Source organism: Segatella buccae ATCC 33574, from assembly GCF_000184945.1.
In the GTDB taxonomy this organism is placed as follows: Bacteria; Bacteroidota; Bacteroidia; order Bacteroidales; family Bacteroidaceae; genus Prevotella; species Prevotella buccae.
In genome coordinates this window covers 1,887,612-2,118,297 of sequence record NZ_GL586311.1, presented here as the reverse complement: position 1 = coordinate 2,118,297, position 230,686 = coordinate 1,887,612, and the positions used below count along the sequence as shown (strand labels likewise).

Below are 230,686 nucleotides of genomic sequence, written 5' to 3'. Positions count from 1 at the left end.
GTGTTGGTGCCTTCCGGTTGGAAAGAAATGGTGGATGGTTTGTTGGCGCTTAATTGGATATTACAATCAAGTAATGTTGTGTCGGGAACCTCAAGAAAACGGATATTGGTGAACTTCACAGCCTGCAGACGGCTGAAATTGTTATAGGTGCGCTGCAGGGCTGAAGCATTATAAGGCTTACCCTCTTCGATGGCTGTCGTATTGTCAAGGACTTTCCGTCTAATGTGCAAACGGGAAGAATCGTTGCTGAGAAAGTGGACATTCCTCACGATATAGCGTGGATGCAGCGTCTCTTCGGAATTAGCCGAAGCCCGGTATTTCAACAGATGGAGTGTCACTCCAATATTTTTGCTTCCTCGAATGGAATCGGCAGTGTATTGGATAAAGTCTTTGTGGAAACGATAGTATCCGCTGTCATTCAGTAGAGCGGTTATCCGTTTACGTTCAGCATCGAGCCTGCCGACCGTAAACGGCATACCGGGTTTAAGCCCCCTGCCATCAGGCTTCTCCATCTTCAGCATTTTACGAATGACACTGTCCTGAATGTCATACTTCACGCTGCCTATATAAAATGGTGTGCCTGGGCTAAGCGTATAGATAGCTTTCAATTTTTTGCCCTTAATTCTGGTTTCCAACTTCACCCCTGCGTGCATGTAACCAATGTTTTGCATGGCAGTCTTGAGGTCTTCGCAGGACAAACGAGCCTGCACAGTGTCGAAAATGACAGGCTGTTCACCAATATGCTGCAAAGTCCTGTTAATCCATTTGGTTGTGTCTGTGCCCGAGAGAGCGTATGTTCCCAACGGAATCTTGAAAACCGAAAACCACTTTGAATTGGCCTTCTGGCGGATATAGGGTTCCAATGAGGCCACATCAAATCCCTTTGTGTCGGACTTGATTTCCACTTTGTCAAGCATATATTGACGCTCGGGTATAAATTTCGTGGCCGAACAGGCAACAAACAGCCAGACAAAGAGTATGACATAAAAGAGTTTAAACGACTTCAATTCTTTCTGTTTTAAGGGCAAAGGTAATAAATTTCCGTTAAATGCAAGGCTGTCGGTCTTAAATATATATTGTTTTTAGTCGGTAACAGAGATTTTTGAAGTATCTTTGTAGCATGATTAGTAAGGCTAAGATAAAATATATCCATTCGCTGGAACTGAAGAAAAACCGTAAGGCTGAAGGAAAGTTCGTTGCTGAAGGTCCGAAAATTGTGGGCGAACTTCTAGCTGTCGGGCAAGCCTCTTTGCTGGCTGCTACCCGAGAGTGGTTTGAGAAAAACAGCCCCATTTCTTCCTCGACAGAAAAATATGAGGTCACAGAGGAGGAGCTCAGAAAGATAAGTTTCTTACAACATCCCCAAATGGTTATCGGTGTATTTGATATTCCTAATAAGCATTCCACCCCCCCAAGCATAACGCAAGAGGCGTATACAGCTTCTGCCGCATGGGACTCATCGCTCATTTTAGCACTTGACGGGGTGCAAGATCCGGGAAATTTAGGGACTATCATCCGCATTGCCGATTGGTTTGGTATCACAGATATTGTGTGTAGTGAAGATACTGCCGATGCTTATAATCCCAAAACGGTACAAGCCACAATGGGCAGTATAGCGCGCACAAAGATTGTCTACACCGACTTGTCTGCGTATTTAGAAAGCCTTCCGAATGAGACTCCTGTCTACGGGACTATGCTGGACGGGACAGATATCTACGAGCAATCGCTGACGCACCACGGAGTAATCATTATGGGCAACGAGGGGAAAGGCATCTCCAAAGAAATAACACGGCATATAAACCATCGTCTTTTCATTCCCGGATACCCAAAAGACCGCCCTTCAGCTGAAAGTCTCAACGTGGCCATTGCCACTGCGATAACCTGCGCAGAGTTTAGACGAAGATCATTATTGGAAGATACAAGAAAAGAGTAAAGGCACAAGCGTTAAACATTTGATGATATGAAAATCGATTTATTTAAACCCAGAAGCAATAAAAGATGTATCAGGGAAGCCTTTTGTGCATACATAGACAATCTGCCTGAAATATTCAGACGGATGTGGTTACCTGCTTTGCTGTACGCTGTCTTCATGGCGGCAACATTGTATCTGCGGATTCCAAACAAAGCTTTGCATGACTGGGGAGCATCTTCTCCCATCACGTCATTTATCATCCAAACCGTAATATATCTCCTGATGATATTTGTCAGTTTCGTGTTTGCGGGGGGATTTTTTCGTCTTTTCAATGACAAACGACTCACATGGAACCTATGGAGATATGCAAAAGTCGCTTGTGTTCTATTGGTTGTCGCGCTATTGTTGGCAAGTATAACATCTATCCTCGCTAAAAATATCCCTTCACCCTTATCTTTTCCTTCGCCCGATTGGCTCACATTGGCACTCTCAATAGGTGGAATTGCCCTTCTGTTGACCATATCTGTTGTAATGCTACTGCCATTTGCATACGCTATCCCCAAATACATGCTTAACGAAAAGGATAAATTAAAGAGTATTTTTCAGGATTATAAGATCGGATTACGGCAAGTCGGAGGTTTATTTGTCACCACATTGATACTTTCGCTCATCTTTGGAGCCATCATGTTCATTATTGCCATGCCGGTGTATATCATCGTACTGGCGCAGACATTCTCGCAACTGGGTGCTCTACAAGGCGATGATTTGGGAATTCCTGCCTATTTCCCATATCTTGTATTCGGCGTTTTGGTTATCTTTTCTTTCATCTTGACGTTTGCCATGATTTACAGTAATATGGTCTATGTATTTATTTACGGCTCAACGACTTCAAATGAATATGAAATAAAACAAATGGAAAAGTATCATGAAACCGACTAAATTGCTATTCATCGATCGTGACGGTACACTCATAGAAGAACCTGCTGATGAGCAGATTGACGCTTTTGAAAAGCTGAAGTTCAAGAAAGGAGTGTTCAAAAACCTTGGATTCATCTGCCAACATTTGGATTACAAATGTATTATGGTGAGCAACCAAGACGGCTTGGGCACCGCTTCTTTTCCCGAAGATACCTTCTGGCCTGTCCACAACTTCATTCTACAAACACTTGAGGGTGAAGGTATCACGTTTGCCGATCAGCTGATTGACCGCCATTTTCCGGAAGACCATTCTCCCATGAGAAAACCCGGAACGGGTATGCTGACTGAATATATAGACAATCCGGCATACGATTTGACCGGCAGCTATGTCATAGGCGACCGTGAGACAGATGCAGAATTGGCTAAAAACTTGGGATGCAAGGCTCTCATTCTTGACCAAAAAGGCATGACATGGGACAAAATTGCAGAACTGCTATTTGCCGGTGAACGGATAGCGGAAATTAGACGGACAACCAAGGAGACTGACATACATATTAAAATGAATCTCGACGGAACGGGGAAATGCGATATTTCCACCGGTATAGGCTTCTTTGACCACATGCTTGAACAGATAGGTAAACATGCTCTGATAGACCTTACAATCCACACTAAAGGTGACTTGCATGTGGATGAGCACCACACGATAGAAGACACCGGTCTGGCTTTAGGAGAATGTCTGCTCAAAGCATTAGGCGACAAACGTGGAATAGAGCGATACGGCTATTGCCTTCCGATGGATGATTGCCTGTGCCAAGTGGCTCTCGACTTTGGAGGAAGGCCATGGCTTGTATGGAATGCTGATTTCAAACGGGAAAAAATAGGAGAAATGCCCACTGAAATGTTCTATCACTTCTTCAAAAGTTTGAGCGATGCTGCTAAGATGAATCTGAATGTCAAAGCCGAAGGTGCAAACGAACATCACAAGATTGAAGGGATCTTTAAAGCTCTTGCGCGTTCTTTAAAAATGGCCATACCGCGGGACATCTACCATTTTGAGCTGCCAAGTTCGAAAGGCGTATTATAGCATCTACCACAATACCTGCATTCATCCGAAAGAACCTTTACTTTCATTGGGGTGAAGAGACAATGATGGTTTTAAACCAATCTTTTAGCATTCCCGCATAGCGATTCTGCGAGTCGGCAATTAGGATGACAACCTGATTGCCGTTTTTCAGTTTTGGCCCCACGCACATACCTTCATAGTTGGCGAAACTACGAACAGTCAGGTTCAATCTTGTCTCCCACTCTGTGAGCAGTGACTTGTGGACAGTCCCAATACTGTCAAGCCCATGCTGCCTTCCTCTCAAAGGCATAGGAACAGAATAGAGTTTGTTGTGGACAAAAGCCCCGATTTTCTTTTTAGGAACAAACAGTTCACGTTCCAGCACCAGCAGATAAGCTCCATCCACGGCAAGCAACTCGCTCACACCGAAAGCATAATTAGCCATCTGTTTTTGGGGCGAAACAGGCCTGTCCATCTCATAGAAATATTGAGCTTGAGGGTGCAGAGAATCATAATCGATCAACACCAAACGGAGTTTATTGACAACCGGGTCCATTGGGCCGGCTTGTTTTCCATCACAAGGAAGTGTGCTTTCAGAAGTCGTAATCAACCGTCTTCCTACTTCATCAAACGTCAATGCTTCCAACCCGTAACTCGAAGAAGCACCTGCAAAGCCTGTTGGAAGTATGGTCTCACGCCCGGTCAGCCTCCCGTCTAACTGATACTCCAAGATTTTATTATCACGCTCTCCGGAAATCCACAGAGTCCGGCTTTCTCCAACAAAGGCTATCCCTTCACCGTCACGATTAGCCACACCACTACTCCGGAATCCTTCGTTCTCCACATTGGTGATAACCCCTGTAACAGAATCGACATCAATTTTGAAAACATAGAAACCATCAGTAGGAGACTTATCGTCAACAACGGCATATCTTCCATTTCCAATGGGGGCAATGCCACTGTAATTACCCGGTGGAAGCTGCTTCTGAAATGCTCTTTGTTTGTACTCTCTCACCAACTTCAACGAGTCTCTACTCCCAAGACCCCTTACAGTCTGAGAATAAGATAGACTACTGCCCAGCAATAGCATAAGTAAGCATAAACCTTTGATTACATTCATAATGGACAAGGATTTGGCTACCGCGCTTGAGATTGTCAACCAAACAATCTGAGTCTCCAATCTCTCTCAAACGCATGTCGAAATACTGCAAATCATCTTCTGAAAAGAACTTATAAACCGTCTCTTTCGCACTCCAATGCAACAGTTGGCTCCGAATATCAGGTGCTGCCTCATCATGTCGGACAAACTTGGAGACAATGCGCCCCACCCGTTCGCTAACATATTCTATATCGACCGCAACTTCATGTTGGGGGGAAAGAATCACAGCAGCATATCCACGAGTGTGGCTGATGCTCAACTTATAGTCTTTGATGAAAGGTTTGCCGGCCTCATTATAATCAACATCAACAACATTTCCAGGCAACATAGAAGCTAAGAGAGCACGAACTGCCAGAAACTCCCTTTTCCGGCTTTCGCTTTTAAGATGCGACTCAACATACAGCCTGAAGCGTTCCAAAGGATAAAGGCTATAGAAGTCATCAACGCTCTCTTCTATTTTCCACAATCCCAGTTGGGCCTCAACTGAAACATTTCGTATAGAGATTATAGGCATTTCCCTCTACTTTTCTTTCTCCTCGATTTCAGATTTGGGCAACGGATGCACAATAACTTTCACCTTACTGATTCGACGGTCTTCAACTTCCATGATCTCAAAACTGTAGTTCTTATAGTTCAGCTTCTCGTAGACACTGGGGAAATCACCTTTTATTTCAAGCAGCAGACCGGCAAGCGTATCCGCATCACCCTCCACTTCGGAGAACTCCTCGTCGCCGATATTCAATATCTTGCAGAAATCGCTCAGAAGTGTCTTGCCTTCAAAAATATACGTATTGTAATTCAACTTCGAGTAGTTCTTTTCCTCTTCGTCATATTCGTCATTGATTTCACCGACAATCTCCTCCAGAATATCCTCCAAGGTCACGAGTCCGCTTGTTCCTCCAAACTCATCTACGACGATAGCAATATGCACTCTGTTTTCTTGAAATTCCCGCAAAAGGTCATCTATCTTCTTCGTCTCTGGAACAAAGTAGGGAGGGCGAATCAGACTCTGCCAACGGAAAGAGGCAGGCTTGGACAAATGGGGCAACAAATCCTTGATATACAACACTCCACGGATATTGTCCGTATTGTTCTGATAGACTGGGATCCGACTATAATTATTTTCGACAATACACTTCAAAACATCGGTATAACTCGACCGGATATCCAAATCAACGATGTCCTGCCTACTGGTCATCACCTCCTTAGCAGTTTCATCTCCAAAGCGGATGATTCCCTGCAAGATGCTTTGCTCGTCTTTTATCTCTTCTTTATCCGTCAACTCCAAAGCTTGTTCCAAATCATCTACACTCAGCAGATGCTTTTCTTTCTGTACAATCTTTTCAGCAATCACACCGCTATGGATAAGCAACGACTCCAACGGCCAGAATATTTTTCTTAAAACAAGTATGCCACCCACCGTTCTCCGGCAAAATCGCAAAGGCTCTTGCCTGCTATAGACCTTGGGCATGATCTCACCGAAAAGAAGAAGCAAGAAGGTCAGTATGATTGTAATAGAGAGAAACTCAAGCCAATAAGCCTTTGGGCCGAAATGCACCATCGAACCAAAAACAAAGTTGCAAAGCATGATGATGGTCACATTGACAAAGTTATTGGTAATCAGAATCGTCGCCAATGTGCGCTCCGAATCCTCCCGTAGCATCCGGATATTTTTATCGGTGGGAGTACGTTCGAGGTCAACCTCGTCAATATCGGAAGGAGAAAGACTGAAAAAAGCGATTTCCGAGCCGCTGGCAAAACCGGAAACAACAAGCAACATCATAGCCAGCAAAGCGGCAAAAATCACCCCGGGGTGAGGTGCTTGGAAGCTAACATCTGAAAAAGATTCTAAAAAACTCGTTATATCCAATGTTCCCTGACTAAAAGATTATGACATGGCGATATCAAAACGGCAGTTCATTGTCGGACTCCTGTTCGCCGGCATCCGTTGTTTCCTGCTTCTGCCGAGAAACATTTTCGGTGGCCGGTGTACCGCTACTATCAGCGTTTGCCGACATTCCCCGATAAGAAAGCATTTCCATCGTGTCTACAACAATCTCCGTGACATAATGTTTACGCCCAGCCTTATCGTCATAGCTTCGATAGCGAATCTTACCCTCCACATAGAGCTTATCCCCTTTATGGACGTATGACTCGATGTATTTGGCCAGTTTTTTATAGAACACAAGGTTGTGCCACTCGGTGCGTTCGGGTACTACAGTACCATTGGGAAGCGTATAGGAACGCTCGCTTGTGGCAAAAGACACTTGCGCCACCGCCTGATCGGCATCGTAATACCTCACTAGCGGATCCTTACCAACATTTCCAATCAACATCACCTTGTTCATAGCAACACGCGTTAAGACCGTCTTACTTCCACATGCCAAGATACTTGAACCTGAAGTTCTTGCCTTTCATCGAAGGGAACTGACTACGGCTGTCCACTCTGCCACGCAAATGCTCAACCACACGATTGTAGCAATCTTGTCCGGAAGTGGCCTTCATCCGGGCCGCAAAGTGCGTGTCACGATATTCATGCTTGCCCGTAGACGGGATAGTCACCACCCGTTTGAAATCAAACTCGGCCTCATACCACCCGGGGCGGTGTTCATTAAGTCGGAGCAATGTGCTGGCTGACTGGTCGTGCCGGAAAGAATTGGGTTCACTTGATTGCCGTACGGCCTTTTTCTCCTTAAAATCCTGCATGGTGGCAGCCACCGTCTTGATGATGATAAAATAAACACGTGGGCGCACCTTATATCTTTTAGGATACATCACATCGCTATTCGCATATTCACGAATATCAGCAATCAGATTTGCATCCAAGCCAATCTCGGGGATATTGTACAAAAAATCTAAAGCTTCTTCTACATTATAAGCTAATGTTTCCCTATCAAAATATCTTAAATATAGATTCATGTATGAGTATGTTTTCCTAAAAAAGAGCGGAAAACGGGACTCGAACCCGCGACCCCGACCTTGGCAAGGTCGTGCTCTACCAACTGAGCTATTTCCGCCTAAAAAACTATCATTATGTGAAGAGGAGGAGACTCGAACTCCCACGATGCAATTATCACTACCCCCTCAAAGTAGCGCGTCTACCAATTCCGCCACCTCTCCAACATATAAAGCATTCTGAATAATTGTGCCCAGAACAGGACTCGAACCTGCACGTCGTGAAACACACGCACCTGAAACGTGCGCGTCTACCAATTCCGCCACCTGGGCATAAAAGATAATCTCTTTATTGGCTGTTATTCAGAATGTTGAGCGGAAAACGGGACTCGAACCCGCGACCCCGACCTTGGCAAGGTCGTGCTCTACCAACTGAGCTATTTCCGCATAATCCTTTAGCAGGAACACTTCTCTAAATGCGGTTGCAAAGGTAACGCTTTTTTTTGTGTCTGCAAACTTTTCCATGCTTTTTTTTCGGTAAAACACGTTTTTTTTCATCCACCTATTTATATAAATACACAGCCGGAAGCTTCAGTCCATCCGTGCCTTGTAGTCTGCATAAGAATAAGTGCGCAGCATTTCCAGACTCCCGTCACATCTCACCAACCCTATCGCCGGATGAGAAATGCCATTGAAGGTATTTGTCTTCACCGTTGTGTAATGCAACATATCTTCAAAGATGATATTCTCACCAATCTGCAGCGGATGATCGAAAGCCCAACTGCGCATGAAGTCTCCACTCAGACAGGAATTGCCTCCAAGCCTATAGACATAGCTCCGCCCTCCATCTTCTGTTGTTTGGGGCAAAAAAACGTCCTCACTTTCGAGTGTCGCCGCACCTCTCACCCGTGGATGGTAGGGCATTTCCAGACAGTCGGGCATGTGGCAAGTGAAACTTACATTGAGGATTGCCGTCGTCGGTTCACCATCCGTGCCGCCTACAATGTCCACCACCTGCGATACCAGTTCGCCCGTCTGCCACGCGAAAGCACTTCCCGGCTCCAACACCACCTTCAGCCACGGATAACGGGCATGAAACTCCCGGAGTGTAGCCACCAGCAAGTCGATGTCATAACCGGCGCGGGTCATCAGATGCCCTCCACCGAAATTGATCCACTTGATTTGAGAAAACCATGCCCCAAACTTGTCTTCAATATGGGTTAATGTGCGACGGAACACATCAGCCCCACTCTCACACAGCGTGTGGCAATGGAAACCTTCTATGTCGGTCGGCAACTTTTCGGGCAACAACGCATTCCTCACCCCGAAACGGGTGCCCGGAGCACAAGGATTGTAAAGCAAAGTCTCCACTTCCGAATATTCGGGATTGATGCGGATGCCACAGCTAATGCCGGAATTGACAGTCCTCACCCGTTGGTGGTAACGCTCATATTGAGTGAGGGAATTGAAAGTGAGGTGGCTCGAACACCGAGCTATTTCGTCGATCTCATCATCCGTATATGCCGGCGAAAACGTGTGGGTCTTGCTCCCAAACTCCTCATACCCCAACCGGGCCTCCCACAGCGAACTCGCCGTGGTGGCCTGTATGTACTCCTTGAAGATAGGAAAAGTCTTCCACAAGGCATAAGCCTTAAAAGCCAATATAATTTCCACATCGGCCGCTTCAGCCACACTGCTGATGAGTGAGAGGTTACGACGCAACCGCGCTTCCTCCAGCACATACATGGGATGTTTTATCTCTTCGAATGTCTGCAAATTCACCATATCATTTGTCTCGGGTGGGGTTCAAAAAATTCACACCTTAATTATTATCTAAGTTCCGCAAAATCAACTTCAAGAGTTGAAAGGAACAAAGGGAACATCACATCCCCATCTCCTGCCTGCACAGTCTGCCAATCCCACTAACAGAGAGCGTGGGCAACCCTGACAAACACAGAAATCAGACGAGTCGCAATTCCCGTTCTTGCCTATATTTGCTAAATTGATGCAAAGATAGCTTTTTATCACGAATATAATTGCCCGTTTAAAAGTTTTTTAATACTTTTGCATTGGAAAAGTTGGTATATAACAATGAAGTTAGTGATAATGACCAAATCCACATTTTTTGTGGAAGAAGACAAGATTTTAGCCACGCTCTTCGAGGAGGGAATGGACAATCTGCATCTGAACAAGCCCGATTCGTCTCCGATGTACTCCGAGCGCCTCCTGTCATTATTGCCGGAAGAGACTTACCGAAAAATCACCGTACACGACCACTTCTATTTAAAAAACGAATATGACCTGGCAGGCATTCATCTCGACGATGCCTTTCAGGAAGCCCCCAAGGGCTATAAAGGCAAGATGAGTGCCACATGCACGGAGACAAAGCGGCTGAAAGAGGCCAAGCGCAAGTTCAACTATGTATTCCTCAAAAACATTTTCGACTGCATTGAGTATCCGAGCGAGAAATCGTCTTTCAATCTCAATGAGCTTGAAGATGCCGCCCACCGCGGTCTCATCGACAAGCATGTGTATGCGCTGGGAGGCATGAGTCTGGAGAATGTGAAGCTGGCCAAGCAGTTGGGATTCGGAGGCGTAGTGGTATGCGGAGACCTCTGGAACCGTTTCGACATCCACAACGAAACCGACTATCTGCAACTCATCAACCACTTCAACAAACTGAGGAAGGCGGTAGAATAAAAAAGACAAGTATAAAACCTACACATAAAAACAACAAGAGAATGAGTCAACAAAACTCTTTTTTGGTATTCTCCGGTACAAGCACGAGATACCTTGCAGAGAAAATTTGTACCAGTTTGGGTTGCCCGCTTGGCAATCTGGTCGTTACAAGGTTTTCCGATGGAGAATTTGCCGTATCCTACGAAGAATCTATCCGCGGACGCGACGTGTTCCTTGTGCAGAGCACCTTCCCCAATTCGGACAATCTCATGGAACTTCTCCTGATGATCGATGCAGCCAAACGAGCTTCGGCACGCAATGTCATCGCCGTGATTCCCTATTTCGGTTGGGCCCGGCAAGACCGCAAAGACAAGCCGAGAGTGAGCATCGGTGCCAAGCTGGTGGCCGACTTGCTGAGTGTGGCCGGCATTGACCGGCTGATCACGATGGACTTGCATGCCGACCAGATTCAAGGTTTTTTCAATGTTCCGGTGGATCATCTCTACGCTTCCGGGGTCATCCTGCCCTATCTCCAGTCGCTCAAGTTGAAAGACCTCGTGATCGCTTCTCCCGATGTCGGCGGATCCAAGCGTGCCAACACCTATGCCAAGTATCTGGGTTGTCCGCTGGTGCTGTGCAACAAGACCCGCGCACGTGCCAACGTGGTCGAGAGTATGCAGATTATCGGTGACGTGAAAGACAAGAATGTCATCGTGGTAGACGACATGGTGGACACAGCCGGAACCATCACCAAAGCCGCCGATATCATGAAGGCTGCCGGCGCAAAGAGCGTAAGGGCCTGTGCGTCGCACTGCGTCATGAGCGGTCCGGCATCAGAGCGCGTCCAAAATTCGGCACTTGAAGAAATCGTTTTCACCGACTCCATTCCCTACTCTCAGCGCAGTGCCAAAGTGAAGCAGCTCTCCGTGGCCGACATGTTTGCCGAGACCATCAAACGGGTGGTCAACAACGAAAGCATCTCCTCACAATATCTGGTATAGGCCTCCGGCCGAAAATGCTGTCGGGACGGCTTCCATGTCAACCATAGAGGCAGACGATACAGCCCGTAACCTTTGTCAGCAAGGCAAAATCAAGCCGTAGCGTCTTACCGCATATTGTCAAGGAAAATAACCACGCACTTGCATTTGGACGATTTATATCGTATCTTTGCAATAGCAAAGGGGGCACTTACGTGCCCCCTTTTTTCCGTCTTGCCCCCTACCGGAGCCCAAACAGCCTTCTCATCCGGCCCATTCGGGTCTCCAAGTCGGCCTCTTCCGGCTTCCAAGTGTACCCGTTTCACCTTGCCGTTTGGGCTCCGCGACAAACAAAAACAACAAAAGCCGACATTCAAAAGCCTCCAAAAGCCATCGCTATATTTTGGGGCTATCGGCACATGTAAGGTGTTTTCTAAATGTCGGTAGGTTTCTTACTATATCTTGAGACAAGCATTTCCTAAAAGAAGAAAAACAAAAACATGCTTTTCTTTTGTTTTATCTTCACTTTATCGTACCTTTGCACTCGCAAGAAACATTATGAGTACACTCGATCTCTTTTTCCTCTCTGTAGCCTTGGCTATGGATTGTTTCACCATCTCGATAGTCAGCGGTGTCATCATCCGGCAGAAAACTTGGCGAGTCATTCTGCAAATGAGTTTCTTCTTCGGACTCTTTCAGGCTTTCATGCCACTCATCGGGTGGGCAGTTGCCAGACGCTTTGCCCATCACATTGAAGCCTACGACCATTGGCTGGCATTTGGCCTATTGGCCTTTTTGGGCATTAGAATGATCAAAGAAGCCCTACAACCCGAGGAAAAAGAACATCATTTCAACCCACAGAAAATCAAGACCCAACTACTCTTAGCTATAGCCACAAGCATCGACGCACTGGCTGTGGGCATAACATTTGCCTTCATCGGCTACCGCAATCTGTCACAACTCGCGCTGCCATTGGCCATGATTGGGGGAGTATCGGTTGTCTTGAGCTTCACAGGCACACTGCTTGGCATCAGATTCGGGCGGAGCATCAACCACCGCCTGCAACCGGAATTGGCCGGCGGCATCATTCTTTGCCTCATAGGCACGAAAATACTCATCAGCCATTTGACCGCATAATGAGCAGCAACCGGCACTGATCGGCTGTCACAAGGCTACGGACAAAATGGTCAGACATTGAAGACAAGTCCTTCGTTGGAAAGAAAACTATTGGGAAAGACTTTGCGGGCATCGGCAAGGATGGCCGATTCGCTATCATAACGAGCACTGTAATGGCCTAAAATCAGCTTCCCCACGTGTGCGTCCCGGGCCACGCGGGCGGCTTGGGAGGCCGTGGAGTGGTAATATTTCCGAGCTCTGTCGGCCATATCATCGGCATACGTGCTCTCATGATAGAGCGTGGTCACACCGGCAAGCAGTTCATGCAAGTGAGGCATATAGCGCGTGTCGCTGCAAAAGGCATAGCTGCGTGGAGCGTCAGCCGGGGTCACCAGCCGGGCATTAGGCACCACCGTGCCTTCCGGGGTGATCCAATCGGCCCCGGCCTTGATATTGTTGATCTGACTGACGGGGATGTGATAGAAGTCTATCATGTCGCGACGAATGTGTGGAAGGGTGGATTTCTCCCGGAACAGATAACCGCAACAAGGGGTGCGGTGATTCAAAGGAATGGTTTCAACGGTTAGGCTCCGATCCTCGTACACCACCTTGTTGACCTTCGGATCGACGGCGTGGAACACCACCTCGAACTCCAAACCTTGACAAAACAAGTCGAGCTGACTCTGCAGCATGGGGCCCAAAGCCTCTGGGGCATAGACATGGAGCGAGGCCGTGCGGCCAAGCATACCGAAGGTGGAAATCATACCGATGAGTCCGAAGCAATGATCCCCGTGAAGATGTGAGATGAAAACGGCCGAGATTTTCGTAAAACGAATATGAGAACGGCGTAACTGCATCTGTGTGCCCTCACCGCAATCTACCATAAAAAGCTTTTCGCGTATCTCGACAACCTGCGATGTGGCATTGTGCTTCAAGGTGGGCAAAGCACTGCCACAACCTAATATATGTACTTTGAATGGTTCCATTCTGTGTTGGCAAACAGCCCCGCCGTCACCCCGAAAATCACAATGGCGGCGGAAAGGCTATTTGGTGCGTTTATAGACAAATATACCTTGCTTGTTTTCTATATACAAAGAGTCGGCGCCAAGTCCGTTGACGGTGAAGGTATCGGTGTTGAACACCAAGTTGCCATTAACCACTTTCCACGATGTCCAAGGGTGAGACTCTGCCTGAACAAGTGACTTGACCGTGCCTCCCTCTTGTATTTCAAAATCCTTGTCTATGCTCGTCCATTTGCCGAGCAACGTGGTGAGATTGATGACATTCGTCGCTTGCCACCCCTCCGCTCCTTTAAAGGCAGTGAGTGCAATACGGTCGCCCACCATCAGGCCACCTTTCACCGGAGAGGTGGCACTCTCATCGCTGATGAAATAGTCAATGGTGTCGCCCGTGTCGGCAATAAGTTGCAAATTGTGCATGGAGGTCCCTTCTCCACACACACCATAGACAGTCGAGTCAGATGCCGGAGCCATCCCAGCCTCGGAGGAGCCTGTAGGCGACAACACCTTGGCAGGTTTATTGTCCTTACACCCCACGGCCAACAAGGCCGTAGCGCAAATTATCGCCGTTGTATAGAAAAGCTTAGTCATATCTTGATGTTATTGATTCTTCGTTATGGTCTCCTTACGTTTCGCTTCATTCCAAAGTTCATCCATTTCTTCCAGCGACATGTCTTTCAAGGACTTACCTTTCTTCAACGTTTCTTCTTCCACATAACCGAAACGGCGAATAAACTTCTGGTTGGAAGACTCCAACGCATTGTCGGGATTGAGGTGGTAAAGCCTTGCGGCATTGATGACAGAGAAAAGGAAATCGCCCAATTCCCGGGTAGAAGCCTCACGATCGTCCTTGCGCAACTCGGTTTCGAGTTCGTCCAGTTCCTCCCGTACTTTAACCCAAACGTCGGCTTTGTCTTTCCAGTCGAACCCCACGCCACGCGCCTTGTCTTGGATGCGGTAGGCTTTGACAAGCGAAGGCAACGACTTGGGGACACCCGAGAGCACACACTCGTTGCCATTTTTCTCGTGCTGCTTGCGCATTTCCCATGTCGAAGCCACCTGCTCGGCGGTAGTGGGTTTGACGGTAGAATCACCATTCACCTCCTCTTCATTATACACCACCTGCCCATTGGCATTGATGCGCATATCAGGATCGGTGACATACCATTCTCCTTTGTTCCAATTGATGAAGTCGTGTCGGAACATCAGTTTGTCACATTGCGCATTGCACACATCTGCTATGTCAAACCGGCTTTCTTCACTTCCGAGCATGGCATAGAACACAACATGCTCCAGAACGTCGCCCAACTCTTTGCAAATGTTCTTGTAGTCTTTGTTCATCAAGGCATCGCAGAGTTCGAACACCTCTTCGATAGTATTCGGCCGCAGGCTCTCGTAGGTTTGCTTTCTGTCCCACGGGCATTCCTTGCGCAGCCGATCCTGTATGTCAAGCAAACGCCCGAAGGCCCTTAGTTTTTCTTCTTTCGTGTGCATCGTGTTATCTGTTTGTCTGTTGCAAAGGTAAGAAAATAATTTATTTTATTCCCGTGTTACGAAGTTTTTTAGTAATTTTGCACCAATATTCCTATAAAAATGTAACGAAAACAAAATCAAGATAATATAACAAATGGAATTGGCAAGTAAATACGATCCACATGCCGTGGAAAGCAAATGGTATGAATATTGGCTCGACAACAAGCTGTTTAGTTCTAAACCTGATGGGCGCGAACCCTACACGGTGGTGATCCCCCCCCCAAATGTGACAGGAGTGCTCCACATGGGACACATGCTCAACAACACCATTCAGGACATTCTCGTGCGCCGGGCCCGTATGGAGGGCAAGAACGCCTGCTGGGTGCCGGGCACCGACCATGCCTCGATTGCCACCGAAGCCAAGGTGGTGAACAAACTGGCCGAACAAGGAGTGAAGAAGACCGACCTCACTCGGGAACAATTCTTGAAACATGCGTGGGACTGGACCCACGAGCATGGCGGCATCATCCTCAAGCAGTTGCGCAAACTCGGAGCCAGTTGCGACTGGGATCGCACGGCATTCACGATGGACGAGACGCGCTCGGAGAGTGTCATCAAGGTGTTTTGCGACCTCTACGAGAAAGGACTCATCTATCGCGGTGTGCGCATGGTGAACTGGGATCCGCAGGCACAGACTGCCCTTTCCGACGAAGAAGTAATCTATAAGGACGAACATTCCAAACTCTACTATCTGAAATATCGCGTAGTGGAGGCCGACTGTCAACAGGTTGACGAGGGTAATATCATGCACAAAGATGCCAAAGGATACTACGCCGTCGTAGCGACCACTCGCCCGGAAACAATCATGGGCGACACGGCTATGTGCATCAATCCCAACGATGTGAAAAACACGTGGCTGAAAGGCAAGCACGTGATCGTTCCGTTGGTCAACCGGGAGATTCCCGTCATCGAAGATGATTATGTGGACATCGAGTTCGGAACGGGTTGTCTGAAGGTGACTCCGGCTCACGATATCAACGACCACGCATTGGGATTGAAGCACGGACTTGCCACAATCGACATCTTCAACGACAACGGTACCATCTCCGAAGCCGGCGGACTCTATGTGGGCATGGATCGCATGGAAGTGCGTAAGCAGATCGCCAAGGACTTGGAGCAGGCCGGACTTATGGAAAAACTCGAAGACTACGATAACAAAGTGGGCTTCTCCGAACGCACCAATGTACCCATAGAACCCAAGCTTTCCACCCAATGGTTCTTGAGAATGCAGCACTTTGCCGACTTGGCATTGCCTCCGGTGATGAACGATGACATTGAATTCTACCCCAAAAAATACAAGAACACCTACCGCCACTGGCTTGAGAACATCAAGGATTGGTGTATTTCCCGACAGCTGTGGTGGGGACACCGCATTCCGGCCTACTACTTTACTACAGCCGACGGCAAGAAAGATTTCGTGGTGGCAGAGAATGCAGCTACAGCCCTTGCGAAAGCGCAGGAGAAGAACAGCAGCCTCAAAGCCGAAGACTTGGAACAGGAAAGCGATTGTCTGGACACGTGGTTCTCGAGTTGGCTGTGGCCTATTTCCGTGTTCGACGGTATCCGCCATCCCGACAACGGGGACATCAAATACTATTATCCCACGTCTGATCTCGTGACCGGACCGGACATCATCTTCTTCTGGGTGGCCAGAATGATTATGGCCGGATATGAATATAAGGGTAAATCCCCGTTCAAGCATGTCTATTTCACCGGCATTGTGCGCGACAAACTCGGTCGGAAGATGTCGAAAAGCCTCGGCAACTCGCCCGACCCACTCATGCTCATCGACAAGTATGGTGCTGATGGTGTGCGCATGGGCATGATGCTGAGTGCACCGGCCGGCAACGACATCCTCTTCGACGAAACCTTGTGCGAACAGGGCCGCAACTTCAACAACAAGATATGGAATGCTTTCCGCCTTGTGAAGGGTTGGGAAGTGGCCGACCAAGAGCAGCCGACAGCCAACAAGATTGCGATAGCCTGGTTTGAAGCCAAACTGAAAGAGGCCAACGATGAACTCAATGAGCTTTTCAAGAGCTATCGCATATCCGAGGCATTGATGGCAGTCTACCGCCTTTTCTGGGACGAATTCTCCGGTTGGTATCTTGAAATGGTGAAACCGGCCTACGAGCAACCGATAGACAGGAAAAGCTATGAGGCTACATTGGCCTTCTTCGATGCCCTTCTGAAGATGCTGCATCCATTCATGCCCTTCATCACGGAGGAACTATGGCAACACATCTACGATCGCAAAGATGGAGATTCTATTATGCGGGAGCAGCTGAAACTCTCCACCCCCTCAAACGAAGAAAAGAATATCTGTGGCGACATCGAAAACGTGAAGCAGATCATTTCCGGCGTGCGTACCGTGCGCAATCAGAAAAACATTGCCCAAAAGGAACAACTCACCTTGCAGACTGTCAATGCCAACAACTATGACAAATACAATGAAGTCATCTTGAAAATGGCTAATCTTGACAAGATAGAGGTTGTTTCAGAGAAAGGAGCCGATGCCAGCACATTCATGGTAGGCACTGACGAGTTTGCCGTCCCATTGGGAGAACTGATTGATGTGGAGGCAGAAATCGAGAAAGCGGAAGCCCAGCTTCAGCATCTTGAAGGCTTCCTTGCCGGCGTGCGCAAGAAGTTGGCCAACGAAAATTTCGTTGCCCATGCTCCCGAAAAGGTCGTTGACCTTGAGCGCAAGAAAGAAAATGACTCGTTGGAAAAGATCGCTGCCCTCAAAGCGACAATCGCAGAACTCAAGAAAAAGTAAAAACAAGAAGTGAGGAGGTAGAGAGTAGATACTCGCACTACGAACCTTCCCTCTCCTCCTCACTTCTGTTTTTCTACTTCCCTTCCCCTACTCTTCACCAAACACGCCTAACTTCTAACCCCTTCACCCCTAACCACCAATCCTCTTACCGACATGAAAAAAATCATTCTAACACTCCATTTGCTTCTATTCATAGCCGTAGGACTAACATCATGCAGTGATGATGCTTATGATGCAGAGAAGGTCACGCAGCAAACATTGCTCGTTTACATGCCGTGGACCGGCAATGCTTCATCTTCCAACTCAGGCCTCTATCCTTACTTTCTCAATAACATCGACAGCATGGAAGCGGGCATTAAGGCGGCCAAAGGTTTGGGTACCACACGACGCGTGTTGGTACTTTTAAGCAAATCGGCTACAAATTCACAACTATTCGAAATAAAATATGAGAATGGTTCATGCACACACCACCCCATAAAAGACTACACCAATCTTGATTTTTCGTCATCGGCGGGAATCACAGAAGTGCTCAACGAAGTGAAAACACAGGCACAAGCACTCAACTACGCACTTGTCATTGGAGGTCATGGCACGGGATGGACGATGAAAGAAGACTGGCAGAGCTATCCCCACAACGCCAAAAAGAGACATGTATATGGGAAAACATCCGACAGTGCCTATCCATTCCGATTCACTGATACACGCTTCATGGGAAGTGTTGCCGACCCCAACTATTCCATCAATATCCCGGACATTGCTTCTGCCATTGCCGCCACGGGGCTAAAGATGCAGTACATCCTTTTCGACGACTGCTACATGGCCAATGCCGAAGTGGCCTATGAACTTCGGAATGTGACAAACTACCTGATCGCTTCCACAAGTGAAGTCATCATCATTGGTATGCCCTACGCCTCCATGTGGTCAAACCTTAGCTCTGCCACTCCCGGCTATTCGGCCATCGTGTCGGCCTTCCATAACTTTTATTCAAAATACACGGTGCCGTGCGGTGCCTTGTCGGTCATTGATTGCAGGGAAATGGAAACACTCGCAGGCATCATGAAAGAAATCAATGCCGGCTACACATTAGACGAAACGCTAAGGGACAGCATACAAGTGCTTGACGGATTCAACCAACCGATCTTCTACGACATGACTTCATACGTGAAGAATCTCAAACCAAGTACATCCCTTTTGAGCAAATATACCACGCAGATGGGAAAAGTAATCAAGTCTACACAGTCAACGGAGACCCTTTACTCAAATCTCTACAACTCTCCTGTTTACATCACAGTAAAAAGTTATTCGGGCATCACCATATCCGATCCGAGCAACAACACTGCCGCATTAAAAAGCAAAGAAAAGACAAACTGGTGGAAAGCTACTCATTAAGCTTTCCACCAGTTTGCTTTTTATTCATAATCATCAATCACTGCATTGATGATATCCAACATAGGTTTGGCCACCTTAAACACTTTGACGATTTCGTCCAACCATTTGTCGCCCTCAAAGAAATCATCCGGAACACGATGCCAAGTGGCATAATCTTTCATTCGCAGATAGTGGATGAACTCATAGTCGCGGGGGAAATCCTTTGGTGCAGTCTTCAAATGGGCCAACCCGAACCCTTTGGGCGATAACTCGCCATCGGGAGACCACTTTCCCTCATTGGCATAACCAAAGTACTTCACAAACTGTCCACTTTCTACAGCTTTTCGCCATGCGTCGATATTCCCCATGATTTCGTTTCGGCAACTGGTCAGAATGTTGGTGGGCAACCAGTATGCCCCCGCTGAGAGCTGGCATCGACCGGGTTCCAGATGAATATAGTAGCCACCACGCAGAGACTTCTTCCCATGTGCACAAATATACGCACCAAGATGATTCTTATAAGGAGATTTATCTTCCGAGAAACGTGTGTCGCGATAGAACCGGTAGCAGCAGTCTTTCGGAGTGAGATGGGCTATTTCCGGATCAAACTCAGAAATCCGTGCAATGGCTTGGGCCACACCATCTTCAAAGTCTTCTTTACAAGCCAGATATTCCGGCTTATGTTCGTTAAACCAAGGACGGTTGTTATTAGCACTCACACCTTTCAGGAAATCAAGGATTCGTTTCGCCTGCATATCTATTGCATAATTAAAGTTTACTGCCTTCCAATAGCTTCGGACAATATTGGTCAAAAAAACATTTCTCACACTCCGGTCGGGCACTCTTGCACACGTATCGCCCATGGAGGAGGAGCCAATGGTGGGCATCGGGGATATCCGATTGTGGGATATGCTTCATCAGATACTCCTCTACCTTCAACGGTGTATTAGCTGTTTTAGGCACCAGCCCCATGCGATGACTCACCCGATACACATGTGTGTCGACTGCCATAGCGGCGCGGCCAAACCACACAGCTTGCAGCACATTGGCCGTTTTCCGCCCCACTCCGGGCAATTTCATCAAGTTTTGAAGCCCGTCAGGCACCTCGCCGCCAAAATCAGCCACCAGCATCCGCGCCATCTCCACCAGATGTTTGGCTTTGGCGTTCGGATAACTCACTGTCCGGATATACTCGAATACATCTTCCACCTCGGCTTTGGCCATGGAAGCGGCGTCAGGATAGTGCTTAAACAGCTCCGGTGTAATCTGATTGATACGCTTGTCCGTGCATTGTGCGCTCAACAACGTTGCCACCAGCAACTGAAAAGAACTGCCGAAATGCAATTCTGTATTTACATTCGGCAGTTTCTTACGGAAATAGTCGAGGATGAAATGGTATCTTTCTTCTCTCGTCATTTATCTGAAAAAATTAGTTACTTCTTCTTGGCATCTTCCTTTTCGGCTGCCTTAGGTGCGCTTTTATACGCTTTGTTCAGGCCTGCCACCACATCGTTGGTGATGTCAAAAGCCTTGTCGGCATAAAGCAAGTTATCACCCTGCTTGCTCAAAATCAGGCTGTATTTCTTATCTTTATTATATACAGCAAGGAAGTGTTGGATGGAATCCCGCAAAGCCTTATTGTATTTTTCTGTCTCTGCCTGAAACTCATTACCCAAACGTTGCTGTAATCCCTGAAGATCGGCGTTCTGCTTCTGCAAACCGGCTTGAATCCTCTCGGCCTGCTCGCGGGTATAGGCATTCTGCTGGAGCTTCTGCTGGAAGTTGGCAGCCGCAGCCTGCAAGGCCTGCCCTTTCTGACTGATCGTGTTCTGAATGTTCTGGCTCTTCTTCTCCAAAATGCCGGCATAGTCTTTTGCAAACTGATATTGCGACATGATAGAGTCAACCTCTACATAGGCAATCTTCATTTCCGAAGGAGCAGTCTGACTATTTGATTTGGCCTCCACCTGAGGCTGTTGCTTGTTACAAGACGTCACTGCAAGTGCTACGAAAGCAGCAAAGGCAGCGGTGCTAAGAATGTTTTTCTTCATTTTTATTTGTATTTTATGTTTTTATTTTCGTTTGATGGCAATATAACAATCGGTCGGAAGTGCTCTTGTTCAATAAGCCCGACCGGCCGACCGAGCCTCCTTGTCTTGATCGATCACACAGTGAATGCCCTTCCTGCGCAAGCCGGGATTGTCATGCACGTGCTGTGAAGAGAACTTGCCGTTTTTCTTCAACAGCAACTTCACACTCATCAATGCCACACAGATAGCAATTATTAACACGCTTAATAGCAGAGTTTCTATCATTTTTACTAAATTTGCAGTGCTCAAGGAACACTTTTCCGGGGCAAAGGTAGCATTTTTAGTCAAAAAGACAAAATAAAATAACATAATTAAATGAATAAAAGTAATTTGAAGCCTGCCCGCGTATTCGAGCAGTTTGCTAAAATCAATGAGATTCCCCGGCCCTCCAAGCACGAGGAAAAAATGATTGAGTATTTGAAAGAGTTCGGCAAGTCACATCACTTGGAAACCCTTGTCGACGAAGTAGGTAACGTACTCATTCGCAAGCCGGCTACTCCGGGATACGAGAACCGCGAAACGGTGATTCTCCAAAGCCACATGGATATGGTATGCGAAAAGCTTGTAGACCTCGATTTCAACTTCCACACAGATGCCATACAGACCTATGTCGACGGTGACTGGCTGAAAGCCAAAGGCACCACTTTGGGTGCTGACGACGGCATCGGTGATGCCATCCAGTTGGCCATCCTTGACTCTGATGACATTGAGCATGGCCCCATAGAATGTCTGTTCACCCGTGACGAGGAGACCGGACTGACCGGTGCACATGGCCTGCAGGCCGGCTTCATGACCGGCAAACTGCTTATCAATCTTGACAGTGAAGACGAAGGGCAGATATTCGTGAGCTGTGCCGGCGGTCAGACCACAACAGCCACTTTCCACTTTGAAAGAGAAGAAGCCGAAAGCGGCCTGTTCTTCCTCAAGGCGTCCCTAAAAGGCTTGAACGGCGGGCACTCGGGCGACGACATCAACAAGAAGCGCGCCAATGCCATCAAGATTCTGGCCCGCTTCCTGTTTATCCAACAAGAGAAAATCGCAGGCCTGCGTCTGGCAAATTTCAATAGCGGAAAACTGCACAATGCTATTCCGCGCGACGGTCAGGTAGTATTTGCCGTGCCCGCAGAGTTGAAGGAACAGGTCAAGGCCGACTGGAATATCTTTGCCGCAGAAGTGGCAGATGAATTCCACGTGACCGAACAGGCGATGGATTTCAGCCTTGAAAGCACCGATGCCGTCAAGGTGATGCCCAAGACCGTCGGGCAAAATGTGATTCGCGCCATACAAGCCGTACACAACGGACCGCTGACCAACTGTCAGGACGAGGCCATTGCATGGATGGTAGAGACTTCGAGCAATATCGCCAGCGTTCAGACCACGGACAACACCGTGGTGGCTGTGGCCAGTCAGCGCAGCAATGTGATGAGCAACCTCGACAACATGACCAACACCGTGAAAGCTGTCTTCCTGTTGGCCGGGGCCGAAATCGCCGTCGACGACAAATATCCGGCTTGGAAAATGCGGGCAGACAGCGAACTTACACGCATTGCCGTGGAGGCTTACAAAAAACTGTTCGGCAAAGAGCCGAAAGTGCTTGGCATCCACGCCGGTCTTGAGTGCGGCTTGTTCTCTGAGCGCTATCCCGACCTGGACATGGTGAGCTTCGGCCCCACCCTGCGTGGCGTTCACTCACCCGACGAGAAACTACTCATCCCCACTGTACAAATGGTTTGGGATCATCTGCTGGAGATTCTGAAAAACGTACCGGCCAAATGAGCATATCATCAAAAGCCAAAAGTGGGCTTTTCCTGCTATTGACAACACTCCTTCTCGCATCGTGTGGACAACAGCACGATGCAGAAGACTTGATACGCGATTTTCTGAATGAAAATCTGGAGGTAAGCGACCGGACCAACGAACAGTTCTCGCGTCTCGATTCCACCAAGCGTGTCACTCCGCAACGAGTGGGGGAAATGAGACGGAAGGCCAACGATATCGCCATCTTCAAGAAGGGAATCATCTACCCACAAAACAATAGAATACCTTCCAAACTGCTGTTGATGAACGTCAAATACACACTGACAGACAGGCATGGCAGAGAACAAGACTACATGCAGACTTTCTACATGGACAAAGAACTGTCACGAGTGGTTGCCTTTAAGGAGAACTGATGTAAGCGTCGCCTATTATATAATAAGGTGTACATTGTCTTAAAAGCAAGACGATGTACACCTTTTTTGTTTTCCGACCGATGTAAACGGCTCCGTTACTTCGTTTCCCGTTTAAAGGAAACTTTCAAAGGTTCGGCCTGTCGCCGATTCCAATTCCTCAACCATGCGAACCAAGCCTCCTTGTCCTTAAAGCCGAAATTTTCATTGGCTGAAGTGTAGGCAAGTTTATAATTGATGACACCGTCTACCGGCTTCACGACATTTGTATAGTCGTCTTTGGTAGCCTTCTCTTCCGAAACAAGATATTCTCCCGGCATATAGATTCCCAGTCCGACTGTTTCCAACTTATGTTGACCATCATCCTTACCCGTGGGCCAGTCGCTGCCCCAACAACCACGCGCATTCTCACAACCAAATTCTTCCGATCCCTTCACATTGATGAGCCCTGTAGCAAAGCGATAGGTCGGGAAATCGACAGGCGTGCGGCTGAACCGGGCTTGCACATCAAAATCACGATGACCGGCGTAGACGGTATAACGGATCACCACATTAACCGGCATCAAGCCCTCGGCAGGCACCCATCCCTTGTCTTCCACCTCAACAATAGCACGCAGCGGCCCCTCGGCCACAACACGTTGTGTGCGCATTTTTACGTCGGTGAGCAGTTGCTGGGCATGACCGTCCCAACCCCGCAAGGCTCCCAGTCCATAAGTATTGCCCACCCACAGCACATCATCGCCAAAACCTTGGGCCTTCTGCTCGTCAGTGGGATAAAACTGCGTGGCCTCCAGCTCCAGTCCCTTATGGTTCTTGCCATAGAGGTCGATAGTCTGCCGATGGTCGAAATAGACACGCAGGGCAATCAATTCACTTTCAAAGCAGACCCCATGGGAGTGTACATAGTGATAAGTATCTTTAGTGCGAGCATCGAAAGTGATGCTGCGCAAATAGACATCCTGCTTATTTTTGGGCAGTTTCTTGTCCTTCGAGGGAAGCACAAGTTCGGCAAACGTGCGAGCGGGGAAAGTTTTCTGCTCACCGTCGTCAAACAACTCCACCCGATAGTTTTTGGTTTCATGGGCTCCGACATCGGTCAAAAAGCACAATTCGTCATATACACAATCACCGTCAAGATCATCGAGCTGGGAAGGAATCTCCTTTCCATTGAGCGTAACGACGGCACGTTTCACCTCACCGATATCCTTCAGATTAAAAACGACCGGTTCGTCCGTTCGTGGCATTTTGGAAGAATTGGTGACCTCCACACGCATGGTGGCTCTCCGAGCGTGAACGGCCGGGCAGGCCAGCAACAACGCTGCCACAAGTCCTAACATTTGTTTGTTTTTGATTTTCATGTTTTTGGTTTTTAAGTTTTGTAAGTCCAACTTCAGGAATCGACGAGAATCGGAAGAAGACAGTGCCCGTGTTGCCCGTCAGGAGATGGAGATACCCGCTCTACCGCCGGCATTTGGAGTATTCTCCCGACCCCCATCGCACTTGCAAATATTGAGTTATTATTTAGTAGACTTATAGTTCGCTGTATTTTTTCTTGCCACACAGATAATATTTCCACAAGATGGAGAAAGGATTCCGCCCGTCATTTTTCCTGTCTACCCGCATCGCCTGAATGCGATAACGGGCATCATCAAATGTATGCCGCCACTTCAGAAAATCCCTGCGAGCACGGAATATAGCCACGCAATCACGCCAATTACGATTGAAGACAAGCGTCGCAAATGCAGCCAGATAGTCAAGGAAACAGCGCATCCGCATCACTTTCTCCAGTTCACCGTCGCCAAGATTTTTGTAAAGCATGGTCAGATTGTTGCGGAAATTGAGATAGGTTTTCATCGGGTTTTCCTTCGGGAGAGTTCCTCCACCCACATGATAGACTGTGCTTTGGGGCAGACAATACACTTTGCGCCCCATGAGCGACAGTCGCCAACAAAGGTCTATCTCTTCGTTGTGGGCGAAAAAACGGCCATCCAAAGCTCCGGCCATCCAATAGTCGGACGCCCTTATCAACAGGCAGGCGCCCGTGGCCCACAACACTTCAGCCGGTTCGTCATATTGCCCTGTATCTTCTTCCACGGTTTCAAATATCCTTCCACGGCAGAAAGGATAACCATAGCGATCGAGAAAACCTCCTGAGGCACCGGCATATTCAAAACGGGTGCGGCGGCAGAAATCACGCAGTTTGGGCTGACAAGCTGCCACTTCAGGATGCCCGTCCATAAACGAGACGAGCGGAGACAGCCAACCGGGTGTCACCTCCACATCGGAATTGAGCAACATATAGTAGGTGGCATCAATCTGCTTGAGCGCCCGATTGTATCCTTCGGCAAAACCATAGTTCTTGTCCAACAGGAGAGTCTTGACCTGCGCATATTGTTTCAGGAGGGCGAGAGAGTCATCAGTAGAGGCATTGTCAGCCACCCATATCTCCGCTTCGTCCGCCGAACAGGCTATCACGCCGGGCAGAAACTTCTCCAGCATGGCTCTGCCATTCCAGTTGAGTATGACGATTGCTGTCTTTACCATGTCACACCTCCCCCATCAGTTCGTCGACCACAAGTGCCGAACGGTCACGACTGAAACTGCCCAGCCGTAGTTTGAACAACCGGTTGTCATACTCCTCACGGGCCATACGGGCCGGAAGTTCCACACGGATATAATTATCCGTAAATCCGTGCATGGCCTTTCCTTTAGCAGCTTTCTCAAAAAGCACCACCGACTCTGTCCCGATATATTTTGCATAAAACTCCTCCGTTTTTCGGTCGCTCATATCCAAAAGCCGCTTCACGCGCTGCCGCTTCTCCTTGTCGTCAACAACGTATGGGATGGAAAGGGCACTCGTGCCGGGACGCTCCGAGTAAGGGAACACATGCAGTTGGGTCACAGGAAGCGACTCAAGGAAGTCGTAGCAATCTTCAAAATATTCCGGCTTCTCTCCCCGACAGCCCACCATCACATCAACCCCGATAAAGGCATCGGGCATTTTCTCCTTGATGAGGTTGATTTTATGGGCAAAGAGTGCGCGGTCATATCTTCTGTGCATCAGTTTAAGCACCTCATCGCTGCCACTCTGCAGGGGTATATGGAAATGGGGCATAAACGCACGACTGATTGAACAATACTCCACGAGTTCATCGCTGCACAAGTCGGGCTCCAAACTGGAGATGCGGAAGCGTTCGATGCCTTCCACCTCGTCAAGTGCTTTCACCAAATCGAGAAAACTCTCATGAGTCGTTGCACCGAAATCACCAATGTTAACTCCGGTGAGCACTATCTCCCGTCCACCCTCAAGAGCTGCCTCCCGAGCCTGTTCTACGAGCGAAGCGATAGACGGATTGCGGGAGAAGCCACGGGCGTAGGGTATCGTGCAGTAGGTGCAGAAGTAGTTGCATCCATCCTGCACTTTCAGGAAATAGCGCGTACGGTTGCCCCTCGAGCAAGAAGGCTGAAAACTTTTAATATCCTTGGTCTTCACCGAATGGTGCCGGTGAAGTGCCTCCTGCCTGACTCCTCCGACAAAAGCATCGTTAAGATATTGTATCAGGTCGGCCTTCTCATTGGAACCGAGCACCAAATCCACACCATCAATGCGGCTCACTTTCTCCGACTCCAACTGGGCGTAGCAGCCGGTCACGACAACAAATGCACCGGGATTTTCGCGCACCATGCGATGGATGGCCTGCCGACACTTATGGTCGGCCACCTCTGTCACCGAACAGGTGTTGATGAGACAGATGTCAGCCCGCTCGCCTTTCTGCGCTGCAACAACCCCGATGTCCGACAACAATTTGCCAAACGTAGAGGTTTCGGAAAAGTTCAGTTTACAGCCCAGTGTGTAATAGGCCGCCTTTTTTCCCTGAAAAGCACTATAATCAATCATAGTGCAAAGTTACGTAAAATCACTGTAATATTTGCAGAAAACAGAAAGAATAACTCAACTCCACCGGGAACTCGGCGTAATCTTCAAACGGTCAGTTCAATTTCTTCACCACCGGGCAGAAGGACAACGCTCTCGTAGGCTCCATCTCCCGTATAGCGGGGGCCATTGACACATGAATAACCGTCAGCCACAAGGAGGGCTGTCATTTCATCCACTTTCTCACGACTGCCCACACTCATGCTGATATGCTGGTAACCATCGGCATGGCGGTCTTTGTTTCCGTGGGGCATATCGTCTCCCCAATTCATAATTTCCAAACGCGGCCCCTGCCCAAACGTGATGAAATAGGAATGCAATCCGGTCTTCGGATTGTGGTATCCTTCGTTGGCCATGCCACCGAAATACTTGCAGAAGAACAGTTTTGCTCCTTCCAAGTCACGCACGTTGAGTGCGATGTGCTCAATGTAAATCATGTTGATGGTATACGGTTTATCTGTTAGTAAGTTCAAAATGGGGGGTTCCAACTCCTTCCTCCACCAGAAATGCAATGTCTGTTTTTGTCATCTCCTCCTCTCCCATTTTCCTCAAGTGCCTACAAAGATACACTTTTTGTGGGAGAAATTGCAATAGGAGAGAATCATTTTATGGAATCTTTTCGTCAAGAATATTGGTCGAAAAAGTGTTCTGTGCTTGCAATATTCCCAACTGAAACACACCCGGCCGGAAATACACGAATTTCACAAGGGCGTCCAAGCCATTGGCAATCAGGCATTTGAATTTTCTCAACATTTCAAAAGACCTTTAAATGGTCGTCAAAAAGCCGAAACTAACGTGCAAAAGAGCCCTTACCAGAAGCTCATTGCAGCCATTTGGAACGCTCAAAGAGCCTCTTTCGCACGGTCACATCCGGCCTTTACCCGAAAATCAGCGCATCTTTTCGGACCTCCAAACGTATTTCCCCACTCTAATTGAAGGACTTTAGGCGAAGCTTTTTTGTCATGCTTTTTGGCTTTATTTCTATATGGCTACAATGCTTGCTTTTTTATTATAATGTTCTAAACGATTTGCCTAAATATCGCATATTATGCGTATCTTTGCATAAGATAGGCGGCGTTCAGCAATTTGAAAGCAAGCTCTCATTGCATTCACTTGCACTATCTTTGCATAAGATAGGCGGCGTTCAGCAATTTGAAAGCAAGCTCTCATTGCATTCACTTGCACTATCTTTGCATAAGATAGGCGGCGTTCAGCAATTTGAAAGCAAGCTCTCATTGCATTCACTTGCACTATCTTTGCATAAAATGTTTTAAAAATCAATGATATGGACTTCTTGGAATTAGCAAAAAAGCGTTATTCGGCAAGGGAATACTCGCCGAAAGAGGTGGAACAGGAAAAACTTGAATATATCTTGGAGTGTGCCCGGCTGGCACCATCGGCCGTCAACCACCAGCCTTGGCGCTTCATCGTGGTCAAGAGCGATGAAGCCCGAAAAGCCGTACAGCAGTGCTATCCGCGCGAATGGTTTGCACAAGCCCCGCTCTACATTGTCGCCTATGCAAAGACTTCCGAGGCATGGGTGCGGGAATGCGATGCCAAAAACCATGCCGACATTGATACGGCCATCGCCGTGGAGCACATTTGTCTGGCAGCCACCGAACTGGGATTGGGCGGCTGTTGGGTTTGCAATTTCGACGTGTCGCAACTCAAAGACAGCCTCCATTTGTGCTCTGACGAATATCCGGTAGCCATCATACCGATAGGATATGTCGACAAATTCTCGGCAAAACCCAAGTCAAGGAAAAATATGGGTGAGATCGTCACGACAAAATAGCAAGGAAAAGAAAAAACTTTCGGAATCAATGCAAACAGTATGAATGAGCATACAGTTTGCTGCAATGCGCGTAAAATTCTGAAAAGACAAGCATAAAAAAGCCGCTGAAAGCTTAGCTTCCAGCGGTGTTCTCAAAATTTTTCAGTTCGTGTATGCAATCTGATTACATAGCAGCAGTGTCAGCAGCAGCTGTATCAGCAGCAACAGTGTCAGCAGAATCAACTGCTACGGTGTCAGAGTCCTGAGCAGGAGCCTGAGCTGTTTTGTTACCACAAGATGCGAAAGAGATAGCTGCGATAGCTACGAACATTAAAACCAATTTCTTCATTTTCTTTGCTTTTTAAATCTGTAAAACAATCATTTGTTTATTAAAACGATGCAAAGATAAGTATTTTTTAAATACGCCGTTCTTTTTTTTAGGACTTTTTTTGAGGTCGTTTTGTAACTTTTATATAACACACTAATAATCAATAACTTACAAATAGCCAACAAATGTTAAAGTTTTATCGTGCTCGAAAACAGATGCTTAAAAGCATAAAAAGTATGCACAAGAAGGCATAAAAAAGGTGGTGCATCCCCTTGAAGGACACACCACCTTTCATACGCCGGCAAACATGTTTAGTATTCACCCCAAGCCTTAATGTCTATGTCTTCAAGCGACAAGGAACAGAAAGCGTTGATAAAGGCGCAGGCCAACCGACTGTTGGTAATTAGCGGCACATTGAGATCAATGGCGGCACGGCGAATCTTATAACCATTGGTAAGCTCATGCACGGTCAGGTTTTTAGGTATGTTGACAACCATGTCGATCTCCTTATTGTGCAACATGTCAAGAGCCTGCGGATGCTTGCCTTCATCGGAAGGCCAGTAGACACGGGTATTCTCCACGCCATTGTCGGCAAGATAGTTGGACGAACCGCCGGTGGCGTAGAGTTTGTAGCCGTGGGCCACAAGCGTTTTGGCAGCATCAAGCAGTTCGGCTTTCTGCTTGGCTCCGCCTGTAGACAGCAACACCGTTTTCTTCGGAATGCGATAGCCCACGGAGAGCATACTCTTGAGCAAAGCCTGATTGGAGTCGTCACCCAAGCAGCCCACTTCGCCCGTAGAACTCATGTCAACTCCCAAGACCGGGTCGGCCTTTTGTAAGCGGTTGAAAGAGAACTGGCTGGCCTTGATACCCACATAATCCAAGTCAAAGAGATTTTTGTTGGGTTTTTCAACCGGCAAACCCAACATCACACGAGTGGCAAGTTCGATGAGATTGATTTTCAACACCTTGCTGACAAAGGGGAAAGAGCGCGAAGCGCGAAGGTTACACTCGATGACCATGATCTCATTGTCACGAGCCATATACTGGATGTTGAACGGACCGTTGATGTGGAGGGCCTTGGCTATCTGCCGACTCACACGCTTGATGCGCCTCACGGTCTCCACATAAATCTTCTGTGGAGGAAACTGGATGGTGGCATCACCGGAATGAACTCCTGCAAACTCAATGTGTTCGGAGATGGCGTAAGCCAAGATTTCACCGTTTTTGGCCACGGCATCCATTTCTATCTCCTTGGCATGTTCGATGAACTTGGAGACCACGACCGGATGGTCTTCGCTCACATTGGCTGCCAGCCGGAGGAAACGTTTCAGCTCTTCTTCATTGGAACATACATTCATGGCTGCTCCCGAAAGAACGTAGGAAGGACGCACAAGAACCGGGAATCCCACACGGGCGATGAAATCGTCGATGTCTTCCATACTCGTAAGCGCACTCCATTCGGGTTGGTTGATGCCATGCCGGGTGAGCATCTCCGAGAATTTGGCGCGATCTTCGGCACCATCGATATCTTCGGCCTTGGTGCCAAGAAGAGACACATGCTGCTCGGCCAACTTCATGGCCAGATTGTTGGGAATCTGGCCACCGGTGGAAATAATCACACCATGGGGCGACTCAAGTTCGATGATGTCCATGACACGCTCAAAAGTGAGTTCGTCAAAATAAAGACGGTCGCACATGTCATAGTCGGTGGAAACCGTCTCAGGATTGTAGTTGATCATCACAGAACGCCAACCCTCCTTGCGAATCGTATTCAAAGCCTGCACACCACACCAGTCAAACTCCACTGAAGAACCGATGCGATAGGCTCCCGACCCAAGGACAACTATGGAACGCCCGTCGTGCTCCGGCTCGATGTCGCTTGCCACGCCGCCATAAGTCACATAGAGATAGTTGGTCCGGGCAGGATATTCAGCCGCCAGTGTGTCGATCTGTTTCACCACAGGCACGATGCCAAGATTCTTACGGCAATGGCGCACAAGGAGCATAGCCTTGTGCATGTTGTGGAGCTCGTCTTCAAGTCCGACGGCACGGGCTATCTGGAAGTCGGTGAATCCATAGACTTTGGCCTTACGGAAAAGTGCCTTGTCAAGGGTGTTGATGTTCTTGGTTTTCAGTTCCTCGTCAATATCGATGATATGTTTCAGCTTCTCAAGAAACCACTTGTCTATCTTGGTCAGCTCGTGGATTTGGCCAACCGTATATCCCTTGTGCATGGCTTTGGAGATGACAAACACACGCTTGTCGGTGGGTTCACGCAGGGCCGCATCGATGTCGGCAATCTCAAGTTCCTTATTCTCGACAAATCCGTGCATCCCCTGCCCTATCATGCGAAGACCTTTCTGAATGGCTTCTTCAAAATTGCGGCCGATGGCCATCACTTCACCAACCGACTTCATGCTCGAGCCGAGTTCCTTGTCTACGCCACGAAATTTGGAAAGGTCCCAACGGGGAATCTTGCACACGACATAATCAAGGGCCGGTTCGAAGAAGGCCGAGGTGGTCTTGGTGACGGAGTTCTTCAATTCAAACAGGCCGTAACCCATACCCAGTTTGGCGGCCACGAAAGCCAGAGGATAACCCGTGGCCTTTGAGGCAAGGGCCGAAGAACGGGAAAGACGGGCATTGACCTCTATCACCCGATAGTCTTCGCTCTTGGGGTCGAAAGCGTACTGCACATTGCACTCTCCCACGATGCCTATGTGGCGAATAATCTTGATGGCAAGAGCACGCAACTTGTGATACTCACTGTTGTTGAGTGTCTGGGAGGGGGCAATGACAATGGATTCTCCGGTGTGGATGCCCAGTGGGTCGAAGTTTTCCATATTGCAAACCGTAATACAGTTGTCATAGCGGTCGCGCACCACTTCATACTCAATCTCTTTCCAGCCCTTCAGACTCTTCTCTACCAACACCTGCGGAGAGAATGAAAAAGCCTTTTCGGCCAAGACATTGAGTTCCTCTTCGTTGTCGGCAAAGCCGCTGCCCAGTCCGCCCAAGGCGTAAGCAGCACGGATAATCACAGGATAGCCCAGTGTGGCAGCAGCCGTGCGGGCCTGTTCTATATTCTCGCAGGCTTCACTCTTGATGGTCTTTACATCAATTTCATCGAGCTTCTCCACAAAGAGTTCACGGTCTTCAGTGTCCATAATGGCCTGAACGGGCGTGCCGAGAACTTTCACTCCATATTTTTCCAACACTCCCGAACGATAGAGCTCCACACCGCAGTTGAGGGCTGTCTGGCCCCCGAAGCTCAACAGGATGCCGTCGGGGCGTTCTTTTTGGATGACACGCTCCACAAAATAGGGCTGTACGGGCAGGAAATATATCTGATCGGCAACGCCTTCAGAGGTCTGGACGGTTGCAATGTTGGGATTGATGAGCACCGTCTTGATGCCCTCTTCACGCAAAGCTTTCAGTGCCTGCGAACCGGAATAATCGAACTCGCCGGCCTCACCTATCTTCAAGGCTCCCGACCCCAGCAGTAATACCTTTTTTATATTTTCGTCTTTCATAAGAATATCTGGTCTTTTTTATATTGGCTATTACTTCAAGCAATCAACAAACTTGTCAAACATGAATTCCGTATCCACAGGGCCGGAGCAGGCTTCGGGATGGAACTGGCTGGAGAACCAAGGATTGGTCTTGTGCCGGATGCCCTCATTGGAACCGTCGTTCATGTTGACAAAAAGTTCTTCCCAGTCGCTGCCTAATGTCTTGGCATCAACGGCATAACCATGATTTTGGGAAGTGATGTAGCACTTCTCCGTGCCGACAAGGCGCACAGGTTGATTGTGCGAGCGATGCCCGTACTTGAGTTTGTAGATATCGGCTCCACCGGCCTTGGCCAACAGCTGGTTGCCCATGCAAATGCCGCAAATAGGCTTATGGCTGCTATTCATTTGCTTGCGGATAATGCACACGGCTTCTTCACACACATCCGGATCTCCGGGACCGTTGGCAAGGAAAAGTCCGTCGAAGTCCATCGAAGTATAGTCATAGTTCCACGGTACGCGGATAACCTCAAGACCGCGATTGACAAGACTGCGAATGATATTGGCCTTTACGCCACAGTCCACCAACACCACTTTCTTGCCGGCTCCTTCGTTGTAGCGTATCACCTCTTTGCAACTCACTTTATCCACAAAATTCACGCCCTCATAGTCTGCTTCCGGAATACTATCCGGCGCGTCATCAAAGAGTATCTTGCCCATCATCACACCATGCTCGCGAAGCACCTTGGTCAGTTGGCGCGTATCGATGCCTGTCACACCGGGCACATGCTCACGCTTCAACCAATCGGCCAAACTCTCGCAGGCGTTCCAATGGCTGTATTCTTCGCTGTAATCGCTCACAATGATAGCAGAAGCATGGATATGCGTGCTCTCCATGAATGTGGGTATGCCGTCGGTCCCGAATGTGAAAGGAGGCACACCATAGTTGCCAACCAATGGGAAAGTCATCACCAACAGTTGCCCTGCGTAAGAAGGGTCAGTGAGACTTTCGGGATAGCCCATCATCGCCGTATTGAAAACAACCTCTCCCGCCACCGGAGCATCATAACCAAATGATTTGCCATGGAATTTGGTTCCGTCACTCAAAACTAAGGTTACATTCTTCATTGTCTTGTTTGTTATACAATTATCTTTATGATTTGTTTTATTTGGAAACAGCATACTTGTTCTCGTAATAGTTGACGAAAGCTTGATTGCAGAGCTTATTCCCACCGGGAGTAGGATACTTCCCCGTGAAATACCAGTCACCATGATGATGAGGGATGGCCTTATGAAGACCTTCGATGCTTTGATAAACCAATTCGACGGGAGTCGTAAAACCTTCGGGACGAAGCATCTCCACAATTTTCTCGTTGATCTCCTCCACCCGGAAAGGTTCGTAAATCGCTCTCACTTGGTTGGTCATGTCAGCCTTGGGCTTGGTCAACTCGTTCTTGCATGCTTCATAGACACTTTCGATGGTCTTTTCCATCTTGCGCTCTTTCAGTAACTCAATGGTGGCACGGAACACACAAAACTCTTCCAACCGGGCCATATCAATGCCATAATAGTCGGGATAACGGATTTGGGGCGCACTTGACACAATGACTATTTTCTTAGGATGCAAGCGGTCTAGGATACGCAAGATACTCTCTTTTAAAGTTGTGCCCCGCACGATACTGTCGTCAATGATGACAAGATTGTCTTTGCCGGCTTGCACACTGCCATAAGTAATGTCGTACACGTGGCTGGCCAAATCGTTTCTGGAATTTCCTTCTGTGATAAACGTGCGCAGTTTGATGTCCTTCCATGCTATCTTTTCCGACCTCACATAGTTGTTCAAAATGGTAACAAGCTCATCGTGAGTCGGCGCATGCCCCAATGCCTCTATGCATTTGACTTTCTGCTCATTAAGATAACGCTTAAATCCGTTCAGCATACCATAGTAGGCGACTTCTGCTGTATTCGGAATATAAGAAAACACCGTGTGGTCCGTGTCGTAATCAACTGCTTTCAAGATGGGGCTGGTAAGTTGTTCGCCCAGTCGCTTACGCTCTTTATAAATATCGGTGTCACTGCCCCGGCTGAAATAGATGCGCTCGAAAGAACAGGCTGAATCTCCACGCTGTTCAACAATACGCTCAATGGAACTCTCGCCATTTCGTTTCACCAACAAGGCTGTCCCCGGTTGGAGCTCGACAATATCGGAAGCGTCAAGATCAAAAGTTGTCTGCAAGACAGGGCGTTCACTGGCCAACGCAACAATCTCGTCATCCTTATAATAAAAGGCCGGACGAATGCCCCAAGGGTCACGCATGGCAAACATCTCGCCAGAACCGGTCTGCCCACACACCACATATCCTCCATCAAAACCATCCATTGTGGTCTTGAGCACATTGCTCATTTTAACATGGTCTTCGATATAATGGGTTATATCGGTATTTTCCATTTCCATGGCTTTGGCCGCGACGAAGTTGCGCTCCACCTCACGATCCAAACGATGTCCCATGAGTTCGAGCATGATGTAGGAATCGCTGTAAATGCGCGGACATTGGCCTTGCAGGGTGAGTTTCTCAAATATCTCGTCGATATTGGTCATGTTGAAATTTCCGCATAGACAAAGATTCTTGGCTTTCCAGTTGTTGCGACGAAGGAAAGGATGCACATACTTTATGCCACTCTTACCAGTGGTAGAGTATCTCAAATGTCCCATATATAGATTTCCTGCAAAAGGCAGACAATGCTTGACAAACTCCATGTCGGAAAGCCGCTCCACAGGAAGTTCCTTAAAGTTGTCATTGACCGTTCCGAATATCTCCGTGATGGCATTACTGCCCTCTGCCCGCACACGGAACATATACTCGCTGCCCGGCTCTGTCTCCAGTTTCACACAAGAAAGCCCCGCACCTTCCTGTCCGCGGTTATGCTGCTTTTCCATCATCAGATAAAGTTTGTTAAGGCCATACATCCATGTGCCATACTTTTGCTGATAGAATTCAAGCGGCTTTAACAGGCGAATCATAGCCACACCACATTCATGCTTCAACGGTTCCATTTCTCTTGTCCTTCTTACTTTGTGTTTATATCCTGACATTGCAAAAAAGGGAATCGCAGAAAAGCGACTCCCTTTTATATTTTATTCAACGGTAACTGACTTTGCCAAGTTGCGAGGCTGGTCAACATTCTTGCCTTTACATACAGCCACATGGTAGGCCAACAACTGCAACGGAATGGTGACTATGAGCGGTTCTAGGCATTCCAGCACCTCCGGCAACTCAATCACTTCATCAGCTATCTTACTGATTGTCTCGTCACCTTGCGTCACCAAAGCTATGACTTTCCCTTTCCTTGCTTTAACCTCCTGAATATTAGAAAGCAGTTTCTCGTACATGGCGTTATGGGTAGCCACCACCACCACGGGCATATCGGAGTCAATCAATGCGATCGGCCCATGCTTCATTTCTGCAGCCGGATAACCTTCGGCATGGATATAGCTGATTTCCTTCAACTTTAAAGCTCCCTCAAGAGCTACGGGATAACTAAAGCCACGACCAAGATAAAGGAAATTACGCGCATAGGTGAATGTACGGCTCAGGTCGGCAATACGCTCATTAGTCTTAAGCACTTCCTGCATTTTCTCCGGAATACTCCACAGTTGCTCCGTAATATGTTGATAGTCCTCAGTGCTGATAGTGCCACGCTCTTTTCCAATGGCTAAAGCCAACAAGGTAAGTACAGTAACCTGCCCCGTGAATGCCTTGGTACTTGCGACACCTATCTCCGGTCCCACATGAATATAAGTGCCGGTATCGGTGGCCCGCGCTATGCTTGAACCGATGGCGTTACAAATTCCATAGATAAACGCTCCTTTCTCCTTAGCCAACTTGATGGCTGCCAATGTGTCTGCCGTCTCTCCACTTTGGGAGATAGCAATAACCACATCGTCTTTCGTGACAACAGGGTTGCGATAGCGGAACTCACTGGCGTATTCCACTTCTACAGGAATACGACAATAGGTCTCTATCATCTGCTTGCCGATAAGACCGGCATGCCATGAAGTGCCGCAAGCAACAATGATAAAACGTTTGGCGTTGAGCAACTGCTGCTTATGGTCAGTAATAGCACTAAGCACCACACCCATTTCCGTTTCGGTTGTAGTCGGTTGAGCATCATCATCGGAGGTAATCACACGTGTCTCCACCGTTCGGCTTACCACACGCCCACGCATACAGTTTTTGAGACACTCAGGCTGTTCGAAGATCTCCTTCAACATGAAATGTGGATAGCCGCCTTTTTCTATTTGTCCAAGATCAAGGTCCACCGTCTTCACTTCGGGATTAAGCTCTACATTCTCAATGTTGACAACCTTTAGTTCTTCTCCGAGACGCATCACTGCAATATTGCCATCCTCAAGATACACCACCTTGTCCGTATATTCCACAATAGGACTGGCATCAGAACCCAAGAAGAACTCGTTGTCTCCGATTCCCACAACAAGCGGGCTCTGCTTTCGCGCCGCAATAATCTGTCCCGGATCTTCTTTGTCAAGAAGCGCTATAGCGTAGGCACCGATCACTTGCCGAAGCGACAACTGCACAGCTGTAAGCAAATCTACCTTTTTCGTGATTTGTACATATTCGACAAGTTGTACCAACACCTCCGTATCTGTATCAGAGCAGAACTTGACACCTTTCGACACCAACTTCTTTTTGATATCGGCATAGTTCTCTATGATGCCATTATGAATAATGGCCAAACGCCTCGATTGGGAGAAATGCGGGTGGGCGTTGGTCGAAGAAGGTTCACCGTGTGTAGCCCAACGGGTGTGGGCTATCCCCACGACACCGGAGGAATCCTTATCGGCACAAAAAGCTTCCAAATCGGCGACTTTGCCTTTTGTCTTATACACACAAAGCCCGCCATTATCATTTATCAACGCAACGCCTGCCGAGTCATAACCTCTGTATTCGAGCCGTTTAAGCCCCTTAATCAAAATGGGATATGCCTCGCGCTTACCTATATATCCAACAATTCCACACATAAAGTCAAATCAATTTACCTATACATCCTTGCCAAATTGAATTTCGGCTTTCTTGTACCAAGCTGCCTATAATCAGTCTCTCAAGATGTTTACCAACAGAGAAGCTACCGATGTCACAATGCCGATAAAAGAAAACCAAATCGTTGTAGAGCTACCGATTCCTGAGTTCTTGGCCTTTACGTTGTTGGGCTCCACATAAATCACATCGTTTTGTTGGAGATAATAATAAGGAGAATTAATCAGATTGGCATCATTCAGATTGAGCCTGTGAACTTCCTTCTGTCCGGTTGCATCTTCACGGATCAGCATCACGTTATCGCGTTTACCATAAATAGTAAGGTCACCACTCTGCGCAAGGGCTTCGATGACACTCATCTTCTCAGTAGGAACCTGCACCACACCGGGGCGGCCTACTTCACCGATAACCGTCACCCGATAGCTGGCCATGCGCACGGTCACAATCGGATTTTCCGTTGCAGCCAGATAAGGAGCAATCTTCCGACGGATCAAATCTTCGCACTGATTCTTGGTGAGTCCTTCCACATGCAACTTACCTACAATGGGGAAATTGATATTACCTTCATTATCAACAAGATAGCCTTGCAACGAACCACTGCCTCCGGTACTGAGCTGACCGCTCGTGCCAATAGTGTTGGAGACAGACAGATTGAAAGGTGCCGAAGCTTTCGGATCGGTAGTAATCACCGTAATGGTGAGTTGATCCTTGGGCATAACCTTGGCATCATACAGCATACGTGAAGCCGCATAACTGATGGAATCAGCATTCTGAAAATAGGCTACCTGCTTGGAACCGGAACAACTGCCCATGACTACAATCATAGTCAAAGCCACTACAAACGCACTAAGAACTTTTTTCATTTCGATCGACAATATCGTTAAAACTGTGCAAAAATACGTTTATTTTTTGAGAATCACAAATCTTTCCTCTACAATTTACAAAAAAAGGAGTCTGCATCCATTTTACAAAGATGCAAACTCCTATATTTCTAAACAGGCACAGAATGAGAGAAGCTGCCTTCAATCTTCCATGCCGTCAGCTTTTTTTAATAAAACTTGAAATAGTTACGGGCATTATTATAGGAAATGTCTTCCACCATACGAGCAAGGGCTTCCGAGTCATTGGGTAACAGCCCCTTCTCTACATCGTTGCCCAACAAATTGCAGAGCAGACGACGGAAATACTCATGGCGGGGATAGCTCAAGAACGAACGGCTATCGGTCAACATACCTACAAAACGACTCAGCAAACCAAGAACGGAAAGTGCATTCATCTGCTTGGTCATACCATCGAGTTGGTCATTGAACCACCAACCGGAACCAAACTGAATTTTACCCGGGCAAGAACCGTCCTGGAAATTGCCGAGCATGGTTGCAATCACTTCATTGGCGCACGGGTTCAGACAATAGAGTATGGTACGCGTGAGCCGGCCTTCCATATTCAGTTCGTTGAGGAAGTGGCTCATTGACCTGGCTGTATTAAACTCACCGATGGAATCGAATCCCGTGTCTGCACCGAGTTTGTTGTACATCAATGTATTATTGTCTCGGATGGCCCCATAGTGATATTGTTGAGTCCAGTCGGCAGCATGATCCATCTCTGCGCACACGCGAAGGAAGGCATGCTTATACTGGCGAATCTCGAGAGCGGACAACTGCTGTCCACGGAGGGCCTTCTCAAAGATGGTCTCTATCTGCGAGTCTGTATAAGGTTCGTCATAGAACTCTTCTATGCCGTGGTCGGAAAGTTTGCATCCATTTTCCGCAAAGAAGTCGTGACGCTTCTGCAAAGCATCAACCATAGCGGCGAAACTGTTGATTTCCAAGCCACTGACCTCAGCCAACTTCCGAACATAGTCGGCATAGTCGGGCTTCTCGATATTCATGGCCTTGTCGGGCCGCCATGCCGGAATCATCTTGATTTCAAAACCACTCTCACGTGTCTGCTTGTGATAGCGAAGGTCGTCAATAGGGTCGTCGGTGGTACATACACACTCAACATGATAGTGACGCATCAAGCCCCGCGCACTGAACTCAGGCTGTTGCAACTTCTCGTTACACTCATCATAGATTTCACGAGCAGTCTTAGGACTCAGCTGTTTCTCGATACCAAACGCAGTCTTGAGCTCCAAATGTGTCCAATGGTAGAGCGGATTGCGGAATGTGTAGGGAACCGTTTCCGCCCACTTTTCAAACTTCTGCCAGTCGTCGGTATCGTTACCCGTGCAATATTTCTCATTCACGCCGTTTGTGCGCATGGCACGCCACTTGTAGTGGTCGCCTCCCAGCCACAATTCAGTGATACTTTTAAACTTATGGTCATTGGCCACCATTTCGGGAATCAAATGGCAATGATAGTCGATAATAGGCATCTTGGCCGCATGATTGTGGAAAAGTTCTTGCGCGGTTTCCGTCTCAAGCAAGAAATTTTCATCCATGAACTTTTTCATCGTTTTTCGTTTTTAAGTTTTGTAGATCTTCTTTTCTGCAAAACTACATAAATAATTTGGAATATAATCCATTTTAAATTATATTTGCAAATGATTTTACGAAAACGATTACGAATGAGAACCAACAGGATATTACTCATATACACCGGCGGCACGATAGGCATGGGATGCAACCCACAGACGGGTGCTTTAGAGCCTCTTGATTTCAACCATCTTGTCAATGCCATGCCCGAGTTAAGACTTGTCAAGACAGACATCGATGTCTACCAGTTCGACCCGCCGATCGACTCCAGCGACATGAGCCCGACGTGCTGGGCCCAACTGGTCGAAATCATTACCAAACACTACCACTCGCACGATGGCTTTGTCATTCTCCACGGCACCGACACAATGGCCTACACGGCATCGGCCTTGTCGTTCATGCTCGAAAACCTGACCAAACCGGTGGTGCTCACCGGTTCGCAGCTGCCTATGGGCCAGTTGCGCACGGATGGAAAAGAGAATGTCGTGACAAGCATCGAACTCGCGGCCGCCCACAATGCCGACGGGCTACCGCTGGTGCCTGAAGTGTGCATCTATTTCAGCGGCCGCCTGCTGCGCGGCAACCGCTCCACCAAAATCAATGCCGACGGATTCAACGCCTTCGAGTCGTACAACTATCCCCACTTATGCGATGCCGGCGTGACCTTCAACTATCACCCACACAACATTCTCCGTCCCGATTTCGACCGCCCGATGGTTCCCCATCAAGAGATGGACAATAATGTCATTGTCCTGTCACTCTTCCCCGGTATCGAGGAAAATATCGTGCGCCATGTACTCGAAGCCCCCGAGTTGCACGCCATTGTGCTGCGAAGTTTCGGCAACGGCAACGCCCCACAAAAGCCTTGGATAGCGCGGTTACTCAATGATGCGGCACGGCGCGATGTCGTGATTGTCAACATCAGCCAATGCGTGAGCGGCACGGTGGCTATGGAGCGATATGATGCCGGCTATCATCTGAAAGATGCCGGGGTGGTGAGTGGAAGGGACAGCACGGTGGAGGCAGCTGTCACCAAACTCATGTATCTGCAAGCCAGATACCACGACCCGAGAATCATTCGCGAAAAAATGAACCAGTCTCTTGCCGGAGAAATCACTCTGCCTACATAAAAAGGTGGGCAATAATTTGGAGATTACTGCTTTTTAGCGTATCTTTGTCTTATTATTCTTTACAAAGACATCAACATGAAAGTGACAGAACAGACCACGCAACAGATAGAACGGTTCATCAAAAAGATCGCGCAGAAATTTCCGAAGTCGGACGACACGTCCGTTCTGACAGACATTCATATCCGCGTTTCTCCCGACAGCGGTGAAATGCTTGCCTTCAACGACGAAGAGGAAGAGATCACCCGTTGCGTAATCGAGCAGTGGATAGACAACAAGGACGAACGGTTTTACGATGAGGCCATCCACATCCTACGCTCCGAAATGAAGGCTAATGCCGCCCTCATCGACAATTTGGGCATCATGAAACCATTCAGTCTGGTTCTTGAAGACGACGACAAGGAACCTGTCGGAGAACTGTATCTCGCGGACGATGACACTGTCATCATCGGTGGAGACTTGATGAAGAATCTGGATGCCGATTTGGACAGTTTCCTTGACAACCTGCTTAAAGAATAAACTCCAACCACACATAAAGGGATTAAGCTCAAAGCTTAATCCCTTTCTTTTTGCCTTTACTCTCATTCCCCACCCTGTCTAAGGCAGTGACCACATAGGTGTATTTCGTCCCCCCATCGACATACGGCAACCGGTAATGCGTCTTGTCCGTAACGGTTGCAATCTTTGACGGGTCGTCGAGGTTGACTTTTTCGCCGGCTCCGAAGCGGTAGACGACAAAACGGTTAGCCTCGTCTCCCCAATGCTTGGCCTTCGGCTTCTGCCAAAACAGCACATAGCCGTCGCCGGTCCACACAGGTTTCACCTTCCGGGGCTTCTTTGGGGCCTTGTCGTCGAGAAACGGCATAGAAGGTTGCAGGGCGGGATAGCGCCAATAGTTGTTGCGCAACGCTTGCCCGATGTTCCCCACATTGTCAACAACGGCCTTTGCATACCACAACACCGTGCCTTGCACGTTCTGCATCTGCCCATGCAACCGATGCTTGGCAGGCAGCTGGTGGCTCGAAGGATTTTCCGGATCGGCATACTTGGCAGTCCGCTCCACATCTTCACCTATATATAAAGGGCGTTTTGCCGCCTGCCTGTTCCACCATCCGATGAGTTCCTTGTAGTCGGCAGTCGCATGGCCTATCTGCCAGTAGAGTTGTGGGACGCAATAGTCCACCCACCCATTGTTCACCCACAGAAGGACATCTGCATATAAATCGTCATAGTTCTGCAATCCGCCGGTGGCCGACCCGTTGGGGTCATTTTTCCTGTTACGATAGATGCCGAATGGCGACACGCCGAATTTCACCCACGGTTTGCGCCGATGAATCGTCTCGCTCAAAGCTTTAATGAAAACGTTCACATTGTCGCGGCGCCAATCGCCAATGTTGTGAAAACCTCTACGATCGGTATCAAACAACCCGGCATCGGGAATCTGTTGTCCCGGTGCCGGATAGGGATAGAAGTAGTCGTCGATGTGCAGCCCGTCGATGTCATATCGCGCCACAATGTCGTCTACCACCTTACATATATAGTCTTTGTTCTCCTTCAGCCCGGGATTGAGAATATACTGTCCGTCGTAGGCAAACACCCTGTTGGGATACAGGCTTGCCACATGATTGGAAGCCAGCGCAGTGGTCGTCTTGGTTTTGGCCCTATAGGGGTTGATCCACGCGTGGAGTTCCATGCCCCGCCGGTGGCACTGCTCCGTCATCCATGCCAGCGGATCCCAATAAGGCATGGGCGGGCGACCTTGCACACCCGTGAGAAAGCGGCTCCACGGCTCCAACTTACTTTCATAAAGCGCATCACACTCCGGGCGCACCTGAAAGATAATGGCATTGACACCGTCTTTCTGCAACTCGTCAAGCTGATAAGAGAGTGTCTGCTGCATCTGTCCGGTGGTCATACCCAAAAACTGTCCGTTGACACATTGTATCCATGCACCACGAAATTCACGCTTCACTTGGGCCTGCGATGCCAATGCGCAAAGCAACAGAAATAAAGGGAATAATCTTCTTTTCATATCGTTTTTATTGCGCTGCCAAAGGTAATGAAAAAAAACGTAACCGCCAAAACATATCCCATGAAGTCCTATAAAGTCCATGCCATGCCAGTCTCTCCCCTTCCATTCTTCATCCTTTGCTACATCCTCCCTTTTTCGGCCTCGCCACGGACATATAGTACCAAACTTACCAAGATTGAGAAAAAGTCTAAGCCCCCTAAGTTAAGGGCTTGGGGGCTGAACAAGGGGCATCAGGACATATATAGCACAAAACTTACCGAGATTGAGAAAAAGGCTTACACACCATTTCTCTCTGTCCATCCATTTCACCGATTATATCCGCCTCGTCCACCCCATCCGGCCCACGAATTCTTTCACTCGGGCCGACCGACCTTGCAAAACGGGCACACCCAGAAGTCCGTTTGGGCCGGATGACAACGCAAAAGAGGCTCTTTTAGGAAGCTGTTCGGGCCTGATTGCAAGCCACAAGACTTGAGAATCTAAAAAAGGGAGACACTTTCGTGCTTCCCTTGCTATTGCAAAGATAATACATAAAACGGATAGAACCAAATCGACAGAGAAAAATATTGACACCCGTCACAAAAATACCGACAGGCCAAATATCCCAACGACCAGACCTCTCACAAAAAGAAGCGACACCGCCTCAATGGCATAGAGCCACGGAAGACAGTGTCGCTGTCAAACGTTTCTAACTGTGGTTATCCTTTAAAAGTGGAATTTCAAATCGACACCGCATTGGAAGGGGTTTCCCGGTTGCGCAAATGTCAGTCGCTTACCTGTGGCCCCGCTCTGCACGGCAAAGGTGTTGTAGTCGGTCTTGGTGAGATTACGCCCCCAAAGTCTAAGTTTCATAAAACCGAAGTCAGCATCGGCATGGGCCCCAACCACAGCATAAAACTTCTGTGCGTAGGTGTTGGCCTCATCCCAATAGGTTTTGCCCTGCGCATTCATGTTGCCCCCTATCGTGATGCTTCGCAGTCCTGTGGAAGCTATGACAAAACGATAATCGGCATAGGCTGCTACTGTGTGCATGGGCACGTAGGGCACCTTCTTGTTCCGGTAGTCCATCACCTGCCCGCTGATGCTGTCGGTATATTCCTTAAACACGGCATGGGTCAGACCATAGCTCGCTCCCCAGTCAAGATGTCCGCGCAGCGAATTGCCACGCAACGCAAGCTCCACACCGCAGCTCCGGCTCCGTCCGGCATTCACCATCATGCGGCCAAAACCATAATTGCCTGCCATGACCGAGAGCTGCTGGTTACGGACTTGCATCAAGAAGGCACTCACATCCAACTGGACGGTATTACCAAACAGATTCAAGTGGGCACCCGTTTCATAGTTCCAGCTCGTCTCGGGCCTGTAGGCTATCGTCTTGGCAATCTTCTCATAGTCGGTCTCGGTGTGTTGCAAGTCTGCATTGCCACGAGCCGTGCGGGCCGCAGCCGACAATTCGGTCTGCAAGATGTCTGAAAACATCTGAATGTTGTAGCCACCACTCCGGTAGCCCTTGCTCATGGTGGCATACAGGTTGCTGCCACGTTTATCCACCCCCCATGAAAGGCCCAGTTTGGGCAACAGCTGGTTGAAATCGTCGTGTGTCTTGTGGCGCAAGGCTGTAGTGATGTGTGCATCAAGGTGTTGCCCCATCACGTTTTCAGCCAAGGTCAACGCACCACTCGTATTGTAGTCGATGCCTACATGACTGTAGTCATAGCGCAGTCCGAGCGTAGCCGTCAGACGGTCGGTGACCGTGAAATTGGACTCATGGAAAAAGCCCAAATCATAGGTAGGCGTGCGGAACAGACCGGGAACCCCCTGCATCTGCATGTCAATATTGCAACCGCCTGCACGCGCAATAATAGCCTTAGCCTGTTCCAAGGCGGCTGTGGGGGGCACTCCTTTGGCAGTCAACCGCCGGACCATGGCGTTGAGTATGCCATTGTAGGCATAATCGGTAACCGTCTTGGAAAGGAAGGTATTCATGGCCGAACCGAAATGCACCGGGCTGTTGGTTTTCAGCCATTGTGCCGAGAAGAATGTTCCTGCGGTCCAATGCCAAAAGCCGCCCACAGGAGCATTGCTCTTGAACGTAAACTCCTGACTCATGGCATTTTGCAACTGGTGTTGGTCAAGTCGCAGATAGTCTTCGGGCAGGTAGTCTTGATCCATCAACATGTAATCATACAGATACTGATAGCTGGTCACGGAATGAAAATCAAAGTGATTGGCCTTGAAACCGACATTCAGTGCTGTGCTGAACATGTTACGGCGATAACCCGGTTGACAGGTGGTGGCAGGCGATGCCGTCTCGCCTGTAGCCAAATCGAGAAGCCCGTAGGGAAAACCATTCTGACGGGTATATTGATAATCGGCTATGTAGTCAAGGGTCAGGCGTGAGGTAGGTTGGAATATCAGGCGTAATCTCCCGCCGGCCTCATTCCGGCTGTCAGCCCGATCGCCGGTTGTCCGATTGCGAAAAAAACCGCTCTGACCGCCATAAAAGCCGGCAAGCGAGAAAGCCAACCGGTCGCTCAACTTGCTGTAATGGGCAAACTCGGCATTGCGATACATCCGGCTCCCGAGCGACAGGGTGAGGTCGGTGCCTTGATAGTGCATCGGGTTGCGATTGTAAACTCTGACGATTCCGCCCTCAGAGTTTTGTCCATAAAGAGTGCCTTGTGGGCCGCGAAGCACATCCACACGCTCCAATTCGTAGCAGTGAAAATTGAAGGCGGACTTGCTCAAAACGGGCATCCCATCAACGTAGATACCCACGGCGGGAGCATTGACACGCGACCCAATGCCGCGCACATAGACGGACGAAGTGAGTCGGGAACCGTAGTCGGGCATGACGAAAGAAGGGACAAAAGAGGAAATCTCACGCAAATCGTGCAGACCAAGCAAATTGATGGTCTGCCGGGAAAGCATAGTCGAACTGACTGGTTGCAGGCGTAAGCGAAAAACTTCTTTGGGCTGTGACACAACGGTCACCTCGTCCAAGTCATGCACTTTGGAGGTATCGCCCAACTCTTCTGCAACAGAGGGAATGGCAGCCATGAGAAGGCTCGCTGCCACCAAACTGGATCTTAACATAAAATAATCTGTATTATAACTTTCGGGTGCAAAGTTACGAATATTTCACAAAACGGAAAATCCTCATTTGTAAGGAATTTTATCCACACAAATGAGGATTTTACACATAAAATCAACATCTATTCGACAAAAAAATCTCTATGGAGGGCCATATTCCAACATCATTCATTGTCGGCTCCACAATGCGGGCAACGCCCTTTCCGGCGGAGCTTGGCGCCACATTGTCCACAGAGGTACTCCACGTGATTGCACTTGAAATAGCGCATCAATGCGAAATAGGAATAGGCTGCCAACAGCACATAACCAATGTAATATAAAGTGCTGATGCTAAACACGATATAGTCTATTGCACATACGCCTGCCAAACCGCACAGGTAGAGCATGGCATCGGCAAACGGAAGTTGGTGACGCACATCGTCGACGGCCGCCAGTCCGACAATAAGCATGGCCCACACAGAAATAAGGAAGACGGAAAGGATTGAGGGTACGGAGAAGGGATTGAGCGTGGGATGGTAATAGAAATGCCGCCACACCTCGGGAGCGAACAGCTGGATGCCGGCATAGAGTGTAGCCGAGAAAGCCACGATGAGTGTCAACAGCGTGGGATAGAAGGAGTCAATGTCATTGAAATGGACAAGATGAGCATTCTTGCGCATAATTTTGCGCAGAAGATAGGCAAACCCTATCACGACAATGACAACAAGAAAGATGAGCAAATGAATGTCCGAAAAAGTGGAAATAAACTGGGAAATGGGGTCGTCGGGCACTACACGGGGCAGAAGTTTGGACTCTTGTGTCCAACCGAACCGGGCATCTTCGGTGCCCAACTGCACCCAAACGGAGTCTATCGAGTCTTGGGGCACCATCCTAATATCCGCCACGACGAGATGTGCATGGTGCTTCACCATGAAAGAGTCAGTCGGCATACCGCTCACCAACTCCTCCGGCTGCTGCCTGAGGAGGGCTATCGAATCGCTCTTGACCACAAAATTATAATTGTTTGTATAGTGGTGTTTGGAAGAAAAGGATATGGAGTCTTTCTGCTTTTCACTCAACTGCACAAGAGCATCGTGGGTCATGGGCATCCGGCGGTGGTAGCAACCAGTCAAAGTCAAAGCCACCAGCACAAGGAATATAAACGTTCTCACCAACAGATAAAATCTTCTATACCGCATAGACATTCATTTGACATTCATGGCAATCAAATTCCAACTGGAAGCGACGTCCGTCGGGCAAAGCCAGAAACAAGGGCTCACGCCATCGGGGACGCTCTCCCCCACGCTTCACACAAAAGCCTAACGAATAGCGGATGCAATGGCGACACTGCATAACGAGCGGATGTCCCGTCTCTTTTTGTTCGAAAGCCGGAGCGACATTCGCCATGCCCTGCCCCTCGTAGAACTTGACTGCTGCTTGGTTGGAGATATTATAGAGATAGGGAAAACGTTTGTATTCCGGTTGCCACACGATGGAAGCTGAAGCATCTTCCACAACCGGTGAAACGCTTGTGACCGGCATTTCTGTCACGGGAGCCGGTGCCAAGGACTGTCTGGAATTAAGTTCCTCTACCAACTTTCGGCGCAAATCGGCCAAAAGGCTGCTTGGAATAAAATAACTGTCGGCCCCCGGCTCTATCACAACTTCATCGCACACATATTGAGTGCCGCCCAACTTGCCCAACTGCCGCAGGATGTTGTCGGTCTGCACGCGGTGGGCCGGTTGGTGGGCAAAGGCGATTTTAGCCTCAACTCTCTCTGAAGAGAGCGAGAAACCATCCTCCGTCATGGAAAAAAACAGTTTGAGAGGTATTTTACGCTCAGCCGTGTTACCGGCCATGAGCTTCTCAAAAGCTACATCGTTGTTGCGATAAAGGCTCATTCCCTGACGCAAGGAGTGCGGCATCTTTAAAGGATACAGCCGGTTGCCTTCGGCCTTATTCACCCGAAAGCCCTCCAACTCGCGGTTGGCATTGATAAAGCAAAGACCGTCACCATTGGAGAAAACGGCTGTTCCGGCCACATTGAAAGAGTTGCCGCGCATCTCCTTTACTTTGCCCACATACTCGCCCATCGCTTTGGGAGTGTCAAAACTGGCAATGTCTGGTTGGCGGCCATGAAGGAAATAGGATGTAAAGCCCCGATTGAAAGTCTTTTTCAGATTGGGTTCGAAGTGATATTCCACCCTGCCACGAGACGCTCTGCAATACTCCTCAGGGCGGCGGGCCACCAATTCGTCGAGCCGGCGAGAGTAGGCCGAGACCACGTTTTTCACATAGTCGATGTCTTTCAGCCGGCCTTCAATCTTAAAAGAGCAGGCTCCGGCATCCGCCAAAGCCTCCAGATGGTCTATCCTGCACATATCTTTCAACGACAAGAGGTGACGCTGATGCTCTATCTCCCTCCCATTGCTGTCGAGTAAATCGAATCTCAATCTGCAAAACTGGGCACATTCCCCCCTGTTGGCACTGCGTTTGAAACAATGTTGCGAGGCATAGCACACTCCGGAGTAACTCACACAAAGTGCACCATGCACAAAGACCTCCAACTCTACATGAGGGACAGCCCGGTGGATAGCGGCTATTTCCTCTACTGACAATTCGCGGGCAAGGACAGCCCGACTGAAGCCCACCGACTGCAACCACCTGACCTTTTCAGCCGAACGGGTGTCACATTGCGTGGAAGCATGCAACACGGGAAGCCGGGGCAGTTCGCCGCTAACCTGCATTTGCAGACAGCGTTCTGCCACACCCATGTCTTGCAAAAGCAAGGCATCGACACCGGCATCGGCCAAGTCGCTGATCATGATGAGTGTGTCTTCAAGCTCATCATCATAGACTATCGTATTGACCGTCACATGGACTTTGGCCCCAAACAGATGGGCATAACGGCACAACTCCCGAATATCGTTGACGGAATTGCCAACGGCTGCACGGGCCCCAAACCGTGGTGCGCCAATATACACAGCATCAGCACCATGGTCAATGGCAGCTTTACCTATCTCAAGATTCTTTGCCGGAGCCAAAAGTTCTAATGTCCTCATCCTTATTCTATATGTCACCATGCAGCAATAGTTGCCTGCCTATTATTTAATGTCATTAATATTATAAGGAGTCTCCTGATAAACATAATAGTCTATCCAGTTGCTGTAAAAAAGATTGGCTGCCGAACGCCAAGTCACTTGCGGTCTTTCCGTAGGGTTGTCGTGAGTGTAATAGTGTTCCGGCATTTCCACATCGTTGCGCTTTCCCAAGTCGCGTTTGTACTCTATGTCGAGTGTACTGGCCGCATATTCCAGATGCCCGAGTATGTAAAATTCCCGTCCGCCACGCGAAGTGACGATACTCACACCGGCTTCGGGCGATTCGGCTATAATTTCAAGGCCGTTCACACGCTCAATATCTTCGCGACGCACCTCTGTATGACGGCTATGGGGCATGGAGAAAACATCGTCAAAGCCTCGGAAAATAGGCAACTGAGGATTGATGGGAAGAGTGGAGAAAACGCCAAATTTTTTCTTTTCCAACAGGTGTTTGGGCACCCCGTAGAAATGATAGAGTGCGGCCATGGCTCCCCAACACAAATAGAGGGTGCTCTGCACATTGGTGCGTGCCCAGTCGAAGATGCTGTTGATTTCCCGCCAATAGTCAACATTTTCGTATGGTACAGTTTCCACAGGAGCACCAGTCACTATCATGCCGTCAAACTTCTGCCTCATCAACTCTTGCGAATCACGATAGAAAGCCAACATGTGCTCTACGGGGGTATTCTTGGGCGTGTGGCTATTGAGTTTCATAAAGTAGATCTCCATCTGCAACGGCGTGTTAGACAGTAATCTGACCAAATCGGTTTCCGTCGTTATCTTAAGCGGCATGAGATTGAGGATGACAATTTTCAAAGGGCGGATTTCCTGACTATGTGCGCGCGTCTCATCCATAACGAATATATTCTCTTTCTTGAGAATCTCTATTGCAGGGAGTCTATCGGGTAATCTTAACGGCATTTCGTGAATCGGAAACTAATGTTGGAAAAATAAATTCGGTTTGTTCGCCCCCCAAAACAAAGGGCATTTGTGCAAAGTTACTGTTTTTTGGTGAGAAAAAGTAAAAAGGGTGTCGAAATAGATTCGGCACCCTTTATTTTTTAAATATTGTTTAGACAAAATCACCAAAGCTGGAGTCGCTCGCTTTTGGGAATGAAGAGTTTGTCACCCTCTTTCACTCCAAAAGCCTCATACCAAGCATCAATATGCGGCAGAGCACCATTGACACGCCACTTGCCCAACGCATGGGGATCGCGCTTCACGCGATTGCGGATTTCCTTTTCAGTGATATTCTGCCCCCACACGCCTGCATAGGCTATGAAGAAGCGCTGGTCGGGAGTGAAACCGTCTTTCACTTTCAGAGGCTTCTTGGCTGTAGCATGCTTGAAAGCATTGAATGCCACTTGCAAACCTCCGTGGTCGGCAAGGTTCTCACCCAGTGTGAAACGACCGTTGGCATTGAGATCGGGAAGCACCTTGATATTGGAGAAGAAGTTGGCATAGAGGTCGGCACGCTCGTTGAATCCCTTGGCGTCAGAGGCAGTCCACCAGTCTTTCATGTTGCCGTCGGCATCATACTGGCGGCCTTGGTCATCAAATCCGTGGGTCATTTCATGCCCGATCACTACACCGATAGCTCCATAGTTGAAGGCCTCATCGGCTTTGGGGGCAAAGAACGGATATTGCAAGATACCGGCGGGGAAGCAAATCTCGTTGGTAGTAGGATTGTAGTAAGCATTGACCGTTTGCGGAGTCATGTGCCACTCGTCACGGTCAACGGGTTTACCTGCTTTCTCTTCAATGTGCTTGTCGTGAGCAAACTGCCGGCAGGCCAACACGTTTTCATAAAAGCTTTTAGCCGGATCGATGGAGAGCTTGGAGTAGTCTTTCCACTTGTCGGGATAGCCTATCTTCACATAAAATCTGTCGAGCTTGACATGGGCGGCAGCCTTTGTCGTGTCGCTCATCCAAGTTTGAGCATCAATGCGCTCACCAAGACTGAGCTGCAAATTCTTCACCAAATCAAGCATGATCTTCTTGGACGATTCGGGGAAGAACTTTTTAGCATACATCCGCCCGAGAGCTTCGCCCATCTGCGCCTCCACCTGATTGGTGGCACGCTTCCAGAGAGGGTAGTCTTGCTGACGGCCACTCATGGTTTTCCCGAAAAAGTCGAAATTGGCTTCCCGAATTTCATCGGTCAGATAGCCGGCAGAATTCATAATAACATCCCACTCCATGGCGGCCCTCAATTCATCAGCCGATGCAAGAGCGGAAATTTTGTCCAGACCGGTCATAAACTGTGGTTGACCAACAACCAGTTCCTGGATGTAGTCATGCTTTACGCCTTCGGCTTCAGACAAAGCCGCAAGTGGAATATTGGGATAGTTGGCCTCAAATTCTTTGAGGGTCATCTTGTTGTAATTAGCCTGCGGGTCGCGCAATTCGGTCATACTCTTTGATACAAGAGCCAACAAGGTCTCATTGCGAAACACAGCCTCACTCTTAGCGGCAGCTTGAGCGTCACTGAATCCATAGAGTTTGAACATACGTGCTATGTGACGCTTGAATGCTTCACGAATGGCTACGGTGGCAGCATCGTTGTTCACATAGTAGTCCTTCTGGCCGAGCGTCAGACCTCCCTGTCCGATATTCAGAATGTTCATCGAAGCATTCTTCTCGTCGGCTCCGAAATAACTTCCGAAAGCCACGCCATATCCCATGCTTGCATACTTGAGTTGGAGTTTTTGCAAGGCTTCCTTGGTCGTAGCTGCTTCCATCTCGTCAAGCAAAGCCTTGACGGGCGCGATGCCTTCCTTGTTACGGCGTACAGAATCCATAGCCAACTTGTAGAAGTCACTGAGTTTTTGCTCCACAGTACCCTTAGGAAATTTCTTGCTTTGCAACTCTTTAAGAATAGAGTTGATGCGCTTGTTGTTGTCTTCCTGAAGTTGATCGAAACTACCGAAACGGCTGTAAGCAGGGGGCAGAGGATTGTTCTTCTGCCAACCGCCGGTAGCAAACCGGTAGAAATCATCTTGAGGACGAACAGTCTTGTCGAGATTCTTCTCCACAAGCCCCGACTTGCTGCCACTCTGTGCCATACCGGTAAGTGGCATGGCAGCGATGGCCATCATCGGAATAATAGTCTTCATGTTCATAAGCTGTTTGACTTTTTAAAACGTATATTTATTTATTCTTGTATCTTTTCAAGCTCCTCGGACAATACCATCCATCGCTCGTTCTCCTTGTCAAGTTGCTGCATAATATCCGTGTATTCGGCTATCAAATCCATATTGGCTGCATTATCGGGCTTGGCCAACAACTTGTCGAGTTCAGTTTTCCGGATTTCCAATCGGGCAACCTTATCTTCTGTCTCTTTCACCGCGCGCTCTGCCTTCCTTATTTTCTTCTGTTGTTCTTTATGTTCGGCATAGTTCTGCTTACCATTCCCCTCTTTCACTTCCGAGGGGATGACGGTCTTGTCGGGCGTATGTGCATTGGCAGACAATGCAGCGTGGATCGTATCGGCATCGTGGGAACGGAGATAATCATAAATTCCGCCAAGATGTTCTTTGACACGGCCTCCACCAAACTCATACACCTTATCGACCAGCCCATCAAGGAACTCACGGTCGTGGCTCACGATGATAGCCGTGCCGTCGAAAACTTTGATAGCCTCTTTGAGCACATCCTTAGAGGGCATATCAAGGTGGTTGGTTGGCTCATCGAGAATGAGAAGATTGACCGGTTCGAGTAGCAATTTAATCATGGCCAGCCGACTACGCTCACCACCTGAAAGCACTTTCACTTTTTTTTCAGAAGTCTCGCCACCAAACATGAATGCACCGAGTAGGTCATTGATTCTCAGACGCATGTCTCCCGTAGCCACTTGGTCGATAGTGTCGAAGACGGTCAGTTCCTCATCCAACAGTTGGGCTTGGTTTTGGGCAAAATAGCCTATTTGGACATTGTGCCCTATCTTCAGACTGCCCGTAAATGGAATTTCATTCATGATACACTTCACGAGCGTAGACTTTCCCTCACCGTTTTTCCCGACAAAAGCCACCTTTTCCCCACGCTTAATAGTGAATGTGACATGATCAAAGACCGTGTGATTGCCGTAATCCTTACGCACTTCGTCGCAAATGACCGGATAGTCACCCGAACGCAGACAGGGAGGGAACTTCAACCGCAAGGCACTGTTATCCACCTCATCGACCTCTATCGGAACAATCTTAGCCAGTTGCTTGATGCGGCTTTGCACCTGCACGGCCTTGGTGGGCTTGTAGCGAAACTTCTCTATAAAGTCCTTCATATCGGCAATTTCTTTCTGCTGATTCTCGTAGGCACGAAGTTGCTGTTCGCGCCGTTCTTTACGAAGCACCACATACTCGTCATATTTCACCCGATAGTCTTCCACCCGTCCGCAGGTGATTTCCAATGTGCGATTGGTCACATTGTTAATGAAGGCACGGTCGTGGCTCACCAACACCACAGCCTTGGCACTTTGAACGAGAAACTGCTCCAACCACTGAATGCTCTCGATGTCAAGGTGGTTGGTAGGCTCATCCAATAGAAGAACATCGGGCTTGCGAAGCAGGATTTTAGCCAATTCGATGCGCATACGCCAACCACCCGAAAACTCCTTGGTGGGTCGGTTCAAGTCATCACGCGTGAATCCCAGACCGACAAGCGTACGTTCTATTTCCGCCTCGTAATTCTCGCCACCAAGCATCATGTAACGTTCATGTTCCTGCGTAAACCGCTCCACCAGTTGGATATAATCATCACTGTCATAATCGGTTCGCTCGGCCATCTGCTGCTGCATATCATCAAGCCGTTCCTTCAACCGCGTGGTGTCAGAAAAAGCTTTCCGTGTTTCTTCACGCACGGTGGTGTCATCCTGCAAATTCATCACTTGGGGCAAATATCCTATAGTCGTGTCGTTAGGCACTGAAACCACGCCACTTGTAGGTTTCTGCCGCCCGCAAAGGATTTTGAGCAAGGTCGATTTGCCGGCACCGTTTTTCCCCACCAGTGCGATGCGGTCGGTGTCGTTGACAACAAAGCCAACATCAGTAAACAAGGGCTTAACCCCAAACTCAACTTTCAATCCTTCTACTGAAATCATCTGTTTATCTATTTTGACCTACAAAGATAAGGAATATCTACATAATGACAAAATAAATTGCATTTAATTAAACATGCGGTCTTCTCCGCCAACAAGTCCGCCAACAAGTCCGGCACAGTCTACAGAAGCAAATGCCTCCTCATTATCCAACACACAAAAGCGTCTGACCTTTCGCAAGGCAGACGCTTTAAATATATGTGTACAAAATAATTCGCTTATTTCACTTTGTCAACAATGGCCTTGAAAGCCTGAGGATTGTTGACTGCAAGGTCGGCAAGAACCTTACGGTTGATTTCGATGCCTGCTTTGTGCAGCGCACCCATCAACTGGCTATAACTCATATTCTCGAGACGGGCAGCAGCATTGATACGCTGAATCCACAGAGCGCGGAAAGTGCGCTTCTTATTGCGGCGGTCGCGGTAGGCATAGGTGAGACCCTTCTCCCAAGTATTCTTAGCTACCGTCCAAACATTCTTGCGTGCTCCAAAATAACCCTTAGTGAGCTTCAGAATACGTTTTCTTCTTGCTCTTGATGCAACATGATTAACTGATCTTGACATAGTTTTTCTTCTTTAAAAGTTCGACTAAAAAGTCCATAATTAACGGAGGCAGAGCAAGTCACGAACCTGCTTCAGGTTAGTCCGATCAACAAGTGTGTCATGAACCAGATTTCTCTTCTGTTTCTTGGTTTTCTTAGTCAGAATGTGACTGTGGAAAGCGTGATGACGCTTAATCTTGCCTGTACCAGTAAATGAGAATCTCTTCTTGGCACTGGAATTAGTCTTTACTTTTGGCATTTTTTTGTTATTTTATAATTGTTATTATTAAAAGGTGGCAACGCATATACCCGGCGGTACCACTCAGTCATTTTCTTTATTCAAAACGCTAAAGGGAGTCATACTCCCTCCAAGCCTACTCCTCAACGAGTATTTTCTTGAGAGCCTCACCGCCCTTGGCATTAGCCAAAAGCCCGTTTTGCTCCGCCCTTGTTTCTGCCTCAACCTCCGAAGCGGCCTTGGCCTCAGCTTCACGCCTCTCACGATCCATCTTCTGTTGGCTCTTCTTCACGACACCCGTTTTCTTCGGAGCCATATACAGAAACATTTTCTTGCCTTCAAGTTTTGGCATCTGCTCCACCTTGCCGTATTCTTCCAAATCGTTGGCAAATCGAAGGAGGAGCACCTCGCCTTGTTCCTTGAAAAGAATACTCCTACCACGGAAGAACACATAAGCACGCACCTTGTTACCCTCGTTAAGGAACTCTTGGGCATGCTTCAACTTAAACTGATAGTCGTGCTCGTCGGTCTGAGGGCCGAATCTGATTTCCTTGATCTCCACCTTCACCTGCTTCTGCTTCATCTCTTTCTGATGCTTCTTCTGCTGGTAAAGGAACTTGGAATAGTCAATGAGACGACAAACAGGCGGTTGCGCGTTAGGCGAAATCTCCACGAGATCAACGCCTTGCTGCCGAGCCATGTCAAGAGCTTTGCGAGTAGGTATCACTTCCGAACCTCCATCGCTCACCACTCTCACTTCACGTACGCGTATTTGTTCATTTACGCGGTACTGATTTTTCATTTTGTCATTCTTCATTCAACTATTTTATGTTGTTTTTTGGATAATCGGCTGCAAAGTTACTTATTTAATTTGAATATACAAAATTTTCACCCCGTTATTTAACGGAGGATGATATCAGCATGAGCAATGTAGAAGCATTGTATTATCGTCTGCCTATATCCGTCCGAACGAATATAGGCAGACGAATGAGTATTTATAATTAGAACCTATATCCTAATGTCATGAGAAGTTGGTGCCGATCATTCTTGACATTCGTTGCCGCAGGTGTGGTGACCGTATTATTATAGGCTTTAGAAAGATATTGATTGCCGACAGGATAGAAATCACCCTTGGTCGAACTATACTGATAAGCCAAGTCGGCAAAGAAACTCTTGAAGCTATATCCCATGCCTAGAGTCAAACGATTGGTAGCCTTCCAGTTGGTATAGTCGGTAGATGTCGCCGTGCGTGAACCATCGGAAGCAACAGCTGCATCACGGAAACCACTCGTCTCAAACATCGGAGACACATAGTTGTAGCCCACGCGCAGTGCGAAAGCGCTCACCGGCTTAAACTCCAGTCCCAACTTCAAGGTGCTCACACCCTTTAAGGTCTGTCTGGTGTGCTCATTCATCAACTTGTCACTGGCACTTGTCTCGTAATAGCCATCGTAGTAATCCCAGCCTTCCCCGGTCTTATAGCGATTGTCGATGCGGCTATAATCAGCAAACTCGTAAGTGGCCCCAAAAGCCAGGAAATTGCCAACTGTATGTCCCAGACTCAAACCAAACTTCCATGGCGTATTCACCCGGAAATCGTTGGTGGCACCGTTGCTTTTGTCCACATAGTTAGGAGCGGCAGAGGATGCGGGATCCGTAATGCGCAAGTCGGCCGTTCCACGGGTATCCAAATCATAGAATATCGGACTGTTCACATAACCACCGATGCGGAAAGGCGATGCCTCTATGGGGCGAACGATCACACCCAACTTCACATCATACCCCGTACCGTCCATGCGAAGCTCCTCCCAACTCTCTCCATAAGAGCCTTGTTGGTAATTCTCCGTGTAATAGCTATTGCTGCGATAGTTGACATCATGGATGCCTACGGTCAATCCCAAATACACCCTATCGTTGATATTACCGCTTGCACTGAAATCATACTCACCGATATATCCTTTCTGGTATTGGCCGAACAGATAGCTCTTTCCATCAAGATAGTTCAATCCCTGAGCTCCTGTTCCCAAGGCTGAGGCGAAGTTTTCGTCAACTGCATTCCAAATATACTTGGCATCGGAAGCGTAACCACGCTTCTTCAGATCCTGCACTTCGGCATACTTCAAGGCGGCCAACTTGCTTTGGGAGGCTCCTCCCAGATTGCCGAAAGCATTCAAGAGCTGGTCGAAGTTACGGCTTTTCCTGTATTGGAAAGCAAGATTGAGCATGGAATGATTTTCCATTTTAATGGCCCAAACCAGTCCCACCTGATCAAAACTAAGATTGTCTTTTTTTCCTCCGATATTTCCAGTCACTCCATCATATTCAAACCTCTTCTTGGCACCGGTCTGCATCAGCAGACCTCCGGAAAGGGTCACTTGCGACTTGCGGAAGAGTCCCAAGCCCGCAGGATTGGTCGAAATGGTGGATATATCCGCTCCAAGAGCTTCCATAGCACCGCCCATTCCCACATAGCGGGCAGTGCCGTTCAAGTCGTTCTCTACGAGTTTCGTGTCAAGATAAGTCTCTTGAGCAAAAGCCGGCACTGCAACAAGCACCGCAGCTGCCAAATAAATATATTTTGTTTTCATCTTTTACTTATTATAGTTACCACTATCATTTATACAGTCTTACCGATGACCGCCAAAGCCACTTGGACGGCTTCCGCCACCTCCGAAGCCTCCGGAGTGGCTGCCTCCAAATCCGCTGCCACGCATCCCGCCATAGCTTGAAGAGCCGCCATTGCCAAAAGAACGGGTAGAGGAAGGAATGCTCTGGCGTGGGAAGTTTGAACTCTGAGTGGGGTCAGCATAACCGGAACGACTGCCAAACGCCCTGTTGCTTCTGCTCCGGGATGTGTAGCTATTGGTACGGTCTCCTCCTTGCACAAACCGGCTGCTGCCGTCCGACCTTATGGGAGAAGAATAGGAGGTGCGGGCACGCCCGTTGTAAGCTACATAACCACCGCCATAATAGGGATAACCGTAATAGGGATAGCCCCAGCCATAGCCATAATAGGGCGAATACCAGCCGTAGCGATAGTAAGGGTAGCCCCAGCCATAGCCATAAAACCACGGATCATACCACGGGTCATACCAATAGCTCGAGTAGTAATAGGGACTCCACGCGCTATGCCAACCCCAGCCGTAACGCCAATATGGCCCCCAGCCGAAACGGGCATACACCCAAGGATCGTAGAAGTCATCCCACCGGCTCATGGAACGCGTATAGCCGAAATCCTCATCGTTGCGTGCATAGCGTTCGGCAAAGAGCGTGTCCACATAGGAAGAATCGGGATAGATGCCCCGTCCGGTTTGAAACATAATGATATCATCGCCGAGCGAGTCGGTCCCTATCTTTTGATAGGTGCTTCTCAAGCGTCCATAGCGATTATATTCATCTACATTGCGATTGCTCCCACTGTGATACACAGGGCCCATGTCTGCGCGCTGCTGCGAGTCATGGTTTCTCTCGACCGCTTTCTTTGGTACAAAGTAGAGGTCGTCGTCCTGAGCCATGAGCGTCCATGGCATGGCTCCCAACAGGACTATGAGTAGAAATAGTTTTTTCTTCATATTGCGTATCTTGTTTATGTATTAACCACCTTTGTATATGCAAAAATATTTATTCTTTTGATGCAAAAATAAGGAAAAACCCTAAACGATGATAGGTTTTTCCCTATTTTTTATATATTTGCAATATAAATTTAACAATCAGTATGAAATATCTTGTAGCACATTTTAAGATCAGGTGCGCCGGTGAAGAGCTGCAAACGGCACGCGACCTGTTGGCCGATGAGGCAGCCGGTGCGGGTTTTGAGTCTTTCGAAGAGACGGAAGAAGGACTTGACGGTTATGTACAACGTGACCTTTTTGACCAAGAAACGCTCAACGAGAGGCTTGCCAACTTCCCCCTGCCCTCCGCAGAAATCGAATATAAAACAGAAGAGATGGAGGATAAAAACTGGAATGAAACATGGGAAGCTACCGGATTTGACCCCATCGTAGTGGATGATACGGTGATTATCTACGACGCGAAGCATGCTTCAGATCTCCATCCCGGCCAGTCGGAAGACCATATCGAAATCGGCATCGATGCCGTGCAGGCATTCGGAACGGGCACGCATGAGACAACCCGAATGATGGTTTCCACTTTGCTCAATATGGATCTCGACGGAAAAAGAATACTCGATTGTGGATGCGGAACAGGCATCTTGGGCATAGCTGCCGCCAAGATGGGGGCCCGAGAGGTGGTGGGCTATGACATCGACGAGTGGAGCGTGGAGAACACACGGCATAATGCAGAACTCAACCATGTGGAGAATTTTGAAGTCTATCATGGCGACGCCCATGTGCTGAACCATGTGAACGGCCTCTTCGATGTGGTCTTGGCCAACATTAACCGCAACACACTGCTCCAAGACATGGAGACTTTCAAGAGCGTGTTGTCACACGGAGGCGTGCTCATCCTTTCCGGATTCTATGAACAGGACATACGCCCCATTGTGGAAAAAGCGGCCCAGCTGGGACTGAAAGAGACCGGACGCAAGGCCGAAAGGGAATGGCGATGCCTGACACTGGCATAGAACACGAAGGTATTTCTTCGCCATGAGAAATGTGCGGAGGCCATGCACGATGCGTGCATGGCTCTTGCACACTTTGAGCAAAGCCTCTGCACGGATGGTGCAAAGGCCCCGAACAAAAATGAAAACACAGAAAAGAACTTCTATTACAAAGAAAGGGTGAAAGGCACTACAACCAAAATGGAAAACAGCAATGAGAAACTCAAACAGGGGACTGTCTGCTGTCAAGAATCATCCTCTTCGGAGACGATATCCTCATGGGCACCGATACACAGTTTTCTGAGGTCGTAGTAGCTGCCGTTGTAGATGTTGAAGTCCACATATCCCTTGATGCCCGGCAGCTTGCCGGCATCCGTGTGTTGCCAAAACTTCCAAGGCCCTTTATACTCCACTTTATCGACATAATAGTGGGCTATCCAATAAGGATAGTCCTCAAAGACAGGGGCACTCAGGTAGTTTTCCTTAAATTTGTGATAGGTATAAATAATCGGCTTCACATGATAGTGGTCTTCCACGATGTGAAGCCATGCCAACACATCCCGCTGAAAGTCTTCGACCGTCACATCCTTGGGCTTATGTTCTATGTCGAGTACAGGTGGCAGGTCACCATCAGTGAGATGCACTTTGTCAAGAAAATAATAAGCCTGCTGACGGGCTGTAGACTTGTTACTCCAAAAATGATAGGCTCCGCGAATAAAACCATATTCGCGGGCATTATAGAAATTGCTCCGAAAGTTCTCGTCCATGCGCGATGCCCCCTCCGTAGACTTAATGATGATGAAGCGCACGGGACATCCCTTGATCATGGCATTGCGCAGCTGCTCCCAGTCAATCTCCCCTTGATAGTGAGAGATGTCGATGCCACGAATCTCGTAACCGTCTGGATAGTTGGCATCGCCATAGAGAGCACGCCATCTGAAGCCCATTGGGCCGACAAAGAAATAATAGAAAAGCCAAATGTACAACACGATGACGCCCCCTGCCCCCAACCACCATGCCCAACGAGGCAAGCGACTTAGGAAACGGGGCAAGTGCGGACGAGGAAGCATTGGGGCCTTCCTTCGCCGCCGAGTCGCCGGTGAGATTTTCCCTTTTGTCTTTCTCTTCGTTTTTGTCATACGGTTTCTATTATAAATATGATATGAATGAAATACCCTTATACAGGTATTCCGCCCCCCTTTTCTCCCAAGAACCGGAAGAGACCGACATTCGTCCTCCCCTATCACCGGACTCAGCGGACATGGTGTTACTAATAAAGAGAGGTGACAAGCACTGGCAAACTTAAAAAGAATTGCCGACAACTGTCACCTCTATTTGTCTATTGGGTTTGGCCTTTCCGCTTACTCCTGCTCAAGGGCCAAGGTCCTCGTTGTGCGGTCGCAGACAGACGACGGGCCCCAATACTGAATCGGGCCGGGATAAACAAAGCAGGTTTCCTTAGCCCACTCGTCGCGTTTCTCGACAAACTTCTTGAAAGGCTTGCCATCCAGTTCAACCAACGCCTTGCGTATCACAGGCTTCATTTCACCATTGCGGCGCTCCATGTTCATCATCATCGTGATGGGCACACCGCCGGCCTTCCACTCGTCCGTCGTGGCCGTAGTGTTTTTCACAACAGCCATGTAGCCGGTCTTGCCATTGGCGATGAGCTGAGCGGCACTCGTACCCAGGGCGTAACAATAGTCAGCATCGAAATTGGAAGGAGCAGCACAGCGGCCCTCATAACCGAAGAAATGGTGAATAGCGGCAAACTTGCCTACATATTTACCCTCCTTGGCCCATTCGGCAAGCTTGGCTTCCACCATATCGGAAACCAGTTTCTCGGTCTCGATGAGTGACACCTGCACGTTGCCGTGGGGGTCACGCTCAAGCGACAGCTGACGGGCAACGCCTTCGGGCAGGGTGGCAAAGGTCTCGGCATTGGCTGCAGAGAGGTGAGCCAAGATGTATTCGCGCTGTGCGTCAGCCTCAAGATCTTTATACTCAGCACCGTGGGCGGCAAGCAAGTCGTTGAGTTCATCAATAAGACGGCCGATGGCAGGAATAAACTCGATGAGGCCCTCAGGGATGAGCACCACACCAAAGTTCTTGCCTTGCTCTGCACGATAAGCTACGGCAGAAGCCACCTGCTCGATGATCTGGTTGAGGGTCATATCCTTTGCCTCCACCTCCTCGGAGATGATGCAAATGTTGGGCTGGCACTGGAGCGCACACTCTAAGGCAATGTGAGAAGCCGAACGGCCCATCAGTTTCACAAAATGCCAATATTTACGGGCCGAATTGCAGTCGCGCTCGATATTGCCAATCAGTTCGCCGTATGTTTTGGTAGCCGTATCAAAACCGAAAGAAGTTTCTATCTGATCATTCTTCAAGTCACCATCGATGGTCTTGGGGCAACCGATCACCTGCACGCCATAGTTCTTGGCAGCATAATACTCGGCCAACACACAAGCATTGGTATTGGAGTCATCGCCACCGATAATGACAATGGCCTTGATGTCGAGCTGGCGAATCACTTCGAGTCCCTTTTCAAACTGCTCCTCCTTCTCCAGTTTGGTACGTCCGGAACCGATCATGTCAAAACCGCCTGTGTTACGGTATTCGTCAATGATGTCGGCAGTAAGCTCTTTGTAGTCGTGGTCAACAAGTCCGCCAGGCCCCATGAGGAAACCATAAAGGCGATTGTCAGGATTCAAGCGCTTGATGGCATCGAAAAGACCGCAAATCACATTGTGGCCGCCGGGAGCCTGGCCGCCACTCAAAATCACTCCGACATTCATCTTGCCGGAGTTGGCCTTGTCGCCGGGAACAAACTCCACCAGCGGCATTCCATAAGTGTTGGGGAACAACTTCTTGATTTCTTCCTGATCGCCAACGCTCTGCGTCGGTTCACCTTCTTTCACCTTGACGGCACCCTGAAGACCTTTTGGCAGCTTGGGACGATATTCTGCCCTTTCACGCTGCAAGCGACTTTTTTTCATAATCTATTTATAAATGTTGTAAGTTGAAACTTCAAAAACATTGCAAATTTACTTTTTTTCTGCGAAATAAGGAAAGATTTTGGGCGAAATTGAATCCACTGAAAGTTTTTTTCGCATAAATTTTTGCTTTTCCAATATTTTTCTTATCTTTGAACGATAATAGAACTTTAATTTAAAAACGAAGTAGGATTATGACAACCAACAAAAGAGATTTAAAGCGTTCAATCAATTATATTTGCAGCGACCTTTTCGCAGAATGCGTGGCTGCCTCGTTGTATGGCGGTTCACCTAACAAGGAGAATGTGGAGTCGCTGCTCACTTCCATTCTTGTGGTGCATAATGACTTCATCAATCGCGTGTCGCATCCCGAACCGGGTATGCCGGCCAAAAAATATTATAGAGCACTTATTGATGAATTTAACAAGCAGGTGGGTGAAATCATCGACCAGATAGGCAATTTGCAATAGATGTCCCAAATGCTTCATTTGCTTTTCATCTATCATTTCTAACAAGTTTTTTCATGCTTCAACAACTTTGCTCTTGGATATTATATAAACAATGGGGATGGCACAAGGATATTTCCGTGAACCATCCCGACAAGTATATTATCTGCCTGGCACCACATACCAGTAATTGGGATCTGGTATTAGGACAACTTTATGCCCACGCAGAAGGCATTAAAAGTAATTTTCTCATGAAGAAAGAATGGTTCTTTTGGCCCTTAGGCCCCATCTTTCGGAAAATGGGAGGAATACCGGTGTGGCGCTCCAAACACTCGAGCATGACGGACAATCTTGCAGAGACGGCTGTCAGAGCCAAGATGTTCGGATTGTGCATCACGCCCGAAGGCACGCGTTCGCTAAACCCTGATTGGAAAAAAGGCTTCTATTACATCGCGCTAAAAGCGCAAATACCAATCTTGCTTTACGGTGTGGACTATGAGCGGAAACTCATACAATGCACCCGGAGCTTCGTTCCAACAGGGGATATAGATAAAGAAATGGCGGAAATCAAACTTTACTTCAAGAATTTTAAAGGAAAATATCCGGAGAAATTCAGTACAGGATTATAATGGCTGAGGCAAAATTCCAGGGAAACTTTGACGTGTCTATATTCATAAATGTGCATCCCACATCCTGTTGCATTTCCACCTATCAAAATAAAAGATATAAGATTGAAAGTCAGGCTTTTAACAACGATTATCACCCTCACAGTTGCAGGGCATCTTACCGCTCAATATCAAGACGGTAACACTCGCGCGTGGGGAAGCATAGAGTATAAAGACGATCCGTGGGTCTATCGCGTCTCTCGGCCGAACAATATTACAGAAGGGCTGCTCAACAGACACATCGCTTTATGGGCAAGCCACGGACGATATTACGATGCGGACAAAGGTAAATGGGTGTGGCAGCGTCCAAACCTTTTTGGAACAACGGAAGACCTCTTCACACAAACTATCGTTGTGCCTTACCTCATTCCCATGCTTGAGAATGCCGGTGCCACGGTCTTTACCCCTCGCGAAAGAGACTGGCAGACACATGAGGTGATAGTGGACAACGACGACAGGCAAAAAGCTCCCTATTACATAGAATTTGTCGACAGAAAAAAGTGGGAAACAACAGATTCTGCCGGCTTTGCCTTTCACACCGGGACATATCATGATGGTGAAAATCCCTTCAAAAACGGTACTGCACGAAAAGCCAAAGCCAGTAAGAAGAAACATACCAGTGAGGTGTCTTACCAACCCAATTTGCCGGAGGCAGGACGATATGCTGTCTATGTGAGCTATCAAACCCTTCACAAAAGTGTCCCCGATGCCAAATACATTGTGTGGCATAAGGGGCAGGCAACTGAATTTACAGTCAACCAACGCATGGGAGGAGGTACGTGGGTGTACTTGGGGACTTTCGATTTCGACAAGGGATGCAACATCTACAATCGGGTTATTGTCACCAACCATGCTTCACGCCGGGGAGTGGTCACCACCGATGCTGTGCGTTTTGGCGGCGGAATGGGCAACATAGAACGTGGGGGAAGCCTCAGCGGACTGCCGCGGTGTCTGGAAGGTGCACGCTATGCAGCACAATGGGCCGGTGCTCCTTATGAAATATATGGCGGACGAAAAGGAAAAAACGATTATGCTGACGACATCAACACACGCTCTTTCATGACCAACTGGCTTGCAGGGGGAAGTGTTTATGCACCGACGCGCAGAGGGAGGAATGTGCCACTTGAACTGTCTTTGGCTGTGCATAGCGACGCAGGATATGCAGAAGACGGAAGGTCCATATACGGTTCATTGGCCATTTGCACGACCGACTTCAACGACGGGATGCTCAACGCAGGCATAAGCCGGCTAACTTCCAAGGATTTTGCCTCTGCCTTGCTTGAAAATCTCACGCAAGACATGCGTGCCAAGTATCACCGCTGGACCTACCGCCATCTTTGGGATCGCAACTACAGCGAGACGCGCGTACCGGAGATTCCGTCGGCCATCATCGAAACACTCTCCCATCAGAATTTTCCCGATGTGAAGATGGCACAAGACCCTAATGTGAAATTCACCATCGCACGTTCGCTCTATAAGACCATACTAAGATACGTGTCCTCCAACCATGGGGCACGCTATACGGTACAACCGCTCCCGCCAACCAACTTCAGCATCGAAATGAAAGGGCAAGGGAAAGCACGTCTCTCATGGTCGGCCCAACCTGACACGCAAGAACCGGGGGCTGCCCCCCAATCTTATAATGTGTATATGGCTACTGGAACAAGCGGATTCGACAATGGTAAGAATATTCGTACACAAACGTATGACCTCACACTTGAACCGGGAGTGCAATACAACTTTTATGTCACAGCGTGCAATCGCGGTGGCGAGAGTTTTCCCACGGAAACGCTTTCAGCCATATACCAGCCACGGGCTACCCACAATATACTCGTAGTCAATGGGTTCCATCGCCTTGCCGCCCCGCAGGTTATAGATAATGACTCGCTTCAAGGATTTGATTTCGATGCCGACCCGGGCGTGAGTTATGGACTGACAGCCGGTTGGAATGGTCGCCAACAGTGTTTTGACAGGCGCAAGATGGGGATCGAAGGTCCCGGCGGATTGGGATATGGAGGAGATGAATTGGCGGGACAGTTCATTGCCGGCAATGATTTTAACTACCCTGTGGCTCACACCGCTGCTTTGGCGGCCTCGGGCAGGTACAATGTTGTGAGCTGTTCGGCAGATGTTGTCATAAGCGGAAAAGTGAAATTAGACAACTACGACGGCGTAGATCTCATTCTCGGACTTGAACGGTACGACGGTTACTCATCCCAATCCTATAAGACTTTCACTCCCACCATGCAACGGTTGCTCACAGCTTATACCCGCAGGGGCGGACGGCTGCTGGTCAGTGGCAGCTACATCGGCACCGACATGAAGCAACCCGATGAACAACGATTCCTCCGTGAAGTACTCCATCTTGAATACGCACCTACAAATACGATCCCAACAAATGACCGCATTATCGGATTAGGCTTGGACTTCGACTTTTATCACACCCTCAACAGCCGGCACTACGCTGCCACGCATCCGGATAGTTTTTGGCCCGTGGGTGTAGCGATAAGTGCGATGCAATATTCCAATAGCTCTACTGCTGCAGTCGGCTACAAGGACAAAGATTATAGATGCTTCACGATGGGATTCCCTTTTGAATGTATCAAAGAGCCCACAGTGCGAGCACGCATCATGAGTGGCATTATGGCCTACCTATTTGATTAGTTGCCTTCGCAAGACAAATGGCACATGTATCAAAAAGAAAATAAAAATATTTAAGACATATCAGATAATCTCTTAAACATCCGACTTTATGTATAAAATTCAAGCCAACCAATCGGGTACACGGAGCATAGAAGTCTCTGATGCCCATTTGCAGACTATAGAAAAGTACCAGCTGCTGCGTAACCTCTTTGACAGCAACGGTTTTGTTGACGAAGAAGTGCTTGACCGCCTCAAATGGAATGTGCGCTCGCTCCTCGAATCAGAATCAGGCAAAGGGGACAAGTATCTACTTGACTTGTGCCTTGATGTTATCTACAATGCTAATATGAAAGCCTTCGGTCTTCACAATTTGGCCGAGCTTTTTGCCAAATGGAAAGAAAAGCACCATGAACAAGTAGAAATTGACGAGCAGGAGGTAAGCGATTGATTGGCAGTAAAGGCAAAACAGCATCCCTTATGCAGTATAGGGCTCCTCAGTTGACGGATTTTCTTCCCACCACCAAAAAAGAGTGTGAACTACGGGGTTGGGATGAATTGGACATTATCCTCTTCTCAGGAGACGCCTATATTGATCATCCCTCATTTGGAGCAGCCGTAATTGGTCGTTCTTTGGAGGCGGCAGGCTATCGTGTCGCCATTGTGCCTCAACCAGACTGGCATGGTGATTTCCGCGATTTCAAGAAATTGGGGCGTCCCCGCCTTTTCTTTGGCGTGTCTCCCGGATGCATGGATTCGATGGTGAACAAATACACAGCCAACCGGCGCTTGCGTTCTATGGATGAATACAGTCCTGACGGGCGTCACGACTGTCGTCCGGAATATCCCTCCATTGTCTATACCAAGATACTTAAGCAGCTCTATCCCGATGTACCTGTCTTGCTTGGCGGCATTGAAGCCTCAATGCGTCGCCTCACCCATTATGACTATTGGCAAGACCGCTTGCGCAAGTGCATTCTATGTGATAGTGGAGCCGACATGATACTCTATGGCATGGGGGCAAAATCTCTGCTTGAGGTTGCACAGGGTATTGAAAATGGGGCAAGCATCGAAACCTTACACCATATTCCACAAACCGTATTTCTTAGCCGCGAGGAAGACATTCCGGGCGGTATAACTGCTGATGACATTGTGCTTCATTCTCACGAAGAGTGTCTGCATAATAAAAAAGCGGAAGCGGAAAACTATCGCCATATCGAAGAGGAATCGAATAAAATCCATGCCCAACGGCTTCTTCAAGCGGTCGATGGGAAGTATGCCGTGGTGAATCCTCCCTACCCCACACTTTCTACAGAAGAACTCGATGCCACTTTCGACCTCCCTTACACCCGGCTGCCACATCCCAAATATCGGGGCAAAACAATACCGGCCTACGAGATGATCAAGTTCTCTGTCAACATCCATCAAGGTTGTTTCGGCGGATGTGCTTTCTGCACCATTTCCGCTCATCAGGGAAAGTTTGTCACTTGCCGAAGTAAGGAAAGTATTGTCAAAGAGGTGGAGAAAGTCATCCACATGCCGGATTTCAAAGGCTATCTGTCCGACCTCGGAGGGCCTTCGGCCAATATGTATGGCATGGCGGGACGTAATCGTAAGGCATGTGAACATTGCAAACGCCCGTCGTGCATCAATCCACAGATATGCCCCAATCTGGATACCGACCATACGGCTTTGCTTGACATCTATCGTGCTGTAGACCGATTGCCGGGCATCAAGAAAAGTTTCATAGGAAGCGGTGTGAGATATGACCTGTTACTTTATAAAGGAAAAGACGAACATGCCAACGCATCGGCTCGCGAATATACCCGAGAACTGATTACCCGCCATGTGAGCGGACGTCTCAAAGTGGCTCCCGAGCATACCAGTGGCGCAGTACTCAATTTGATGCGTAAACCTCCATTTGAGCAGTTTGGAGCTTTCAAACAGATCTTTGACCGCATCAACAAAGAAGAAAACCTTCGCCAACAAATCATCCCCTACTTCATCAGTAGTCATCCGGGATGCAAAGAGGAAGACATGGCTGAATTGGCCGTGAAGACAAAAAAACTCGACTTCCACCTTGAACAGGTTCAAGACTTCACTCCTACCCCTATGACCATTTCCACCGAAACCTGGTACACCGGCTACAACCCTTATACGCTGGAACCGGTGTTCAGTGCGAAAACTCCCCGTGAGAAACTTGCACAACGGCAGTTTTTCTTTTGGTATAAACCGGAGGAACGGCACAATATTGAACGCGAATTGAGGAGAATAGGCCGTGCGGATCTTATCCCACAACTATATGAGGGAAAGAGTGTTGTTGGTTCTCGATTCAAGCGAGAGACTGTGTACAGCAACCGGCCTGTAGGCAGTCTTTCTGATTCTGTCAGCATAGAAAAGCAACATCACACTACAGGCAAAAAGACAGAGCGGAAATCATTTAATCCGAACTTTACTTATGATAACCATAATAGAAGAAAGCACAATGGCCAAAGGGCTGCCGGCACACAACGAGGACGCTATCGTAAAGACAAATAACTTCTTGGCTGTAGTGGACGGCAGTACGAGTAAAACCAAGTACAGGGTGCAACCCGATATCACCAACGGTCAGCTTGCCGCCATCTTGATTCGTGATTATCTGCAATCCGTAGACTCATCGGCCCCTCATCTTTCCTGCAAAGAACTGTGCGAGGGATTGACGGAGCATTTTCAGCAGGAATATTTAGTTCGGAATGTGGATATAGATGCCCTCACCATACATCCGGAACTGCGTCCTACTGCCAGTGTGGTAGTTTTTTCACGATGCCGGCAAGAGGTCTGGCTCATCGGCGATTGCCAATGCATGATAAACGGGCAGCTGTTTGAGAACCCAAAACCACACGAAGCAACCATCGCCCGCAAGCGTGCCCGGCTAATCATTGGCGGGATGCGTCCTGACGAAGCCCGAAGATGTATAGAACACGATCTCATTACAGCCATGCATGAAGGGCAGAACAAAAACTACACCGTGATAGACGGTTTCCCCATCTATTATGCAGGAGTTGCAATCATCAAGCTTAGAGAATGGGCAACTACTTTCCCTTTCCAAATTGTGTTGGCTTCTGATGGCTATCCTTTTCTAAAATCCACATTGGGAGCTTCCGAGCAGGCCATACAAAAGCAAGCTACTTCCGACCCTCAGAACATCAAGCACTTTTTGGCCACAAAGGGTATTAAGCCCGGTTATCATGGTTTTGACGACCGCACTTATTTACGTTTCATATTTGGTGAAGAATGACAATACAATCTCTACCTTAATAACCCGGCGATGCCCACTTTGACCGCTTAGACCTCAATTAATATTTAATTATATTGTCCCACCAAATAGCACCTGTTCACAAATCCCCATTACATACATCTTAATCATAAGTTACTTCTCTATCATTTAGAATGATAAAGGTCGCATCCATGCCGGATACGACCTTTTTATATTATATATCTAAGGAGACTTAGTCCTTAAAGAAATCTTTAACAGCCTCATTGGGAACCATCTGCTCATCAAAAATATAAGCACCGGTCTTAGGGCTCTTAACCATTTTAATCACCTTTGTATAAGCGCGACCATCCGTTGAACCTTCGTGGAGGGTAGCGACCGCTTTCTTTGCCATAACGCTTAATTATAATTAAAAGTCTGTTCTACACTTCGCTTACTTAATCTCCTTGTGAAGAGTCATCTTCTTCAAGATGGGATTATATTTCATCAACTCAAGACGCTCAGGAGTGTTCTTACGATTCTTAGTTGTCACGTAACGGCTTGTTCCCGGCAGTCCACTATTCTTCATTTCCGTGCATTCGAGTATAACCTGTACCCTATTGCCTTTTGCTTTCTTTGCCATGATATTTGCTTCTTTATAGTTTATGCCTCTGCCACTTTAGCACTGTTAGCTTCGGCTATAACCTTGATTTCACTCAGGTATCCCTTGGCAACAGCCTGCTTAATAGCAGCGTCAAGACCGATTTTATTAATAAGACGAAGACCAGCAGCACTGATCTTAAGGGTAATCCAGCAGTTTTCTTCCACCCAGAAGAACTTCTTGCTGAAAAGGTTTACATCAAAGCTTCTCTTTGTGCGGTGCTTTGAGTGAGACACATTACAACCTATTTGTGCCTTCTTTCCTGTGATCTGACAAACTTTCGACATTGCTATCTAAAATTTTCTAATTCGTTAATTGATACCTATTCCAAACAGGGTGCAAAATTACAAACTTTTTTGCGAATAACAAAATTATTCTAAAAAGAAAGTTTTATTTTAAGGATTTTTTCAACTTATAATTGTACTCTCATGCACAGTAGTCCATAAATATCTCTCTTTGAGACATTTATTGATTATTTCTTCAAATCGGGCTCATGCTCTTTGAGAAATTCGACCATCAGTTGGAGAGCCTTACTTGTAGCGATGGAAAGATTGATGTCACGCCCAAAATCTTCGGAGAGTTTCCATGTTCGCACATCTGTATTGCAGCCATATCCAATCCAAATCGTCCCTACCGGATTCTCAGGCGTTCCTCCGGCAGGTCCTGCCACACCGGTCACTGCCACGGCAAAGTCCACACGAAGAGTCTTAATTGCTCCAAGCACCATTTGGCGGGCAACCTCCTCACTGACAGCCGTCTGTTCTTCAAGCACTTGGTGGTCTACTCCAAGCAGGTTTTCTTTCACTTCATTGGTATACGCAATGATGCTTCCATTGAAATAATTACTCGAACCGGGTACGGCAATGAGGGCTTCAGCCAAGCGACCACCCGTACAGCTTTCAGCCGTACCAATCTTCTTATCACTGTTATATAAGAGTTCTTGTATGCTCTTACTAAGTATTTTTGTCTCTAAATCCACGTTGAATATATCTTTTGAGGTTAAAATTAGCTTACATGAAAGTTACTTTTGAGAAAGTAGGCATGTCGATCGTAGCAAAGTCCTTGTCTTTATACTTAAAGGTTCCCACACAACCAATCATAGCTGCATTGTCTGTAGTGTAGCTGAATTTAGGAATGTAAATCGTCCATCCGTATTTTTCAGCATGTTCACGGAAAGCATTTCGCAAACCATTGTTTGCAGATACACCGCCTGCTACCGCCACATGCTTTATATTAGTCTGTTTGACAGCCAATCGAAGTTTCTTCATCAATATGTCGACAATGGTAAACTCGAGGCTGGCAGCCAAATCTTCTTTATGCTGTTCGATAAATTCAGGTTCTTCTTTTACCCATTTTTGAAGGTTGTAAAGGAAAGAGGTTTTGAGTCCGGAGAAAGAATAGTCCATACCGGGAATATTCGGTTCCGAGAACTTATAAGCATGGGGATTTCCCTGCCGTGCCAATTTGTCGATGATGGGGCCACCGGGATAGCCCAAACCCATCACTTTTGAGCATTTGTCAATAGCCTCACCGGCAGCATCGTCGATGGTCTGCCCCAACACTTCTATATCATTGTAGGCGTTGACCTTGACAATTTGGGAATTGCCACCACTGACCAACAGACAAATAAAAGGAAAAGGAGGTATATGGTTGTCACCATCCGCGTCTTTAATAAAATGCGCCATAACATGCCCCTGCAAGTGGTTGACATCTATCAGTGGAATGCCGAGTGAACAAGCCAAACCTTTAGCAAAACTGACACCTACCAACAGCGACCCCATGAGTCCGGGCCCCCGGGTAAATGCGATGGCCGACAACTGGTTCTTAGAGATGCCGGCCCTCCGGATAGCCTGATCCACAACGGGCAAAACATTTTGCTGATGCGCTCTCGAAGCCAATTCGGGCACAACCCCGCCATAAGCGCGATGAACGTCTTGAGAGGCTGTAATGTTACTCAACAAGACACCATTCTTCAGCACCGCGGCCGATGTGTCGTCGCAACTGCTCTCAATACCTAATATATATATATCATTGTCCATGACAGCCTGTCTAATTTATGTTATCTACAGAAAAGTCTTCTTTATCTTGGCATTAATACGTAAGCACTTCCACCCCATGTTCAGTCATTACGAGCGTATGCTCCCATTGTGCAGAAGGCTTTTCGTCTTCAGTGATCACTTCCCAGCCAAATGGGTCATCAGCATCGATAAACACACGCCATGTACCCATGTTAACCATCGGCTCAATGGTAAACACCATACCGGGAACCAAAAGCATGCCTGTACCCTTGCGACCGTAATGGGTCACATCCGGTTCTTCGTGAAAATCAAGCCCCACGCCATGACCGCAGAGGTCGCGCACAATGCCATAACCATATTTCTTTGCATGCTTTTCAATGGCATGACCGATATCACCCACAAACGAGTAAGGCTGTGCTGCCTCCATGCCTATTTCCAAACATTCCTTGGCTACCCTCACCAACTGTTCTTTCTCGGGAGTGGTTTTCCCTCCTACAATAAACATCCGGCTGGCATCGGCATAATATCCGTCAAGGATTGTAGTCATGTCCACGTTTACAATATCGCCTTCCTGTAAAACATCTTCTTTCTTGGGAATGCCATGGCACACCACCTCATTGATACTCGTACAAACGCTCTTCGGATACCCCTCATAGTTGAGACATGCCGGAATGGCATGATGTTCCTTGCAATATTGCATACAGATATCATCTATCTCCTGAGTGTTCATACCTACGTGTATCTGGCGGGCCACTTCATCAAGACAACCTGTGTTGACGACTCCGCTCCGGCGGATGCCCTCTATCTGTTCCGGCGTTTTAATGAGCTGGCGTGTAGGCACCTCCTTGCCTTTGCTTTCCCAATACATCACCTTCTTGTCCAGCTCCGTAAGAGGTTGTCCGGGAAGGCAATGCCATCTTTTCTTTTTGTTAAACATCATTGACTATTTGTATATAACGCCCGCAAAGTTACTGCAAAATACCAAGAAACGGGCATAAAAGTCTTGAAAATGCATCTATATATCAGATATTATTCAGCCTTCACGGGAGCATTGGTATAATAATAAGTCCAGTCATAAATATGGCTATTGTTGATGAGAAGCACAAAATCACGCATCACCGGATGCTCGGCATTTCCGTCATGCACCACTTTAATGGTAAACTCCTCATTGTTGCCATTGATGGCCGTATATTCGATATATTTCGTTTTCTCCTCATCTACTTCGGCATTCACCTGAAGCAAATCGTAGCGATCGGCCCCAATGAAAATTGCCGTATTGCCATCTTTTACGATTCTCATGTTCAGGGGTTGTATTTTGCCATACTGCTGGGTTTGCGCATCAAACGAGACAGAAGCAATGACATCGTATGAAAACCTTTGTGCCGATGCTGACACAACCATCAAAGTTATGATAGACAAGAGTAATAAACATCTTTTCATAATTCTCTGTTCTTTAATATGTTCAACCATTATTGTGTCGTCCGGAATATCTATAAGTTGCCGGTAAATATATCGACCGCCCTACTTGGCCTGAAGACAATCATAAATCCTGCCCGTCCAGTCTTCACCGTTTTTGGGGCAGAGAGTGCGAAGACCAAGTTCACTTGCCGCCGCTACATTGCGGGGGCCGTCATCCACATAGAGCGTCTCTTCGGGAAGGATTTTTTCCCTTGAGAGCACATATCGGTAGAAATGTTCATCAGGCTTCATCAACTTCACCTCAAAGCTTTTATACTCTGCATCAAAATAATAGGCTAAAGGATGCCCTTTTCCGTCGAACCGATCACTCTCAACAAATTCCATCATAAACGGATTGGTATTTGACAAAAGGATAAGTCTATACCCTTCTTGGCGGAGTTTCAATAAAGTTTCAAGGTTTCTTTCAGGTATCTCCTTAATATAGCCCTGCCAGGCATCGGCGCACTCTTCATGAGAAACCTCATGCCCAACAAGCAGGCTCAATTCTTTTCTAAACCCTTCGGCATCTATCTTGCCTTCTTCCAAATCTCCGAATATTCCTGTTTGTTCATAGGGATCAAGCCGTTGACCGGCATCCTTCAAACCGAGTGCTTCAAACCGTTTGACGGCTTGCGTCTCTTCAAGCGTCAAAATCACACCTCCCAAATCGAAAATGATATTCCTAATCATCTAACTATCAAATAAATTCAACTTATTCTTGCGTGCATCTTCTATAGATGCCAACTTGTCTTGTTCTTGATGATAGCCCTCTCGCAATTTCTCGTAGTCGGCATTGAGCTTTTGCGCAAAAGACTTCTTTTCGGTCTTATTCAACAATTTGGATGCCACTATTGGATTCTGGCTGGCATCCTTCATCCAAATGACAGGACCGGAATATACCGGTGCTATTTTCAAGGCCACATGCAGTTTGGAGGTAGTCGCCCCACCTATCATGATCGGAACATGCAGCCCCGCCTTGTGAAGTTCGGTAGCAACATTGACCATTTCGTCCAAACTCGGCGTCACCAGACCGCTCAATCCGATAATATCCACGTGTTCGGCGACAGCCTTTTTCACGATTTGGTCGGCCGGCACCATGACTCCCATGTCTATCACCTCATAATTGTTACACGACATGACTACAGAAACAATGTTTTTCCCAATATCGTGTACATCTCCCTTTACCGTAGCCAAAAGCACCTTACCGGCCTTTGTTGCTCCCTCCCTACGCTCAGCCTCAATGGCCGGTTGGAGGATGGCCACCGCACGCTTCATCGTTCGGGCCGTCTTCACCACTTGGGGAAGAAACATTTTGCCGGCACCGAAAAGTTCACCGACAACATTCATACCATGCATCAAGGGACCTTCGATAATGTCTACAGCCTTCGAATATTCATCCATGGCTTCCCGGAGGTCTTCCTCCAAAAAATCGGCAACACCCTTGCGAAGAGCGTATTCCAATCGTTCGTCCAATGGGGTCGAACGCCATTCGGGCGTGCCGTTTGTGCCTGACGTGTCACTTCCTTTCTGTGGCCCTTCTGTGGCAACAGTCTTCACATCCAATATCCTTTGGGCGAGGGCTATCAGGTCCTCACCTGCACCACGGCGGCGATTAAGAACAACGTCTTCCATCACCTCAAGTTCCGCTTGTGGTATATCGGCATAAGTAATTTTCGCCGAAGGATTTACAATACCGAAATCCATCCCGTTGCTTATCGCATGATAGAGAAAGACGGCGTGCATGGCCTCACGAATATAATTGTTGCCCCGAAAAGAAAACGACAAATTACTCACCCCGCCACTCACATGAGCACCGGGAAGATGTTCTTTAATCCACCGGGTGGCACGAATAAAATCCATTGCATAATCATCGTGCTCTTCCATCCCTGTGGCAATGGCCAATACATTGGGATCGAAAATGATGTCTTGTGGCTGTATGCCGACTTTTCGGGTCAACAAATCGTATGCCCGTTGTGCTATCTCTATTCGTCGGTCAAAGGTTGTTGCCTGCCCCTGCTCGTCAAAACACATGACCACGCAGGCGGCCCCATAGCGTTTAATGTCGCGGGCATGGGCCAAAAACTGTTCTTCGCCCTCTTTGAGGGATATCGAATTTACAATAGACTTTCCCTGCACGCACTTCAGACCGGCTACAATAACTTCCCATTTGGAGGAGTCTATCATCACAGGGACACGTGCTATATCGGGATCGGAAGCTATCATGTTGAGGAAATTCACCATCTCGGCCTTGGCATCAAGTAGCCCGTCATCCATATTGATGTCGAGAATGAGCGCCCCATCGTCCACTTGTTTGCGTGCTATGGCCACGGCCTCCTCATATTGTTTTTCTTTAATCAGTCTCAAAAACTTCCTACTGCCAGCCACATTACACCGTTCCCCTATATTCGTGAAACCACTGATTGCGGCTTGTTCGTCTTCCCCGGGAATATTGTCTAATGGAACCAACACATCCAGTCCGGACAAGCACATCCGCCTTGTGGGAGACGGCACACGGCGGGGCGTTTTCCCTTCTACAAAAGGGCGATAGGCTGCAATAAACTCGGGAGTCGTCCCACAACAGCCCCCGACAAAGTTGACCAGCCCTTCGTTGACAAAATCACCAATCTGCGGAGCCATTGTCCCGGCCGTCTCGTCATAAAGCCCCAACTCGTTGGGAATGCCCGCATTGGGATAGACACTCACATAATAAGGGGCCACCTTTGCCATTTGCTCGAGAAAAGGCTTCATCTGAGGAGCTCCGAAAGAGCAATTCAGCCCTACAGAAAAGATCGGGTAGCTTGAAACGCTTGCCAGAAAGGCTTCGATAGTCTGGCCACTCAATGTACGACCGGCCAGATCGGCAATGGTGAGACTGAGCATGATAGGCAATTCCACCTCTCTTCTCGCCATGATGGTCAGAGCGGCATCTATAGCCACTTTGGCATTGAGGGTGTCGAAAATCGTTTCAATGAGAATCACGTCTACACCGCCTTCCACCAATCCGTCTATCTGCTCACAATAGGCATCAAACAGTTGGTCGTAGGTAAGATTGCGTGCTGCCGGATTACTGACATCGGGAGACATGGAACAAGTCTTGTTGGTGGGGCCCACCGAACCGGCCACGAAACAAGGATGCTTTTCGGAAGCATACTCGTCTGCCACTTCACGGGCAATCCTTGCCCCTTGCAGGGCCATTTCCCCTACATAATCTTCAAGCAGATAATCGGCTTGCGAGATGCGCTGGGAGGAGAACGTGTTGGTAGTGATGATGTCAGCGCCGGCCTCAATGTATTGGCGAAATATGTCTTTCACCACATCCGGCCGGGTTATATTGAGCATGTCATTGTTTCCCTTCATCACCCCCGGCTGCCGTCTGAACAACTCTCCCCTAAAATCTTCTTCTGTCAGATGATAGTTTTGGATCATCGTTCCCATCGCTCCGTCAAGGATAAGGATTCGCTCTTTAACCAGCTCCTGAATTGTTTTCATCGCTCACTTTTTAATCATTCACCACTTGACATTGCATTTATACAAACGGCCGAGGGGCCTTCGGCATCCTCCCACCAGAACAAACGCCGATCTGTCAAAAACGCTTTATAGCCCGCTCCATTTCCCGCTTGTCCTCTTTTTCTCTTATAGTCTGTCGTTTGTCAAACTCCTTTTTACCTCTTGCCAAGGCAATATCCACTTTGGCCCGCCCGTGGTCGTCAATGAAGACCAAGGTGGGCACTATCGTAAAGCCCACCTGCTTGGTGGCCTCTTGCAGCTTGTGGATTTCCCGCTTGTTGAGCAACAACTTGCGATCGCGCTTGGCTTCGTGGTTGGAAAAGGAACCATAGAAATAGGGGGAAATGTTCATCCCTTTCAGCCACATCTCGCCATTATGGATAAAGCAGAAAGTGTCCACCAACGAGGCTCTGCCTTGCCTGATGGATTTAATCTCCGTACCTGTCAGCACTATGCCGGCCGTATAGGTATCCAAGAAAGCATATTCAAAAGACGCTTTCTTGTTTCTTATCTGTATAGGACTCTTTTTGCGGAGCTCCAATTCATTCTTATTCAACTTGTTCTCCTGTTTAGTTCAACGAAAAGATCAGTTTTCGACCGTCACAAAGTCACTCAAGTGGTCATCTACATAAACCGCTATTTGGTTACTCCATTCCTCCTCGTTCTCGACAAAATCGTCATCAAAGTCGTCAAACTTGGCAAAACGCTCGAACATAGCCATAAATTCCTCGTCCGTACAATCTTGCTCTATCTCGTCATGATACATGTTGTAATAGCGACGACTCTTGTCTATCAACTTATACAAATCTCTAAGTCCCCACTCGCGAAAAGCTTTGGCTGTGGGATTTTTATAAATAAAAGCACCATATCCGTTATGGATGAGCTGTACGAAACCGCCATCCATCACTTCGTTGTGCAAGATATCCCAAGCCAACAGCGTGATTTGGTCACTCGTGAGTTGTGTGATATTTTCCCCGGTCAGCTGACCACCAATAGCATCTTTAATGGCGGATATGACTGCTTCAAGAAAAGCATCGACACCGGCCGATGCCGCCCCCTGCAACTTACTGTCCGAGATTCTAACTTCTATCATCAGATTTCTTCTTATAATAATGTGGCAAAGATACGAAATGTTTTTGAATCGGACAAAAAATAAGGTTGAAAACGCGCAGCCGGTCCAAGCACATTATCCTTCGATTTCTAGATTTTCAAGCGCAGTCTAAGATCGGGACAAGTATAGCATGAAACCTATTCGAAAAATGAAAAAGCATTACACAGCGAGCGCACCCAAAAGTATAGCAGGGCGCAACGGACCTTTCTGAAAGTCGGGAAAAGTGGCTTTTCACCCCCGGCCGGGCCAAACGAATGAGCGAAAGGGGCACAGCGGGGAGGTGACTCGGGCCGAACAATAAACTCAAAGAGACCCTTTTACAAAGTCATTTGGGCCGGACAACGCTTGCAAAGCCCCCTTTAGGGGATCGGGGATCTAAAAAAGGGAAGCACAAACATGCTCCCCTTGCTAATGCAAAAATAACAAATAATCGCTCAAAATGCAAATCATACGCGAATAATCTTAACAAATGAAGACCTATGCAGAATACGCTGACAGTCGTTTACCACCTATTTACCGTCCCATGACGGCACTGGGCATCAGATAATGATTCTCGTCTTGTGATAGTTTTCGCGGAAATCACTGGGACTGCAGCCCTTTTTCTTCTTGAAGATGCGATTGAAGTTGCTTAGATTGTTGAACCCGCAATCATAGCATATCTCGCTGATGCTCTTCACCGTGTCGACCAACATGCGGCTTGCATAGCCCAAGCGTATGTCGATAATGTAATCGCTCAGATTGCGACTTGTATGCATCTTAAAGAAGCGACTGAACGCACTCGGACTCATCCCGGCCATATCGGCCAAAGCCGGCAGGCGGAGATCATCCATATAGTTTTTGGAGATGAAGTCTTTCACCTTGAGGATGCGCCTGCTGTCGTCTTCCACCGCCACTTTGGCATAACTGGTTGTGGCCAGTGTGCGCGCACCTTCACATTGGGAAAGTTCGTAGAGAATCGTGAGAAACTGGGTGACAGCGTAAAACCCATCGGTCACTACGCTCAAGCTGTCAAGCAGGCCGTAGACTTTCATAATGGCACTCAACGGGAAACAAAGCCCCTTGCGCGCCTCATTCATCATGCGCGTGATGCTTGCAAACGGATTCCGACCGAAAAGTGTGTTTTCTCCCAATGAGAAATCAAACTGGATGGTGATTTCACGTATATCGTCGCTTGTACACTGATATTGCTCCCACACGTGCTCCAAGTCGGGCGAGGTGATCAGGCAAAGGTCGTACTCCCCGATTACCTCCTGTGAGTCGCCCACAATGCGGCGCACCCCCGACGCATGCTCTACATAGTTCAACTCATAAACCTCGTGATTGTGTATCGGGTAAGTAAACTCCTTTTTGTGGCGGTCTGCAATGTACAGCACATCCCTACCCATCAAAGGTGTGATCTCGTGTATGACGCGTCTCGATTCCCCCATACGGTTGCTGTTTATAGTTTGATGGCCTTCAGTATTTCAGCCATTTTCTGTTTGGTCTTGATCGTTGTAGGCACCAAAGGAAGACGGAGCTTGTTCTCAATCATCCCCATGTCGCTGAGCAGAGCCTTCACACCGGCCGGGTTGCCCTCGACAAAAAGCAGGCTGTAAAGTTCGGTAAACTTATGATGAATCTTGCGGGCCGGTTCATATTCGCCCCTGAACTCAAGGCGAATCATGCGGCTAAACTCCTTGGGGAGGGCATTGCCGATAACGGATATGACACCGGCGGCACCACTTGCTATCATCGGGAAAGTCAAGGCATCGTCGCCACTGATGACATCAAAATTGTCAGGCTTGTTCTTGATGATCTCATCTACTTGCTCCAAACTGCCACTGGCCTCCTTGACGCCAACGATATTGGGAAAATCCTTGGCCAACCGGACGGTTGTCTCCGCCTTCATGTTGATGCCTGTCCGCCCGGGCACATTATAGAGCACAATGGGCAGCGGACTGGCTTGGGCAATGGCCTTGAAGTGCTGATAAAGTCCCTCTTGGGAGGGTTTGTTATAGTAAGGACAAATGCTCAGAATGCCATCTATGCCACTCCAGTCGGTCGACTTGATCTCTTCCACCACGGCAGCGGTGTTATTTCCACCACAATATTTCAAGATGCGCACCCGCCCCTTGACAATCTCCTTGATGAAGTCGGTGATCTCCTCCTTCTCGGCATGGGAAAGGCACGGGGCCTCACCGGTCGTCGCAAGGATGCAGAGAAAGTCAGCGCCATTGCCTATCTGATATTCCACAAGACGCTTCAAAGACACATAGTCTACCGAACCATCACTATTGAAAGGAGTTATGAGGGCTATGCCCAAGCCTCTGAAAATATTCTGTGCCATAATCTTACAAAAGAAATCGTTCGCAAATTTACAATAATATCACCAATTTGCAAAATAATTCCCCGAAATTCTTTCGGAATTGAATGTGTATCAAAAAAATATACCGATGCAACGGACGGGTCTCTAAACTTTTTTGTAATTTTGCATCTGCAATGCAAAGATACTTCATTTATTTAAGTTACGACGGCACCAACTACCACGGATGGCAGATTCAGCCCAACGGCAATTCCGTGCAAGAGGAACTGGAAAAAGCCCTGTCGCTTCTGTTGAGGACAAAGACGGAGATAGTGGGAGCCGGTCGCACCGATGCAGGGGTGCATGCACGCTTGATGGTGGCCCATTTCGACTATGAGGTGGGAACCACAACGGAGGGGCAAGAGGCAAAAGACATCGACTGCCCCCAGCTCTGCTATAAGCTCAACCGGCTCTTGCCAAGGGACATCAGTATCCGGAAAATCATTCCCGTAGCACAGGACATGCATGCCCGATTCAGTGCCGTGGCACGCACCTATCACTATTACATACACACGGGCAAGATGCCTTTTGAGCGGCACTACTCCTATCAAATGCCTTATGCGCTCGATTTCGATGCCATGCGGGAGGGATGCGAATTGCTGAAGAGACAAACAGACTTTGCCGCATTTTGCAAAGCCGGAGCCGACAACAAGTCAACATGCTGTACGGTGACAGAAGCACGGTGGGTGAAAACATCGCCGGAAACTTGGTATTTTGAAATCACGGCCAATCGTTTTCTCCGCAACATGGTGAGGGCAGTCGTAGGCACACTGGTCGATTTGGGGCGGCACAAAATCACACTCGACCAGTTCAGGCATATTGTGGAGGCAGGCAGGCGCAGTGATGCCGGTGAGAGTATGCCCGGACACGCCCTCTTTCTGGAACGGGTGGAATATCCTTTCACCAATGACACGAACAACTGATAATTGGCATGAGTCCTGCCGGAATAGGCAAGAGCCGGCAGAGCAACTTGCAACATATACATCGGATAACAACAAATTTTAAATACGGATAACAGCCATGTGGTTAGTTTTGGCCTTTCTTTCGGCCACTCTTTTAGGATTTTATGACGCTTTCAAGAAAGAAGCATTGTCGGGCAACGCAGTCATCCCCGTGTTGTTTTGCAACACCTTATTCTCGTCGCTCATCTTTCTCCCGTTTATCCTGCTCAGCGCACAGACAGATTGGCTCAACGGTTCCATCTTTCATGTGTCTTCCGGTGGCTGGGAGGTGCATAAATACATTCTGCTCAAGAGCTTTATCGTGCTCTCCTCGTGGATATTCGGCTATTTCGGCATGAAGCATCTACCCCTGACCATTGTCGGCCCTATCAATGCCACACGCCCGGTGATGGTGCTTGTGGGGGCCTTGCTCGTCTTTGGCGAGCATCTCAACCTTTATCAGTGGATAGGTGTGCTGCTGGCTGTGTTTTCATTTTTAATGCTAAGTCGCAGCGGAAAGAAAGAGGGCATTGATTTCAAACACAACAGATGGATATTGTGCATCGTACTGGCAGCCGTGCTCGGAGCTGTCAGCGGACTTTATGACAAATACCTCATGGCATCGCCTGCCGATGGCGGTGTGGGACTCGACCGGATGATCGTGCAAAGTTGGTACAACATCTATCAGTGCGGTTTGATGCTGGCCATACTGATGGTTGTATGGTGGCCAACACGCCGTCACACCACCGTTTTCCATTGGCATTGGTCAATTATCTTTATCAGCATTTTCCTGAGTGCAGCCGACTTTGTATATTTTTACTCTTTGAGCCTGCCCGGAGCTATGATTTCCATCGTGTCGATGGTCAGGAGGGGTAGTGTCATCGTCAGTTTTCTTTTCGGAGCGGCGGTTTTCCACGAGAAGAATCTCAAGAGCAAGTTTGTCGATCTCTTGCTCGTGCTCTTGGGTATGCTCTTCCTCTACTTCGGTTCCAAATAGCTGTCCAAGGGAGACCGGAGGGCCCTGTTTAGCATTCCCAAGTGCGTACACTCACCCGCCTTATTCTGCCAATAGCCAGCAACAACGAAAGCATGGCTACATAGAGCAATACCACTTGCACCCTATTGAAATGGATATCTCCGATAGATGCTCCCGGCAACGATGCTATCCAACTTACAGCACCAACCATCTTCTCGACCAAAAGCAGCAAGGCTTCGCGAACGACTTGGAAGACCGGTGGAAAGGGAGATAGAAACATCAGGAGCACCACTCCGTAGATGAGGAGAGTGGCCAAAGGTATCACAACGACATTGGTCAACAGAAAATAAGACGAAAAACGCCCAAAATAGTAGAGGGTCAATGGCATTGTGGTCAACTGAGCGGATATGGAAATAGCACATAGTCGCAAAATCCGGTCGGGCAACCACCAACGGAAGTGGAAAGAATGGGCAAAGGGAAGATAAAACAGCTTGATGCCGAGTACGGCCACAAACGACAGCTGGAAGCCTACATCAAAAAGATTGTTGGGATTGAACGCGAGCATAATCACTGCGGCCAAGGCCAGAACGTTAAGGGACATGCGCGAACCTCCCAACAGCGAAGCCACCGAACAGAGTGTGAGCATCGTAGCAGCTCTCACCACGGAGGGCGACATGCCCACGACGAAGACGTATGCCCAAATGGTCACCAGTGTGAACAACATGGACAACTTACGCTGAAAAGGGGAACAAACGAACATGAAAAACATATAGATGATGCCCACATGGAGCCCGCTCAAAGCCAAAATATGTGACGCTCCGGAAACGGTAAAATCGTTTTTGATGGCTTTGGAGAGTCCGGCCTTGTCTCCTAAGGTCATGGCGGCAAGCACAGCCCCACTCTGTCCATTGGCAGACAATCCGCTTAACAGCCGGCCGCGAAAACGGAGGGCGGCTATGAATGAACGCTCCACAGAAGACAAACGCAGAAGGCTTATTTTGGCCTTCTGCCAGTTGTCGGGAAGAATAAAAGTCGTACCGGCATAGTCATGAATCCGCATCCACCTTGCATAATCGAAATGCCCTTCGGTCGGACGGCTCCACGGTTTTGAAAAGGTGGAGAAAGCCCTCAGTCCATCTCCCACACGGAGTTGCTCCCAACGATGGGTCAGCGTGTCCCGAAGAAGACTTGCCTTGATTTTGGCCCCTGCATTTGGCCCATCGGATATAACAAGATCGAACATGACAACCTTACCATGAACCACAGGAGTGCTCGTGACCACGGCTTCATAACTCTGAGGACGGGGAAGCGGCAGGGGCCGGTTGACTAACAATCCATACCACGCACCAACGAAAAAAACGGCAAGATAGATCAATATCCCGTGGAGCATGCGAGACTCCAACATTCGGGAAGAATGGAAAAATGAAAAACGGGAAAGAAAATTAGGGAGTTTAGGGGGAAAGGTAAGGAAAAAAGAGAGGGCGACACACGTAGTGGCAGCCACAACAAATGTCCAAAGAAACGGGTAACCGGTCACACTGTCTCCAAGAAGCAACCCGCACACAAAGGGCAAGGCTATCCCCACAAATGGATTGAGACGAATGTGATCGGCTACGCTCATGATACAGATAAAAGGCTATAGAAATGGATTCAAACTTTATTTGGTGATTCTAAACCAATCGACATCAAGCCAGCCAAGACCGCCTTTCATGTCGGGTTCTTCGGCCAGAAGTCCTATCTTGGCACCTATCCACTTTCCTTCTTTCATGGCAAACGTGTTACCTGCTTTCTTAAACTTCCTTCCATCCGAACTGAAAAAGAAATCAGCCTTGCCGTCATTGATTACCATGCGAAGATAAATGTCAAGGTGAATACCCGGCTGGTAGTCTATTTGGTCCTTAGCGGTAGGAGCCAGAGTGGCAATATCCTCCCATGTAGGCGCAGCCCCTTTGTCGGCTTTGATGCAAGTGGAACGCTGGAGCACAAAGTTCTCTCCTACTCTTCTCACAACAAGGGCAGAGTAGTCGAGCCCCATAACCACGATACCGGCATATTGCTGTTCGGCTTTAGAGGTAAAGCGCAATTTGGCTGTGGCTGTAAAACAATCGGCCGGCGTCTTTTGCAACAAGAGATTGGGAGCATCCCAAAGAGAGGGCACTCCAGCTTTCCCCTTGGGCATCGTGGGGGTGGAAGCCTTCAGTTTGTGCGTATAGAGGCGGTAGTATCCCCAAGGAGTGGGCATACCAAACTTTTGGTCATAATAGCCTTCCCACTGCCATTGTCTGCCGAGAATGGTGGTGTTGAACTCGTCGCTTTCCTGCGGATTGACATTGACCGAGGGCTTGACCGTTTTCGGTTTACGGAAAGTTATCACCGGTTGGCCGCAATATCCTTTTGTGGGAACTTTTCCCATAACGGGCCAGTTATCCTTCCATGTCACCGGCTGCAGATGTACAACCCTACCATAAGCCCCTTTGTCTTGAAAGTGCATGAACCAGTCTTCACCTTGAGCCGTGTGCACCCATCCTCCTTGATGAGGGCCATTGACAGCTGTGCTTCCTTGTTCAAGCACCTTCTTGACCTCGTATGGACCGTAAGGGCTCTTCGACCGCATGGCCAACTGAAAGCCCGTAGGCACGCCTCCGGCCGGGCACATAATCCAATACCAGCCCTCACGCTTGTAGAACTTCGGTCCCTCACAAGTGCGGTTCTCGGTTCCGTTGCCGTCAAAAACTATCACGGGGTCGCCTATAGCCTTAGTCCCTTCGGCATTAAGTTCGCGCACCGTGAGGACACTCGCAAAACCGGCCCGGCTATTGGCCCATCCGTTGACCAGATAGCATCGCCCGTCATCGTCCCAAAGAGGTGTCGTGTCAATCATGCCTTTGCCGGGAATCACACACACCGGCTTCTCCCATTCCCCTTTCGGGTCTTTGGTTTTTACCATGAAGACTCCCGTGTCCGGGTCGCCCCAATAAATATAGAACTCGCCTTGATGAAAACGGATGCAGGGAGCCCAGACTCCATTACCATGACCAAGACGCTCACCGGGAACATTGTAGGGCTCGCGAAGGGCATGACCGACAATTTCCCAATTCACCAAGTCTGTGGAATGGAGAATGGGCAGGCCCGGCATGCTTTCAAACGAACTGGCCGTGAGGTAATAATCATTGCCGACAGCGATAACATCGGGGTCGCTGTAATCGGCATTGATAACCGGATTCTTGTACATGCCATTGCCCAAATCAGGGTTCCACACTTGCGAAACATAAGGCACTTGTGCGCCGACCGCCAACGCAAAGGAGATGGCACAGCAGAGATTTAGTAGACGTTTCATTGATTAAGAGTTATTAGATTGATTTGTCTGTTATTCTTCTTATGGTGAGTGAAAGAGAGCCTTTCCAGCATCTCCATGCCGTCATAAAAGAATGTCTCGTTCCTCCTGAGAGGCGGATATTCTGTTGACGCGCAAGTGATAACGGTTCCCATCATATTCAATACGCATCAGACGGCGTTCATACTTATTCCCCAAAGCCCTGAGTACCAAAGCCACATGCCCCATCGTTCGCCGGAGATTGAGCTCAACACACGCATTGAGCTTGAGCGGTTGGGGGGTGTCCGACGCTCCTTCTATCTCGTTAACTTCCTTAGGGCGATAGAGCATCATGTCTATTCCAAAGGGCCCTTGATATAGATTACGTATAGCCGGAGAAATCACCTTAATAGCTTTTTCTCTGGCTTTTCGAAGTGTTTCCCGTGAAATATACTGGGCTAAAAAATCTTCTTTTTCTTGTTCCGATACGAGCAAGTTGCCAACATAAGCTCCCTTTACAGTATGGAAGAGCGACAAACCACAATAGGTTATTGTACCGTCAGCCCCCGCTTCAAATTCCATTCCAAAATCTATCACCTTATTGTAATAAGGTTCAATGGCTATTCCACCCTGTCGGGCGATAATATTGGCAACCCACTTTGCCGTAGAAGTATCGAGTTTCCCGCCAACATACCTTACCCCACGGCCACTGCAGCTCCATGGAGACTTGAGTACACACGCCCTCCAATCGTCTATAACGTGTTCAAGTTCGGTAAGATTAGCAACAAAAACGGCCTGTCCTTGCAGGTGTGCGGCAGCCCACTCACGGCTACTCAACCGCCGGATAGCCTCAAGTTGCCCATCAGAAGGCATACCCTCTCCCTCCACACCGGCATGGGTCAACTGGTGCTTGATAGAAATATCCCATCCCCACGGACTCACTCCGGAGATCTTATGGCAAAGCTGTCCAAGCCCCTGAAGCGTCACAAAATCGGCTTCGGGTACTTGCATACCTAAATGCCGGAGCTTGTCAAAGGCATTGTCCACATCATTCACCAACACCACATCGCCACGTTTCGCCCATAAAGCCGGCATGAAGTCGAGGTCGTTGCGCAACTGTCTTCCGGCGTGTGGTGCCGTAAATGGCACACGACCGGCAGCAAGTGCCATGTCATGCTCGGGATTGAATACATGTAGAATCATGCTACAAAGATAAGAAAAACGCACAAACCGTCCAAGAGTACGCATTTAGATTAGTGCTAAATAATGAAAAAAAAGCAAGATTTTGCCAACTTGAGTTTGCAAATATGAAAATAAGTGTTATCTTTGCAACGTAAATTAAAAACAATAAAAGCTAAAAAACAAACATGGAAGAGGCTTTCTTTCACACTCACGCGTACCTCCTTGAACATACAAACGCCACCGTTCGACGCAACCTCATGGACGAGATCGATTGGAATGAGCGCATGATAGGCATCAAGGGTACACGTGGCGTGGGCAAGACAACCTTTCTCCTCCAGTATGCCAAGGAAAAATTCGGCCCCGGTGACCGCCAATGTCTGTATGTGAACATGAACAATTTCTACTTCCAAGGACGTGGCATAGCCGATTTTGCCGGTGACTTCGTGCGCCACGGAGGGCGCGTGTTGCTCATTGACCAAGTTTTCAAGCAGCCCGATTGGAGCCAAGAGTTGCGGAAATGTCACGATCTCTATCCCGACCTCAAGATTGTATTCACGGGCAGTAGCGTGATGCGTCTCAAAGAAGAGAATCCCGAACTCAACGGCATTGTGAAAAGCTACAATCTACGCGGATTCTCATTCAGAGAATATCTGAATTTGCAAACAGGCAACAACTTCCCTCCCTACGAACTTGAAGACATACTGAAGAACCATGAACATATCATCAAACAGATCCTGCCCAAAGTGAGTCCGATGAGGTATTTCCATGATTACATCCACCACGGTTTCTACCCTTTCTTTCTTGAACATCGCAACTTCTCGGAAAATCTCCTGAAAACGATGAATATGATGACCGAAGTGGACATCCTGCTCATCAAACAAATAGAGCTGAAATACCTCACAAAAATCAAGAAACTCTTCTATCTGCTCGCCGTTGACGGTTCCAAGGCACCCAACATCAGTGAATTGGCCAAATCCATAGAGACCAGCCGTGCTACAGTGATGAACTATATCAAGTATCTGGCCGACGCTCGCTTGATAAACATGATTTACCCCATAGGACAAAAGTTTCCCAAGAAGCCCGGCAAGATCATGATGCATAATTCTAACTTGATGTATGCCATTTATCCCATCACTGTGGAAGAACAGGATCTCATGGAGACATTCTTTGTCAACTCCTTGTGGAAAGACCACTTGGTGAACCAGGCCGGCAAAGACCACTTCTTCATGGTAGACGGTGACAGAAAGTTCAGAGTGTGTGATGCCCAGGCACCCAGCAAGATAAGATATAATCCCGACACCATCTATGCGCGCTATAACACCGAAGTGGGAAAAGATAACCGCATACCGCTTTGGCTTTTGGGATTCCTTTATTAAGAGGAGGGCCAAGGGCTTTGATAAGCCGACAACACGATGACGACAAAAACATTATTTCTGTTTTTCGCCGGTCTGACCGGTGAGTTGAAGATATGAAACATCTTTAATGGAACATTAAATTATACAAACAACATTTATCTATATTGATTATGGCTAAAGAAAAAAAGTTTATCACTTGCGATGGTAATGAGGCCGCCGCACACATCAGCTACATGTTTAGCGAAGTGGCCGCCATCTACCCCATCACTCCGTCATCTCCCATGGCGGAGCATGTTGACGAGTGGTCTGCCCGTGGGCGTAAGAACCTTTGGGGCCAGACTGTCAGCGTTCAGGAAATGCAATCCGAGGGTGGTGCGGCCGGTGCCGTTCACGGTTCGTTGCAGTCCGGTGCCCTGACCACTACATTCACAGCCTCCCAGGGCTTGCTGCTCATGATACCTAACATGTACAAGATTGCCGGTGAATTGCTGCCATGCGTGTTCAACGTTTCGGCCCGTACACTCGCTTCGCACTCTCTCTGCATTTTCGGTGATCATCAAGATGTTATGGCTTGTCGCCAGACAGGCTTCGCCATGTTCTGTTCCGGCTCGGTACAGGAGGTGATGGATCTTTCGGCAGTACCCCATCTGGCCACCTTGAAGACCAGCGTGCCTTTCATCAACTTCTTCGACGGTTTCCGCACATCTCATGAATATCACAAGATTGAGTGCATGAGCGAGGACGATATCCGCCCATTGGTTGACGAGGCCGACATTAAGCGTTTCCGTGACCGTGCCATGACTCCGGAGCATCCGGTAGTTCGCGGTACAGCAGAGAACCCGGAGACTTTCTTCACCCATCGTGAGGCCAGCAACTCTGCCTACGAAGATGTTGCCGAAGTAGTAGAACACTACATGGGCGAAGTCTCCAAGATTACGGGTCGTGAGTACCATCTATTCTCCTACTACGGTGCCAAGGATGCCGAGAACATCATCATTCTCATGGGCTCCGCCACCGAAGCTGCCCGCGAAGCCATCGACTATCTGCTCAAACAGGGCAAGAAGGTGGGTATGATTTCCGTTCACCTTTATCGTCCGTTCTCCGTGAAGCACCTGCTTGCCGCCGTTCCCAAGACAGTGAAGCGCATCGCCGTGCTCGACCGCACCAAGGAGCCCGGAGCCGAGGGAGAGCCGCTCTATCTGGATGTGAAGAGTGCTTTCTATGATGTTGAGAACAAGCCGCTTATCGTGGGTGGCCGTTATGGTCTCGGTTCTTCGGACACTACTCCTGCCAAGATCATCGCTGTGTATAACAATCTGGAACTTCCCGAGCCCAAAAACCATTTCACAGTGGGCATCGTAGATGATGTAACCTTTACCTCTCTGCCCGAGGTGGAAGAGATTCCGCTCGGCGGTGAAGGCCTTTTCGAAGCTAAGTTCTATGGTCTGGGGGCCGACGGAACCGTTGGTGCCAACAAGAACTCGGTGAAGATCATCGGCGACAACACCGACAAGCACTGTCAAGCCTACTTCTCCTACGACTCCAAGAAGTCGGGAGGTTTCACCTGCTCGCACCTGCGCTTCGGTGATTCAGACATTCATTCCACCTATCAGGTGAATACGCCCAACTTCGTGGCTTGCCACGTACAGGCCTATCTTCACATGTATGATGTGACCCGTGGTCTCCGCAAGAACGGTACGTTCCTGCTCAATACCATCTTCGAGGGGCAGGAGTTGGTAGACTTTATTCCCAACAAGGTGAAGCGTTATTTCGCCAAGAACAACATCACCGTATATTATATCAACGCCACCAAGATTGCTCAGGAGATAGGGTTGGGCAACCGTACCAACACCATCCTCCAGTCGGCATTCTTCCGCATCACGGAGGTTATTCCCATCGACTTGGCCGTGGAACAAATGAAGAAGTTCATCGTAAAGAGCTACGGCAAGAAGGGTCAGGACGTGGTAGACAAAAACTACGCTGCTGTTGACCGTGGTGACGAATACAAGAAACTTGATGTTGATCCCGCTTGGGCCAATTTAGCAGACGATGCAGAGGTGGCAGACGACGCACCCGCATTCGTTAAAGAGCTGGTGCGCCCGATGAACGCACAGGTGGGCGACCTGCTCAAGGTCTCCGACTTTGTGAAACATGGCACGGTCGACGGCACATGGAGTGTGGGCACAGCCGCTTACGACAAGCGCGGTGTAGCCGCTTTTGTTCCCACATGGGCTTCTGAGAATTGCATCCAGTGCAACAAGTGCTCTTACGTTTGTCCTCACGCTTGCATTCGTCCATTTGTTCTTGACGAGAACGAGAAAGCCGGCTTTAACGAGCCTACGCTTGACGTGCTCGCTCCGAAGCAGCTTAAAGGCATGCAATTCCGCATCGAAGTTTCTGTCCTCGACTGCACAGGTTGCGGCAACTGCGCCGATGTATGCCCGGGCAAGAAGGGCGAAAAGGCTCTGGTAATGAACCAATTCGTTGCCGGTGAGGAAGAGGCTACCAGACGCGCAGCCGACTGGGATTATCTCGTGAAGAACGTGAAAACCAAGCAGCACCTCATTGACATCCGCACCAATCCCAAGAACACGCAGTTTGCCACTCCGCTCTTCGAGTTCTCCGGAGCTTGCGCCGGTTGCGGTGAGACACCTTATGTGAAGCTCGTCTCCCAGCTCTTCGGCGACCGTGAAATGATTGCCAATGCCACCGGTTGCTCATCTATCTATTCAGCTTCTGTGCCTTCCACACCTTACACCACCAACGAACAAGGTCAGGGCCCGGCCTTCAACAACTCTCTGTTTGAAGACTTCTGCGAGTTTGGCATGGGTATGGCTATGGGTAACAAGAAGATGAAAGAACGTATCACCGTGCTGCTCACCGACCTGATAGGGCGTGAAGACACTCCTGCCGACTTCAAGGAAGCTGCACAGGACTGGATTGACGGCCAGAATGATGCCGATGCATCAAAAGTAGCTGCCGCCAAACTCAAACCGCTCATCGCTGCCGGTGCCGAACACGGATGCCCCGTCTGCACAGAGCTGAAGACCCTCGACCACTATCTTGTGAAACGCAGCCAGTGGATCATCGGTGGTGACGGTGCTTCCTACGATATCGGTTACGGTGGTCTCGACCACGTGATTGCTTCCGGCGAAGACGTCAACATCCTTGTACTCGACACCGAGGTATATTCCAATACCGGTGGCCAGAGTTCCAAGTCCACTCCGCTCGGTGCCATTGCCCAGTTTGCCGCCAAAGGCAAGCGTGTGCGCAAGAAGGACCTCGGCCTCATGGCCACCACTTATGGCTATGTATATGTAGCCCAGATTGCAATGGGTGCCGACAACAACCAGACGCTCAAAGCCATTCGCGAGGCAGAGGCCTATCCCGGTCCGTCGCTCATCATCGCTTACTCACCGTGTATCAATCACGGCCTGAAGATTAAGGGTGGTATGGGACGCAGCCAGGCACAGGAAGCCAACGCCGTTGAGTGTGGCTACTGGCACCTTTGGCGCTATAACCCACAGCTGGCAGAGGAAGGCAAGAATCCATTCTCGCTCGACTCAAAAGCTCCCGACTGGTCCAAGTTCCAAGACTTCTTGGACAGCGAGGTGCGCTTCCTCTCCGTGAAGAAAGCGTTCCCCGGAGAAGCCAATGACTTGTTCAAAGCCTGCGAAGACATGGCCAAGCTCCGTTATAAGAGCTATGTGCGCAAGTCGCAGGAGGACTGGAGTAATGAGACTGAGGCTTAATCGACTGACACTCACCATGTATTGCTTTCTCCTTTTAAGGAGATCATGAATACCTATCAGGAGGTTTATTTCGTAAAAGAAATAGGCCTCCTCTTTTTATATCCTCACCCTAACTGTCACCTTTTCACACCTTATTGGTAAAATGTCATTTCCTCCCCCTACTCTCTCAATATTCCAAAAGCACCTCCCCGACTCCATCTGCCAGATTTCTTATCCCCTACACTTACCCACCTCTTTTTGTCAACATTTCTCCCATCACGTTTGCAAAAGGCGATAAAATGTTGTATCTTTGCATCAGCAAGGGAAGCACATTGATGTTTCCCTTTTTTGTTTTCTCCCAATTTCCCTTGCAATCAGACCCAAACAACTGTGCAAAAGGGCCCATTTGGCTTTCTCACTACGGCCAAATTGCATCCCCACTGTGGCCCTTTCATCTCATGACCATGGCTTGATCGCATCATTTTTTCTTCTTTTTTGACTTCTTATATCCCTCATTTTGTTACATGCAAGAAAACCTACTGACAGACGTATAAAACTTTTTCGAAATATCAATATACTTCTCTCTATAACCTATGCCATCCTCCCGATAAAGCCCAAGAAGACGGTATGAAACATACGACATCCGACTATAGAGACGATTTCACAGCCTGTAAAAATCCTCTGAACAAATAATCCCGTTTCTTTGCCATTCCAAAAAGAATCATTATCTTTGCATGTAGAATATCTACCCCTGTCAAGACAAGAAAAAGTATCAACAAAAACTATGGAAAGAACCTGGAGATGGTTTGGCAAAAACGATAAGATTACGCTTGCCATGCTAAAACAAATCGGTGTGGAGGGCATTGTGACCGCCCTGCACGATGTGCCCAACGGAGAGGTGTGGACACGTGAAAGAATCAATGAGCTCAAGACCTACATCGAGCAATTCGGTATGCGTTGGAGCGTAGTGGAAAGCCTGCCTGTGTCGGAGAGCATCAAATATGCCGGGCCCGACCGCGACCGGCTCATCGACAATTACAAGCAATCGCTGCGCAACCTTTCTGCTGAAGGCATACACACCATTTGCTATAACTTCATGCCCGTGCTCGATTGGGCTCGCACTGACCTCAACCATCCCAATCCCAACGGCTCCACCAATCTCTATTTCAGTTTTTCCGAATTTGCCTATTTTGACATCTACATCCTCGGCAGGCAGAATGCTGCAGCCGATTGGGAAAAAATGGGCCACGACATGGGGCGCGACATCATGAGTGAGGTGGAAAAGCTGAAAAGCGACATGACACCTGAAAGGGAGCACAAACTCGTGGATAACATCATTGTGAAAACACAAGGATTCGTGAGCGGCAACATCAAGGAAGATGATGAACACCCCATTGAACTTTTCCGCCAGTTGCGCGACTTGTATAAAGGCATCACTAAAGAACAGCTGCGCGAGAACATGCGCTACTTCCTTGAAGCCATCATGCCCACTTGTGAAGAGTGTGGCATGTATATGTGCGTACACCCCGACGACCCGCCATTCCCTATCCTCGGACTCCCCCGCATCGTGACTTGCGACGAAGATATCAAGTGGCTGCTCTCGACCGTGGACAATCCTCACAACGGACTTACCTTCTGTGCCGGAAGTCTCTCGGCCGGAGCCCACAACGATGTGGTGGCTTTGGCCCGCAAATATGCTTCCCGCTCATGGTTTGTGCATCTGCGCTCGTGCCACATATTCCACAACGGTGACTTCACCGAAGCCAGCCATTTGGGCGGCCGGGCCGACATCATCGAACTGGCACGCATCTTCGAGAAGCAAAATCCACAGCTACCCATGCGCGTAGACCACGGCATGACCATGCTCGGCGACGAATCGCGAGGCTACAATGCCGGTTACAGCTTCCTCGGCCGCATGTTTGCCATGGGACAAGTGCAGGGCATTCTCGCCACCGTAGACCGGGAATTGGGCATCGACTACAGGCAACCGGGCTTCTTCGACTGAATGTGCGGCGCACGGGCGGAAACTCCGCAAAGCTATCTTTTAAGCAACAAGACATCACAAACACAACAAATACAATGAACTCACTTTTCAATATCAAAGACTACGTGGTAGTCATCACCGGCGGCACAGGAGTGCTGGGCCGTGCCATTGCCAAATATCTCGCCCTCGAAGGGGCCAAAGTGGCCATCATGGGCCGCAAGGAGGATGTTGGCCACGCCATCGTTGACGACATCTGCAAGGCCGGAGGCGAAGCCTCGTTTTACAAGACCGATGTCATGGATCAGACCGTGGTTGAACAAAACTGCCAAGACATCCTCGACCGCTATGGGCGCATCGACACGCTACTCAATGCAGCCGGAGGCAACCAGCCAGGAGCGACAATCACCCCCGACCAAACCTTTTTTGACCTTGATGCTGCACAGTTTCAGAAAGTGCTCAACCTCAATCTCACAGGCACGGTGATTCCCACGCAGGTGTTTCTCAAACCCATGGTGGAGGCCGGCAAAGGAAGCATCATCAACTTCTCATCGATGGCCGCCTTCCGCCCCATGACGCGCGTGTGCGGTTATGCAGCCGCCAAAGCCGGCATCTCCAACTTCACGGCCTACATGGCCACCGAGTGTGCCAAGAAGTTTGGCGAAGGCATCCGTGTCAATGCCATTGCCCCGGGATTTTTCATCACCGAGCAAAATCGCAGTTTGCTCACCAATCCCGATGGCAGCTACACCCAACGGGGACAGGACGTGATACGCCAGACACCGTTCGGGCGCATGGGCGATCCCGAAGAACTATGTGGAACCATCCACTATCTGATGTCCGATGCCGCCAAATTTGTCACAGGCACCATGGCCGTGGTCGACGGAGGGTTCAACTGCTTCGCCATGTAGCCCTTCCTCTTTCCACCTCTCCCACCCGGCAACTAAAGGCGGGAGGGGTGAATCCCATTTACGCAAAGGTTTACGCAACGTTTTCGGAGAAATTCGGCACTCCCTATTCCAATATTTTATACCTTTGCACTACACAAACGAAATCTAAAAATCAAATCATAAAACAAACTATGTCAGAATTAAAATCTTTGAACAAGCGCACCGCCCCCAAGGGTGTCATGCCTGAACGCATCATCCAGTTTGGCGAGGGAAACTTTCTCCGTGCTTTTGTAGATTGGATCATCTACAACATGAACCAGAAGACCGACTTCAACAGCTCCGTGGTCGTGGTGCAGCCCATCGAACGCGGCATGGTAGACTGGCTTAACGGACAAGACGGCCTCTACCATGTCAACCTGCAAGGCCGGGAGAACGGTCAGCCTGTAAACACACTCACACGCATTGATGTCATCAGCCGTGCCCTCAACCCCTACACGCAGAATCAGGCCTTCATGGCACTTGCCGAGCAACCCGAGATTCGTTTCGTGATTTCCAACACCACCGAGGCAGGCATTGCTTTTGATGATACTTGCAAGTTTGCCGACGCTCCGGCCTCTTCCTATCCGGGCAAACTGGTGCAGCTGCTCTTCCATCGGTTCAAGTTCTTCAACGGCGATGCTTCCAAGGGCCTCATCATCATGCCTTGCGAGCTCATCTTCCTCAACGGGCACCATCTGAAAGAGTGCATCTATCAGTACATCGAACTGTGGAAAGACGACTTCGGTGCCGACTATGCCGCTTTCAAGGATTGGTTTGCCAACCACTGCTATGTTTGCGCCACCCTCGTGGACCGCATCGTGCCGGGATTCCCCCGCAACACCATTAAGGAGATTCAGGAAAAGGTGTGCTACAAGGACAACCTTGTGGTGCAGGCCGAAACATTCCATCTGTGGGTCATCGAAAAGCCGGAAAACATGAGCATTGAAGCTCTCCGCAAAGAATTCCCTGCCGAGAAAGCCGGGCTCCATGTACTCATCGCCGAGAGCGAGAAACCCTATCACGAGCGTAAGGTGACGCTGCTCAACGGCCCCCACACGGTGCTCTCGCCTGTGGCCTTCTTGAGCGGTGTCAACATTGTACGCGATGCCTGCAACCACGAGGTCATCGGCAAATATATCCACAAGGTGCAGTTTGACGAACTCATGCAGACGCTTAATCTGCCGATGGATGAGCTTCGCCAGTTTGCTGCCGATGTTCTCGAACGCTTCGACAATCCGTATGTCGACCACCAGGTGACAAGCATCATGCTCAACTCTTTCCCCAAGTTTTGTGCCCGCGACCTGCCCGGCGTGAAGACCTATCTTGAGCGCAAGGGCGAGCTGCCGCAAGGACTCGTATTCGGCTTGGCGGCCATCATCACTTATTATAAAGGTGGAAAACGCGAAGACGGCACCGAGATTGTGCCCAATGACGCACAAGACATCATGGATCTGCTCAAGAACCTTTGGGCAACGGGCGACACCCAGAAGGTGACCGACGGTGTGCTCGCGGCAGAATCAATCTGGGGTGAAGACCTCCATAGCGTGAAGGGCTTGGCCGAACTTGTGAAGAAAGACCTCGACCTCATACAGGAAAAGGGCATGCTTGAAGCCGTAAAGACCATCCTCTAAGCTTTGGAGAGATTCTTGACAAGGGCCCTTAAAGCCCCAACAAGAAGATCAACATCCACCGGAGAATAAAAAGACAATAGTGTGTGGGGCGATTCCTGAAGAGGGAGCGCCCCATTCACATTCTCTCCACTCCCCCCACTCACCATTTATTTTATTCTCATCACCAACATCCAAGTTTCTAAACAACCATGACACGATTCATCCACACGTGGCTGTTCCACCACACTCTAAAGCCCCTCATACTTGTCTTGCCGACCTTGTATTTCACCTTGTCCGTAGAGGCGCAAGACAAAGGCTACTACACCCGCTACTACTCCGACAAGTCCTTGAAAAAGCAGGCTGCGGAGTGGTGCGCCACCGACCAATGGCGGCAGGGCTTCACCGGCGCATCACCTCACAGGAGTGTCAACCTCACGGAGTTTTACCGGCAATATCAAAAGAATCCGACACAGTGGGAGGCACTCTTCAAATGGCTTGCCACAACCGACCTCGTCAACATCCCAAAGGGCAGGCATCCCATTGAGGGCACCACGCTCACGGCCAGCGTGGAAGACTCCCACAACGAACCGCTTGAGAAACGACGGAGTGAAAGCCACAGTCATCACATCGACTTTCAATATGTCGTGAAAGGAACCGAGCGTTTCGGACTCATAGACCATTACACCAGCACACCCGATTGCAAGTATGATGCCCGAAAAGATGTTATACATTATAGTTATGACAAAGGGCGTACCCAATTCTACGACAGTACACCCGACCGGTTTTTCATTTTCTTTCCCGGTGATTGGCACATCGCCAAGGTCAACAATGATTCGGGCAATCAAGATATTCGTGTGATCGTCATCAAAGTGGACTACATCGACTGACAGCCGTTCTGATGCGACACCCGTGCATGTCTTTTGCCATCCAAAACAAATAAAAGGCCCGTTCATTGAATATCAGACAATGAACGGGCCTTTTATATTAGGTGACGGCCAACATCACCTATTCTTATGTTTCATATACCAAGGGTGAAGCAAAAAGTTATAGGCAATCAGACTTAACACCACCAAGATCAAGGCCAGCATATCGACATGTCGGCCGGCAAGTGTGCAACCGGCAAAGAGTCCAAGGCTCATACCGGTCTCCCACGAAAGGAAAAATGTGCTTTGACTCGTCCCACGCTGGCAGTGACGGGCCAATTTGATGAAAAATAAAAGATAACGACTGCCCACAATGCCTACGGCAAAACCAACCAACACCGGTCTTATCCAATGGAGAGCCGTTGCCTCACCGGTAAAGGTAATGAGTACGGCGGCCCCCAAGGCTATCAGTCCGGCCACGATTTCGCTCTTGAGGTTGGCATCGGCAAAAGCATATTTTTCAGCCAAAAGAGCGATGAAAAATCCAAACATCAACATACCGTAAAATTCCTCAACATGGGGCAGGGAGAAGAGCAGGCCAACTATTGAGGTGAAAACGGCCAACCCAACAAAGAGCGGAAAGGCTGAAGGAAGAAAGAAGCGATCGAGAGAGACCTTGCGCATGTGTTCGTCAGGTGCCTTAAAGGGAAATCTGACCATGCCTATCAGCAAGAATGACACCACAGAGAGGCAACCGGCAAAGACCAAAACAGCCCGATAGCCTAAAAGTCTTGAAACCAGCAGAGCACCTACCGGACCGAGCGAAAGGGCAAAACGCGAAAACCAAACGGAAGAATGATTGGCCTCGGTGCGAAGGAATGATTCGCAACTGTCGATGATGAGCGTACTGTACAAACTCATCTGAGCCAAACCGAAGCAAGCACCCAGCAAAAAACGCAACGCAACCAAAACTTCAAATCTACCTCTGTCTGTTGGCAAAAGGTCAGCATAATACAATCCCGCCATGCAAACCACCATCCCAATCATGGAAGATATGCACACCCGGTTGCGGCGATAACGTTGCAACAAGTAAGAACAAAAGGGCCCAAACATATAGATTCCAAGTCCCAAAACGCCCATAACCAGTCCAACCTGCCATCCCTTGAATCCACTCATCAACAAGTGGGGAGGCAAAGCCGGCACAAGCATATAAACGCTCATGGTGACCAACAGACCGGCCATGCTCATCAGCCAAAAGTCACGATGCCATAATTTGATATGAATAGGAGTATTCTGGGTATCCACAGGTCTTATTTTAGAGGAATATTAAAATAGGCTTGTGCAAAGATACAAAACGTTCCGTCACATTGCAAACGCCACAAGAATCAATAGCTCTCGGCTTCACCGGGGAAAGAACCTTCCTTCACACACTTCACATATTCTTCCACCCCGGCTGCCATACATTGGCCCACTTGGGCAAAATGACGAAGAAACTTGGGCTTGAAACCACTCGTCATGCCAAGTGCATCAGCATAAACCAGTACTTGTCCGTCACAGCCGCTTCCGGCTCCAATACCTATGGTAACGGCCTTCACCTGCCGTGCCACTTCCGATGCTATGGCAGCCGGCACTTTCTCAAGCACGATGGCAAAACATCCCACCTCGTCCAATGCCTTGGCATCGCTTACAAGTTTAGCCGCCTCAGCTTCTTCTTTGGCTCTAAGACCATAGCCGCCAAACTTGTGTATGCTTTGCGGAGTGAGACCTAAATGACCGCAAACAGGGATACCGGCAGCAATAAGTCCGCTTATCGTGTCGACAATCTCCACACCACCTTCAAGTTTTAGGGCATCCACCCCGCTCTCTTTCATCATGCGGCATGCATTGCGGAGGGCCTCTTCACGACTCACTTGGTAGCTGCCAAAAGGCATGTCACATATCACCAAAGCATGGTTGACAGCACGAACCACCGAGCGGGCATGGTAAATCATCTGATCGACAGTGATGGGGAGTGTATCCGCATTGCCGGCCATGACATTCGAAGCCGAATCGCCAATGAGGATGCTGTCTATTCCCGCCGAATCAATGATACCGGCCGTTGTGTAGTCGTATGCCGTAAGCATCGTCACCTTTTCCGCGGCCTGTTTCATCTCGGCAAAGGTTTTGGTCGTTATTTTTTTCTTGTCAGTTGATAGATATCCCATAATTTTTTTCAATATTTGCTTGTAGAAGTATGTAGTTTCATCAAGACAGATGTGCGAGTTCCACTAATTTCGAATAATCTATATCCGTGTAGTCGGACATCACATAGTCGGCATAAGAAGCGATATCTTCGGCCAAGTTGGTGGTGGAAAGCCCAACAGTGAACATGCCGGCAGCTCTGACGGCTTTCAGACCATTGAAACTGTCTTCGAATCCCACGCAATGGGCCACCTCTTCGTCAAAAGCCCGGGCACCTTTCAGGTAGCAATCGGGATCGGGCTTGCTCTTGGAGAAGTCTTCCGCAGTAAGGATACGGTCAAAAAGAGCGGAAAACTCGGGATGCTGCGCATAGACACATTCCATCTTCTCAAGATTGCTGCTCGTCACCACTGCGGTGTGCACCCCGTTGCGTTTGAGATCTTTCAAGAAATCTTCCAATCCGGCTATATACCTGTATTCCATCCGTTTCTCATACTCATTAAGGCGACGCGTGATAACGGTCTGCACATCTTTGAGTCCGCTGAAATACTTATCGTATATCTGTATCAGTGTTTGACCTTTAATCTGGTGTTCAAGTCCGGGCAAATCAGGGCGGAATTCCCTGCAAATGCCATTCCAGAAAATGGTGTACTGTGGCTCCGTATCAAAAACCACACCATCAAGATCGAAAAGTGCTACTTTTATCATTTTGCAATCCTCAATACTTTATTCGGTCTGCAAAGTTACCATTTTTAATTCATATCCGCATACTTCTCAAGGATTATCACGTGAACAAACCTAAAATATTCATGTTTTATTTTGATTTATCTTTGAATTACACTAACTTTGCCACCAAAAGTTTGATGCAAGGAGGAAAACTGATTCCTTAATTGGGAATGGGGACACAGAGAGGAAACAATGATTAAAACAAAAAACATTCTGATGATTGGACTTGCCGTGCTGGCCATTGCCGGATGCGGGGGCAAGGGAGGAGGACGCACTGCTCAAATCGAAGGCCTGACATTCGACAGTGTGGTGATAGACACGGCTACACACATCACCGCCGACCCCAACTCGCCCAAATGTGAGGTTAGCATCTCGATGCAATACGCACGAGGGGGAAAATTGGCAGAAATCATCAACAACGAGCTACTTAAGTCGGGCATTCTCACCCCCGACTATTTCTCACTTGATGGGCAAACCAACCTGAACGTGAAGCAATGTGTAGACTCTTTTGCTGCTGAATATCTGAATGGATATGTAGCCGATTATAAGGAAATCTACCGCCAAGATGCCGAACATGCGTCATCGTTCAACACGTTCTACAAGGTGAACACCAGCACCACAAGTGGAGCCGAGGGCATACTTACCTACATCGCCCGGATAGCTTACTACGGAGGTGGAGCCCATACAAGCCACCAGACCATCGTGAAAAACTTCAATGTGAAGACTGGGAAACTCATCACTATAAATGACTTGTTCGTAAAAGGTTATGAATACAGGCTAAACGAAGTCCTCAAAAGTAAGCTCATGAAGCAATACAAAGTGGACGATTGGAAAGCGTTGGGTGACCGATATTTCTTTGCGGACGGCAAACTCTATGCCCCCGACAACTTCATCCCCACAGACGACACGATTACTTTCATCTATTGTGAAGATGAAGTGGCACCTCACGCAGAGGGAGAAATACGCGTCGAGATAGATCGCAGCGACATCAAAGATATACTCAAGAAATAAAAATGATAAGCCTTATCAAGAAATATTTTCCTAATCTCTCAAAGATTCAGGAAGAACAATATGCACAGCTCGACCAACTTTATCGGGAGTGGAATGCGAAAATCAATGTTATTTCACGTAAGGATATGGACAATCTTTATGAGCGTCATGTACTCCACTCATTGGCCATAGCATGCAACATACATTTCAGACCGGGCACCGAAGTGCTCGATTTCGGCACCGGTGGAGGGTTTCCCGGCATCCCGCTAGCCATCATGTTTCCTGAAGTAAAATTTCGCATGATTGACGGAACGGGCAAAAAAATACGAGTGGTCAACGAGGTGGCACAGGCCTTGGAACTAAAGAATGTCACGGCAGTCCATCAACGTGGCGAGGAGGAAAAAGGCAAATTCGACTTCGTAGTGAGCCGAGCCGTGATGCCTCTCCCCGACTTGGTGAAGATTGTCAAAAGGAATATTCGAAAAACTTCTGCCAATGCCCTCCCCAACGGAGTTTTATGTCTGAAAGGTGGCAATTTGGAAGATGAACTTAAACCTTTCTCCAATATCGTGGAAGTGACCTCACTCGACACGTTTTTCGAAGAAGACTGGTTCAAGGAAGACAAGAAACTTATTTATCTGCCCATTTGAAAACCCATAAAAAGACGATTCAAACAATGTTAGAAATAAGAAAGTTTCCATGCAATATGCTCATGGAAAACTGCTACATAGTAAGCGATGAGACTAAAGAATGTGTAATCATAGATTGTGGTGCCTTCTACGAAGAGGAGAACAATGCCATTGAAGATTATATTCGCGGAAACAAACTGACCCCCCGCCATTTACTCTTGACACACGGACACTTAGACCACAACTTTGGCAACCGCTTTATCTACGACACTTTCGGACTGAAGCCGGAAGTGAGTGCCAAGGACAAATATCTGATGGACAAGCTCAAGGAACAAGGTAACAACCTCTTTCACATAGACTTGGAGCAAGACTTCCCCCCTGTAGGTCATTATTTTGAAGAAGGGGAAAGTATCAAGTTTGGCCATACCGAGTTTACCATTATTGAGACGCCCGGGCACTCATGTGGCTCTGTGACATTCTATTCTGCGAAAGAACAAGTGGCTTTTACCGGCGACACCTTATTTTCCGGTTCCATCGGACGCACCGATTTCGAAGGTGGCTCCATGTTCCAAATCATCCAGAGCCTCCGTTTGTTGGCCCAGTTGCCCGACTCGACAGTCGTCTATCCCGGCCACGGTCCCACGACCACCATCGGGAATGAACTGGCCCACAACCCTTATATGGATAGATGAAGGCGGAGAAAATCATTTTAGGCATCGACCCCGGAACCAACGTTATGGGCTATGGCGTGTTGAGAGTGGTGGACAACAAGGCATCACTCGTTGTCATGGGCATCATTGACATGCGCAAGGAGCGAGACCCTTATCTCAGGTTGGGCAAGATTTTCGACCGCGTGACGGGTGTCATCGACGAATATCTGCCCGATGAAATGGCCATCGAAGCACCCTTTTTCGGGAAAAACGTGCAGTCAATGCTCAAGCTCGGAAGGGCACAGGGGGTAGCCATCGCCGCCGCCATTCACCACGACATTCCTATTCATGAATACGCACCGCTGAAAATCAAGCTATCCATCACAGGACAAGGAAAGGCCTCCAAAGAACAAGTGGCGGAGATGTTGAGGCGCATACTGAACATCAGCGATGGAGACATGCCTAAGTTTATGGATGCCACCGATGCGCTCGGGGCCGCCTATTGCCACTACCTCCAAATGGGCCGTCCACAATCGGGAGCCAGACACTATGGAAGTTGGAAAGACTTTGTGGCCAAGAACATGGACAGAGTGAAATAGCGGCAAATAGGCAAGATGTCGTGAACAACCGGTGTAAACAGCCCACAACAACTCGTTAACGGGGATGCAAAAGATCATACATATAGAAAAAGGAGTGGCAGGAATGCCCGAATGGCGACTGGCCGAGCCCGTTGATTTCGAGCTTGCCGATGGTGAACACATCGCCATCGTCGGGCCGAATGGCGGTGGCAAATCCATGTTGGTGAATATGCTGACAGGCCGGCACTCCTTGCTGACACATCCTCCCCATTATGATTTTTCTCCAAGTACCAAACCGTTGGTGAGTGACAACATCAAGTATATCACTTTCCACGACTCCTATGGCAGTGACAACGACCGTACTTATTTCTTACAACAACGCTGGAACCAGCAGGAAATAGATGAGAATACGCCCACCGCAGACCAATGGTTGGAAGAAGCCTATCGTATGGACGGCGAGGACTCTCCCGAACGTCATAGATTCAAAGAACACCTTTGTCGGCTCTTCCACATGGAGACTTTGCTTGATAAGTATATCATTCTCCTCTCAAGCGGCGAATTGCGCAAACTCAAACTCCTTTCCACGCTCTTATCTTCCCCAAGGGTGCTCATCATTGACAATCCGTTCATAGGGCTGGATGCCGGCACCCGTAAGCAACTGAAAGACTTGCTCAGAGAATTATCCGCCCGACAGACGCTACAAATAATCCTCGTGTTGAGCAAATGCGATGAGATTCCCGAATTCATCACTCACGTGGTGGAAATCAACAATCTTCGGGTGAGTGCCAAGGAAAAGCGTACAGATTATATTGCCCGCCGGCACGAATGGCTTTCCGCCACGCTCCCACAAGACTGTCGAGAAGCCATCCTCTCCCTCCCTTACATCCACGTAGCCGCCCTATCAGAAAATGTGGTCAGGATGAATAAAGTGAATATCCGATATGGGGAACGTCCTATTTTAGAGAGTCTCAATTGGACTGTGAGAAAGGGAGAAAGGTGGGCATTAAGTGGAGAGAACGGTTCGGGAAAGTCTACCCTACTCAGTTTAGTGTGTGCCGACAATCCACAAAGCTATGCTTGCGACATCTCCTTGTTCGGAAAAGCCAGAGGAAGCGGCGAAACCATCTGGGAAATCAAAAAACGCATAGGCTATGTATCTCCTGAAATGCACCGTGCATATCGGCGCGACCTGCCCTGCATCCGGATTGTAGCCAGCGGACTGACAGACTCCATAGGGCTCTATGCCAAGCCGCAAGAGGAAGACTATGCCTGGTGTCGCTTCTGGATGCGCATTTTCGGCATTGAAGCGTTGGCCGAACGGACATTCCTCAAAATTTCCAGTGGCGAGCAAAGACTGGTGTTATTGGCCCGTGCTTTCGTGAAAGATCCGGAATTGTTGATTCTCGACGAACCTCTTCACGGACTTGACAATCCAAACAGAAGTAAAGTAAAAGACATCATAGACATTTTTTGCCAGCGACAAGACAAGACACTGATCATGGTCACACACTATCAGGAAGAACTTCCCACATGTATCGATCATCAACTTTTTCTCACCCGACATACACAAAAAGAACAAAAAAATAACATTTAAAAACGATTAGAAAATATGAAGAAACTATTATCTTTGGTGTTTTTCACCATGCTGCTATGCACTCCAACAAAAGCGCAAGATGTGCTCAACTACATGATGCACAACGCATTGGAAACGGTCAATGACACGACCAAGAGCTTATTCGAAAGGAAAGTGGCCATCTTCAAATATGACGAACTCACTTACATTCGCGGCAAAATCCTTCCGGCAGCCGATATGCTTTCCGGCAACATGAATGTAGATACGCTCAATGCCAAAATCAAACAACTCAACGAGTTGAGTTATGCCATGCACCAGTATCTCCAACTTTATTTCAAACGTTTGGACGAATGCAAGAAGAAAAACCGCGATAAGGTGATATTCTTCTTCAAGCGTGCCACCATTGACAGTCCGCTCTTCAATGATGAAGATAAAGAACTTGTAAATGCCTATTACGACCGCGATGACTATCCCTTACAGTTTTGCTTGGACTGCGATTGGGAAAAAGCTCTCGGTGTGATACGCAACATAGACTGGTCAAAATACTAACGAAAGCCACTTCTGACATTCCGCATTTTTGAATCAAAGTTTGCGTGCATCGCAAAATAATCACAAAAATAAGGGAATTAAAGAATATCGTTTCATGCTTCAACATGATTCTATTCTTTAATTCCCTTACTTTTTGTTTTCTTAGCTATCAAATGCTGATTTCAAAATAGCTGGCCTATACGACTTTTCCCACATTTCCCCATATACTGCCCAAGCAGAATTATATACACTATCAGCATCAACGCGTAGTGATATGGAAGCAGCCTTGATGCACCTCATACTTGATCCAGCAACGTTCCTGCTGCCGAAGGTCGCGCAACACTTCACTGAGTACCCATTTCAACGTATCGTTACGCACTGCTCGACGCTTCTCGCCGGGACTTTCAACTGTCTTATACCGGTTGTAGCAAATATCAAAAGTCGTCCCATACATGTGACAGGAGTTTTGAGTGGCATTGCCGTTATGACTTCTAAGTTTCTGCACATCTTCCTTACTCCGCATCACACTCGTAACAATAAGCTTGTGCAAGGGTACTCCTTTCACTTGCAACGAATCGAAAAAATTGCGCCCTATGTCCTGCAACAGTTCCGAAGCCCGCGGCACAAGATAGGGAATACTGGAACGGAGCTCGTCGATATAAAAATAAGGATTACTACCCACATACACAAGTTCGGCCTTCTTACCTTCAGCTTCTGAACGATTAGCCACCGGCTGCACTCCCCACTTGTTGGCCGATTCCAACTGTACATCGTTTTGGTCGGGAAATGTCTGTGCAAAATTGGGAACACTGAATATACGATGTTTGGTCAATGTCCCGTCCTCATTGAAAAAAGGTGAAGTCGCCGCCACCCGAAAATCGGAATCATTAGCGGGCACTGTTTCCTTGTTTTTCTCCTTCAGCGACACCTTGTCCACACTGTCACTTAGGGCATAAGCCACAGAATCGGTCGAGAGAGAATCCATTGCAACCACACCACTGCCCCTTGGTTCAGCGATACGGGGAAACACACAGCGTATGATGGCCAGCACCACCACAACAACAGAAAAACCGAGAAGAAACTTATTCTTGTTTGATTTCATCCAAATCCTTTTTCTAAGCACCTGCAAACTTACGAAAATTCGCCGTAAAAACCGAAAGAATTTGGAAGATTAACGCAATCTGTTCGCAGAAAGCAAAATAACTCCATGCAAGCGTATCAGGACTCCTTTGTATATGCCAACCAACCAAGTGCCAACCCAAAAGTCCTGCCACAGAGACTGTGCATGGCTGTTGCACATACTGTGCAAGGCTGCCGAACAGATGGTGCAAAGCCTCCGCACAGATGGTTCAAGGGCTTCGCACCAAAGTAAAGGTAGCATTTGTGACACTTGAAGTAAAGAAGCTCGGTAAGCCGAAATGGCTATACTACACAACAAAAAGAAAAAATACGGGTGGCAAATAGTTTGATGAAGCTATTTGTCACCCGTTTCGTTATTTTAAAAACCCAATACCCGTCCATTCCAAAAAATCAGAAAGACAGGCTTTCTTGGGAGTTATTCTTATTCTTTCACGGTCGAAAGCATGTCGGCCACTTCACTGTTGATGCGCTGCGCAAACTCTTCCATCGTCATGGTAGCCTGCTCGCCCCCCCCCTGCTTACGCATACTTACAAGGCCTTCGGCACTCTCTTTCTCACCGACGATGACCATGTAAGGCACACGTTTCAACTCGTTGTCGCGAATTTTACGGCCAATCTTCTCGTTGCGTTCATCAATGATGGCACGCACCCCCACAGAGTCGAAATAGCGTGCCACGCTCTTGGCGTAGTCATTGTACTTTTCTGAAATGGGCAGGATGGCCACCTGATCGGGTGTCAGCCACAAGGGGAAGTGACCGGCAGTGTGCTCGATGAGCACGGCGGTGAAACGCTCCAGTGAGCCAAACGGCGCACGGTGAATCATGACAGGTGTCTTCTTTGAGTTATCCTCGGCAGTGTATTCAAGCTTGAAGCGGTTCGGGAGATTGTAATCAACCTGAATCGTGCCCAACTGCCAACGGCGACCAATAGCGTCTTTGACCATAAAGTCGAGCTTAGGACCATAGAAGGCTGCCTCACCAAGCTCAACACGGGCCTTGAGTCCCTTCTCGGCGCAGGCTTCCTTAATAGCCGTCTCACTCTCCTCCCACACCTCGTCGGATCCGATATACTTCTCCTTATCGTTAGGATCACGGAGGGAAATCTGGGCCTCATAGTTGTCGAAACCGAAGATGTTGAATACCTTCAGGATGATGTCGATATTGGTCTCAAACTCTGCCTTCACCTGATCCGGACGCACGAAGATATGCGCATCGTCTTGTGTGAACGTGCGTACCCGGGTGAGACCATGCAGTTCGCCACTCTTCTCGTAGCGGAACACCGTGCCAAACTCGGCGATGCGCAAAGGCAAATCTTTGTAGGAACGGGGCTTGCGGGCGAACACCTCACAATGATGAGGGCAGTTCATCGGCTTGAGCATGTATTCCTCGTCTTCTTCCGGCGTATGAATGGGCTGGAAAGCGTCTTTGCCATAATGTGCATAGTGGCCGGAAGTGACATAAAGACTCTTACCGCCTATGCCCGGCGTGATGACCTCCTGATAGTTGTAAGGGCGCAACATGCTGCGCAGCAGCTCTTGCAGGCGAAGACGAAGTTCGGTGCCTTTGGGCAGCCAAATGGGTAACCCCTTGCCCACCCGCTCCGAGAACATGAAGAGTTCCATCTCCTTGCCTATCTTGCGATGGTCACGCTTTTTGGCTTCTTCAAGCATCACAAGATACTCATCAAGCATCTTCTTCTTGGGGAAGCTGATGCCGTAGATACGGGTCATTTGTTCGCGCTTGGCATCACCGCGCCAAAAAGCACCGGCGACACTTGTTATCTTGAGGGCCTTGATGGCACCGGTAGATATAAGGTGCGGGCCACGGCAAAGGTCGGTAAAATTGCCTTGAGTGTAGGTGGAAATACTTCCGTCTTCAAGATCCAAATCGATGTGCTCACACTTATAAGTCTGCCCGTCGGCCTTAAATTCTTCCAGAGCTTCGGCCTTGGGCACTTCACGCCGCACCACCGGTTCGTCTTTTTTGGCCAATTCAAGCATCTTGGCCTCTATCTTGGGGAAGTCGTTTTCGGAAATAGTCTGCCCGCCGGCCGGCATCACGTCATAGAAGAAACCATTCTCTATGGCCGGACCGAATCCGAACTGAATGCCGGGATAAAGCTCTTTCAGGGCTTCAGCCAACAAGTGGGCGGATGTATGCCAGAAAGTGTGCTTCCCTTCTTCATCCTCAAATTTGTAGAGCGCAATGGTTGCATCGTCGTTGATAGGACGGTTCAGCTCTACTGTTTCGCCATTGACACCGCAAGATACAACGTTGCGAGCGAGAGCCGGCGAAATGCTCTCGGCGATTTGAAGTCCGGTCACTCCCTGTTCATACTCACGGACAGAGCCATCCGGAAATGTGATTTTTACCATAACAAATGATACGATTATTTGTAACTATATGTAAATTACTGCAAAAGTAGGAAGAATTTATAGAAACAGCAAAAATAAACGGGATATTTTTCCCGAAAATTAAGTGAAGTCAAGATGCAGCTACACTCCGCCCGGATAACAATACCGTGGAAAAATCTACAAAATATCATCGGATTTATTGCGGATTTGATGTAATTATTGTAAATTTGCAACCAAGTTTTGCTTCAGCCCCGTTTGTTCCGGGGGGAGCATTGCATTACTAAACATTATTGCAAATGAAAGTCTTAAAATTCGGCGGAACATCTGTTGGTTCCGTCAAAAGCATTCTCAGCTTAAAGAAGATTGTAGAAAACGAGGCCAAGCATCAGCCGGTTGTAGTCGTAGTAAGTGCCCTTGGGGGTATTACCGACAAGCTGATAGCCACCTCAAAGTTAGCCCTAAAACACGATGATGGGTGGAAAACGGAGTTTGACGATATGGTGGACAGACACCATAAAATGATAGACACCATCATCACCGACACCAAGAAACGAGAAGACTTGTTCAACACCGTCGATGCCCTTTTCGAACAGTTGAGGAGCATCTACTTCGGTGTGTACCTCATACATGACCTGAGCGAGAAGAGCCAAGATGCCATCGTGAGTTATGGCGAGAGACTTTCAAGCAACATCGTGGCCACACTCATCGGCGGAGCCAAATGGTATGACGCCCGCAACTTCATCAAGACAGAGCGCAAAAATGGCAAGCACGTTCTCGACAACGAGCTGACCAACAAGTTAGTTTTAGACACTTTCGACAATCTGCCGCGGGTGTCGCTCGTGCCGGGCTTCATCAGCCGCGACCGCGACACAGATGAGACTACCAATCTAGGAAGGGGCGGCAGTGACTACACGGCAGCCATACTGGCAGCTGTGCTTGATGCCGAGGTGCTGGAAATATGGACCGACGTGGATGGATTCATGACTGCCGATCCTCGCATTATCAAGACAGCCTACACCATCAACGAGTTGAGTTACATCGAAGCCATGGAACTTTGTAACTTCGGTGCCAAGGTCATCTATCCTCCGACCATCTATCCCGTATGCATCAAGAATATCCCCATCAGGGTAAAAAACACGTTCAATCCTGAAAATCCGGGCACCATCATCAAGCAGGAGGTGGAAGACAACCGGAAGCCTATCAAGGGTATATCGTCTATCGGAGGTACGGCCCTCATCACGGTGACAGGCCTTTCGATGGTGGGAGTGATAGGCGTGAACCGCCGCATATTCTCCAAACTGGCGGCACACGGTATCTCCGTGTTTATGGTGAGTCAGGCTTCTTCGGAAAATTCGACCTCCATCGGTGTGCGCGAGCAGGATGTTGCTGCTGCCGTGGAGGTGCTCAACGATGAGTTTGCCGCAGAAATAGAAGACGGTGCCATGTTTCCCATGCATGCCGAATGTGGACTGGCCACCATCGCCATTGTCGGTGAGAACATGAAACACGCTGCCGGTATTGCCGGTAAACTGTTCGGCACACTCGGTCGCTCGGGCATCAGCGTAATAGCCTGCGCACAGGGAGCATCGGAAACCAACATCTCGTTTGTCGTGAAGGCAGAGTTTCTACGCAAGAGCCTCAACGTGCTTCACGACTCTTTCTTCCTCTCTGAATACAAGGTGCTCAACCTTTTCATCTGCGGTGTGGGCACTGTGGGGGGCAAACTCATCGAACAAATCAAGAAGCAATACGAAGAACTGAAAGAGCGCAACCGCCTAAAACTCAATGTGGTGGGCATCGCAAGTTCAAGAAACGCCATCTTTAACCGCGACGGACTCGATCTGGAGAATTTTCATGACGAACTGAAACGGAGCGAACCCAGTACACCCGAACGGCTGCGTGATGCCGTCATCAACATGAACATATTCAACTCGGTGTTCGTAGACTGCACAGCCAGTAAAGACATAGCCATGCTCTACCAATCGTTTCTGGAGCACAACATCTCTGTGGTTGCAGCCAACAAGATAGCCGCTTCGAGCGACTACGACAGTTATTTGAGACTCAAGACCACGGCTCTGGCACGAGGGGTGAAATTCCGTTTTGAAACCAATGTGGGGGCAGGGCTCCCCATCATCGGCACCATCAACGACCTGCGCAACTCGGGAGACAAAATACTGAAAATAGAAGCGGTGCTGAGCGGTACACTCAACTTTATCTTCAATGAAATCAGTGCCGATGTCCCCTTCTCCGAAACGGTACTCAGGGCTAAAGAGCAAGGATATTCGGAGCCCGATCCCCGCATTGACCTCAGTGGTACGGATGTTGTCCGCAAACTGGTGATTCTCTCCCGCGAGGCCGGCTACAAGGTGGAACAAGCCGACGTGGAGAAGCATCTTTTCGTGCCCGACGAATACTTTGAAGGCAGTTTGGAGGATTTTTGGGAGCGGTTGCCCCGACTCAATGCCGACTTTGAAAAGCGCCGCAAGCAACTCGAAGCGGAAGGCAAACGCTGGCGTTTCGTGGCAACAATGGAGGGCGGAAAGACCAATGTAGCCCTGAAAGCTGTAGATCGCAACCATCCTTTCTACAATTTGGAAGGAAGCAACAACATCGTGTTGCTCACCACCGACCGCTACAAGGCCTATCCGATGCAAATACAAGGCTATGGAGCCGGGGCCGGCGTGACGGCTGCCGGTGTTTTTGCCAATATCATGAGCATAGCAAACATATAACCCAATCACCAAATAAAGAGACGCAAGATGAAACACATTATTATATTAGGCGACGGTATGGCCGATCACGCCGTGGAGCGTCTGGGGAGCAAGACGCTTTTGCAGTATGCCAATACGCCCTACATGGACTTGTTGGCCAAACAGGGAAAAACCGGACGACTGATGACCGTGCCTGACGGTTTCCTACCCGGAAGCGAAGTGGCCAATACAGCCATCCTCGGCTACGACCTCAACAAGGTGTATGAAGGCAGGGGACCGCTGGAAGCAGCCAGCATAGGATATGACATGGCTTCGGAAGACATGGCCATGCGCTGCAATCTTATCACCTTGGATGATGGAAAAATCATCACACACAATGGCGGTAACCTTTCAACAGAGAATGCCGATATACTGATCAACTATCTGAACGACAAGTTGGGTAACGAACAGGTGAGATTCATCACGGGCATCCAATACCGGCACCTACTGGTCATCAAAAATGCCAGTAAGCATATTGTCTGTGCTCCCCCACACGACCACCCGAATGAAGAATGGCACCCCCTGCTCGTGAAACCCGAAGAGGGGGACTGGAGCAACGACCCGGCAGAAAAGGGGCGGATGACACCCAAAGAGACGGCCGATTTGATAAACGACCTGATTATAAAAAGCCAAAAGCTGCTGGCAGAGCACCCGTTCAACAAGGCAAAAACAGCCTGTGGCGAACGGCCGGCTAACAGTATCTGGCCGTGGAGCGGTGGCTACCGCCCTTCCATGGAAACACTGATGCAGCTTTATCCGAAGGTCAAAAGCGGAAGTGTCATATCGGCCGTAGACCTCATACGCGGCATAGGACGATATGCCGGACTGGAAGTCATCATCGTTCCCGGAGCCACCGGACTCGCCGACACCAACTACGAGGGCAAGACCCAAGCTGCCCTCGAGGAACTGAAAAAAAAAGATTTTGTATTCCTTCACGTGGAAGCCAGCGACGAAGCGGGACACGATGGAGATTTGGAACTGAAAATCAAGACCATAGAAAATCTTGACCGGCGGGTGGTGAAGCCCATCTACGAAGAGGTGAGCAAGTGGGAAGAACCGGTGTGCATAGCCGTACTGCCCGACCACCCCACTCCCGTGGAAATCCGCACCCATGTGAAAGAGCCGGTTCCATTCTTGATATGGTATCCGGGGATCGTCGCCGACGAGGTGAAACAATATGACGAGGTGAGTTGTGTAAGTGGCAGTTACGGCATGCTTCACCTGCAAGAGTTTATGCAAACATTCATGAAATACTAACAAAAAGATGAAATATTACAGTACCAATCAGGTGGCGCCACACGCCACTTTGGAAGAAGCGGTCGTGAGAGGGCTGGCCCCCGACAAGGGACTTTATATGCCCGAGATAATCAAGCAACTGCCGAAAGACTTTTTCGACCATATAGAGACGCTCTCATTTCAAGAAATAGCCTATCGGGTGGCCGATGCTTTCTTTGGAGACGATGTGGAGCCCGATGCGCTGAAACAAATCGTATATGACACGCTGGCTTTTGATGCTCCGGTCGTGAAGGTGGAAGACAACATCTATAGTCTTGAACTTTTTCATGGCCCGACATTGGCATTCAAAGACGTGGGAGCCCGCTTCATGGCCCGTCTGCTTCAGCATTTCATCAAGAAAGAAGCCGGCGGACAAACGGTTAATGTACTTGTAGCGACTTCCGGAGACACGGGATCGGCCGTAGCTAACGGATTCCTGGGTGTCGATGGAATCCATGTATATGTGCTCTACCCCAAAGGGAAGGTGAGCAAGATTCAAGAATGCCAGTTTACCACGCTCGGACAGAATATTACAGCCATAGAAATCGACGGCGTATTCGACGACTGTCAGGCTCTGGTAAAATCGGCCTTCATGGATGAAGAACTGAACAGGCATATTAAACTGACTTCGGCCAACTCCATTAACGTGGCACGTTTCCTGCCCCAGGCATTCTACTATTTCTATGCCTACGCACAACTGAAAAAACTTGGCAGGCAGCATGAAGTCGTGATATGTGTGCCGTCAGGCAACTTCGGCAACATCACGGCCGGCATCTTCGGCAACGAAATGGGATTGCCCGTCAAGCGTTTTATTGCGGCCAATAATGCCAACGACATCTTCTATCAATATCTCAAGAGCGGAAAATATGAGCCAAAGCCTTCCAAACAGACCATAGCCAACGCTATGGATGTAGGAAACCCGAGCAATTTCGCCCGCATCTATGACTTGTTTGGCGGTTCTCACGAGAGGATTACGAGCCGCATCAGTGGGGCTACCTATACGGACGCCCAAATCATGGAAACCATGAGACAGTGTCACAAAGATACGGGCTACACGCTGGATCCTCACGGTGCGTGCGGATACAGAGCCTTGAAAGAACTCCTCCAACCGGGAGAGACGGGAGTGTTCCTCGAAACTGCCCACCCGGCAAAGTTCAAAGAAAAGGTGGATGCCATTCTCAATGGAAACATCCAAATACCTGAACGGCTGGCCAACTTCATGCGTGGCAGGAAGCAGAGTATAGAGATGTCCAAAGACTTTAATGATTTCAAAGACTTCTTGATGAAAGTATGAGAATCAAACGGATATTCCAAGCACCTTCACTATAATAAAAATACAATTATGACGAGAAAGAACTTTGTATGGCTGCTCCTGTGCATCGCCACGCTGACAGCCTCCGCACAAGTGCCCAGACCGAAACTGGTGGTTGGAGTGGTAGTCGACCAGATGCGGTGGGACTACCTCTACTACTATCAAAACGAGTATGGAGAGGGAGGGCTGAAACGAGTGATCAACGAGGGATTCAGCTGTGAAAACACGATGATCAACTATGCACCGACCGTGACGGCCATTGGCCATGCGAGTGTGTATACGGGAACCGTACCAGCCCTTCACGGCATTGCGGGCAACAATTTCTATCAAGACGATGCCGGTGTCTACTGCTGTGGTGACAACCAAGTGGCCGGTGTGGGCAGCAATTCGCCCGAAGGCAAGATGAGCCCTAGCCGCATGTTGGCGACCACCATTGGCGACCAACTGAAAATCGCCACCGACTTTCGCTCAAAGGTGATTGGTGTAGCACTGAAAGACCGTGCCTCCATTCTTCCGGCCGGACACAGTGCCGACGGTGCCTATTGGTGGGACACATCGGCCGGACAATTTATCACATCGACCTTTTACATGGACAAGCTTCCCGATTGGGTGACGGCGTTTAACAAGACACACCGGCAAAAAACCGGTACCAATGTCAAGACGGCCAATATCGGGGTCACACTGACATTTCAAATGGCAGAAGCGGCCTTAATAAATGAGCAGTTGGGCAAACATGCCGATACGGATATGCTCACCGTGAGCGTATCGTCGACAGATGCCATCGGGCACGAATACGGGACACGTGGCAAAGAAAATCACGATGTCTACATGCAGTTGGACAAAGACTTGACAACGTTCCTCAACGCCCTCGACAGGGAAGTGGGAAAAGGCAACTACCTGCTGTTTCTCACTGCCGACCACGGAGCAGCCCACAATTACAACTTAATGAAAAACCATCGCATCCCTGCAGGGGCATGGAATTACAAGAAAGCCACTGCCGAACTGAACAAATATCTTGAAAGCCGTTTTGGCATCGCACCGGTGATGGGAGAAGACAACTACCAATTCTATTTCAACGACAGCACCATCCAAGCCAAGGGACTGGAAAAGAAAAAGGTTGTCGGTGATGCCATCAAATGGTTAAAACAGAACACGAAGGAGTATCTCTACATCGTGGATAACGAGAATTTGGCCAATGAAACGATGCCTTCCATGCTCAAAGAGCGATTGACCAACGGCTATAACCGGCAACGAAGTGGCGAGATAACAGTGGTGACGCGTCCGGGATTTTTCGGTGCAACAGACTCACCAAACTATCGGGGCACCATGCATGGACAACCCTACCCATACGACGCTCATATCCCATTGGTTTTTATGGGATGGAACATCAAGCACGGGGCTACTGCGCTGCCCACCCGCATCGTTGACATTGCGCCTACGGTGTGTCAAATGCTGCATATCCAACAGCCCAACGCCTGCATCGGGAATGCCATCCTGCCGGTTGCGGAGCAATAAGCAATAATCACAAGCCGTCCGATATTAAGCAGGGAGATTTCCGGATAGAGCATTGTCAAAACCAAAACATAAAAGGGGTGTGTCAAAACAGGCACATCCCCGTTGTGTTTTCAGATAGTCTCAAAAGACAAGTTCGGGCAGCATCGTTCCGTCTTCATCTTTGTGCAAGACGTTCGCACCACTCGCGCATAGGCCATGCGCAAGCTGTTCGACAGTCTTGCACAAAGCGTTCAAAGGCTTCGAACGGAAACAAGACGCTTCCACCAAATTCCACATCGTGGTGGCATAATGCGCACAACTGAATACCGTAGACTGGCCGATACGTCTGCATTCGTCTATCGTACTATTTCAAGCAGTTCCGATTCAGGCGACGCTCCGGATGACTTTTCATGAAACCACTCACATATTACCGTTGACAACCTTTTTTAATTATCTTCGTATACCATGATTCAGAAATAATTACTATCTTTGCAAAAGATAGTCTGCACTCGGCTGTTTCCAAACAGACTCCTATTGCACCTACTTATGCCATTTCGGTGAAAGACCGGCAAAACGCAGCGACTGCAGTCCTTTTCAAGCAAACAAGCAGAGAGAAAGGAGCACATCAAAGAAGATTGCAGATGTCTCGCCGAAGATCCCAAATTCGGCAAAGCTATATCGGGCGACCATCACAGCGGTGTCGCCACGTAAAGCATCTAACACTTGAGAAAATAAAAACAATATAAATGCATTTCAAATGGAATTACCAAACACCTACACCGGACGAAAGACAGGCAGCTGACGAGTTGGGGGAAAAGCTGAATATGAGCCCCACGCTTGCACAACTGCTCATCAGGCGAGGTATCACCACCGAATCGGCCGCCAAACGCTTTTTCCGTCCCCAACTGGCCGACCTCATCAATCCATTCCTCATGAAGGATATGGATGTAGCTGTGGACAGACTCAATGATGCCATGGGCAGGAAAGAGCGCATCTTGGTCTATGGCGATTATGATGTGGACGGATGTACCGCTGTGGCACTGGTGTACAAGTTTCTGCAACAGTTCTACTCCAATATAGGCTATTACATCCCCGATCGCTACGACGAGGGGTATGGTGTGAGCAAGAAAGGAATAGACTACGCGAAAGAAACGGGTGTAAAACTAATTATCATTCTTGACTGTGGCATCAAAGCCGTAGAAGAAATCACGTATGCCAAAAGCCTTGGCATAGACTTCATCATCTGCGACCATCATGTGCCCGACGAGGTGATGCCACCGGCCGTGGCCATCCTCAATCCCAAAAGGCCCGACGACTCCTACCCCTTCAAACATCTGTGCGGATGCGGCGTGGGCTTCAAGTTCATGCAAGGCTTTGCCAAGAACAACGACATTGCCTTTTCCCGACTCATTCCCCTACTCGACTTTTGCACCGTGGCCATTGCCGCCGACATCGTGCCGGTGATGGACGAGAACCGCATTCTTGCATTCCACGGACTGAAACAACTCAACCAAAATCCGAGCATCGGACTGAAATCCATCATTGACATCTGCGGCCTCAACGGCCGGGAAATCTCGATGAGTGACATCGTGTTCAAGATAGGACCGCGCATCAATGCCTCGGGACGCATGGAAAATGGCAGGGAGAGTGTAGACTTGCTGGTGGAACGGGAGTTTCCGGTAGCCTTGCGCATGGCCACACACATCAACGAATACAACGAACAGCGCAAGGACATCGACAAACAAATGACAGAGGAGGCCAACCAGATAGTCTCCCGACTGGAGAGCCAGCGCCATAGGTCAAGCATCGTGCTCTACGACGAAAACTGGAAGAAAGGAGTCATCGGCATCGTGGCCTCCCGCCTCACGGAAATCTATTTCCGGCCCACGGTGGTGCTCACCCGCGACGGTGACATGGCCACGGGATCGGCACGCAGCGTGACGGGCTTTGATGTATATTCGGCCATCAAAAGTTGCAGGGACATCCTCATCAACTTCGGCGGACACACATACGCAGCCGGCCTCACGATGAAGTGGGAACATGTCAAGGAATTCAGAGACCGTTTCCAAAAATTCGTAGAGGAGCACATAGAACCAGAACAGACGGAGGCCACGCTCAACATCGATGCCATGATCGACTTCAAGGACATCAACAAGCGTCTGCACACCGACTTGAAAAGGTTTGCACCCTTCGGGCCGGGCAACTCGAAACCGCTTTTCTGCACTTGTGGCGTGTACGATTACGGTACGAGCAAGGTGGTGGGCCGCGAACAAGAGCACATCAAACTCGAACTGGTAGACTCCAAGTCGAGCAATGTGGTCAACGGCATCGCCTTCGGCCAGAGTGCTTCGGCCCGCTACATCAAAAGCAAACGAAGCTTTGACATTGTATATACAATAGAGGACAACGTGTTCAAGCACAACCAAGTGCAACTACAAATAGAAGATATTCGACCGGAAAAGGAGTGAGTTTTTGGTGGAAGACAGATTTACCAACATACTTCATCGGTATTGGGGCTACCCCGACTTCAGGGGCATACAGCGCGACATCATCGAAAGTGTTGCAGCCGGGCGGGATACGCTTGGACTGATGCCCACGGGCGGTGGAAAATCGCTCACGTTTCAGGTACCCGCCATGGGGGCCGACGGCGTGTGCGTGGTGGTCACCCCCTTGATAGCCTTGATGAAAGATCAGGTGCTGAATCTGCGTAAACGGGGTATCAAGGCCGACGCCATCTACTCCGGACGCTCGCGGAGCGAAATCATACAGGTGCTGGAAAACAGCATCTTCGGTGGGGTAAAAATACTTTATGTCTCTCCCGAACGCTTGTCTTCTGAACTGTTCCAAATCAAATTCAGGCACATGAAAGTGAGCTTCATCACTGTAGATGAAGCCCACTGCATCAGTCAATGGGGGTATGATTTCCGCCCGTCATACCTGGAAATTGCAGCCATCCGCAACATCAAGCCCGATGTTCCCGTACTCGCTCTCACTGCCACGGCTACGCCACGCGTGGTGGATGACATTCAGGAACGGTTGGCTTTCAAGGAGAAGAATGTCTTCCGGATGAGTTTTGAACGGAGAAATTTGGCTTATATTGTAAGGAAAACACCCGACAAGCCCTCGCAACTCATACACATACTCAACTCCGTGGCGGGCTCGGCCATCGTCTATGTGAGGAGCCGGAAACGAACCAAGGAGATGGCCGCACTACTCACGGAAAACGGCATCAACGCCACTTTCTATCATGCGGGACTCGACACAGCCGTCAAAGACGAGTGCCAACGGGCATGGACGGACGATCAGGTGAGGGTTATTGTGGCAACCAATGCGTTCGGTATGGGCATCGACAAGCCCGATGTCAGAGTGGTAGTCCACATCGACTGCCCTGATTCCTTGGAAGCCTATTTCCAAGAGGCAGGGCGCGCGGGACGAGATGGCAAGAAAGCCTACGCCGTACTCATATACGACGGGAGCGACGAACACAAATTCCATAAACGGATAGCAGAAAATTTCCCCGAGAAAGATTATATCAGAGATGTCTATGAGCATCTGGCCTATTTTTATCAGATTGGTGTAGGGAGCGGATGCGGACGCACTTTTGCTTTCGACATAGGGAGATTCTGCTTTACCTACAAGTATTTTCCCACGTATGTAGATTCGGCCCTCCGCCTGTTGGAACATGCCGGCTATATACACTATGAGAGTGATCCCAATGACAATGCACGGGTTATCTTCACCGTGAGCAGACACACGCTCGACCATCTGGAAGATTTATCCAAAAACGAAGAAAACGTACTTACCAGTCTCATGCGGCTCTACACGGGAATATTCGCCGAATATGTCTATATCGATGAGAGCCTGGTGGCACAACAGGCCGGACTTGACAGACAGCAGGTTTATATGATTCTGAAAAACCTCAGCCACCGTAAGGTCATTCATTTCATCCCTCGTAGTAAGACTCCCTACATCACTTACTTGCAAGACAGGGAAGAAGAAAAGTATGTGATTATCCCCAAAGAGGTTTATGAGACGAGAAAAGAGCAGTATGTCAATCGCATTGAGGCCTTTCTGCAATATGCCAAGGGAGAGCATGTGTGCCGGTCGCGTCAACTATTGCTCTATTTCGGGGAAGAAACCTCGCAAGACTGCGGACACTGTGATGTCTGCATTGAGCACCAACAAGACCTGACAAGTGACGCTAATTTAAAAGAGGCTAAAGACCAAATTCTGAATTTGCTCAATGACGGAAAAAGACATCATGTGACAGAAATCAACAAGATACTCTTGCCGCCCGTACAAGTTCAGGAGGCTCTGAGATTTCTCATACATGAAGAGACGGTCCGTGTGGATGCTTCTTTCCTCTTTTTATAAACCGCGCGGAGGCAGAGGCTTGTCTCACGGAAGACAAAAAACTTGGCGTTTTTACCCTTGCCAATGGATAATTTACACATTTAATCCTTTCCCATGCTCCTCTTTTATATCTCATGCCACGACCACCATATAATCAAAAAGGACGCTTCTCTCAACGAGAAACGCCCTTTAATTATGTACGAGAAAAATTAGTTGTCAAACTATCAGTTGTTTTCCGGACGAAGCGTGCGAACCGTCACACCGGCCTGCCACATCTCCTTGTTGCGCATGTCTTCAAGTTCCTTGTTCAATTTATCACGATAGTCTGGCTGGGAGTTCTTGTCTATCGCAATTTGAGCTTCGTTACCGGTCTTCACACTCAAGTAGAGCCACTCCATGACCGGCTTGATGGCCTCACGGAAGCGGGGAGCCCAATCAAGCGCACCGCGCTGGGCTGTCGTGGAACAGTTGGCATACATCCAATCCATACCCTTTTCGCCGAAGAGCGGCATCAAACTCTGTGTCAGCTCTTCCACGGTCTCGTTGAAAGCTTCAGAAGGAGAGTGCCCATGAGCACGGAGCACATCATATTGGGCTTCAAACAACCCTTCAATGGCCCCCATCAAAGAGCCACGCTCACCAGTCAAATCGGAAGTGGCCTCGCGCTGGAAAGTCGTCTTAAAGAGGTAGCCTGCACCGATACCGATACCAAAGGCTATCGTCTTCTCTTCTGCATTGCCGGAAGCATCTTGATAAACGGCATAAGAACAGTTCAGCCCGCGTCCTTCGCAGAACATCGTGCGCAAGGAGGTGCCTGAACCCTTAGGAGCAACCATAATGACATCTATGTCACTGGGGGGAACGACACCCGTGCGATCCTGCCAGTTAATGGCAAAACCATGCGAATAATACAATGTTTTACCGGCTGTAAGATATGGCTTGATCTTAGGCCAAACGGCAATCTGACCGGCATCAGAAAGCAGCATGCAGATAATGGTTCCTTTCTTACAAGCTTCTTCTATGGGGAACAGTGTCTTACCGGGAACCCATCCGTCTTTCAGACATTTCTCGTAGGTTTTTCCTTCACGCTGCCCCACAATCACATTGAAACCGTTATCACGCAGATTGCAAGCCTGACCGGGCCCCTGAATACCATAACCAATCACGGCGATGGTTTCGTTTTTCAACACTTCATGAGCCTTTTCCAATGAAAATTCCTTACTGGTGACAACAGTCTCAATCACGCCACCAAAATTCATTTCTGCCATAAATACAAAAATTTTATAACGCCTCCGTCAGAGTGCGCAGTTAATACTATCCCTATGAACCATGCCCACCTTATCCAAAAGCAGTCCTCTTGTCGATCCATCCATCACCTATCCAAAATGACGGCAGGGGAAATCATTGTTTTAAATACGGCTGCAAAGATAACAATTTTAATTGTAACAACCAAATTTTCTTTTAATCTTTTACGAATATCATCTTACTTCTAACAACTTCCGCTTCGTTATCTGTATTTTTGATGCCTTTTGTGATGCGGACACAATACTCGCTCTCGCCTGTCATTTGGCGATAGAAGTTAAGCTGATCGCCTTGATGGCTTTCAGCAACGTACGCTATCTCAAAACGTTTCAAGTGGTGTTGTCCATAAAAATCAATATCAAACAAATCAAGTATATGCTCGATGTACTTGACCGAATTAATATGTCCATTTACATCCACATCACTGTAATAGGTGTCAATGGTACGCATAAACTCAGCACCGGAATCCATTTTAACCCTCGAACTTTTCTCTATGGGACATGGTTTTTCGGTATCGACATAGCTCATAATAAGCCCGTCATGGATGGCTAAAATATCTGTTGGCTGACGAGAATCTGTATCTATCATAGCCCAAATGCTGCGTCCATATCCGTACACCTTGCCATTCTGTCCCCTTATGGCGAAATTACGACTTGTGAAATAGCGCATAGCTCCGTCTATCCATGTGTCTACCGTGAAACGGTCATACGCCTTGGGCATTTCGCTCATTTCGATAGCCAGCCGGGATAGCACCCACGTTTTATGGTTAGGGTTGAGATAGTGCATACCATATCCCCGATCATTGCTGTGGAAATCAGCCGCATTGAGCAGATGATTACCCAAATGGCCCATAAACAAGCGATTGGCGAAGTCGCAATGAAACGGCTCCGCCAAAAAATCGTAACGTCCTATTTTACTCAGTAATTCCATTTTCTTGCTTTCCCTCTTGGTCAAGATAGTCGCTCACAGGTTCTTCAAAAGAGCGCGTCACCGCAATCCTACCACTCCGAGTGTACTGGAGCACACACCCAAACCCATTGAGCTGTTCGAACAAATCGACAATGTCTTCCGTCAAACCGGCAAGTAGCACAGTACTGTAAGTAGGATTTACTTCCATCATACGAGCATCATGCTTGCGGATGGTACGGGAGATTTCGGGATTCTCAAGCAGTGACGAAGTTGAAATCTTATACAAGGCAACTTCATGAATGAATAATTGGTCGTCTGTGTAATAGTCACTCTTAACCACATCTATCTTATTCTCAATGGCCTTGTTTATTTTTTCTATCTGCTCGGCATCACTCCAAACGGTGATCGTGTATTTATGAATGTTTTGAATGCTGCTCGCAGAAACATTAAGACTCTCGATATTTACTTGCCTACGGGTAAACACGGCCGTTATCTGGTTTAAGATACCGGCTATATTCTCCGAATAGACCAGCAAGGTATATAATTTCTTTTCGTTGTCCATCTTGATTTTCTTTGTTTTTTAATCACACCTGCTCTATAAATAGACGCATGCACAAATGGTATCCACCTACCTGTAACTGTGGCTGTCACCTTATCATTATATAAAATTCCGAGTGTCAATAATGAAGTTCCAACAACATCTCGTCAACACTCTTGCCAGGTAAGGTCATTGGCACAATGTCTTCATCTTCCTTGATGGCACATTCAAGCAAATAGGGCCCGGGGGTATTCATCATCTTCTCCACCTTGGCGCGCAAGTCTTTACGATCAATCACTGCATCATACGGAATACCGTATCCTCTGGCTATATCATCGTAGTGGGGGTTAAGCATTCTGGTGAAAGAATAACGCCCTTCATACATCAGATCTTGCCATTGGCGCACATTCCCCAGATAGTTATTGTTGAGAAGGATCATCTTCACAGGTGCCTGTTGCTCCATTATGGTGCCGAGCTCCTGAATACTCATTTGGAATCCCCCATCGCCGAAGAAGCAGCAAACGGTACGATCAGGTGCACCAAACGTAGCACCAATAGCAGCCGGCAGACCGAAGCCCATTGTTCCAAACCCACCGCTGGTAACAATGGAACGCTTTTTCCTAAACCGAAAATACCGGCTTGAAATCATCTGATTCTGCCCCACATCGTTAACCAACACTCCTTCTCCATTAGTCACCTCTGCCACGACATTGGTCACTTCGCCCATCAGCAACGGCCCGTCTGTAGGATGAATGTCGCGTTCTATAACCTTTTCATTCTCCATTCGAGCATACTGGTCGAAAGAAGCAATCCATTCCTTATGCTCATTCTTTTTCAACAAGCGGGTGATGGCAGGCAACGACATCTTGCAATCGCCCACCACCGCAACATCCGACTTGATGTTCTTGTTAATCTCGGCGCGATCTATGTCTAAATGGATCACCTTTGCCTGCTTGGCGTAGGTGGATGGGAGACCTGTCACACGGTCGCTAAAACGCATACCGATAGCGATGAGCACGTCACACTCCTGCGTCTTCATATTGGTGGCATAACTGCCATGCATTCCCAACATACCCATATTCAAGGGGTGATCGGAAGCCAATGCGGAGAGCCCCAACAGCGTGCGTCCTGCGGGAATATCGGCTTTCTCCAAGAATTCAAGCAGTTCATTGTGCGCCCCTCCCAGTTCTACTCCTTGCCCCACCAATGCGAACGGGCGTTCGGCAGCATTGATCAGTTCTGCCGCTTGAGCCACCGCTTCAGCGTCTATCTTGGGATAAGGATTGTAAGAACGGATATGGTCTACCTTCACGGGCTCCCATTCGCAACCATGCGTCTGAGCATTTTTGGGAAAATCGAGCACCACAGGACCCGGGCGACCACTCCGGGCAATATAGAAAGCACGGCTGACAGCCCATGCCACATCTTCAGGACGGCGTATTTGATAGGCCCATTTCGTGATAGGCTGTGCCACACCCACAAGATCCACCTCTTGAAAAGCATCCGTGCCGAGAGCTCCGATGCCAACCTGACCGGCGATAACCACCAAAGGTGTCGAATCCATCATGGCATCAGCCACTCCCGTCAAAGTGTTGGTGGCACCAGGGCCGCTGGTCACCAAGGCCACTCCCACCTCTCCGCTGACTCGGGCATACCCTTGGGCTGCATGGGCAGCAGCCTGTTCATGACGCACCAAAATATGGTCGAACATCTTTTTCTCTCCACGTGTATATTCGTAAAGAACATCAAACACGGGCATGATAGCTCCACCGGGATAACCAAAAATGGTTTTCACGCCCTCCAGATGAAGGGCCCGCATCAACGCTTCTGAACCGGAAATAACTTCTTTTGCCATAAATAATCTATTAGTCTATAATTCTTACTCCACCCATGTCAGCCGAACTGACACTCTGCGCGTAGGCTCTCAAGGCTTTGCTCACCTCCCGCTTACGCCGCAAAGGTTGCTGTGGACGGGCTGCCAGCTCTTCATCGGACAGCTTCACATTGATTGAGCGATTGGGAATATCTATAACGATGATGTCACCGTCTTTTATCTTTCCTATGTTGCCACCGGCAGCGGCTTCCGGCGAAATATGCCCTATGCTCAAGCCGGATGTCCCACCCGAGAAACGACCATCCGTAATCAAAGCACACTCCTTGCCCAAATGCCGGCTCTTGATATACGATGTGGGGTAAAGCATCTCTTGCATCCCCGGGCCACCTTTAGGTCCTTCGTGGGTGATGACAACGCAGTCGCCCGCATGGACTTTACCGCCAAGAATGCCCTCACAGGCATCGTCCTGACTGTCGAATACTACGGCAGGGCCTTCAAAATGCCATAGGCTTTCATCCACACCAGCCGTTTTCACGACACACCCTTTCTGGGCTATATTGCCAAAAAGCACGGCAAGTCCGCCATCTTTTGTGTAGGCATGTTCCAAATCACGGATACATCCATTCTCACGGTCGGTATCGAGACTCTCCCATTGAGCATTCTGGCTTCCCATGACGGTAGAAAATCTTCTACCCGGTGCGCTATGATAGACGCGGTCGGCTTCCGGATCAATGTCTGCAACAGTAATATCATATTTGGCCATTTGCTCGTCAAGCGTCTTTCCATCCACCCGACGCGCACTGCCGTCTATCAGTCCCCCTTTGTTGAGTTCATTCAAAATGCCCAATATTCCTCCTGCACGGTTGCACTCCTGCACGCTATATTTCTGCGTGTTGGGAGACAACTTGCACAGACAAGGCACCTTACGACTCAGACGGTCTATATCTTCCATGCGGAAGTCTGCCTCGGCCTCTTGTGCCACAGCCAGTAAATGTAATACAGTATTAGTGCTTCCCCCCATAGCGATATCGAGTGTCATGGCATTCAGAAAGGCGTTGCGTGTAGCAATATTACGCGGCAACACGCTTTCATCTCCATTCTCATAATAGGCGTAAGCATTCTTCACGATCTGCCGGGCAGCATCGCGGAAAAGTCGGATGCGATTCTCGTGAGTTGCCAGAATCGTCCCATTTCCGGGCAGACTCAAGCCAATAGCCTCGGTAAGCGAATTCATGGAATTAGCAGTGAACATACCCGAACAGCTTCCACACCCCGGACACGCACTCTGCTCAATCTTCTTCATATCCTCATCACTCGTGCTCTCGTCGGCACCATTGATCATCGCTGTGATCAAATCGGCATTCTCCCCTCTCCACCGACCGGCCTCCATAGGACCACCCGAACAGAAAACCGTGGGGATATTCAGGCGCATGGCGGCCATCAGCATACCGGGTGTCACCTTGTCGCAATTAGAAATACAAATCATCGCATCAGCCTTGTGAGCATTTACCATATACTCGACGGAGTCGGCTATGATATCGCGTGAAGGTAGCGAATATAACATACCGTCATGCCCCATGGCAATGCCGTCGTCAATGGCTATCGTATTAAATTCGGCGGCATAGCACCCCATAGCCTCTATTTCGCTTTTCACAATTTGGCCAATCTCGTGCAAATGAGTATGCCCGGGTACAAACTGCGTGAACGAATTGACGATGGCTATAATAGGCTTGCCGAATTGCTCGTGCTTCATTCCCCCGGCAACCCAAAGTGCTCTGGCCCCAGCCATACGCCGGCCTTCTGTACATACCGAACTTCTCAACTGATGTTTCATATCATTTTTGTATATAAATCAATAGTTCGTGCAAAGATACATAGTTTTTAGAGAATAACCAACAAATACAACTATAAAGTTGAAATATAGAGCGAAATCGTAACTTATTACAACATGGTCATTGCAATCTAAAACCATCCGAATACAAAAAGTCCCGACACATGGCTGTATCGGGACTTTGATATTTGTAAGATGACTAATTATTCACCTTTAGAGCTATCGTTGAAAGTAGCAACGCGGTTGAACTCAACCTGCTCGAAGAGCTTGTCAGTTGCACCCATACCCTTTGTTGTCAGGCGGTCGGCAGCAATCTTATACTTCTTGATGAGAGCCTTCTTAACCACCTCGGCACGAGCATCAGACAACTTCTGGTTCAGTTCGGCAGAACCTTCGGGAGAAGCATAGCCCTTGATCTCAACCTTAGCGGTAGGATTCTTCTTCATGTAAGTGGCAATCAGCTCGATCGGAGCATACTGGGCAGGATCGATAACAGACTTACCCTGACGGAAGAGAACGGTCGGCTGGAGGTTAGTAGCCGTAGCGGGCTTCACATACTTAGGCTTCTTGTTGCACTCGTCGAGAGCGTTCTGGAGGTCGGCAATCTGACGATCCTTGGCAGCAAGCTGTGCGTCCTTACCATTGAGGTCGTTGCGCAGGCTGTTGATTTGAGAGTTCAAACCGTCGATTTCGGCCTGGTCACGAAGTTTTGCAATGGTGAAGTTGTGAGTGCCATTGGAGTTCTTAAACTTATAGATGACACCGGCGTTCAACTGCACCTGCGACTTGTTGATGTTGTAAGCAACGCCATCGTAACCGGCACCATTGAGAGCCCAAAGGATAGAAGGCTCAACATACACCTGCCATGCCTTGCTGGAACCAAGGTTGAATGCGAAGTCGATACCGGCCTTGGAAGTCAGGGCGTTGGTATTCTTCAAACCCTTGCTGTTGAAAGTGTGCAGCCATCCATAACCGAATACGGGGATAACTTCAAACACGCGGGGTTCACCTTTGTAACCACCGAACCAGTTGCTCAAGTTAACAGTAGCAAGCAGGCTGGTGTTGAGGTAGCGCACTGCAGTACCGGTAGACACACCGGGCTTGTTGGAGAAATAAGCATTGCTCTCAGCAGCCAAACCAAAAACCGGAGTGAACCAACGACCGATGCGCAGACCGGCATTGGGATTCAAGTCACGCAACCAGCTGTGACCGGTGGTCACTGTAGCAACACCACCATTGACACCAATGTAGAAGTTGTCAAAAGTCTTGCTTTCGTTTACGGTCTGAGCCGAAACGGATACTGCCATAGAAGCGGCAGCAAACAATAAAACTAACTTTTTCATGTCTCTCTGAAATTTATTATTATTTATAGAATTGATATTACCTTATTCTCGTTTCGGGTGCAAAGTAATAAAAAAAACTTCTAACTTCCAAATATTTTTAATAAAATCTTATGTTCTTCAACATAAAAGGAGTAAAAACAATTATAGTAGGTGTGATTTAGAACAATAGCAACCATCATTTATCCACAAAAAGATGTACCTTTGTCGTGTATGAAAAGAATCATCATGATCACAGGCGGACAACGTTCCGGTAAAAGTTCCTACGCCGAGCAACTCGCCCTCAGCCTGTCCTCCACCCCCTGCTATATAGCCACGGCCCACATCTGGGACGAGGAGTTTAGGGAGCGGGTGGAACGACATCGGGCGCGTCGGGGCAGCAACTGGACCAACATTGAGGAAGAGAAATATCTCTCGCGACTGTCTATATATAATAAGGTGGCGGTGATAGACTGTATCACGCTGTGGTGTACCAACTTCTTCTACACGCCCGATGCAGACAAACAGCAGTCGCCCGATGTCGACGAGGTGCTCAGGCAACTCAGGCAGGAGTTCGACAGCTTTGTCGCTCAAGATGCCACATTTATCTTCGTCACCAACGAGATAGGCTGTGGCGGCGTGAGCATCAACCCTATTCAGCGACGCTTCACCGACCTCGAAGGCTGGATGAATCAATACGTGGCTGCCCGCGCCGACGAAGTGATCTTGATGGTGTCGGGCATTCCCGTAAAAATAAAAGGATGATCACTCCTACGACAAACCCATCATTCGTTGCCTTTCACACTACAAGAAAATCGCATGAGAATTTTCAACATACAACGCCCCGCCCCACATCTGTCAGAAGCTCTGCAAGCGAAAATAGACAATCTGAACAAGCCCAAAGGTTCTTTGGGCAGACTTGAAGAACTCGCCTTTCAGATTGGGCTTATCCAGCAAACGCTCTCCCCTGCCCTCCGCCACCCCTGCCACCTGCTGCTGGGAGGCGACCATGGCATTGAGCGCGAAAGCGTGAGCGTGTCGCCCCGTGAGGTCACGTGGCAGCAGATGATCAACTTCAGTCGAGGCGGAGGAGGAGTAAACATGTTTTGCCGACAGCACCGGTTCGACCTCACCATCGTTGACATGGGAGTGGACTATGACCTCACACCCTACCCGGACATTCTGAATTGCAAAGTGGCCCGCGGCACCCGTAACTTCCTCCACGAGCCGGCCATGAGCTGTGAACAACTCGATCGGGCCATTGACTGCGGCGCGATGCTTGTAGACCGTTGTGTAGAGAAAGGGTGCAACATCATCAGTATCGGTGAAATGGGTATTGCCAACACCTCGCCTTCCAGCATTTGGATGAGTCTCTTGGGACACATCCCGCTTGATGAGTGCATTGGAGCCGGAGCCGGACTTGATGCGAAAAGTATCGAACATAAACGCATTGTGCTCCAAAAGGCCGTTGACAACTTTCACCGGTGCCACACCCCATTTCCACCCATGTCATCCACCAGCGAGGTGGAAGAAATCATCCGCCATTTCGGCGGCTTCGAGATGGTTGGCGCCATCGGTGCCATGCTCCGCGCTGCCGAGCGCCATCTCACGGTGTTGGTAGACGGTTTCATCATGGGGGCATGTGCATTGGCCGCCACACGCCTCTATCCGGACAGCCTTCACTACATGATTTTCGGCCATTGCGGAGAAGAGAGCGGCCACCGCAAGATGCTCTCCCTCATGCAGGCCCGGCCGCTGTTGCAGTTGGGCATGAGACTGGGAGAAGGGACGGGCGCACTCTGTGCCTACCCCATCATAGAGTCGGCGATACGCATGATCAACGAGATGAACAACTTTGAAAACGCACACATCACAAAATATTTCTGACATGAGAATCCCCATTGACAACAACCTCGCATGGTATGACCGCATCTGGGCTGCCTTGATATTTTTCACGCGCCTTCCCTTCTGGCGCATCCACCAGCCCAAGAAAGAAGCCTACGAAACCGTAGTGGAACATTGGCCGTTGACAGGATGGCTGACAGGAGGCATCATGGCACTGACACTCTATCTGGCAGGAACCTATGTCAATTTCCCATTTGGCATCATTGCGGCCATCACGGTTCGCATACTCCTCACAGGGGCTTTGCACGAAGACGGGCTGGCCGACTTTTTTGACGGTTTCGGAGGAGGCGGACACGACCGTGAACGGATACTTACAATTATGAAAGATTCCCACATAGGCACATACGGCGTGCTGGGACTCATCCTCTACACGACCATTCTCTATCAGGCACTGTATGCCTTGAACTCTCCGACAACAGCAGCGCTGACCATCTTGATAGCCGACCCGTTCTGCAAGACACTTGCGGGCCAACTCATCCTTTGGCTTCCCTACGCACGTTCGGCCGAGGATTCCAAAAACGGAGTCGTCTACCGGAGATTCGGCATCCGCGCAGGCATTAGTCTGGCTCTCCAAGGACTTCTTCCCGTAGGACTCCTGATGTTATTGGCTTACTACGGTCCACTCCAACCGCTTCTGCAAGGAGAACACATTGCCTTCTACTATGAGAGTTTCGCGTTTGCCGGCTTGTGCTTTTTCGCTCTTTACTCCTTGCTCTTACGACGCATACACGGCTATACGGGCGATTGCTGCGGAGCCGTATTTCTGCTGACGGAACTCTGTTTCTACATCACGACAGCCCTCTATTACAGCTTACGATTTACCACAACATAAACAAGACAGAAAACTATGAAAGTGACATTGATAAGACACACTCGCGTAGGTGTACCCAAAGGAACCTGCTATGGCTGGAGCGATGTGCCTCTGGCTGAGACCTTTGAGGAAGAGGCTGCCACGACCCGGAAAAATCTTGACCGACAACTCCGGGAGTCCCCCTTGCACCTTGCCGATTTCGACCGTGTGTACTCTTCACCCCTCACCCGCGCCCGCAAACTGGCTGCTTTCTGCGGCTACCCTTCCCCGCTCGTAGACGACCGACTAAAGGAAATGAACATGGGCGACTGGGAGATGAGACTCTACGACGACATCGCGAAAGTGGATCCTCACATCCTCGACTGGTATAATGACTACATGCACCTTGCAGCCACGGGGGGTGAGAGTTTTCCTATCATGTATGCCCGCGTGGCAGAGTTTCTGGACGAACTGAAAAACAAGCCATACCGCCATGTGGCCATCTTCGCCCACGGAGGTGTACTCATCTGCGCCGGCATCTATGGCGGACTTTTCAAGAAAGAAAACGCCTTCGAAAACCTTACGGACTACGGAGGCATTGAAAATATCGAGATATAGGAGTTGACAGACCGGCAGGTGGCAGACATATTCCGTGTGTAGGAAGGTTGCATGCCCCCGACACCCTGCAACATGAGCCGGCATGTCTCCCTGACACTCCGACCTTCCCCCATTGGAGGCATCGGTGGGCAAAAACCAAACTATCGGCAGGCAACCATAAAAATGGTGCGGAGCCTCTGCACACTTTGTGCATGGCTGCCGCTCCACTCGTGCATGGGCTCTGCACGGATGGTGCAATGGCCTTGCACAAAACCGAAAAGAGCCTCGCGATATTCTTTCTGCAAAGGGATGACACTGCAATTTGGCACAATGGAGAAAGGGAGAAAGCTCCGGTTTTTAGCCGGAACTTTCTCCCTTTTGACGTAACATCGTCTAATGACAGACACTTTATATACCTGTCACTTCTCCAACCGGGCTTTCAACAAGGCCGGAATCTCGGCAGTTTCCCGTGCCACGGGAATGCCGACAGCCTCAAAAGCAGCCACTTTCTCTTTCGCCGTGCCCGAACCGCTTGAAATGATGGCACCGGCGTGCCCCATCTGTTTGCCCTTCGGAGCTTCACGCCCGGAAATGAAAGCCACAACAGGTTTGGTCACATGAGCCTTGATATAGGCGGCAGCACGCTCTTCGGCGTCGCCACCTATTTCACCGATGATGGCAATACTGTCGGTTTCGGCATCTTTCTCAAACATCTCCAAAAGGTCTTGGAAGTAGAGGCCCACGATAGGGTCTCCCCCAACTCCCACGGCGGTGGACTGCCCCAGACCGCTTTGCGTGAGGTTGTAAACCACCTCGTAGGTCAGTGTGCCACTACGGCTTATCACGCCCGTGCGCCCCTTCTTGAAGATACCGGTGGGCATAATGCCCGCCATACTCTCCTCGGGTGAAATCAATCCCGGGCAGTTGGGGCCTATGAGATTGGCGCCCTTCTGCCTGATATAGTTGTAGGCCTGCACCACATCAAGCGTGGGCACACCCTCCGTGATACAGATGATGAGATTGATGCCGGCATCAGCTGCTTCCATCATGGCATCTTTGGCAAAAGGTGCCGGCACGAAGATAACGGAAGTGTTGGCTTGCGTAGCTTCCACCGCATCTCTCACGGTGTTGAAAACCGGTATACCGCTCACTTCCTGTCCGGCTTTTCCGGGGGATGTCCCACCTACGACATTGGTACCATACTCTTTCATCTTGGTGGCATGAAAACTGCCGTCGCGCCCTGTGATGCCTTGCACAATCAGTCGCGTATTTTTATTGATAAGGATACTCATATTATTCGTTCTTGTTATTCGTTGAACTTTTCATCAACCATTTCATAGATTTGTCACCCTATTTGGCCAACTCCACAGCCTTTCTACCGGCCTCGCTCATAGTTGCTGCCACATGGAAAGCCGTGCCCTTGAGCAGTTCTCGCCCTTCGGCTTCATTGGTTCCCGTGAGCCGAATCACAATCGGCATGTCAGTTTTGATTTCCTTAAAGGCCTCTATCAACCCCTTGGCCACATCGTCGCAACGTGTGATACCGCCAAAGATGTTGATGAGCACCACCTTCACATGCTTGTCGGCCAACAGCAATTTCATGGCCTCCACGATTTTCTGTGGGTTGGAACTGCCACCAATATCAAGGAAATTAGCAGGGTTTCCACCATAAAGCTTTATCATGTCCATGGTGGCCATAGCCAGCCCGGCACCATTGACCATACAGCCAATTTCGCCACCGAGATTCACATAGCTGAAACCTTTCTCCTTGGCTTCATGCTCTTTCTTTTCCTCCTCTGTGGGTTCAAACATGGCCGATATATCCGGATGACGGTAGAGGGCATTGTCATCGAAAGTCATTTTGGCATCAATAGCCTTCAACGAACCGTCCTTGAGTTTTACAAGCGGATTGATTTCGGCCAGTGATGCGTCTTTCTCTACGAAGAGTTGATAGAGTTTTTGAAATAATGGTATGGCTTGTTTCACCTGCGCCATGTCGTCAAAGAGTTTCAGAGCGGCTTCACGCGCCTTGAAGTCGGCAAGCCCGATGGTGGGATCAATGGCTATCTTGAAAATCTTTTCCGGTGTCTCCTTGGCCACGGCCTCGATGTCCATGCCCCCTTCACGGCTCAACATCAAGATGGCCGTTTTGGACTTGCGGTCGATGACAATACTCACATAATATTCTGCGGCGATATCCACAGCCTCGCCTACAAGGACTCTGTCTACGGTAAATCCTTTAATATTCATTCTCAGTATGGCTTCGGCACATACTCTCACCTCCGTTTCACTGCCTGCAAGTTTCACACCGCCGGCCTTTCCCCGGCCTCCGGTGTGCACCTGGGCCTTTACCACAGCCCGTTCCACGCCCAGCTTCTTATATGCCGCTACCGCTTCATCGGGCGTGAAGCAGAGAATACTGTTGTCAACGGGCAGGCCATAACTCGCAAAAAATCCTTTTGCTTGATACTCATGAACTTTCATAGTCTGACAATTTTATAGTTGTGTATTGTTCTACGTGCAAATATAAGTAAAATATTCCGATTATAAAACGGTAAAATAAAAAACTAAAATAAAACCCGCCAGAAATTTACCTGACGCGCCCAAAAATGTTTGTAACGAACTGTCAATTCGAGAAGGAAAATCATTTGATTGCCACTCTCAAGTTGCGCCAAACCCAGCGTGGGAGCCTGCGCCAGAGTGCAGTGACAATGCGCCAACGCCAGTCGATAATCCAAACGTGACGCCGGTGGCGAATGGCATCCATGATTTCATCGGCAACGCTTTCTGTATTCATCAGGAGCGGATAGTGTGCGTCTCCACGCAACAATTCTGTATCGACAAATCCGGGGCGGATGTCGGTCACCCGAATATTTAAATGACGAAAAGCGGCTTGTTGCTCAAGTGCTTGCAGATAGGTGCTCTGCATGGCTTTTGTGGCACTATAACTTGGGGCCATACCCAATCCTTTTGTCCCTGCCACGCTTGTAATGCAGACAATATGTCCACCGCCATGCCGACTGAAATAGCGGTAGGCTTCTCCAACCATCCGAACGAATCCCAGGCCATTGGTAGCCACGGTAGACAGTTCTATGCCCGGTTCCAAATCCACATTCTTACGGCCTATGCCGGAAGCATAGAAGAACAGCTCCATTCCTCCCGTCTCAGCAATCAACTCCTGTAGCACTTCCGGCGCGGTGTCTTTACAGACATCTATCTCCCGACATGTCACCGTCTCCGGTGCTTTCGAGCGCAATTCTTCCAAAAGTGCTTGACGACGAGCGGCTATGCCCACGTTCCAACCTTCTTCTATAAGGCGCAAAACCACTTCACGCCCAATGCCACTACTGGCTCCGATAACTATTGCATGCTTCATAATCATGACGGTCATTAAAATGGTAAAAGACTCATTACAGGCATACTCCAAGGTTCCTGATTGCACAAACTTACATGTTTTTTTTGATATTTCGCTTCTTTACGATAAAAAAGTTAAGGCAACCCTCATAATTTCTATTTGCACCATCGCCACACCCTATCTCTAAAACAAGACGACAGGGTGCTTCCGGCTGCCTTGAGAAAGTAAGTACAGACAGAAAAAAAGAACTCCCACTGCATCAGTATAGAGGTCGTACCGGCCTTAACAAAAAAATAAAGACAGAAAAAAGGGACTTCCCGCATCACTGCGAAAAGCCCCCCGAACAAATTAGAGAGTTATAAAAAATCAAGTTTATTGTTAGGTCTTATTGATAAAATTCCTTCTTACCTGCCGCCAACGTATTTTTCATCAGCGAACAGATGGTCATGGGGCCCACACCACCGGGCACAGGAGTGATGAAGCTGCACTTCTCGGCCACTTCATTAAACTTCACATCGCCATTGAGTCGGAAACCGCTTTTGCGCGTAGCATCAGGAACACGCGTGGTGCCCACGTCGATAACGACTGCTCCGGGCTTTACCATGTCGGCTGTCAAAAAGTCGGGACGACCGATAGCAGCAATGATAATATCGGCCTCACGGCACTCTTTTTTCAGGTCACGGGAATGACTGTGGCACACAGTCACAGTGGCATCGCCATATTGCTTCTGCATCATGAGTTGCGCCATAGGCTTACCTACAATGTTACTACGGCCAAGCACGACACACTTCTTGCCTGAAGTATCAACGTGATAATGCTGCAAAAGAGTAAGAATGCCCAAAGGCGTGGCAGATATGAAGCAAGGGAGTCCGATGGCCATACGTCCCACATTGATGGGATGGAAACCATCTACATCTTTCCGATAGTCAATGGCTTCAATGATGCGTTGCTCATTGATGTGCTTGGGCAGGGGTAACTGCACAATGAATCCGTCTACATCCGCATCGCCATTGAGCCGGTCTACACAAGCCAACAGTTCCTCTTCGGTCACTGTATCTTCAAACCGAATGAGAGTAGACTTAAACCCACATTGCTCGCAAGCTATCACCTTATTCTTTACGTAAGTCTCGCTACCACCGTCATGGCCCACAAGTACAGCTGCCAAATGGGGCTGCTTCCCCCCTGCTGCCACAATAGCCTTCACTTCTTCGGCTATCTGCGCCTTGATGACATTTGCCGTTGCCTTACCGTCGATTAGTGTCATATTCCGTCTCTTTGTCTGTCTTAACAAGCAATTCGATTACATCTTAGGCATACCGGGCATACCTTTCATGCGGCCCATCATGCCGGCCATCTTGTTACCGGTGACCATTTTCATCATCTTACGAGTCTGGTCGAACTGCTTGATCAGCCGGTTCACGTCCTGAATATTCATCCCCGAGCCTTTGGCTATGCGCTGCCGACGACTGGAGTTAAGGATTTCCGGATTGGAACGTTCCTTAGGCGTCATGCTCTTGATGATGCTTTCAATACCCTTAAAAGCATTGTCATCAATATCTACATCACGAATGGCCTTGCCCACACCGGGAATCATGGATGCCAAATCTTTCAGGTTACCCATCTTCTTGATTTGCTCTATCTGGTTAAGGAAATCATTAAAGTCGAACTGGTTCTTCTGAATCTTCTTCTGCAAGCGCCGGGCTTCCTCTTCATCAAACTGTTCCTGGGCACGCTCCACAAGACTGACCACATCGCCCATACCGAGAATACGATCGGCCATACGGGCCGGATGGAACACATCGATAGCCTCCATCTTCTCGCCGGTACCGATAAACTTGATCGGTTTGGTAACCACCGTCCGAATGGAAAGGGCTGCACCGCCACGAGTATCACCATCAAGTTTGGTAAGTACCACACCGTCGAAATCAAGTCGATCGTTAAATTCCTTAGCCGTGTTGACAGCATCTTGACCGGTCATGGAGTCGACCACAAAAAGCGTTTCGTCAGGATTGACAGCCTGTTTGAGGTTTGAAATCTCAGTCATCATCTGCTCATCGACAGCCAGACGACCGGCGGTATCGATGATGACCACATCATAATTCTTGGCTTTAGCCTCCTTGAGCGCATTAGCGGCAATGGCAATAACATCTTTGTTGTCGGGCTCGGCATAGACCGGCACGCCCACTTGCTCACCCACGACCTTCAACTGGTCAATGGCAGCCGGACGATAAACATCGCAAGCCACCAACAAAGGATTCTTATGTTCCTTGGTCTTGAGCATATTAGCCAACTTGCCGCTGAAAGTAGTCTTACCCGAACCTTGCAGACCGCTCATCAGAATGATGGCAGGACGATTCTTCAACACAAGCGGCGCATCTTCGCCCCCCATGAGTTCGGCAAGCTCGTCGTGCACCAACTTCACCATCAACTGCCCGGGTTTCACAGCCGTGAGCACATTCATGCCCAAAGCTTTCTCCTTGACGGTATTGGTGAAATTCTTTGCCACTTTGAAATTAACGTCCGCATCAAGCAATGCCCGGCGCACGTCTTTCATCGTTTCGGCAACGTTGATTTCCGTTATTTTGCCTTCACCTTTCAGAATCTTAAAGCTGCGTTCAAGTCTGTCACTAAGATTTTCAAACATATTTAGCTAATTCCTTTTGGTTTGCAAAGGTACATATAAATGAACAAACGACAAAACGAATTATCATATTTTATCGTCATTGATTGGCTATTTTCGCCTCTTCCCGGGCCTTCAGATCATCAAGTTTGGCCGCTTCGCGCTCCTTTTTAGCCTTTTCTTGTTCTGCGGCCTGTAGCTTCCGTTCCTCATCGGCCCGCTTCTGTTGGAGATAAGTATCCACAATGGGATCTCCCGTCTCCTTGTCCAATTCAGCTATAATCTTCTTGGCTTTTCTATAATGTTTGCGGTCGCGCACGGCACGACGATCCATCCATCCAAGGAAGTCGCCTTGGATACCCCCCGGGCGAGGAACTGTGCGAGCTGCATTGCCGGCATCCTTTTCAAACACAGAGACATTGTGCTGGTTCTCCCCCCACACCTCCACCTCACCTATTTGATGGGCGGCAGGCAGCAAAAACACCGTATCGGGGAGTGCGGCCAAATGGATGGTGACCGGAATGTAGCCGGGCTTGGACACCTTGGCCGAATCGAAAGCATACTTCATGGCGAAATAGCCCCGATAGTCGGTGCGGGCCCAATGGCCCGTATTGGTATGTATGACCGCCTCCTTGATGGGGACATGATTCTCCATATCAGCCACCACACATGTACGTTGTGCGTCGGCCTGCCCAAATATCGTCACCCCCATCAAGAGAAAAACGCCTCTACCCGCTACTCCCATCGCCAAATCATTTAAAATTTTGCGACAAAAGTAAAGGTTTGAATTGTATTCGACAAATTTATTAAATGGAATTAAACTAAAATCACTTTTTTTCAAAAGCGGCATCGGAACCGGCGGTTATATCTGTCGGTTCCTCTTTCAGTTCAACTCCCACATCTTGCAACAACTTAATGGCATCCACATACTGGGCAATGCCTTGGGCAACCTCCTTGGCAGCTTTCATGGCCAGCACCACGGTCTGCGGACGATGCACAACATCGCCCCCGGCAAACACTCCGCGACGGGTGGTCATGCCCACAGGCCGATCAAGCACTTTCACATATCCTTTCTCGTCGACTTCAATCCCTTCGGTGGTGCTCACAATGCGATTGGCGGGTCGGCTTCCAATGGCCAGATAGATGCGTTGAAATTCTTCTATGCGCTCGCCGGCAGGAGATTTTACCCGGCAAGCCCCCAAACGGCCGTTCTTGCCCTTGATGAACTCCTCCACGGTGGTCTCCCACTCAAACTTCACGCCTTCTTTCACGGCCTCCTCATACTCGCTGAGTATGGCAGGCATCTCTTCCTGTGTGCGCCGGTAGAGCACCGTCACGTCGGCTCCCAACCGAATGGCTGTGCGGGCTGCATCCATCGCAACGTTGCCACCGCCAATAACACCCACCCTTTCGCCTTTGCGCAGAGGAATGACATTGCGGTCGACGGCTCCTTCATTGAAACTGTTTACATTGTGAAGGAAATAAGTGCTTTGGCTCACTCCGTGCAAGTCGGCCCCCGGAGTGGAATCCATATTCTGCGGCACTCCGGTACCGGTTCCCATGAAAATGGCATCAAACCCCTGACGAAACAAGCTGTCTACCGTCACATTGTTCTCGCCCACCAAAGCATTGCAGACAAAGTTCACTCCCAACGCCTCGATTTTCTTCACCTCGGCACGCACCACCTTTTTGGGCAACCGATACTCCGGGATGCCATACATGAGCACACCACCGGGCTCGTCCTGCCCCTCAAAGATGGTCACCGAGAAACCTTGACGGGCCAAGTCGCCGGCCACAGTGAGGCCTGCAGGACCACTACCTATAACCGCCACCTTACCCCGATCCTTCTGCGGAAGTTTCTCGCGGGTGAGATTCATACTTGTATCAAAGTCGGCAATAAACTGCTCTATCTTACCTATTTGTATGGGATTGCCCTTGCGGGCGAGCACACAATGCCCCTGGCACTGCTTCTCATGGGGACACACCCGGCCACAAATGGCCGGCAGATTACTCTTTTCGTTGATAATGGCCATCGCATCACCCATGTTGCCTTTGGACAGCTCGTGGATGAAATCACGGATGTCATTGCCTATCGGGCATCCTTTCTCGCACGACGGCACTTTGCAATGCAAGCATCGCTTGGCTTCTTCTATTGCCTCACGGGTAGAAAACTCCTCGTGAACAACCTGAAAGGCGCTCACTTCTTCATTATTACTCATACCTATTTAATTTGCGTTACCCTCGTCTCCCTATTCAGTTCATAGGTAGACACCGATGCCAATCTTCAAACCTATCGTCGAATAGTTGGAATGGTCTTTGAACGACTGGTCATAGTAAATGGCCGGTTCAACGGTCACCGTGCGGCTGAGGAAAAAGGCATAGCCCACTTCCACGCCCGGCATCACATCGTTGTAGTTATGGTTGGCATGCACGAGTTTGCAGCCTGCACCGAGATAAAGACCGTTTTGAATGATGTAATAGCGACCGGCCACACCCAAGGTCAATTTGTCCGGCATGCCATCGGTTCCCTTATGTTCGTATCCGACTTGTCCGAGCAGCATCAAGTTGTCCATACACAGATAGCCTACATGGGCCTGTGCACCGAGATTGAAACCATCGTTGCCGTTGTAGTTCAAGTTGATGCCTGTCAATGAAGCGCCGACATACACTTTGCCTTCTTCAAACTGTGCGTGGGCACCCACTGCCATCATCAACGCAACTACCATTGTTCCTAACTTCTTCATCATAGTTCCGATTCTTTTAAGTTTATAAATCCTGTCGATCACGGTTACAAAGTTACACTAAATATACGAAAAAGCAAAAACTTTTCCACCATTTTCAACATAAACGTAACAATCACAGAAGCAAACACACTGTAAATGAAGCACATCCGACGAACACGCAAAAGCCTTGCGCAATGTCTCCCATCAGCCGACCGACAGAGGTTTTCCACCCAATCTCTTGCCGCAACCACACAAAATGCTTACCTTTGCAAGGCTCTATCCTTTGGTCGGATAGAGGAGGAAGAATTAACCGTTTTCCACAGAATGCCTATGAACAAAGAAATACATTCATACCTGTCTTTTCTCAGTTTCTGCCTGTCAGACACGCGCCCCGTACCCTCCTGCGTGTCGTCCATCAACTGGACAAAGCTGTTGGAGTTTGCCAAAAAGCAAACCGTAGTGGGCATCTTCGCCGAAAGGCTGCTGAACGACAACGAGGCGTTGCTGCACGATGAAGGCTTCCTGTCAAACAAGCCTACGGACGAGGATGTCATGGCATGGATGTCGGCAAAGAACATGGTGACCACGCTCAACAAAAAAGTAGATGAAGTGGCCGTCTGGACTGCCAAAAACTTCAAGGCCACCGGGTATGACGCCTGCATCCTTAAAGGCCAAGGGGCAGCTCTCCTCTATCCGCACAAAGCAATGCGCACACCGGGCGATGTGGATGTATGGGTGAGAAAAACAAGGGAAAACACAGCCGATAAGCGTAGAAAAACGCAGGGAGAAATCGACCCAGAGATACACGACATCATCCAATACGTACACAAGATAGTGCCCAAAGCCAAGGCGTGCTATCATCACATAGACTTCATTTCCCCAAAAGGCGTGTCGATAGAAGTACACTACCGCCCGCAATGGCTGAACAATCCGTGGCACAACCGAAGGCTGCAATGCTTCTTCCAAGAAATGGCGGAAGAGCAGTTTACCAACTATGTACATCTGTCCAATAGCACGAAAGACACGGCCGTTCCCACCATCGACTTCAACGTGGTCTTCATGCTTGCCCATCTCTACAACCATCTGCTGCACGAGGGGATAGGCCTGCGTCAGCTCATCGACTACTACGAATTGCTAAAACGCCGCCAAGAGTCGGGAGACACTTCGAAGACCGATATAGCCAAAACCATCGACCGTCTGGGACTGATACCCATTGCCGGAGCCGTGATGTGGCTCTTGAAAGAGTTTTTGGAACTGGAAGCGGAATGTCTCATCGTGCCCCCCAATGAGAGATTGGGAAAGGTGGTGCTCCGCGAAATGGTGGCCGGAGGGAATTTCGGCAAATACGACGAACGCACATTGAGCGGAGCCTACAACTCTCCATTCATGAAAAACATTCAACGCATCGTCCGGGACATGCGTCTCGCATGGTATTTCCCGTCCGAATGTTTATGGGAGCCTTGGTTCAGGGTGTATCATTGGTGGTGGCGGAAGCAGCATCAGTAAGTGTACAGATCGCCCCATTTATCTGTCAGAGTTTTTCAACACGCATTTGCATTCTGCCCCTAAAAGCAGTATCTTTGCATTGGCAAGGGAAGCATACAGATGTTTCCCTTTTTTCATTTTCCGGCATTTTGTCTTTCCATCACAACCAAAAGTGACCGTAAAAGTGGCCCTTTCGGCTTCTCACTACGGCCGTTTCTGTTTCCCGGTGTGGCCCTTTCACGATGTCAAAGAGCCACACCGGGAGAACTTTTTCGTTTTTCTTGTCATCAGAGAGTGGAGTTTTCGGTCTGCATTCCGCCCTTTAACATTTCTCATGTCGCGTATTTTCGCATTCTTTAATAGTTCATGCTATACTATGGGCCGGCACGACTTGGCAGCAGTTCTTTATTCGTCTTTTGCCTTCTCCTTATTCTTCAGCGGATTGGCATAAATGCCAAGGAAGATATCCTTGAGCACATCGGGCTCGCTGATGTCGTATTCGTTGAGCCGCTCCATGTATTTCAGGAAAGCGTTGCGCTCGGCTTCGGTATAATGGTTGCAATAGGTCTGCCGGCCGTAGCGGAGGTCGTGGGCGATGTAGTTGAACGGCGAGAGCTGATAGGCAGCATTGATACGCTCGTCAAGCAGATGTGCCACCCGCTTGTGATACTCATTGCTCGTGCAGGCATCAAACTGCATAAGGTCTTCCTCCGTGACTTCTTTGCAAAGCGCGATGTTCACGTTGCCCTTGTGTTGCACGATACCGGTAAGGATGCTGTTGAGATCTTCTCCCGGCTTCTTGATATAGGGTGAGAAACGACTTTCGTAAAGTTCGATGGCCTTGAGGATGTCACAACTCTCCCGTTCATAGCTGATGGAAACGGGAATGATATGGAGCTCGCTGAGCGCCTTGATCTTATCCTCCGACTTACTCATGCAAAACATCTTGATGATGCCTTGGTCGGTGTGATCGTTTCCGTCTTTGGTGCGACCGTTACGCTGGGCTATCCATACGCTCTGCCGCTTCTCCAGCAACGTGTGGCGGATGTAATCGCTCAAGTGGCGGCTGCTCATATAGAAATCTTTCAGCTTTCCCCCGCGCTCCACCCGAAACATCTTGTTGGACTTGCCGATGTCGGTGACCACTCCGGGACTCATCAGATTGGCACCAAATGTGATTTCAGTGGTGTCGCGGCCGGCCTTGACAAGCAGATATTGCAGGAGCGAAGCGTCGAGCATGATGTCGCGATGGTTGCTCACAAAGAGATACTGACGGTCGGGACGCAACTGCTCCATACCGCTGAACGTGAGCCTGTTAATGGTGCGCCCGATGATCTGCAAGTTGACGGGCATCATTACCTGCCGCTGAAAATTCCATGTGGTGGTGAGCCGGCTCACCATCTCGCGGATGTCCTCCAACTTGCGGTCGGGGAATATCCACGAGGCCAACAGCGGGAAAGCATCGCTTTTTGCAATGCGCTGCATTGCTGCGGGAATCTCCGCATCATTATAGGGGCGAATGTCGTCGAAGGAGACTGCACCGCCCCCGCCCCCGTCGGTCCCCTGCGACACTGTGGCATGTCCCTCTCGGACATCTCCAGTCGGTTCTTGATTGCCTTTCAGTTGTTCCATATTCTTCTTTCAAGGTTGGGTTTTAACATTGTCAAGTTTGTTACAGGCCGTCATTGCCGCATATCCAGAAACTTGACCGGTTTGCGCGTCTTGGGTGGAAAATTGATTTTCTGCACTTCCTCCACAGGCAGAATCTCCACTTGCGGAGCCACACGCAAATGACTGCGGAAATGGTCTTTCAAGTCTTTCACGGCATCGAAGGGGGGACGGTACTTCAAGCCCACTTTCACGATGACATCGTCTGTCCCGCTCTCGCTCTCTTTCACACATACCACATAGTTTTGCACGTAAGGTGTATTGTCAAGCACATCGTTGATGGCCGGCGGATAGAGGGTGGTACCTTTGAGTTTTATCATATTGTTCTTCCGACCCACCAACGGAGTCAGACGGAAAGAGTTGCGCCTGCACTTACAACGCTCGGTGATCTTGGCACACATATCGCCTGTGCGGAAACGGAGCAGCGGCATGCCTTCCACACCCAGCGTTGTGACCACGACTTCACCAACTTCGCCGTCGCTGACAGGCTTGTCGTCCTCTCCTATAATCTCTACAATGATAAGTTCGGGATGACAATGGCCCCCTTCCCCGTATTCGCATTCGCTGAAAGTGGCCCCCATCTCAGTGCTGCTATAAGTGGCGAAGAGCTCGACATCCCACTTCTCCTTGATCTGACGGCCCAGAAGATTGAGTGAAAAATCTTGATTGCGCAGTCCTTCACCGATGCCGATGATACGGTGCACACTGGATTTGCGATAGTCTATGCCATGCTCCTCGGCATACTGTATGAGACGGGGAATGAACGAGGGCACACACATGATGCTATCGGGCTTGATGCGTCGAATGGTGTCCCACTGAAGCTCGGGAATGCCGTTGCCCACCCGGATGATGGAAGCGCCAAGCCGACGGATACCGAGGAAATAGGCCAGGCCGGCCATAAAACGCTTGTCGATGGTGGTCATCAACTGCAAGATGTTACCGGGCCGGAGACCGGCACAAGCAAAGCTCTTGGCCTCGTTAAAGGCCAGCCGTTGCAGGTCTTTTTCCGTGCAGCCGAAAGTGACGGGGTCGCCAAGCGTGCCACTGGTCGTGATGTAGTCAACAATCTTCTCCCGAGGCACACAAAGGAAGTCGTCGTTGAAGAGTTGCAAGTCTTTCTTCTCCGTGAAAGGAATGGCCGTCAAGTCTTCAAGATGCCTTATCTTACCGATGTCAATGCCCTGACTTTCAAACATCCGTTGATAGTAGGGGGAGCTGTGCTGCAAATACAGCAACGCCTCATGGAGTTTCTGCTCCTGAAAGGCCTTAATGGCCTCAAGCGATTCAAATTCAATATCCTTTTCCATTTATTGCATGATGGCTTTAATCCATTTCAAAAACTCTTCTTTCCATTCGATGGCTTCCTCACTCGTCTTGCGGGGATTGACACCGAAACCATGTCCTCCGGTGCGGTATTGTCTGTAGAAATGAGGCACACGGTGAACAGTGAGCGCACTATCCATGAGCTCGGCATTATGATGATTCACAATAGGGTCGTCCATGCAGTTGATCATAAATACCGGGCAACAAATACGATCCGCATGTCGCTCCATCGATAAACTATCACATACGAGTTTGTCTCTCCATCTGCACTCGCCCAAAAGCCCCCGACGACTACGCCGATGAACACAAGGATGGCTCATCGAGACAACAGGATAGATGGGGGCGACAAAATCAGGAGAGAGGTTTCGGGGACTGTAAGCTGCGGCCTGCAACACGAGATGACCACCTGCTGAAAATCCCATGGCCCCCACTCGCCGGTAGCCCTTAGAGCGCACTATTTCGAGGGCACGGTTGAGGGCATTGATCTGGTCGGGATGCTGACGACCGTGAAAAAGCCATCGGGAGTGAAGGGCAAAACCCGCCCAGCCGGCCGTGGGATAATAGAGCACATAGGCGGCAATGCCGTGGTCGGCCAACCATTGGCCTACTTCCCTACCCTCCGTCTTCTTGCTCAACCAGCAATAGCTGCCCCCGGGGCACACGACGACGGCCGTGGAGGTGGACTTTGCCGGTAAAAACTCCTGCAGCCGCCGGGCAGAGAGTGACAAAGCAGATGGCAAAAAGCCGGCGATAAGGAGGAGCATCGACAGGCGACGGATACAAAGAAAGTTATTCTGTTTCATTGATTTTCTTGATGATTTGATTGAGTCCGACAATGGCTTCAACCGTATTAATAGCTGTGAGCGGCACGCCACAGAAGCCGTGCAGATTGACATTCTGTCCGGTCATGTAAAGGTTGTGCAACTTAGTGAACACAGGCACTTGCGAGCGTGCAAGATTGTCGCAATCGCGCAACAGACCGTAAAGTGAACCTTCGGGCTGACCGTAATAGTCACGAATGGTGAGCGGGCCGGCCGCAAAGATATATTCGCACTTGCTCCGAAAACCGGGATAGAGAAGTTCCATACAGTCGATGATGCGGTCGATGTGCTGTTGCTTCCACGCCTCATAGTCACTTCCGCGCCTGCCGGTTGTGGTATCGGCCCATTGAGAGCAGGTGCTATAGGGGATGGGGGAATTGATCACCACCTTCGTGGCCCACTCTCCTTGGCCGGTTTCGGCAGGTGTCATATACATGAACCCGCGGGGCCAGTCAGCCGGGTCGTATTCACCATAGTGCCACACTTTGCCATAGTCGCGCTGATAGTAGCAGGTGTGGTTGATGTAAGGGAAGCTCTTTGGTTTCAACAGGCAATACACACAAAAGGTGCTGTAGCTTTGGGGAACTTCCTCCATACGACTCCGATAGGCTTTGGAGAAAGCCTTGGTATCGGTGAGTCGCAGCAGCTGCAGCGGATGGATGGCGCAGATAACGGGCACAGCCTGTCCGTCATCGCCCAATGTGGGCAATTGCAACCGGCGGCCTCCATGCCGATAGGTGACCGACCGCACTTCACGGTCGGCGACTTCCATTTCCACAACTTTACAGCCGGCCTTCACTTCTCCCCCGCCGGCACAAATGATATGGGCCAAAGCATCGGCCAGTTGCTGGCTGCCTCCGACAAAACGCGACGGCCCCTCAATGTAGAGCACGTTGATAAGAGCAGAGATATAACCGGGCGTATGACCGGCCACACCGCCGAACATCGGGTTCATGTAGGATATGACATCGCGCAATTTCGGATCTTTCAGATAGTAGTTGACAATGCGGTCGGCCGGCCAGTAAAATTTCTCGTCGTGGGTGTAGACATGGCTGTTGCCCGTGCGGAGATAGAAAAAGTCTATCTCACCGGTGATACGATAGAGTTCTTCCACATAGTCGCGGATGCCCTGCGCCTCATCGGGAAACTCCTGCTGGAAATAACGGATAAAAGCCCCTTTGCCTTCGGGTATGCGGTAGGTTTTGCCATCGGCAAGATAGGTGATTTCATCCATGCAGTCGGCATCGACATCGCGCAAAGCGATGTGCCCTGTGATGCCCAACCACTTGCAGAGCTTATAGATGCTGCCACCCGGCCGTATGCCCCCAAGAAGGTGCATACCCGTTTCAAAGGCCACACCATGACGGCGAAACATCTGAAGACCGCCGCCAATGACTTGATTTTTCTCAAGCACGGTGACGCGATAGCCTTCTTTGGAAAGGATGGCCCCCGTAAACAGTCCTCCCAATCCGCCACCGATGACTACAGCCGACTGCTCATGCAAAGATGCCGGCTGCCGGCTGCCGGCCGAAGATTGATAACTACTCCTCTCCATAGACAATCTCCTTAAATATCTTTTCACTTGTCAACAGCTCGCCACATGTGACCATTGTCCCCACAAGCACCCCAAGGATGCCATGACTGTTGATATTCTGGCCGGTGAGCAGAAGATTGGGAATCTTTGTGCGATGATGCACGCGGGCTGCCGGTCCGAGATGAATGTCTTTGGCTATGCCATACATCGAACCGTCCTCTGTACCGGTGTAATTGAGGTAGGTGAGCGGAGTGGAAGTATAATAGCCGGCTATCCGACTGCGTAACCCCGGAAACTCTTTCTCCATTTCATCCAACAGGCGCTCGGCATGTTCGGTCTTGAAACGTTCGTAGGCTTCTCCGTGCTTTCCCACCTGTGTACCTTTCCACGGCTCTACATCGTCCATTTGCATATAGGAAAGAATGACTCCACTGCGGGCGTACTGCTGATGTTCTTCGTCACAAAAGTGCATGTAGAGATAGCCTTTGGGCCACTCTTCCGGCGTATAGTGTTCACAATTCCAAGGTGAAGGCCTTTTATAGCCATAGAAATTATAGTTCATGTAAGGCACGGTGTTCTCCTTGAAACGCAGATAAACAGAAAAGCCGCCCACCGTGTTGCGCAGCGACTTGATGCGGCGTCGATAGGCAGGACGGAGGAGCGGCGAATCTACAAGTTCGAGTGTGCGGACGGGATGGGCATCGCTGATAATGACGGCTGCCTCGAAATGGCTGCCATCGGCACAGGTGACACCCGTGGCGTGGGAGGCATCGCAGTCGATGTGGGTCACCTGTTTGCGAATAAGCACCTCACCGCCATACCGACGGATGGTCCGGACAAGGCTGCGGGCAATGCGGTCGCTGCCTCCCACCACGCGCCATGCACTACGATTATAGAAATCCATCACAAAAGCGTAGGTAGAAAAAGGGGTCTTGTCTTTCTCTGCGGCATAAAGGGGCAAATTGCCTACCACCACTTGCCGTAGGACAGGATCGGTGATGGTCGCATCGACCACCTCATTGATGCTCTTCAACAGATACTCCGTATTGATGGCAGCATCTGTTTCCGTATGCTTCAAACTGTGGAGGGAGGAGGCTTCAGCTACTTGACTGATGAGGTCGCAGAAGCGATCAAGATTGGCCCGCTGGTCGGGGAAAAACTCAGAAAGGCGTTCTACAAAACGCCGACGGCCACAGGCAAAAGGATAGTGGCGGCCTTGCAGGGATATGACTTCGTATGCTTCTGCATCAAGTTGTGAAAGGGGCACATCGACTTCCAGATAATGAAGAAGTCGGTGCAGGGTCTGCCCCTCTGCAGCAGAACCAATAAAATGCATACCGGTTTCAAACTTAACGCCCTGACGTGTGAAGCATTGCAGACAGCCACCGGGCTGCCCACCCTGCTCAAGCACTGTCACGCGATAACCGTTTTTAGCCAGCACCACACCGGTGGAAAGTCCTCCCAAGCCGGCACCTATAATGATTGCATCTTTCTCCATACTCATTAGTTTTTGTAATAGTCGCGCAATTTGCGATAAGGAGCAAGATAGTCATCGGTTTCTATCGATGAGCACAACTCAGCATAATGTTTCTGATAATGATGGCGCATAGCCTTTGTCATCTTACGGATGGCCTCATTGGCTGTAATGCCTTCATCATCATATCGCTCAAAACACACACGCCGCCCCACTTCAATAAGGATTCGGCCTTGACGCAACATAAAGTCTTTCTTGGGCAACACATGGCCTGCACCGTGGATATAGAGTGGCAGGATATCGGCACCAAGTTCGTGGGCCAGATAAAAAGCGCCTTTATGGAAACGCAAAATGCTGTAATCTGCACTACGAGTGGCTTCGGGGAAGATGACGATGCTATAACCTTTCTTGTAAAGTTCGCGTAGTTTGGGCATATTCTTTTCCATCCCGTCAGCTGCGGGCAGGAAGTCGCCATGATGAAGCACGGAACCGTAGAATGGATTGTGCCACGTCCATCCGTTGGTGACAATAATCAGTTTCGGCGAGAATTGCAACACACTGAGGATGTCAAGATGGCTCTGATGATTACAAATAATGACTGCCGGCTTCTCAAAAGTCTCTCCTACCCGATTGTCAACAGCAAAGCGAATGCCGGGAAGCAAACGCAAGCCATATTTCGCCACGCCCCTGATGAGACGGTGATAGTGAAGGCGTTTCCGCTCCGTTATTCGCCCGAGATGGAAGTACAGCCATGTATAAGGCAGAGCCCCGCAATACATAAACATCAGAAAAAACAGCATGTAGCCTACAGAATAGGTCAAACGCTTCAGCGTGAGGGGGAGCGGGCGGGAGAAGAATGCCGTTGGTGCCAAGGCTGACGAACTGCCCCTCATTGGCACCGGAACCGTTTTCCCGGTGGATGCCAAACGTTTTTGGACATCTGCAACATCAGCTCGCACCAGCCAACGGAACACAAGAGGAGGGAGATAGTTGGCCATCAGGACAACAGTAACCATACCAATGATAGTCACTTCGGCCAAAGAACGAAGAGCGGGGTGCTTGGCAAAAATAAGAGTGCCAATGCCGATGAACATGAGTACGGCACTGAGCATCACACTGCGCTTATAGCTTGCAAGCCTTTTTTGTCCGGTGGTGTGTTCATAGAGCAGCCCCTCTGTGATGAAAATGGTGTAGTCGTCGCCTTGCCCGAAAATAAATGTAGCAAGGATGACATTGACAATATTAAACTGAATGCCTAAAAGCTGCATCAGACCCAATATCCAAATCCATCCGACTGCCAACGGCAAAAAGGACATCAAAGCCAGTTCGACGCGACGGAAAGAAAGCCAGAGGAAAAAGAATACAACACAACCGCAAACAAAACCAACGTAATTGAACGAGTTGTTGAGAATGTCAACAAGTTGGTTGCCAATATCTTTGGCACTGAAAGCAAAGGCATTGGCCGACGAGGCCCTGACGGCATCTTTCGCAAGTTGCTCCCGTTCGGTGTGGAGATAATTCACCATACGATAGCCTGAACCCGTTTTCAAAATGTAAGTTCCCAAAAATTGGGCGGTCAATGGTTGGAAATAAGAAACGGAACGGGGAGACACATTACGGCTGATGAGTTCGACGAAAGGCTGGAAAGCGCGCTCGGAGAAGCCCAATGACCGACATTCATTGCGAAAAACGGTCAACAACCGTTCACGGACAGTTGTATGGGACAAATGACGCAAGTCTTCCTCACACTTGCAGGAGGCACGACCGACAAAATAGGTATCCTTATTCATATACCGGTTCCATTCATTTCCCGTCACTTGGGAATCTCCGTCCACATTCAAAAAATCGCCAACACCTTGCAAGGGCATCCCTTTTTGGCGCAATTCCCTTTCCACCCGTCTGTTCTGTCCAGCTACTTCTTCGAGGGTCTTGCCCTCAACCACCACATAGACCGGTGCATCATGTACGGATGAAGCCAGCAACTCCATGTCCGAACGTTGGGAAGGAGTCATATAATTGATATGGGCAAGATTAGAATCGAAAGAAGTTTGCAAGGAAAAATAACCCAACACGAGCGTTATGGCACAAACCAGCGGGAAGAGGTAAGGGATTTGGGGAAGACGGAAACGGGAACTGTGATGTTCATACTGCCGGCGTTTGTGAGCCTTGGTAAACAACGGCAGAAAAACCAAGACAAAAAGAATGGTACCTATCAACATCAGGCTGCCGAATGCCCCGAGGTCGCGCATGGCCTGTGCATCAAGCCATACAAGGCAGAGAAAAGCTGCCACCGTCGTGATGTTACCTATCAACAAGGGTGACACCATTTCACGTAAAGCCTCACGCCTGTCGGTGACTTCACGAATGTGATCAAGGAAATGAAGCGGATAGTTGACAGCAATGCCGATGATGACACTGCCGATACCGAGCACGATAATGGATACACTGTCGTAGAAAACACTCATGCCGGCTATGGCAAAGAGCCATCCAAACGAAATGCTTGCACCAATCCACACGATATCGGACAACCGACGATAATGCCAAACGAGCAATACCAGAATGAGAACCACCGCTATCGACACGGCAATGAGAGAGTCGGTCTTGATTTGCCGGGCATTGGTGACTGCTATCAAGGGGGCTCCAATGGCTGACACACGGATGGACGGAAAACGCATTTCGGTCCGGGCCATCAATGTGTCAAGAGCACCGGCAAGCTCTGCATTCTTTTGGGTCTCGCTGGAACCATACGGACTGTCGAAAGTAATCATGGAGTGACGCCCGTCTTTGGTAAAGATATAACCATCGACCAGCTGAAAACTGTCGTTCATCCGCAAGTCTTGAAGCCGTTTCATCACAGGGGCGAAAAGTTGCAACGGATCGTATTGCAGTGTCTGCATGGCCATTCCGTTGGTAACGATAAGCTGCTGCTTGGCCTCCACCAGCCGGTTGTGAATATATTCCCGATTAAGCACGATCGTGTCTAAACGTTCATAATCATCCGGAAGAACAAAATAAGGAGCGTTGCGATATACGAAATCGAGCATACCGAGCAGCTTTTCCTCATCAATAGCCGTTTGTAGATTCGTCACCCGAAGACCGGTTTTAGTCTGGAAGCTGGAAGATTGCGCCATCTGCCTCAAACAAGTGCCAAGATATTCCATGGCCTCTTCCATGCTGTCGGTATCGACTACGGCGGTAGTATCCCGCATCTCAAAGATAACAGCTATACGGTTTTGAGAGTTTATCTGCCGATACACATCGGCATACTTCTCATTCTGCTCGTTCTGAGGGAGAAACTTGGAAATATCCTCTTCGTAGTCCACGCGTAATGCCATTGCCACAAACGCTGCGACAAAAGCAAGCATCAAAACCACCGTCATGACCTTATGCCTGCCCAAAACATCGTATATTTTCAAGAAAAACGTATTCATCGGCAAAGCCTCCTAATCATTTGCAGCGGCAGATAATAGCAAAGAGCACCTGTCGTAAGCACGATATTCAATAGGGTGATACGCATGAAATCTTGGAATGGGCGAAAGTTACTGACCCTTTCTCCTTGAGGGGGATAATAAACCCGAATGGGTATTGGGACAAGCTTAACGCCTTTCCAAGCCGAATAGACGAGCAGTTCCAACTCCGATTCATAGCGAGAGGTGATGACCCAACCGGCATTGAGCATGGAAAGAGGATACATACGGAAACCACACTGGGTGTCTTCGAGGGAGTGACCGGTCTGGAGATGAAACCAGAAGTTTGAAAACTTATTGGCAAAAGTATTTCCACCCGGCATATTCTCATGGCCAAAATTTCGAACACCAACAAGAAAAGAGCCTCTATTGGCAAGAAAAGCGTCAATGAAGAGAGGGATGTCCTCGGGATAGTGCTGTCCATCGCTATCTAGCGTAATGGCATATTCATAACCTCGGCGGATGGCCTCCTTAAAGCCTTCTTTCAAGGCATGGCCTTTCCCCTGATTCTTTTTGTATGACAAGATATAGGGTTTCAGACCGGCATCAGCTATAACTTGACACGCCTTTTGAGGTTCGCCGTCGAGCACGACAATAACGTTGTCGGTGTACATCATAACACGATGCAACACACCGACAATCGTCTTCTCGTTGTGATAGGAAGGAATGAGCACACAAATGTGCTCAGTCTCCATGACGGCTCTAATTTCCTCGTTATTCATGAAATATCAAAGAGAATTTCGTATAGACAGTTTCCCCCCGAGTGATGGCCCCCTGCACCTTGACATGTTCGCTCACATCTATTTTACGAAAGCGGACATCTACCCTCGCATTGGCTATCGGCGAAATAGGAGAAACGAACTTCAGGTTTTTGATTTCCTTCAGTTCGAGCCGCCTTCCGAGTTTCAACTCAAGCAATTCGCCAAGTACTTTAACGATGCACACACCGGGAGTGATCGGTTTACCGGGAAAATGCGCCTGATAAATCGGATGGTCAGGATTGAAACAGAGAGTGAAATCGGCATGGGAAGCTGTCTCATCTGACAAAGAAACTGCCTTGCCGCCAATGTTGTCCCCACTTATTTCGAACATAGAGTGTAACAGCTTCATCGCGACACCTTTATATTAGTCAACTCAATAGTGATTTTATCACCATTGGCTTGTATCATCACTACTTTATTCACCATGCAACGAGATTTATCAAAATAAAGACTGACGGTTTTTACAAATTGCTTCATCTGATTGTGACGGGGAGTGAGCTGCGCCATCCAAGTGCTCCCACCGGCATACATGACCACGCTAAAATCCCGATTATTGTTAAGATTCTGTCCTGTGATGCTGCTTTTCACCATCTTGACAACGTTTTGAAAGGTTTTACTCGCAGCCAGATCAACAGATTGCGTGCGACTTCCAGACTTCATCGTGACTACATTATTATCAATCGAAAACGTGTATTTGAATGGAGAGGTATATTGCCACACCAGACTACCCATATTACGATACTTCATCAAACCGTGGGAAGTGACTTTCTCTTCCAAAAACGACACCTCACTCACTTGGATGAAATCACAACTCAAAGCCTTCACCGTTTGCGCTGACTTGCAGATTTCCTTAATCATAACGGCACTCTGTTGCGCCGTTACCTTGCGCAACTGTTGTGCAGACATGGGAAGGACTGTCCCCAGCGAAAGCACTGCTCCAACTATAAAATTTCTTATATATGACTTCATTTGCTCCACATTTATTTGTTAGTTCATATCATGTCTCACTTCGCAACATGCACTTTAGCCTTCCCCCTCAACGTGCAACCAATATGCAACCACCCATGATGAGCGCAACGCCTATCCATCTTGTTACAGGAATCGTCTCGTGGAAAATAAGCATAGCTGTCAACATGCCAAATACATAGCTAAGCGATATCATCGGATAAGCCATGGAAAAGGGAAAGTTCTTGATAATGTACATCCAGAGGACTGTTGCCGCAGCATAGCAGATCCCACAACCGAGAAACCACCAGTTGGTAAGTTGGCTCGCAAAGAAATGTACAGTCCACGCGAATCCTCCCATCTTTTGGAGTGCAAACTTAAGCAAAACTTGTCCTCCACAGAGCAACATACTTTGCACAACGGCTATCAAAAACAATCTCATAGGGCCGTATATTTGATCTCTGCCGTATCTTCTTTGCCCACACCATGCCAAATTTCTACAGCCGTAATCTCTGCAAGTGGGTGCTTTCCCGGTTCGGTCGACAACATCACCGCCACCGAACGGTCGGTCGCAACACCTACCATCGGAATGGAATTTCCATCCACCAATTCTTTTCCAAACCCCAAATCATTAAAAATTTTCTTCACCCCCGGGGGTAGCTCGTCATTAGCACACACGAGAGCCGTCCTGATTTTTCCCACCTTCATTTGTATGAACGCGTCCTGCATAGCGCATTCAAAGGATATTTTGCGATGACTGTACGTGCAGTTGTACCCATGTGTATGGGTGTAGATGCCAATAAGAGAGGCCACCGTGTTATGGGTGGACTGCATAAAATGGGTGGGCATACTCACCTCTTCACCTTCCAAAGCAAGTCCGTTCAGCAGATATTCTGTCTCCTCCAAGCATCCTAAAGCCGTACCGTTGATGATGGCATCGGGATGCTCCACACCGGTTTCTCCGATGACTTTCAGGGCTGTGGCCAACGCACGCTTCAGCAACCTGCCGTAACGACGGGTTTTCATCGGATTGAGATACCGGCGATATTCCTCTTCCGGCACATTTTCCGCACGCCCTATGACATATACTTTATTCTCCATATCGATTTTCGCATCTTTATTCGGACACGCTGTTCACAAGGCTTTTCCCTGTTCGAAACGCCCCAAAATCACCGTAGAGTCATTACCACCAAATCCAAAGCCATTGCACATAACATGATTCAGCATGGGGCAACCATCATGCTCCTCTGATTTTTCCATACTTCTTGAGAGACCGTCTGCCAACACTCCATGCACCGGTACGATACATTTCTCATCAGATTTCTGCCAATTAAGGTTCTGTGGTACAAACCGGTGCTGCAGTGCCAAAAGGCAAAAAACACTCTCAATGCTTCCACTTGCACTCGTCGTATGCCCTGTAAAGCCTTTTGTCGATGACACGGCCGGCAAGGCATCACCAAAAACGCGCCTCAAGGCTGCACTCTCACTGGCATCATTGTTTGGCGTACCTGTACCGTGAGCATTGACATATTGGATTTCTTCCGGCATCAGTCCGGCCTCATGCAATGCTTCTCTCATGGCCAAGAAAGCCCCTTCTCCATCGGGGGAAGATGCCGTTTGATGGAAAGCATCACACGCATTTCCTCCTCCTTCATACCGGGCGAGAATCTTTGCGCCCCGTCTACGGGCAAACGCTTCGCTTTCCAACACCAGATAAGCGGCTCCTTCACCTAAATTGAGTCCCTTGCGCGCTACATCAAAAGGCTTGCAGACCTCCTCGTCGAGAATCATCAGCGACTTGAAACCATTGAGGTGAAAACGTGTAAGGCTTTCGCTTCCCCCCACCACGACAACATCTCGCATTCCACTTTGAATGAGTCGGGCACCAAAGATAATAGCATTGGTGGCCGAACTGCAAGCAGTGGAGATGGTAGAAGTGAAATCGAAAACACCGAAATAGTCGGCAATCCGGTTTGTACTTGCTCCACAGTCGTGTCGGTCAAGCAATTCCGGTGTGAGGTTATCCGGATAAGACTGCTCTGTCATATCCATTCCCCCAACGGTTGTCCCGGAGACAAAGGCAGCCCGGACATCCTTGAGCTGCGCTTCTTCCAATGCCTCTTTTAAGGCTATAATACCCATCAGTTCGGTACGGGCATATCCTTCCCCAGACTTCAGTCCCAGTAGTTCTGCCATCTCCCCGTTACTCATCTTCACCTCGCCCACCGGATATTCCGTATGGGTTGTATGCAGATAGCGCACAGGGGCAATCCCTCCCCGCCCCTCAACAAGCGAGGCGTAGCATTGCTGTTTATTATTTCCAATGGCAGAAACAATCCCGCTTCCGGTTATGACTACATTCTTATCCACCTCAATGCTTATTGCAACAAAAATTATTTTGTGCGGTTGGCAGCTACATAATCGGCCATCACCTTGACACTCTTAAAGATATGCTTACCTTCTTTGGGGTCTTTGACTTTGATACCATAGTTTTTCTCGAGCAGCACAATCAACTCAAGTGCATCGATCGAATCAAGTCCCAAGCCTTCGTCACCAAAGAGTGAAGCATCGGAGTCAATCTCTTCGGGGGTAACTTCTTCGAGGTTTAATGCCTCGATAATCTTATGTTTCAGTTCTTCTTGCAATTCCATTATCTTTCCATTAAATATAATTTTGCATTAAAATGTTCCTTGTCTTCACAATCAAGCCATCCGCAGAGCATGCTTGTCGTCATCGGATCGAGCAAAGTCTCTTCAGCTACGGACATCATCAATGCCTCGTTTTCTTCGGCCAGCACATAGCAGGAAGCCTCTCCAAAATATCTGTTGCGTATCGCAAGCTCACCCGTCACGATGTTGGGCAGTGTGTAAACGAAAACAGCCGGACTTGGGAAATAGTTATCTGCACGCTCTATCGTATGCTCATAGTCCTTGTCATTGCAGAGTGAACCCAGCCTACTGAAAACGATGATTGCTCTGTCTTCCCGTCCTTCTCCTTCAGGCACACGTCCTTTTTCATCAAAAACGCGGTTGGGGTTTTCATCTTGCAACAGCAATTCTGAAGCCACAAAACCCAGTCTGCACAAAGTGTCCATCTTAAAGAATTTCGGATAGAAGCCTATTCTCGTGCGATACACGTTTTTCAACATTTCGCTTCCCGTGCCCTCTACATCAAGCCTTTGCCCATTAACGATAACATGGGTGGGAGTTATTTCCACTTGCCGGACAATCTTCATGCTTCCCCTCCTCTCTTATACAACATGGCAGCATTGCTCCCTCCGAATCCGGAGAGCAATTTTACAAAGGCATGTTTGTTTGTCGACCGGTTCCGGTTGGAAATGTTGACAGCATGGGAAACGCCCATTTTGTCAAATCCTCGCGTAGCCAACACCGTATGGTCATCAATGGCACGCATAGACAAAACGGCTTCCAAGATGCCCGCAGCACCCATCGTATGGCCATAATAGCCTTTCAACGTGTTTACCGGAAGAACCGACAGCCCCATTCTATGGATGGCCGTTGCTTCCATTTCGTCATTATAGAGCGTGGATGTACCGTGTACATTGATGAAAGCCAGCTCTTCGGTTAAAACACTATCATCACATGATACTTTGCCTGCTTGTCTTATCAGCACCGCTTTCAATGCCCGGTAACTGCCCTCGCCTGTACGAGAGGGACCGGATATGTGATTGGCATCGTTACGGATTGCACCGCTTACAGCGCACCAACCGCCATGTGTCACAGCCCGTTTCATTATCATGCAAGCAGCAGCTTCACCGACATTCAGTCCACACCGCTCCTTGTCAAAAGGTTTGCATGCTACTGGCGACAATGCCTTGAACGACTGAAAACCACTTATAATAAATTTGCTTTGTACTTCAGCTCCCACCACGACAGCATAATCATAATGTCCGCTCTCCAACGCTCTGGCAGCGGCTATCTGTGCGCTCAGACCTGATATACAGGCATTAGAGACCACCAACGGTTCGTTCGGGTTACCGAAATAAGCTGTCAACATGCGGGCAGCATATCCCGGTAACACTCTCTCGCGGGAAAAGTCGGCCTCGACTGAATCAAGCAATTCGATGTTTCCTTTTGTCGTGGACACCACAAAGAGCACTCTTTCCGATTTAGGGTTGACACCGGTATGGTGCAAGGCTTCATCGGCGGAATGGATAAGAATGCGCTCAAAACGTGTAAACCTCCCTTCTCCGGGCATCTCCCCCCACTGCTCATCGGTAAAAAGGGAAGCTGTGAACGGTTCAGGAATCCCCCACTTGCCGTCATACCGGCGAAGCATGGAGCCCCCTGCTTTCACTGCCCGATAGTTTTCTTCGGTCGTGAAACCTAAAGGAGATGTTATGTTATCGGCTATTATCTCAACCATTTCTTTTTCCAGTCTTCATAAAACTGCGGATTCTCCCACATCAACTGATAATCTTTATCAAGAAATACCTGTATGCTTTCACCCGTAGCCATCAGTTCGCCCGTAACCGTATCATAGATTTCATACTCGAAGACTATTTTTGCAGCCTCCGTGGGACGATAGATTATGTCAATGCGCGGGTGCATACCATAAAGCAAGGGTTTCTTGTAATGGAAACTCAAATCCACCAGCGGCGCATAGCATCCGTTGCCGAAAATGGTCATGTACTCCAACCCATATTTAGCTCCGAACGTCTCACGCGCATCTTCAAAATAAAGTGGATAGGAACCATGCCACACAAAGTTCATGGAGTCGACCTCACTGAATCGTATTTCAAACTCCTTGGATGCCTTCAATTCTTTCATGACTTTCTTTCCGTTTGAGCCTTCTGCGAAACCGGTTGCTCTGCTGCCACCTCATCGGCCAAAGCAATCTTCATTTCAGCAGTAGTGACCACTCGGTCTCCAATCCTAATCACAGCCGTCACCAAAGTGAGTCCCATGATCTGCTCCAACACATGGATAGTGGTGGTAAGCACATCGCCCACGACCGGCGTATCAATGACTTTCATGTCTTTCACCGCACCGATAAAGCCTATCTGTATGCCTCGCTTGAGAATATACTTGTTGACATATCCCAACCGGGCGGCACAGGCCTGGGCAATGTTTTCTGCCAATGCACACGCATTCAGCCGGCCATTTTCCACAAAGAGATTGTCTTCCCGCACAAGAAAGCTTGCCGTGGTGGTCTTTTCGTCAAAATAGACCAACTTGTCCACCATCACGAAAGGCTCCCGTTGAGGCAACAACTCGTGTATATCTATCTGCTCCAAGTCCATCAGTTCCAAAACTCAAAATAGTTAAACCACTGTGTGGGATATTCATCAAGCACCCTCTCAAGATTCCGGGCGTATGCGTGTGCCAACCTCTCGGCACGGACTTTGATGCTCTGTCCTTCATCTGCATAGTCCAACTGCTTGATGAGAAGACGGTATTTCTTTGCCGAAACTTTCATCACATTGATTGCCAGTACGGGCAAGTTCCGCTGAACGGCGGTTGCAAAAGGTCCCATGGGAAACTTAGCTTTCGCCCCTATAAAATCGATGTCAAAATGCCGGCTGCTTCCGAAAATCCGGTCAGCGGGAATACTCACACTCTCACCTTCGGCCAACGCATTGTTCATTTCAAACAGATGGCTCATGTCGTCACGAATGAGAATCATGCGAAGATTATTCCCCTCAAACATCTTTCGTCGATAATCCATCACCGTCTCGGCCTCCCCAGCATACACAAGAGCATTGAATCGCTTGTTCTCCGCCACGAGCGTATAGCCCGCAGCTTCATAATTGCCTACATGGGCACTCAAGATGACAAAACCGTCTTTCCCTTTTGAAAGGTCAAGATAACGTCCATTGTCTTCGATGTCAAAATCAAACTTCCCGCCGGCGTAGATATAGAAGCGGTCGAGAATCACTTCTGCAAACTTGCAATGATTGAGATAGGTGTGCAGAAAGGCGCGCCACACTCCCTCGTTTCTTCGTCGACGAAAGTAATGGTATATCGCCAGATAGCCTTGACGGGAGAAAAACATGCAGAAAGGAATCACAAAAACATCGGTGAAGACATATAGGCCACGGAGTGGAAGATATCCCATCATCCATATCAGGCAACGGTGCATCCACAATGTGCCCTCCGTTTTGCCTTTCCATTCCGGCTTTTCCTTGCTCTTGTTCATCGTTAGTCTCATCTTGTCAGGCTAAGGCCTGCTAAGTTCTCTTTCACACATTTTGTCCCTATCGTGTATTCTTTTGTTCCGGAAAAGACAAAAATCCGAATTATACTTTCGACTCGATATAATCGCAGAAATCCTTCAAAGTTTTCACACCCGCCATTTCTTCAGGCTTGATTTTGAAACCGAACTTCTTTTCGACAATCACCACGATGTCTACAAAGTCGAGCGAATCAATGCCGAGGTCGTCTTTTAACAGGGCCTCGGGGGCAATATTCTCTTCGTCGATTTCCAGATCATCGATCAGAAATTCTCTAACTTTTTCTTCTATTTCTTTTCTTTCCATAAATTGATATGATTTCTATTGATATATTCTTATTGGGTCTTCACCTCTATGATGGAGTGTCCTTGTCCGAGGTTGTCGTGTATCTTATCCACCCGCAAGCCTGCTTTTCCAATCAAACGGATGAGGTCATCAGAGTGATACATCTTGCTGTTTCCATTGGCTATGTCGGTGAAATAAAGGCTGGTCTGGGTCAGGCAAAAGGCTGCCGTTTCATATTTTTGGCGATCCCAAAGGGTCTCCATAATATATAAAGTAGTATTTTCGTCCATCACCCGGGCCGCCCGCGCCAAAATGCTCTCTATCTCGTCTTCGCCGAAACAGTCGAGGAATTGGCTCATCCAAATAGCATCAAAGTGCTTGTCAGTCGGAAACCGGCTCTCGCGGTCAAGCAGATTCATGGCATAACCATCAATGCGGTCGGCTCCATGCTTCCCGGCAGTATACCGGCGCATCAGCTCCAGTTGCTGCGGCAAGTCGACGATGGTGACCCGCACCGCCTCATCGTGAGCCACACATTGCATGGCCCATCGGCCGGTATTGCCTCCTACATCCATCAACTCACGCGGTTTCTTGGCAAAAACAATAGCCAAAGCTTCTTCAAACGAACTGTCACTATAAAAATGGTCGAAGGCAAACCAGCTTTTCCGGGCATCATCGGGCAACCGTGACAGCCCCTCATAGATGGTGCTCCAATCACCGAGATGCTTCAAACCTACCGGCCGGCCTTCTTTTAGGGCCTCCTCCAACCGGAACATTCCTTGATAGGTGACATCGTGGTTGAAGTCAACGTTCACCCGCGTAGCGGGGTCGTTGAGCAGAAACCAACCAGTTTTGGATATCGAAAAGCGGTCGGTGTCTTTGTTGACTAACACTGTGCCGATGCCCAACGAGGCTTCCAGCAGGCACTTGGCCGCATAGACACTCACGCCTGCACGCTCCGCCACTTCTGCTGCGGTCAATTCTTCTGTACGTAGCATTTCGAGGATGCCCCACTTGATCATCAAGCGAGACACCTCAAAAACTATCGGGCCGAAAGCAATAAACTCTGCCAACCGCTGTGCTTCGCGTGCTGACAACGTTTCTTTCGTATATTTTCTTTCTAACGGTGCCGAAAGATACATGGTCTATAACTTCTCATAGAGGATGATGGCAAATCTGCCACCAACCGCCCTCACTTTAAAGCTTTCTTGATAAAATTGCCCAACTTCTTGCCGGAATCCTTGAACCCATCTCCCCAAAGGTTTGACATCGAACCGAACGTTCCACCTTTTCCAGCAATAGAAAACTCGGCTATGGTCTTCTTACCGGAAGTCGTCTTCACCACACACTTGATGATATTGTCGCCCTTCTTGCTGACGTTCTGAGGCTTCAAAACCAATGTGTACTTACAAGATTTGTCCTTGCTGAGGTACAAGTTGCAAGAGCTCAACTTCTTATTGGCAGCCTCAACTAAATCGTCTACCCGAGGTTTCAACTCCTCATTCAGTTCTTTCTTGGCATCCCAATCAGGTTGGTCGGCCTGACGAACTTCCAGCCAGTTGGGAACAGACTTACGGTCGATGGTCAAGTCGGCCCAGTCTACCACAAAATTGATTTTCTGTTCGCCCTTCAGAGCACTTAAATCAACTTTCTCTCCTGCAAAAGCAGAAACTACAGACAGCAAGAAAGCTGCCACCATCATCATTTTTTTCATAAGCGTGAAATATTAAAGTTGCTACTCTTTTACTTTCTTTATCACTAAGGCCGAATTGGTTCCTCCGAATCCGAAACTATTGCTTAGAACTGCGTTGATTTCTGTTTCCACTGTTTGGGTGGCAATATTCAGATGTTCGGAATACTCATCGGGATTCTCAAAATTGAGGTTTGGAGCCACGAAACCGTGCTGCATCATCAGCGTGGCATACACGATTTCACTTGCACCGGCCATCCAACACTCATGCCCCGTCATGCCTTTGGTGGACGAGATGAGTGCATGGCGACCACGAAACATGCGATCGAGTGCCATTGCTTCAAACATGTCTCCCTGCCGGGTGGAAGTGGCATGGGCGTTGATATAATCAATATCGCCGACTTCAAGTCCTGCCATCTGCAACGCACGCTCCATAGCAATCACGCTGCCTTCATCGGAAGGTTGCGAGATGCCACCGCCGTTGGACGAAAAGCCATATCCACACACTTCGGCAAGGATGGGGGCACCACGCCTTACAGCACTCTCATAACTTTCAAGCATCACAGCTGCACCGCCACCGCTCGGCACCAATCCGTCGCGATCGCGATCGAACGGGCGGGAGGCCTTGGCCGGTTCATCCATACGCATGGAAAAAGCGCCAAGCGCATCGAAAGTTGCCATGGAATAATAGTTCACCTCTTGCGCCCCACCACAAAGGATGCGGTCTTGCAATCCCTGTTTGATGAGCAGATAGCCCAAGCCTATGGAATGACTGCCACTGGCACAAGCCGAACTCACACTGAAGTTGACGCCGCGCAACTGGAAGATAGAACTCAAGTTCATATTCACTGTGGAGTTCATCGACTGAAAGATATAGCCCGACCCCAAAAGCTGGGTGTCGTGCTTCTCTTCCATGATTTTGGCCGCCTCAATGACCGGGCGGGCCGACGAGTCGTTGCCGAAAATGACGCCCACTTCGTGTTGCTGAAGAAACGCCTCATCGATTCCGGCCTGCTCAAAAGCCTCACGGGCGGCCATGAAAGCATATTCACCCTCTTCCGGCAAACCTGCACGCAATCGGCGGTGGAGCAATCCTTTCAGTACAGGACGCTCCACGAGTCCCGTCAAGGCAGACTGATAACCATACACCAGCCGTTCCTCTTCGATGCCGATGCCCGACTTCCCCTCACGAAGTGACTGCGTGACTTCTTCCTTATTTTTTCCGAGACACGACCAAATGCCCATGCCCGTAATAACCACACGAATCATTTAAAACTCAAATATTTAAAAATTCAAAGATGCAAAGAAAACTCCTGCTCATCATCTTGCCAGATGTTTCTCTATCCTCGTCATTGGTGCAAAGAGCCCATTTCCTCACCATCTATGTGAATATTTACATTTATTTTATTACTAATTTGAAGATCAAAGAAGCAAATTAGCCATAGTTTATTTGGCCATTTCCCCTATTGTTCATGCTACCTATTTTTTCACCTTTTGCATTTTAAGTATGCAGCCCACCATTGATTTGGATGACCTGTCCGGTGATATAGGCAGCCTCATCACCGGCCAAGAAAGCGGCGAGCGAAGCCACTTCTTCGGGTCTGCCGAAACGGCCGGCAGGAATGAGCTTGCTCAACTCCTTCTCGTCCAGATCTTTTGTCATGTCCGTGGCGATGAAGCCGGGGGCTATGGCATTGACCGTTACCTTGCGCTTGGCCACCTCTTGGGCAAGAGCCTTGGTGGCTCCGATGAGGGCCGCCTTGGCCGCACTGTAATTGGTCTGCCCGGGCAGACCTTTGATGCCACTCAACGAGACAATGTTAATGACACGCCCGCCACGATGGGCCAACATGTTTTTGAGCAACCGGCGGGTGACGAAAAAGAAGCCGTTGAGGGGCGTATCGACCACCTCGCGCCACTCTTCGTTTTGCATGAATATGAGCAGATTGTCACGACGGATGCCGGCATTGTTCACCAACACCGAAACATAGTCGTCGGGGTGGGCAGTTTCCCACGCTTCCAACGCAGCCTCAATAGCCTCGCCGTCGGACACATCAAACTTCAGTAGTTCGGCTTTTCCGCCGGCAGTCTCTATCTCCGCCACTGTTTGGCGGGCCGCTTCGTCGTTGCTGCAATAGTTTACTATCACGGGCAGCCCCGTCTGTGCCAACCTCAAGGCGATGGCCTTGCCGATGCCACGGGATCCTCCCGTTACCAATGCGTATTTCATTTACTTGTCGTTTGTCGTTGTTTAAGATTCTCTTCCGCCCCGATCATCGGCGAGCCGCAGAGGATGATCGGCCATCCAGCACTCCACATTCCTTATATCTTTATAAAAAGGTGTATCTTCCACGAACGTGGGGCAGACCTTTCTGACTTCTTCATAGATGCGCCTGCTCGTGGATGCCAACTTATCTTGAATGCCGAGACAGTCTACAGCCTGTGCCAAAGCAATGTATTGGATGGCGATGATCTGGCGGCAGTTTTCTATCACGTGGCGGGTGATAAGCGCCGTATTAGTGCCCATCGACACGATGTCTTGATTGTCGTTGTTGTTGGGAATGCTGTGCACGTAGTTGGGCATGGCAAGCGTCTGACACTCGGCCGTGGTCGACGTGGCCGTGAACTGGCAGGCCTGCATTCCATAGTTGAGTCCTAACGTGCCCAGATTGAGAAACGGCGGCAGAATGCCGTTGATGCGATCGTGAAACAGATAGTTGAGCTGACGCTCGGAAGTCATGGCCAGTCTCACCACCGCTATCTTCACCTTGTCTTCTTCGAGCGAGATGTAGTCGCCATGGAAATTGCCTCCGTGATAGACATTCCGCGACACGGGATCCACCACGGGATTGTCGCAGACCGAGTTGAGTTCCTCCTCTATCACCTTACGGCTGTTGGCCAGCGTCTCATAAATGGGCCCCAATATCTGCGGCACACACCGCAACGAATAGTAGGCCTGCACTTTGTGCCCAAATGTCTTTTCCTCATGCCCGCCGTTGTAAAGCTCATGCTCGCGCTTTTCCATGCAATGTGTGCCCTCGGCAAGGGCGCGCATACGCTCGGCTATCACCCGTTGGCCCTCATGACGCTTGGCCTCATTGAGCTCACGGGCCATCAAGTCGTCAAACGACGAGGCTATCTCGTTCATCATCACGCCGGCCAGGGTGGCCCAGTCAAGCAACTGTTCGGCACGAAACTGGTTGACCATGGCGATGCCTGTCATGACACTCGTGCCGTTGGTGATGCTCAAGCCCTCACGGATATGAATCCGGAGAGGTTCCAACCGGCATTCACGAAGCACATCGCCGGCCTTGCGCCACTCTCCGCGATAATGCACTTCGCCTTCGCCGATGAGCGTCAGTGCGATGTGGGCCAACTGCACAAGGTCGCCGCTTGCGCCCACACTTCCATGCTCGGGAATGAAAGGGAATATCCCGCGATTGATAAATTCGACCAGCAACTTCACGCAATCGACATGCACCCCCGACTTGGCTTGCAGGAAAGTGCCCAAGCGGGCTATCATAGCCGCCTTCACATAGAGGTCGGGCAACGGTTCGCCTGCCCCCGTTGCGTGGCTGCGGATGATGTTGTATTGGAGTGCTGTCAGATGCAGGTCGGCCACGCGCCATTGCGCCATCGGGCCAAAGCCGGTATTGATGCCGTAAATAATCTTGTCGGAGCAGAAGTCTTCCAGAAACCGATAACAGTTCTCCACTTCATTAAGGGGAAGTTCATCCGGTCGGAGTTGCCCTCCCTGAAAGAGGAGCTTTTCGACTTCGGCCAATTCAAAACCATCATTCATTTAAACAATCTCACGCTTATTATTTATCCGGTTACTATGATTTGCAAAAATAAAAAGAATATTCGATGTAGCCAAACAAAAAGGATAAAAATTAAAACTCGCCGCCCCGTCTTTGTCAACAACTTTCACACCCGATTTGGAAACGGCTTCAAAATGTATTATCTTTGCAATAGCAAAGGGAACGGGTAGCCGTTCCCTTTTTTCATTCCCTATATCCACAAAGGCCATCCACCCCCAATATGGGGTGTCATCCGGCCCAAACAGCCATGCGAAAGGGCCACACTTGGATTCTCACTCGGCCCGAATGAGCTTCCAACCGTGGCCCTTTCAGAAAGTCAAAGGACTGCTACGGGAAAATATTCCGGCTGTTACAAGGCTCTAATTATTTCCCGACAAAAAGGCGTGTAAAGTCTTTTAATTTTAACATTTTATTTTTCACATTTTCTTTTCCGATCTTTCTGAGACAGTTCGCGGGCTATGATTTCGGCCATTTTCCGCGCACCTTCGGCATTGGGATGGATGCCGTCAGGAAGCATTTTGTCACCGTCGGCAGCAAAAAGGGTGTGGAGGTCAATCACCATGCATTTGTTTTTCTTGGCCAACTTGCGGATGACGGGGATTATCCCGGTCGTGATGACACTGTCACTGATGTTCCATGTGGACTTGAAGGCCGGTATCGGCGTAGTCAAGAAAATCTTCGGCTTCGACGGAAGCGCCTTGAGGGAGTCGATGAGTGTCTGCATGTCGGCGGCAAACTCACTGCCATACTGCCAGTTTTCGGGTTTGGAGTCATTGGTGCCGAGTTTCACGATGGCCACATCGGGACAGAAATCAAGAGCGTCGCGAAACGCCGGCTCTTTCATATAGGGATAGTCTCCCTTGTTCAGCATCGTGCGACTGCTCACCCCGAAGTTCTTCACCAAGTAGCCGTTGCCTAAAATCGACTGAAGCACAGCCGGATAACCGTTCTGCGAAGCCATCGGAATGCCATAGCCCTCAGTGATGGAGTTGCCGATGCAGGCTACACGCAGCGCACCGACTTTGGACGAAGGGAGCTGATGGAGCCATGCGGTGAGTTCGCTGAGCATCAACTCATGGTAAGGCCATGAAGAACGGAACCCAAAGCCGTGACCGCCCAAAGGATAGATGAGCATCGTACAGGCATTGCCCGCCCGACGCATGGCACTGTAATAGGCCACACCGTTTTCCACGGGAGGCACAGCCTTGTCGTCGTTGGCCATGATGAGAATGGCAGGGGGTGTGCGGTGGACACGCACTTGTGTCTCGTTGGAATAAAGGTCGAGCAACTGCTTGTCGGGGTGCTTGCCCAAAAGATTCTCGCGCGAGCCGGAGTGTGCGCCCCCATTCATCGTTATGACCGGATAGAAGAGAATGGAGAAATCCGGCCGGGCCGCCAACGGGGCATGAGTGGACAATGTGGAAGCCAAATGCCCACCGGCCGAGAAGCCCATGATGCCCACATCGTGCGGATTGATGCCCCACACGGCTGCACTGTCGCGCACCAGACGCATGGCAGCCTCGGCATCTCCTATCGGCAGCGAACGGTCACCGTGTGGCATACGATATTTCAACACGAAGAAAGCAATGCCCTGACGATTGAAATAGTCGGCCCATTGATGCCCCTCATGTTCCATGGCCAAATGGGCATAACCTCCACCGGGACAATCGACCACGGCCCGCCCTGTGGGCGAGGAGGGCAGATAGGCAAAGAGTTGGGCTTCGCCGTCGGCCGACAAGGAGAGCCGAAACTTGCGGGCGGTTTCTTGTGCCGAAACAGACAATGCCATCGGGAAAAGCAGCAAAAAGGACAGCAACATCCGTCCCATCATGCTTGAAAGAATCTTTTTGTTCATTGTTTTTGCGATTTATTTTGTATGTTGAGTGTATCGAAGGGCTTCATGAAAGCTCGCTTTCTAATTGCCGAATGCAGCCTATTTTATGCAAAAATAGCGCAAATGAGCGCAATGAAAGCTTGCTTTCTAATTGCCGAATGCAGCCTATTTTATGCAAAGTTAATAAATAATGGTGTAGTTTTTCTATATTTTTTTGCTTTTCTCTCCTTTTTTATTATCTTTGCATCTGATACTATTGTTTCAATCATAAACGAAGACACATGAAAGATTTTCTGAAACACGTTCTTGCCACGATTGTCGGACTTTTCGGTTTCGGCATCGTAATGCTCATCTTGGGTTTTATCAGCCTCATCGGCATTATGGTTTCTGGCAACGGAACGACCAAGATTGACGATAATTCGGTGTTGGTGATAAACCTGCAAGGGGATATCAGCGAAAAGGCGGAAGAAGATTTCATCGGCCGGCTCACAGGCAATCGAATCAATCAACTGGGACTGAACGAGCTGAAAGACGCCATCAAGAAAGCACAAGACAATGACAAGATAAAGGGTATCTACTTGCAGGCGGGCGTGTTGCAGAGCGACTACGCCACGCTACAGGAACTGCGCAACACACTGGCCGACTTCAAAAAAAGCGGCAAGTGGATTATCGCATACGGCGATTCCTACACGCAGGGAGCCTATTATCTGACTTCGATAGCCAACAAACTCTACCTCAACCCCGAGGGAATGCTCGACTGGCACGGCATTGCAGCCCGAATACAATTCAACAAAGGACTCTACGACAAGGTGGGACTGAAATATCAGGTGTTTAAAGTGGGCAAGTTCAAGAGCTACACCGAACGGTACACCGAGGAGCAGATGAGCGAACCCAACCACGAACAAGTGAAACGCTACATCAACGGGTTATGGGACATTATGGTGGCGGATGTGTCGAAAAGCCGCAACATCGCTCCGACCAAGCTCCGGCAGTTGGCTGACAGCACCCTCTTCCTGAACGACAACAAGATGCTCGTGAGCAATAAAATCGTGGACGGACTACTCTATTACGACCAACTGAAGGCTGCCATGAAAAAGCAACTGGGCATTGAAGAGGACGAAGACATCAACCAAGTGACGGTTGGCGACGTGATAGAGGCAAGCGAGGAGGACTCTCAAGGCGATGCCATAGCCGTCTATTACTGTGAAGGTTCTATCGTGCGGATGCCGTCGGAAAGCCTTTTCGGTGGCGAGAAAGAAATCGTGTCCGACGTGGTGTGCAGCGACTTGGCCGATTTAGCTGACGATGACGACGTGAAAGCGGTGGTGTTGCGCATCAACTCGGGGGGCGGTGACGCTTACGCCTCGGAACAGCTTTGGCGACAGGTGAAACTGCTCAACGCCAAAAAGCCCGTAGTGGTATCGATGAGCGGAATGGCTGCTTCGGGGGCCTACTACATGAGCATGGGTGCCCGTTGGCTGGTAGCACAACCCACAACACTCACCGGCAGCATCGGCATCTTTGCCTGTCTGCCTGATTTCAGCGAGCTGTACAACCAGAAATTGGGTATCAGATTTGATGAAGAAAAGACCAACGAGATGGCCACTTTCAGCTATCCGATAGGTATGGTGCCCATGGCACGGCATTTCAATGCGACCGAAGCTACAGCCATTCAGAATTATGTGAACCGTGGCTATGTGCTGTTCCGCCAGCGTGTGGCTGAAGGACGAAAAATGAAAACAGCCCAGGTGGAAGACGTGGCACAAGGCCGCGTGTGGCTGGGAACGGATGCCCTGCACCTGAAACTGGTAGACCAGCTTGGCGGTTTGGAAGAGGCAATGACCAAAGCAGCCCAACTGGCCAAACTAAAGAAGTACCATGCGGAAGAATATCCGCTGGTTGGCAGCTTCTTGGAACAGTTGCTCAATCAGGCAGAAAACCACAATAACTATCTTGACAGCCACATGAGAATGGTTTTGGGAGAGTTCTACCAACCGTTTGTGGAGCTGCGCAATGCCCGCAACCGTGAACTGCTGCAGGCCCGGATTCCCTTCACGCTTGATGTGAAATGAGGAGTCGGTCGGCCACAGCTTGGCAGATTTACACCCATGGGGATATGTAAACGTCAACACAAGAAACCATAAACGGCAAAAGAGACGGCTCTTTTCAAACACCCATATTAAGAAAAAAGCAATGTGAGAACAGAAGGAGATCTTATCAAAATCAATGAATTTCTGCGCCCGCTCAGTTGGATTTACGGTGCAGGAGTGAGACTTCGCAACTGGTTTTTCGACATTGGTGTGTTGAAAAGCCGGGCGTTCGACATTCCTGTAATAGCTGTGGGCAACATCACGGTGGGCGGTTCGGGCAAGACTCCTCACGTGGAATATCTCATACGGCTGTTGGAGAAAGTGGCACAGGTGGCCGTCCTCTCACGGGGCTACAAGCGCAAAAGCCGTGGATATGTGCTCGCCAACGATGACACGCAGGTGCAACAGATAGGCGACGAGCCTTACCAAATGCACCGGAAGTTTCCCGGTGTGTTCGTAGCCGTAGACAGGAAACGCACACATGGCATCGACCGACTGCAACACGACGAGGCTACCAAGGATACGGATGTAATTTTGCTTGACGACGCTTTCCAGCACCGCTATGTGAAACCGGGCATCAACATCCTACTTGTAGACTATCACCGGCTCATCATCTACGACACACTGCTTCCGGCAGGCCGGCTTCGCGAACCACTCTCGGGAAAGAACAGGGCTGACATGGTCATCATCACCAAATGTCCGAAAGACCTGAAGCCGATGGAGTTCAGAGTGCTCACTAAAGCTCTTGACCTCTATCCCTACCAGAAACTCTTTTTCACCACCATCGACTATGCCGCTCCCCAACCTGTATTCCCGGAGGGAAATGACAGTTGTCCGGCCTCGATGAAAGAGTTGGGCACTCACAATGTACTCCTCATCACAGGCATTGCCTCACCTCGCCAGATGGTCAACGACCTGAATGGTGTGATGCATCATCTCACGACGCTCACCTTTCCCGATCATCACCAATTCAAGACACATGATGCAGACAATATCAACAGCGCATTCGATGCCCTGCCCTCACCCAAGGCTATCATCACAACAGAGAAAGATGCCGCAAGACTACAAGACCTCAAAGGACTAAGCGAAGAAGTCAGGAAAAATATCTACGCTCTGCCCATACAGATAAAATTCATGCTCGAAGGAGCAGAAAACTTTAATGATAAAATTATTAGTTATGTACGAAAAAATTCAAGAAACAGCATCCTGGTTAAAGGAAAGGATGACAACAAGTCCAAAGACAGCCATCATTCTGGGCACAGGACTGGGACAATTAGCTTCAGAGATAACTGACAGCTACGAATTCAACTATTCCGACATCCCCAATTTCCCGGTCTCGACAGTCGAAGGACATAGCGGAAAACTGATTTTCGGCAAACTCGGCGACAAGGACATCGTCGCCATGCAGGGACGCTTCCATTTCTATGAAGGATACTCCATGAAAGATGTGACATTCCCCGTACGCGTGATGTATGAATTGGGCATAGAAATGCTTTTTGTAAGCAACGCATCGGGCGGTATGAACCCTAAATTCAACATTGGCGACATCATGGTCATCACCGACCACATCAATTGCTTCCCGGAGCATCCGCTTCGCGGCAAGAACTTCCCCACAGGCCCGCGCTTCCCGGATATGCACGAACCTTACGATGCCAAACTGATAGCACTGGCAAATGAAATAGCCGACAGCAAGGGAATCAAATTGCAGCACGGTGCTTATGTAGGGGTGCAGGGACCGACATTTGAAACCCCGGCCGAATATCGCATGTATCGCATTTTAGGCGGTGATGCTGTGGGCATGAGCACCGTTCCTGAAGTCATTGTTGCCCGCCACTGCGGCATCAGGGTGTTTGGAGTAAGCATCATCACCGACCTCGGAGGCTTCGACGTGCCGGTTGAAGTGAGTCATGAGGAAGTGCAGGTTGCTGCCAACTCTGCCCAACCCAAGATGACGGAAATCATGCGCGAAATGATCCGCAGAAGTTAAAAATCTGACATTTTCATATTATATATTATTGTGGAAATATCCAAACTCGGTGAGTTCGGTCTTATTGACCGACTCACCAAAAACATTAAACTCACCAACAAAACTACGATAAAGGGTGTCGGAGACGACAGTGCTATTCTGCACTATCCTGACACGGAAGTGCTTGTCACCAGCGATATGCTCATGGAAGGCATACACTTCGACCTCACCTACATGGACATGTACCACTTGGGGTATAAGGCTGCCATGGTAAATATGAGCGATATCTTCGCCATGAATGGTACGCCTCGTCAACTCATCGTAAACATCGCTTTGAGCAAGCGTTTCACCGTAGAAGACCTTGAGGAGTTTTATCGCGGTCTGCAACAGGCTTGTGACAAATGGAATGTGGACATTGTCGGTGGCGACACCTCGGCTTCTTATACCGGTCTGGCTATCAGCATCACTTGCATTGGCGATGCCCGGAAAGAGGAGATCGTCTGCCGCAACGGCGCCAAGGAGACCGACCTCATCTGTGTGAGTGGTGATCTCGGGGCAGCTTATTTGGGACTGCAACTGCTCGAAAGGGAGAAAACGGTCTATTATCAACAGGTGGAAGACATACAAAAACGGCTGCGGAAGGCACAGGCCGATGGCAATGCACAACACATTGCCGCCCTAAACGACGAACTCAGTAGAATGAAAGATTTCCAGCCCGACTTTGCCGGAAAGGAGTATTTGCTTGACCGACAGCTCAAGCCGGAGGCACGGGGTGACATCATTGCCCAACTACGCGATGCCAACATCCACCCGACATCAATGATGGACATTTCCGATGGATTGAGCAGCGAACTGTTACATATCTGCAAACAAAGTGGATGCGGCTGCCGCATCTATGAGAAAAATATTCCAATAGATTATCAAGCGGCTGTCATGGCAGAAGAATTCAACATGAATGTCATCACTTGTGCCCTGAATGGCGGCGAAGATTACGAATTGCTTTTTACCGTGCCTATCGGAGACCACGAGAAAATAGAAGGCATGGAGAATATCAAGCAGATCGGTTATATCACTAAAGAAGACTTGGGAGCCATGCTCATCACACGTGACGGACAAGAATTTGCCCTACAAGCACAAGGTTGGAACCCACTTAAATAACTTCCGCCACCACATTTTAGATAAGGAGCGATTGTGCGCGAATAGCTTTCTCCGATCCTCCTGCCATGCTGCCTCACCTTTACAACAAGCTGTTTTCTTGCATCTCATCAGCTATCATGGAATGGCAGCATGGCAGGAATTCACTTTTCAAAAAGGACATATCCCCCTCTTTCTCTCCTTACTGATGCCTAAAGACTATGGAGGAAGCATCGCAAACGGTTCTCTGTTAATAAATATTAACCTGCATGAAATTTTCAAATTCCAACTCTTTCTTTCCAAATAAAATTTATATCTTTGCAACCGCAAAAGAAAAGGGTACCTTAGCTCAGGTGGTAGAGCAATGGACTGAAAATCCATGTGTCCTTGGTTCAACTCCAAGAGGTACCACTCCTCCTTTCATTTAGAGGACTGTTCTCGCAAGAGGCAGTCCTCATCCTTTTTTATATGCACTACCTTTTCACCCACTTATAAAAACAAACAAACCAAACATATCAAAATGAACAAAAAAAGAATTATTTCCATCACACTGTTTTTCATGCTATCATGGGCCATGGCCGTCTCCAACGAATACGACAAATATTATCAGAATCTGCCCATCCCAATGAGTGCCCCCACACTTCCCACCATCCCCGACAACCGGGTTTCACTACCGGATTTCGGAGGTAAGGGAGACGGCGTTACGATGAATACCGAAGCCTTTGGCAAAGCCATGAGTGAGCTAAGCAAGAAAGGTGGCGGGCATTTGGACGTGCCGGCAGGCGTGTACCTTACAGGCATGATTTCTTTCAAGGATAATATTGACCTGCACTTAGACAAAAATGCAATTATTGTGCTCTCCCCCGACAAGAATGATTTTATCAAAATTGAAAACGGGATGAAAGATGACAAAGCCACGCCCGGCATCAATGCCAGCAAACGCAAGAACATCTCTATCACCGGTGAGGGCATCATTGACGGCAACGGTGAATGGTGGCGACCCGTGAAACGCGGCAAGGTGAGCGACACCGAGTGGAACCGGCTCAAAGCCATGGGCGGTACAGTGACTCCTAAAGGTGACCTTTGGTATCCGTTCAACCTGACCCATTTCAGCAATGTGGCTGACACGTATGAGACCCAAGAAAGATATCGCCCTCACCTCGTGCGCTTCACTGACTGCGAAAACGTGCTTGTAAAGGGTGTCACACTACTCAACTCCCCTAAGTTTCACATCATCCCCACCCGCTGCACCAATGTCGTCATTGACGGTATCACAGTAAAATGTCCGTGGAATGCACAAAACGGTGATGCCATAGACATCAGCAGTTGCCGACAGGTGCTCATTATCAACAATGTGATTGATGCCGGAGACGACGGCATCTGCATGAAGGCGGGAGCCGGGGCAAAGGGAGTTGAATACGGGCCCGTTGCCAATGTACTGATAGAAAACAACACCGTTTATAACGCCCACGGCGGATTCGTCATAGGCAGCGAATTTTCAGGCGGTATGAAAAACATTGTCGTGAGACGCAATAAATTCTGTGGTACAGACACCGGTTTGCGTTTCAAGAGCGCCGTCAAAAGGGGTGGCAAAACCGAAAACATCTTCATCAGCGACATCTACATGACCGACATCAAGAATGAAGCTATTGTCTTCGAGACCACCTATTGGGACAACCATGTGGGTGCAAAGAAAGCTACAGCTCCTATAAAAGCAGAATATGTGCCCGAATTTCAGGATATCCACATCTCCAATATAATTTGTCGCGGGGCAAAGACAGGTATTGCCGCTCACGGAGAACGGGGAATGATACACCACATTACTATTGAAAATTCCTGCATCTTCTATACGGATAAAAGTACGGACATTGATGCCAACAGCGACATTAAACTGACCAATGTCAGATTGTTGACATTCGAAAACCGCCAATAAAATCTTTCAGATAACCGTCAGACAATCACCGTCTACGCAAAAATGAATGTCCAGACCCTCAAAAGGCATACCATAAACCTTTTGAGGGTCTTTTTGGTATTGGGGACGAGGGTCTTCAGCCAGCACCTCCTGCAACTGCATGATGCTTTCGTCCGTCATTCCATCTTGTCTCATGAGGCGTTCTTTCACCTCAGAGGGTATCTCCACCTTCAGTCGCTTCCATTCCCTCCGATCCACAAATCCGCTCCTCGCCTCCGGGTGACTGTCGGCATAGGTGACATAGGGCTTGATGTCATAGATGGGTGTACCATTCATGAGGTCGGCTCCCAGCACATGGATGATCGGCCCGCAAGCGGTTTCCCACTCAATGTGATCAATGCGCACAGAGGACAGTCCCAGACTGTTGGGACGAAAAGGACTGCGAGAAGCAAACACACCCACCTTTTTGTTACCCCCTAACCGGGGCGGACGCACCATGAGACTTGTCTCCCCATGCCGGTTGGCCGAAAACTCCCACACGAGCCACAAGTATTCAAACTCCTCCATGCCCCGCAAAGCATCGGGATTTCGGAACTCGGGAACAAAAACGATTTTGCCACGTAAATTGCCGACAATGCCGCTCTGCTTGGGTATCCCAAATTTAGAGCAAAAGGGCGAATGAAAGACGGCTACAGGCTTGATTTCCATTTTCTGAAAATTTGTTGTTAGGACTATTTATGTCTGCAAAATTAAAAAAAGATTAGCTTTTAACATCCTCTTACATATATTTTTACTATATTTGCCTTGTAGTTAACATTTATCAACCTAATGATCAGACACTGACATGATAAATATCCGCAGTTTCACAGTCCTGTTTCTGTTTGGTGCAAGTTCTTCCATGTTTCCACTCCACGCCCAAACCACGGCATTGACCTCATCTGTGCAAGACTCGCTAAGAAAGGAGTTCATGGGAGGCATCTCCACTGGAAAGGGCGGTTCGGTAGATGTGGTGGATCAGTCGCGCATGAAAAAAGGTCTCATCACCTCCTCCCTTGATGCCCTTTCCGGTCAAGCCGTTGGTGTAAACATAGCTTCCGCCGGTAACGACCGCATGGCCATGCTGAGTTCCGTGCGCGTGCGAGGAACCACCTCCCTCACCGGTGGCAACGACCCGTTGGTCATCATCGACGGCGTTTACAGCGACCTCTCTACCCTGAGTGGCATCTATCCTGCCGACATTGCCAGTTTCGCAATATTGAAAAATGCTGCAGAGACGGCCCCCTACGGTTCGCGTGGTGCCTCGGGAGTGATACAAGTGACCACCAAGAAGGGGCATGGTTCGCAGTTTCACATTTCTTACGATGGCAACATGGGCTTCGAATCTGTCTACGACAAAATCAGAATGCTCAACAGAAATGGCTACATTTCCACCGCCAAAGCACTGGGACTCGGCTACAACGACGGAGGTTTCGACACCGATTTCCAGAAAGCCATCACCCGCACGGGATTCATACAAAACCATCATGTCGCTTTCAGCGGAGGCGGTGAAAGTTCGAGCTACCGCGCCTCACTGGGCTTCATGGATCACAACACCGTGATAAAAAACAGCGAATACGACAATTTCGTGGCCAAGATCGATCTCACTCAAAAGGCATTCGACAATCTGCTGACCATCGACTTGGGGGTATTCGGCTCTTCCCAGAACAACAAAAACATCTTCGACACTCAACAACTCTTCTACTCGGCAGCCACACAGAACCCCACCTACCCCGACGGTATGAATGCCACCGGTGGCTGGGACAGAAATGCGCTCGCTTCGCAAATTTGCAACCCATTGTCTCTGCTCCATAAGCAAGACCATGACAAGCTACTCAACTTCAACACACACATACAGCTCTCTTTCGCTCTCAGCCAAGACTTGGCACTGAAAGCTTTTGGTTCCTATTCGTACAACTCCACCGAGAAAGCCCAATATCTCCCCACATGGGTGTGGGCACAAGGGCAGGCCTATCGTGCCGAAGTGAAAAATGAAGACTGGCTGGGCAACCTTTCCCTCACGTATCACCACGATTTCAGAGGGCATATCATCGACGCGTTGCTTCTCGGGGAATACCAGTCGCGCTTGCAGCGTGGCTTCTTCACCACCGTAAAAGGATTCACCAGCAATGCTTTCGGCTATGACAACCTCGCTGCCGGAGCCACCATCCCATACGGCGGAACGGGCAGCCATTACGATAATCCTAAACTGGCTTCGGCCATGATGCAGGTGAGCTACGACTGTCAGGGGCTTTTCACGCTCACGGCCAATGCCCGCGCCGACGGTTCGTCGATGTTCGGCAAGGGCAACAAGTGGGGCTTTTTTCCTTCGCTTTCTGCCTCGTGGAATCTTCTCCATACATTTTCCGCACTGCAACAGCTGCACCGGCTTGACAAACTCACACTGCGCTCGGGTTATGGAGTCTCGGGCAACACGGGTGGTATAGAGAGTTACAACTCCATGTTACTGCTCAACCCCAACGGACTCGTCTCGTGGAATGGCACACCCGCCGCCACGCTCGGTATAGCCAGTAATGCCAATCCCGATCTCAAATGGGAGTTGCGCAGCACCTTCAATATCGGAACCGACATCGGACTGTTTGACAACCGACTCGTGCTGACAGCCGAATACTATTATTCCAAAACCACTGACATGCTCTACATGTACAATGTGCCCGTGCCGCCATTCACCTATGACAAACTGTTGGCCAACATCGGGTCCATGAGCAACAGCGGCTTTGAGGTGGGACTTGGCCTGACCCCACTGCTCAAAAAGGACATGGAGTTGAACATCAATGTCAACCTCTCGTTCCAAAAGAACAAGTTGCTTTCACTCAGCGGCAACTACAACGGCACCTACCTGTCAACCTCCGACATCACCCCCATAGGCCATCTCACAGGTGCAGGCTTCCACGGAGGTGACAACAACATCGTCTACCAAATTGTGGGACAACCTCTCGGCGTGTTCTATCTGCCTCATTGTACGGGACTTTCCAAGAATGCCAACGGGCAATACACCTACGACATAGCCGATCTTGACGGTAACAAGGTGGTGGACATAGCCGATGGGGCCGACCGGTATATAGCCGGACAGGCCACACCTAAAATGACACTCGGCTCAAACGTAAGTTTCCGCTACCGCGACTTCGACATTTCCGTGCAAATGAACGGAGCTTTCGGACATAAGATATACAACGGTACAGCCCTCACCTACATGAACATGACAAGTTTCCCGGCCTACAATGTCATGGAAGGGGCATCCGAAGCCAACATCGCCGACCAGACCGCCACCGACTATTGGCTCGAAAGCGGTGACTATCTCAACTTCGACTACGTGACCGTCGGCTGGAATGTGCCGGTGAAGAAACACTGCCGCTATATCAACAGTCTGCGCCTCTCGCTCTCAATAAATAATCTTGCCACACTCACGGGCTACTCCGGTCTCACGCCGATGATCAACAGCTACGTGGTGGGCAGTACGCTTGGCATCGACGACAAGCGTTCCTATCCTCCCTACCGCTCTTACAGCTTAGGCGTAAGCATACAATTTTAACGCTATCTCCCTACACATTAAGCTCCATTCTCATGAAATATATCAGCACCACTCCCTTCCTCATAGCCGCACTCGCTGCATGCACACTGTTGCCATGCAGTTGCCTTGATGAAGACCCGAAAGGGCAAATGCCCGAGTCTGAAGCCTATTCCTCGGCCAAGGACATTGAACTCAACTGTGTAGCCACCCTATACAACTACATCGGCGGCCATGACGAAAGCCAGGGACTTCAGGGCACCGATCGCGGAGTCTATGACTGGAACTCGCTCACCACCGACGAACAGATGCTCCCCATCCGTGGCGGCGACTGGTATGACGGCGGCTTCTGGCAGCGACTCTACGAACACTCGTGGACTTCGACCGACAACGCCCTTTTTGCCACATGGAACTATCTCTATAAGGTGGTGATACTCTGCAACCGTTCGCTCCACCAAATAGAAGCCCACAAAAACATACTCACCGAAGCCCAACGACGGAGCTACGAAGGCGAGGTGAGAGCCCTGCGGGCCATGTACTATTGGTATATCATGGATCTTTGGGGCAATGTGCCGCTCGTCACTACCCACGGCACATCACTCGCTCAGACCGCCCAGAGCAAGCGCAGCACAGTGTTTCGATTTATCGTAGACGAGCTGCAAGAGGCTGCGGAAACCCTGCCACTGGCACACAGCAACTATGAGGGCAACTACTATGGACGCATCACCCGTCCGGTGGCATGGTTCATGCTGGCCAAACTGGCTCTCAATGCCGAGATCTACGCTGATGACACTCCCACCGATGACCATTATCCGGCCGGCAGCAACATCACTTTCACCGTGGACGGCCGAAGCCTCAACGCATGGCAAACCACCGTGGTTTACTGTGACAAAATAGCCGGTGCAGGCTATCGCCTTGCCGATGACTACGCTTCCAATTTCGCCATACACAACGAAAACTCCGTAGAAAACATCTTCACCATCCCGATGGAGAAAACATTCTACACCAACCAGTTTCAATATCTCTTCCGTTCGCGTCACTACCGCCACGGTTCGGCCATCAGCATGGATGCCGAAAACGGCACTGTGGGCACATTGTCCACCGTGAAAAAATACGGCTACGGCACCGCAACCGTCGATGCCCGTTGGCCAATCAACTTCTATGCCGACACGCTTCTCGTCGACGGCAAGAAAGTGCTGCTGGAAGACGGCACTCCACTAATCTATCGTCCGCTGGCCGTAACAGCTTTCAATCTCACGGGTACGGAATACGAAAAGACAGCCGGGGCCCGCATGAGCAAATACGAAATCGACCGCACTGCCTATTCCGACGGCAAACTGCAAGGAAACGACATCGTGCTGTTCCGCTATGCTGATGTGCTGTTGATGAAAGCGGAGGCCAAAGTGAGAAACGGTGAAGATGGATCGGCAGAGCTCAACGCCGTGCGCAACCGGGTGAGAATGGGTGTCCGCACGGCCACCTTGGAGAACATTCTCGACGAACGGTTGTTGGAACTGATGTGGGAGGGGTGGCGACGGCAGGATCTCATACGCTTCGGTCTGTTCGACCGCTCGTATGATCTACGCACTGCACTCGCCAGTGAGAAAGACCACCACACCATCGTATTTCCTATTCCCAAGAATGCCATCTCCCTTAATGGTAACTTGAAACAGAATGAGGGATATTGAAGGAGGAAAGGTCTTAAACCTATAGCAAGATTTCGAAAATAGCCGAAATAATGTCCTCTAAAAATCAAACAAAAAAGTATAGTGGGCATTTGTTGGAACAAAAAAGAGAAAATATACGCTCACCCTGTCTCAACCGGGCTTTAGCTTGTCATATTCAAAGCACATTTAAAAACAAAGAAACATGACAAGCTAAAACGAAGTCAAGACATTTTAAACAGTCGTTCGGCCCTAATAACACTCCACAGCAGGAACATAAAACGCTACTCCTACTGCTCGGAAAAATCTCTCTCCTTATAACAGTGTTCCTGCCTGTGGACACCCCTTCTCTTCCAATGTTCCGAGCACAGGTGTTATTGTTCCACCCCTCTCATGGTGAGCGAAATGCGGTGACGGCGCAAGTCTACTTCCACCACCTTTACGCGCACGTGGCAGTGTACCTGCACCACCTCATTGGGATCGCTCACATAGCGATCAGCCAGTTGGGAGATGTGCACGAGACCGTCTTGATGCACGCCTATATCGACGAAGGCTCCAAAGTTGGTGATATTGGTCACGATGCCCGGCAGCACCATACCCGGACAGAGATCTTCAGGCGTATGTACATTGGTATCAAACTCAAATGTCTCTATCGGGCCGCGCGGATCAAGTCCCGGCTTTTCCAATTCCCGCATGATGTCGGTGAGTGTAGGCATTCCCACCTCGGTCGTCACGTAGCAGTTGAGGTTTATCCGTTTGCGCCGCTCGGCGTCTTTCATCAGGTCCGTCACGCTGCATCCGCTGTCTTTGGCCATTTGCTCCACCAGTTTGTAGCTTTCGGGATGCACTCCGCTGTTGTCGAGTGGATTCTTGGCATCGGGTATGCGCAGGAATCCCGCACACTGCTGATAGGCTGTGGGTCCCAAGCGTGGCACTTTCTTGAGTTGGGCGCGCGAGGTGAAGGGGCCGTTTTTCCGCCTGTAGTCCACGATGTTGCGAGCCAGTGCCGGCCCAAGTCCGCTCACGTAGGTGAGCAGATGGCTGCTTGCCGTGTTGAGATTCACGCCCACCGAGTTTACACAGAGTTCCACGGTGGTGTCGAGACTTTTCTTGAGCAGGCTCTGATCCACATCGTGTTGATATTGCCCCACACCGATGCTTTTGGGGTCAATCTTCACCAATTCGGCCAGCGGATCCATGAGCCGGCGGCCTATGCTCACAGCTCCACGCACGGTGACATCTTCATTGGGAAACTCCTCACGGGCAGTCTCCGAAGCCGAGTAGACCGAGGCCCCGTCTTCGCTCACCACGAAAATCTGCACCTTACGGCCGAAATCCAGACTGTGGATGAAGTCGTTTGTTTCGCGCGATGCCGTGCCGTTTCCTATGGCCACGGCCTCCAGCCGGAAGTTTTCCACCATGCGCAGCACCTGACGGGCAGCTCCTGCCACATCACCCACGGGCGGATGAGGCTTGATCACCTCGTGGTGAAGCAAATTGCCCTGTCCGTCCAGACACACCACTTTGCAACCCGTGCGGAATCCCGGATCCACCCCGAGCACACGTTTCTGCCCCAATGGGGCCGCCAAAAGCAGTTGGCGCAGGTTTTCGGCAAACACACGGACGGCCTCTTCGTCGGCCCGTTCCTTGCTCAAGCCGGCAAATTCTGTCTCCATAGAGGGCTTGATGAGTCGTTTATAGGCATCTTCCACGGCCTCGTCGAGTAGGTGTTGGCAGGCTCCGCGGCCCCGGACAAACAGTTTGGAAAGCTTGTCGGTGCATTGGCCGTCGTCGGCAGAAATCGTCACGCGCAAAACCCCTTCGGCTTCGCCGCGCCTCATGGCCAGCAGACGGTGGGAGGAGCATCGTTTCAGAGGTTCCGACCAGTCGAAATAGTCGGAAAATTTACGAGCCTTTTCTTCCTCTTTCATTTTCGCCACCACCTTGGAAGTGATGACCGCTTCGCGCCGATAGATGCCGCGCACGGCCTTTCGGGCTCGCTCGTCTTCACTCACGGTCTCGGCGATGATGTCTTGAGCGCCTTTCAGGGCCGCCTTTGCATCTTTCACTTCGCCCTTGACAAACCGCTCGGCAGCCTGTTCGGGATACAGTTCGCGTTGTAGCAAGAGGAGTGTGGCAAGCGGTTCGAGACCTTGTTCGCGGGCTATCCGGGCGCGGGTGTGCCGTTTGGGTTTGTAGGGCAGATAGAGATCTTCCAGTTCTCCCGTGTCCCAACAGTCGTCGATGCGCTTTTGCAGAGTGTCGGTGAGCTGTCCTTGCTCCTCAATGGTCTTTAAGATGGTCTCCTTGCGCTTGGCCAGTTCTTTCAGTTTGTCGTAGAGTTCGCTGATCCGGGCTATCTGCACCTCGTCGAGATTGCCCGTGCGCTCCTTGCGGTAGCGGCTGATAAAAGGAATGGTGCATCCCTCGTCGAGCAATGCGAGCGTGTTTTCCACGCTGTGCGGAGCGAAGGCCAGCCGGGTGGCTATGTTGTCGGTAAATCGGTTCATGACGGTTTTTGGAGTTTTTATTTGCAAAGGTAGTTATTTCTTTGTACTTTTGCGCTTCGACCAAACGAAATTGACAATCTTATGGGAAAGATTCAAACGAAAGACAAGACCAATCTTCTTTTTATCTGTCTGGGCAACATCTGCCGTTCGCCCGCAGCCCACGCCGTGATGCAAAAGATGGTGGACGAACGCGGACTGGGCGACACTTTCGAGATAGACTCGGCAGGCATAGGTGACTGGCATGTGGGGCAACTGCCCGACCGCCGCATGAGGGAGCACGGCAGCCGTCGTGGCTATCGCTTCGATCATCGTGCCCGGCAGTTCGATCCGCATGAAGATTTTGCCCGTTTCGACCATATCATTGTGATGGACGAGGAAAACTACCGCAACGTCACCGGCCGTGCCGCCTCAGCAGCCGACCGCGAGAAGGTGCTCCGTATGTCAGACTGCTTCACGAGGCATAACCAGTCTGCCGTACCCGATCCCTACTATGGCGGCCCGGAAGATTTTGAGCTGGCGCTCGACTTGATAGAAGACGGATGTGAAGGACTGCTCAACCGGCTGGCCCAATAGTGTGAGAAAGAAAAGGAGAAAGTGATTATCTGCGATAAGACTTGGGCGAAAGTCCCGATTTCTGCTTGAAGAAATTGGTAAAGGCCGATTGATCTTTGAAGCCCAGTTCGTCGGATATTTCGCCTATCGTTTTGTCAGTCGTCTTGAGCAGATTGCATGCCTCGTTGTAGACGAAGCCCGACAGATAGCCGTAAACGGTGTTGCCCGACACCTCTTTCACAATGCGCGAAAGGTAGGCAGGCGTGATGTTGAGGCGGTCGGCGTAGAAGTTCACTTGTCGCTCCTGCCTGAAGTGGTTGGCGGCCAAGTGCATGAATATCTTGAAGATATTCTCCTTGTGTTTCAGATCCATCGGCTCCACCTTGTTGCCCGACGACACTTCGGAGACAAACATCAGCAATAAGTGGATAAGAAACTCCAGCATCTCCTTTTTATATAGGTGTGGATGGCTGATAGTTTTCTGTATCTGTGAGCATATCCCGTTGAGTTCGGAGGCCTTCGATTCGCTCAGACTGATGTGGAGCAGCTGTTCCAACTGTTGTGGTGGGGTGGCATGGTGCAGGTTTTCGTCGTTGTGGATGATGTCTTTGTACATTTCGGCTTCCAAAAAAAGCTGCTCCGACTCATACTCGGGAGAGCAGGTGATGAAGTCGACGCGCTGATGAGGGGAGAGGCGGAGCATGTCGTGCTGTTCCACGAGAATACGTTCGTCGTTGACCGAGAGTTCTAAAAAGCCGTCGACCACAAGGATGAGCGAATAGAAATTCACATATTTAATACCATTTATCAGTTTTCCGATACTTTCTTTATTGGCCGCAATATATGCTGTCATGGCGCCGAAGCAGTCTCTGATGTTATTGGATGCCACATAGTTAGACAGGTTATGAAAGTCTTTCATGCTGTTTGTGTTTGGTTGGTATAATGTACAAATATACTAACAGTTTTGTAATTTACAAAAAAAAAGCAGGATTTTGTAAATACATATCGACAAATTCAAGTTAATTTTGCTCCAGACAACTAACCTAAACTTATTACTATTTTTAAATATTGACGCCTATGGCTACCTTTTTGGTGATACTGCAATTACTCATTGTGTTGGCCCTTATCTTTATCGGAGCACGACTTGGCGGAATCGGACTCGGTATCTATGGTATGGTAGGGGTGTTTATCCTCGTTTTTGTTTTCGGACTCCGGCCCGGCAAGCTGCCCATCGACGTGATGCTGATCATCGTGTCTGTCATCACGGCAGCGGCTGCCCTGCAAGCTGCAGGTGGGTTGGAGTATCTTGTGGGACTGGCTGCCAAGTTTCTGCGTAAACATCCCGAACAGATCACCTATTACGGTCCGCTCACCACGTGGCTTTTCTGTCTTGTGGCCGGCACAGCCCACACCTCCTATTCCTTGCTTCCCATCATATCCGAGATAGCCACCAATTCGAAGATTCGACCAGAGCGGCCTATGAGCGTTTCGGCCATAGCAGCCTCGCTCGGCATCACGGGAAGCCCAGTGTCGGCAGCCACGGCTGCCATCATCTCTACCGATCTCTTGGGAGGTGCAGGGGTGGAGCTTAAGGATGTGATGCTCATTTGCATTCCTGCTTCCTTCATAGCCATTCTCGTGGCATCGTTCGTGCAGAATCGGGTGGGCAAGGAACTCGGCGATGATCCCGAATACCGGCGCCGGGTGAAAGAGGGGATCATCAATCCGAAAGCCGATGCCAAGTTGCTGGAACAATTTGAGACCAGTCCTAAGCCCCGTGCCAAATACTCGGTGTTAGCTTTCCTTTTGGGTGTTTTGCTAGTGGTCGTCTTCGGTTCTGTACCCTCACTGCGGCCGTCCTTCATGGTTGATGGTGAACTTACCCGATTGTCGATGCCCGAAACTATTGAGATCGTGATGATGTCGGTTGCAGCCCTCATTCTTCTTGTTGGAAAGGCCAAGGTGGGCGATGCCGTAAAAGGAAATGTCTTTGGGGCAGGCATGAACGCAATGGTGAGCATCTTCGGTATAGCTTGGATGGGCGACACGTTCTTCAACGGCAACTTGGAATTCTTCAAAACTCATATTGCCGATGTCGTGACACAATATCCTTTCTTGTTCTCCGTAGCCCTGTTCTTCATGTCCATCATGCTTTTCTCACAGGCTGCCACCGTCCGCACACTCTATCCGTTGGGTGTTGGCCTGGGGCTTCCGCCCTTTGCATTGGTGGCCATGTTCCCGGCCGTCAACGGCTACTTCTTCCTCCCCACTTATCCCACTGAGGTGGCCGCCATCAACTTCGACCGTACAGGTACCACGCGCATAGGGCGCTTTGTGGTGAACCACTCGTTCCAGTTGTCGGGCTTCATCACCACCTTTGTCTCCATAGGGATAGGCTATCTTGTCGTAAGATTTTTCTATTAGATTACCTAAATACTAACTTAAACAACAACGATTATGAAAACATTTAAGATTTCTATGTTGATGATTCTGGCATTGATCGTCTCTCTGTCAGTATGTGCAAAACCGAAGATCCGTATCATCGCTACGGGCGGAACCATCGCCGGAGTGAGTGCGAGCTCCACATCTTCGGCTTATAGTGCCGGTCAGGTAGGCATCCAGACGCTTATCAATGCAGTGCCGGAAATCAAGGAACTGGCTGATGTGAGCGGTGAACAGCTTGTCAACATAGGCAGTCAGGACATGAACGACAACGTGTGGTTGCAGTTGGCCAAGCGCATCAACCAGTTGCTCAACGGCGAAGGCTATGACGGTGTGCTTGTGACCCACGGCACCGACACGATGGAGGAGACGGCCTATTTTCTCAATCTGACCGTTCACTCCTCTAAACCGGTGATTCTGGTGGGCAGTATGCGCTCCTCCACGGCTATCAGTGCCGACGGCCCGGCTAATCTCTATAACGGTGTGGCTGCACTTTGCGACCCGGCATCGAAAGGACATGGGGTCATGGTGTGCATGAACAACCAACTTATTGATGCCAAGGATCTTATCAAGGCCCACACTACCGACTGTGCCACATTCAAAGGCGGCACCTTTGGCAGCATCGGTTATGTGTATAACGGTAAGCCCTATTACTATCGTCAGGTGACCAGTCGGAACACGATCAATTCGGAGTTTAACGTGGACAATCTCACGGCTCTGCCACAGGTGGGCATCGTTTACGGCTATGCCAACTGCTCTCCACTACCGATGAAGGCCTTTGTGGATGCCAAGTTTGATGGTATTGTGCTGGCCGGTGTAGGTGATGGCAACTTCTATAAGGATGTGTTCCCCATTGCCGAGAAGGCACAGAAAGACGGTATCCAAATCGTGCGTGCTTCCCGTTGCCCCACAGGACCGACCTGTCTGAATGGTGAAGTGGACGACGAGAAATACCATTTTGTGGCTGCACTCAATCTCAATCCTCAGAAAGCCCGCGTGCTCTTGATGCTCGCGCTGACCAAGACTCACGATTGGCAGCAGATTCAAAAGTATTTCCAAGAGTATTAAACCATTTCATCCATTACTTACTTAAATAATCAATACGATATGAAACGTACAATCTTATTAGGCACCGTGGCAGCATGTGTACTGACAGCCGGTGCGCAAGGCCACAATACAGGTATGGGAGGCAATGACGGCGACTATAAGTCGCTGGCAGAGAAAGTGCTCAAACTGGAGAAGAAAAACGAGGCTTTCAATGTCTACTTCAACTACGCCGCCAGTTTTCGGACAGAGAAAGTGAGCGACAACGATTGGACTTCAGGCTTCGCCAACAAGCAGCTCCGCTTGGAGATCAAAGGTAACATAGGAGAACATCTTTCCTATCGCCTGCGCCATCGCATGAACAAAGCCAACAATGCCCAGGGGCAAGACAATTTTGCCAAAGCCACTGACATCATGATGGTGGGCTGGAAATTCAACGACAAGTGGAGCCTGCAAGGAGGTAAGATGTGCCAGATATGGGGCGGATTCGAGTTTGACGAAAACCCGATGTACATCTATCAGTATTCCGACATGGTGGATAATATGGACAACTTCATGGCCGGTGTGGTGGCTTCCTTTAAGCCTGTGCCCAGTCAGGAGATTGCCGTGGAAATCTCGGATGCCAATAATGGAAAGTTTGTCGATGAATACGGAGACGGTGCCCGTTCGGTTGAAGGTGACGGTACGGCTTTTAGGGCACTCGAAGCTGCCAATCATCCGCTGACCTATATTGTCAATTGGAATGGAAGTTTTGCCGGTGGCCTCATCAACACGCGCTGGTCGTGGGGCACGCAAACGCAAGCTAAGCATAAGTATTCGCGCATGCTCATCCTCGGCCAGCAGCTCAATCTACCCAAATTCCAGTGGTATTTCGACTATATGGGGGCTTGGGACGGTCTTGATCGCCTGAAAATTGCCAGTTCAGAGCTTACTCCGAGCGATGGTGCGGGTCATCCTACGTGGATGAGTGACGTACATTATAATTCTTTCATCACCAAAGCCAACTGGCAGTTTGCACCGCAATGGAACCTCATGCTCAAAGGCATGTATGAAACGGCCAGCGTGAGCAAGGTGGAGAAATATAAGGACTATCGCAAGTCATACGCCTACATGGGGAGCGTGGAGTATTACCCCATGAAGGATCAAGACTTCCGCGTTTTCCTTGCCTACACCGGACGGCGGTTTGACTACAGTGACAAATGCGGTCTGAAGGATTATAACACCAATCGCATAGAGCTTGGATTCATGTACCGTATCAAGGCCTACTAAAGTTATTCAAAGGGAACTATCAATCTTAAACAAACGAAGCCGGATGGCATGTCGGCTCCTGCAAGAGTGGAATGCCCACTCACGATATGCTACACCTGATATTTGTCTTGCAGAAAAGGCATGACCATCCGGCTCACTAAAACAACAAACACAGATGGAAGAACAGAACTACAGAGTGGAGTCCGACCTATTGGGAGAACTCAAAGTGCCTGCCAATGCCTATTATGGAGTGCAGACACAGCGCGGCATCAACAACTATCACATCTCACGCAAGAAGATGCGTGACTATCCAGACTACATAATAGCCATAGCATACGTCAAACTGGCGGCCATGCAGACCAACCACTCTTTGGGTGTCATTGGCGATGAAGTGGCGGGTGCCGTGTGCCAAGCCTGCCGCGAACTTATCGATGGAAAGATGCACGAAAACTTCCCCATCGACATGATGCAGGGTGGGGCGGGCACATCGGTCAACATGAATGCCAATGAGGTGATTGCCAATCGTGCGCTTGAAATCATGGGACATAAAAAAGGAGAATACCAGTATTGCTATCCAAATGACCATGTAAATTGCGGACAAAGCACCAACGACGTTTATCCGACGGCCATCCGCCTGGCCCTCATCCGCATGAACAAGAGTCTCGTGGCCAGTCTCACCGGACTTATCAGTGCGCTTCGCTATAAAGGAGAAGAGTTTAAGGATGTTATCAAAATGGGGCGCACGCAGTTGCAGGATGCGGTGCCGATGACCAGCGGACAGGAGTTTAATGCCTATGCCAACAATTTGGAGGAAGAGGTGTTAAATCTGGAGCGCAACGTGAAGTTGCTTCACGAGATCAATATGGGCGGTACTGCCATCGGTACGGGGCTTAATGCCGTGCCGGGGTTTGCCAAACTCTGTGCAGCCAACTTGAGCAAACTCACCGGCGAAGCATTCGTTTCGGCTGCCGATCTTGTGGAAGCTACGCCCGATACGGGAGCTTATGTCAGCTATTCTTCTGCCTTGAAGCGTTTGGCTGTAAAGCTGTCGAAGATATGCAATGACCTGCGTCTGATGGCATCAGGGCCCCGTTGCGGTCTCAATGAAATCAATCTGCCGCCCAAGGCTCCGGGCTCATCCATCATGCCGGGTAAGGTGAATCCCGTTATTCCCGAAGTGACCAACCAAGTTTGTTTCAAAGTGATAGGCAACGATACCACGGTGTGCTTTGCCGCCGAAGCCGGCCAGTTGCAGCTCAATGTCATGGAACCCGTCATCACGGAGTCGCTCTTTGAGAGCCTTTGGTGGTTGCGCAATGCCATTGACACACTCACCGAGGAGTGTATTCTTGGCATCACCGTGAATAAGGATCGTTGCTATGAGATGGTGAAAAACTCCATCGGCATCGTCACAGCCCTCAATCCATACATCGGTTATAAAACTTGCACGAAGGTGGCCAAGGAGGCTTTGGAAACCAACCGTTCGGTCTATGACATCGTATTGGAGAAAAAACTAATGACACAGGCAGAACTTGATGAGGCCCTGGATCCGAAGAATATGCTCGTGTCACACAAGTACAAGGTGGATAAGGAGAAATAAACACTTTGCCATCTGCCGATTGATGGTATGCATACAAGTGTTTGGCGTGTGCTTAAAGAACATGAAAGGCTGTGTGGGAGAGTCCCTGCACAGCCTTTTTCATGTATTCTTTCTTTTAAGTCTTAAGATAGTAGATGCCGGAACGGCTATTCATTTATTGTCAAGAAATGCTTTAAGCTCATCGAACATGTTGAGAGTCACTTCACGCCCGGCCTGATAGCAGGCTTCCATTTTCGCTTCGTCGTGTGAAAGATGATTGATGGGCAGTTTTTTCTTGGGGCGGATGACGAGCGTGTCGCCTTTCAGCTCCTCTTCTTTCACATATTCCACCTCCCTGTTGTACATGATGTGGCGGTCTGCGATGGCCTTCACCATCTTGGGGTATCGTTGCAAGCTGAGCCTCATGAGGGGCATCAGCGAGTTGGGTTGCTTGACATAACCCTCCGGTTGGGTGAGTACCACGACATTACGGCGATAACCCTGCTGTTGGAAATAGGCTAGGGGAATGGAGTCGGCAATGCCACCGTCGAGCAACTTGCAGCCTTCCACTTCCACGATTTTAGAGACCAGTGGCATGGAGGCCGAAGCTCTGATCCATTCGTAGGTATCGTGTCCGCATTTGTCAATGCGTTTGTAAACAGCTTGTCCTGTCTCCACGTCAGTGCAGACGACTACAAACTCCATTGGGTTGGTTTCAAAAGTGTCTTGGTCGAAGATATCAAGCTGTTCGGGAAGTGTGTGATAGCAAAACTCCCCACCAAAGATGTCGCCCGTCTTGAGCAATGTCCGCACGCTGCAATAGCGCGTATCATGGGCAAATCGCTTGTTGTAACGGATGGCGCGTCCAGCCTGATTCGATTTATAATTGCATCCGAAAGCGGCACCGGCAGACACACCTATGAGACCGTCAAACTTGAGATGATGCTCCATCATCACATCAATGACACCCGCAGAGAACAAAGCACGCAATGCACCGCCTTCCATGATAAGCCCCGTTTTCATTTGCTGTTGAGTGTTATTTCAGATATTTTATACTTTTGTTAACTCCTCTGTATCATTCGGCTGGTTTGTCAGTTCTGCCCAGTCAGCACAGAGTTGCATCATATTTTGATAGATAAGGTCGGCACCCTCGTCGGCTAACGCCTTGTCAGGTAGTGGTCCGCTGTTCACAGCCACCGTAAAACATTTTGCCGCCACACCGGCCCGCACACCCAAAGGGGCGTTCTCTACCACGATACTTTCCCACGGTTGCAGCCCACCTGCTTTCTTTAACCCTATGAGATAGGGATCAGGAAAGGGCTTTCCCTGCTCCACATCGTAGGCTGTGGTGATATGTCGTTCGTCTATAAACTCGCCGAAATCATTCAACAGTCGCTGAATGAGCGGTCGCTGGCCGCTCCCCGTGACCACACCCACTTGCATACCGCTCGCCTTGATCTTCTTCATCAGGTCAATGACCCCCGGAAAGATGGGAGGTGTGGGCATCTCATGGAAGAGGCGTGACTTTTCATCATACATTCTCTGTGCTTCTTCTAATGTGATGCCTTCGCCTTTTTGCTGTTTCACAAATAGTCTTATGGTGTCTATTCCTCGCGCTCCTTCGGTGGCGTAAGCATCTGCAGCCGTCATCTTGATACCGAATCCGGCCATCGATCGTTGCCAAGCCACGGCATGGTTGGGCATACTGTCGTAGAGCACACCGTCCATATCAAAAAGCACGGCCTTGGGACAAAAGTGCCCAAAGCCGTTTTTTTTCAAGTATTCCTTGATTTTCTGTTCTATCATTTTTTATGCCTCTTGGGCCAGTCTTTCCTGAATGGCCTTGCTCTCGGCCTCATAACCGGGCTTGTTGAGTAGTGCAAACATATTTTTCTTGTAAGCCTCCACACCCGGCTGGTTGAACGGGTTGACACCCAAAACGTTGCCGCTGATGCCACAAGCTATCTCGAAGAAATAGATGAGTTGGCCGATATAATACTCGTTGAGCTCTGGAACGCTAATGCGGATGTTAGGCACACCACCGTCCACATGGGCCAGACGAGTGCCCAGTTCGGCCATCTTATTCACCTCGTCCACGCGCTTGCCTTCGAGGAAATTGAGTCCGTCGAGGTTCTCGTTGTCGTGAGGGAAGAGCAATTTCTTGTTAGGCTGCTCTACAGAGATGACAGTCTCAAAGATGGAGCGTTCACCGTCCTGAATCCACTGGCCCATGGAGTGCAAGTCGGTAGTGAAGTCACAGGATGCAGGGAAAATGCCCTTACCGTCCTTGCCCTCACTCTCGCCATAGAGTTGTTTCCACCATTCAGCTATAAAATGGAGTTTTGGCTGGAAGTTGACCATGATTTCAATTTTCTTGCCGGCCTCATTGTAGAGCCCGTTGCGTACAGCTGCATATTGTGCTGCGAGGTTCTGTTCGAACGGTACATCCTTACCCGTGGCTTTCTCCATGTCTGCGGCTCCCTGTACGAGGGCCTTGATATCGAAGCCAGCGCAGGCAATGGGTAGCAGACCTACCGGCGTGAGCACGGAGAAACGGCCTCCCACATTGTCGGGGATGATGAAACTCTTGTAGCCTTCCTTGTCGGCGCAGGTGCGGGCAGCCCCCTTCTTGGCATCGGTCACGGCCACAATCACGTCTTTGGCTACCTCTTTGCCCATTTGTGCCTCGCACTGTTTTTTAAGCAAACGGAATGTGAGGGCAGTCTCGGTGGTGGTTCCCGACTTGCTGATGTTGATAACACCGAACTTTTTGTCTTTCAAATATTCTGTCAGTTCAAAGAGATAGTCCTCACCGATATTGTTGCCCGCAAACATGATTGTCGGGTTTTTCTTGTCGTTGATGAGCCAGGCAAACGAGTTGCCGAGTGCTTCAATCACGGCACGGGCACCGAGATAGGAACCTCCGATGCCGGCCACTACCACCACTTCGCACTTCTCGCGGAGCGTGTTGGCTACGGCCTGCACTTCGTCAAGGAAAGCGGGAGTGATGGATGAGGGAAGATGAAGCCATCCCAAAAAGTCGTTGCCCGGACAAGTGCCGGCCTCAAGAGCTTCTTGGGCAACTTTCACCTTGGGCTCGTAAGCCTTCACTGCATCTTCTGAAAGGAATTGTGCAGCCTTTGTAATGTCTAAGTTGATACTTTTCATATCTGATTGTTAGTTTTGGGAGTTAAAGAAGTTAGGGTAGTTAAAGTCGTTAATGTTTAACACACCTTGACAGCTCTTGTTCCTGCTCCCGTTTATTGATAATTGTTATTGATTCCTCCGTATGAAACTGATGTCTTCAACTCCCGACCATTCCTTCTACTCCTATCTGAACGAATCTGTTAACAGTTTGATTTCGATCTGGGGATTGATGCGCTCGTAGAGTATGTTGTACACGGCATCGAGGATGGGCATGTTGACATGCAGATGGCGGTTGATTTCCTTCATGCACTTCGTGCCGAAATAGCCTTCGGCAATCATTTCCATCTCAATCTGCGCGCTCTTGACGGAGTAGCCTTTCCCGATCATCGTACCGAAAGTACGGTTGCGCGAGAAGTTGGAATAGCCCGTGACGAGCAGGTCGCCCAGATACACCGAGTCGTACATGCTGCGCTCTATGGGGTGGACGGCTTTCAGAAAGCGGTGCATCTCCTGCACGGCATTCGACATGAGCACAGCCTGAAAGTTGTCACCGTATTTCAGACCGCCGCAAATGCCGGCAGCGATGGCGTAAACATTCTTCAGCACCGAGGAGTATTCAATGCCCACGACATCTGAGGAGGTCTTGGTCTTGATGTAGTCGCTCGACAGGCAGTTGTCGGCGAAAGCCTTGGCTTTCTCCAAGTCGGCACAGCCCACTGTAAGATAGCTTAACCTCTCGAGTGCCACTTCTTCAGCATGTGAAGGTCCGCCGATGCAAGACAAGTTGTCATAGGGCACATCGTAGACCTGATGGAAATACTCCGAACACACGAGGTTGTCATCGGGGACGATGCCTTTGATGGCCGTGATGATGAACTTGTCGCGGATGCGTGTCTTGAGTTTCTTCAAATGATTTTTCAGATAAGGAGAAGGGGTGACGAACACGAGTGTGTCGTAGGCTTCCACTATCTTGTTGAGATCGCTCGAAAAGAAGATTTCATCCACGTTGAAGCGCGCACTCATCAGGTAGGCCGGGTTGTGCCCCAAGCGCCGGAAGTCTTCGATGCGGTCGTCACGCCGCATATACCATCCAATGTGATGGGTGTGACCCACCACAATCTTGGCTATGGCCGTGGCCCACGAACCTCCGCCGATGATTGCTACCTTACCTATATTATACATATATACAGCCTCTCCCGTGATGCTCCGGCAAGGCCCGTGCCATGCGGATGTCGGGATTCATGTTGGATGATATGCGTTAGCGACTCTTCAGTCGGCACAGTCGGATGTGGCTGCCGCCTTGTCTATCCACTGTTGGAACTGCTCTACAGTGGGCTTCTCGTAGTCGAGTTTGTATTTCTTCACGATTTCCCCGAGCTTCTGTTGCAGCCCTTGAGCCTTCTGGTCGCGTATGTCCGAGATGAGGTTGAAACCTGCCTTGCGCAGCACGTAGACCCACTCTTCGGGCACTCCAAGCTCTGCCCACTCCTTGATGCTGCTTTGTGGCATTTTGGCCTCGGGCTTCATCTGTGGGAAAAGCATGATTTCCTGAATGTTCTCCTTGCCTATCATGAGCATGCACAGGCGGTCGATACCGATGCCGATGCCCGATGTCGGAGGCATACCATACTGCAAGGCGCGCAGGAAGTCTTGGTCGATGATCATGGCCTCGTCATCTCCCTTGTCGGCCAATTGCATTTGTTCCTTGAACCGCTCCTCCTGATCGATGGGGTCGTTGAGTTCGGAATAGGCATTGGCCAGTTCCTTGCCGTTCACCATCAGTTCGAAACGCTCGGTCAGTCCGGGTTTGGAGCGGTGCATCTTTGTCAGCGGAGACATCTCCACCGGATAGTCGATGATGAAAGTGGGCTGTATGAACGACCCTTCGCAGAACTCGCCGAATATCTCGTCAATGAGTTTTCCCTTGCCGAAACTCTCATCGATAGTTTCCATTTTCAGGTCTTCCGTGGCTATCTTGCGGATTTCCTCCTCGCTTCTTTCCGAGAGGTCGAAGCCCGTTTTCTCCTTGATGGCCTCCAGAATGGGCAACCGGCGGAACGGTGCTTTAAACGAGATCACGTTGTCACCGTTCTTCACTTCGGTCGTACCGTTTACGGCTGTGCAGATGGTTTCGAGCAGGCGCTCCGTAAACGCCATCATCCAGTTGTAGTCCTTGTACTGCACGTAGAGTTCCATGCAGGTGAATTCCGGGTTGTGGTATTTATCCATACCCTCATTGCGGAAGTTCTTGCCTATTTCGTAGACGCCCTCAAAACCGCCCACAATGAGCCGTTTCAGGTAGAGTTCGGTGGCGATGCGCATGTACATATCCACGTTGAGTGCATTGAAATGGGTGATAAACGGGCGGGCACTGGCTCCCCCGGCTATGCTTTGCAGCGTCGGGGTCTCCACCTCCGTGTAGCCGGCCTCGTCGAAGAAGCGACGCATGGTGCGCAACACGGTGGCACGCTTGAGGAAGGTGTCCTTCACCCCTTCATTCACCACGAGGTCTACATAGCGCTGACGGGCCCGCATCTCTGGATCGTCAAACTTGTCGTAGGCCACGCCATCTTTATATTTCACCACCGGCAGCGGTTTCAGGCTCTTCGAGAGCAGTGTGAGGCTCTTGGCATGTACGCTGATTTCGCCCGTCTGGGTGCGGAAGACAAAGCCTTTCACACCGATGAAGTCGCCGATGTCCAGCAGTTTCTTGAATACTTTATTATATAAATCCTTATTCTCTTCCGGACAGATTTCGTCGCGGGCTATGTACACTTGAATACGGCCCTTGCTATCCTGAAGCTCGGCAAACGAGGCCTTGCCCATCACCCGGCGACCCATCAGTCGACCGGCAATGACCACTTCGCGCGGTTTGTCTTCGTCCTTGAAGCAGTCTCTGATGTCGGTGGAGAAAGCGTCTGTGGGAAACTCTGCTGCCGGATATGGGTCGATACCCATTGCGCGCAGCTCCTGAAGACTTTGGCGGCGAACAATCTCTTGTTCGCTAAGTTCTAAAACATTCATATAATTATACTCGAATATATTCTTTAATCTGATTGCAAAGTTAAGAAAAAACATTGAAGTGGCCTACTATTTTAGTATTTTTATCATTACTCTTGCATCCACTTTGCGCAAAACTTTGCATGTTCTGCACTGTTGATCGTGTTTTTTCCTCATGTAAAGAACTTTCGCTCACAATTTACATTTCGCTCTTTTATACGTTGGCAAGAGGATGTGTCAAAAGCAAGAACTTTGGCACACCCTCTGTGGGTCTTTTAGTGGATTGGAAAACAAAAAAGGGAAGCGCCCATGCACTTCCCTTGCTAATGCAAAAACACAAATATTTACGGCCAAATGCAAATGTAGAAAAAAACATCCTGGCACATCTATAAAGCCTCCCACACAGCAGGCATGACACAGGTCACTCTCCCTTGAAGAGTTCCTTGATGCCACCGATGCTTCCAAGCATGTTGGTAGCCTCATAGGGCAGATAGACCATCTTGGTCTGATCGCCTTGTGCCACCTCCTGCATCATCTGGATGTATTTCTGTGCAAGGAGATAGTTGGCAGGATTGGTGCTCTTGCCTACAGCCTCGGTGATTTTCTCAATGGCCACAGCCTCAGCTTCAGCCTTGCGTATGCGGGCCTGCGCCTCACCTTCGGCCTGAAGGATGGCTTGCTGCTTGCTGGCCTCAGCACGGTTGATGGTGGAGGCTTTCTCACCCTCCGACTGGAGGATGACGGCTTGCTTCTCACCTTCACTCGTGAGGATGGTGGCACGCTTGTTACGCTCGGCCTGCATCTGCTTCTCCATGGCCGAAAGCACACTTTGCGGAGGAGTGATGTCTTGCAGTTCCACACGGTTCACCTTAATGCCCCACTTGTTGGTCGCATCGTCGAGCACAGCGCGCAGTTTGGTGTTGATGGTGTCGCGGGAGGTAAGTGTCTGGTCGAGTTCCATTTCACCAATGATGTTACGCAAGGTGGTCTGCGTAAGTTTTTCAATGGCGTTTGGCAAATTGTTGATTTCATAAACAGCCTTGAATGGATCTACAATCTGGAAATAAAGCAAGGCATTGATCTGCATCTGGATGTTATCTTTCGTGATTACGTTTTGGCGATCGAAATCGTACACCTGTTCGCGCAAATCAATAGTATTGCTATACACGTAGCGGCCCGCCCGCATGGTAACCATCTCTTTGGGGCGGTCGATAAACGGAATGATGAGGTTGATGCCCGGACTGAGTGTGGCGAAATACTTACCGAGCCTTTCGATGATCTTGGTCTCGCTTTGCGGAATGATGACTACGGTCTTCTTGACGAAGATGAGTGCCAAGACGACCAGTGCAATGAGCACGTAACTTAAAATGTCCATGTTTTCTTTATTTTTACAGGTTATTAAATCAAGTGTTGAAAACTCGTTTTTGGAAGTCAAAGACAACAACGGATTATTCCTCCACTCTCACTACTTTGACAATGATGCTCTCGCGAGACACGATGCGGGCCTTCTCGCCCCGGCGGATAGTTTGAGATTCGTCAGTGACAGCCTTCCAGTTGTCACCGTCCACTTTCAGATAACCGCTGCCGTCGGGTTCGATGGTCTCGATGACGGTGCCCACCCGACCGATGAGTGCATCGGTATTGCTCACCCGATGCTCGCCACCCCGATGGAGCCGTTTCACCAAATGGGGGCGGATGAGCCTGACACTCAACAGCGAGCACACGACCCAGACGATGACCTGCGCCCAAAAGGGAATACCTAAAAGAGCATTCACAATGGCAAACAAGCCGCCGATGGCGAAACAAGTGATGTAGAAGTCGCCGGAACTGAGTTCGAGAATCAGGCACACAAAGACGAGAATGCTCCAAAGGAGCCAGAGATTGGATGTGATGTAGTCTATCATATTATAATAGGTTTAGAGTTTAAACTGCACTTTGCTGCTGCTCACACCGAGGGCTTCGGAGCGTTCACAGGGAGCTGCACCGCCGATGGTAAGTGTATAGTTGCCCTTGAGCAGTTTGGAAGAACCGTCGCTCTGGACGGTCATCAACCGCTCGGGGACAATCTTGAAAACTGCCTTGACAGACGATTTGGGCGGGATGCTGACGCGCCGAAACCCGACAAGCGAGGCCATCGGTGAACCTTTGCCGGCCGTGGGAGTAGCGATGTAAGCTTGGGCCACCTCATCTATCGTGCGGTCGCCGTTGTTGGTGAGCACCACCTCCACAGCGAGCGGCTCGCCTTTCTTTATCCTGCCCACTACACGGGCATCAGTATAGGTCACACGGCCGTAGGAAAGCCCGTAGCCGAAAGGGTACATCACATTACCCGACATATATTTATAAGTGCGCCCATTCATGGAATAATCGTCAAAAGCAGGAAGGCTGTCCACATCAGCCGGGAAGGTGATCGGAAGCCGACCACTGAAGTTTTTATCCCCGAAAAGCAGGTCGCCAAGGGCTTCCCCACCCTCCTGCCCGGGATACCAAGCCATGACCACAGCATCAGCCAATTTGGAGATTTCGCGCAAGTCGATGGGACTTCCGCCTGTGAGCACAACGACTATCCGACCTCCTTTCCTCGCCTTCACGCGCCGGAGATAATTCAACTGCGAGGCCGGAAGCCCGATGCCCACACGGTCGCCACGACTGGCAGAGGCGATGGCCTCGCCCTCCTCGCCTTCCATGTTACCGTTGTTGCCCATCACCACGATGGCCACTTCAGCCGCGCAGGCTTCGTTAACAGCCCAATTCATATCGTTGAGTTCTTCGGTGATCTGCATAAAAGCCGGACGGAAATTGACGCTCGTGCCGCTACTCACACGTGAAACAATGCCTTGCAAATAGGTGCTGTAGCGATTGGACAAACCGAAATAGTTGCCCATGAGATAGAAAGCATCGCTCGCACCGGGCCCGGCAACAAAGAGCGTGCGGATGTTCTTGTCGAGAGGCAGGATGCCGTTGTTCTTCAGGAGCACCATGGCTTCGTCGGCCGCGCGGAGGGCTAAGGCCGTGTGGGCAGGACTGCATATCTCGCTCTCATCGTAGCTGTTGTAGGGACAAGCCGAATCGGGCTCCAGAATGCCGAGTTTGAGGCGTGTCATCACCAGGGGAAACAAAGCCCTGTCGAGGTCGGCCTCAGCGAGCAGCCCTTGGTCGAGAGCTCCCTGCATGGCCTTGAACGTATGACCGCACTCCACGTTAAGACCGGCCTTAATGGCAGCAGCACAGGCTTCTTCGGGTGTCTTGACATAGCGGTGGCCACCATAAAAGTCGTTGATGGCATCACAGTCGGAAACGATGTGCCCGTTAAATCCCCAACTCTTGCGCAGAATGTCGGTCAGCAGATATTTACTTCCGCCACAAGGCTCACCGTAGACACGGTTGTAAGCCGACATGACGGCCTCCACCCGGCCCTGCTGCACAAGCATCTTGAACTGTGGCAAATAGGTCTCAAAGAGGTCGCGCCGGGAGGGATGGATATCAGCTTCGTGGCGGGTGCCCTCCGGCCCGGAGTGTACGGCGTAGTGCTTGGCGCAGGCTCCGGTCTTGAGATAGAAGGCATCATCACCCTGCAAACCGCGCACGTAGGCCGTGCCGAGCATACCCGAAAGCAACGGGTCTTCACCGTAGGTTTCCATGCCACGGCCCCATCGCAGGTCGCGAAAGATGTTTACATTGGGCGACCAGAACGTGAGACCGGCATTACGAGAATAGTTTTTCAGTTTCCGGGCTACGTTAAACTTCGCCCGTCCCTCCGTGGCCACAGCATCACCAATTTCCCTGACAAGTGCCTCGTCAAAGGTGGCACCAAGGGCTATAGGCTGAGGAAAGACCGTGGCCCGCCCGTCGCGCCCCACACCGTGGAGACCTTCACTCCACCAGTCGTAGGGTTTGATACCGAGATGCTCGATGGCCGGACTCTCATTCATCAACTGCGAGATTTTCTCACTGACCGTCATTCGGGCGATAATCTCCTTTGCATGACGGCTCATCTGGTCATACTTGCCCGTTTGGGCGTGGATGCCACCTATAAGAAGAAAGGCGACGGAGCAAACTAAAAGTCGTAAACAGTCTTTCATGACAGTTGGTTCGATTGAGTGTGATTCGTAATATGGGGATGCGTTTTCTCTTAACGAAAAAACGTTTAGAAATGGTGTTGCTGTCCATTTCCAAACGTTTTTTCACATGTGGGCTATCTTCTCGCCGTGCGTCTTCTGTCCGCAGCATTCGTAGCAGCCGACTTCCTTACCGGGACTGAAGCTGTGGTGGCGGTGGACTCCCTATAATATTTCAAGGCTTCGGGCATCTCCCGTTGGATGGCAGCAATGCGTTTGGCGTCGCTCGGGTGGGTGCTCAACAGGTCGTTGGTATTGCCGTTGCCTGCCGACATGCGCTGCCAGAAGCTTACAGCCTGCTGCGGATCGTAGCCGGCCATGGCTGCAAAGATGAGCCCCATGTGGTCGGCCTCAAGCTCATTTTCACGGCTATATTTCAAATTGCGGAACGAAAAATACTGTCCGGCCACTTGTCCTGCTATATTGCCGATAGTGTTGCTGCCGGTCACAATGCCTATCACATTGGCCCCTATGTTGGTGCCTATGCTCTGGTTCTGCTGCTTGGTGAGCTGTTCGGCACTATGCTTGGCCACGGCATGGGCTATTTCGTGTCCGAGAACGATGGCCAAGCCGGTCTCATTCTTGGTATAAGGAAACAATCCGTCGTAGACTACAATCTTTCCGCCGGGCATACAGAAAGCGTTGGCACTCTTATCTTGCACGAGATTAAACTCCCATTGGAAATTCTTTAGTTCGCTTTGGAAACCATTATTGCGCAGATAAGTCTCCACGGCATTAGCCAGCCGACGGCCTACCCGCTGCACCATCTGCGTGGCTTGGACATCGGTCGACTTCTTGGCTGAAGCCATATACTTGGTGTACTCTTGCCGGGAAAGGCTGAGCACTTGTTCATCGGATACGGAAATGCGATGTTGCCGACCGGTGACCGGAACGGTCTGTGTGGTGCCGCACGATGATAACGCAAGGACGGCCAGCAGTGTAAATACAAAATACTTGATACTTTTCATTGTTGCTTATGTCTCTTTTTATATCTGTTTGTTTGTTCTTGATGATTCCCAACAGCCCCCGACACTTGCAATCTGCTCCAAAACGGATGTCATGCCGGCCAAGCCTGCATTCATGCACGGGAACGCTATCTGATGCAAAGATAATGTTTTTTCCCATAACTCATGCCGACAGACATGCTTTTTATCGAAAAAAGCTCCTACCGCCATGCACACGGAGCAAAAGGAAAATAACGAGCATGGAATTTGCCCAATAGTCATAAATTAAGTAATTTTGCACCGCAATAAAGACAAACAAGGACAAAAGGCAGATGGTATACCCCACAAACATAGAGGTGAAAATAGGATTTGACGAGATCAGACAGATGCTTAAAGCGGGCTGTCTCTCCCCACTGGGACAAGAATTGGCCGGCGGACTGGCCTTCTCCACCCAAGCCGACGAGGTAAACGAAAGGCTGAGCCGGACTCGTGAGTTCAGACGGCTGTTGGAGGAGCAGGAAGATTTTCCGCTGACCTACTTCTTTGACGTGCGTATGGCCGTAGCCCGCCTACGACTTGAGAACACCCATATAGAGGTGGACGAACTTTTCGACATGCGCCGGTCGTTGGGAACGATAGGCGAAATGGTGAAACGGCTGGCTCCCACCAACTTCGTTGACAAAGACGAATTGGCCGACGATGAAAACGAAGCAAAAGTTCCCTATCCGGCCCTCTACCGGTTGGCCGACGGCGTAGCGACCTTCCCAACTCTCCTGCAACGTATCGACCAGATACTCGACAAATACGGGCACATACGCGACAACGCCTCCCCGAAACTTGCCGAAGTACGCCGCGAACTGTCTCGCACGGAAGGAAACATCTCGCGCATTTTATATAATATATTAAAAGTAGCACAGAGTGAGGGCGTCGTAGAAAAGGATGTCACTCCCACCCTACGCGACGGGCGACTGGTGATACCGGTGGCACCGGGACTGAAACGTAAAATCAAGGGTATCGTACATGATGAGAGTGCGACGGGCAAGACTGTCTTCATCGAACCGACAGAGGTTGTCGAGGCCAACAACCGCATCAGAGAATTGGAGAGCGAGGAGCGGCAGGAAATCGTGAGAATACTCACGGTGTTGGCTTCCCACATCCGTCCGCATGTGAAAGAGATTCTCGACTCCTATCACTTCATGGCCCGGATAGACTTTATACAAGCTTGTGTGAAGCTGGCCGACCGTTTGGAGGCCATCGAACCGGAAGTGAAAGCCGAACCGCACATCGACTGGATAAGGGCCGTGCATCCGTTGCTCAAGATTAAAAACACAAGGCAGACAGAACCGAAAGATGTCGTGCCGCTTGACATCATGCTTACAAGCGAGAAGCGTATACTAGTGATCTCCGGCCCGAATGCAGGCGGGAAGTCAGTCTGTCTGAAGACCGTGGGACTGTTACAATACATGTTGCAATGCGGCCTGTCTATCCCCGTAAGCGAGCGGTCGGTCACGGGCATCTTCAACGACATCATGATAGACATCGGAGACGAGCAAAGCCTTGAAAACGACCTGTCTACTTACTCCAGCCACTTGCTCAACATGAAAAACATGATTAGGCAAGCCGGCAATGGTACACTTATCCTCATTGACGAATTCGGTACGGGCACCGAACCGCAGATTGGCGGAGCCATCGCCGAAGCCGTGCTCGAACAGTTCTGCCGACGGGAGGCCTACGGTGTCATCACCACCCACTACCAGAATCTCAAGCACTTCGCAGACTCCCACGAGGGGGTAGTCAACGGAGCCATGCTCTATGACCGCCACGAGATGCGGCCCCTCTTCCAACTGGCCATCGGGCGACCCGGCTCATCGTTTGCCATAGAGATAGCCCGAAAGATAGGGTTGCCCGAAACAGTCATCGACCGGGCGAGTGCCATTGTTGGGACCGACTACATACAAAGCGACAAGTATCTGCAAGACATTGTGCGAGACAAACGCTACTGGGAGAACAAGCGCCAAAACATTCACCAACGCGAGAAAGACATGGAAAAGACCATCTCGCGCTACGAGGCCGACCTACAAGAGGTGGAACAGCAGCGCCGAAACATACTTAAAAAAGCGCGTGAAGAGGCTGAAGAACTGTTGCGCGAGAGCAACAGACGCATTGAGAATGCTATCAGGGAAATCAGAGAGAAACAGGCCGAGAAGGAAGAGACACGCCGCATCAGACAAGAACTGAAAGCCTTTGAGGCTACAGTAAGCGAGGCAGACAAGCAAGAAAACGATGGCAAGATAGCCCGTAAAATAGCGCAAATACAACAGCGAAAAGAGCGACACGCCAAGCGTAAAGCCGAAAAGGCCAAGAATCAGGAGAAGGCGGTTGAGGCACTACGCAACGCAACTGCCACCCCGGCATCCGACCGCTGCCCGGAAGTGGGCGACATGGTGAGAATCAAAGGCCTCACCTCCGTTGGCCGACTGGAGCAGCACGACGGCAAGATGGCCACGGTCATCTTTGGCGACATGCGCACCAAGATGCGTCTCAACCGCCTCGAACCGGCCACAGCCGCCTCGGACACCAATGGCTCTTCCACCGCCACAGCCACCACACGCAATGAGGAACTGGCCGAACGGCTCACCTCACACAGCATCTCTCACGAAACCCGCAAGACCATCGACGACCATAAAAAGAACTTCCGGCAAGACCTTGACGTAAGAGGCATGAGGGGCGATGAGGCCCTGTCTGCCGTACAATACTTCATCGACGATGCCATTCTCGTGGGTGTGGCCCGCGTGCGCATCCTCCACGGCAAAGGTAACGGCATCCTGCGCCAACTCATACGCGACTATCTCGCCACAGTGCCCAACGTGACCCATTATGCCGATGAGCACGTGCAATTTGGCGGAGCCGGCATCACGGTGGTCGATTTTTAAAACCGCAATCTGTTAAAAAGACCAAAAACGAATCATAAAGAATAAAGAAAAACGGTCTTACATTCGCTTATTACAAATATTTATTCTATCTTTGCACCCGCAAAATCGCAACATGGGCAAGTCTCATACGGTCAGCTCCCTCGGAATCCCCCAGGATGGGAACATAGCAAGGGTACTTGGTTGTAGCGACGCGATATGAACCGCTTGCCCACCCGCCTCTTTAGCTCAGTTGGCCAGAGCACGTGATTTGTAATCTCGGGGTCGTTGGTTCGAATCCGACAAGAGGCTCACCACCAAGGCAATATCCCAAGGGGATGTTGCCTTTTTCATTTTTCCATTTCTCCTCCCTTTCCACCCGCCACTACACCTCCCACCCACCCCCCGGGCTATACCACTATACCAGCCTTGCCATCTTGTCTCCTTTACGGGGCAGCAGTCCCCTCTTCATTAGCAAAAAAAGCAAAAAATCAGGCCTCTATAACAAATATGTGAGATAAAATGACTATTTTTGCACATTATTTCAATAAAGGATTTGAGAAGCAATGATGAGACTTTTAAAAGAAAGAGCGCAACTGGCCGGCTACGCCCAACACGACGGATTGATGATCGGACTGCTATGGACAGCCAGTTATCTTCTTTCGGTGAGAGGGTATGAGACACAACTGCTGGTGCTTTTCGGCACGGCGTTGGGCATATACAGTCTCATTCTCATAGCCAAATACCTGCGCCGCTACCGCGACACGGTGTGCCACGGGCGTACCACTTTTCTCCTTTCGTGGAGCTACTCTATGAGCATTTTCTTCTACGCCTCGCTCATCCTTGCCACCGGCATCTTCATCTATTACACCTTTTTCGACCACAGCTTCGTGTTCAACTACCTGCAAAAGGCCTACACCCTGCCTGAGATGCAGGAACTGCTCAAGACTCAGGGCATCACCTCCAAACAACTGCTCGACACCTATGCCTCCTATCGGCCGATAGACTTTGCCATGATAGGCTGCCTGCTAAGCATCATTGGCGGACTGGTGGCGAGCATCCCCATCGCGCTGTTCACACGCAAGGATGTGAGCCGGGAACTGGAGAAGCCGCACAACAACTTTTGAAAAATCATTTAACGACACTCGCAATATGGATATTTCAGTCGTAGTCCCCCTGTTCAACGAAGAAGAATCGCTACCCGAACTCTACGCGTGGATCGACCGCGTAATGAGGGCCAACAACTTCTCTTACGAGCTCATCTTCGTGAACGACGGTTCCACCGACAACTCATGGGGCGTCATCAAAGACCTCAGCCTCAAAGCCCAAGAGGTGAAAGGCATCAAGTTTCGCCGCAACTACGGCAAGAGTCCGGCCCTCTATTGCGGCTTCAAGGAAGCCCAGGGCGACGTGGTCATCACAATGGATGCCGACCTTCAGGACTCGCCCGACGAGATACCCGAGCTCTATCGCATGATTACCCGCGACGGATTCGACCTCGTGTCGGGCTACAAGCAGAAACGTTACGACCCGTTGTCGAAGACAATTCCCACCAAACTGTTCAATGCTACGGCCCGCAAGGTGAGCGGTGTACACAACCTGCACGACTTCAACTGCGGACTGAAAGCCTATCGCCGCGATGTGGTCAAGAACATCGAGGTGTATGGCGAGATGCACCGCTACATTCCCTATCTGGCCAAAAACGCCGGATTTGACAAGATAGCGGAGAAAGTGGTGCAGCATCAAGCCCGGAAATACGGCAGTTCCAAGTTTGGCTTCAACCGCTTCTTCAACGGCTATCTCGACCTCATCACCCTCTGGTTTTTGAGCAATTTCGGCAAGAAACCGATGCACGTATTCGGTTTCTTGGGTTCCATCGTCTTTTTCATCAGCTTTTTGGCCTTGGTATGCTTAGGCGTGGACAAGCTCATCGAACTGCACAATGGGGTCTACGGACACTTGGTGACCGACTCCCCCTACTTCTTCATCGCACTCACGGCCATGCTACTGGGGTCGCAACTGTTCTTGGCCGGTTTCTTGGGAGATCTCATCAGCAGGCAAAATCCCAACCGCAACGACTACCAGATTTCCGACACCATCAAAATCAACGACCATGAATAGACGTTCAGGATTGCCGGCTGTCATCGCTGCCGGACTCATGTTGCTTGCAGGCGGCTGCTCCTCCATCGAGTGCCCGCTCAACAACACCGTCTACACGAAGTACAAACTGGCCGGAGATGTAACCACCCTTACAGGCACGCTGACCGTCGCCATCAAGAGGACTTCGGGAACCGACTCGGTGCTTATCAACCAAGACACCAAAGTGGACAGCCTCATGATACCCATGAGTTACGTACAAGCGGAAGATGAACTGCATTTCCAACTCACCACTACAGACGGCACCACGGTCAACGACACCGTCAAGGTGAAGAAAACAGACCACCCGCACTTCGAGTCGGTGGACTGCAATCCGGCCTACTTCCACACCATCACCGGTGTGAGCTACACCACACACGCCATCGACTCGGTGGTAATCAACCAACCAAATGTGACCTACGATGCAACGACCCCACATTTCCGCCTATATTTCCGCACTGGCAATTAGCTTCCTGCTGCTCCTGCCCACCCGGGCACTCGGCCAACCGAAAAGACCGGCAGTCACACACAGGGCCGACACAACGGCCCTGTTCAGAGGCATAGCTGTGTCTTACGACCTGTTAGGCACAGGCCAACTGCTGCTGAGCGACTACGGACAATACGAGGCAGCCCTGCGCATCAACCTCAAAGACCGCTATTTCCCCATCATAGAACTGGGCATCGGCAAGGCCGACGCCGAAGACGAATCAACGCGCATCACTTACAAGACGCAGGCCCCTTACGGCCGTATCGGCATCGACTTCAACATGCTCAAAAACAAGCACGACATCTACCGACTCTATGCCGGAGGCCGGTATGCCTACACCTCCTACAAGTTTGACATTTCCTCCCCCGGTGTCATCGACCCTAACTATGGCGGCATGGCCCCATACGAAGCCCATGATGTGGAGGGCAACATGCACTGGCTGGAACTGGCCTTCGGTGTGGACGCCAAGATATGGGGCCCTGTGCATCTTGGATGGAGCGTGAGATACAAGCGCCGGCTCTTCCATCGGGAGGGCGATGTAGGCGACGCATGGTATGTGCCGGGCTACGGCCGCAATGGCGGTTCGCGCATCGGCGGAACGTTTAATCTGATTTTTGACTTATGAACAAGAAGCTCTTTTGGCAAATTCCTTTCCTGCTGTTGCTCATCATAGGAACATTTCTCATCATCCGCCAACAGCGGAACACGCCCTACCGGCACAACACAGGTTTCGTCTTCGGCACGGTATACAACGTGACCTACCAGAACGATGAAGACCTGCAAAAAGAGATTGAAAGCGAACTAAAGAAGGTGAACGACGAGTTTTCCATGTTTGACAAGCAGTCAAGTGTCTCAGTCTTCAACCGCACAGGCCGACTGGCCATGAGCGGCATGTTCAAGGAGGTGTACGACTTGGCGCAGACCGTTGATAAGGAAACCGATGGAGCCTTCGACATCACCGTGGCCCCGCTTGTCAATGCCTGGGGATTCGGGTTTAAAAACCAGCAGATGCCCACGCAGAAAGACGTGGACCTGCTTAGACAGAACATTGGCATGAACCTGCTTGCCATCCAAAACTCCAACGGCCAAGAGGTGTTGGCGAGAAAGAAACCGGGCGTGATGCTCGACTTCGGAGCCATCGCCAAAGGATTCGGGTCCGATGTGGTGGCGCGATTCCTGCGCGCCAAGGGCATCAAGAACTTTATGGTGGAGATAGGCGGCGAGGTGGTCACAAGCGGCATCAGCCAAAAGCGGTTGCCGTGGAAGATAGGTGTCACCAAACCCACCGACGACTCACTGAACACAAGCAACGAACTGCAAACCGTGCTCAACGTGACAGACAAGGCTATGGCCACCAGCGGCAACTACCGCAACTTCTACTACAAGGGCGGCAAGAAATATGCCCACACCATCGATCCCAAAACCGGCTATCCCGTGCAACATAGTCTGCTCTCGGCCACCGTACTGGCCCAAAATTGCGCCACGGCCGACGCCTACGCCACCTCATTCATGGTGCTTGGCATTGAGGGAGCCAAAAAAGTGCTCGACAGGCATCCCGAACTGATGGCCTATTTCATCTACGACGACAATGGCAAATGGTCGGTGTGGTATTCTCCCTCACTCCAAAACAAAATAGCACAATAACCGCCTGCTGCCCGTGACCAATGGCTCTCGCGGCGCATGGTCTCCGCAGGCAGGCACGACACACGCAACATGGCCGAACTGCAACTATACGACAAACTTCTCACTCTGCCCCTCTTTCAAGGCATGAGCAAGGACGAACTGTCGCATGTGGTGGCCCATATCAAGCTCGGATTTGAGAAATTCGCAGCGCAAGAGACCCTTGTGCAGGCCGGAGACAGCTGCGACCACCTTACATTTGTGCTCAACGGAGAAGTGGAAGTACACGCCACAGCCGACGACCAAGGCTATGAACTCACCGAAAGCCTACCCTCACCCATGGTCATCCAGCCGCAACACCTTTTCGGACTGGTGCAGCGCCACTCCCGCACGTTCACAGCCCATACGGATTGCAGCACGCTCCAACTGCGCAAAGAGGAAGTGGGCAAACTGATTCGCCAATCGGCCATCTTCCGCATCAACCTGCTCAATCTTTTGTCCACTCAGTCGCAGCGGCTTCTCCACCGTCCGTGGCAACCGGTTTCTCCATCGCTTGCCTCCCGCATCGCCTCCTTTCTGGCCTCCCACTGCCTGCAACCTACGGGCGAAAAGCATTTCAAGATCAAGATGACCCGACTGGCCGAAGAGCTCAACGACAGCCGGCTTGACATATCCCACGCACTCAACCACCTGCAAAAGCAGGGGCTCCTTATACTCTCACGCGGAAGAATAGATGTGCCCGACATGGAGAAACTGCTGCTCGACACCGGCGGAAGCCTTTAGCCGTCGGATCTTTTCACACGTTTTCGAGCCCGTGTCGTTTGTCAAGAAAAATCCATCTCCGTTTGCATTTCCGTCATATACATCGTATCTTTGCATTAGCAAAGGAAGCGCTTTCACGCTTCCTTTTTTAGTTTCCCATCCTTTTGGAAAAACACTTTCCTCTGAAGTGGGGTGTCAGTAAGGCCAAACAGCTTTGCAAAAGGGGTGGAACGGGCTCCTCGTTCGGCCCCTTTTGCCTTCTGACTGTGGCCTTTTGACATTACCGGCCGGCCTCCGTCACACAAATTCTCCGTTTGTCTCGACACCTCCCCCAATCCTACCGAAAACGCTATACATTCGGTGACATCCCGGGCGTAACGCTTTTTTACCATTTCGGTAAGTTTCATGCTATATATGCCCCAGATATTCCGAGAAAGCCACCGCCCCACACCACAGCTACAGACACGCACTGACGAATGCCCGGACCGGCTGATGTAATATTCGTTAAAAAGTAACAGAATAACAAGATTAACACAGTTTTTTTCACTACTTTTGTAACTAAAATAAAACGAGACAGTTAGTATGGCAGAAAATACGAATCAAGAAACGACTCACACCAATCCTTTCTTCATTCCCTACAACACCCCACACGACACGGTACCCTTCCCCAACATCAGGCTGGAACATTACGAGGAAGCTTTCATGGAGGGCATCAGGCGCGACGACGAGATGACCGACAAGATAGTCAACGACCCGGCCTCCCCCACTTTCGAGAACACCATCGCAAGGGTGGACGAGGAAAAGGGCCCGCACTACTACGACCTGCTGGAGCGCGTGTCCAACGTGTTCTCGTGCATGATGAGTGCCGAGACCAACGACGACATGGAGGCATTGGCACAGAAGATGAGCCCCATACTGACGAAACACGCCAATGACATCAGTCTCAACAAGCGGCTGTTTGAACGCGTGAAAGCGGTGTATGAACACCATCGCGAGCTTACACCCGAGGAACAGATGCTGCTGGAAAAGAGCTACGACGGCTTTGTACGTAGCGGTGCGCTGCTCGACGAGGCTGACAAAGAGAAGCTGCGCCAACTCACGGAAGAGGCCGGTATGCTCTCTTTGCAGTTTTCCCAAAACCTGCTGAAAGAGAGCAAGGCCTACCAGTTGCACCTCACTGACGAGGCCGATCTTGACGGACTGCCCGAAACTGCTCGTGAGGTGGCTGCCCAGACGGCCAAAGACAACGGCAAGGAGGGATGGATTTTCACACTCGACTTCCCGAGTTTCTCGCCTTTCATGACCTATTCCACCCGACGCGAACTGCGCCGGGAGATATTCATGGCACGCAACACGGAATGTACGCACGACAACCCGGAAAACAATCTCGGGATATGCAAGCGGCTTGTCAACCTGCGCCGCGAACTGGCGCAGCTGCTCGGCTACGACACCTATGCCGACTACGTGCTCAAACACCGCATGGCATCCAATGCCGGCAATGTCTACAAACTGCTCAACGACCTCCTTGAGGCCTACAAACCCACAGCGGAGAAAGAGTTGGAAGAAGTGAAGGCCATCGCCCGGAAAATGGAGGGCGAGGACTTTGAGCTCCAACCTTGGGACTTCGGGTATTACTCGCACAAGCTCCAAATGGAGAAATACAACCTCGATGCGGAGATGTTGCGCCCCTACTTCCGGCTCGACCGGGTGATCGACGGGGTGTTCGGACTGGCCAACCGGCTCTACGGCATCACGTTCAAGGAAAATCACGACATCCCCGTCTACCACCCCGATGTGAAGGCCTACGAGGTGTTCGACAAGGACGGCAGCTATCTGGCCGTGTTCTACGCCGATTTCCATCCGCGCAAAGGCAAGCAGGGCGGGGCTTGGATGACCGAGTTTCAAGGGCAGTGGATAGACAGCAAGGGCAACAATGTGAGGCCGCACGTGAGCGTGGTGATGAATCTCACCAAGCCCACCGACGAGAAACCCGCCCTGCTCACACTCGGCGAGGTGGAGACTTTCCTCCACGAGTTCGGACACTCGCTCCATGGCATGTTTGCCAACACGCGCTTCGAGAGCCTTTCGGGCACCAATGTGTGGTGGGACTTTGTGGAGCTGCCCTCGCAATTCATGGAAAACTATGCCGTGGAGAAAGACTTTCTGCGCACGTTTGCTTTCCACTATGAGACGGGCGAGCCCATTCCCGACGAACTGATAGAACGCATCGTGAAAAGCCGCAATTTCCTCGTCGGCTACAGTTGTCTGCGACAAGTGAGCTTCGGGTTGCTCGACATGGCCTATTACACCCAAAAGGAGGAGTTCACCGAAGACATCATGCCATTCGAGAAAAAGGCGTGGGCCAAAGCCATCCTCGGCCGACAGTTGCCCGAAACCTGCATGACGGTACAGTTCTCCCATATCATGGCAGGAGGCTATGCGGCAGGCTACTACAGCTACAAATGGGCCGAAGTACTTGAAGCCGACGCATTCAGCGTGTTCAAGAAAAATGGCATTTTCAATGAGAAAACGGCACAGAGTTTCCGTGACAACATACTTTCAAAGGGCGGCACGGAACACCCCATGACGCTCTACCGGCGCTTCCGCGGACAAGAACCTACCATCGACGCCCTGCTGGAGCGCAACGGTATCAAGCAACAAACCGGCAACTGACATGACAACACGAGAGGAAAAACAACACAAACTGGATTTGCGCTATCTGCGCATGGCCTGCATCTGGTCGGAAAACAGCTACTGCGAGCGGCGCAAAGTGGGTGCGCTGGTGGTGAAGGACAAGATGATCATCAGCGACGGATATAACGGTACGCCGAGCGGATTCGAGAACGTATGTGAAGACGAAAACCATATCACCAAGCCCTACGTGCTACACGCTGAAGCCAATGCCATCACCAAACTGGCGCGAAGTTCGAATAACAGCGACGGTTCTACGCTCTACGTGACAGCCTCGCCCTGTATCGAGTGTGCTAAACTCATCATTCAGGCGGGCATCAAACGAGTGGTTTATGGTGAGAAATACCGGCTGGAAGACGGCATCAACCTGCTCAAGAGAGCAAACATAGAAGTAATTTATCTAAATCCCAACGACAATGAGTCAGAATAAGTCAAACAGATATATGCCCATGCTGTTGGCCCTTTGCGTGGTCATCGGCATCGGCATCGGTTCGTTTTTCACCAACCACTTCTCCGGCAATAGGCTCAACATCATCAATTCGGGCAGCAACAGGCTCAACAACCTGCTGCACATCATCGACGACCAGTATGTAGACGAGGTGAACATCGACTCGCTCGTGGACAAAGCTATCCCGCAAATTCTGGCCGAACTCGACCCGCACTCCGTCTATATCAGTGCCAAGGATGTGCAGACGGCCACCGACGACCTCAAAGGTTCGTTCTCGGGGGTGGGCATAGAATTCACCATTCGCGAAGACACCATACACGTGCAGAATGTCATCAAGAACGGGCCGGCCGAGCGCGCCGGTCTCTTGGCCGGTGACAAGATCGTGACGATAGACGGCAAACCGTTTGTGGGAAAGGTGGTGACCAATGAGGAAGCCATGCATCGGTTGAAGGGTCCAAAAGACACCAAGGTGAAAGTGGGCGTGGTGAGATATGGCAGTACCAAGGTCAGGGAATTCACCGTCACACGCGGCGAGATTCCACAAAAGAGCATCAGTGCCGCTTACATGCTCGACGAAAACACGGGATACATCCGCATCAAGAACTTTGGCGAAACCACCTATCCCGAACTTCTCATCGCTCTGGCCAAGCTGTCGCAAGGAGGATTCAGCAATTTGGTCATCGACTTACGCGACAACACAGGTGGTTATTTGCAGTCGGCTGTGCAGATTGCCAACGAGTTTTTGCCCAAAAACAAGCTCATCGTCTACACCCAGGGACGCAAATCGCCCCGGCAGGACTATGTGAGCAAGGGCAACGGAAGTTATCAAAACATCCCGCTCGTGGTGCTCATCAACGAGGGTTCGGCCTCGGCCTCGGAGATATTTGCCGGTGCCATGCAGGACAACGACCGTGCCACAATTATCGGGCGTCGCTCTTTCGGCAAGGGATTGGTGCAACAGCAGATAGAGTTTCCCGACCATAGCATGATCCGACTCACTGTGGCCCGCTACTATACACCGTCGGGACGCTGTATACAGAAACCCTACACGCTGGGCGACGACAGCGACTACGCACAAGACTTGCTCACTCGCTATCAGCATGGCGAGTTCTTCTCGCAAGACAGCATCAAGCACACGGGGCCTGCCTATCACACGGGATTGGGCCGCGTGGTGTATGGTGGAGGAGGCATCACGCCCGACATCTTCGTACCGGAAGACACGCTCAACATCACCTCTTATTATAAGAGGGCGGCCATGAGCGGTCTGATTCTTCAGTTTGCCTACACATATACGGACAACAACCGACTGAAACTGAACAACTTCACGGAGATGGCAAAACTGGCAGACTATCTGGTGAAGCAAAACACGGTGGAACAGTTTGCTGTTTATGCCGACAATCACGGACTGAAACGCCGCAACTTGATGATCATGAAGTCGCACAAGCTGTTGGAGCGTTACATCAATAGCCGCATCATCTATAACATGCTTGACGAAGAGGCATGGAATCAGTATCTCAATCAGAATGACCCGGTGATTACCAAAACTTTGGAGGTATTCAAAACCAACAGTGCCTTCCCAAAGAAACCGGAGCCCAAGACTCCGACCTCAAAAAATAAAAAAACGGCTTTCGTCAAACACGAAGCCACACTACAGGGGCACACAACGAGCGAAAGAATCAGAACGCTGTATGCTTAAAAGTGAACTGAGAGAAGCGATGCGCAACAAAAAACGACAATTCTCCCAACAGCAGTTGGACGAATTGTCGTTGCCTATCATGGGACGCCTCTTGGCCCATGAGCGTATGCAGACAGCACACACCGTGTTGATGTATTACTCATTGCCCGACGAGGTGAACACCCATAAGGCCATTCTGGAACTCATAAAGAGGAGGAAACAAGTGCTGCTTCCTACGGTCATTGATGGGGGAAAGATGGTTGTCAGAAAGTTTGAAGGAATACAAGACTTGCGAGAAGGCCATTTCCACATTATGGAACCGACAGGCCTCCCCTTCACCGATTATCAGGCAATAGACCTCATTGCCGTTCCGGGCATGGCTTTCTCATCTTCCGGCGACAGGCTCGGAAGAGGCAAAGGCTACTACGACCGCTTCTTGACGCAAGTACCGCAGGCATATAAAATAGGTGTATGTTTCGATTTCCAAAAGGTGGAAACGATTCCCACAGAGCCTACAGATATTCCTATGGATGAAGTTCTTTGACCCCGTTGGAATGCCATTGAGAATCAGTAAAAACGAATATCAATGATTTGGCGGCTGCCAACCTTGGCATTGAGCTTGTCCACCAACCGTTGCTTCATCATGGATAAGTCGGCCCGCAAGGCCGGATTCAGAATCTTCACGAAGAGTGTCTGATTCTTGATAAACTTGTCTCCTGTGTATTTCTCCACTACAGAGCCGGCCACTTCGCCCCAAGCATCAATGAGCCGCTTCTGCATCAAGGGGGTCTCCAAGCCCTCTTGCCGCAACAACTTCTGCAACACATCGTCCAACGACTGTACCTCCCGCTTAAACATCGGCTCCCCCCCTCTCCGTCAGTTCACCGTTCTCAACTGCAAATATTTTGTAATCCATCGCACTCGAATGGAGTATTTTGTCAAGGTGATCACGGTTGGTGTCAGTGATAAATATCTGTCCGAAATTGTCACCAGACACAAGTTTGACAATTTGTTCCACTCGTTGGGCATCCAGTTTGTCGAAAATGTCATCAAGCAGAAGCAGTGGTGTCGTGCCCGAAGTGGTGTTTTTAAGAAAGTTGAACTGCGCAAGTTTCAATGCCAGTACAAAGGTTTTGTTCTGTCCCTGACTCCCCTCTTTCTTCAGCTGGTAGCCGTCTATCAGCATCTCAAGGTCATCGCGGTGTACTCCATGCAGGGAATAGCCCACCGCCCTGTCCTTAAACCTGTCGCGCCGAATGACCTCCAGCAGCGGACCACGCTGACAATGGGAAACATATTTGAGTGATACGATCTCGCGCTGTTGCGAAATATGTTGATAAATATCCTGAAAAACGGGGATCAGTTTCCGCACGAAATCATTCCGTTTCTCATAGATCAGTTCCCCGTTACGCGCCATTTCTTCCTCCCAAATCTCCATGAGCGTTTCGTCAGGTTCACCGTCTTCCGTCTTCAAGAGGGCATTACGCTGTTGCAAAGCCTTGTTGTAGGCCGCCAGCGACTCCATGTAAGAGCGGTCATACTGAGCAATGACGACATCCAACAAGTGCCGGCGCTCCTCGCTGGCTCCTTCTATCAGCGACGTATCGGAAGGCGAAACAAAAACCAATGGGATGAGGCCAATATGCTGGGACAAGCGCTTATACTCCTTTTTATTACGTTTGAAATGCTTCTTCGTACCGCGTTTCATACCGCAATATATTTGCTCTGAATCTTCTGCTCCAGTGTCGTATTCCCCTTCAAGCACAAAAAAATCTTCCCCATGCGTAATCAACTGCGAGTCAACGGGATTGAAAGCACTACGGCAAAAAGACAAATAGTAAACAGCGTCCAGAAAGTTAGTCTTCCCCACTCCATTATGCCCGATAAGACAATTCATCTTCGGTGACAGATCAACGTTTGTCACACGAATATTCTTATAATTGACAATGGATAACTTTCTTAAAACCATATCGTGCTCTCTCAGATTTTTTCGCAAAGTTAATGGAATTTGCCCAAAAGACGAAAAAAGTCTGAAATAAATTTCAATATATGGGATAAAATACGTAATTTTGCTGCGCTTAATTGTGCAATAAATAAAAAATCTAAAATAATGGCAAACAAACAATCCAGAGGTACTCAAGAAGTTGAAACCCTCAACACTTCCGAAGCCTTCATCTTGAAATACAAGAAGGCTATCATCATCGCCGTAGCGGCCGTTTTCGTCATCATTGCCGGTGTCTTCGTTTACAATTCCCAAATCGCAGGCCCGCGCGAAGACAAAGCCAGCACCGCCATAGCCCGCGGTCAAGAATACTTCAACAACCAGCAGTTTGACAAGGCACTCAACGGTGACGGTGCCGGATATGTGGGATTTGCAAAGATTGCCAGTGACTTCAGCGGCACCGACGCAGCCAATCTGGCCAACCTCTATGCCGGCTTGAGCAACGCCAATCTCGGCAAGTGGGACGAGGCAGTGAGGTTCCTCAACGCCTACTCTCCCGCCGGAGACCAAATGGTGAGCCCGGCCGCCATAGCAGCTTTAGGTGATGCCTACGCCCATGTGAAGCAACTCGACAAGGCAGTCGCCTCTTTCAAGGAGGCCGCCCAGAAGGCAGACAGCAAGGCCAAAAACGGCACCAATAACAGTCTTTCGCCCACATTCCTGCTGAAAGCCGGAGAGATATTGGAAAGCCAAGGCAAAAAAGACGAGGCCTTGAAGATTTACCAAGACATCAAGCAAAAATACGTTGCCTCCATGCTCGTACAGAGTCAGGAGATTGACAAGTATATCGAAAGAGCTTCAGTAAATTGACATAATGGCTACAGCACTCCACCATCTTTCCGACTACGACTTCGACAAGGTTCCCGATGCCAGCAACATGTGCTTCGGTATCGTCGTGGCTGAATGGAATCCGACTGTCACCGGAGCCTTGCTTGACGGGGCAGTGAATACGCTCAAGAAACATGGAGCTATTCCCGAGAACATCCACGTGAAGACTGTCCCGGGCAGTTTTGAACTCATCTACGGAGCCCGTCAAATGGTGCTCAACGGCGGTTACGATGCTGTAATTATCCTTGGCAGTGTCATTCGCGGCGAGACCCCGCACTTTGATTATATCTGTGAGGGGGTGACCTACGGCATAGCCCGGCTTAACGCCACACAGGAAATCCCCGTGATCTACGGTTTGCTCACCACCAACGACCTGCAACAGGCATTGGATCGCTGTGGCGGAAAATTTGGCAATAAGGGTGATGAGTGTGCCGTCGTCGCCATTAAGATGGCTAAATTCTAATGAAATGAAGCTCTATCAATTTTTGCAAGCCTTCGAATTTGAAGAAATCTTCCCGGAAGTGACCGACATGTTTCCCAATGCCCCGCTTCACCGTGAGGTTTATGAGAAAGCATTCAACATTCTCTGTGACATGAAACCGGCAATTAACAAACAAGTCATTAAATATGAGTTGAGAAAAGATTCGGGCTCAGGCGAAATGTTTGTCGGTGCCGATGACAGCAACTTTGATGCAGCATGGGAGTTACTTTTGGGCAAAGATATCAAGAAAGAGAAAGGGGTCGACCTCAGCGATAACGAGATCGCGGCCAACTGTCTACTCAACGTACTCTTTATTGGACACCATCCCAAGAGTTTCGATGACGAATACAGGAAACTGAGAAGATAAACCTCCAGTACCATCACACAGCCTTCCTAAGATTCGTATAGGATAAAATCATACATAAAGGCGGGAAAACCGAATCCGGTTTTCCCGCCTTTTATTGTTTCATTCCGCTTATTCCACTCCTCTATCTCGTCGATTACACTTCTCAAACAGGCCCTTGGACAGAAGTTTCGACCACACCCGGACATGTCCGGAACCCAGTTTACCGGTATTACAGGTAGCCAATCTGCTTCTCCACCGGTAGATACAAAAGCAGGCTCAACGGTTGGCTCGGCAGCCGGGCGATGCCCAACCGCTAAACTCCATCCTCCCCGTCTTCGTCATCCATAGGCTCACTTCCGCCCTCCTCCTGTCCGGAAGCCGTTGCAGACGGTGCACTGTCCAACTGCGTATCCTTACTGATGCTGACAGCCCCCATGCGGGAAATCTTCAGTACCATAGGAATATACTCATCGCTCGTGACATCGGGAGAACCGACACTGGCTGCAAAGAAGAGCCAGTCGCCCTCTGCTTTGACATAGACAATGCCCAGTAAGGCACCGTGTTTCTTAGTGCCGGAATCAATGTAAGACAAAAAATCAGCCTTAGTGAAAACACGTTTGAAGAACTCCGAACCGTCTTTTCGCAAGATGCGCACCGAAATCTTGTTGTCGAAATACTTGCTGCCATCCTCCAATGCCACAACATCGAGCGTGGCATCCGACATGCGCTTCACCTCCACTTGGTAGGTCGCCCCCAACCACGACACCTCACGCATCTGCACATAATTGCTCATCTGTTGTGTTTTCTTGGGAGCTTTGACCACCGGCTTCGTCGTAATGATGTCCGTACTCTTTTTCTCTTTCTTGCACGAAGAAAAGGCCATTGACATCATGACGGCCACACCTATTATAAGAATCTTTTTCATACGTAATTGCCATATAACGATTTGCAGCAAGGACTTGCCACAGGTAAACATGTTTGCAAAGTTAATAAAAAAAGCGGAACAGACAAAAAGACACCGGCTAAATTCATAGCCGGTGCCTTCACCTGAATACCTTCTCAATCAACCTATCGGATTTTCACATAATATCACCGATGTTCAATCCTTGTACCACTATTCATTTTCGCACATTAGTGCATCTCTTGACCATTATAACTACATGACGTATCGGAAGGCATAAAGTTTAACGGACAACCTAAAAATAATGGCTCCAAACTAAGACTTTGACATTTTTTTATTATCTTTGCGCACATAACGAAAGTTCATTTCCGTATGAAAAGAATAGCCATCCATACAGCTCTCCTTGCTGTCCTGCTCCTGTCGTGCAGCAAGGGAAAAACTCCAGACGGGCCGGAAGACATCGACACCATTCCGCTGCTGGTGATGCAGATACAGAAATGCTCCAAACTGTACACCTCCGAATTCAGAATACACAAGATCGTGACCCACGACGACAAGCTGCAGCTCAACGGCTCGTTTTTCAAAAAGGATTTCAGCATCAATCTGCCGGCCGGCAAAAGAAAGGTGGCCATCCCTATGGATGCCACGCTCAAGACCTATATCGACTTCACGGGATTCTCCGAAAAGAATGTACGCAGACAAGGCAAAAAGATAGAAATCACCCTCCCAGACCCTAAGGTGGATCTCACTTCTACGAAGATAGACCACAAGGACGTGAAGCAATATGTGGCTCTCACCCGCAGCAACTTCACTGACGAGGAACTGGCTAACTATGAGCAGCAGGGCCGTCAGGCCATCATCAATGACATCGCTCGCATGGACATTATGGAGCAAGCCCGCCAAAGTGCCGCCAACACGCTCATCCCCTTGATAGAACAGATGGGATATGAGGACAAAGACATCACTGTGACTTTCCGTAAAGAGTTCACGCCAAGCGAAATCAAGAGTTTCCTAAACATCAATTCCACCGAATATGGAAAAGCACAATAATAATCTTCAACGCTTTGTGAAAAACGTGACAGGGGCCGTGGGCATCGCACTGGTGGCCATCATCCTTGTTGTCATAGCCGGTATGACGGCCCTCTATTATTTCAACAAAGACAACCGACTGACTATCAGCAAGGATGACAAGATAAGTCTTAGCCCCACTCAAATCACAGCCATTGAGCAAATCGGCGAATGGGAGTTCCTCTCCGTCAACACCGAAGAACTCATCGACACTGTCAAGCACGGTTTCTTCGGCGACAGCGAACTCGTCCGCATCTACTACGGAACGCTCCGGTTGGGCGTCAATCTGCACGAACTGGGCCCCCATTGGCTCTCCGAAGACGGGGACACGCTGCGTTGCACGCTCCCCCAGGTGAAACTTCTCGACCAAGACTTCATTGATGAAGCACGCACCCAATCATTTTACGAGAGCGGCTCTTGGAGCGATGCCGACCGAGAAACCCTTTACAACAGGGCATACGAGCGAATGAAGGCACGCTGCCTCACCGCTGCCAACATCGCCACAGCCCAGGTCAATGCCCAAGAACAGTTTACCCGTTTGCTCAATTCGATGGGACACGAGAAGGTGAAAATAGATTTTAGCGGCGAAACTGTCAAGGCACGACCACATTGAATGCGCCCTACACGGACAGTATAGCACGAACCATTAAAACTTTTGAAAAAGCCTTACACGCAATATATCCCCGCCCTTCTGTCCATCTTATCCCATTTGCCTTATTAGCCCCATCGGGCCCATCAATTTTCCCACCAAACCCGACCGACATTGCAAAACGGGCACACTCAGAAGCTCGTTCGGGCCGAACGAAAATGTGAAAGAGGCCATTTGACAAGGCCACTTGGGCCAAACAACACTCCACGACAGGGAAATGCCACCTTCAGGGGGGAGGGGCTAAAAAAAGGGAAGCACCTACATGCTTCCCTTGCCAATGCAAAGATAGTGAATAAACGACCAAAATGCAAATCGACAAAGATTTTTTCTTACATTCAAGACAACATACAAATCATCTCCATGTGCAAACGATTGCCCAAAGTCTGAAGGCGAAAGACACAAGAGTTATGCCATCAGTGAATGCAAATATAGAGAAAGCCGGACGAAACGTAACCCTATCAAAATAGCCCCCAAAGCAAGAAGACTCTCCCACCGAACAATGGACTCATAAAATAAAACCCTCAGTCGCAACCACTGCGCCTGAGGATTTTGAACTCACTAAATCAACAAAAACTAATTATTTTTCTTTCTAAACTTTCTGATTCTAACAATCAATCTACTAAAACACAAACTACAAAACTATCAAACACTTAAATACCCTAATCTGTTCTCACTATTCTATCAACCTTCCAACAATCTTCCTACCTCTTCGACTGATACCCATTGACACGAAAAACAATCTCTACCTTAACTTTTACCTCTTCGTATATGTTTAATCGACAATAAGTATATATCTTTCACTTCGATGATGCAAAGATACGACGAATCTCCCTCGTTGATACCAAAAAGAAGAAAAAATGCGTGCAAACGCCTTGCAATCGTTTGCACGCATAGTTCTTTGGAATGTGGCTGATGGCCTCTCGCTCTATCTGTCACACCGGCTTGAAGCCGATACCGGCTAGGTCAGAAAGTCATGTCAAAGCCAAAGCGGATGCCCCACTTGTCAATTTTCTCATTGTGGAGATAGGATAAGCGGCGCACATATTCCATAGAGAAGAATTTAAAAATGTTGTGCACACCTGCCACAGCCTCCCAGTAGGGCTGGCCGTCCATGCGGTGTGCTCCGGTGGGGAAGCGGAAAAGGTTGTCGTCGTAGTCGGGATTGTTCTTGGAAGTAAGCGTACCCATCATGCCTTTGAGGGCAAAATATTCGCGCCATTTAAGCCGCTTGACAAGTGGAATGCGGTTGAGCAGTTTACCGTTCATATCCCAACACACAGCCCAGAACAGCTGACGGTCGTTGAGAAATTCCCAATCGCGCATGAGGTTGAAGGTGTTCTCATGCTCAAAATAGCTCAAGTTGATGGGGGGAAGGACAAGCAGCGGGAAGGGCACCTTGTTCCATTGCGCCTCCCCCTTGGCATGAATGTCCACATATCCCCAACTGCCCAGCCACTGACGCTTGTAGAAACCAAGTTCGGTGATGTTGCTGTTGTACTGCCCACCGAGGAAATGTTTGAATCCCGCACGGTGTACAACCCAAAACTCGGGAGAATCGAGATTGATGGGCAAACGCTGCTGTTTGGTGTTGACGTATGTCACACCGGGATGATATTTGAATCCCAGTGAAACCTCCGACATGCGGATTTTCTTGACCTCCCGCCCCACGACGCGCCCGTTGGCGATGCGTTTCATATTGGCTGTCGACGGCCCGAGCCAATAGTGCAGGTCGCCCACAGTCTCGTTGCTCTCGGTTTTGACACCTGCCCTGAACGAGAATCCCCAGTCGGTTTCATAGACAAACGACAGCTTCTGGCGGTTGAAGAGATACATCTCTTTCTGTGTCGAGGCGCGGAATGTCATGAAGATATTATCCTTGTTGTGAAGCAGATTCTTGTCGGAAGGCGACATCACGTCTTTGCTGCTCTCAAAGATGATGTTGCGTTGCGGAAACTCAAAAGACGAACTCTTCTTCTTGTTGAATGAATAGGTAAACTCACTGCCGTAGTACCAACGCTTGGAGTCGGTGCCGTACGCTCCATAACCGTTCCAAAAGAAATGCGGATTGAGGGCAGCCATGGTGCGCCCGGCCAACCGCAAGCGTATGCCGTCGACATAGTTTTTGGAAAGGAAGGTGTTGATGGGACCAAAGTCGAACTTGCTCTTTGCGTCTTTCCTGCCCGTCTCCACATAGTTTTCCATCAGTGCCCGCACGCTGACGATAATCCATTTCCATCCCTTGGAGTTCTCAAGCCGGTGGATAAACTGATTCATCGACGACTCGCTCTTGGTCAAATCCACCGACCGATAGTCTTTCCAGAAACTCTCGTCGCGGTTCATAGCCTCGGCATCGTGCTTGACAAGAGCCTTGCCCCGCAGCAGCTGATGGGATATTTCGGCAAACTGATAGTCGCTCAGCCGCGTGTTGCGCACCACAAGCAACTTGGAGAGATAGTTCGTGATGGAGAGTTCGGCCACCATGTCGTCTTTGGTAAGCACCCACTCGCCGTTGTCAAGCTTGGTATATTCCTGTTCTATCTTCATGTTGTCCACCCAGTTCACATCGGAGTTGTGGGGCATGAAGAGGTTGCATCGCTTCACGTGGAGCGACGAGTCGGCCAGCACATAGAGTTCGCCACGGAAGCCGAAGTCCTGGGAGTTGGCGGGAATAAACTGCAAATGGTAACACAAGTCACGGTCCACATAGACCGTGTCTTCGATGTAAAAATGATAAAACGATATGGCTGTCCTGCCTATCGGTGACGGAAAGGGATATTGAAGCAACCGGACGTGGTCGTCGTAGATGTCTACATCGGTGAACAGTTCCTTCAAAGTAGTGTTGATCACATCGCCCGTCTGCAAGATGTTTCCAATACCCGTGCTCTGTTGGCCTTTGATGATGTCGCGCTCCTTGTGCGGATTCTTGCGATAGAGATGCTGGGTCACGGTTTCGTCTACCGAGAGCGGGAGTGTGAGTTTGTTGTTGTAGGGCGACACCTCCACTTGGTCAATGAGGTACTGGCGCTTCTTGAAAAAGCCGTTCTCCAACTGCTCAGGCTTGATGTCGTTGACAGCCATCGTCAGTTTCTGGTATTTGTCATACTGGTAGTAGTCGTGGTTCTGCAGATCTGTCTTCTTTTTGGCCGCTATCACACGGCGCATCAGCTCCACGGCCGGATTGTCTTTGCGCGAATACTTGCCCCGACGCGATTTCACCACCACCTCATCAAGCTTATGACTGTCCTCCTTGAGTTTGATTTCAAGGTTCTTCGTGTCATTGTCCACCTTGAGTGCCTGCGACTTGAACCCCAAACTGCTGATGGTGAGCACCCACCCGTTGTGGCGCTCTATCGTGAAACGGCCCTCCACATCACTCGAAACAGCCACCTGATGGCCTTTATACGCCACACTGGCATAAGGAATGGCATAGCCATTGGCATCCACCACACGACCGTTGATTTGTGCTTTCACCGACAAACAGAGGGAAAGCAACATGAGAAGTATGCTGATTCTGATTTTCAAAACTCTCTATTTTACCTTATTCTATCACTATAAAAACGGGTGCAAAGTTATATATAATATTGTGAAAAGCAGGAAAACTTTTTGGATATTCACGTTTTTTCTATTATTTTTGCAGAGCAAATGAACAACAAAGGAAACATTTCTGACCAAAAGGCACCGCTCCTCCCCGTGATAATAGGCACCGGTTTCGGCAGCGGTTTTTGGCCTTGGGGCCCCGGAACGGCCGGTTCCGTGTTGGCCGGCATCATCTGGGTGGGCTTGGCCTATGTGGTCCCCATCGCGGTGCTTGAGGCTTTCACCGTGGCCCTCATCCTCCTTTTCAGTGTGCTGGGTGTTTGGGCCACCGCCAAGTTGATGCCGATATGGGGCGAAGACCCTTCTCGGGTGGTGGTCGACGAGATGGTGGGACAATGGACTGCCTTGCTGGCCGCCCCTTTCTTTGAGATTGAAAACCGGATATGGATGGCACTGGCCGCACTTGTGCTGTTCAGATTCTTCGACATTGTGAAACCTTTGGGCATCAAGCGACTCGACCGGAAGACCGGTGCTTTTTGGGTGATTGCCGATGACTTGCTCGGCGGACTCTATGCGCTTATCGTGTTATCAATCATTGGCAACATTCCGGGATGGGTCATCTGAAACATGAGCTATGGTTGCTCAGCAAAGCGGAAATGAGCGCATCAATGGCCGGAATTGTCGATTTCGGACTGGCCATCGGGCTGACCGATCTGAACGTGCTAAGCTATGTCTGGGCCAATCTTATCGGGGTGTTCAGTGGCGGTGTGACCAACTGTTGCATCAACTACCGCTATGTCTTCAGACAAAGCAACCGTAAAAAGAAGCAGGTGGCCTGGCGTTATTTTCTCGTCTGGGTCGTCAGTCTGACGCTCAATGGGGGCGGAACCAACCTCATCACCAACCATGTGGGGGCACGCTACTTCATCATTGTGAAGTGTCTGATGGCCCTTCTCGTGGCCATATTCATCAATTATCCGGCCCAACGCAAATTTGTTTTCAAGGAAAAAGATCCCCTCCAACACCCGCCTTTGCCCCGGAATGGCACAAACAACGAATACTAATAATTGTCAGATATGAATTATCGAGATTTCCTTCAGAAAGTCATTTATTGGGTAATCAATCCCCTCATCAAAGCCATGATCAAGGTGGGACTTACCCCCAACATCATAACTTTTATCGGTTTTGTGGGCAACATCGTAGCAGCGGCCCTTTTTGTCAAGAGTGCCATGCAGTTCAACGACGAGGCCATCAATGCCTCCGACAACACCATGGCGGCTTTCCAACTGCTGGGTTGGGGCGGTGCCGTGATACTCTTTGCCGGCTTGTTCGACATGATAGACGGTCGGTTGGCACGCCTGGGCAACATGTCGAGCACTTTCGGGGCCCTATGGGACTCCACACTCGACCGCTACAGCGAACTCATCAGTCTCTTCGGTATCTGCCTGATATTCATTCAGGCCGGTTGGTTTTGGATGGGAATAACCACCTTTGCAGCCATGATCGGGTCGGTCATGGTGAGCTATGTGAGGGCCCGGGCCGAAGGGCTCGGCATAGAATGCAAGGTGGGACTCATGCAACGGCCCGAGCGTGTGGTGGTAACGGCTTTTGTAGCCATCCTTGCCGGGCTCACGGAAAATCTGTGGTGGCTTGCCGGCGGCATGACAGTCATCGCCATTTTGGCCAACATCACAGCCTTTTGGCGCGTGGCCCATTGCCATAAGGAATTGAAAGACCGATAGGAGACATCCAACACCGGCCCGACAATCCGTCCCCATCAAAGGATAACCGACATGACATCATTATACCTCATCTTTGTTTTCGCCCTCATGCTGGCATGGAGGAAGACCCGTCGGCCGGCTGTTTTCTTTCTCCCGTGGGTGCTCTTTGCCGTGACCTACGATGCCATGCGTCTCTACCCCAACTACCAAGTCAACGCCATTGATGTGAGCAGTCTCTATACCACAGAAAAGCACTTCTTTGGCATAGAAACCGACCCGACCACTTGGAGACAGCAGTTGGAAGTCGCTTGCCCAAGGTCGGCAGCTGCCATCGTGCGCGACAGGGCACTCATCCCAAGCGAATATTTCGCCATCCACCACACACCGGCAGCTGACTTCATGGCCGGCATCTTCTACCTCTGTTGGGTGCCCGTGCCCATCGGGTTTGCCATTTACCTCTATGCCACGCGCCGGCGGCGTTGGTTCTTGCGTTTCTCATGGGCCTTCCTGCTCGTCAACTGGCTCGGTTTCGTAGGCTACTACATCCATCCGGCCGCCCCACCTTGGTATGCCATGCACTACGGTTTCACCCCCATTCTTCACACGCCCGGCAACGTGGCCGGCCTCGGCCGTTGGGATGCCATGACCGGTCTGCCCGTCTTCCACGCTCTATATGGCAAAAATGCCAATGTATTTGCCGCCGTGCCCAGCCTACATGCAGCCTACATGCTCGTCACCACCATCTATGCAGCCATGAGCCGGCAGCGCCGATATGTGACGGGGGGGGGCGGCTTTCATCTGTGTCGGCATCTGGTGGACAGCCGTCTACACGGGTCACCATTACATCATCGATGTCCTGCTCGGCATCTTGACAGCCCTCGCAGGAGTCTGTCTGTGGGAATGGGCCTATCGATTCGTGACAAGACACCACTAAAAAGACACTGTCAGACGGGCAGGCCACGCCACACATATCTCCCCTTCCCGACACTTTAGCGGACTTTCTCCATTCCCGAGAACCGCCCCCAAAAAATGCAAAAGAAACCCTTTCGCTCTCTCATGACCCCGACAAATGGGGCACGAGCGAAAGGGTTTCTTTCGTATATATACCGTCGTTGAAAGCCGTACTGCCGGCTTCCAACCATCAATCTATCTCTTCATCGGGCTCATAGCCTCCCATCTCACGAATCGCATTCTTGAGCATCGTGTATTGCTGATAGAGATTGTTCACCGGCTCCTCGCCCTGCGTGTAGTCGTGCATCGGACTCTTGAGGAAGAAACTCAGGAACCGCTGTATGCCATAACGGCCGGCACGCGCCGCAAGGTCGCTAAGCAACGTGAGGTCAAGCAACAACGGAGCGGCAAGAATGGAGTCACGGCAAAGGAAGTTGATCTTGATTTGCATGGGATAGCCCATCCATCCGAAAATGTCAATATTGTCCCAACCCTCCTTGTTGTCGTTGCGGGGCGGATAGTAATTGATGCGCACCTTGTGATAGATGTCCCCATACAGGTCGGGCTGGTCCTCTTTCTTCAAGATGGTTTCGAGCGTAGAGAGCTTGCTCACCTCCTTGGTGTGGAAGTTGGCCGGCTCATCGAGCACCAGTCCGTCACGGTTGCCGAGGATGTTGGTAGAGAACCAACCGTTCAGCCCCAGACAGCGGGTGCCGATGATGGGCGCAAAACCCGACTTGACCAGTGTCTGCCCCGTCTTGAAGTCTTTGCCGGAAATGGGCATACGGGTTTGTTCGGCCAGTTCCCACATAGCCGGAATGTCGACTGTGGTGTTGGGGGCACCCATGATGAAGGGAGCACCCTCTTTCAGAGCCGCGTATGCATAGCACATCGACGGAGCCACATGCTCGCGGTCGTCGGCCTTCATGGCAGCCTCAAGCGCAGCCAGCGTACCATGCACCCGCTCGTCTACGGGCACATAAATTTCCGTGGAAGCCGCCCAGATGACCACGATGCGCGCGCAGCCGTTTTCCTCCTTAAACCGACGCATATCCCGGCGCAGTTCCTCCACCATTTCCCAACGCGTCTTGCAGTCTTTCACGTTGTCACCGTCAAGGCGCTTGGCATAATTCTTGTCGAAAGCGGCCTTGAGAGGCACGATTTTCTCCAGTTCGTCACGCACGGGGTTGATGTCTTTCTCTTGCAGCACCTCTGCATACATCGCTGCCTGATAGGCGTTTTGGGGATAAACATCCCATGTGCCGAAAACGATATCGTCCAGTTTGGCCAACGGCACAATGTCAGCATAGGACAAATACTTCTTGTTGTCACCTTTGCCCACCCGTATCTTGTCATACTGTGTCATCGAACCCACGGGTTTGGCCAGTCCCTTGCGGGCCATCAATACACCTGTCATGAAAGTCGTGGCAACAGCACCACAGCCCACGACCATAATTCCCAACTTGCCCTCAGCGGGCTTCACGTTTGTTCGTTCCATAAACTTCTCATTAAGTTTTTCAGAGTCATAAATCTGCAGGCAAATATAGTCAATAAATGTAAAAGCACAAAACCTTTTAGTGTTTTTTAGTTTTAAATACACCGTTTGGTAGAATTGCCTTCGCTAAAGGAACACCGCCAGCTTGCCCCTCCGTAACAATGAAACGACTGTGAGACTGATATTAACGGCAATTCCGGCCTCGATGAGAAAAGCGTTGAGCGCCCCCCCGGCCCGGTGCAAGGGCTCTGCACGCCCCGTGCAAAGCTCTTGCACAAGTGGTTCACGGGCCATGCACGGGGCGTTCGACAGCCTCGCACCAAGCCCGGAACAGTTTTAGTAAACTGTCAACTTATTGTGCACGCAACATCTTATTCGGATATTACACTTGCCCGTTGGCAGAGTTCTTGCATCGTAAACATTGCTGCTTGGTAATATTTTCAGAATTTAGACTTGGTAAAGTAAAACATTTCAATTATCTTTGCAGCATTTATAAAGTGTGAGACATTAACAAAGACCATATTCCCTTTGTGCTTTAATTAACAAATGATTGATAAATAAACAATGAGACGATTACTTTACATACTGTTGATATTGTCGGCCCCGTTTCCGATGTATTCGCAAATGCTCTTTTCCGAGAATCTCACTATGGACATAGACAGCACCAAAACCATACAGGGTTCGCTCTTACCTGTACTGGATTTCAAGACCGAAAAGGAGAATGTGCTCACCCTCAAAAACACCGCCAATCTCAATCTGTTGATAAAACACAACCGAGTGATAAACCTGATCAACAAACTCGAATTTTCAACTTATGGTAAAAAAATAACCGTAAGTGGAGGATACGTACACGCCGAATACCGCTATTTGTTGCATCATGCCTTCGAAGTCTATCCTTATGTTGAATCGCAATGGGCAGGAAGTAGAGGGATGACCTATAAAATTTCCACCGGTTTGCAATCACGTTATCGGTTAGTGAACAGCGAAAACTGTCTCATGTTTGCTACAGTCGGGGTGTTCTTCGAGTTCGAAAAGTGGGAAAACCCATCTACCGACAACATTGCAGAACCATACGCCTATAGCCGTAGTGTCAAAAGCCATCTGTCAGTCAGCTTTAGACATCGATTGGGCGATCACTGGGCTCTTACAACTACTGCCATCCATCAGGCAAAGCCCGACAGTTATTTTAAGAAAGCCCGTTTCGGAGGAGCCGTTGATCTCAAATACAATATCACGCCTACGATCGGAATACGCGGAACCTATCGTCTCATCTACGACACTTCCCCTATTGTACCCGTAAGAAAAGATTATAATACCGTCGATGCGGGCATCGACCTTTCGTTCTAACAAAAGACAAATTATTTACCACCACATATTTTACATGTCTGTTATTTCTTATTTCGAATCCGAAGAGATTTTCTATCTGAATGTTTTTCTAAAATTGCTTTTGGGACTGCTTTCACTTGTCTTGATCATCAACAGATCCGGCAAAGGTAATCTTGCTCCCAGCTCAGCCATGGATCAGGTGCAGAATTATGTATTGGGCGGCATTATCGGTGGAGTCATCTATAGCCCTTCCGTCACCATTTTCCATTTCGCCATAGTTCTGGCCATCTGGGCTTTCCTCATCATCGGACTGCGTAAGCTAAAAACTAAAAGCCACGCTTTCAGAAGATTTGTAGACGGAACACCTATTATTATCATTAACCATGGAAAAATAGATATAGAGGCCTGCAAAAAGACCAAAATCACGGCAAATGAAATAGCCTTCAAACTGCGTAGAGAGGGAGTATATCATATAAGGGACGTGAAGAGAGCCGTATTCGAACAGAATGGCGAACTTATCATTGTACTTACAGGTGAAGAAAACCCGAAATATCCCATCATCACCGATGGCATTATTCAGAGCAGCGTGCTTGAAGATGTCGACAAAACAGAAGAATGGTTGCTGAAAGAGCTGCAAAAAGCAGGATATAATTCCGCCTCTGAGATATTTTTAGCCGAATACGAAAGCGGTCAGATCAAACTTGTCCCTTATAATCAGGACAATAAAAAAGAATTGAAAATGTTTTCCATTTCTTAATCTTACGACAAGTATTCTACCAGAAAAACTGCAAGCGATTTTGAGACATAGAGACCACAGTGGGTTGAGAATGCAAATCAGTTATCAAACATCGCCATCAGTTTCGTAGGCAGTGCTCCCTGCTTTCCATATTTTGAAATTGTCGGACACACGTTAAATTAGTCGGGAATATTTTTCATTCTCGCAATTTAGTTGTAATTTTGCATCATACAATTCAGAGATGTATGGACAGGCACATATATAGGATAGGCCTTGACGTTGGCAGCACGACTGCCAAGATGGCCGTCCTTGACGGAACAAACAACATCATTCATTCGAGATACGAACGCCACAACGCACATGTCAGCCAACTGGTAGACGACTATTTCCAAGAGCTTTTCAGGCTTATTGGCGATGCCGAGGTGTCGATATGCGTGACAGGCTCTGTGGGCATGAGTACGGCTGAGACGCTTCGGGCCGACTTCGTGCAGGAGGTGGTGGCGGCCTCTGTCTATGCCAAGACCATGCACCCAGAGGCCAAGGAACTCATTGACATCGGTGGCGAAGACGCAAAGGTGGTCTTCTTCAACGGGCGCAACATGGAACTGCGGATGAACGGCAACTGCGCCGGAGGCACCGGAGCCTTTCTTGACCAGATGAGTGTGCTCATGGGCATCGATAACCAAGAGATGAGTGTCAAGGCACTGAAAGCCAAACACCTCTATCCGATGGCCGCCCGCTGCGGAGTGTTTGCCAAAACCGACATCCAAAATCTCATGTCCCGAAACCTTCCGGAAGAAGACATCGCGGCCAGCATCTTCCACTCCATAGCCGTGCAGACCATCGTTACGCTGAGTCATGGCTGCGACTTCGGAACACCCATTCTGCTGTGTGGCGGGCCGCTGACATTTCTTCCGGCACTACGAAAAGCCTTCGCCGACTACCTGCACCTGAGTGACAAAGACTT

195 protein-coding genes, 6 tRNA genes and 1 pseudogene (2 of these 202 only partly in view) are annotated in these 230,686 nt (G+C 49.5%); 82 read left to right on the top strand and 120 right to left on the bottom strand.

The features are described from left to right. Window positions 1–1,007 carry the 5' end (the start) of a translocation and assembly module lipoprotein TamL gene (gene tamL, locus HMPREF6485_RS08240; RefSeq protein WP_456154108.1) on the bottom strand. Its footprint begins 1,198 nt before the window's first position, so only the first 1,007 of its 2,205 coding nucleotides appear in the window; its start codon is at window positions 1,005–1,007; its stop codon lies off the left edge, out of view. A gap of 113 nt (window positions 1,008–1,120) precedes the next feature. On the opposite strand from tamL, the gene HMPREF6485_RS08235 reads away from it, so the two are divergent. The 3 genes from HMPREF6485_RS08235 to hisB are packed head-to-tail and all read left to right on the top strand — an operon-like array spanning window position 1,121 to window position 3,914. Continuing rightward, window positions 1,121–1,933 carry an RNA methyltransferase gene (locus HMPREF6485_RS08235; protein ID WP_211205724.1) on the top strand — a complete coding sequence of 271 codons (813 nt, stop codon included), beginning with the start codon at window positions 1,121–1,123 and terminating at the stop codon, window positions 1,931–1,933. Window positions 1,934–1,960: 27 nt separating this feature from the next. After that, on the top strand, window positions 1,961–2,851 hold the full coding sequence (locus HMPREF6485_RS08230; RefSeq protein ID WP_004345915.1) for a hypothetical protein: 891 nt from the start codon (window positions 1,961–1,963) through the stop codon (window positions 2,849–2,851). Further along, entirely contained in the window at window positions 2,838–3,914 is a 1,077-nt protein-coding gene (hisB, locus tag HMPREF6485_RS08225; protein ID WP_004340758.1) for a bifunctional histidinol-phosphatase/imidazoleglycerol-phosphate dehydratase HisB, read from the top strand. Before HMPREF6485_RS08230 ends, hisB begins: the two co-directional genes overlap by 14 nt. 43 nt (window positions 3,915–3,957) lie before the next feature. Here hisB and HMPREF6485_RS08220 read toward each other — a convergent pair whose 3' ends face one another. The 10 genes from HMPREF6485_RS08220 to nspC all read right to left on the bottom strand — a co-directional run bounded on the left by HMPREF6485_RS08220 (window position 3,958) and on the right by nspC (window position 9,732). Next, window positions 3,958–4,908 carry an esterase-like activity of phytase family protein gene (locus tag HMPREF6485_RS08220; protein WP_248622262.1) on the bottom strand — a complete coding sequence of 317 codons (951 nt, stop codon included), beginning with the start codon at window positions 4,906–4,908 and terminating at the stop codon, window positions 3,958–3,960. Window positions 4,909–4,963: 55 nt separating this feature from the next. Then, window positions 4,964–5,518 (bottom strand): transcriptional regulator, encoded by a 555-nt coding sequence (locus HMPREF6485_RS08215; RefSeq protein WP_248622260.1) that lies wholly within the window; start codon window positions 5,516–5,518, stop codon window positions 4,964–4,966. Window positions 5,519–5,572: 54 nt separating this feature from the next. Then, complete coding sequence (gene gldE / locus HMPREF6485_RS08210) at window positions 5,573–6,922, bottom strand: gliding motility-associated protein GldE (RefSeq protein ID WP_082231313.1); 1,350 nt, start codon at window positions 6,920–6,922, stop codon at window positions 5,573–5,575. Between the two features lie 34 nt (window positions 6,923–6,956). Further along, a complete protein-coding gene (locus tag HMPREF6485_RS08205; RefSeq protein WP_004345911.1) occupies window positions 6,957–7,400 on the bottom strand; it encodes a single-stranded DNA-binding protein in 444 nt (147 codons plus the stop codon). A gap of 22 nt (window positions 7,401–7,422) precedes the next feature. Next, entirely contained in the window at window positions 7,423–7,830 is a 408-nt protein-coding gene (locus HMPREF6485_RS08200; RefSeq protein WP_169310384.1) for a hypothetical protein, read from the bottom strand. 166 nt (window positions 7,831–7,996) lie between these two features. After that, window positions 7,997–8,069: transfer RNA gene (locus HMPREF6485_RS08195), tRNA-Gly, on the bottom strand. A gap of 19 nt (window positions 8,070–8,088) precedes the next feature. After that, window positions 8,089–8,172: transfer RNA gene (locus HMPREF6485_RS08190), tRNA-Leu, on the bottom strand. Window positions 8,173–8,198: 26 nt separating this feature from the next. Next, window positions 8,199–8,280 (bottom strand) — tRNA-Leu (locus HMPREF6485_RS08185). Between the two features lie 41 nt (window positions 8,281–8,321). Next, window positions 8,322–8,394 (bottom strand) — tRNA-Gly (locus tag HMPREF6485_RS08180). Window positions 8,395–8,538: 144 nt separating this feature from the next. Then, on the bottom strand, window positions 8,539–9,732 hold the full coding sequence (gene nspC, locus HMPREF6485_RS08175; protein WP_004345909.1) for a carboxynorspermidine decarboxylase: 1,194 nt from the start codon (window positions 9,730–9,732) through the stop codon (window positions 8,539–8,541). Between the two features lie 306 nt (window positions 9,733–10,038). On the opposite strand from nspC, the gene HMPREF6485_RS08170 reads away from it, so the two are divergent. The 3 genes from HMPREF6485_RS08170 to HMPREF6485_RS08160 all read left to right on the top strand — a co-directional run bounded on the left by HMPREF6485_RS08170 (window position 10,039) and on the right by HMPREF6485_RS08160 (window position 12,740). Further along, window positions 10,039–10,647 (top strand): beta/alpha barrel domain-containing protein, encoded by a 609-nt coding sequence (locus tag HMPREF6485_RS08170; RefSeq protein WP_004345908.1) that lies wholly within the window; start codon window positions 10,039–10,041, stop codon window positions 10,645–10,647. A 41-nt stretch (window positions 10,648–10,688) separates the two neighbouring features. Next, window positions 10,689–11,627: a ribose-phosphate pyrophosphokinase gene (locus HMPREF6485_RS08165; protein ID WP_004340738.1), complete on the top strand. Its 939-nt coding sequence runs from the start codon at window positions 10,689–10,691 to the stop codon at window positions 11,625–11,627. Between the two features lie 534 nt (window positions 11,628–12,161). Continuing rightward, a complete protein-coding gene (locus HMPREF6485_RS08160) occupies window positions 12,162–12,740 on the top strand; it encodes a manganese efflux pump MntP (protein WP_004345906.1) in 579 nt (192 codons plus the stop codon). A 50-nt stretch (window positions 12,741–12,790) separates the two neighbouring features. On the opposite strand, the gene HMPREF6485_RS08155 is transcribed toward HMPREF6485_RS08160, so the two are convergent. From HMPREF6485_RS08155 to mazG, 3 genes are read right to left on the bottom strand one after another with little or no spacing between them, the layout of a single operon-like run. Next, window positions 12,791–13,705 carry a ribonuclease Z gene (locus tag HMPREF6485_RS08155; protein ID WP_004345904.1) on the bottom strand — a complete coding sequence of 305 codons (915 nt, stop codon included), beginning with the start codon at window positions 13,703–13,705 and terminating at the stop codon, window positions 12,791–12,793. Between the two features lie 57 nt (window positions 13,706–13,762). After that, window positions 13,763–14,329 (bottom strand): lipocalin-like domain-containing protein, encoded by a 567-nt coding sequence (locus HMPREF6485_RS08150; RefSeq protein WP_004345903.1) that lies wholly within the window; start codon window positions 14,327–14,329, stop codon window positions 13,763–13,765. 9 nt (window positions 14,330–14,338) lie between these two features. Next, the gene (gene mazG / locus HMPREF6485_RS08145) at window positions 14,339–15,232 is read right to left on the bottom strand and encodes a nucleoside triphosphate pyrophosphohydrolase (RefSeq protein WP_004345902.1); all 894 of its coding nucleotides are present in this window, start codon (window positions 15,230–15,232) and stop codon (window positions 14,339–14,341) included. Between the two features lie 133 nt (window positions 15,233–15,365). Here mazG and HMPREF6485_RS08140 point away from each other — a divergent pair, with 133 nt between their 5' ends. Further along, a complete protein-coding gene (locus HMPREF6485_RS08140) occupies window positions 15,366–18,050 on the top strand; it encodes a valine--tRNA ligase (protein ID WP_004345901.1) in 2,685 nt (894 codons plus the stop codon). Between the two features lie 153 nt (window positions 18,051–18,203). Continuing rightward, window positions 18,204–19,439, top strand: a complete 1,236-nt coding sequence (locus HMPREF6485_RS08135; protein WP_004345900.1) for a clostripain-related cysteine peptidase — start codon at window positions 18,204–18,206, stop codon at window positions 19,437–19,439. A 20-nt stretch (window positions 19,440–19,459) separates the two neighbouring features. Here HMPREF6485_RS08135 and HMPREF6485_RS08130 read toward each other — a convergent pair whose 3' ends face one another. The 4 genes from HMPREF6485_RS08130 to HMPREF6485_RS08115 form a co-directional block, all read right to left on the bottom strand. Next, window positions 19,460–20,173: a DUF2461 domain-containing protein gene (locus HMPREF6485_RS08130; protein ID WP_004340722.1), complete on the bottom strand. Its 714-nt coding sequence runs from the start codon at window positions 20,171–20,173 to the stop codon at window positions 19,460–19,462. 13 nt (window positions 20,174–20,186) lie between these two features. Further along, the gene (gene nth, locus HMPREF6485_RS08125; RefSeq protein ID WP_004345899.1) at window positions 20,187–20,834 is read right to left on the bottom strand and encodes an endonuclease III; all 648 of its coding nucleotides are present in this window, start codon (window positions 20,832–20,834) and stop codon (window positions 20,187–20,189) included. A gap of 17 nt (window positions 20,835–20,851) precedes the next feature. Then, window positions 20,852–21,469: an OmpH family outer membrane protein gene (locus tag HMPREF6485_RS08120; protein WP_004345898.1), complete on the bottom strand. Its 618-nt coding sequence runs from the start codon at window positions 21,467–21,469 to the stop codon at window positions 20,852–20,854. A 69-nt stretch (window positions 21,470–21,538) separates the two neighbouring features. Then, window positions 21,539–21,733: a hypothetical protein gene (locus HMPREF6485_RS08115; protein WP_004340716.1), complete on the bottom strand. Its 195-nt coding sequence runs from the start codon at window positions 21,731–21,733 to the stop codon at window positions 21,539–21,541. 90 nt (window positions 21,734–21,823) lie between these two features. Between HMPREF6485_RS08115 and HMPREF6485_RS08110 the strand changes: the two genes are divergently transcribed. Further along, entirely contained in the window at window positions 21,824–23,284 is a 1,461-nt protein-coding gene (locus HMPREF6485_RS08110; protein ID WP_004345896.1) for an aminoacyl-histidine dipeptidase, read from the top strand. Further along, complete coding sequence (locus tag HMPREF6485_RS08105) at window positions 23,281–23,679, top strand: hypothetical protein (protein WP_004340713.1); 399 nt, start codon at window positions 23,281–23,283, stop codon at window positions 23,677–23,679. The genes HMPREF6485_RS08110 and HMPREF6485_RS08105 overlap by 4 nt, the downstream gene beginning before the upstream one ends. Window positions 23,680–23,774: 95 nt before the next feature. Here HMPREF6485_RS08105 and HMPREF6485_RS08100 read toward each other — a convergent pair whose 3' ends face one another. The 4 genes from HMPREF6485_RS08100 to HMPREF6485_RS08085 form a co-directional block, all read right to left on the bottom strand. Continuing rightward, complete coding sequence (locus tag HMPREF6485_RS08100) at window positions 23,775–25,034, bottom strand: DUF4861 domain-containing protein (RefSeq protein WP_004345895.1); 1,260 nt, start codon at window positions 25,032–25,034, stop codon at window positions 23,775–23,777. 172 nt (window positions 25,035–25,206) lie between these two features. Next, complete coding sequence (locus tag HMPREF6485_RS08095; RefSeq protein WP_004345893.1) at window positions 25,207–26,220, bottom strand: glycosyltransferase family 2 protein; 1,014 nt, start codon at window positions 26,218–26,220, stop codon at window positions 25,207–25,209. A gap of 1 nt (window position 26,221) precedes the next feature. Continuing rightward, entirely contained in the window at window positions 26,222–27,574 is a 1,353-nt protein-coding gene (mtaB, locus tag HMPREF6485_RS08090) for a tRNA (N(6)-L-threonylcarbamoyladenosine(37)-C(2))-methylthiotransferase MtaB (protein ID WP_004345892.1), read from the bottom strand. Between the two features lie 83 nt (window positions 27,575–27,657). Next, the gene (locus HMPREF6485_RS08085) at window positions 27,658–28,047 is read right to left on the bottom strand and encodes a VOC family protein (RefSeq protein ID WP_082231311.1); all 390 of its coding nucleotides are present in this window, start codon (window positions 28,045–28,047) and stop codon (window positions 27,658–27,660) included. Window positions 28,048–28,895: 848 nt separating this feature from the next. On the opposite strand from HMPREF6485_RS08085, the gene HMPREF6485_RS08075 reads away from it, so the two are divergent. Continuing rightward, window positions 28,896–29,405, top strand: a complete 510-nt coding sequence (locus HMPREF6485_RS08075; RefSeq protein WP_004345886.1) for a nitroreductase family protein — start codon at window positions 28,896–28,898, stop codon at window positions 29,403–29,405. A gap of 163 nt (window positions 29,406–29,568) precedes the next feature. Here the strand turns inward: HMPREF6485_RS08075 and HMPREF6485_RS14170 are convergent, their stop codons facing one another. The 7 genes from HMPREF6485_RS14170 to uxaC all read right to left on the bottom strand — a co-directional run bounded on the left by HMPREF6485_RS14170 (window position 29,569) and on the right by uxaC (window position 40,736). Then, window positions 29,569–29,733: a PG1828 family lipoprotein gene (locus tag HMPREF6485_RS14170; RefSeq protein ID WP_004345885.1), complete on the bottom strand. Its 165-nt coding sequence runs from the start codon at window positions 29,731–29,733 to the stop codon at window positions 29,569–29,571. Window positions 29,734–30,023: 290 nt separating this feature from the next. Then, window positions 30,024–33,248: a carbamoyl-phosphate synthase (glutamine-hydrolyzing) large subunit gene (carB, locus tag HMPREF6485_RS08070; protein WP_004345884.1), complete on the bottom strand. Its 3,225-nt coding sequence runs from the start codon at window positions 33,246–33,248 to the stop codon at window positions 30,024–30,026. 30 nt (window positions 33,249–33,278) lie between these two features. Further along, entirely contained in the window at window positions 33,279–34,355 is a 1,077-nt protein-coding gene (gene carA, locus HMPREF6485_RS08065; protein WP_007412024.1) for a glutamine-hydrolyzing carbamoyl-phosphate synthase small subunit, read from the bottom strand. A 37-nt stretch (window positions 34,356–34,392) separates the two neighbouring features. Further along, window positions 34,393–36,282, bottom strand: a complete 1,890-nt coding sequence (locus HMPREF6485_RS08060) for an amidophosphoribosyltransferase (RefSeq protein WP_004345882.1) — start codon at window positions 36,280–36,282, stop codon at window positions 34,393–34,395. Window positions 36,283–36,363: 81 nt separating this feature from the next. Then, window positions 36,364–38,268: a glutamine--fructose-6-phosphate transaminase (isomerizing) gene (gene glmS / locus HMPREF6485_RS08055; RefSeq protein ID WP_004340694.1), complete on the bottom strand. Its 1,905-nt coding sequence runs from the start codon at window positions 38,266–38,268 to the stop codon at window positions 36,364–36,366. Window positions 38,269–38,340: 72 nt separating this feature from the next. After that, window positions 38,341–39,147 (bottom strand): polysaccharide biosynthesis/export family protein, encoded by an 807-nt coding sequence (locus HMPREF6485_RS08050; protein ID WP_004345881.1) that lies wholly within the window; start codon window positions 39,145–39,147, stop codon window positions 38,341–38,343. 185 nt (window positions 39,148–39,332) lie between these two features. Further along, window positions 39,333–40,736: a glucuronate isomerase gene (gene uxaC, locus HMPREF6485_RS08045; RefSeq protein ID WP_004345880.1), complete on the bottom strand. Its 1,404-nt coding sequence runs from the start codon at window positions 40,734–40,736 to the stop codon at window positions 39,333–39,335. A 114-nt stretch (window positions 40,737–40,850) separates the two neighbouring features. On the opposite strand from uxaC, the gene HMPREF6485_RS08040 reads away from it, so the two are divergent. Together HMPREF6485_RS08040 and HMPREF6485_RS08035 are read left to right on the top strand one after the other, a co-directional pair. Then, window positions 40,851–41,888: a type I asparaginase gene (locus HMPREF6485_RS08040; RefSeq protein WP_004345877.1), complete on the top strand. Its 1,038-nt coding sequence runs from the start codon at window positions 40,851–40,853 to the stop codon at window positions 41,886–41,888. A 75-nt stretch (window positions 41,889–41,963) separates the two neighbouring features. Further along, window positions 41,964–42,404, top strand: a complete 441-nt coding sequence (locus HMPREF6485_RS08035) for a hypothetical protein (RefSeq protein WP_004340689.1) — start codon at window positions 41,964–41,966, stop codon at window positions 42,402–42,404. A 28-nt stretch (window positions 42,405–42,432) separates the two neighbouring features. Here HMPREF6485_RS08035 and HMPREF6485_RS08030 read toward each other — a convergent pair whose 3' ends face one another. The 12 genes from HMPREF6485_RS08030 to HMPREF6485_RS07970 all read right to left on the bottom strand — a co-directional run bounded on the left by HMPREF6485_RS08030 (window position 42,433) and on the right by HMPREF6485_RS07970 (window position 59,534). Then, a complete protein-coding gene (locus tag HMPREF6485_RS08030) occupies window positions 42,433–43,917 on the bottom strand; it encodes a glycoside hydrolase family 10 protein (protein ID WP_044125963.1) in 1,485 nt (494 codons plus the stop codon). Between the two features lie 705 nt (window positions 43,918–44,622). Continuing rightward, window positions 44,623–47,013: a TonB-dependent receptor gene (locus tag HMPREF6485_RS08020; protein WP_004345873.1), complete on the bottom strand. Its 2,391-nt coding sequence runs from the start codon at window positions 47,011–47,013 to the stop codon at window positions 44,623–44,625. A 161-nt stretch (window positions 47,014–47,174) separates the two neighbouring features. Continuing rightward, window positions 47,175–48,188, bottom strand: a complete 1,014-nt coding sequence (locus tag HMPREF6485_RS08015; protein WP_004345872.1) for a zinc ribbon domain-containing protein — start codon at window positions 48,186–48,188, stop codon at window positions 47,175–47,177. Then, complete coding sequence (locus tag HMPREF6485_RS08010) at window positions 48,178–50,052, bottom strand: peptidase U32 family protein (RefSeq protein WP_044125959.1); 1,875 nt, start codon at window positions 50,050–50,052, stop codon at window positions 48,178–48,180. The genes HMPREF6485_RS08015 and HMPREF6485_RS08010 overlap by 11 nt, the downstream gene beginning before the upstream one ends. A 42-nt stretch (window positions 50,053–50,094) precedes the next feature. Further along, window positions 50,095–51,012, bottom strand: a complete 918-nt coding sequence (locus HMPREF6485_RS08005; protein ID WP_004345870.1) for a homoserine O-succinyltransferase — start codon at window positions 51,010–51,012, stop codon at window positions 50,095–50,097. A 161-nt stretch (window positions 51,013–51,173) separates the two neighbouring features. Then, window positions 51,174–53,213 carry a M13 family metallopeptidase gene (locus tag HMPREF6485_RS08000; protein WP_004345869.1) on the bottom strand — a complete coding sequence of 680 codons (2,040 nt, stop codon included), beginning with the start codon at window positions 53,211–53,213 and terminating at the stop codon, window positions 51,174–51,176. A gap of 32 nt (window positions 53,214–53,245) precedes the next feature. Then, window positions 53,246–55,186 carry an ABC-F family ATP-binding cassette domain-containing protein gene (locus tag HMPREF6485_RS07995; RefSeq protein WP_004345868.1) on the bottom strand — a complete coding sequence of 647 codons (1,941 nt, stop codon included), beginning with the start codon at window positions 55,184–55,186 and terminating at the stop codon, window positions 53,246–53,248. Window positions 55,187–55,401: 215 nt separating this feature from the next. Then, entirely contained in the window at window positions 55,402–55,746 is a 345-nt protein-coding gene (gene rplT, locus HMPREF6485_RS07990; protein ID WP_004345867.1) for a 50S ribosomal protein L20, read from the bottom strand. 39 nt (window positions 55,747–55,785) lie between these two features. Then, window positions 55,786–55,983, bottom strand: a complete 198-nt coding sequence (rpmI, locus tag HMPREF6485_RS07985; RefSeq protein WP_004340666.1) for a 50S ribosomal protein L35 — start codon at window positions 55,981–55,983, stop codon at window positions 55,786–55,788. Window positions 55,984–56,098: 115 nt separating this feature from the next. After that, on the bottom strand, window positions 56,099–56,779 hold the full coding sequence (infC, locus tag HMPREF6485_RS07980) for a translation initiation factor IF-3 (RefSeq protein ID WP_004345866.1): 681 nt from the start codon (window positions 56,777–56,779) through the stop codon (window positions 56,099–56,101). 184 nt (window positions 56,780–56,963) lie between these two features. Continuing rightward, on the bottom strand, window positions 56,964–58,550 hold the full coding sequence (locus HMPREF6485_RS07975; protein ID WP_004345865.1) for an OmpP1/FadL family transporter: 1,587 nt from the start codon (window positions 58,548–58,550) through the stop codon (window positions 56,964–56,966). 39 nt (window positions 58,551–58,589) lie between these two features. Further along, the gene (locus HMPREF6485_RS07970) at window positions 58,590–59,534 is read right to left on the bottom strand and encodes a hypothetical protein (RefSeq protein WP_004345863.1); all 945 of its coding nucleotides are present in this window, start codon (window positions 59,532–59,534) and stop codon (window positions 58,590–58,592) included. 143 nt (window positions 59,535–59,677) lie between these two features. On the opposite strand from HMPREF6485_RS07970, the gene prmA reads away from it, so the two are divergent. Continuing rightward, window positions 59,678–60,544, top strand: coding sequence for a 50S ribosomal protein L11 methyltransferase (prmA, locus tag HMPREF6485_RS07965; RefSeq protein ID WP_004345862.1), 867 nt, complete (start codon window positions 59,678–59,680; stop codon window positions 60,542–60,544). A 221-nt stretch (window positions 60,545–60,765) separates the two neighbouring features. Here prmA and HMPREF6485_RS07960 read toward each other — a convergent pair whose 3' ends face one another. Both HMPREF6485_RS07960 and HMPREF6485_RS07955 read right to left on the bottom strand, forming a co-directional pair. Further along, the gene (locus tag HMPREF6485_RS07960; RefSeq protein ID WP_044125957.1) at window positions 60,766–61,659 is read right to left on the bottom strand and encodes a glycoside hydrolase family 25 protein; all 894 of its coding nucleotides are present in this window, start codon (window positions 61,657–61,659) and stop codon (window positions 60,766–60,768) included. Window positions 61,660–61,881: 222 nt separating this feature from the next. After that, window positions 61,882–63,522, bottom strand: coding sequence for a diphosphate--fructose-6-phosphate 1-phosphotransferase (locus tag HMPREF6485_RS07955; protein ID WP_004345857.1), 1,641 nt, complete (start codon window positions 63,520–63,522; stop codon window positions 61,882–61,884). A gap of 191 nt (window positions 63,523–63,713) precedes the next feature. Here HMPREF6485_RS07955 and HMPREF6485_RS07950 point away from each other — a divergent pair, with 191 nt between their 5' ends. The 6 genes from HMPREF6485_RS07950 to HMPREF6485_RS07925 all read left to right on the top strand — a co-directional run bounded on the left by HMPREF6485_RS07950 (window position 63,714) and on the right by HMPREF6485_RS07925 (window position 70,547). After that, the gene (locus tag HMPREF6485_RS07950) at window positions 63,714–63,989 is read left to right on the top strand and encodes a hypothetical protein (protein WP_004340654.1); all 276 of its coding nucleotides are present in this window, start codon (window positions 63,714–63,716) and stop codon (window positions 63,987–63,989) included. Window positions 63,990–64,042: 53 nt separating this feature from the next. Beyond that, entirely contained in the window at window positions 64,043–64,594 is a 552-nt protein-coding gene (locus tag HMPREF6485_RS07945; RefSeq protein ID WP_004345856.1) for a 1-acyl-sn-glycerol-3-phosphate acyltransferase, read from the top strand. A gap of 102 nt (window positions 64,595–64,696) precedes the next feature. After that, window positions 64,697–67,294 (top strand): golvesin C-terminal-like domain-containing protein, encoded by a 2,598-nt coding sequence (locus tag HMPREF6485_RS07940; RefSeq protein WP_155814401.1) that lies wholly within the window; start codon window positions 64,697–64,699, stop codon window positions 67,292–67,294. 88 nt (window positions 67,295–67,382) lie between these two features. Beyond that, complete coding sequence (locus HMPREF6485_RS07935; protein ID WP_004340651.1) at window positions 67,383–67,721, top strand: hypothetical protein; 339 nt, start codon at window positions 67,383–67,385, stop codon at window positions 67,719–67,721. A gap of 29 nt (window positions 67,722–67,750) precedes the next feature. After that, the gene (locus HMPREF6485_RS07930) at window positions 67,751–69,808 is read left to right on the top strand and encodes a YgiQ family radical SAM protein (RefSeq protein WP_004345854.1); all 2,058 of its coding nucleotides are present in this window, start codon (window positions 67,751–67,753) and stop codon (window positions 69,806–69,808) included. Continuing rightward, window positions 69,756–70,547: a hypothetical protein gene (locus tag HMPREF6485_RS07925; protein WP_004345852.1), complete on the top strand. Its 792-nt coding sequence runs from the start codon at window positions 69,756–69,758 to the stop codon at window positions 70,545–70,547. The genes HMPREF6485_RS07930 and HMPREF6485_RS07925 overlap by 53 nt, the downstream gene beginning before the upstream one ends. A gap of 211 nt (window positions 70,548–70,758) precedes the next feature. On the opposite strand, the gene HMPREF6485_RS13620 is transcribed toward HMPREF6485_RS07925, so the two are convergent. From HMPREF6485_RS13620 to dapA, 13 genes are all read right to left on the bottom strand, one after another. Further along, the gene (locus HMPREF6485_RS13620) at window positions 70,759–70,917 is read right to left on the bottom strand and encodes a DUF4295 domain-containing protein (protein ID WP_004340647.1); all 159 of its coding nucleotides are present in this window, start codon (window positions 70,915–70,917) and stop codon (window positions 70,759–70,761) included. A gap of 39 nt (window positions 70,918–70,956) precedes the next feature. Then, window positions 70,957–71,145, bottom strand: coding sequence for a 50S ribosomal protein L33 (gene rpmG / locus HMPREF6485_RS07920; RefSeq protein ID WP_004340645.1), 189 nt, complete (start codon window positions 71,143–71,145; stop codon window positions 70,957–70,959). Between the two features lie 20 nt (window positions 71,146–71,165). Continuing rightward, window positions 71,166–71,450: a 50S ribosomal protein L28 gene (gene rpmB, locus HMPREF6485_RS07915; protein ID WP_004340642.1), complete on the bottom strand. Its 285-nt coding sequence runs from the start codon at window positions 71,448–71,450 to the stop codon at window positions 71,166–71,168. A gap of 185 nt (window positions 71,451–71,635) precedes the next feature. Further along, window positions 71,636–72,142, bottom strand: coding sequence for a CinA family protein (locus HMPREF6485_RS07910; protein ID WP_004340639.1), 507 nt, complete (start codon window positions 72,140–72,142; stop codon window positions 71,636–71,638). Window positions 72,143–72,173: 31 nt separating this feature from the next. Further along, window positions 72,174–73,202, bottom strand: a complete 1,029-nt coding sequence (gene tsaD, locus HMPREF6485_RS07905) for a tRNA (adenosine(37)-N6)-threonylcarbamoyltransferase complex transferase subunit TsaD (protein WP_004345851.1) — start codon at window positions 73,200–73,202, stop codon at window positions 72,174–72,176. Between the two features lie 52 nt (window positions 73,203–73,254). After that, on the bottom strand, window positions 73,255–74,121 hold the full coding sequence (gene map / locus HMPREF6485_RS07900; RefSeq protein WP_004345850.1) for a type I methionyl aminopeptidase: 867 nt from the start codon (window positions 74,119–74,121) through the stop codon (window positions 73,255–73,257). Between the two features lie 89 nt (window positions 74,122–74,210). Then, window positions 74,211–74,480 (bottom strand): hypothetical protein, encoded by a 270-nt coding sequence (locus HMPREF6485_RS14360; protein WP_239664077.1) that lies wholly within the window; start codon window positions 74,478–74,480, stop codon window positions 74,211–74,213. A gap of 222 nt (window positions 74,481–74,702) precedes the next feature. Further along, the gene (locus tag HMPREF6485_RS07890; RefSeq protein WP_004345848.1) at window positions 74,703–75,329 is read right to left on the bottom strand and encodes an HAD family hydrolase; all 627 of its coding nucleotides are present in this window, start codon (window positions 75,327–75,329) and stop codon (window positions 74,703–74,705) included. After that, entirely contained in the window at window positions 75,330–78,128 is a 2,799-nt protein-coding gene (gene metH, locus HMPREF6485_RS07885) for a methionine synthase (RefSeq protein ID WP_004345847.1), read from the bottom strand. A 94-nt stretch (window positions 78,129–78,222) separates the two neighbouring features. Further along, entirely contained in the window at window positions 78,223–78,702 is a 480-nt protein-coding gene (gene smpB / locus HMPREF6485_RS07880) for an SsrA-binding protein SmpB (protein ID WP_004345846.1), read from the bottom strand. Window positions 78,703–78,732: 30 nt separating this feature from the next. Beyond that, window positions 78,733–79,239 (bottom strand): DMP19 family protein, encoded by a 507-nt coding sequence (locus HMPREF6485_RS07875; RefSeq protein ID WP_004345844.1) that lies wholly within the window; start codon window positions 79,237–79,239, stop codon window positions 78,733–78,735. 557 nt (window positions 79,240–79,796) lie between these two features. Beyond that, window positions 79,797–80,684, bottom strand: coding sequence for an AraC family transcriptional regulator (locus HMPREF6485_RS07870; RefSeq protein WP_004340618.1), 888 nt, complete (start codon window positions 80,682–80,684; stop codon window positions 79,797–79,799). An 11-nt stretch (window positions 80,685–80,695) separates the two neighbouring features. Next, window positions 80,696–81,583 (bottom strand): 4-hydroxy-tetrahydrodipicolinate synthase, encoded by an 888-nt coding sequence (gene dapA, locus HMPREF6485_RS07865; RefSeq protein ID WP_004345842.1) that lies wholly within the window; start codon window positions 81,581–81,583, stop codon window positions 80,696–80,698. Between the two features lie 152 nt (window positions 81,584–81,735). Between dapA and truA the strand changes: the two genes are divergently transcribed. After that, on the top strand, window positions 81,736–82,521 hold the full coding sequence (truA, locus tag HMPREF6485_RS07860; RefSeq protein WP_044125955.1) for a tRNA pseudouridine(38-40) synthase TruA: 786 nt from the start codon (window positions 81,736–81,738) through the stop codon (window positions 82,519–82,521). A 97-nt stretch (window positions 82,522–82,618) separates the two neighbouring features. Then, window positions 82,619–83,536, top strand: coding sequence for an EamA family transporter (locus HMPREF6485_RS07855; RefSeq protein ID WP_004345837.1), 918 nt, complete (start codon window positions 82,619–82,621; stop codon window positions 83,534–83,536). Between the two features lie 28 nt (window positions 83,537–83,564). On the opposite strand, the gene HMPREF6485_RS07850 is transcribed toward HMPREF6485_RS07855, so the two are convergent. From HMPREF6485_RS07850 to HMPREF6485_RS07840, 3 genes are all read right to left on the bottom strand, one after another. Next, window positions 83,565–84,920 carry a ComEC/Rec2 family competence protein gene (locus tag HMPREF6485_RS07850; RefSeq protein WP_004345835.1) on the bottom strand — a complete coding sequence of 452 codons (1,356 nt, stop codon included), beginning with the start codon at window positions 84,918–84,920 and terminating at the stop codon, window positions 83,565–83,567. A 252-nt stretch (window positions 84,921–85,172) separates the two neighbouring features. Beyond that, window positions 85,173–86,852 carry a glycoside hydrolase family 43 protein gene (locus tag HMPREF6485_RS07845; protein ID WP_004345833.1) on the bottom strand — a complete coding sequence of 560 codons (1,680 nt, stop codon included), beginning with the start codon at window positions 86,850–86,852 and terminating at the stop codon, window positions 85,173–85,175. Window positions 86,853–86,933: 81 nt separating this feature from the next. Then, window positions 86,934–88,031 (bottom strand): hypothetical protein, encoded by a 1,098-nt coding sequence (locus HMPREF6485_RS07840; protein ID WP_004345830.1) that lies wholly within the window; start codon window positions 88,029–88,031, stop codon window positions 86,934–86,936. A gap of 164 nt (window positions 88,032–88,195) precedes the next feature. On the opposite strand from HMPREF6485_RS07840, the gene HMPREF6485_RS07835 reads away from it, so the two are divergent. From HMPREF6485_RS07835 to HMPREF6485_RS07805, 6 genes are all read left to right on the top strand, one after another. Then, a complete protein-coding gene (locus tag HMPREF6485_RS07835) occupies window positions 88,196–89,386 on the top strand; it encodes an ATP-binding protein (protein WP_004345828.1) in 1,191 nt (396 codons plus the stop codon). A 149-nt stretch (window positions 89,387–89,535) separates the two neighbouring features. Then, window positions 89,536–93,117 (top strand): pyruvate:ferredoxin (flavodoxin) oxidoreductase, encoded by a 3,582-nt coding sequence (gene nifJ, locus HMPREF6485_RS07830; RefSeq protein ID WP_044125943.1) that lies wholly within the window; start codon window positions 89,536–89,538, stop codon window positions 93,115–93,117. Window positions 93,118–93,880: 763 nt separating this feature from the next. Further along, window positions 93,881–95,101 (top strand): mannonate dehydratase, encoded by a 1,221-nt coding sequence (uxuA, locus tag HMPREF6485_RS07820; protein ID WP_004345825.1) that lies wholly within the window; start codon window positions 93,881–93,883, stop codon window positions 95,099–95,101. 74 nt (window positions 95,102–95,175) lie between these two features. Then, complete coding sequence (locus HMPREF6485_RS07815) at window positions 95,176–95,988, top strand: SDR family oxidoreductase (RefSeq protein ID WP_004345824.1); 813 nt, start codon at window positions 95,176–95,178, stop codon at window positions 95,986–95,988. Between the two features lie 170 nt (window positions 95,989–96,158). Further along, entirely contained in the window at window positions 96,159–97,637 is a 1,479-nt protein-coding gene (locus HMPREF6485_RS07810; protein ID WP_044125940.1) for a tagaturonate reductase, read from the top strand. 188 nt (window positions 97,638–97,825) lie between these two features. Then, the gene (locus HMPREF6485_RS07805) at window positions 97,826–98,503 is read left to right on the top strand and encodes a YhcH/YjgK/YiaL family protein (protein ID WP_004345821.1); all 678 of its coding nucleotides are present in this window, start codon (window positions 97,826–97,828) and stop codon (window positions 98,501–98,503) included. Window positions 98,504–98,617: 114 nt separating this feature from the next. Here the strand turns inward: HMPREF6485_RS07805 and HMPREF6485_RS07800 are convergent, their stop codons facing one another. The 3 genes from HMPREF6485_RS07800 to HMPREF6485_RS07790 form a co-directional block, all read right to left on the bottom strand. Continuing rightward, the gene (locus tag HMPREF6485_RS07800) at window positions 98,618–99,784 is read right to left on the bottom strand and encodes an MFS transporter (protein WP_044125939.1); all 1,167 of its coding nucleotides are present in this window, start codon (window positions 99,782–99,784) and stop codon (window positions 98,618–98,620) included. A gap of 80 nt (window positions 99,785–99,864) precedes the next feature. Beyond that, window positions 99,865–100,683 carry a 3-methyl-2-oxobutanoate hydroxymethyltransferase gene (panB, locus tag HMPREF6485_RS07795; RefSeq protein ID WP_004340591.1) on the bottom strand — a complete coding sequence of 273 codons (819 nt, stop codon included), beginning with the start codon at window positions 100,681–100,683 and terminating at the stop codon, window positions 99,865–99,867. Between the two features lie 40 nt (window positions 100,684–100,723). Further along, window positions 100,724–101,368 carry an HAD family hydrolase gene (locus HMPREF6485_RS07790; protein WP_004345819.1) on the bottom strand — a complete coding sequence of 215 codons (645 nt, stop codon included), beginning with the start codon at window positions 101,366–101,368 and terminating at the stop codon, window positions 100,724–100,726. Between the two features lie 210 nt (window positions 101,369–101,578). Between HMPREF6485_RS07790 and HMPREF6485_RS07785 the strand changes: the two genes are divergently transcribed. The 6 genes from HMPREF6485_RS07785 to HMPREF6485_RS07760 all read left to right on the top strand — a co-directional run bounded on the left by HMPREF6485_RS07785 (window position 101,579) and on the right by HMPREF6485_RS07760 (window position 106,355). Continuing rightward, window positions 101,579–102,397, top strand: coding sequence for an RsiV family protein (locus HMPREF6485_RS07785; RefSeq protein ID WP_004345818.1), 819 nt, complete (start codon window positions 101,579–101,581; stop codon window positions 102,395–102,397). A gap of 2 nt (window positions 102,398–102,399) precedes the next feature. Further along, complete coding sequence (gene rsmG, locus HMPREF6485_RS07780) at window positions 102,400–103,026, top strand: 16S rRNA (guanine(527)-N(7))-methyltransferase RsmG (protein WP_004340586.1); 627 nt, start codon at window positions 102,400–102,402, stop codon at window positions 103,024–103,026. Between the two features lie 26 nt (window positions 103,027–103,052). Then, window positions 103,053–103,697: an MBL fold metallo-hydrolase gene (locus HMPREF6485_RS07775; protein ID WP_004340585.1), complete on the top strand. Its 645-nt coding sequence runs from the start codon at window positions 103,053–103,055 to the stop codon at window positions 103,695–103,697. Continuing rightward, window positions 103,694–104,254, top strand: a complete 561-nt coding sequence (ruvC, locus tag HMPREF6485_RS07770) for a crossover junction endodeoxyribonuclease RuvC (protein WP_004340584.1) — start codon at window positions 103,694–103,696, stop codon at window positions 104,252–104,254. Before HMPREF6485_RS07775 ends, ruvC begins: the two co-directional genes overlap by 4 nt. Before the next feature lie 64 nt (window positions 104,255–104,318). Further along, window positions 104,319–105,827: an ATP-binding cassette domain-containing protein gene (locus HMPREF6485_RS07765; protein WP_004345816.1), complete on the top strand. Its 1,509-nt coding sequence runs from the start codon at window positions 104,319–104,321 to the stop codon at window positions 105,825–105,827. Window positions 105,828–105,842: 15 nt separating this feature from the next. Continuing rightward, complete coding sequence (locus HMPREF6485_RS07760) at window positions 105,843–106,355, top strand: hypothetical protein (protein ID WP_004345815.1); 513 nt, start codon at window positions 105,843–105,845, stop codon at window positions 106,353–106,355. A 238-nt stretch (window positions 106,356–106,593) separates the two neighbouring features. On the opposite strand, the gene HMPREF6485_RS07755 is transcribed toward HMPREF6485_RS07760, so the two are convergent. Further along, window positions 106,594–107,436: a DUF5715 family protein gene (locus HMPREF6485_RS07755; RefSeq protein ID WP_004345812.1), complete on the bottom strand. Its 843-nt coding sequence runs from the start codon at window positions 107,434–107,436 to the stop codon at window positions 106,594–106,596. A gap of 459 nt (window positions 107,437–107,895) precedes the next feature. Further along, window positions 107,896–109,848 (bottom strand): threonine--tRNA ligase, encoded by a 1,953-nt coding sequence (gene thrS / locus HMPREF6485_RS07750; RefSeq protein ID WP_004345810.1) that lies wholly within the window; start codon window positions 109,846–109,848, stop codon window positions 107,896–107,898. A gap of 275 nt (window positions 109,849–110,123) precedes the next feature. On the opposite strand from thrS, the gene thrA reads away from it, so the two are divergent. The 6 genes from thrA (at window position 110,124) to HMPREF6485_RS07720 (ending at window position 121,032) form a co-directional block, all read left to right on the top strand. Next, window positions 110,124–112,559: a bifunctional aspartate kinase/homoserine dehydrogenase I gene (gene thrA / locus HMPREF6485_RS07745; RefSeq protein ID WP_004345809.1), complete on the top strand. Its 2,436-nt coding sequence runs from the start codon at window positions 110,124–110,126 to the stop codon at window positions 112,557–112,559. 27 nt (window positions 112,560–112,586) lie between these two features. Further along, entirely contained in the window at window positions 112,587–113,834 is a 1,248-nt protein-coding gene (locus HMPREF6485_RS07740; protein ID WP_004345807.1) for a cofactor-independent phosphoglycerate mutase, read from the top strand. A 7-nt stretch (window positions 113,835–113,841) separates the two neighbouring features. Beyond that, window positions 113,842–115,146, top strand: a complete 1,305-nt coding sequence (gene thrC, locus HMPREF6485_RS07735) for a threonine synthase (RefSeq protein WP_004345805.1) — start codon at window positions 113,842–113,844, stop codon at window positions 115,144–115,146. A gap of 48 nt (window positions 115,147–115,194) precedes the next feature. Beyond that, window positions 115,195–116,679: an alkaline phosphatase family protein gene (locus HMPREF6485_RS07730; RefSeq protein WP_004345804.1), complete on the top strand. Its 1,485-nt coding sequence runs from the start codon at window positions 115,195–115,197 to the stop codon at window positions 116,677–116,679. Window positions 116,680–117,404: 725 nt separating this feature from the next. Further along, window positions 117,405–119,126, top strand: coding sequence for a single-stranded-DNA-specific exonuclease RecJ (recJ, locus tag HMPREF6485_RS07725; protein ID WP_004345803.1), 1,722 nt, complete (start codon window positions 117,405–117,407; stop codon window positions 119,124–119,126). Between the two features lie 4 nt (window positions 119,127–119,130). After that, a complete protein-coding gene (locus HMPREF6485_RS07720; protein WP_004345802.1) occupies window positions 119,131–121,032 on the top strand; it encodes a RecQ family ATP-dependent DNA helicase in 1,902 nt (633 codons plus the stop codon). Between the two features lie 203 nt (window positions 121,033–121,235). Here HMPREF6485_RS07720 and ilvC read toward each other — a convergent pair whose 3' ends face one another. From ilvC to HMPREF6485_RS07690, 6 genes are all read right to left on the bottom strand, one after another. Next, entirely contained in the window at window positions 121,236–122,279 is a 1,044-nt protein-coding gene (gene ilvC / locus HMPREF6485_RS07715; protein ID WP_004345800.1) for a ketol-acid reductoisomerase, read from the bottom strand. A gap of 193 nt (window positions 122,280–122,472) precedes the next feature. Next, window positions 122,473–123,243 (bottom strand): acyl-[acyl-carrier-protein] thioesterase, encoded by a 771-nt coding sequence (locus tag HMPREF6485_RS07710; protein ID WP_004345798.1) that lies wholly within the window; start codon window positions 123,241–123,243, stop codon window positions 122,473–122,475. Further along, entirely contained in the window at window positions 123,227–123,784 is a 558-nt protein-coding gene (gene ilvN / locus HMPREF6485_RS07705; RefSeq protein ID WP_004345796.1) for an acetolactate synthase small subunit, read from the bottom strand. Before ilvN ends, HMPREF6485_RS07710 begins: the two co-directional genes overlap by 17 nt. A gap of 115 nt (window positions 123,785–123,899) precedes the next feature. Then, window positions 123,900–125,615, bottom strand: a complete 1,716-nt coding sequence (gene ilvB, locus HMPREF6485_RS07700) for a biosynthetic-type acetolactate synthase large subunit (protein ID WP_004340570.1) — start codon at window positions 125,613–125,615, stop codon at window positions 123,900–123,902. A 10-nt stretch (window positions 125,616–125,625) separates the two neighbouring features. After that, window positions 125,626–127,428: a dihydroxy-acid dehydratase gene (gene ilvD, locus HMPREF6485_RS07695; protein ID WP_004345795.1), complete on the bottom strand. Its 1,803-nt coding sequence runs from the start codon at window positions 127,426–127,428 to the stop codon at window positions 125,626–125,628. Window positions 127,429–127,628: 200 nt separating this feature from the next. After that, window positions 127,629–128,768 carry an OmpA family protein gene (locus HMPREF6485_RS07690; RefSeq protein ID WP_004345794.1) on the bottom strand — a complete coding sequence of 380 codons (1,140 nt, stop codon included), beginning with the start codon at window positions 128,766–128,768 and terminating at the stop codon, window positions 127,629–127,631. Between the two features lie 210 nt (window positions 128,769–128,978). On the opposite strand from HMPREF6485_RS07690, the gene cobU reads away from it, so the two are divergent. From cobU to cobC, 4 genes are read left to right on the top strand one after another with little or no spacing between them, the layout of a single operon-like run. Beyond that, window positions 128,979–129,509 carry a bifunctional adenosylcobinamide kinase/adenosylcobinamide-phosphate guanylyltransferase gene (gene cobU / locus HMPREF6485_RS07685; protein ID WP_004345793.1) on the top strand — a complete coding sequence of 177 codons (531 nt, stop codon included), beginning with the start codon at window positions 128,979–128,981 and terminating at the stop codon, window positions 129,507–129,509. A 54-nt stretch (window positions 129,510–129,563) separates the two neighbouring features. After that, a complete protein-coding gene (cobT, locus tag HMPREF6485_RS07680; RefSeq protein WP_004345791.1) occupies window positions 129,564–130,631 on the top strand; it encodes a nicotinate-nucleotide--dimethylbenzimidazole phosphoribosyltransferase in 1,068 nt (355 codons plus the stop codon). Window position 130,632: 1 nt separating this feature from the next. Then, window positions 130,633–131,481 carry an adenosylcobinamide-GDP ribazoletransferase gene (locus HMPREF6485_RS07675; RefSeq protein ID WP_004345790.1) on the top strand — a complete coding sequence of 283 codons (849 nt, stop codon included), beginning with the start codon at window positions 130,633–130,635 and terminating at the stop codon, window positions 131,479–131,481. A 15-nt stretch (window positions 131,482–131,496) separates the two neighbouring features. Beyond that, the gene (gene cobC, locus HMPREF6485_RS07670; RefSeq protein ID WP_004345789.1) at window positions 131,497–132,057 is read left to right on the top strand and encodes an alpha-ribazole phosphatase; all 561 of its coding nucleotides are present in this window, start codon (window positions 131,497–131,499) and stop codon (window positions 132,055–132,057) included. Between the two features lie 398 nt (window positions 132,058–132,455). On the opposite strand, the gene sucD is transcribed toward cobC, so the two are convergent. From sucD to HMPREF6485_RS07630, 8 genes are all read right to left on the bottom strand, one after another. Further along, a complete protein-coding gene (sucD, locus tag HMPREF6485_RS07665; RefSeq protein ID WP_004345787.1) occupies window positions 132,456–133,328 on the bottom strand; it encodes a succinate--CoA ligase subunit alpha in 873 nt (290 codons plus the stop codon). Between the two features lie 58 nt (window positions 133,329–133,386). Then, on the bottom strand, window positions 133,387–134,520 hold the full coding sequence (gene sucC, locus HMPREF6485_RS07660) for an ADP-forming succinate--CoA ligase subunit beta (RefSeq protein ID WP_004345786.1): 1,134 nt from the start codon (window positions 134,518–134,520) through the stop codon (window positions 133,387–133,389). Between the two features lie 160 nt (window positions 134,521–134,680). Beyond that, complete coding sequence (locus HMPREF6485_RS07655) at window positions 134,681–135,427, bottom strand: SDR family NAD(P)-dependent oxidoreductase (RefSeq protein ID WP_004345785.1); 747 nt, start codon at window positions 135,425–135,427, stop codon at window positions 134,681–134,683. Window positions 135,428–135,776: 349 nt separating this feature from the next. Then, a complete protein-coding gene (gene folD, locus HMPREF6485_RS07650; RefSeq protein ID WP_004345784.1) occupies window positions 135,777–136,655 on the bottom strand; it encodes a bifunctional methylenetetrahydrofolate dehydrogenase/methenyltetrahydrofolate cyclohydrolase FolD in 879 nt (292 codons plus the stop codon). Between the two features lie 36 nt (window positions 136,656–136,691). Beyond that, on the bottom strand, window positions 136,692–138,035 hold the full coding sequence (gene ffh / locus HMPREF6485_RS07645) for a signal recognition particle protein (RefSeq protein WP_004345783.1): 1,344 nt from the start codon (window positions 138,033–138,035) through the stop codon (window positions 136,692–136,694). Window positions 138,036–138,111: 76 nt separating this feature from the next. Further along, complete coding sequence (locus HMPREF6485_RS07640) at window positions 138,112–138,756, bottom strand: hypothetical protein (protein ID WP_044125938.1); 645 nt, start codon at window positions 138,754–138,756, stop codon at window positions 138,112–138,114. 82 nt (window positions 138,757–138,838) lie between these two features. Further along, window positions 138,839–140,230 (bottom strand): NAD(P)-dependent oxidoreductase, encoded by a 1,392-nt coding sequence (locus HMPREF6485_RS07635; RefSeq protein ID WP_004345781.1) that lies wholly within the window; start codon window positions 140,228–140,230, stop codon window positions 138,839–138,841. Window positions 140,231–140,269: 39 nt separating this feature from the next. Beyond that, window positions 140,270–140,758: an outer membrane beta-barrel protein gene (locus tag HMPREF6485_RS07630; RefSeq protein WP_007412084.1), complete on the bottom strand. Its 489-nt coding sequence runs from the start codon at window positions 140,756–140,758 to the stop codon at window positions 140,270–140,272. Between the two features lie 306 nt (window positions 140,759–141,064). On the opposite strand from HMPREF6485_RS07630, the gene HMPREF6485_RS07625 reads away from it, so the two are divergent. Next, window positions 141,065–142,240, top strand: coding sequence for a nucleotidyltransferase family protein (locus tag HMPREF6485_RS07625; RefSeq protein WP_248622257.1), 1,176 nt, complete (start codon window positions 141,065–141,067; stop codon window positions 142,238–142,240). 384 nt (window positions 142,241–142,624) lie between these two features. Here the strand turns inward: HMPREF6485_RS07625 and HMPREF6485_RS07620 are convergent, their stop codons facing one another. The 25 genes from HMPREF6485_RS07620 to axeA1 form a co-directional block, all read right to left on the bottom strand. Then, window positions 142,625–143,851 (bottom strand): 1-acyl-sn-glycerol-3-phosphate acyltransferase, encoded by a 1,227-nt coding sequence (locus tag HMPREF6485_RS07620; RefSeq protein WP_004345778.1) that lies wholly within the window; start codon window positions 143,849–143,851, stop codon window positions 142,625–142,627. Between the two features lie 50 nt (window positions 143,852–143,901). After that, on the bottom strand, window positions 143,902–145,194 hold the full coding sequence (locus tag HMPREF6485_RS07615; RefSeq protein ID WP_004345777.1) for a phenylacetate--CoA ligase family protein: 1,293 nt from the start codon (window positions 145,192–145,194) through the stop codon (window positions 143,902–143,904). Beyond that, window positions 145,195–146,013 carry an alpha/beta hydrolase gene (locus HMPREF6485_RS07610; protein ID WP_004345776.1) on the bottom strand — a complete coding sequence of 273 codons (819 nt, stop codon included), beginning with the start codon at window positions 146,011–146,013 and terminating at the stop codon, window positions 145,195–145,197. It lies immediately after the preceding gene. Beyond that, window positions 146,000–147,586, bottom strand: coding sequence for a phytoene desaturase family protein (locus tag HMPREF6485_RS07605; protein WP_004345775.1), 1,587 nt, complete (start codon window positions 147,584–147,586; stop codon window positions 146,000–146,002). The genes HMPREF6485_RS07610 and HMPREF6485_RS07605 overlap by 14 nt, the downstream gene beginning before the upstream one ends. Then, window positions 147,573–149,069, bottom strand: coding sequence for a phytoene desaturase family protein (locus HMPREF6485_RS07600; RefSeq protein ID WP_004345773.1), 1,497 nt, complete (start codon window positions 149,067–149,069; stop codon window positions 147,573–147,575). The genes HMPREF6485_RS07605 and HMPREF6485_RS07600 overlap by 14 nt, the downstream gene beginning before the upstream one ends. Beyond that, window positions 149,069–152,419, bottom strand: a complete 3,351-nt coding sequence (locus tag HMPREF6485_RS07595) for a 1-acyl-sn-glycerol-3-phosphate acyltransferase (protein WP_155814399.1) — start codon at window positions 152,417–152,419, stop codon at window positions 149,069–149,071. Before HMPREF6485_RS07595 ends, HMPREF6485_RS07600 begins: the two co-directional genes overlap by 1 nt. Window positions 152,420–152,466: 47 nt before the next feature. Then, complete coding sequence (locus tag HMPREF6485_RS07590; protein ID WP_004345771.1) at window positions 152,467–153,228, bottom strand: glycosyltransferase family 2 protein; 762 nt, start codon at window positions 153,226–153,228, stop codon at window positions 152,467–152,469. Next, complete coding sequence (locus HMPREF6485_RS07585; RefSeq protein WP_004345770.1) at window positions 153,221–153,616, bottom strand: hotdog family protein; 396 nt, start codon at window positions 153,614–153,616, stop codon at window positions 153,221–153,223. Before HMPREF6485_RS07585 ends, HMPREF6485_RS07590 begins: the two co-directional genes overlap by 8 nt. After that, a complete protein-coding gene (locus HMPREF6485_RS07580; RefSeq protein ID WP_004345769.1) occupies window positions 153,613–154,236 on the bottom strand; it encodes an outer membrane lipoprotein carrier protein LolA in 624 nt (207 codons plus the stop codon). The genes HMPREF6485_RS07585 and HMPREF6485_RS07580 overlap by 4 nt, the downstream gene beginning before the upstream one ends. Window positions 154,237–154,303: 67 nt before the next feature. Further along, on the bottom strand, window positions 154,304–154,654 hold the full coding sequence (locus tag HMPREF6485_RS07575; protein ID WP_004340545.1) for an EamA family transporter: 351 nt from the start codon (window positions 154,652–154,654) through the stop codon (window positions 154,304–154,306). Next, window positions 154,651–155,313, bottom strand: a complete 663-nt coding sequence (locus HMPREF6485_RS07570; RefSeq protein ID WP_004345768.1) for a beta-ketoacyl synthase chain length factor — start codon at window positions 155,311–155,313, stop codon at window positions 154,651–154,653. The genes HMPREF6485_RS07575 and HMPREF6485_RS07570 overlap by 4 nt, the downstream gene beginning before the upstream one ends. A gap of 33 nt (window positions 155,314–155,346) precedes the next feature. Further along, on the bottom strand, window positions 155,347–156,582 hold the full coding sequence (locus HMPREF6485_RS07565) for a beta-ketoacyl-[acyl-carrier-protein] synthase family protein (RefSeq protein ID WP_004345767.1): 1,236 nt from the start codon (window positions 156,580–156,582) through the stop codon (window positions 155,347–155,349). A 23-nt stretch (window positions 156,583–156,605) separates the two neighbouring features. Further along, window positions 156,606–156,863 (bottom strand): phosphopantetheine-binding protein, encoded by a 258-nt coding sequence (locus HMPREF6485_RS07560; RefSeq protein WP_004340542.1) that lies wholly within the window; start codon window positions 156,861–156,863, stop codon window positions 156,606–156,608. After that, on the bottom strand, window positions 156,863–157,447 hold the full coding sequence (locus HMPREF6485_RS07555) for a hypothetical protein (protein ID WP_004345766.1): 585 nt from the start codon (window positions 157,445–157,447) through the stop codon (window positions 156,863–156,865). Before HMPREF6485_RS07555 ends, HMPREF6485_RS07560 begins: the two co-directional genes overlap by 1 nt. Continuing rightward, window positions 157,444–158,598 carry a beta-ketoacyl synthase N-terminal-like domain-containing protein gene (locus HMPREF6485_RS07550; protein WP_004345765.1) on the bottom strand — a complete coding sequence of 385 codons (1,155 nt, stop codon included), beginning with the start codon at window positions 158,596–158,598 and terminating at the stop codon, window positions 157,444–157,446. Before HMPREF6485_RS07550 ends, HMPREF6485_RS07555 begins: the two co-directional genes overlap by 4 nt. Then, window positions 158,586–159,002 (bottom strand): acyl-CoA thioesterase, encoded by a 417-nt coding sequence (locus HMPREF6485_RS07545; RefSeq protein WP_004345764.1) that lies wholly within the window; start codon window positions 159,000–159,002, stop codon window positions 158,586–158,588. Before HMPREF6485_RS07545 ends, HMPREF6485_RS07550 begins: the two co-directional genes overlap by 13 nt. Beyond that, window positions 158,999–159,475: a pseudouridylate synthase gene (locus tag HMPREF6485_RS07540; RefSeq protein WP_004345763.1), complete on the bottom strand. Its 477-nt coding sequence runs from the start codon at window positions 159,473–159,475 to the stop codon at window positions 158,999–159,001. The genes HMPREF6485_RS07545 and HMPREF6485_RS07540 overlap by 4 nt, the downstream gene beginning before the upstream one ends. Continuing rightward, on the bottom strand, window positions 159,475–160,371 hold the full coding sequence (locus HMPREF6485_RS07535; protein ID WP_044125934.1) for an LpxL/LpxP family acyltransferase: 897 nt from the start codon (window positions 160,369–160,371) through the stop codon (window positions 159,475–159,477). Before HMPREF6485_RS07535 ends, HMPREF6485_RS07540 begins: the two co-directional genes overlap by 1 nt. Window positions 160,372–160,471: 100 nt before the next feature. After that, window positions 160,472–160,711 carry an acyl carrier protein gene (locus tag HMPREF6485_RS07530; RefSeq protein WP_004345761.1) on the bottom strand — a complete coding sequence of 80 codons (240 nt, stop codon included), beginning with the start codon at window positions 160,709–160,711 and terminating at the stop codon, window positions 160,472–160,474. Window positions 160,712–160,740: 29 nt separating this feature from the next. Then, window positions 160,741–161,832, bottom strand: a complete 1,092-nt coding sequence (locus HMPREF6485_RS07525; RefSeq protein ID WP_004340536.1) for a class I SAM-dependent methyltransferase — start codon at window positions 161,830–161,832, stop codon at window positions 160,741–160,743. Window positions 161,833–161,882: 50 nt separating this feature from the next. Next, entirely contained in the window at window positions 161,883–162,404 is a 522-nt protein-coding gene (locus HMPREF6485_RS07520) for a hypothetical protein (protein ID WP_004340535.1), read from the bottom strand. A 21-nt stretch (window positions 162,405–162,425) separates the two neighbouring features. After that, on the bottom strand, window positions 162,426–163,649 hold the full coding sequence (locus HMPREF6485_RS07515) for a beta-ketoacyl-[acyl-carrier-protein] synthase family protein (RefSeq protein ID WP_004340534.1): 1,224 nt from the start codon (window positions 163,647–163,649) through the stop codon (window positions 162,426–162,428). Between the two features lie 232 nt (window positions 163,650–163,881). Further along, a complete protein-coding gene (fabG, locus tag HMPREF6485_RS07510; RefSeq protein ID WP_004345759.1) occupies window positions 163,882–164,610 on the bottom strand; it encodes a 3-oxoacyl-ACP reductase FabG in 729 nt (242 codons plus the stop codon). 21 nt (window positions 164,611–164,631) lie between these two features. Next, window positions 164,632–166,182: an HAL/PAL/TAL family ammonia-lyase gene (locus tag HMPREF6485_RS07505; RefSeq protein WP_004345758.1), complete on the bottom strand. Its 1,551-nt coding sequence runs from the start codon at window positions 166,180–166,182 to the stop codon at window positions 164,632–164,634. 428 nt (window positions 166,183–166,610) lie between these two features. Next, window positions 166,611–168,056, bottom strand: coding sequence for an acetylxylan esterase AxeA1 (gene axeA1 / locus HMPREF6485_RS07495; protein WP_004345757.1), 1,446 nt, complete (start codon window positions 168,054–168,056; stop codon window positions 166,611–166,613). Between the two features lie 260 nt (window positions 168,057–168,316). Between axeA1 and sppA the strand changes: the two genes are divergently transcribed. From sppA to HMPREF6485_RS07460, 6 genes are all read left to right on the top strand, one after another. Continuing rightward, on the top strand, window positions 168,317–170,107 hold the full coding sequence (gene sppA / locus HMPREF6485_RS07485) for a signal peptide peptidase SppA (RefSeq protein ID WP_004345754.1): 1,791 nt from the start codon (window positions 168,317–168,319) through the stop codon (window positions 170,105–170,107). 123 nt (window positions 170,108–170,230) lie between these two features. Further along, entirely contained in the window at window positions 170,231–171,418 is a 1,188-nt protein-coding gene (gene lpxK / locus HMPREF6485_RS07480) for a tetraacyldisaccharide 4'-kinase (protein WP_004345753.1), read from the top strand. Next, window positions 171,303–172,112, top strand: a complete 810-nt coding sequence (locus HMPREF6485_RS07475; protein ID WP_082160585.1) for a purine-nucleoside phosphorylase — start codon at window positions 171,303–171,305, stop codon at window positions 172,110–172,112. The genes lpxK and HMPREF6485_RS07475 overlap by 116 nt, the downstream gene beginning before the upstream one ends. Before the next feature lie 30 nt (window positions 172,113–172,142). Then, window positions 172,143–173,249, top strand: coding sequence for a thiamine-phosphate kinase (gene thiL / locus HMPREF6485_RS07470; protein ID WP_004345751.1), 1,107 nt, complete (start codon window positions 172,143–172,145; stop codon window positions 173,247–173,249). 314 nt (window positions 173,250–173,563) lie between these two features. Then, window positions 173,564–173,636, top strand: a tRNA-Phe gene (locus tag HMPREF6485_RS07465). 109 nt (window positions 173,637–173,745) lie between these two features. Then, window positions 173,746–175,158 (top strand): glycoside hydrolase family 28 protein, encoded by a 1,413-nt coding sequence (locus HMPREF6485_RS07460; RefSeq protein WP_004345748.1) that lies wholly within the window; start codon window positions 173,746–173,748, stop codon window positions 175,156–175,158. Window positions 175,159–175,164: 6 nt separating this feature from the next. On the opposite strand, the gene tsaA is transcribed toward HMPREF6485_RS07460, so the two are convergent. Further along, window positions 175,165–175,845, bottom strand: coding sequence for a tRNA (N6-threonylcarbamoyladenosine(37)-N6)-methyltransferase TrmO (tsaA, locus tag HMPREF6485_RS07455; RefSeq protein WP_004345746.1), 681 nt, complete (start codon window positions 175,843–175,845; stop codon window positions 175,165–175,167). A gap of 136 nt (window positions 175,846–175,981) precedes the next feature. Between tsaA and HMPREF6485_RS07450 the strand changes: the two genes are divergently transcribed. Next, window positions 175,982–178,726 (top strand): SusC/RagA family TonB-linked outer membrane protein, encoded by a 2,745-nt coding sequence (locus HMPREF6485_RS07450; RefSeq protein ID WP_004345744.1) that lies wholly within the window; start codon window positions 175,982–175,984, stop codon window positions 178,724–178,726. A gap of 32 nt (window positions 178,727–178,758) precedes the next feature. Further along, window positions 178,759–180,390: a RagB/SusD family nutrient uptake outer membrane protein gene (locus HMPREF6485_RS07445; RefSeq protein ID WP_004345742.1), complete on the top strand. Its 1,632-nt coding sequence runs from the start codon at window positions 178,759–178,761 to the stop codon at window positions 180,388–180,390. A gap of 350 nt (window positions 180,391–180,740) precedes the next feature. On the opposite strand, the gene HMPREF6485_RS07440 is transcribed toward HMPREF6485_RS07445, so the two are convergent. Continuing rightward, window positions 180,741–182,876: a Tex family protein gene (locus HMPREF6485_RS07440; RefSeq protein WP_004345738.1), complete on the bottom strand. Its 2,136-nt coding sequence runs from the start codon at window positions 182,874–182,876 to the stop codon at window positions 180,741–180,743. Between the two features lie 81 nt (window positions 182,877–182,957). Between HMPREF6485_RS07440 and HMPREF6485_RS07435 the strand changes: the two genes are divergently transcribed. Further along, complete coding sequence (locus HMPREF6485_RS07435; protein ID WP_004345736.1) at window positions 182,958–183,449, top strand: low molecular weight protein-tyrosine-phosphatase; 492 nt, start codon at window positions 182,958–182,960, stop codon at window positions 183,447–183,449. Between the two features lie 25 nt (window positions 183,450–183,474). Here HMPREF6485_RS07435 and HMPREF6485_RS07430 read toward each other — a convergent pair whose 3' ends face one another. Beyond that, window positions 183,475–184,347: a helix-turn-helix domain-containing protein gene (locus HMPREF6485_RS07430; protein ID WP_004345734.1), complete on the bottom strand. Its 873-nt coding sequence runs from the start codon at window positions 184,345–184,347 to the stop codon at window positions 183,475–183,477. Window positions 184,348–184,505: 158 nt separating this feature from the next. Here HMPREF6485_RS07430 and HMPREF6485_RS07425 point away from each other — a divergent pair, with 158 nt between their 5' ends. The 4 genes from HMPREF6485_RS07425 (at window position 184,506) to aspA (ending at window position 189,762) form a co-directional block, all read left to right on the top strand. Beyond that, window positions 184,506–185,852 (top strand): anaerobic C4-dicarboxylate transporter family protein, encoded by a 1,347-nt coding sequence (locus tag HMPREF6485_RS07425; protein ID WP_004345732.1) that lies wholly within the window; start codon window positions 184,506–184,508, stop codon window positions 185,850–185,852. Between the two features lie 33 nt (window positions 185,853–185,885). Beyond that, window positions 185,886–186,938 (top strand): L-asparaginase 2, encoded by a 1,053-nt coding sequence (gene ansB / locus HMPREF6485_RS07420; protein ID WP_004340492.1) that lies wholly within the window; start codon window positions 185,886–185,888, stop codon window positions 186,936–186,938. 39 nt (window positions 186,939–186,977) lie between these two features. Then, the gene (locus HMPREF6485_RS07415) at window positions 186,978–188,183 is read left to right on the top strand and encodes a porin (protein ID WP_004345729.1); all 1,206 of its coding nucleotides are present in this window, start codon (window positions 186,978–186,980) and stop codon (window positions 188,181–188,183) included. A gap of 154 nt (window positions 188,184–188,337) precedes the next feature. Further along, window positions 188,338–189,762 (top strand): aspartate ammonia-lyase, encoded by a 1,425-nt coding sequence (gene aspA / locus HMPREF6485_RS07410; RefSeq protein ID WP_004345727.1) that lies wholly within the window; start codon window positions 188,338–188,340, stop codon window positions 189,760–189,762. A gap of 150 nt (window positions 189,763–189,912) precedes the next feature. Here aspA and HMPREF6485_RS07405 read toward each other — a convergent pair whose 3' ends face one another. The 9 genes from HMPREF6485_RS07405 to HMPREF6485_RS07365 form a co-directional block, all read right to left on the bottom strand. Continuing rightward, the gene (locus tag HMPREF6485_RS07405; RefSeq protein ID WP_004345726.1) at window positions 189,913–190,764 is read right to left on the bottom strand and encodes a patatin-like phospholipase family protein; all 852 of its coding nucleotides are present in this window, start codon (window positions 190,762–190,764) and stop codon (window positions 189,913–189,915) included. Window positions 190,765–190,791: 27 nt separating this feature from the next. After that, window positions 190,792–191,547, bottom strand: a complete 756-nt coding sequence (locus HMPREF6485_RS07400) for an HAD family hydrolase (protein WP_004345725.1) — start codon at window positions 191,545–191,547, stop codon at window positions 190,792–190,794. Window positions 191,548–191,550: 3 nt separating this feature from the next. Further along, on the bottom strand, window positions 191,551–192,909 hold the full coding sequence (locus HMPREF6485_RS07395; RefSeq protein WP_004345724.1) for a glucose-6-phosphate isomerase: 1,359 nt from the start codon (window positions 192,907–192,909) through the stop codon (window positions 191,551–191,553). Between the two features lie 162 nt (window positions 192,910–193,071). After that, on the bottom strand, window positions 193,072–194,070 hold the full coding sequence (locus tag HMPREF6485_RS07390; protein WP_004345723.1) for an NAD(P)H-dependent glycerol-3-phosphate dehydrogenase: 999 nt from the start codon (window positions 194,068–194,070) through the stop codon (window positions 193,072–193,074). Between the two features lie 87 nt (window positions 194,071–194,157). Then, window positions 194,158–195,912: a lysine--tRNA ligase gene (gene lysS / locus HMPREF6485_RS07385; RefSeq protein WP_044125930.1), complete on the bottom strand. Its 1,755-nt coding sequence runs from the start codon at window positions 195,910–195,912 to the stop codon at window positions 194,158–194,160. Window positions 195,913–196,309: 397 nt separating this feature from the next. Next, window positions 196,310–197,263 carry an SPFH domain-containing protein gene (locus tag HMPREF6485_RS07380; protein ID WP_004340483.1) on the bottom strand — a complete coding sequence of 318 codons (954 nt, stop codon included), beginning with the start codon at window positions 197,261–197,263 and terminating at the stop codon, window positions 196,310–196,312. Window positions 197,264–197,336: 73 nt separating this feature from the next. Then, the gene (locus HMPREF6485_RS07375; protein WP_004345721.1) at window positions 197,337–197,792 is read right to left on the bottom strand and encodes an NfeD family protein; all 456 of its coding nucleotides are present in this window, start codon (window positions 197,790–197,792) and stop codon (window positions 197,337–197,339) included. Window positions 197,793–197,804: 12 nt separating this feature from the next. Beyond that, window positions 197,805–199,970 carry a glycoside hydrolase family 3 C-terminal domain-containing protein gene (locus tag HMPREF6485_RS07370; protein ID WP_004345720.1) on the bottom strand — a complete coding sequence of 722 codons (2,166 nt, stop codon included), beginning with the start codon at window positions 199,968–199,970 and terminating at the stop codon, window positions 197,805–197,807. Between the two features lie 113 nt (window positions 199,971–200,083). Beyond that, window positions 200,084–200,974, bottom strand: a complete 891-nt coding sequence (locus HMPREF6485_RS07365) for a M48 family metalloprotease (RefSeq protein ID WP_004345719.1) — start codon at window positions 200,972–200,974, stop codon at window positions 200,084–200,086. A 308-nt stretch (window positions 200,975–201,282) separates the two neighbouring features. Between HMPREF6485_RS07365 and HMPREF6485_RS07360 the strand changes: the two genes are divergently transcribed. From HMPREF6485_RS07360 to HMPREF6485_RS07300, 12 genes are all read left to right on the top strand, one after another. Further along, entirely contained in the window at window positions 201,283–203,883 is a 2,601-nt protein-coding gene (locus HMPREF6485_RS07360) for an endonuclease MutS2 (protein ID WP_004345718.1), read from the top strand. Between the two features lie 214 nt (window positions 203,884–204,097). Next, window positions 204,098–204,171 (top strand) — tRNA-Thr (locus HMPREF6485_RS07355). A 254-nt stretch (window positions 204,172–204,425) separates the two neighbouring features. Beyond that, a complete protein-coding gene (locus HMPREF6485_RS07350) occupies window positions 204,426–204,986 on the top strand; it encodes a DUF4199 domain-containing protein (protein WP_004345716.1) in 561 nt (186 codons plus the stop codon). A gap of 25 nt (window positions 204,987–205,011) precedes the next feature. Further along, a complete protein-coding gene (locus tag HMPREF6485_RS07345) occupies window positions 205,012–205,980 on the top strand; it encodes a glycosyltransferase family 2 protein (RefSeq protein ID WP_004340476.1) in 969 nt (322 codons plus the stop codon). Beyond that, a complete protein-coding gene (locus HMPREF6485_RS07340) occupies window positions 205,973–206,464 on the top strand; it encodes a DUF6452 family protein (protein WP_004340475.1) in 492 nt (163 codons plus the stop codon). Before HMPREF6485_RS07345 ends, HMPREF6485_RS07340 begins: the two co-directional genes overlap by 8 nt. Beyond that, window positions 206,418–207,107: a DUF6048 family protein gene (locus HMPREF6485_RS07335; protein ID WP_004345714.1), complete on the top strand. Its 690-nt coding sequence runs from the start codon at window positions 206,418–206,420 to the stop codon at window positions 207,105–207,107. The genes HMPREF6485_RS07340 and HMPREF6485_RS07335 overlap by 47 nt, the downstream gene beginning before the upstream one ends. Then, on the top strand, window positions 207,104–208,126 hold the full coding sequence (locus tag HMPREF6485_RS07330; protein WP_004345713.1) for an FAD:protein FMN transferase: 1,023 nt from the start codon (window positions 207,104–207,106) through the stop codon (window positions 208,124–208,126). The genes HMPREF6485_RS07335 and HMPREF6485_RS07330 overlap by 4 nt, the downstream gene beginning before the upstream one ends. A 69-nt stretch (window positions 208,127–208,195) precedes the next feature. Then, window positions 208,196–208,885 (top strand): Crp/Fnr family transcriptional regulator, encoded by a 690-nt coding sequence (locus tag HMPREF6485_RS07325; RefSeq protein ID WP_044126337.1) that lies wholly within the window; start codon window positions 208,196–208,198, stop codon window positions 208,883–208,885. A 561-nt stretch (window positions 208,886–209,446) separates the two neighbouring features. Continuing rightward, window positions 209,447–211,537, top strand: a complete 2,091-nt coding sequence (locus HMPREF6485_RS07315; protein ID WP_004345710.1) for a M3 family metallopeptidase — start codon at window positions 209,447–209,449, stop codon at window positions 211,535–211,537. Between the two features lies 1 nt (window position 211,538). Continuing rightward, window positions 211,539–211,985 (top strand): deoxycytidylate deaminase, encoded by a 447-nt coding sequence (locus tag HMPREF6485_RS07310; protein WP_004340469.1) that lies wholly within the window; start codon window positions 211,539–211,541, stop codon window positions 211,983–211,985. Next, window positions 211,972–213,699: a S41 family peptidase gene (locus tag HMPREF6485_RS07305; protein ID WP_004345709.1), complete on the top strand. Its 1,728-nt coding sequence runs from the start codon at window positions 211,972–211,974 to the stop codon at window positions 213,697–213,699. Before HMPREF6485_RS07310 ends, HMPREF6485_RS07305 begins: the two co-directional genes overlap by 14 nt. Beyond that, the gene (locus tag HMPREF6485_RS07300; RefSeq protein ID WP_004345708.1) at window positions 213,692–214,222 is read left to right on the top strand and encodes a 5-formyltetrahydrofolate cyclo-ligase; all 531 of its coding nucleotides are present in this window, start codon (window positions 213,692–213,694) and stop codon (window positions 214,220–214,222) included. The genes HMPREF6485_RS07305 and HMPREF6485_RS07300 overlap by 8 nt, the downstream gene beginning before the upstream one ends. Before the next feature lie 23 nt (window positions 214,223–214,245). Here HMPREF6485_RS07300 and HMPREF6485_RS07295 read toward each other — a convergent pair whose 3' ends face one another. Together HMPREF6485_RS07295 and recF are read right to left on the bottom strand one after the other, a co-directional pair. After that, a complete protein-coding gene (locus tag HMPREF6485_RS07295; protein ID WP_004340466.1) occupies window positions 214,246–214,536 on the bottom strand; it encodes a DUF721 domain-containing protein in 291 nt (96 codons plus the stop codon). Then, window positions 214,529–215,647 (bottom strand): DNA replication/repair protein RecF, encoded by a 1,119-nt coding sequence (gene recF, locus HMPREF6485_RS07290; protein WP_004345707.1) that lies wholly within the window; start codon window positions 215,645–215,647, stop codon window positions 214,529–214,531. The genes HMPREF6485_RS07295 and recF overlap by 8 nt, the downstream gene beginning before the upstream one ends. A 141-nt stretch (window positions 215,648–215,788) precedes the next feature. Here recF and HMPREF6485_RS07285 point away from each other — a divergent pair, with 141 nt between their 5' ends. The 3 genes from HMPREF6485_RS07285 to HMPREF6485_RS07275 are packed head-to-tail and all read left to right on the top strand — an operon-like array spanning window position 215,789 to window position 217,356. Next, window positions 215,789–216,490 carry a tetratricopeptide repeat protein gene (locus HMPREF6485_RS07285; RefSeq protein ID WP_044125928.1) on the top strand — a complete coding sequence of 234 codons (702 nt, stop codon included), beginning with the start codon at window positions 215,789–215,791 and terminating at the stop codon, window positions 216,488–216,490. A gap of 4 nt (window positions 216,491–216,494) precedes the next feature. After that, the gene (ribH, locus tag HMPREF6485_RS07280) at window positions 216,495–216,971 is read left to right on the top strand and encodes a 6,7-dimethyl-8-ribityllumazine synthase (protein WP_004340462.1); all 477 of its coding nucleotides are present in this window, start codon (window positions 216,495–216,497) and stop codon (window positions 216,969–216,971) included. 4 nt (window positions 216,972–216,975) lie between these two features. After that, the gene (locus HMPREF6485_RS07275) at window positions 216,976–217,356 is read left to right on the top strand and encodes a hypothetical protein (protein ID WP_004345705.1); all 381 of its coding nucleotides are present in this window, start codon (window positions 216,976–216,978) and stop codon (window positions 217,354–217,356) included. Window positions 217,357–217,648: 292 nt separating this feature from the next. Here HMPREF6485_RS07275 and HMPREF6485_RS07270 read toward each other — a convergent pair whose 3' ends face one another. Beyond that, window positions 217,649–218,260 (bottom strand): DUF4738 domain-containing protein, encoded by a 612-nt coding sequence (locus HMPREF6485_RS07270; RefSeq protein WP_044125926.1) that lies wholly within the window; start codon window positions 218,258–218,260, stop codon window positions 217,649–217,651. Window positions 218,261–218,608: 348 nt separating this feature from the next. Between HMPREF6485_RS07270 and HMPREF6485_RS07265 the strand changes: the two genes are divergently transcribed. Next, window positions 218,609–219,286 (top strand): DUF4230 domain-containing protein, encoded by a 678-nt coding sequence (locus HMPREF6485_RS07265; RefSeq protein ID WP_004345700.1) that lies wholly within the window; start codon window positions 218,609–218,611, stop codon window positions 219,284–219,286. Continuing rightward, window positions 219,270–219,917, top strand: a complete 648-nt coding sequence (locus tag HMPREF6485_RS07260) for a DUF4230 domain-containing protein (RefSeq protein WP_004345699.1) — start codon at window positions 219,270–219,272, stop codon at window positions 219,915–219,917. Before HMPREF6485_RS07265 ends, HMPREF6485_RS07260 begins: the two co-directional genes overlap by 17 nt. A 999-nt stretch (window positions 219,918–220,916) precedes the next feature. Here the strand turns inward: HMPREF6485_RS07260 and HMPREF6485_RS07250 are convergent. After that, window positions 220,917–223,448, bottom strand: a complete 2,532-nt coding sequence (locus HMPREF6485_RS07250; protein ID WP_004345698.1) for a DUF5686 family protein — start codon at window positions 223,446–223,448, stop codon at window positions 220,917–220,919. Between the two features lie 147 nt (window positions 223,449–223,595). Here HMPREF6485_RS07250 and HMPREF6485_RS07245 point away from each other — a divergent pair, with 147 nt between their 5' ends. The 4 genes and pseudogenes from HMPREF6485_RS07245 to HMPREF6485_RS07230 all read left to right on the top strand — a co-directional run bounded on the left by HMPREF6485_RS07245 (window position 223,596) and on the right by HMPREF6485_RS07230 (window position 226,145). Continuing rightward, window positions 223,596–224,114, top strand: coding sequence for a phosphatidylglycerophosphatase A family protein (locus HMPREF6485_RS07245; RefSeq protein ID WP_004345696.1), 519 nt, complete (start codon window positions 223,596–223,598; stop codon window positions 224,112–224,114). After that, on the top strand, window positions 224,102–224,554 hold the full coding sequence (locus HMPREF6485_RS07240; protein ID WP_004345695.1) for a GtrA family protein: 453 nt from the start codon (window positions 224,102–224,104) through the stop codon (window positions 224,552–224,554). Before HMPREF6485_RS07245 ends, HMPREF6485_RS07240 begins: the two co-directional genes overlap by 13 nt. Before the next feature lie 12 nt (window positions 224,555–224,566). Beyond that, complete coding sequence (locus HMPREF6485_RS07235; RefSeq protein ID WP_007412075.1) at window positions 224,567–225,232, top strand: CDP-alcohol phosphatidyltransferase family protein; 666 nt, start codon at window positions 224,567–224,569, stop codon at window positions 225,230–225,232. Between the two features lie 51 nt (window positions 225,233–225,283). Further along, a pseudogene (locus tag HMPREF6485_RS07230) lies at window positions 225,284–226,145 on the top strand (phosphatase PAP2 family protein). A 207-nt stretch (window positions 226,146–226,352) separates the two neighbouring features. Here the strand turns inward: HMPREF6485_RS07230 and HMPREF6485_RS07225 are convergent. Further along, the gene (locus tag HMPREF6485_RS07225) at window positions 226,353–227,660 is read right to left on the bottom strand and encodes an inositol-3-phosphate synthase (protein WP_044125921.1); all 1,308 of its coding nucleotides are present in this window, start codon (window positions 227,658–227,660) and stop codon (window positions 226,353–226,355) included. 561 nt (window positions 227,661–228,221) lie between these two features. On the opposite strand from HMPREF6485_RS07225, the gene HMPREF6485_RS07220 reads away from it, so the two are divergent. From HMPREF6485_RS07220 to HMPREF6485_RS07210, 3 genes are all read left to right on the top strand, one after another. Then, window positions 228,222–229,004: a DUF481 domain-containing protein gene (locus HMPREF6485_RS07220; protein ID WP_004340420.1), complete on the top strand. Its 783-nt coding sequence runs from the start codon at window positions 228,222–228,224 to the stop codon at window positions 229,002–229,004. A 34-nt stretch (window positions 229,005–229,038) separates the two neighbouring features. Next, window positions 229,039–229,740 carry a DUF421 domain-containing protein gene (locus HMPREF6485_RS07215; RefSeq protein WP_004345686.1) on the top strand — a complete coding sequence of 234 codons (702 nt, stop codon included), beginning with the start codon at window positions 229,039–229,041 and terminating at the stop codon, window positions 229,738–229,740. Between the two features lie 224 nt (window positions 229,741–229,964). Continuing rightward, window positions 229,965–230,686: the 5' end (the start) of an acyl-CoA dehydratase activase-related protein gene (locus HMPREF6485_RS07210; protein ID WP_004345685.1), read on the top strand. 3,634 nt of this gene lie beyond the right edge of the window; 722 of the gene's 4,356 nt are visible here — the first part of the coding sequence; its start codon is at window positions 229,965–229,967; its stop codon lies beyond the right edge, outside the window.

Coding starts and splice junctions, on each gene's coding strand:
- HMPREF6485_RS07505 (WP_004345758.1), bottom strand. CDS start 166,182: ATGAATGATGGTTTTGAATTGGCCGAAGTCGAAAAGCTCCTCTTTCAG.
- HMPREF6485_RS07270 (WP_044125926.1), bottom strand. CDS start 218,260: ATGAAAAAGATTCTTATAATAGGTGTGGCCGTCATGATGTCAATGGCC.
- HMPREF6485_RS07400 (WP_004345725.1), bottom strand. CDS start 191,547: ATGATAGAACAGAAAATCAAGGAATACTTGAAAAAAAACGGCTTTGGG.
- tsaA (WP_004345746.1), bottom strand. CDS start 175,845: ATGGAAATCAAGCCTGTAGCCGTCTTTCATTCGCCCTTTTGCTCTAAA.
- HMPREF6485_RS07450 (WP_004345744.1), top strand. CDS start 175,982: ATGATAAATATCCGCAGTTTCACAGTCCTGTTTCTGTTTGGTGCAAGT.
- HMPREF6485_RS07955 (WP_004345857.1), bottom strand. CDS start 63,522: ATGAAAAAAAGTCGCTTGCAGCGTGAAAGGGCAGAATATCGTCCCAAG.
- HMPREF6485_RS14360 (WP_239664077.1), bottom strand. CDS start 74,480: ATGAGAATCGTAAAAGATGGCAATACGGCAATTTTCATTGGGGCCGAT.
- lysS (WP_044125930.1), bottom strand. CDS start 195,912: ATGAATGTTTTAGAACTTAGCGAACAAGAGATTGTTCGCCGCCAAAGT.
- HMPREF6485_RS07525 (WP_004340536.1), bottom strand. CDS start 161,832: ATGTATCTTTCGGCACCGTTAGAAAGAAAATATACGAAAGAAACGTTG.
- HMPREF6485_RS07710 (WP_004345798.1), bottom strand. CDS start 123,243: ATGGAATTACTGAGTAAAATAGGACGTTACGATTTTTTGGCGGAGCCG.
- sucD (WP_004345787.1), bottom strand. CDS start 133,328: ATGAGTATCCTTATCAATAAAAATACGCGACTGATTGTGCAAGGCATC.
- HMPREF6485_RS07815 (WP_004345824.1), top strand. CDS start 95,176: ATGAACTCACTTTTCAATATCAAAGACTACGTGGTAGTCATCACCGGC.
- HMPREF6485_RS08165 (WP_004340738.1), top strand. CDS start 10,689: ATGAGTCAACAAAACTCTTTTTTGGTATTCTCCGGTACAAGCACGAGA.
- HMPREF6485_RS07995 (WP_004345868.1), bottom strand. CDS start 55,186: ATGATTTCAGTAGAAGGATTGAAAGTTGAGTTTGGGGTTAAGCCCTTG.
- HMPREF6485_RS08030 (WP_044125963.1), bottom strand. CDS start 43,917: ATGAAAAGAAGATTATTCCCTTTATTTCTGTTGCTTTGCGCATTGGCA.
- HMPREF6485_RS07425 (WP_004345732.1), top strand. CDS start 184,506: ATGGCTACCTTTTTGGTGATACTGCAATTACTCATTGTGTTGGCCCTT.
- ruvC (WP_004340584.1), top strand. CDS start 103,694: ATGAAGGCGGAGAAAATCATTTTAGGCATCGACCCCGGAACCAACGTT.
- HMPREF6485_RS07340 (WP_004340475.1), top strand. CDS start 205,973: ATGAATAGACGTTCAGGATTGCCGGCTGTCATCGCTGCCGGACTCATG.
- HMPREF6485_RS14170 (WP_004345885.1), bottom strand. CDS start 29,733: ATGAAGAAATTGGTTTTAATGTTCGTAGCTATCGCAGCTATCTCTTTC.
- HMPREF6485_RS08115 (WP_004340716.1), bottom strand. CDS start 21,733: ATGATAGAAACTCTGCTATTAAGCGTGTTAATAATTGCTATCTGTGTG.
- HMPREF6485_RS08135 (WP_004345900.1), top strand. CDS start 18,204: ATGAAAAAAATCATTCTAACACTCCATTTGCTTCTATTCATAGCCGTA.
- HMPREF6485_RS07360 (WP_004345718.1), top strand. CDS start 201,283: ATGGTATACCCCACAAACATAGAGGTGAAAATAGGATTTGACGAGATC.
- HMPREF6485_RS07275 (WP_004345705.1), top strand. CDS start 216,976: ATGAAGCTCTATCAATTTTTGCAAGCCTTCGAATTTGAAGAAATCTTC.
- HMPREF6485_RS07945 (WP_004345856.1), top strand. CDS start 64,043: ATGCTTCAACAACTTTGCTCTTGGATATTATATAAACAATGGGGATGG.
- hisB (WP_004340758.1), top strand. CDS start 2,838: ATGAAACCGACTAAATTGCTATTCATCGATCGTGACGGTACACTCATA.
- HMPREF6485_RS07580 (WP_004345769.1), bottom strand. CDS start 154,236: ATGAAGTCATATATAAGAAATTTTATAGTTGGAGCAGTGCTTTCGCTG.
- HMPREF6485_RS07555 (WP_004345766.1), bottom strand. CDS start 157,447: ATGAAGATTGTCCGGCAAGTGGAAATAACTCCCACCCATGTTATCGTT.
- HMPREF6485_RS07570 (WP_004345768.1), bottom strand. CDS start 155,313: ATGGAGAATAAAGTATATGTCATAGGGCGTGCGGAAAATGTGCCGGAA.
- HMPREF6485_RS07845 (WP_004345833.1), bottom strand. CDS start 86,852: ATGAAACGTCTACTAAATCTCTGCTGTGCCATCTCCTTTGCGTTGGCG.
- HMPREF6485_RS07405 (WP_004345726.1), bottom strand. CDS start 190,764: ATGAAAACGGGGCTTATCATGGAAGGCGGTGCATTGCGTGCTTTGTTC.
- HMPREF6485_RS08155 (WP_004345904.1), bottom strand. CDS start 13,705: ATGGAACCATTCAAAGTACATATATTAGGTTGTGGCAGTGCTTTGCCC.
- HMPREF6485_RS07950 (WP_004340654.1), top strand. CDS start 63,714: ATGACAACCAACAAAAGAGATTTAAAGCGTTCAATCAATTATATTTGC.
- HMPREF6485_RS07535 (WP_044125934.1), bottom strand. CDS start 160,371: ATGAACAAGAGCAAGGAAAAGCCGGAATGGAAAGGCAAAACGGAGGGC.
- HMPREF6485_RS07970 (WP_004345863.1), bottom strand. CDS start 59,534: ATGAAGAAAAAACTATTTCTACTCATAGTCCTGTTGGGAGCCATGCCA.
- HMPREF6485_RS07935 (WP_004340651.1), top strand. CDS start 67,383: ATGTATAAAATTCAAGCCAACCAATCGGGTACACGGAGCATAGAAGTC.
- HMPREF6485_RS07395 (WP_004345724.1), bottom strand. CDS start 192,909: ATGAAAAGTATCAACTTAGACATTACAAAGGCTGCACAATTCCTTTCA.
- mtaB (WP_004345892.1), bottom strand. CDS start 27,574: ATGATTGATTATAGTGCTTTTCAGGGAAAAAAGGCGGCCTATTACACA.
- HMPREF6485_RS07600 (WP_004345773.1), bottom strand. CDS start 149,069: ATGAGTATGGAGAAAGATGCAATCATTATAGGTGCCGGCTTGGGAGGA.
- map (WP_004345850.1), bottom strand. CDS start 74,121: ATGATGTTTAACAAAAAGAAAAGATGGCATTGCCTTCCCGGACAACCT.
- HMPREF6485_RS08005 (WP_004345870.1), bottom strand. CDS start 51,012: ATGCCGTTAAGATTACCCGATAGACTCCCTGCAATAGAGATTCTCAAG.
- HMPREF6485_RS08085 (WP_082231311.1), bottom strand. CDS start 28,047: ATGATTTACATTGAGCACATCGCACTCAACGTGCGTGACTTGGAAGGA.
- HMPREF6485_RS07630 (WP_007412084.1), bottom strand. CDS start 140,758: ATGATGAAGAAGTTAGGAACAATGGTAGTTGCGTTGATGATGGCAGTG.
- HMPREF6485_RS07380 (WP_004340483.1), bottom strand. CDS start 197,263: ATGGACATTTTAAGTTACGTGCTCATTGCACTGGTCGTCTTGGCACTC.
- HMPREF6485_RS07655 (WP_004345785.1), bottom strand. CDS start 135,427: ATGACCGTCATGATTATGAAGCATGCAATAGTTATCGGAGCCAGTAGT.
- HMPREF6485_RS07610 (WP_004345776.1), bottom strand. CDS start 146,013: ATGAAACAGAATAACTTTCTTTGTATCCGTCGCCTGTCGATGCTCCTC.
- HMPREF6485_RS07530 (WP_004345761.1), bottom strand. CDS start 160,711: ATGGAAAGAAAAGAAATAGAAGAAAAAGTTAGAGAATTTCTGATCGAT.
- HMPREF6485_RS08035 (WP_004340689.1), top strand. CDS start 41,964: ATGAAAGTGACAGAACAGACCACGCAACAGATAGAACGGTTCATCAAA.
- HMPREF6485_RS07585 (WP_004345770.1), bottom strand. CDS start 153,616: ATGAAGCTGTTACACTCTATGTTCGAAATAAGTGGGGACAACATTGGC.
- HMPREF6485_RS07605 (WP_004345775.1), bottom strand. CDS start 147,586: ATGGAGAGGAGTAGTTATCAATCTTCGGCCGGCAGCCGGCAGCCGGCA.
- HMPREF6485_RS07765 (WP_004345816.1), top strand. CDS start 104,319: ATGCAAAAGATCATACATATAGAAAAAGGAGTGGCAGGAATGCCCGAA.
- HMPREF6485_RS08000 (WP_004345869.1), bottom strand. CDS start 53,213: ATGAACATGAAGACTATTATTCCGATGATGGCCATCGCTGCCATGCCA.
- HMPREF6485_RS07540 (WP_004345763.1), bottom strand. CDS start 159,475: ATGGACTTGGAGCAGATAGATATACACGAGTTGTTGCCTCAACGGGAG.
- folD (WP_004345784.1), bottom strand. CDS start 136,655: ATGACACTAATCGACGGTAAGGCAACGGCAAATGTCATCAAGGCGCAG.
- HMPREF6485_RS07370 (WP_004345720.1), bottom strand. CDS start 199,970: ATGAAAGACTGTTTACGACTTTTAGTTTGCTCCGTCGCCTTTCTTCTT.
- HMPREF6485_RS07260 (WP_004345699.1), top strand. CDS start 219,270: ATGGAAAAGCACAATAATAATCTTCAACGCTTTGTGAAAAACGTGACA.
- HMPREF6485_RS08095 (WP_004345893.1), bottom strand. CDS start 26,220: ATGGTAAAGACAGCAATCGTCATACTCAACTGGAATGGCAGAGCCATG.
- rpmG (WP_004340645.1), bottom strand. CDS start 71,145: ATGGCAAAGAAAGCAAAAGGCAATAGGGTACAGGTTATACTCGAATGC.
- recF (WP_004345707.1), bottom strand. CDS start 215,647: ATGGTTTTAAGAAAGTTATCCATTGTCAATTATAAGAATATTCGTGTG.
- HMPREF6485_RS07930 (WP_004345854.1), top strand. CDS start 67,751: ATGCAGTATAGGGCTCCTCAGTTGACGGATTTTCTTCCCACCACCAAA.
- HMPREF6485_RS07430 (WP_004345734.1), bottom strand. CDS start 184,347: ATGAAAGACTTTCATAACCTGTCTAACTATGTGGCATCCAATAACATC.
- HMPREF6485_RS07295 (WP_004340466.1), bottom strand. CDS start 214,536: ATGTTTAAGCGGGAGGTACAGTCGTTGGACGATGTGTTGCAGAAGTTG.
- HMPREF6485_RS07690 (WP_004345794.1), bottom strand. CDS start 128,768: ATGAAAAAGTTAGTTTTATTGTTTGCTGCCGCTTCTATGGCAGTATCC.
- nth (WP_004345899.1), bottom strand. CDS start 20,834: ATGACGAGAGAAGAAAGATACCATTTCATCCTCGACTATTTCCGTAAG.
- fabG (WP_004345759.1), bottom strand. CDS start 164,610: ATGAAATACGCATTGGTAACGGGAGGATCCCGTGGCATCGGCAAGGCC.
- HMPREF6485_RS07250 (WP_004345698.1), bottom strand. CDS start 223,448: ATGTTGCTTTCCCTCTGTTTGTCGGTGAAAGCACAAATCAACGGTCGT.
- HMPREF6485_RS07855 (WP_004345837.1), top strand. CDS start 82,619: ATGTGGTTAGTTTTGGCCTTTCTTTCGGCCACTCTTTTAGGATTTTAT.
- tsaD (WP_004345851.1), bottom strand. CDS start 73,202: ATGGACAATGATATATATATATTAGGTATTGAGAGCAGTTGCGACGAC.
- HMPREF6485_RS07785 (WP_004345818.1), top strand. CDS start 101,579: ATGATTAAAACAAAAAACATTCTGATGATTGGACTTGCCGTGCTGGCC.
- ribH (WP_004340462.1), top strand. CDS start 216,495: ATGGCTACAGCACTCCACCATCTTTCCGACTACGACTTCGACAAGGTT.
- HMPREF6485_RS07620 (WP_004345778.1), bottom strand. CDS start 143,851: ATGGAACAACTGAAAGGCAATCAAGAACCGACTGGAGATGTCCGAGAG.
- uxaC (WP_004345880.1), bottom strand. CDS start 40,736: ATGAAAAAGTTCATGGATGAAAATTTCTTGCTTGAGACGGAAACCGCG.
- HMPREF6485_RS08120 (WP_004345898.1), bottom strand. CDS start 21,469: ATGAAGAAAAACATTCTTAGCACCGCTGCCTTTGCTGCTTTCGTAGCA.
- HMPREF6485_RS07550 (WP_004345765.1), bottom strand. CDS start 158,598: ATGGTTGAGATAATAGCCGATAACATAACATCTCCTTTAGGTTTCACG.
- HMPREF6485_RS08040 (WP_004345877.1), top strand. CDS start 40,851: ATGAGAACCAACAGGATATTACTCATATACACCGGCGGCACGATAGGC.
- HMPREF6485_RS07850 (WP_004345835.1), bottom strand. CDS start 84,920: ATGTTGGAGTCTCGCATGCTCCACGGGATATTGATCTATCTTGCCGTT.
- ilvB (WP_004340570.1), bottom strand. CDS start 125,615: ATGGCAAAAGAAGTTATTTCCGGTTCAGAAGCGTTGATGCGGGCCCTT.
- HMPREF6485_RS07875 (WP_004345844.1), bottom strand. CDS start 79,239: ATGATAGAAGTTAGAATCTCGGACAGTAAGTTGCAGGGGGCGGCATCG.
- HMPREF6485_RS07805 (WP_004345821.1), top strand. CDS start 97,826: ATGACACGATTCATCCACACGTGGCTGTTCCACCACACTCTAAAGCCC.
- rpmI (WP_004340666.1), bottom strand. CDS start 55,983: ATGCCAAAAGTAAAGACTAATTCCAGTGCCAAGAAGAGATTCTCATTT.
- HMPREF6485_RS08010 (WP_044125959.1), bottom strand. CDS start 50,052: ATGAGGACATTAGAACTTTTGGCTCCGGCAAAGAATCTTGAGATAGGT.
- HMPREF6485_RS07390 (WP_004345723.1), bottom strand. CDS start 194,070: ATGTATAATATAGGTAAGGTAGCAATCATCGGCGGAGGTTCGTGGGCC.
- sppA (WP_004345754.1), top strand. CDS start 168,317: ATGAAAGATTTTCTGAAACACGTTCTTGCCACGATTGTCGGACTTTTC.
- HMPREF6485_RS07975 (WP_004345865.1), bottom strand. CDS start 58,550: ATGAAAACAAAATATATTTATTTGGCAGCTGCGGTGCTTGTTGCAGTG.
- HMPREF6485_RS08205 (WP_004345911.1), bottom strand. CDS start 7,400: ATGAACAAGGTGATGTTGATTGGAAATGTTGGTAAGGATCCGCTAGTG.
- HMPREF6485_RS08105 (WP_004340713.1), top strand. CDS start 23,281: ATGAGCATATCATCAAAAGCCAAAAGTGGGCTTTTCCTGCTATTGACA.
- HMPREF6485_RS07345 (WP_004340476.1), top strand. CDS start 205,012: ATGGATATTTCAGTCGTAGTCCCCCTGTTCAACGAAGAAGAATCGCTA.
- HMPREF6485_RS07870 (WP_004340618.1), bottom strand. CDS start 80,684: ATGGGGGAATCGAGACGCGTCATACACGAGATCACACCTTTGATGGGT.
- HMPREF6485_RS08075 (WP_004345886.1), top strand. CDS start 28,896: ATGGACTTCTTGGAATTAGCAAAAAAGCGTTATTCGGCAAGGGAATAC.
- axeA1 (WP_004345757.1), bottom strand. CDS start 168,056: ATGAACAAAAAGATTCTTTCAAGCATGATGGGACGGATGTTGCTGTCC.
- HMPREF6485_RS07435 (WP_004345736.1), top strand. CDS start 182,958: ATGGGAAAGATTCAAACGAAAGACAAGACCAATCTTCTTTTTATCTGT.
- prmA (WP_004345862.1), top strand. CDS start 59,678: ATGAAATATCTTGTAGCACATTTTAAGATCAGGTGCGCCGGTGAAGAG.
- HMPREF6485_RS07790 (WP_004345819.1), bottom strand. CDS start 101,368: ATGATAAAAGTAGCACTTTTCGATCTTGATGGTGTGGTTTTTGATACG.
- HMPREF6485_RS08060 (WP_004345882.1), bottom strand. CDS start 36,282: ATGGAACCGTTGAAGCATGAATGTGGTGTGGCTATGATTCGCCTGTTA.
- HMPREF6485_RS07755 (WP_004345812.1), bottom strand. CDS start 107,436: ATGAAATCAAACAAGAATAAGTTTCTTCTCGGTTTTTCTGTTGTTGTG.
- truA (WP_044125955.1), top strand. CDS start 81,736: ATGCAAAGATACTTCATTTATTTAAGTTACGACGGCACCAACTACCAC.
- HMPREF6485_RS08235 (WP_211205724.1), top strand. CDS start 1,121: ATGATTAGTAAGGCTAAGATAAAATATATCCATTCGCTGGAACTGAAG.
- HMPREF6485_RS07520 (WP_004340535.1), bottom strand. CDS start 162,404: ATGAAAAAAATGATGATGGTGGCAGCTTTCTTGCTGTCTGTAGTTTCT.
- rplT (WP_004345867.1), bottom strand. CDS start 55,746: ATGTCAAGATCAGTTAATCATGTTGCATCAAGAGCAAGAAGAAAACGT.
- HMPREF6485_RS07235 (WP_007412075.1), top strand. CDS start 224,567: ATGAATTATCGAGATTTCCTTCAGAAAGTCATTTATTGGGTAATCAAT.
- HMPREF6485_RS07835 (WP_004345828.1), top strand. CDS start 88,196: ATGGAAGAGGCTTTCTTTCACACTCACGCGTACCTCCTTGAACATACA.
- HMPREF6485_RS07775 (WP_004340585.1), top strand. CDS start 103,053: ATGTTAGAAATAAGAAAGTTTCCATGCAATATGCTCATGGAAAACTGC.
- HMPREF6485_RS07265 (WP_004345700.1), top strand. CDS start 218,609: ATGAAAAGAATAGCCATCCATACAGCTCTCCTTGCTGTCCTGCTCCTG.
- HMPREF6485_RS07575 (WP_004340545.1), bottom strand. CDS start 154,654: ATGAGATTGTTTTTGATAGCCGTTGTGCAAAGTATGTTGCTCTGTGGA.
- HMPREF6485_RS07285 (WP_044125928.1), top strand. CDS start 215,789: ATGGCAAACAAACAATCCAGAGGTACTCAAGAAGTTGAAACCCTCAAC.
- panB (WP_004340591.1), bottom strand. CDS start 100,683: ATGGGATATCTATCAACTGACAAGAAAAAAATAACGACCAAAACCTTT.
- HMPREF6485_RS07675 (WP_004345790.1), top strand. CDS start 130,633: ATGAGAATCCCCATTGACAACAACCTCGCATGGTATGACCGCATCTGG.
- HMPREF6485_RS07635 (WP_004345781.1), bottom strand. CDS start 140,230: ATGAGTAATAATGAAGAAGTGAGCGCCTTTCAGGTTGTTCACGAGGAG.
- HMPREF6485_RS08050 (WP_004345881.1), bottom strand. CDS start 39,147: ATGAAAAAAGTTCTTAGTGCGTTTGTAGTGGCTTTGACTATGATTGTA.
- HMPREF6485_RS07220 (WP_004340420.1), top strand. CDS start 228,222: ATGAGACGATTACTTTACATACTGTTGATATTGTCGGCCCCGTTTCCG.
- HMPREF6485_RS08130 (WP_004340722.1), bottom strand. CDS start 20,173: ATGCAGGCGAAACGAATCCTTGATTTCCTGAAAGGTGTGAGTGCTAAT.
- HMPREF6485_RS07590 (WP_004345771.1), bottom strand. CDS start 153,228: ATGAATAACGAGGAAATTAGAGCCGTCATGGAGACTGAGCACATTTGT.
- HMPREF6485_RS07315 (WP_004345710.1), top strand. CDS start 209,447: ATGGCAGAAAATACGAATCAAGAAACGACTCACACCAATCCTTTCTTC.
- ilvN (WP_004345796.1), bottom strand. CDS start 123,784: ATGGACAACGAAAAGAAATTATATACCTTGCTGGTCTATTCGGAGAAT.
- HMPREF6485_RS07890 (WP_004345848.1), bottom strand. CDS start 75,329: ATGATTAGGAATATCATTTTCGATTTGGGAGGTGTGATTTTGACGCTT.
- ansB (WP_004340492.1), top strand. CDS start 185,886: ATGAAAACATTTAAGATTTCTATGTTGATGATTCTGGCATTGATCGTC.
- HMPREF6485_RS08020 (WP_004345873.1), bottom strand. CDS start 47,013: ATGTTAAGATCCAGTTTGGTGGCAGCGAGCCTTCTCATGGCTGCCATT.
- HMPREF6485_RS07545 (WP_004345764.1), bottom strand. CDS start 159,002: ATGAAAGAATTGAAGGCATCCAAGGAGTTTGAAATACGATTCAGTGAG.
- HMPREF6485_RS07760 (WP_004345815.1), top strand. CDS start 105,843: ATGAAGAAACTATTATCTTTGGTGTTTTTCACCATGCTGCTATGCACT.
- HMPREF6485_RS07640 (WP_044125938.1), bottom strand. CDS start 138,756: ATGGGAGTAGCGGGTAGAGGCGTTTTTCTCTTGATGGGGGTGACGATA.
- dapA (WP_004345842.1), bottom strand. CDS start 81,583: ATGGCACAGAATATTTTCAGAGGCTTGGGCATAGCCCTCATAACTCCT.
- uxuA (WP_004345825.1), top strand. CDS start 93,881: ATGGAAAGAACCTGGAGATGGTTTGGCAAAAACGATAAGATTACGCTT.
- thrC (WP_004345805.1), top strand. CDS start 113,842: ATGAAATATTACAGTACCAATCAGGTGGCGCCACACGCCACTTTGGAA.
- HMPREF6485_RS07375 (WP_004345721.1), bottom strand. CDS start 197,792: ATGATAGACTACATCACATCCAATCTCTGGCTCCTTTGGAGCATTCTC.
- cobU (WP_004345793.1), top strand. CDS start 128,979: ATGAAAAGAATCATCATGATCACAGGCGGACAACGTTCCGGTAAAAGT.
- HMPREF6485_RS08110 (WP_004345896.1), top strand. CDS start 21,824: ATGAATAAAAGTAATTTGAAGCCTGCCCGCGTATTCGAGCAGTTTGCT.
- HMPREF6485_RS07560 (WP_004340542.1), bottom strand. CDS start 156,863: ATGGAATTGCAAGAAGAACTGAAACATAAGATTATCGAGGCATTAAAC.
- carB (WP_004345884.1), bottom strand. CDS start 33,248: ATGAAAGACGAAAATATAAAAAAGGTATTACTGCTGGGGTCGGGAGCC.
- HMPREF6485_RS07595 (WP_155814399.1), bottom strand. CDS start 152,419: ATGACGGTGGTTTTGATGCTTGCTTTTGTCGCAGCGTTTGTGGCAATG.
- nspC (WP_004345909.1), bottom strand. CDS start 9,732: ATGGTGAATTTGCAGACATTCGAAGAGATAAAACATCCCATGTATGTG.
- mazG (WP_004345902.1), bottom strand. CDS start 15,232: ATGCACACGAAAGAAGAAAAACTAAGGGCCTTCGGGCGTTTGCTTGAC.
- HMPREF6485_RS07515 (WP_004340534.1), bottom strand. CDS start 163,649: ATGATTCGTGTGGTTATTACGGGCATGGGCATTTGGTCGTGTCTCGGA.
- rpmB (WP_004340642.1), bottom strand. CDS start 71,450: ATGTCGAAAGTTTGTCAGATCACAGGAAAGAAGGCACAAATAGGTTGT.
- infC (WP_004345866.1), bottom strand. CDS start 56,779: ATGAAGAATGACAAAATGAAAAATCAGTACCGCGTAAATGAACAAATA.
- HMPREF6485_RS07475 (WP_082160585.1), top strand. CDS start 171,303: ATGTACGAAAAAATTCAAGAAACAGCATCCTGGTTAAAGGAAAGGATG.
- HMPREF6485_RS07305 (WP_004345709.1), top strand. CDS start 211,972: ATGAGTCAGAATAAGTCAAACAGATATATGCCCATGCTGTTGGCCCTT.
- rsmG (WP_004340586.1), top strand. CDS start 102,400: ATGATAAGCCTTATCAAGAAATATTTTCCTAATCTCTCAAAGATTCAG.
- HMPREF6485_RS08150 (WP_004345903.1), bottom strand. CDS start 14,329: ATGACTAAGCTTTTCTATACAACGGCGATAATTTGCGCTACGGCCTTG.
- ilvC (WP_004345800.1), bottom strand. CDS start 122,279: ATGGCAGAAATGAATTTTGGTGGCGTGATTGAGACTGTTGTCACCAGT.
- HMPREF6485_RS07350 (WP_004345716.1), top strand. CDS start 204,426: ATGATGAGACTTTTAAAAGAAAGAGCGCAACTGGCCGGCTACGCCCAA.
- HMPREF6485_RS08160 (WP_004345906.1), top strand. CDS start 12,162: ATGAGTACACTCGATCTCTTTTTCCTCTCTGTAGCCTTGGCTATGGAT.
- HMPREF6485_RS08015 (WP_004345872.1), bottom strand. CDS start 48,188: ATGCGGTATAGAAGATTTTATCTGTTGGTGAGAACGTTTATATTCCTT.
- HMPREF6485_RS07445 (WP_004345742.1), top strand. CDS start 178,759: ATGAAATATATCAGCACCACTCCCTTCCTCATAGCCGCACTCGCTGCA.
- HMPREF6485_RS07625 (WP_248622257.1), top strand. CDS start 141,065: ATGAACAAAGAAATACATTCATACCTGTCTTTTCTCAGTTTCTGCCTG.
- cobT (WP_004345791.1), top strand. CDS start 129,564: ATGAGAATTTTCAACATACAACGCCCCGCCCCACATCTGTCAGAAGCT.
- HMPREF6485_RS07460 (WP_004345748.1), top strand. CDS start 173,746: ATGAACAAAAAAAGAATTATTTCCATCACACTGTTTTTCATGCTATCA.
- HMPREF6485_RS07840 (WP_004345830.1), bottom strand. CDS start 88,031: ATGATTCTACATGTATTCAATCCCGAGCATGACATGGCACTTGCTGCC.
- HMPREF6485_RS13620 (WP_004340647.1), bottom strand. CDS start 70,917: ATGGCAAAGAAAGCGGTCGCTACCCTCCACGAAGGTTCAACGGATGGT.
- HMPREF6485_RS07925 (WP_004345852.1), top strand. CDS start 69,756: ATGGCCAAAGGGCTGCCGGCACACAACGAGGACGCTATCGTAAAGACA.
- cobC (WP_004345789.1), top strand. CDS start 131,497: ATGAAAGTGACATTGATAAGACACACTCGCGTAGGTGTACCCAAAGGA.
- carA (WP_007412024.1), bottom strand. CDS start 34,355: ATGAAGAATGTAACCTTAGTTTTGAGTGACGGAACCAAATTCCATGGC.
- HMPREF6485_RS07330 (WP_004345713.1), top strand. CDS start 207,104: ATGAACAAGAAGCTCTTTTGGCAAATTCCTTTCCTGCTGTTGCTCATC.
- recJ (WP_004345803.1), top strand. CDS start 117,405: ATGCATTTCAAATGGAATTACCAAACACCTACACCGGACGAAAGACAG.
- ffh (WP_004345783.1), bottom strand. CDS start 138,035: ATGTTTGAAAATCTTAGTGACAGACTTGAACGCAGCTTTAAGATTCTG.
- HMPREF6485_RS08100 (WP_004345895.1), bottom strand. CDS start 25,034: ATGAAAATCAAAAACAAACAAATGTTAGGACTTGTGGCAGCGTTGTTG.
- HMPREF6485_RS08140 (WP_004345901.1), top strand. CDS start 15,366: ATGGAATTGGCAAGTAAATACGATCCACATGCCGTGGAAAGCAAATGG.
- HMPREF6485_RS07960 (WP_044125957.1), bottom strand. CDS start 61,659: ATGACAAAAACGAAGAGAAAGACAAAAGGGAAAATCTCACCGGCGACT.
- HMPREF6485_RS07810 (WP_044125940.1), top strand. CDS start 96,159: ATGTCAGAATTAAAATCTTTGAACAAGCGCACCGCCCCCAAGGGTGTC.
- metH (WP_004345847.1), bottom strand. CDS start 78,128: ATGAAAACAATTCAGGAGCTGGTTAAAGAGCGAATCCTTATCCTTGAC.
- HMPREF6485_RS07440 (WP_004345738.1), bottom strand. CDS start 182,876: ATGAACCGATTTACCGACAACATAGCCACCCGGCTGGCCTTCGCTCCG.
- HMPREF6485_RS07365 (WP_004345719.1), bottom strand. CDS start 200,974: ATGAAAAGTATCAAGTATTTTGTATTTACACTGCTGGCCGTCCTTGCG.
- HMPREF6485_RS07335 (WP_004345714.1), top strand. CDS start 206,418: ATGCAACGACCCCACATTTCCGCCTATATTTCCGCACTGGCAATTAGC.
- thrA (WP_004345809.1), top strand. CDS start 110,124: ATGAAAGTCTTAAAATTCGGCGGAACATCTGTTGGTTCCGTCAAAAGC.
- HMPREF6485_RS08230 (WP_004345915.1), top strand. CDS start 1,961: ATGAAAATCGATTTATTTAAACCCAGAAGCAATAAAAGATGTATCAGG.
- nifJ (WP_044125943.1), top strand. CDS start 89,536: ATGGCTAAAGAAAAAAAGTTTATCACTTGCGATGGTAATGAGGCCGCC.
- HMPREF6485_RS07730 (WP_004345804.1), top strand. CDS start 115,195: ATGACGAGAAAGAACTTTGTATGGCTGCTCCTGTGCATCGCCACGCTG.
- HMPREF6485_RS08170 (WP_004345908.1), top strand. CDS start 10,039: ATGAAGTTAGTGATAATGACCAAATCCACATTTTTTGTGGAAGAAGAC.
- thrS (WP_004345810.1), bottom strand. CDS start 109,848: ATGGTAAAAATCACATTTCCGGATGGCTCTGTCCGTGAGTATGAACAG.
- glmS (WP_004340694.1), bottom strand. CDS start 38,268: ATGTGTGGAATTGTTGGATATATAGGTAAGCGCGAGGCATATCCCATT.
- HMPREF6485_RS07300 (WP_004345708.1), top strand. CDS start 213,692: ATGCTTAAAAGTGAACTGAGAGAAGCGATGCGCAACAAAAAACGACAA.
- HMPREF6485_RS07245 (WP_004345696.1), top strand. CDS start 223,596: ATGAACAACAAAGGAAACATTTCTGACCAAAAGGCACCGCTCCTCCCC.
- HMPREF6485_RS07240 (WP_004345695.1), top strand. CDS start 224,102: ATGGGTCATCTGAAACATGAGCTATGGTTGCTCAGCAAAGCGGAAATG.
- HMPREF6485_RS07615 (WP_004345777.1), bottom strand. CDS start 145,194: ATGGAAAAGGATATTGAATTTGAATCGCTTGAGGCCATTAAGGCCTTT.
- aspA (WP_004345727.1), top strand. CDS start 188,338: ATGGAAGAACAGAACTACAGAGTGGAGTCCGACCTATTGGGAGAACTC.
- sucC (WP_004345786.1), bottom strand. CDS start 134,520: ATGAAAGTTCATGAGTATCAAGCAAAAGGATTTTTTGCGAGTTATGGC.
- HMPREF6485_RS07225 (WP_044125921.1), bottom strand. CDS start 227,660: ATGGAACGAACAAACGTGAAGCCCGCTGAGGGCAAGTTGGGAATTATG.
- HMPREF6485_RS07310 (WP_004340469.1), top strand. CDS start 211,539: ATGACAACACGAGAGGAAAAACAACACAAACTGGATTTGCGCTATCTG.
- HMPREF6485_RS07415 (WP_004345729.1), top strand. CDS start 186,978: ATGAAACGTACAATCTTATTAGGCACCGTGGCAGCATGTGTACTGACA.
- HMPREF6485_RS07325 (WP_044126337.1), top strand. CDS start 208,196: ATGGCCGAACTGCAACTATACGACAAACTTCTCACTCTGCCCCTCTTT.
- HMPREF6485_RS07215 (WP_004345686.1), top strand. CDS start 229,039: ATGTCTGTTATTTCTTATTTCGAATCCGAAGAGATTTTCTATCTGAAT.
- HMPREF6485_RS07740 (WP_004345807.1), top strand. CDS start 112,587: ATGAAACACATTATTATATTAGGCGACGGTATGGCCGATCACGCCGTG.
- ilvD (WP_004345795.1), bottom strand. CDS start 127,428: ATGAAACATCAGTTGAGAAGTTCGGTATGTACAGAAGGCCGGCGTATG.